At 62.4% G+C, this 184,622-nt stretch carries 146 protein-coding genes, 1 tRNA gene and 6 pseudogenes (1 of these 153 only partly in view); 56 read left to right on the forward strand and 97 right to left on the reverse strand.

The window, feature by feature from the left end:
* Positions 1–37, reverse strand: partial view of a M14 family metallopeptidase gene (locus ACP7DE_RS03365; RefSeq protein WP_426070728.1) — the 5' portion only. It extends 1,085 nt beyond the left edge of the window; only the first 37 of its 1,122 coding nucleotides appear in the window; it begins with the start codon at positions 35–37; its stop codon lies beyond the left edge, outside the window.
* 300 nt (positions 38–337) lie between these two features.
* Here ACP7DE_RS03365 and ACP7DE_RS03370 point away from each other — a divergent pair, with 300 nt between their 5' ends.
* Positions 338–1,000, forward strand: coding sequence for a TetR/AcrR family transcriptional regulator (locus tag ACP7DE_RS03370; protein ID WP_426070729.1), 663 nt, complete (start codon positions 338–340; stop codon positions 998–1,000).
* Positions 1,001–1,083: 83 nt separating this feature from the next.
* Here ACP7DE_RS03370 and ACP7DE_RS03375 read toward each other — a convergent pair whose 3' ends face one another.
* Positions 1,084–2,577 (reverse strand): acetyl-CoA hydrolase/transferase family protein, encoded by a 1,494-nt coding sequence (locus ACP7DE_RS03375; RefSeq protein WP_426070730.1) that lies wholly within the window; start codon positions 2,575–2,577, stop codon positions 1,084–1,086.
* 159 nt (positions 2,578–2,736) lie between these two features.
* On the opposite strand from ACP7DE_RS03375, the gene ACP7DE_RS03380 reads away from it, so the two are divergent.
* Positions 2,737–3,630 carry a LysR substrate-binding domain-containing protein gene (locus ACP7DE_RS03380; RefSeq protein WP_426070731.1) on the forward strand — a complete coding sequence of 298 codons (894 nt, stop codon included), beginning with the start codon at positions 2,737–2,739 and terminating at the stop codon, positions 3,628–3,630.
* A 51-nt stretch (positions 3,631–3,681) separates the two neighbouring features.
* Here ACP7DE_RS03380 and fucP read toward each other — a convergent pair whose 3' ends face one another.
* Positions 3,682–4,986: an L-fucose:H+ symporter permease gene (gene fucP, locus ACP7DE_RS03385; protein WP_426070732.1), complete on the reverse strand. Its 1,305-nt coding sequence runs from the start codon at positions 4,984–4,986 to the stop codon at positions 3,682–3,684.
* Positions 4,987–5,289: 303 nt separating this feature from the next.
* Here fucP and ACP7DE_RS03390 point away from each other — a divergent pair, with 303 nt between their 5' ends.
* Positions 5,290–5,523 (forward strand): DUF3563 family protein, encoded by a 234-nt coding sequence (locus ACP7DE_RS03390; protein ID WP_426070733.1) that lies wholly within the window; start codon positions 5,290–5,292, stop codon positions 5,521–5,523.
* Between the two features lie 513 nt (positions 5,524–6,036).
* Here ACP7DE_RS03390 and ACP7DE_RS03395 read toward each other — a convergent pair.
* From ACP7DE_RS03395 to ACP7DE_RS03410, 4 genes are all read right to left on the reverse strand, one after another.
* Positions 6,037–7,740 carry a lactate permease LctP family transporter gene (locus tag ACP7DE_RS03395; protein ID WP_426070734.1) on the reverse strand — a complete coding sequence of 568 codons (1,704 nt, stop codon included), beginning with the start codon at positions 7,738–7,740 and terminating at the stop codon, positions 6,037–6,039.
* A 101-nt stretch (positions 7,741–7,841) separates the two neighbouring features.
* Positions 7,842–9,287 carry a LutB/LldF family L-lactate oxidation iron-sulfur protein gene (locus ACP7DE_RS03400; protein WP_426070735.1) on the reverse strand — a complete coding sequence of 482 codons (1,446 nt, stop codon included), beginning with the start codon at positions 9,285–9,287 and terminating at the stop codon, positions 7,842–7,844.
* Positions 9,284–10,000 carry a LutC/YkgG family protein gene (locus ACP7DE_RS03405; RefSeq protein ID WP_426070736.1) on the reverse strand — a complete coding sequence of 239 codons (717 nt, stop codon included), beginning with the start codon at positions 9,998–10,000 and terminating at the stop codon, positions 9,284–9,286. The genes ACP7DE_RS03400 and ACP7DE_RS03405 overlap by 4 nt, the downstream gene beginning before the upstream one ends.
* Positions 9,997–10,818: a (Fe-S)-binding protein gene (locus ACP7DE_RS03410; protein WP_426070737.1), complete on the reverse strand. Its 822-nt coding sequence runs from the start codon at positions 10,816–10,818 to the stop codon at positions 9,997–9,999. Before ACP7DE_RS03410 ends, ACP7DE_RS03405 begins: the two co-directional genes overlap by 4 nt.
* 151 nt (positions 10,819–10,969) lie before the next feature.
* Here ACP7DE_RS03410 and ACP7DE_RS03415 point away from each other — a divergent pair, with 151 nt between their 5' ends.
* The 7 genes from ACP7DE_RS03415 to ACP7DE_RS03445 all read left to right on the forward strand — a co-directional run bounded on the left by ACP7DE_RS03415 (position 10,970) and on the right by ACP7DE_RS03445 (position 17,980).
* The gene (locus ACP7DE_RS03415; protein WP_426070738.1) at positions 10,970–11,668 is read left to right on the forward strand and encodes a FadR/GntR family transcriptional regulator; all 699 of its coding nucleotides are present in this window, start codon (positions 10,970–10,972) and stop codon (positions 11,666–11,668) included.
* A gap of 83 nt (positions 11,669–11,751) precedes the next feature.
* Positions 11,752–12,165 carry a hypothetical protein gene (locus tag ACP7DE_RS03420; RefSeq protein ID WP_426070739.1) on the forward strand — a complete coding sequence of 138 codons (414 nt, stop codon included), beginning with the start codon at positions 11,752–11,754 and terminating at the stop codon, positions 12,163–12,165.
* A 241-nt stretch (positions 12,166–12,406) separates the two neighbouring features.
* The gene (locus ACP7DE_RS03425) at positions 12,407–13,198 is read left to right on the forward strand and encodes a TorF family putative porin (protein WP_426070740.1); all 792 of its coding nucleotides are present in this window, start codon (positions 12,407–12,409) and stop codon (positions 13,196–13,198) included.
* Between the two features lie 56 nt (positions 13,199–13,254).
* Positions 13,255–15,333, forward strand: coding sequence for a methyl-accepting chemotaxis protein (locus tag ACP7DE_RS03430; protein ID WP_426070741.1), 2,079 nt, complete (start codon positions 13,255–13,257; stop codon positions 15,331–15,333).
* A 438-nt stretch (positions 15,334–15,771) separates the two neighbouring features.
* Positions 15,772–16,032 carry a hypothetical protein gene (locus tag ACP7DE_RS03435; RefSeq protein WP_426070742.1) on the forward strand — a complete coding sequence of 87 codons (261 nt, stop codon included), beginning with the start codon at positions 15,772–15,774 and terminating at the stop codon, positions 16,030–16,032.
* Between the two features lie 138 nt (positions 16,033–16,170).
* Positions 16,171–16,791, forward strand: coding sequence for a hypothetical protein (locus tag ACP7DE_RS03440; protein WP_426070743.1), 621 nt, complete (start codon positions 16,171–16,173; stop codon positions 16,789–16,791).
* A gap of 160 nt (positions 16,792–16,951) precedes the next feature.
* Complete coding sequence (locus tag ACP7DE_RS03445; protein ID WP_426070744.1) at positions 16,952–17,980, forward strand: acyl-CoA dehydrogenase; 1,029 nt, start codon at positions 16,952–16,954, stop codon at positions 17,978–17,980.
* A 220-nt stretch (positions 17,981–18,200) separates the two neighbouring features.
* Here ACP7DE_RS03445 and ACP7DE_RS03450 read toward each other — a convergent pair whose 3' ends face one another.
* From ACP7DE_RS03450 to ACP7DE_RS03475, 6 genes are all read right to left on the reverse strand, one after another.
* A complete protein-coding gene (locus ACP7DE_RS03450; protein ID WP_426070745.1) occupies positions 18,201–20,213 on the reverse strand; it encodes a S9 family peptidase in 2,013 nt (670 codons plus the stop codon).
* A 299-nt stretch (positions 20,214–20,512) separates the two neighbouring features.
* On the reverse strand, positions 20,513–21,196 hold the full coding sequence (locus ACP7DE_RS03455) for an RNA polymerase sigma factor (RefSeq protein ID WP_426070746.1): 684 nt from the start codon (positions 21,194–21,196) through the stop codon (positions 20,513–20,515).
* 169 nt (positions 21,197–21,365) lie between these two features.
* On the reverse strand, positions 21,366–34,136 hold the full coding sequence (locus ACP7DE_RS03460; protein ID WP_426070747.1) for a filamentous haemagglutinin family protein: 12,771 nt from the start codon (positions 34,134–34,136) through the stop codon (positions 21,366–21,368).
* A gap of 244 nt (positions 34,137–34,380) precedes the next feature.
* Entirely contained in the window at positions 34,381–35,379 is a 999-nt protein-coding gene (locus ACP7DE_RS03465; RefSeq protein ID WP_426070748.1) for a FecR family protein, read from the reverse strand.
* 123 nt (positions 35,380–35,502) lie between these two features.
* Positions 35,503–36,018, reverse strand: coding sequence for an RNA polymerase sigma factor (locus ACP7DE_RS03470; protein WP_426070749.1), 516 nt, complete (start codon positions 36,016–36,018; stop codon positions 35,503–35,505).
* 2 nt (positions 36,019–36,020) lie between these two features.
* Entirely contained in the window at positions 36,021–36,752 is a 732-nt protein-coding gene (locus ACP7DE_RS03475) for a TonB C-terminal domain-containing protein (RefSeq protein WP_426070750.1), read from the reverse strand.
* 265 nt (positions 36,753–37,017) lie between these two features.
* Between ACP7DE_RS03475 and ACP7DE_RS03480 the strand changes: the two genes are divergently transcribed.
* The 5 genes from ACP7DE_RS03480 (at position 37,018) to ACP7DE_RS03500 (ending at position 42,803) form a co-directional block, all read left to right on the forward strand.
* Positions 37,018–37,950, forward strand: a complete 933-nt coding sequence (locus ACP7DE_RS03480; protein WP_426070751.1) for a LysR family transcriptional regulator — start codon at positions 37,018–37,020, stop codon at positions 37,948–37,950.
* A gap of 117 nt (positions 37,951–38,067) precedes the next feature.
* Positions 38,068–40,200: an FUSC family protein gene (locus tag ACP7DE_RS03485; RefSeq protein WP_426070752.1), complete on the forward strand. Its 2,133-nt coding sequence runs from the start codon at positions 38,068–38,070 to the stop codon at positions 40,198–40,200.
* Positions 40,190–40,384, forward strand: a complete 195-nt coding sequence (locus ACP7DE_RS03490; RefSeq protein WP_426070753.1) for a DUF1656 domain-containing protein — start codon at positions 40,190–40,192, stop codon at positions 40,382–40,384. The genes ACP7DE_RS03485 and ACP7DE_RS03490 overlap by 11 nt, the downstream gene beginning before the upstream one ends.
* Positions 40,377–41,306 carry a biotin/lipoyl-binding protein gene (locus ACP7DE_RS03495; protein WP_426070754.1) on the forward strand — a complete coding sequence of 310 codons (930 nt, stop codon included), beginning with the start codon at positions 40,377–40,379 and terminating at the stop codon, positions 41,304–41,306. Before ACP7DE_RS03490 ends, ACP7DE_RS03495 begins: the two co-directional genes overlap by 8 nt.
* 9 nt (positions 41,307–41,315) lie before the next feature.
* On the forward strand, positions 41,316–42,803 hold the full coding sequence (locus tag ACP7DE_RS03500) for an efflux transporter outer membrane subunit (RefSeq protein ID WP_426070755.1): 1,488 nt from the start codon (positions 41,316–41,318) through the stop codon (positions 42,801–42,803).
* On the opposite strand, the pseudogene ACP7DE_RS03505 reads toward ACP7DE_RS03500, so the two are convergent.
* Both ACP7DE_RS03505 and ACP7DE_RS03510 read right to left on the reverse strand, forming a co-directional pair.
* Positions 42,713–43,084: pseudogene (locus ACP7DE_RS03505) on the reverse strand (serine hydrolase); the annotation flags it as partial. The gene ACP7DE_RS03500 and the pseudogene ACP7DE_RS03505 sit on opposite strands and share 91 nt — an antisense overlap.
* A gap of 38 nt (positions 43,085–43,122) precedes the next feature.
* Positions 43,123–44,484, reverse strand: coding sequence for a serine hydrolase domain-containing protein (locus ACP7DE_RS03510; protein WP_426070756.1), 1,362 nt, complete (start codon positions 44,482–44,484; stop codon positions 43,123–43,125).
* Between the two features lie 320 nt (positions 44,485–44,804).
* Between ACP7DE_RS03510 and ACP7DE_RS03515 the strand changes: the two genes are divergently transcribed.
* Complete coding sequence (locus ACP7DE_RS03515) at positions 44,805–45,071, forward strand: hypothetical protein (protein WP_426070757.1); 267 nt, start codon at positions 44,805–44,807, stop codon at positions 45,069–45,071.
* A 362-nt stretch (positions 45,072–45,433) separates the two neighbouring features.
* Here ACP7DE_RS03515 and ACP7DE_RS03520 read toward each other — a convergent pair.
* From ACP7DE_RS03520 to ACP7DE_RS03540, 5 genes are all read right to left on the reverse strand, one after another.
* A tRNA-Pro gene (locus ACP7DE_RS03520) sits at positions 45,434–45,510 on the reverse strand.
* A 102-nt stretch (positions 45,511–45,612) separates the two neighbouring features.
* Entirely contained in the window at positions 45,613–46,227 is a 615-nt protein-coding gene (locus ACP7DE_RS03525) for a TetR/AcrR family transcriptional regulator (protein WP_426070758.1), read from the reverse strand.
* A 63-nt stretch (positions 46,228–46,290) separates the two neighbouring features.
* Positions 46,291–47,739, reverse strand: a complete 1,449-nt coding sequence (gene adeC / locus ACP7DE_RS03530; RefSeq protein WP_426070759.1) for an AdeC/AdeK/OprM family multidrug efflux complex outer membrane factor — start codon at positions 47,737–47,739, stop codon at positions 46,291–46,293.
* 1 nt (position 47,740) lies between these two features.
* On the reverse strand, positions 47,741–50,905 hold the full coding sequence (locus tag ACP7DE_RS03535) for an efflux RND transporter permease subunit (RefSeq protein WP_426070760.1): 3,165 nt from the start codon (positions 50,903–50,905) through the stop codon (positions 47,741–47,743).
* Positions 50,906–50,920: 15 nt separating this feature from the next.
* Positions 50,921–52,114: an efflux RND transporter periplasmic adaptor subunit gene (locus ACP7DE_RS03540; RefSeq protein WP_426070761.1), complete on the reverse strand. Its 1,194-nt coding sequence runs from the start codon at positions 52,112–52,114 to the stop codon at positions 50,921–50,923.
* Positions 52,115–52,568: 454 nt separating this feature from the next.
* On the opposite strand from ACP7DE_RS03540, the gene ACP7DE_RS03545 reads away from it, so the two are divergent.
* Complete coding sequence (locus ACP7DE_RS03545; protein ID WP_426070762.1) at positions 52,569–54,035, forward strand: ATPase domain-containing protein; 1,467 nt, start codon at positions 52,569–52,571, stop codon at positions 54,033–54,035.
* Positions 54,036–54,043: 8 nt separating this feature from the next.
* On the forward strand, positions 54,044–55,585 hold the full coding sequence (locus tag ACP7DE_RS03550) for a hybrid sensor histidine kinase/response regulator (protein WP_426070763.1): 1,542 nt from the start codon (positions 54,044–54,046) through the stop codon (positions 55,583–55,585).
* A 3-nt stretch (positions 55,586–55,588) separates the two neighbouring features.
* Here ACP7DE_RS03550 and ACP7DE_RS03555 read toward each other — a convergent pair.
* From ACP7DE_RS03555 to ACP7DE_RS03605, 11 genes and pseudogenes are all read right to left on the reverse strand, one after another.
* Positions 55,589–56,086 (reverse strand): annotated as a pseudogene (locus ACP7DE_RS03555) (1-acyl-sn-glycerol-3-phosphate acyltransferase); the annotation flags it as partial.
* A 153-nt stretch (positions 56,087–56,239) separates the two neighbouring features.
* A complete protein-coding gene (locus tag ACP7DE_RS03560; protein ID WP_426070764.1) occupies positions 56,240–57,490 on the reverse strand; it encodes a putative Na+/H+ antiporter in 1,251 nt (416 codons plus the stop codon).
* A 35-nt stretch (positions 57,491–57,525) separates the two neighbouring features.
* Positions 57,526–59,046 (reverse strand): SulP family inorganic anion transporter, encoded by a 1,521-nt coding sequence (locus ACP7DE_RS03565; protein ID WP_426070874.1) that lies wholly within the window; start codon positions 59,044–59,046, stop codon positions 57,526–57,528.
* Between the two features lie 880 nt (positions 59,047–59,926).
* Positions 59,927–60,208 (reverse strand): hypothetical protein, encoded by a 282-nt coding sequence (locus tag ACP7DE_RS03570; RefSeq protein WP_426070765.1) that lies wholly within the window; start codon positions 60,206–60,208, stop codon positions 59,927–59,929.
* 24 nt (positions 60,209–60,232) lie between these two features.
* Entirely contained in the window at positions 60,233–62,488 is a 2,256-nt protein-coding gene (locus tag ACP7DE_RS03575; RefSeq protein WP_426070766.1) for an ATP-dependent DNA helicase, read from the reverse strand.
* Complete coding sequence (locus tag ACP7DE_RS03580) at positions 62,485–62,922, reverse strand: VPA1267 family protein (RefSeq protein WP_426070767.1); 438 nt, start codon at positions 62,920–62,922, stop codon at positions 62,485–62,487. The genes ACP7DE_RS03575 and ACP7DE_RS03580 overlap by 4 nt, the downstream gene beginning before the upstream one ends.
* Positions 62,915–63,379 carry a hypothetical protein gene (locus ACP7DE_RS03585; protein ID WP_426070768.1) on the reverse strand — a complete coding sequence of 155 codons (465 nt, stop codon included), beginning with the start codon at positions 63,377–63,379 and terminating at the stop codon, positions 62,915–62,917. The genes ACP7DE_RS03580 and ACP7DE_RS03585 overlap by 8 nt, the downstream gene beginning before the upstream one ends.
* A complete protein-coding gene (locus tag ACP7DE_RS03590) occupies positions 63,376–65,487 on the reverse strand; it encodes a hypothetical protein (protein ID WP_426070769.1) in 2,112 nt (703 codons plus the stop codon). The genes ACP7DE_RS03585 and ACP7DE_RS03590 overlap by 4 nt, the downstream gene beginning before the upstream one ends.
* Positions 65,480–67,033: a site-specific integrase gene (locus tag ACP7DE_RS03595; protein WP_426070770.1), complete on the reverse strand. Its 1,554-nt coding sequence runs from the start codon at positions 67,031–67,033 to the stop codon at positions 65,480–65,482. Before ACP7DE_RS03595 ends, ACP7DE_RS03590 begins: the two co-directional genes overlap by 8 nt.
* Positions 67,030–68,304, reverse strand: a complete 1,275-nt coding sequence (locus ACP7DE_RS03600; RefSeq protein WP_426070771.1) for a tyrosine-type recombinase/integrase — start codon at positions 68,302–68,304, stop codon at positions 67,030–67,032. Before ACP7DE_RS03600 ends, ACP7DE_RS03595 begins: the two co-directional genes overlap by 4 nt.
* 136 nt (positions 68,305–68,440) lie before the next feature.
* Positions 68,441–69,835, reverse strand: a pseudogene (locus ACP7DE_RS03605) (MFS transporter); the annotation flags it as partial.
* Positions 69,836–70,080: 245 nt separating this feature from the next.
* On the opposite strand from ACP7DE_RS03605, the gene ACP7DE_RS03610 reads away from it, so the two are divergent.
* Both ACP7DE_RS03610 and ACP7DE_RS03615 read left to right on the forward strand, forming a co-directional pair.
* Complete coding sequence (locus ACP7DE_RS03610; protein ID WP_426070772.1) at positions 70,081–73,284, forward strand: DUF2339 domain-containing protein; 3,204 nt, start codon at positions 70,081–70,083, stop codon at positions 73,282–73,284.
* Entirely contained in the window at positions 73,281–74,741 is a 1,461-nt protein-coding gene (locus tag ACP7DE_RS03615) for a DUF3999 family protein (protein WP_426070773.1), read from the forward strand. The genes ACP7DE_RS03610 and ACP7DE_RS03615 overlap by 4 nt, the downstream gene beginning before the upstream one ends.
* A gap of 22 nt (positions 74,742–74,763) precedes the next feature.
* On the opposite strand, the gene ACP7DE_RS03620 is transcribed toward ACP7DE_RS03615, so the two are convergent.
* Positions 74,764–75,507: a helix-turn-helix domain-containing protein gene (locus tag ACP7DE_RS03620; protein ID WP_426070774.1), complete on the reverse strand. Its 744-nt coding sequence runs from the start codon at positions 75,505–75,507 to the stop codon at positions 74,764–74,766.
* A 160-nt stretch (positions 75,508–75,667) separates the two neighbouring features.
* Between ACP7DE_RS03620 and ACP7DE_RS03625 the strand changes: the two genes are divergently transcribed.
* From ACP7DE_RS03625 to ACP7DE_RS03635, 3 genes are read left to right on the forward strand one after another with little or no spacing between them, the layout of a single operon-like run.
* Positions 75,668–76,090, forward strand: a complete 423-nt coding sequence (locus ACP7DE_RS03625) for a hypothetical protein (protein ID WP_426070775.1) — start codon at positions 75,668–75,670, stop codon at positions 76,088–76,090.
* A 24-nt stretch (positions 76,091–76,114) separates the two neighbouring features.
* Positions 76,115–76,525, forward strand: a complete 411-nt coding sequence (locus tag ACP7DE_RS03630) for a hypothetical protein (RefSeq protein WP_426070776.1) — start codon at positions 76,115–76,117, stop codon at positions 76,523–76,525.
* Between the two features lie 4 nt (positions 76,526–76,529).
* Positions 76,530–77,315, forward strand: a complete 786-nt coding sequence (locus tag ACP7DE_RS03635; RefSeq protein ID WP_426070777.1) for a DUF2145 domain-containing protein — start codon at positions 76,530–76,532, stop codon at positions 77,313–77,315.
* Positions 77,316–77,391: 76 nt separating this feature from the next.
* Here ACP7DE_RS03635 and ACP7DE_RS03640 read toward each other — a convergent pair whose 3' ends face one another.
* The 5 genes from ACP7DE_RS03640 to ACP7DE_RS03660 form a co-directional block, all read right to left on the reverse strand.
* Positions 77,392–78,465 (reverse strand): ABC transporter ATP-binding protein, encoded by a 1,074-nt coding sequence (locus ACP7DE_RS03640; protein ID WP_426070778.1) that lies wholly within the window; start codon positions 78,463–78,465, stop codon positions 77,392–77,394.
* 33 nt (positions 78,466–78,498) lie between these two features.
* The gene (locus ACP7DE_RS03645; RefSeq protein ID WP_426070779.1) at positions 78,499–80,289 is read right to left on the reverse strand and encodes an ABC transporter permease; all 1,791 of its coding nucleotides are present in this window, start codon (positions 80,287–80,289) and stop codon (positions 78,499–78,501) included.
* Between the two features lie 78 nt (positions 80,290–80,367).
* Positions 80,368–81,465, reverse strand: coding sequence for an ABC transporter substrate-binding protein (locus ACP7DE_RS03650; protein WP_426070780.1), 1,098 nt, complete (start codon positions 81,463–81,465; stop codon positions 80,368–80,370).
* Positions 81,466–81,509: 44 nt separating this feature from the next.
* Entirely contained in the window at positions 81,510–82,496 is a 987-nt protein-coding gene (locus ACP7DE_RS03655; protein ID WP_426070781.1) for a Bug family tripartite tricarboxylate transporter substrate binding protein, read from the reverse strand.
* Between the two features lie 3 nt (positions 82,497–82,499).
* Positions 82,500–83,561: a porin gene (locus tag ACP7DE_RS03660; RefSeq protein WP_426070782.1), complete on the reverse strand. Its 1,062-nt coding sequence runs from the start codon at positions 83,559–83,561 to the stop codon at positions 82,500–82,502.
* Between the two features lie 202 nt (positions 83,562–83,763).
* On the opposite strand from ACP7DE_RS03660, the gene ACP7DE_RS03665 reads away from it, so the two are divergent.
* The 4 genes from ACP7DE_RS03665 (at position 83,764) to ACP7DE_RS03680 (ending at position 87,211) form a co-directional block, all read left to right on the forward strand.
* On the forward strand, positions 83,764–84,486 hold the full coding sequence (locus ACP7DE_RS03665; protein WP_426070783.1) for a response regulator: 723 nt from the start codon (positions 83,764–83,766) through the stop codon (positions 84,484–84,486).
* Positions 84,483–85,976, forward strand: coding sequence for a sensor histidine kinase (locus tag ACP7DE_RS03670; RefSeq protein WP_426070784.1), 1,494 nt, complete (start codon positions 84,483–84,485; stop codon positions 85,974–85,976). Before ACP7DE_RS03665 ends, ACP7DE_RS03670 begins: the two co-directional genes overlap by 4 nt.
* A 168-nt stretch (positions 85,977–86,144) precedes the next feature.
* The gene (locus tag ACP7DE_RS03675) at positions 86,145–86,705 is read left to right on the forward strand and encodes an outer membrane beta-barrel protein (protein ID WP_426070785.1); all 561 of its coding nucleotides are present in this window, start codon (positions 86,145–86,147) and stop codon (positions 86,703–86,705) included.
* A 140-nt stretch (positions 86,706–86,845) separates the two neighbouring features.
* Entirely contained in the window at positions 86,846–87,211 is a 366-nt protein-coding gene (locus ACP7DE_RS03680; RefSeq protein WP_426070786.1) for a ribonuclease E inhibitor RraB, read from the forward strand.
* 62 nt (positions 87,212–87,273) lie between these two features.
* On the opposite strand, the gene ACP7DE_RS03685 is transcribed toward ACP7DE_RS03680, so the two are convergent.
* Both ACP7DE_RS03685 and ACP7DE_RS03690 read right to left on the reverse strand, forming a co-directional pair.
* Positions 87,274–88,596: a homoserine dehydrogenase gene (locus ACP7DE_RS03685; RefSeq protein ID WP_426070787.1), complete on the reverse strand. Its 1,323-nt coding sequence runs from the start codon at positions 88,594–88,596 to the stop codon at positions 87,274–87,276.
* An 86-nt stretch (positions 88,597–88,682) separates the two neighbouring features.
* Complete coding sequence (locus ACP7DE_RS03690) at positions 88,683–89,912, reverse strand: pyridoxal phosphate-dependent aminotransferase (protein WP_426070788.1); 1,230 nt, start codon at positions 89,910–89,912, stop codon at positions 88,683–88,685.
* Between the two features lie 426 nt (positions 89,913–90,338).
* Here ACP7DE_RS03690 and ACP7DE_RS03695 point away from each other — a divergent pair, with 426 nt between their 5' ends.
* From ACP7DE_RS03695 to ACP7DE_RS03750, 12 genes are all read left to right on the forward strand, one after another.
* Complete coding sequence (locus tag ACP7DE_RS03695) at positions 90,339–90,731, forward strand: Mth938-like domain-containing protein (RefSeq protein WP_426070789.1); 393 nt, start codon at positions 90,339–90,341, stop codon at positions 90,729–90,731.
* Positions 90,728–92,401: a glycosyltransferase family 39 protein gene (locus ACP7DE_RS03700; protein ID WP_426070790.1), complete on the forward strand. Its 1,674-nt coding sequence runs from the start codon at positions 90,728–90,730 to the stop codon at positions 92,399–92,401. Before ACP7DE_RS03695 ends, ACP7DE_RS03700 begins: the two co-directional genes overlap by 4 nt.
* A gap of 204 nt (positions 92,402–92,605) precedes the next feature.
* Entirely contained in the window at positions 92,606–93,742 is a 1,137-nt protein-coding gene (locus ACP7DE_RS03705) for a DegT/DnrJ/EryC1/StrS family aminotransferase (protein ID WP_426070791.1), read from the forward strand.
* Positions 93,743–93,753: 11 nt separating this feature from the next.
* Entirely contained in the window at positions 93,754–94,749 is a 996-nt protein-coding gene (locus ACP7DE_RS03710) for a glycosyltransferase (protein WP_426070792.1), read from the forward strand.
* Positions 94,749–95,666 (forward strand): formyltransferase, encoded by a 918-nt coding sequence (locus tag ACP7DE_RS03715; protein WP_426070793.1) that lies wholly within the window; start codon positions 94,749–94,751, stop codon positions 95,664–95,666. Before ACP7DE_RS03710 ends, ACP7DE_RS03715 begins: the two co-directional genes overlap by 1 nt.
* 21 nt (positions 95,667–95,687) lie before the next feature.
* Positions 95,688–96,740: a bifunctional UDP-4-keto-pentose/UDP-xylose synthase gene (locus ACP7DE_RS03720; protein ID WP_282406514.1), complete on the forward strand. Its 1,053-nt coding sequence runs from the start codon at positions 95,688–95,690 to the stop codon at positions 96,738–96,740.
* Complete coding sequence (locus ACP7DE_RS03725; protein WP_426070794.1) at positions 96,740–97,699, forward strand: polysaccharide deacetylase family protein; 960 nt, start codon at positions 96,740–96,742, stop codon at positions 97,697–97,699. The genes ACP7DE_RS03720 and ACP7DE_RS03725 overlap by 1 nt, the downstream gene beginning before the upstream one ends.
* Positions 97,700–97,774: 75 nt before the next feature.
* Positions 97,775–98,245 carry a peroxiredoxin gene (locus ACP7DE_RS03730; protein WP_426070795.1) on the forward strand — a complete coding sequence of 157 codons (471 nt, stop codon included), beginning with the start codon at positions 97,775–97,777 and terminating at the stop codon, positions 98,243–98,245.
* A gap of 311 nt (positions 98,246–98,556) precedes the next feature.
* The gene (locus ACP7DE_RS03735) at positions 98,557–100,374 is read left to right on the forward strand and encodes a PhoH family protein (protein ID WP_426070796.1); all 1,818 of its coding nucleotides are present in this window, start codon (positions 98,557–98,559) and stop codon (positions 100,372–100,374) included.
* A gap of 137 nt (positions 100,375–100,511) precedes the next feature.
* Positions 100,512–101,186 (forward strand): site-2 protease family protein, encoded by a 675-nt coding sequence (locus tag ACP7DE_RS03740; protein ID WP_426070797.1) that lies wholly within the window; start codon positions 100,512–100,514, stop codon positions 101,184–101,186.
* Between the two features lie 813 nt (positions 101,187–101,999).
* Positions 102,000–102,941: a bestrophin family protein gene (locus ACP7DE_RS03745; RefSeq protein ID WP_426070798.1), complete on the forward strand. Its 942-nt coding sequence runs from the start codon at positions 102,000–102,002 to the stop codon at positions 102,939–102,941.
* An 82-nt stretch (positions 102,942–103,023) separates the two neighbouring features.
* The gene (locus ACP7DE_RS03750) at positions 103,024–103,224 is read left to right on the forward strand and encodes a heavy-metal-associated domain-containing protein (RefSeq protein WP_426070799.1); all 201 of its coding nucleotides are present in this window, start codon (positions 103,024–103,026) and stop codon (positions 103,222–103,224) included.
* 53 nt (positions 103,225–103,277) lie between these two features.
* On the opposite strand, the pseudogene ACP7DE_RS03755 reads toward ACP7DE_RS03750, so the two are convergent.
* The 8 genes and pseudogenes from ACP7DE_RS03755 to ACP7DE_RS03790 all read right to left on the reverse strand — a co-directional run bounded on the left by ACP7DE_RS03755 (position 103,278) and on the right by ACP7DE_RS03790 (position 119,783).
* Positions 103,278–103,792: pseudogene (locus ACP7DE_RS03755) on the reverse strand (glutathione S-transferase family protein).
* 28 nt (positions 103,793–103,820) lie between these two features.
* Positions 103,821–104,240, reverse strand: coding sequence for a Cu(I)-responsive transcriptional regulator (gene cueR / locus ACP7DE_RS03760; protein WP_426070800.1), 420 nt, complete (start codon positions 104,238–104,240; stop codon positions 103,821–103,823).
* Positions 104,215–106,689 (reverse strand): heavy metal translocating P-type ATPase, encoded by a 2,475-nt coding sequence (locus tag ACP7DE_RS03765; RefSeq protein ID WP_426070801.1) that lies wholly within the window; start codon positions 106,687–106,689, stop codon positions 104,215–104,217. The genes cueR and ACP7DE_RS03765 overlap by 26 nt, the downstream gene beginning before the upstream one ends.
* A gap of 105 nt (positions 106,690–106,794) precedes the next feature.
* Positions 106,795–107,547, reverse strand: a complete 753-nt coding sequence (locus tag ACP7DE_RS03770) for a FecR family protein (RefSeq protein ID WP_426070802.1) — start codon at positions 107,545–107,547, stop codon at positions 106,795–106,797.
* Entirely contained in the window at positions 107,516–114,070 is a 6,555-nt protein-coding gene (locus ACP7DE_RS03775; protein WP_426070803.1) for a YDG domain-containing protein, read from the reverse strand. The genes ACP7DE_RS03770 and ACP7DE_RS03775 overlap by 32 nt, the downstream gene beginning before the upstream one ends.
* 16 nt (positions 114,071–114,086) lie before the next feature.
* Positions 114,087–115,697, reverse strand: coding sequence for a ShlB/FhaC/HecB family hemolysin secretion/activation protein (locus ACP7DE_RS03780; RefSeq protein WP_426070804.1), 1,611 nt, complete (start codon positions 115,695–115,697; stop codon positions 114,087–114,089).
* Between the two features lie 211 nt (positions 115,698–115,908).
* Positions 115,909–118,164 carry a CHASE2 domain-containing protein gene (locus ACP7DE_RS03785; protein WP_426070805.1) on the reverse strand — a complete coding sequence of 752 codons (2,256 nt, stop codon included), beginning with the start codon at positions 118,162–118,164 and terminating at the stop codon, positions 115,909–115,911.
* Positions 118,161–119,783 carry a GAF and HD-GYP domain-containing protein gene (locus ACP7DE_RS03790; protein WP_426070806.1) on the reverse strand — a complete coding sequence of 541 codons (1,623 nt, stop codon included), beginning with the start codon at positions 119,781–119,783 and terminating at the stop codon, positions 118,161–118,163. Before ACP7DE_RS03790 ends, ACP7DE_RS03785 begins: the two co-directional genes overlap by 4 nt.
* Before the next feature lie 199 nt (positions 119,784–119,982).
* Here ACP7DE_RS03790 and ACP7DE_RS03795 point away from each other — a divergent pair, with 199 nt between their 5' ends.
* A complete protein-coding gene (locus ACP7DE_RS03795; RefSeq protein ID WP_426070807.1) occupies positions 119,983–120,879 on the forward strand; it encodes an MBL fold metallo-hydrolase in 897 nt (298 codons plus the stop codon).
* A 59-nt stretch (positions 120,880–120,938) separates the two neighbouring features.
* Here the strand turns inward: ACP7DE_RS03795 and ACP7DE_RS03800 are convergent, their stop codons facing one another.
* The 7 genes from ACP7DE_RS03800 to rpsF form a co-directional block, all read right to left on the reverse strand.
* Positions 120,939–121,952: an anion permease gene (locus ACP7DE_RS03800; protein WP_426070875.1), complete on the reverse strand. Its 1,014-nt coding sequence runs from the start codon at positions 121,950–121,952 to the stop codon at positions 120,939–120,941.
* A gap of 39 nt (positions 121,953–121,991) precedes the next feature.
* A complete protein-coding gene (locus tag ACP7DE_RS03805; protein WP_353660537.1) occupies positions 121,992–122,618 on the reverse strand; it encodes a DUF47 domain-containing protein in 627 nt (208 codons plus the stop codon).
* Positions 122,619–122,711: 93 nt separating this feature from the next.
* A complete protein-coding gene (locus tag ACP7DE_RS03810) occupies positions 122,712–124,097 on the reverse strand; it encodes a replicative DNA helicase (RefSeq protein ID WP_071076107.1) in 1,386 nt (461 codons plus the stop codon).
* Between the two features lie 146 nt (positions 124,098–124,243).
* The gene (gene rplI / locus ACP7DE_RS03815; RefSeq protein WP_034783456.1) at positions 124,244–124,699 is read right to left on the reverse strand and encodes a 50S ribosomal protein L9; all 456 of its coding nucleotides are present in this window, start codon (positions 124,697–124,699) and stop codon (positions 124,244–124,246) included.
* Positions 124,700–124,726: 27 nt separating this feature from the next.
* A complete protein-coding gene (rpsR, locus tag ACP7DE_RS03820; RefSeq protein ID WP_010400024.1) occupies positions 124,727–125,017 on the reverse strand; it encodes a 30S ribosomal protein S18 in 291 nt (96 codons plus the stop codon).
* 15 nt (positions 125,018–125,032) lie between these two features.
* On the reverse strand, positions 125,033–125,341 hold the full coding sequence (gene priB / locus ACP7DE_RS03825; RefSeq protein ID WP_102121956.1) for a primosomal replication protein N: 309 nt from the start codon (positions 125,339–125,341) through the stop codon (positions 125,033–125,035).
* Between the two features lie 20 nt (positions 125,342–125,361).
* Positions 125,362–125,751 (reverse strand): 30S ribosomal protein S6, encoded by a 390-nt coding sequence (gene rpsF, locus ACP7DE_RS03830; protein WP_116745195.1) that lies wholly within the window; start codon positions 125,749–125,751, stop codon positions 125,362–125,364.
* A gap of 275 nt (positions 125,752–126,026) precedes the next feature.
* Between rpsF and lexA the strand changes: the two genes are divergently transcribed.
* Complete coding sequence (gene lexA / locus ACP7DE_RS03835; protein ID WP_426070876.1) at positions 126,027–126,674, forward strand: transcriptional repressor LexA; 648 nt, start codon at positions 126,027–126,029, stop codon at positions 126,672–126,674.
* A 65-nt stretch (positions 126,675–126,739) separates the two neighbouring features.
* On the opposite strand, the gene ACP7DE_RS03840 is transcribed toward lexA, so the two are convergent.
* The 16 genes from ACP7DE_RS03840 to leuC all read right to left on the reverse strand — a co-directional run bounded on the left by ACP7DE_RS03840 (position 126,740) and on the right by leuC (position 144,589).
* On the reverse strand, positions 126,740–127,981 hold the full coding sequence (locus tag ACP7DE_RS03840; protein WP_426070808.1) for a cystathionine gamma-synthase family protein: 1,242 nt from the start codon (positions 127,979–127,981) through the stop codon (positions 126,740–126,742).
* A gap of 43 nt (positions 127,982–128,024) precedes the next feature.
* Positions 128,025–129,548: an amidophosphoribosyltransferase gene (gene purF, locus ACP7DE_RS03845; protein ID WP_426070809.1), complete on the reverse strand. Its 1,524-nt coding sequence runs from the start codon at positions 129,546–129,548 to the stop codon at positions 128,025–128,027.
* Between the two features lie 38 nt (positions 129,549–129,586).
* On the reverse strand, positions 129,587–130,075 hold the full coding sequence (locus ACP7DE_RS03850) for a CvpA family protein (protein ID WP_219133819.1): 489 nt from the start codon (positions 130,073–130,075) through the stop codon (positions 129,587–129,589).
* A gap of 20 nt (positions 130,076–130,095) precedes the next feature.
* Positions 130,096–131,094: an SPOR domain-containing protein gene (locus ACP7DE_RS03855; RefSeq protein ID WP_426070810.1), complete on the reverse strand. Its 999-nt coding sequence runs from the start codon at positions 131,092–131,094 to the stop codon at positions 130,096–130,098.
* A 24-nt stretch (positions 131,095–131,118) separates the two neighbouring features.
* Complete coding sequence (folC, locus tag ACP7DE_RS03860; RefSeq protein ID WP_426070811.1) at positions 131,119–132,417, reverse strand: bifunctional tetrahydrofolate synthase/dihydrofolate synthase; 1,299 nt, start codon at positions 132,415–132,417, stop codon at positions 131,119–131,121.
* A gap of 101 nt (positions 132,418–132,518) precedes the next feature.
* Positions 132,519–133,391: an acetyl-CoA carboxylase, carboxyltransferase subunit beta gene (gene accD / locus ACP7DE_RS03865; RefSeq protein WP_426070812.1), complete on the reverse strand. Its 873-nt coding sequence runs from the start codon at positions 133,389–133,391 to the stop codon at positions 132,519–132,521.
* Between the two features lie 196 nt (positions 133,392–133,587).
* Positions 133,588–134,385 (reverse strand): tryptophan synthase subunit alpha, encoded by a 798-nt coding sequence (gene trpA / locus ACP7DE_RS03870; RefSeq protein ID WP_426070813.1) that lies wholly within the window; start codon positions 134,383–134,385, stop codon positions 133,588–133,590.
* Positions 134,386–134,470: 85 nt separating this feature from the next.
* A complete protein-coding gene (gene trpB, locus ACP7DE_RS03875; RefSeq protein WP_426070814.1) occupies positions 134,471–135,733 on the reverse strand; it encodes a tryptophan synthase subunit beta in 1,263 nt (420 codons plus the stop codon).
* Positions 135,726–136,409 (reverse strand): phosphoribosylanthranilate isomerase, encoded by a 684-nt coding sequence (locus ACP7DE_RS03880; protein WP_426070815.1) that lies wholly within the window; start codon positions 136,407–136,409, stop codon positions 135,726–135,728. Before ACP7DE_RS03880 ends, trpB begins: the two co-directional genes overlap by 8 nt.
* Positions 136,410–136,456: 47 nt before the next feature.
* Positions 136,457–137,287: a tRNA pseudouridine(38-40) synthase TruA gene (gene truA, locus ACP7DE_RS03885; RefSeq protein WP_426070816.1), complete on the reverse strand. Its 831-nt coding sequence runs from the start codon at positions 137,285–137,287 to the stop codon at positions 136,457–136,459.
* Positions 137,288–137,333: 46 nt separating this feature from the next.
* Positions 137,334–139,796, reverse strand: coding sequence for a FimV/HubP family polar landmark protein (locus ACP7DE_RS03890; RefSeq protein WP_426070817.1), 2,463 nt, complete (start codon positions 139,794–139,796; stop codon positions 137,334–137,336).
* A gap of 244 nt (positions 139,797–140,040) precedes the next feature.
* On the reverse strand, positions 140,041–141,168 hold the full coding sequence (asd, locus tag ACP7DE_RS03895) for an aspartate-semialdehyde dehydrogenase (RefSeq protein WP_426070818.1): 1,128 nt from the start codon (positions 141,166–141,168) through the stop codon (positions 140,041–140,043).
* Between the two features lie 45 nt (positions 141,169–141,213).
* The gene (leuB, locus tag ACP7DE_RS03900) at positions 141,214–142,284 is read right to left on the reverse strand and encodes a 3-isopropylmalate dehydrogenase (protein ID WP_426070819.1); all 1,071 of its coding nucleotides are present in this window, start codon (positions 142,282–142,284) and stop codon (positions 141,214–141,216) included.
* Positions 142,285–142,295: 11 nt separating this feature from the next.
* Positions 142,296–142,943, reverse strand: coding sequence for a 3-isopropylmalate dehydratase small subunit (leuD, locus tag ACP7DE_RS03905; protein ID WP_426070820.1), 648 nt, complete (start codon positions 142,941–142,943; stop codon positions 142,296–142,298).
* A 51-nt stretch (positions 142,944–142,994) separates the two neighbouring features.
* Positions 142,995–143,117, reverse strand: coding sequence for a lipoprotein (locus ACP7DE_RS03910; RefSeq protein ID WP_010400408.1), 123 nt, complete (start codon positions 143,115–143,117; stop codon positions 142,995–142,997).
* A 68-nt stretch (positions 143,118–143,185) separates the two neighbouring features.
* Positions 143,186–144,589, reverse strand: coding sequence for a 3-isopropylmalate dehydratase large subunit (gene leuC, locus ACP7DE_RS03915; RefSeq protein WP_426070821.1), 1,404 nt, complete (start codon positions 144,587–144,589; stop codon positions 143,186–143,188).
* Positions 144,590–144,927: 338 nt separating this feature from the next.
* On the opposite strand from leuC, the gene ACP7DE_RS03920 reads away from it, so the two are divergent.
* Positions 144,928–146,049, forward strand: coding sequence for a S41 family peptidase (locus ACP7DE_RS03920; protein WP_426070822.1), 1,122 nt, complete (start codon positions 144,928–144,930; stop codon positions 146,047–146,049).
* Positions 146,050–146,137: 88 nt separating this feature from the next.
* Here ACP7DE_RS03920 and ACP7DE_RS03925 read toward each other — a convergent pair whose 3' ends face one another.
* Positions 146,138–148,018, reverse strand: a complete 1,881-nt coding sequence (locus ACP7DE_RS03925; RefSeq protein WP_426070823.1) for a chemotaxis protein CheA — start codon at positions 148,016–148,018, stop codon at positions 146,138–146,140.
* Positions 148,018–148,875: a protein phosphatase CheZ gene (locus ACP7DE_RS03930; RefSeq protein WP_426070824.1), complete on the reverse strand. Its 858-nt coding sequence runs from the start codon at positions 148,873–148,875 to the stop codon at positions 148,018–148,020. Before ACP7DE_RS03930 ends, ACP7DE_RS03925 begins: the two co-directional genes overlap by 1 nt.
* A 467-nt stretch (positions 148,876–149,342) precedes the next feature.
* Between ACP7DE_RS03930 and ACP7DE_RS03935 the strand changes: the two genes are divergently transcribed.
* The 6 genes from ACP7DE_RS03935 (at position 149,343) to ACP7DE_RS03960 (ending at position 153,902) form a co-directional block, all read left to right on the forward strand.
* Entirely contained in the window at positions 149,343–149,810 is a 468-nt protein-coding gene (locus ACP7DE_RS03935) for a universal stress protein (RefSeq protein WP_426070825.1), read from the forward strand.
* A 159-nt stretch (positions 149,811–149,969) separates the two neighbouring features.
* Positions 149,970–150,614 (forward strand): response regulator, encoded by a 645-nt coding sequence (locus tag ACP7DE_RS03940; protein ID WP_034750556.1) that lies wholly within the window; start codon positions 149,970–149,972, stop codon positions 150,612–150,614.
* Between the two features lie 326 nt (positions 150,615–150,940).
* Positions 150,941–151,747, forward strand: coding sequence for a Crp/Fnr family transcriptional regulator (locus ACP7DE_RS03945; protein WP_092797003.1), 807 nt, complete (start codon positions 150,941–150,943; stop codon positions 151,745–151,747).
* A 278-nt stretch (positions 151,748–152,025) separates the two neighbouring features.
* Positions 152,026–152,223, forward strand: coding sequence for a hemin uptake protein HemP (hemP, locus tag ACP7DE_RS03950; protein ID WP_102298110.1), 198 nt, complete (start codon positions 152,026–152,028; stop codon positions 152,221–152,223).
* An 85-nt stretch (positions 152,224–152,308) separates the two neighbouring features.
* Positions 152,309–152,635, forward strand: a complete 327-nt coding sequence (locus ACP7DE_RS03955; protein ID WP_426070826.1) for a hypothetical protein — start codon at positions 152,309–152,311, stop codon at positions 152,633–152,635.
* Between the two features lie 40 nt (positions 152,636–152,675).
* Complete coding sequence (locus ACP7DE_RS03960) at positions 152,676–153,902, forward strand: DUF2325 domain-containing protein (protein ID WP_426070827.1); 1,227 nt, start codon at positions 152,676–152,678, stop codon at positions 153,900–153,902.
* A gap of 20 nt (positions 153,903–153,922) precedes the next feature.
* Here the strand turns inward: ACP7DE_RS03960 and ACP7DE_RS03965 are convergent, their stop codons facing one another.
* The 6 genes from ACP7DE_RS03965 to ACP7DE_RS03990 form a co-directional block, all read right to left on the reverse strand.
* Positions 153,923–154,474 carry a glutathione peroxidase gene (locus ACP7DE_RS03965; RefSeq protein WP_426070828.1) on the reverse strand — a complete coding sequence of 184 codons (552 nt, stop codon included), beginning with the start codon at positions 154,472–154,474 and terminating at the stop codon, positions 153,923–153,925.
* Between the two features lie 70 nt (positions 154,475–154,544).
* Entirely contained in the window at positions 154,545–155,918 is a 1,374-nt protein-coding gene (locus ACP7DE_RS03970) for a sulfite reductase subunit alpha (protein ID WP_426070829.1), read from the reverse strand.
* A gap of 12 nt (positions 155,919–155,930) precedes the next feature.
* A complete protein-coding gene (locus tag ACP7DE_RS03975; RefSeq protein ID WP_426070830.1) occupies positions 155,931–156,971 on the reverse strand; it encodes an FAD:protein FMN transferase in 1,041 nt (346 codons plus the stop codon).
* A gap of 26 nt (positions 156,972–156,997) precedes the next feature.
* A complete protein-coding gene (locus ACP7DE_RS03980) occupies positions 156,998–157,822 on the reverse strand; it encodes a DUF4198 domain-containing protein (protein WP_426070831.1) in 825 nt (274 codons plus the stop codon).
* 12 nt (positions 157,823–157,834) lie between these two features.
* Positions 157,835–158,350, reverse strand: coding sequence for a DUF2271 domain-containing protein (locus ACP7DE_RS03985; RefSeq protein WP_099403641.1), 516 nt, complete (start codon positions 158,348–158,350; stop codon positions 157,835–157,837).
* 32 nt (positions 158,351–158,382) lie between these two features.
* Positions 158,383–159,036 carry a PepSY-associated TM helix domain-containing protein gene (locus tag ACP7DE_RS03990; protein WP_426070832.1) on the reverse strand — a complete coding sequence of 218 codons (654 nt, stop codon included), beginning with the start codon at positions 159,034–159,036 and terminating at the stop codon, positions 158,383–158,385.
* Between the two features lie 263 nt (positions 159,037–159,299).
* Here ACP7DE_RS03990 and ACP7DE_RS03995 point away from each other — a divergent pair, with 263 nt between their 5' ends.
* The 3 genes and pseudogenes from ACP7DE_RS03995 to ACP7DE_RS04005 all read left to right on the forward strand — a co-directional run bounded on the left by ACP7DE_RS03995 (position 159,300) and on the right by ACP7DE_RS04005 (position 160,290).
* Positions 159,300–159,797: a pyridoxamine 5'-phosphate oxidase family protein gene (locus ACP7DE_RS03995; protein WP_426070833.1), complete on the forward strand. Its 498-nt coding sequence runs from the start codon at positions 159,300–159,302 to the stop codon at positions 159,795–159,797.
* A 176-nt stretch (positions 159,798–159,973) separates the two neighbouring features.
* Positions 159,974–160,045 (forward strand): annotated as a pseudogene (locus ACP7DE_RS04000) (DUF2239 family protein); the annotation flags it as partial.
* A gap of 86 nt (positions 160,046–160,131) precedes the next feature.
* Positions 160,132–160,290 (forward strand): DUF2239 family protein, encoded by a 159-nt coding sequence (locus tag ACP7DE_RS04005; protein WP_426070834.1) that lies wholly within the window; start codon positions 160,132–160,134, stop codon positions 160,288–160,290.
* A gap of 19 nt (positions 160,291–160,309) precedes the next feature.
* On the opposite strand, the gene ACP7DE_RS04010 is transcribed toward ACP7DE_RS04005, so the two are convergent.
* The 6 genes from ACP7DE_RS04010 to ACP7DE_RS04035 form a co-directional block, all read right to left on the reverse strand.
* Positions 160,310–160,576, reverse strand: coding sequence for a hypothetical protein (locus ACP7DE_RS04010; RefSeq protein WP_426070835.1), 267 nt, complete (start codon positions 160,574–160,576; stop codon positions 160,310–160,312).
* A 191-nt stretch (positions 160,577–160,767) separates the two neighbouring features.
* On the reverse strand, positions 160,768–161,148 hold the full coding sequence (locus ACP7DE_RS04015; RefSeq protein WP_426070836.1) for a KGG domain-containing protein: 381 nt from the start codon (positions 161,146–161,148) through the stop codon (positions 160,768–160,770).
* Between the two features lie 200 nt (positions 161,149–161,348).
* Complete coding sequence (gene pdeM / locus ACP7DE_RS04020; RefSeq protein ID WP_426070837.1) at positions 161,349–162,023, reverse strand: ligase-associated DNA damage response endonuclease PdeM; 675 nt, start codon at positions 162,021–162,023, stop codon at positions 161,349–161,351.
* The gene (locus ACP7DE_RS04025) at positions 162,020–164,497 is read right to left on the reverse strand and encodes a ligase-associated DNA damage response DEXH box helicase (protein WP_426070838.1); all 2,478 of its coding nucleotides are present in this window, start codon (positions 164,495–164,497) and stop codon (positions 162,020–162,022) included. The genes pdeM and ACP7DE_RS04025 overlap by 4 nt, the downstream gene beginning before the upstream one ends.
* A gap of 21 nt (positions 164,498–164,518) precedes the next feature.
* On the reverse strand, positions 164,519–166,162 hold the full coding sequence (locus ACP7DE_RS04030; protein WP_426070839.1) for an ATP-dependent DNA ligase: 1,644 nt from the start codon (positions 166,160–166,162) through the stop codon (positions 164,519–164,521).
* The gene (locus ACP7DE_RS04035) at positions 166,155–167,195 is read right to left on the reverse strand and encodes a ligase-associated DNA damage response exonuclease (protein WP_426070840.1); all 1,041 of its coding nucleotides are present in this window, start codon (positions 167,193–167,195) and stop codon (positions 166,155–166,157) included. The genes ACP7DE_RS04030 and ACP7DE_RS04035 overlap by 8 nt, the downstream gene beginning before the upstream one ends.
* A gap of 116 nt (positions 167,196–167,311) precedes the next feature.
* Here ACP7DE_RS04035 and ACP7DE_RS04040 point away from each other — a divergent pair, with 116 nt between their 5' ends.
* Positions 167,312–167,512, forward strand: coding sequence for a hypothetical protein (locus ACP7DE_RS04040; protein ID WP_426070841.1), 201 nt, complete (start codon positions 167,312–167,314; stop codon positions 167,510–167,512).
* Here the strand turns inward: ACP7DE_RS04040 and ACP7DE_RS04045 are convergent.
* The 7 genes from ACP7DE_RS04045 to ACP7DE_RS04075 all read right to left on the reverse strand — a co-directional run bounded on the left by ACP7DE_RS04045 (position 167,464) and on the right by ACP7DE_RS04075 (position 175,532).
* Entirely contained in the window at positions 167,464–167,748 is a 285-nt protein-coding gene (locus tag ACP7DE_RS04045) for a hypothetical protein (RefSeq protein ID WP_426070877.1), read from the reverse strand. The genes ACP7DE_RS04040 and ACP7DE_RS04045 overlap by 49 nt on opposite strands.
* A gap of 133 nt (positions 167,749–167,881) precedes the next feature.
* Positions 167,882–168,280: an MAPEG family protein gene (locus ACP7DE_RS04050; RefSeq protein ID WP_426070842.1), complete on the reverse strand. Its 399-nt coding sequence runs from the start codon at positions 168,278–168,280 to the stop codon at positions 167,882–167,884.
* Between the two features lie 48 nt (positions 168,281–168,328).
* Positions 168,329–171,727 (reverse strand): PAS domain S-box protein, encoded by a 3,399-nt coding sequence (locus ACP7DE_RS04055; protein WP_426070843.1) that lies wholly within the window; start codon positions 171,725–171,727, stop codon positions 168,329–168,331.
* The gene (locus ACP7DE_RS04060; RefSeq protein WP_426070844.1) at positions 171,724–172,848 is read right to left on the reverse strand and encodes a hybrid sensor histidine kinase/response regulator; all 1,125 of its coding nucleotides are present in this window, start codon (positions 172,846–172,848) and stop codon (positions 171,724–171,726) included. The genes ACP7DE_RS04055 and ACP7DE_RS04060 overlap by 4 nt, the downstream gene beginning before the upstream one ends.
* 106 nt (positions 172,849–172,954) lie before the next feature.
* Positions 172,955–173,563 carry a chemotaxis protein CheB gene (locus ACP7DE_RS04065; RefSeq protein WP_426070845.1) on the reverse strand — a complete coding sequence of 203 codons (609 nt, stop codon included), beginning with the start codon at positions 173,561–173,563 and terminating at the stop codon, positions 172,955–172,957.
* 1 nt (position 173,564) lies between these two features.
* Positions 173,565–174,410: a CheR family methyltransferase gene (locus ACP7DE_RS04070; protein WP_426070846.1), complete on the reverse strand. Its 846-nt coding sequence runs from the start codon at positions 174,408–174,410 to the stop codon at positions 173,565–173,567.
* Between the two features lie 129 nt (positions 174,411–174,539).
* Positions 174,540–175,532, reverse strand: a complete 993-nt coding sequence (locus ACP7DE_RS04075) for an aldo/keto reductase (protein WP_426070847.1) — start codon at positions 175,530–175,532, stop codon at positions 174,540–174,542.
* An 84-nt stretch (positions 175,533–175,616) separates the two neighbouring features.
* On the opposite strand from ACP7DE_RS04075, the gene ACP7DE_RS04080 reads away from it, so the two are divergent.
* A complete protein-coding gene (locus tag ACP7DE_RS04080; protein WP_426070848.1) occupies positions 175,617–176,507 on the forward strand; it encodes a LysR family transcriptional regulator in 891 nt (296 codons plus the stop codon).
* Positions 176,508–176,574: 67 nt separating this feature from the next.
* Positions 176,575–177,084, forward strand: a complete 510-nt coding sequence (locus ACP7DE_RS04085; protein ID WP_426070878.1) for a GAF domain-containing protein — start codon at positions 176,575–176,577, stop codon at positions 177,082–177,084.
* A 4-nt stretch (positions 177,085–177,088) separates the two neighbouring features.
* Here ACP7DE_RS04085 and ACP7DE_RS04090 read toward each other — a convergent pair whose 3' ends face one another.
* Both ACP7DE_RS04090 and ACP7DE_RS04095 read right to left on the reverse strand, forming a co-directional pair.
* On the reverse strand, positions 177,089–177,685 hold the full coding sequence (locus tag ACP7DE_RS04090) for an O-methyltransferase (protein WP_426070849.1): 597 nt from the start codon (positions 177,683–177,685) through the stop codon (positions 177,089–177,091).
* 198 nt (positions 177,686–177,883) lie between these two features.
* Positions 177,884–178,777 (reverse strand): DMT family transporter, encoded by an 894-nt coding sequence (locus tag ACP7DE_RS04095; protein WP_426070850.1) that lies wholly within the window; start codon positions 178,775–178,777, stop codon positions 177,884–177,886.
* Positions 178,778–178,885: 108 nt separating this feature from the next.
* Between ACP7DE_RS04095 and ACP7DE_RS04100 the strand changes: the two genes are divergently transcribed.
* Both ACP7DE_RS04100 and ACP7DE_RS04105 read left to right on the forward strand, forming a co-directional pair.
* Positions 178,886–179,665, forward strand: coding sequence for an AraC family transcriptional regulator (locus ACP7DE_RS04100; protein ID WP_426070851.1), 780 nt, complete (start codon positions 178,886–178,888; stop codon positions 179,663–179,665).
* An 80-nt stretch (positions 179,666–179,745) separates the two neighbouring features.
* Positions 179,746–182,223 carry a hypothetical protein gene (locus tag ACP7DE_RS04105; protein WP_426070852.1) on the forward strand — a complete coding sequence of 826 codons (2,478 nt, stop codon included), beginning with the start codon at positions 179,746–179,748 and terminating at the stop codon, positions 182,221–182,223.
* Between the two features lie 47 nt (positions 182,224–182,270).
* Here the strand turns inward: ACP7DE_RS04105 and ACP7DE_RS04110 are convergent.
* The 4 genes and pseudogenes from ACP7DE_RS04110 to ACP7DE_RS04125 all read right to left on the reverse strand — a co-directional run.
* A pseudogene (locus ACP7DE_RS04110) lies at positions 182,271–182,420 on the reverse strand (FABP family protein); the annotation flags it as partial.
* Positions 182,421–182,479: 59 nt separating this feature from the next.
* Positions 182,480–183,004, reverse strand: coding sequence for a hypothetical protein (locus ACP7DE_RS04115; RefSeq protein ID WP_426070853.1), 525 nt, complete (start codon positions 183,002–183,004; stop codon positions 182,480–182,482).
* A 2-nt stretch (positions 183,005–183,006) separates the two neighbouring features.
* On the reverse strand, positions 183,007–183,810 hold the full coding sequence (gene map, locus ACP7DE_RS04120) for a type I methionyl aminopeptidase (RefSeq protein ID WP_426070854.1): 804 nt from the start codon (positions 183,808–183,810) through the stop codon (positions 183,007–183,009).
* Positions 183,811–183,824: 14 nt separating this feature from the next.
* Positions 183,825–184,424 carry a TetR/AcrR family transcriptional regulator gene (locus ACP7DE_RS04125; RefSeq protein WP_426070855.1) on the reverse strand — a complete coding sequence of 200 codons (600 nt, stop codon included), beginning with the start codon at positions 184,422–184,424 and terminating at the stop codon, positions 183,825–183,827.
* Between the last annotated feature and the right edge of the window lie 198 nt (positions 184,425–184,622).

Below are 184,622 nucleotides of genomic sequence, written 5' to 3' on the forward strand. Positions count from 1 at the left end.
CACCCGAGTCGAAGTTTTGGCTGATTTTAATGGTCATATAATGATACCGTCCAATGTAAGTGTTCCGGCGCTGCCTCGTGGGCTACCGCCGTCGCGCTAAAAACGCAGTGTATGCTATTCCGCTATTTTCCGCCCTTTGGCCCCGTTCGCAAAGCCTGGGCGGGCGATTTATGCACCAATGCGTGGCATCGATGGAAAAGCGCCGGGCAAAAGGGCGAAAAATCGGTGCACTGTCGCATCGACCGGACAAAAAACTGAATTGTAACAATGCCAGACACATTGGCAGCCCGTCGCCACCCTATAATTCTTGCTTTCATAGTGTCGCCAGGAAAGAGTCGTGGACAAGAAGTTGACCAATATTCAGGAAAGAAAGTTACGCGAGGCCCAGGCGCGGCGCGAGCACATCATCGACGTCGTCAAGGATCTCATCAAGAAGGGCGGCGCGCGCGCCGTCTCCATCCGCAAGGTGGCCGAAGCCGCCGGTTTTTCCACCACGGTCGTGTACGCCCTGTTCCGCGACAAGGCCACCTTGATCGCCCAGGCCATGGACAAGGACTTGCTGGAACTGGTGCGTGCCATGCGTGCCGCCTGCGCCAACAGCAACGATCCGTGGGATCGCATCAGCCTGGTCGGCCGCGCCTACATCGAGTACGGTTTCCAGCATCCCGACGAATATTCGCTGATCTTCATGGAATTGCGCCCGCATGCGGAAATCGACGCCGTCGAAGTGGAACACGGCAATATCGAGCAAGATCCTTACGCCTATGCGCTGCACCTGTTCGGCGAGCTGGCGCAGGCGGGCAAGGTGCGCCAGGACGAGCCGGCGCTGCATACGATGACGCAAATCTTCTGGCAATCGCTGCACGGCCTCGTTTCCCTGCGCATCGTCATGGATGCGGGCGACCCATGGACGCCGCACCCGGAAATGAAGGCGCATATCGACGACTTGCTGGCCGTCGTCACGCAAGGCATCCGCCTGCGCTTTGCGCCAGCGGACTGACCCTTGATCTGGCGCAAGGTGCGCCAAGCCGGACAGGCGCGGTGATGCGCCGCCCTGCCCCACTGGCATGCTAAGCAGGTCGATTACGCTGCCAGCATGCTCTGCGTTTCCTGGTAGCGCGTATGCCACGACAGCGCCTGCTCCAGGATGTGCGGCGTGTGGCCGCCGCGCTGGCATGCAGCATCGTAATACGCGCGCAATTGAGCACGGTAATCGGGGTGCGTGCAACGCTCGATGATCAACGGCGCGCGTTCACGCGGCGCCAATCCGCGCAAATCCGCATAGCCCCACTCCGTCACCAGCACGTCGACGTCATGCTCCGTATGGTCCACATGCGAGACCATCGGCACGACGCTGGAAATGCGTCCGCCCTTGGCCGCCGATTTCGACACGAACATCGATACTTGCCCGTTGCGCGCAAAGTCGCCCGAGCCGCCGATGCCGTTCATCATGTGCGTGCCGCACACGTGCGTGGAATTGACGTTGCCGTAGATATCGAATTCCAGCGCCGTGTTCAGGGCGATGATGCCCAGGCGGCGCACGATTTCAGGATGGTTGCTGATCTCTTGCGGGCGCAGCACGATCTTCGAGCGGTAATGGTCGATATTGTCCATCAGCTTTTGATGCACGGCCGCCGACAGGGTGATCGACGAGGCCGAAGCGAACGCCAGCTGGCCCGAGTCGAGCAGTTCGATGGCGCTATCCTGCAGCACTTCCGAATACATCGTCAGGTTCTGGAAGGGCGAGCCGATCAGGCCATGCAGCACGGCATTGGCAATGGTGCCGATGCCCGCCTGCAGGGGTAGCAATTCCGGACCCATGCGCCCGGCCGCCACTTCGCCTTGCAGGAAGGCGATCACGTGGCCGGCAATCGCCTGCGTTTCCGCGTCGGGCGGCAAGGCGTTCGACGGGCTGTCGGGGCTGTCCGTGATGACGATGGCGGCGATGCGGGCGGGATCGATGGCAATGGCCGTGCTGCCCAGGCGCTGGTCGACGCGCGTGAGGGGAATCGGCTCGCGTCCCGGCAGGGCTTGCGGAATATAAATGTCGTGCAAGCCTTCCAGCGCCAGCGGCGTGGACAGGTTGATTTCGATGATGACCTGCGTGGCCTGCTGAGCGAAAGCGGCGGAATTGCCCACCGACATGGTCGGGATGATGGTGCCGGCGGCCGTGATGGCCGTCGCTTCGATGACGGCGATATCGACGGCGGCCAGGTTGCCCGAGCGCAGCTGCTCGGCCGTTTCCGACAGATGCTGGTCGATGAACATGACTTCACCGTTGTTGATCTTGCCCCGCAAGACCGGGTCGACCTGGAACGGCATGCGGCGCGCCAGCACGCCCGCCTCGGCCATCAGACCGTCGCTGCCATTGCCCAGCGACGCGCCCGTGATCAGGGTCAGGCTCAAGGGATCTTGCAGGGCGCGCTCAGCCAGCGCGCGCGGCAGGGCCTTGGCGTCGCCGGCACGGGTAAAGCCGCTCATGCCGACACGCATGCCGTTGTGGAACAATTTGGCTGCCTCATCGGCGCTCATGATTTTGCTGAGCAAGCCTGGGTGGCGGATACGGTCCTCGTACATCGTGATGCTCCTGATATTCTTAATATTCTCAAACTGGATGGCTGTCATACACCAACCCCATAAGTGGATTCAGTATAAAATCCCGGCTACATGCATGGCATGAATTAATTTCGCCAAACCCAGTCGATATTTTCATGCTTCGCCGAGGCGAGCCCCATCTTGGATATCCGTTCCCTGCGCTATTTTGTCGAAACCGTGCGTCTGTCGAGCTTTACGCAGGCGGCAGAATCGCTGCACCTGACCCAGTCCACCATCAGCAAGATGGTGCGCCAGCTGGAAGAGGAAGTAGGCGCCCAGCTGCTGGTACGCGACGGGCGCAAGCTGACCCTGACGGACACGGGCAGCATCGTCTACCAGCACGGCCAGGAAATGCTGGCCAATATGCGCCAGCTGACCCTCGAAGTGCGCGACACCCAGGCCTTGCAGCGCGGCAGCCTGACGGTCGGCATCCCACCCATGATCAATGTGCTGTTCACGCCTGTATTGAAGGCCTTTCGCGCGCGCCACCCGCACATCAGCCTGACCCTGCAGGAAGACACGGGCCAGCAGATCGAGCGCAAGGTGGCGGCCGGCGAGCTGGAAATCGGCATGACGGTGTTGCCGGCAGACCCGGAACTGGACCTCGTGGCCGTGGAAGTGGCCAACTACCCGATCTGGGCCCTGGCCGAACCGGGCACGTTCCAAAAAAAACGCACGACACTGCCCTTCAAGGCGCTGGCCGAGCTGCCATTGGTGCTGTTAAAAGATGATTTCGCCCTCACGCGCAGCCTGCGCCAGCATTTCGCGCAAGCGGGCTTCACGCCGACCATCGCCGCGCAGAGCGGTCAATGGGACTGGCTGGTGGCGATGGCCTCGGCAGGCCTGGGTGTGGCGCTGCTGCCGGAACCGTTCATCCACCGCCTGGCCGGCGAACCGTTGGAAGCGGTGCGCCTAGTCGAGCCGGAGGTGGCATGGCAGGTGGCGCATATCTGGAGCGGGCGCTATCTGTCGCATGCGGCGCGCGCCTGGCTCGAGGTGTGCCAAGACGTGCTGGGCACGCAATTCGCGCACTGACAAAAAAAAGGTGGCCGAGGCCACCTTTTCGATTGATCATGACAGCGCAGCTTATTTGGCGGCGTCGTCGTTGTACATGCTGGCGTATTTCCAGCCGAAGTACAAAATAAAGGTGTAGCACACGGCCGGCACGAGGAAGGACAGTTGCAGGTTGATGTGGTCGGCCAGGAAGCCCTGGATGAACGGCACGATGGCGCCGCCGACGATGGCCATGCACAGGATGCCCGATCCTTGTCCCGTTTGCGCACCCAGCTTGTTCAAGGCCATGCTGAAGATGGTCGGGAACATGATGGAATTGAACAGGCCGACGGCGATCAATGCCCACATGGCCGTGTGACCACTGGAGAACACGGCGACCAGGATCAGCGCGATGACGACGGCGGCGTTGAAGGCCAGGGTCTTGCCCGGGCTGACATAGCGCATCACGGCAAAGCCGACGAAGCGGCCCAGCATGGCGCCACCCCAGTAGTAGCTGACGAAATAGGCGGCGTCAGCGTGGCTGAGGCCAGCGATATGGCTCTCGCCCAGGAAGTTGATCAGGAAGCTGCCGATGCTGACTTCACCGCCCACATACAGGAAGATGGCCAGCGCGCCCAGCACCAGGTGGCGGTGCGACCAGATCGAGACCTTGTGGCCATCCTGCGCCAGGCTAGCGGCATCGTCGGCATGCGAAATCTTCGGCAGTTTTGCCAGTGCGAACAGCACCGCCAGTAGCACCAGGGTAGCGGCCAGCACCAGATATGGACCTTGTACGGAGGCCGCTTCCTTGGCGCGGTAGGCCAGTTGCTCGGCCGCCGGCAGCAAGTCGAACTGCTGCACCGTCAGCACGGTGCCCGACAGGATCAGCATGCCGCCCAGCGCCGGCGCCACCGTGGTGCCCAGCGCGTTGAACGCCTGCGTCAGGGTCAAACGGCTCGACGCCGTCTGCGGGTCGCCCAGTTCCGTCACGTAGGGATTGGCCGCCACTTGCAGCACGGTGATGCCGGCCGCCAGGATGAAGAAGGACAGGAGGAACAGCGCATAGCTGCCGGTGGACGCCGGGTAAAACATGGCACAGCCGGCGGCCGCGATCAGCAAGCCCGCGACGACGCCGCGCTGGTAGCCGATCTTCTTGATCAGCATGCCGGCCGGCAGCGAGACGATGGCATAGGCGCCAAAGAAGCAGAACTGCACCAGCATCGCCTGTACATAGGTCAGCGTGTAGATCGAGCGCAGATGGGGAATCAGCACATCGTTGAGCGAGGTCAGCAGTCCCCACATGAAAAACAGCACCGTGACAATGATCAGGGCGCCTGTATTGTTTTGCGTGCCGGCCTGCGCGCGCGATGCACCCAGCCCCTGCTTTACGTGTTCCATACTTTCTCCATTGTTCTATCCAAGATTGTCATGCCCTGCCCTGACCCACCGCTTGCATGGACACCGCCAGGCAGCGGCAGCGCTCGTGTTTGAAAGCAACATCTTTGCAAGGTCGAGCGCGTAGTAAAACTACCTTGCTGCGAGCGCATTATGCCCGAAAGGCCCCGGATTGCGCAGGTTTCCCATCAATTATTCGATAATTGAATAGCTGACATTCGAAAACAAAAGTAGCCTTATAACTTGAAATCGCTATACTTATATTGCAGTGCAGCACAACGCGGCACGCCACACTAGGAGTCTGCCATGTCTACCGCATTTAGCTATCACACCACGCAAAACAGCAATATCGTCGCCACCCTGGTTCACGCCGCCAAACGTCTTGGCGCCTGGCTGAACCACAACAGCGACCGCCGCGAACGCGCTTACGAAGAAGCCTACCTGGCCGAATCGACCGACCGTTACGATCTGGAATACCGCATGCGCGAATTGGCCCGTGCCAATCCGCAGCCCAGCTGGATGAGCGGCCTGAGCCGTTAAGAGTGACGCAGTACCCAGCAGCTCATCGCAGCCACTCATCGGCTGTTGCAACATCGGTTGCGCCGTCCCGCTCGCCTTGCGCTTGAGCACAGGATGGGCTACACAGGCGGGATGCGAACGCCCATTACCATCCTCGCCATCGCCGGCAGCCTGCGCGCCGCCTCACTGAACACCGCCCTGCTGCAAGCTATCATCTTGCCCCAGTGCAATATGAGATCCGCATCTATCGGGGACTCGGCGAATGACCCCTGCTCAATCCCGACGGCCTGCCGACTGTGGCGGCCTTGCGTGTAACGGTGCGCACCATGTCGGCGCGCCTGATCGAGGGGGCCTGCATCAGCCTGCCTCGCCTGCCTCTGCTGAGGTCGGGTCTGGATGCCGACGGCATCGCCGCGGACCCGGCATTGCGCCGGGCCTGTCTCGCTATGCTGCGGTGCATCAGGTCATTTTCATGACCCTCTGCACGTTTCACTGTCAATTCATCTAGTTTTACTACGTACTTTTACGGACCGCTTAATGCGGGATCATGCCGGTGAACACATACGCCTGCAGCATGGTAATGATGCCGATGATGACAGCAAACAACAGGCTGTGCTTCAAGGTAAAGCGGAACAGGTCCGATTCCTTGCCCACCAGGCCCGTTGCGGCGCAGGCGACGGCGATCGATTGGGGCGAAATCATCTTCGCCGTCACGCCGCCCGTCGTATTGGCCGCCACCAGCAAGGTATCGGACACGCCGATCTGGTGCGCCGTGGTGTTTTGCAGGGAGCAGAACAAGGCGTTCGAGGACGTGTCGGAACCGGTCAGGAAGACGCCCAGCCAGCCCAGGAATGGCGAGAAGAACGGGAAGGCGACTCCACTGCCGGCCAGCAGCAGGGCCAGGGTGGACGACATGCCCGAGTAATTGGCAACGAAGGCAAACGCCAGCACCAGGCCGATCGACAGCACGGGACGACGCAATTCCACCACGGTTTCCACGAACGCCTTGAGGCCATCGCGCGGCTTCATGCGTAGCATCCACATCGCCAGCACGGCCGTCAGCAAAATCGCCGTGCCCACGGCCGACAGCAGGTCGAGCTTGAAGACGGCGTCATACGCCTTCGGCACGGTCACGATGGGCATGCTCTTGATCACCAACTGGTCCAGGTAGGGCACGTGGATCTTGATGACCAGGCTCGATAGCGCCCCGCCGGCGGCAAACAGGGCCTTGAAGCCGGGCAGGCTCCACACGGTGACGATGGCCGTCAGCAGGCCGAACGGCGCCCAGGCGCGCATGGTCTGCGCCGTCGTGTAGGGCGAGGCGGCGCGGTTGCCGCTGCCGCGCACGTCCGCCTTGCCCGCGCCGCCGCCAAAACCGGACAGCGCGGCCGTGCCGCCGCCGACGGCATGGGCCACTTTCGCATTCTTCGGCTGCCACACCTTCAGGAACAAGGTCAGCGACACCAGGCTGACGAGGGCCGAGGTGATGTCCGGCAGCTCCGGGCCGATGTAATTGGACGTGTAGTACTGGGTCACGGCGAAACTGCCGCCCGTCACCAGCGCGGCCGGCCATACTTCGCGCACGCCGCGGAAGCCATCCATCATGAACACCAGCCAGAACGGCACCAGCAGCGACAGCAGCGGCAACTGGCGGCCCGCCATGGCACCGATCAGGAACGGGTCGATGCCCGTCACCTGGCCCGCCACGATGATGGGGATGCCCATGGCGCCAAAGGCCACGGGCGCCGTGTTGGCGATCAGGCACAAGCCAGCCGCGTACAACGGGTTGAAGCCCAGACCCACCAGCAAGGCCGAAGTGATCGCCACGGGCGCGCCAAAGCCGGCCGCGCCTTCCAGGAAGGCGCCGAAGGCAAAGCCGATCAGCAGCACCTGCAGGCGCTGGTCGTCCGTGACCGACAGTACGGAAGCGCGGATGATGTCGATCTGCCCCGTCTTGACGACGATTTTATACAGGAAGACGGCCGTGACGATGATCCAGGCAATGGGCCACAAGCCGTACGCGAAGCCGTAGCCGGCCGCCGCCAGCGCCTGCGGCACGGGCATGCCGTAAGCGAAAATCGCCACGGCCAGCGCCAGCGCCAGGGTGACGGCGGCCGCCACGTGGCCCTTGATGCGCAGCGCCGCCAGGGCGATGAAGAAGAAGATGGGAACGGCTGCCGCCAGCGACGACAGCCACAAGCTGCCGAACGGTGTATAAAGTTGGGTCCAGGTTTGCATGTCGGGTCTCCTCCGGTGGATGCGGGTTGAGTGAAAAAACGGCTTTTTGATGTCATTGTGTGTAGCGTGTTTTTGCGGTGCAGCGGTGCTGCCGGGCCTGGCTATTCCTCCTGCCCGCGTGCATTGAGCAAGTCGGCCAGGCTGCGCGGCGCCGGCGTCAACGGCTTGCGGTGCTGCGTCCAGCCCAGTTGCGCGCGCGGCGTCAGCATCCGCAGCCGCGTGGCGGCCCAGCGGAACAAACGGTAGCTGGCCGGACGCGCAAAGGCGCCGCTCCAGAAGCGCCAGATCAGGCTTTCACCGCGGCTGAACTTGGCGCCCTGGCCGCGCAGCGGATGCGCAACCTGCTCTGCCGGATTACGGTTGGCTTCCGTGCGCAGGCGCACCAGCAGTTGCGGAATCGGGATGCGCACGGGGCATACTTCGCCGCAGGCGCCGCACAGGCTGGACGCGGTGGCCAGGTCGGCCGTCGCATCGAGCCCCAGCAGATGCGGCGAAATGATCTTGCCGATCGGCCCCGGATACGTGGTGCCGTAGGCGTGGCCGCCGATGCGCGTATAGACTGGGCAGTGGTTCATGCAGGCGCCGCAGCGTATGCATTGCAGGGTGGCGCGCAGCTGCTCGTCCGCGTAGGCCTGGCTGCGGCCGTTATCGAGCAAGACCAAGTGCACTTCGCGCGGCCCATCCTTTTCGCCCGCGCGGCGCGGCCCCGAAATCAGGTTGAAATAGGTGGTGATGGCCTGTCCCGTCGCCGAACGCGTCAAGAGGCTGGCCAGCGGCACGATGTGTTCCAGCTTGGCCACCACTTTTTCCATGCCCATGATGGCGATGTGGACCTCGGGCACGGACGTCGTCAAACGGCCATTGCCCTCGTTTTCCACCAGCCACAGGGTGCCCGTGTCGGCGGCCGCGAAGTTCACGCCCGACAGGCCGATGTCGGCCTCGACGAAGGCTTGGCGCAAGGCGCGCCGGCCCGTCTGGATCAGACTGTCGACGTCTTCCGTGTAGGGCGTATCGGGAATGTGCTCGGCGAACAGGCCGGCGATGTCCGCCTTGGTCTTGTGGATCGCCGGCATGACGATGTGCGACGGCTTTTCGCCGGCCAGCTGCACGATGTATTCGCCCATGTCCGACTCCAGGCACGTCATGCCGCGCGCTTCCAGGTAGTGATTGAGCTCGATTTCCTCGCTGGCCATCGACTTGCCCTTGATGAAGCGCGTCGCGTGGTTCCTTTCGGCGATGGCGTGGATGATGGCGTTGGCTTGCTCGCCATCCTCGGCCCAGTGCACCTGCACGCCCGCCGCTGTCAGCTTGTCTTCCAGCTGCACCAGCAAATCGGGCAAACGCGCCAGCGCGTGCTGGCGCACGGCTTCGCCGATGTCGCGCAGGCGTTCCAGCTCGTCGCCGTCGGGGAACTGGGCGCTGCGCTTGTCCTGCAAGAAATCCATGGCGCCGCGAAAACTCTGGCGCAGTTTCGGGTCGTCCAGCGCGGCGCGGGCGCGCGCATGGAAGTCCGCCGGCGTGACGAATTGCATGGGCTTGGCGTTCATGGCTGGCCTCCTTCATGGGCTGACAAGTCATCGACGATCAGCACCCACAGCCAGCGCGGACCGTGCGCGCCATACGCCAGGGTTTGCTGGATGTCGGAGGTTTTCGAGGGACCCGACACCAGCGCCAGATTGGACGGCATGCCGTCCGCCCAGCGCTCGGCGCGCGCCGCCGCGTGCAAGTCCGCGTGCAGGGTGCTCGCATACACCAGGCAAATGTGCAAGGGCGGCGCCAGCGACACCGTGCGCGGCGTGGCCGCGTCGGGCGCGATGACCAGGGTGCCCGTGGCGGCGATGCCCGAACGGGCGACGGTAAAGCCGGCATCGACGGTATCGAACAATTCGCCCTTCCACTGCGCCAGCGGACGTTCAAAAGACAGCGCTTCCACCTTGGGCGGCAAGGCAGCGCGCAAGGCCTGGCCTTCGGCGTTGCCGGTATCGAGCAGCAAACGGCGCGCGCCGTGCGCACCCAGGCGCTGCGCCAGCAAGGCGGGCCAGGCATCGCCGCTGACGCAATCGACATCGGCATGCGCGACGCGCAAGGCTGCCTGCATGGCGGCTATCGCACCCAGTGACGACAGCGGCGCTTGCGCGCGGCGCGCCAGGTAGTGATTGTCGATAGCGACGTCGACGACCTCCACCGCCTCAGGCGCGGACGGCGCCGCGGCGCGCAGACGCCCCAGCATGCGTTCGCGGGCAGTCAATGCCGTACTCATGGCGCACCTCCCGTGCGGCGCCACAAGAAGCTGGCCAGGTGCTCGACGGGCAGCGGCGCGCCCTGGTGCTGCGCGGCGTGGCCGATATTGAGCAGGCAGCCGCAGTCGGCCGAGACGAGCCGGTCGCAGCCCGTGGCGCAGGCGGAGGCGATCTTGTCGCTGACCATGGCGCCGGAAATATCCGGATGTTTCAATGAAAACGTACCGCCGAAGCCGCAGCATTCGGATTCGCGCTGATGCTCGATGCGCGTCACGCCGGGCAAGGCGTCGAGCAGCGCCACGCCATGGACTCGCGTGCCCATCTCGCGGCGCGCGCCGCACGAGGTATGCAGCACCACATGTTCATCGGCCTGCCCGGGGTCGGCCAGGGCCAGGCCGGCCAGGTCGAGTTTCAGCACGCAGACGAGAAATTCGCTCAGTTCATACACGCGTTCTGCCAGCTCCAATGCCTTGGGACCGGCCACGGGGTCATCCTGGAACAGCTGCGGCCAGTGGTGGCGCATCATGCCGGCGCAGGAGCCAGACGGCACGATCACGGGCCAAGGCTGCGCAAACAGATCGAGCTGGGCGCGCGCCACGGCACGCGCCTGTTCCGGGTTGCCGCTGCTGTAGGCGGGCTGGCCGCAGCAGCTCTGGCCACGCGGATAATGCACCAGCAAGCCTTCCCGTTCCAGCAGGCGCACCGCGTCGAGTCCCGCCTGCGGCACGAACAGGTCCACCAGGCAAGTGGCGAACAGATACACCTGGAGCGGTGCGGGCGGGTAGCGGCGTGGTGCACGGTTCGGTACGTGAGGCGGCTGGCGCGGGTCTGGCTGCATGCGTGTGTCTCCCGGCGCTCTGTGTGTGGCTGCGGCGCCGCTGTGTGTTGTTAAGAATGACTGGTTCACGCATAATTCCAGCTTCCGCGAGCCACTTCAAATTGCTCGGACCACTTTAAAACAACACCGAAAGACAGCGATGGCGACAGGCATGCAAACGCGGGGCAGGGTCGAAACGGTGATGCGCAGACTGGAAACCGCCCTGCTGGACGGCAGCTTGCCGGCGGGCGCGCAGCTGCCGGCCGAGCGCCTGCTGGCGCTGCAATATGGGGTCTCGCGCAATACCGTGCGCGAAGCGGTGCAGCGGCTGGCGGCACGGGGCCTGGTGCGCAGCCGGCGCGGCGCCGGCGTCTTTGTGACGGATCAATTGCGCACCGGCATGGCTTCGCCATGGAGCCAACTGGTGGCCGACCATCCCGCCCTGCGCGACGACATTCTGGAATTTCGCCGCGTGCTGGAAGGGGCGACGGCCTACTTTGCGGCGCAGCGGGCCAACAGCGGCGAGCGCGCACAAATCATGGCGCTGCTGGCCGAGCTGGAACAGGCGCGCGCCAGCGACGACAAGCACGGCGAGGCGCAGGCCGATGCCAGGCTGCATGAAGTCATCGCGCAAGCGTCGCACAACACCATGTTTTTGCACTTGCACACCAGCATTATCGGTATGCTGCGCGAACACATCACCCTCAATGGCACGGGCTTGCGCCAGCAAGACGAGGCGACCTCGCTGCACCTGCTGTCGCAGCACCGCACCCTGTGCGAGGCCATCTGCGCCAGCCAGCCCGAGGAAGCGCGCACGGCCATGCAAGGCCACATCGATTTCGTGCGCGCGCGCGTCACCAGCGACGAATAAGGGCCATTGGTAGGACCAGTGCATGAGCACCATGGCGGCAAAAAACTGCTACCATCGCGCGCCGCCACTTACTTCATCCTCACATGAACGTCCTGAGCCACACTCATCCGCTGGTGCTTCAGCTGGAAAACGACTTGCTGCCCCTGTTCCGCGCCGCCCTGCCGCCACTTGCGGCCGCTGCGCCGCAGGTGCTCGCCTCTGTGTTCGCCTTTTCCAGCGGCACGGCCAGCGCTTTCCAGGACTATCATTTCGGCATTTCCTGCCTGCTCGAAGCGGTGTCCGAAGATGCCCCGGAAGAAGTCGCCCTGCTGGTCAGCGTCACGGGGCTCGACGCCGGCGCCCAGCTGAGCGCACAGGTCGTCTGGGGCCAGCCATCGGGCCTGGTGGAAATGCAAGCCGAGCTACAGGCTGGCGACCTGCCTGCCCTGCATGCGGCCCTGCCCCGCTTGCTGGCCAGCTTGCAACAGGCAGCCAGCCGTGGCGCGCCGAGAACGTGACAGACGCATGAAAAAGTGCCAGGAAACAACAACTTACGATTTCCGCAACGCAACTTTGTTGACTTCCACTAGCCCTAACCCCTATCCTTTCAGTTACGTTTGGTGAGAATGTGTGCATGTTCCTGTGAGCATGCAGACGGTGTCGCCTTGCTTGCGCAAAGTCCATTCCGCATTTATTTATTGCAACCATCAAGGCAACGTGCCTGGACGGCCGCTGCCAGCAAATACGGAGCTGACTGCCATGCCATCGCACTACCATTTTCCTGCAACATCCTTGCTGGGCTGCGTCTTCTTGCTGGCAGCCCTGCCCGTGCAGGCGCAGACCACGGACAACACTGCCGCCACCTTCAGCGCCAATGCCAGCATCACCTCGCAATACATTTCGCGCGGCTTTCGCCAGACCTGGGGCAAACCCGCGCTGCAAGCCGGTGCCGACTACGCGCACCCCAGCGGATGGTCGCTGGGGACCTGGCTTTCCACCGTCAGCGACCGCTATATCGAAGACGCCAGCATCGAATGGGACCTGTATGGCGGCTACAGCGGCACGGTGGGCGAGCTGGGCTATAGCGTGCTGGCGTATTACTACAAGTATCCGGGTGCGATCTACCGCGCCACGAGCGTCAAGTACGACTATGGCGAACTGTCGCTGGGCCTGAGCTACAAGATGCTGTACGCCAAGTACAACCATACCGTGACGCGGGACTTTTTCGGCATCACGAATGCGCGCGGCACGGGCTACCTGGACGTTGGCGCGAATGTCGACCTGGGCAATGCCTGGACCTTGAATCTGCACGCAGGCAATGGCCGGGTGGCGGGCGCCGGCAATGCCATCTGGAACTGGCGCGACGCCAAGGTCGGGGTCACCAGGGCCTTCGACGGCGGCTGGAGCGCCAGCGCTGCCGTGACGCGCGCCTGGGGTGCGACCGACGCCTACGACCATTACACGCTGGGCATCCCGAATGCTGCCGGCCAGTTCGACACCTCGAACCCCGCCGCGACCACGCTGGTCGTGGCCGTCAGCAAGACGTTCTAGGTGCGCCACGCGCGCCGCCCATGACACCGATATACTCCCCATCAAGGAACAGCACCATGCAACTTTCTCTCAACAGCAAAATCTGCGTCGCCGCCACCGCGCTCGCCGTCCTCAGCCTGGGCGTCACGGCGGCGGTGATCGGCTACAAGAGCAGCGCCAGCGCCGAGGCGGCCGCTTTGGCACTGGCACACACCTCGGCACGCGAAGTGGCTGGCGCCTTGCAGGCACGCATCGCCAGCAACCTGGCCAGTGTCAGCAGCCTGGCCGGCGCCATGCGCGGCACCAAAAGCGCCAGCCTGCCCCTGCAGCGCGAGCAGATCAATGAACTGACCAAGGCCACCCTGAGCAGTTCGGAAGACTTGCTGGGCGCGGCCGTGACGTGGGAGCCGAACGCGCTCGACGGCAAGGATGCGGAATTTGCCAACCAGAAGCCGCACTACGATGCCAGCGGCCGCTTCATGCCCTACTGGACGCGGGGCGCCGGCGGCAAGTTGCAAGTCGAACCCATCGTCTTCGACCCGAAACCGGGCGCCAACGACTGGTATGACGTGCCCAAGCGCACGGGAAAAACCTTCTTTACGGAACCGTACATCTACCCCGTTGACGGCAAGGATGTACTGATGGCCTCGCTTGTCGCCCCCATCATGATCGAGGGCAGCTTCAAGGGCGTGGCCAGCGCCGACTTCATGCTCACGCGCCTGGCGAAAATCCTGGCCGACCTGAAAGTGATCGAGGGTGGCAAGCTGGCCCTGATCTCGAACGGCGGCCTGTACGCCAGCCATCCCGTGCCTGAACGGCTGGGCAAGAAGGCCGACGACGTACCTGCGGCCGGCCTGGAAAAGGTACGCCAGGGCCAGCCGTATGAGTACGAGGATGGCCAGGGCTACATCCATTTGCTGCAGCCGCTGCAGATCCACCCTGATATCGCGCCCTGGAGCGTGGAATTGAACTTCCCGAAAAGCGTGGCCATCGCCTCGGCGCGCGAGCTGATGATCTACACCCTGATCGTCGCCCTGCTGTGCGCGGCGGCCACGGCCGGCATCCTGATCCTCGTCGTCAACCAGCTGACGCGCCCCCTGCGCACCCTGGGCCGCACCATGACGGACCTGTCCAGCGGCGACGCCGACCTGCGCGTCAAGCTGGAAGTCAAGGGCACCGACGAGCTGGCCATCATCGGCAAGGGTTTTAACCAGTTCGTGGAAAAGATCCACGCCGTGCTGCTGCAAGTGCAGGCCAGCGCCGACAATGTGGCCCGCGCCAGCGCGGAAATTGCACAAGGCAATAACGACCTGTCGGCCCGCACGGAGCAGCAAGCCAGCTCGCTGGAAGAGACGGCCGCTTCAGTGGAAGAGCTGACGGGCACGGTCAAGGAAAACGCCGACCATGCGCGCCAGGCCAATCAATTGGCGGCCTCCGCGTCCAGCGTGGCGCAAAAGAGCGGCGAAGTGGTCGGCAAGGTCATCGCCACGATGACGTCGATCAACGACTCGTCGAACAAGATCGTCGACATCATCAGCGTGATTGACGGCATCGCCTTCCAGACGAATATCCTGGCCCTGAACGCGGCCGTGGAAGCGGCGCGCGCGGGCGAACAGGGACGCGGATTTGCCGTCGTCGCAACGGAAGTACGCAACCTGGCGCAGCGCTCGGCCGCGGCGGCCAAGGAAATCAAGCTGCTGATCGACGATTCCGTGGGCAAGGTGGCCGCCGGCAGCAAGCTCGTCGATGAAGCGGGCGCCACCATGGAGCAGGTAGTCGACAGCGTGCGCAAGGTCACCGCCATCATGGCCGACATCAGCGTCGCCACCACCGAGCAAAGCGACGGCATCGCCCAGGTCAATCAGGCGCTGGCGCAAATGGATGGCGTGACGCAACAAAACGCGGCCCTGGTCGAGGAAGCGGCGGCCGCCGCCGAAAGCCTGCAAGACCAGGCCAGCCATCTGGCCCAGGTGGTCAGCGTCTTCAAGCTGGGCGAGCAGGTGCGCCAGACGACACCCGCAGCAAGCGTGGCAACGCCGCGCGCCGCGCCGCCAAAAACACCCGTGCCAGCCAAGCGTCTGAGCGTCGCCAAGCCGCAAGCAGCACAGCACGCGCCCGCCAAGGCAGTGACCGGCGATGACTGGGAAGAATTTTAAGCGGAGTAAGGCGACGCTAACCCGCAAAGATTCCCTCTTTGCGGGCGGCGCAGCAACATGGTGAGTTTTCGCAGGTTTCCACAGAAAAATATTTCGTATAATCTGGCGCGCCTCTGGCACGCCACTTTGCCGATTATTGGAAACACCTGAAAAAACCCTCACAGTACTTACATCTTCCACACTGCTGGCCGCTTGCGGCGGTGGCTCTCCCCCTCCTGCCGAACAAGCCGCAGCGCCCCTGTCCGTGTATGCGGGCAGCTGGCAGACTCCGTGCCAGGACAAGGCGCTCGAGACGATGGCCATCACCCGCAAAGCCGATGACAGCCTGGAGATCACCGACAAGATTGAGCACTTCGAGACCGCAAACTGCTCCGGCGCGCCATTTGCCACCCAAGCCCCACTGTCACATCCACCGTTAGCGATGGCAACACGTGCGAGGTGCAGGTCCAACTCAGCCCTGCTGGCGCCACGAACGCCACCCACATTGACAAAATTACCATCAGCAGTCCCGCCTATACGAGCGTCTTCACCGGCAAGGACCTGAGCTATTGCGTCGAACTGGGGCAGCGGGCCTGGTGCATCACTCACCCGGACAAGCCGGGTTTCTGCGCCGCTGACCGGGGACCGGTCCCCGCCATGACGCAAACGGGTGGCATGTATCTGCAAGGCGACAAGCTGTATCTGCTCGTGTCCACCTGACTGCATATAGTCCTCTTGGGAAAGATATTGATCCAAATCAAGTCGCCGATAGATTCGGTGAGAATTGCCCCCTGTTAATACTCCTATAATCAGGCCGCGTTGACGGCACGCATCGCTGCCGGATGAAAAGGATTCTGAATGAAAAAATTATTGGCAGTATTGGCCGGCTCGGCCGCGACACTCTTGAGCGGCTGCGGTGGCGGTGGCAGTGGCACGACACAACAGCTTGCCGGCGATACCGGCAACGCCTCGCCGCTGGCCGCGTATGTCGGCACATGGCAGTCGGCCTGCGACGATCACGACCGTCAATCGCTGGTCATCGCGCTCAAGAGCGACGGCAGCGGTTCGCTGGAACTGACGCCGACCGGCGAGACCTACTTCAAGGCCGATTGCTCCGGCCCCGTGGTCGCCACAGACAGCATGAGCGCAAAGATCACCGGCAAGCCGGACGGCACTGCCGACATGCTGATCAAGCTGGCGGAAAACGCCGTGGCAACGAGCTTGCGCGTCGACAAGATCACCTCGTCGGTCCCGGCTTATGCCTTCCAGAGGACCGGCGCTAACGTGAAATATGTGCTGCGAGCAAACCAGCAGCAGTGGTGCGTCGAGGTGGATAAAGGTGAATCGTGCCTGTGGGACGAAGGCATGCAAGCTGCACAAAGCATCCCAGGCGGCCTGTCCTTGCGCGGCAACGAACTGTACACGGTGATGCTGGACAAGGGCGTCTATGTGCTGGACATGCACTACGTGAAAAAGTAAGCGCATGATCTGCTGCGGGGCTGCCCGGCCCTGCAGTTGTCGCAGCCGCATCTTCTCGCCCGTCGCTGCTTAGACGCGAGGCCGTTAGCGGGTGTATGTGCAGAATCGAACATACATTGCGAAAATACAAAGCTATTCTGTTAAAAAACAGGAGCTTGCCATGTCGCAGCATACCTTACCCCTGCCCTCCCACGCTGCACTGGATGCCCTGCTGCAGCCGCAGGACCGCGCTTTCCACCCCATCGAAGGCTTACGGCGTCTGCGCGACGCGGGGCTGGACCAATTACCCCTGCCCGGCCACGGCGCCACCCTGCTGCGCTGGCAAATGCTGGCTGCCATTGCCGCCATCGATCTCTCCCTGCTCAAGCTGTATGAGGGCCATACCGATGCGCTGGCCATCCTGGCGGAAATCGACGGTCCCGGCGTGCCGGCCAGCAGCAGCTGGGGTGTCTGGTGCGCGGACATGCCGGACGCGCGCGTGCAGTTGCAGCAGGCGGCCGATGGCCGCTATGTGCTCGATGGCCGCAAGGCTTGGTGCTGCGGGGCGAATGGACTCAGCCATGCCTTGATCAGTTGCTGGAATGAGCACGGCCAGGCTTGCCTGGCCTGCGTGGCCCTGTCGCAGCCGGGAGTGCACGTTACGGATGAAGGCTGGCATGCCGTCGGCATGCTCGCCTGCGCCAGCGTCGATGTGACCTTTTCCGGCGCGCGGGCCTTTCCCGTGGGCGCGCCGGGCGCGTATCTGCAGCGCCCCGGCTTCTGGCATGGCGGCGCCGGCATCGCGGCCGCCTGGTATGGCGCGGCCTGCGCCGTCGCCAGCCACCTGCATGCGCGCGCGCAGCACGCCGCCCCCGATCCCGTCCGCCTGGCGCAACTGGGGCAAATCGACTGTGCGCTGCGCGCCGCCAGCGCGCTGCTGCGCGAAGGCGCCGCCGAGATCGACAGACATCCGCAAAGCGATGCGACAGCCCTGGCGCTACGCCTGCGCCTGACGGTAGAAGACGCCGCCACGCAAGTCCTGCACCTGGCCACGCGTGCGCTGGGCGCCGGTCCCCTGTGCCGCGATGCCCGCTTCGCGCGCCTGGTGGCCAACCTGCCCGTATTCCTGCGCCAAAGCCATGCCGAACGCGATCAAGCCATGCTGGGCGGCATCGTCGCCGGCGCCGAAGAACATCCCTGGGCGCTTTGACGGCGCGCCAGGAACAGCTGAAAAGGAAGCTGCGTAGGCCTGCCTCCAGCGTGCAGTGCTTAGCGCCTATCCCAGTAGATGAATACATCCTCCGCTGTCGTCCCTCAGAAGCGGGGACTGCGTTGCTCGTCGTCGCGTGGCTCGCCACGCGTCCTCCTCACGCCTTGTCCGCGCTCCTGATGAACTTGCAGCAGAAGACGCTCACTAATGGGATAGGCTCTTAGCGCATCGCCTCCAGCAAACCCGGCGCATACTCGGCACCGTGCTTGACCTGCGCGGTGGACGCCTTCAGCGTGGCGCCGATCGGTTCCGCGCGGCCAGTCAGGCACAGGCCCAGGAAGTTTTCCGTCACCGCATTGAAGGCGATGTTGTTCACGGGCCGGGCAAAGCCATGCCCTTCGTCGGGGAACAGCACATACGTGACGGGGATATTCTTCGCCGCCATGGCCGCCACGATCTGGTCCGATTCAGCCACGTTCACGCGCGGGTCGTTCGCCCCCTGGCCGATCAGCAGCGGGCGCTGGATATTCTGCGCAAAGTTCAGCGGCGAACGCTCTTTCAGCAGCGCCCTGCCTTCTTCCGTGGTCGGGTCGCCCATGCGTTTGTAGAACTGCTGCTTGCCCGCTTCCCAATACGGCGGAATGGTTTGCAGCAGGGTGAACAGGTTCGACGGGCCGACGATGTCAACGCCGCAGGCAAAGGTCGTCGGCGTGAACGCCATACCGGCCAGGGTGGCATAGCCGCCGTACGAGCCGCCCATGATGGCCACCTTGTCGGCGCTGGTCACGCCGCTCTTTACGGCCCATTGCACGGCATCGAGCAAGTCGTCATGCATCTTGCGGCCCCACTGCAGGTCGCCGGCCGAGATGAATTGCTTGCCGAAGCCCGTCGAACCACGGTAATTCACCGACAGCACCGCATAGCCCCGGTTGGCCAGCCACTGGTGGTAACCGTTGTAGCCATACGTATCGCGCGCCCACGGGCCGCCGTGCACCAGCAGCACCATCGGCACCGCCTGCGATGGCACGCCGCCGGCATTCGCCTTCGACGCCTGCGGCAAGGTGAGGTAAGACACCAGAGTCAGGCCATCGCGCGCCTTGATTTGCTGCGGATACATGGGCACCAGCGGCGCGCCTTCCAGTTCCGGGCGCGTCACGTACAGCCGCGTGAGCTTTTTGGTCTTGCGCTCGTACAGCCAGCTCGATAACGGCGCCGTGACGGCGTCGACGCTCACCAGCCACTTGTCGTCGGCATCCGTGCGCGAAGTCACCGTGAACTGACCCTGGGTGTTTTTCTTCAGGAAGGCCAGGTCGGCCTTCAGGTCGTCCGCCAGCGGCAGGTATTCCTGCCGCAAATAATTGACCGTATAAGCTTGCACCCGCCCCGTGCGCGTGTCGTACAGCGCATCGGCGATATCGGCACGCGGGTCTTGCGCCACCAGCGTGCTCTTGCCGCTGGCCACGTCCTGCGCCAGCAGCGCCGAGGTATTGCGGCCGCGCGAATCGGTCCAGTACAAGGTCTTGCCATCGACCGTGAAGGCCAGCGGCGCCGTGGTCTGCGAGTCTTCCAGGTCGACTTCGACCAGCGGCGTGCTCTCGACCTTGCCCTCCTTCAGGCGGAAATACTGCATGCCGCCATCGGTGCGCGCCTTGCTGGCGATGCGCAAGTTGAGCAGTTCATCGGCCAGGTAGCCACCATAGCCATCGTTCTGCTGTACCAGGGTCAGCTTGCCGCTAGCCAGGTCCAGGCTGTACACATCATGCCAGCGCGCATCGCGGTTATTGACACCGATGAGGATGCGGTCCTTGACCTTGCTGCTGATCTGGACGATCCGCACGCGGGTCTTCTCGAACGGTGTGTAACTGACCTGCTTGCCGCTTGCCACATTCACGCCGTACAGCAGAAAATTCTCATCGCCACCCTTGTCCTGGATGAACAGCAGGGTTTTCGAATCGGGCGACCAGAAGCTGCTGCGGATGGGCCGCACCTTCTCTTCGGTGAGAGGGCGCGCCTGCGCCAGGTCGCTGGCCGGCGCCACCCACACATTGAGCACGCCATCGCGCGGTGCGATCCACGACAGCCACCGTCCATCGGGACTGAGCTTGCCACCGGACTTGCTGGGATTGCCAAACAGTTTGGCCCGCTCGATCAGCGGCGTTTCCTTGACAGGGGCTTGCGCGTGCGCCGGCAGTACGCTGGCGAACAACAGGACAGGCAGGACATAGCGAATCATGGACACCTCATGGTTAATGAATGAAGGGAAACTTCACACGTGCATGTGCCAGTAAATCATAGGCCAAAGCGGTATCGCCAGGTTGATTACAGCGACAGGGGACGGAAATCGGGGGATAGAATGGCGAAAACGGGGGCTGACAGGTCCGTCAAGTCACTGACGCGAGCGCGACTAGCAAATGCCACCGGCCTCGCTCGTGCCTGTACGCAGGTCAAGCCCAAGCAGGCACGTGTCGCCGTTTCCCCTGCTGTAGGCGCACAGAAGATGCCCTCGGCGCCATGAATGCCGTGCCCTGCTTGTCAGTGCCGGATGCAGCTTCGTTCGCGCGCCATCGCAGTGGGCTCTGCGGCGAGCACCTTGGCCTGCCAGCGGCGCGAGAAACCGCGCCGGGACTGGCTGATCCCCCCGATCGCATTCTGCCCGGTTTCCTGGACACAGTGATCCAGAGCCTGGCGCAGCATCGTATCGATGCTGGTCAGGGAAACCTGATACTCGTCCGCGACTTCCTGGCGCGTCTTTTCTTCGATCCTCAGGGCAACCAGAACAGAACGGTGCCGATACGGCATGCGCTGCATCGCGCGCTCGACTGCGGCCAGATCGGAGCGGGCCGAAGCAATGAGGTCCGGACCGGGGGCCGGGTCAGTCAGATCCTCGATTGCAGCCTCATCGTCGTGCTGCGAGGAGCGCGTGCCGCGCAGCTGATCCATCGCGACGTTGCAAGCTACCCGGTAGACATAGGCGTTCGGGTTTTGCACGAACACAGGGACGCTCGTGCCCGCCAATCGTAGCCAGGCGTCGTGCAGACAGTCACTGGCCAGGTCGGGACAACCGAGATTGCGCAACAATCGGCGATGCAGGCGGGCGTAGTTCACCGCCAGAAAATCGCCCAGCACGATGCCGTGACCGGTCTCGCTGAATGAGTCTCCGATGATCTCATCGGCAACATTGGACGCCTTCAAGCCATCCAGGGTACTCGGGTTCATGACGGGTATACCTCGGTGTTCTTCCGCAAGCCGCGCAGCCCTGAGAGCAGCGCAACGTCAGCAGCAAAGGGGGAAACAGCGACCTATGCAAAACGAGTGCATGGAGCGCCCCATCCTGCTCCCTGCACGGGCAGGTAACAGGTGGGTCATGCCGCTGCATGCCACTGGCCTAGCGGCCCTGCTGCAACTGACGTCGTTGCTCGGGACTCAAGCGTGCCAGCTGCTTGGCGTCAAAGTCGCGGCCGACGCCAACGAACTGCACCGGATTGGCAGCGTCGTAGGGAACGCCGTGAGATGACTGCAGCCCGGCCCGAGCTGGCGGCGGTGCTTCAATCTCTTTCTCCATCGGCTCATTGCCAAACCCGATCAAGCGCACCGTGAAAATCGACGGCAGGTTTTGACGCGCAGCACTGCGCTCGCGTTGCAGAACGTCCTGCGCGGCGGCCGTCGCCTGCGACGCTGCGGCACTGGCATTGCTCAATGCGCCGACATTCACCGCCGCAATGCTCGGCATGCCCATCGACGCACCCTTGACGGCGATATTGGCCGCGTTCACCACTTGCAAGGCCGCCAGATTGACATTGCCCGACACGCGGATACCCGCTTCGCCCGCGTCGATCGTGCCAAGTGGCGCGATCAGGTCGATGTCGCCGGCCGGCACTTCCGGAATCGGTGCCAGCGTGGCGATGCCGGCACCCGTGCTTGGCACGTCGGACGATAGCGTGACGTTGCCCCACTGGTCGTAGACACGCTTGGGCGGCGTGTAGACCACGGTGGTCTTGGCGCCGCGGCCCGCATTGATGTCGCCCTCGGCCGACCAGCCCATGATGCCGCCGCCGAAGGTCGTCATGATGCGGCTCTGGCCCAGCAGGATGCTGCCGCGCGAGTAGCTCGCGATGTCGCCCGCCCCCTGGGTGATCACGCCCGAGTCGGACGGCGGTGCCTCGCCCTCGATGCCGTAGACCTGGCGGCCGCCCGGCGTCATGATCTGGATGTCGCCACCAAACAGCGTGCGTACGAAGCCGCTACGCGGCATGGCGCCGAGCTTGCCGCGGAACATCGTGATGTCGCCGCTGTAGTTGATCGGCGTTCCATCCGCAGCCCCCTTGGGGAACAGCGCCGCGATGGCATTGCGTCCCCGCAGGTAGCTGCCGAAGCGCGCGCCGTCCGCATCGTTGTACTCGCGCCCGCCGGCCTTGAGTTCGGCGAAGTACACCTGGCGCGCAAAGATGCGTTGCTGCGTCGCCGGCAGCGCGTCGAAGAAGGCCTGCGCCTCGCCGGCCGTACCTTTGAACCCCAGGCCGTGGGCAGGGTCGGCCAGCCAGTTGGCCAGCTCTGCCTCGTAGCTCTTGACGACCTTGCCCGGCTGGTCGGCCAGCGGTCGGCCGGCCTGGGCGCGGTTGCCTTCGCCGAGGTAACGCGCCAGGAAGCCCTTGTAGTCGGGGCCGTGCGCGCCCACGCCGGCCAGCATCGAGATGCTTGCACCGGGCCGGCTATCGCCCGGCACCACCGGGCCAAGGCTGCTCACGCCCGCACGGTCTTCCATCTGAATGTGGCGCCCTGCGGTGATCTCCAGCGTGCCGGGGCCGGCCACGTTAAAACTGCTGTAGACGATGTCGCGACCGGCCGACACTACCGACACGTCGGTCGGGGCGCTGTGCGCGAACAGGTTGCCCGAGCTTTCATAGAGCGCGCCCAAGCTCGTATCAATGCGCAGGGCCTGGCCGATGGGCGTGCCGCTACCGACGATGTCGCGCCCGGCCATCATCCACACCGGCTGCCCGGCCTCGTAATAAGTCTGGCCAGCGCGTGTCGGGTCGTTGGACGCAAAGACGTTGATGCGGCCCGTGGCCACGCCCACCAAGTCGCCGTGCAGGGCATAGAAGCGCACCGGTTCGCTGCCATGTTCGCCGCCTGCCGAAACAGTGTTGGCGCCCAGCGCGAACAATGGCCTGCCATTTTCGATGAGGTTGCCGGCCTGGGCGAGATTGCTCACAACTGTGCCGTTCGCCAGCGTGCCCCGGAAAGCCGGATGGAAGGGCGTGGCCATGGCACTCTTGGCCGCGCCCGAGGGGCTCACGGTGTAGCCGCCGCCATGGATCGAATCGCTGGCAAGAAACTCCAGCAAGCTGTTGGCCGATGGCGCGAGCACCAGCGCGCCGGTCGCCTCTGTCGTTCTGTCCGTGGCCATGCTGCCGTAGTAGAGGCTGCCGCTGGCAGCGACCGCGCTCAGGATCGACGGGTAGACGTTCGCCATGTCGGTCGGGAGCGCGCCAAGGTTGGCCATCTGCGGCGTCAGGTCGCCGCCGGCCGAGAACAGGCGGATGGCGGTGTTCGGCGTCCACAGCGTGAACCAGCTGTCGCCGCTGCCCTTGGCCGCGTCCACCATGAAGGGGGTACGGTTCTGAATCACGGCACGCCCCGCATCGTTGGCGTCCGTCACGACCAGGTCGCCACGCGTGTTCAGCTGGTAGCTCGCATCGCCCGGCACCAGCAGCATGCCGCCCTGCGCCACCGCGCGCCCGGCCGAGAACGGATCTATCGCCCGGGGGTCGCGTTCGGACAGCTGGCCGGTGTACTGCGCATAGCGCAGCGACTGGGTGCCCATCGCGCCGGCTTGCATCTGCACATCGCCGCGCAGGTTGACGACGGCGCCGTTGAGCACGGCGTTGGTCTGGATGTCGTTCAAGGGATCGAGCGCCAGGGGATTGAGTGCGCCGCCGACGCGCAGGCTCAGATCGCCCCCGCCCGTGAGCGCCAGGCTGCCATCGGCCAGCACGCGGCCGGTGCCGCCCACGGCCAGCACCAGGCCGTCGCTGCGCAGGTTGACCGTGCCGGTGCGAACGGCCTCCCCCCGCTTGGACACAAGGCCCGCGTCGCCGCCCACGTCCACGCGCAGGTCGCCTCCGCCCAGCGTGCCGTAACCGGTGAAACCCAGCAGCGTGTCGGTCGTGCCGCGCGTGGCGTAGCTGCCAAAGTTGATCCACCAGGCCGCAGCCTGATCTTTGCCTCCCCCGAGCGTGCTACCGCTGCCCTGGCGCCACAGCCAGTTGGCGGTGTCGTTGGTCGTCACGCCCTTATCGGCCGGGTTGGGGCGGCCGACGCCGGTCGAGGTGATGGCCTGCGCCGTCTCGCCGGTCAGGTTGCCGCCTGCCTGCAGCGTAAGGTTGCCGCCGCCGGCCGGGTACCAGGCGCGCGCCAGGCTCTCTGCCCCGCCATCGACGAACTTCTCGTAACCCTTGTTCTTGTCGCTCAGCACCGTGCCACTGCTGCTCACCACGCGCGGCAGGTTATACGGGTCGCCGGCCTGCGTGGCCTGCGACGAAGCGCCGGCCGTATAGATGCCGTAGAGCGAGTTCATGCCCAGGTTGCCGGCCGCGCGCAGGTCCAGGTCGGCGGCGCCGGTGCGCAGCACGCTGAAGCGGGTGCTGCCGGGCAGATACTCATAATACACATTCACAGGCAGCGCCACACAATAGCTGACGCGTGCCGCACACAGCGCTGCGGCAGTCTTGTACGCGCCGTTGGTGGATTTGGCGACAACCGCATCGAGTATCGGCGTATCCGCAAAAGCGGGATTCTTTACCGCATTGGCCCCACTCTGCGACCATTTGAAAGCGTAGACCGGCGTGCAATAGGCCCCGTTCGCCGCGCACAGCGCCGTAGCGGTCTGGTACTTGCCGCCCATGAGTTGGCGGGCGACTTCATCGGTGATTTCTACGCCTGCCTTTAAGCCCAGATCGGTAGCCGCGAGCGATGTCCATGCGAACGCGCCTTTGAACGGCAGCGCCTTGGCAAACAGACCGTAGTGGGTGTCGGCCATGCGCAGCACACCCGCTGCGGGGTTCTGCTGCAACGTGCGCGGGTCGGCCGCACCGAGGTCGGCGCCGCCCGCCAGTTGCAGCGACCACGACTGCGAGCCTTCCGGCAGCATCGCGGCCACGCCCCACAGCCGGCCCGCGCCGCCAGGACGGAGCTCGACCGACTTGGCGTCGCCCGGCAGCTTGATGTTGGTCGAAGAAGGCAGCAGCGCGCCCACGGGCAAGGCCGTGTCGCCCTGCATCAGGTACTTCGCGCGTACGGCCGGTAGCGCGACGCCCTTGGGCCAGACCAGCGCGTCCAGCGTGGTGGCGCCCGGCAGGCGCGTGCCCGCGTCCAGGCGCGTGCCTTGTGGCAGCGTCATGGTTTCGCCGGCGATGCTGCCGGCCGCGTGAATAATCTGGCCCGAGGCATCGCGCACGTTGGCAGCGAGCACAGTCCCGGCGGGAAGCAGCATCTCCGCCGTCAATGCGCTGGACACGGGGATCAGCGTGCCGGCGGCAAAGTCAACCGACTGTATCGGCAGGTCAAAATTGAGCGCGTTGCCGCCTTCGAACGCCGTGCCATCGGCCAGCACGATGCCGGCACGCGGGATCACCGTGTCGGCGCCGAAGAGATTTTTTCCCGAAAGCAACAGCCAGCCTTTGTCGTCCTGCGTGGCGGGCGGCGGCGCGAAGCCGTCGTTGATGCTGCCATAGATATCGAGGTTGCCGGCCGCGCGGATGCGCAAGGTGCCGACTTCGCCCGAGCCATAGACGCCGGTCTTTTGCGTGTGCGGGTTGACGCTGGCGTAGCGGTAGCCCGACAGGTCCAGATCACCGGACACGACGATGTCCCCGCCAGGATTGGTTGTGGCATTGCTCACGATCTCGATGCCGGGACGCAGATGGAAGGCGTCGGCATAGGCCGGGTTGCGCAGGCCGGCAAGCTTGCCGGTCATGAGGCTGGCGCGCGCCAGTGCGGCATCGATGAAATCGTTGTTGTGGTCGTGCTTGTCCTTCAGCCAGGTCTGGGTGATCTCCTGGTAGGGTCGTCCGCTGGCGGCCGGCGAGCTGACCAGCGGGGCGTCGTCGTAGCGTTGCATGGCGTTGACCGCGATGGAGCGAGCGCCGCGGATGTCGAGCGCACCGCGCGCGTCGATGGCGATGTCGCCGTAGACCGCCGCGTCAAATGCCCCGTTGATGCCCGGCAAGCCGTTGGCGCCGATGCGCGGCGCCGAGAGTTCGAGCGTGCCGCGTGCGCGGCCGTCGTTCTGCCCCGGCTGGGTGCCCAGGGTCGCGGCTGTGCCGTGGCGCAGGTCGATGCGTGCGCCGTCGGCCAGCGTCAGCACGCCACCCTGGGTGCTCAGGTCGACGCTGGCGCGGTTGGGCGAATCGATGATCTTGCCGTAGCTGTCCACGCGCAGCAGCGTGCCGTGCGCATCAAGCATGGCCGAGCTCGCCACCGTCAGGGCGTTCTTCGCCGCGAGGTAGATGCGGCCCACGCGCTCGCCACTGGCATCGACGGTGCCGTTGACTGTCAGGCTGCCGTTGTCGACCGACACGTTGACCTCGCCGGCCTTCAGGCCGTCGCCGATGGCGAGGTCGCCCTGTTTGAGCTGGAAGGTGCGCGTGCCGAACACGCCGCCTTCGTTGAGCCGCTGGTTGAGCGATGCGAACTGGCTGTCGAGCGTACCGGATTCGCCCAGGCGCTGCGCGCGGATTTCCACACCGCCCGCCAGATAGGGCACCAGGGTGCCACCCGCGTCGTAGCGCCCCGTGCTGCCACCGCGGATCGTGCCATGCAGGTCGACCACGCCGGCCTGGTCGCCCAGCGCCAGCGCCTTGAGCGTGCCGGCGCGGTTGTTCCGCGCCGAGAGGTCGATCACCGAGCCCACGGCCTGGCGCACATTGCCGGCCAGGCTTTCGAGCGTGACGTCGCCGCCCCAGCTGTACTTGGATACATCATTGAAATCGATCTTGCGGCCGGCCAGGTCGAGCCGCGCGCGCCCGGTCAGCGTGAGGTCCTTGTCGGCGCTGATCACGAGCTTGCCGCTGGGCAGCGCCAGCGTGGCGTCGACGATCACGTCACGGCCCGCAAGGCGCAGTTCCGCGCCGAGTGCGGCGTCAGCGACCGGCATCATTGCCGGGGCTGTGCTGGTCACGCGCAGATCGCCGCCCGCGGTGATGCGGTTGACCGAGCCCGCCGCGCCTGTCACCAACGGCGCGTCGATGCTGAGGTTGCCGCCGCTGTAGGCATAACCGTTGCCGGCTTCATACGCGCCTTGCAACTGGTAGACCGAGAGGCTGCCCTTGTTGTTAGCCGTGATTCGGTCGCTGGCCGTGAGCCGCACATCGGCAAAGCCCAGCGCCAGACGCGCGTCATCGCTGGCGCCCTCGGCTTGCGTGCCTGGTCCATAACCAAATTCGACGGTTCCTGCCTCGATGGCCAGCGTGCCGCTGCCGGTGCCGGCGCCGCCCGTGACTACGGCGCCGGGCGCCACGGTCGATCCGGTCCAGATCAGGTGGCCGGTGCGGATGGTCGCCACATCGCCGGCCGCGCCCGCGCCATAGATGGCGGGCGTGCCCAGCACCAGGCGCGCGAGCGTGGATTTTCCGGTGGCCGGGTCGATGGTGTCGAGCGAGGCGCTGCCGAAGAAGCGCAGGCCGCCGCTGGCGTTAAGTTGCAACGTCTCGAGCGCAGGGGCGCCGTACCGCGTGTCGCCGCGCAGCAGGCGGTCGAGCACGCTCTGGTTCAACACCAAGCCGGAAGGCAGCGTGTTGCGCGCGGCCGCGTCGGCCAGCGCCGCGCTGTCGCCGACGTTGATGCCCTGCACCGCCAGCGTGAGGTTGCGCGTGCCGTAGCGCACCGAGTCGTCGAGCACGAAACGGTCGGGCGTGGACAGCGCGATGGTGCCTTCGGAATACAGCTCGGCCTGGCCCGCGCAGGGCGCGACGGTGCATGTGCCGATCTGCAGGCTGCGGTTACCTAGCAAGTCCACGCTCGGCAGACCCGGCAGCATGCTGAGCACGCCGTTGGACACGGCCACCAAATTGCCGGCCGTACCCGCGTAGAAAAATCCATCGGCCGAGTCATAGGCTGCGCGGCCCTTGCCCAGCGTGCGGATCGCCGCGCCCTGCTCGATCACGAGGTGGCTCGCGTTATCGGTGTTGGTGGCATCGGCCAGCAGGAACACCTCGGGTGCCGACAGTACCGCACCCTGGCGCAGCGTGAGGCTGTTCGCGCCCGTGCCGAACATCACGATACGTCCGCCCGGGCCGTAGGTCACGTACTGCAGACCGCCGAGCATGAGCCGCGAGGCACCCATCGCATTGAGCGCATCAGCGTTCAGCGTCACGCCCTCGAAACCGGCGGTGGCCTTCGCGCCACCGCGCACGACCTCGATCTGACTTTCAGGCCCCCCAGATCCGGCAAAAAAAGCCACCGTGCCGCCGTAGCCGCCCTTGGCCGCGTCGAAGCGTCCGATGCCGTCGAAACGGAAGGCATCGACACCGGCGCCGGTGTTCGGCGTGAGGGCCAGCAGCAGCGTGCGCGCGTCCGCCGGTGCCATCGCGCGCGGTACGCCGAGGCGCGCGGCGTCGCTCACGATGAACTGGTTGAACGAAGTCTCGTTGTACTGCGAGTAGGTGCGCAGCACCTCGGCCGGTGTGAGGATCGCCTGGCGGAACAGCATATCGCCGATGGCGGTATGGGCGATGCCGAGCCGCGCGGCGGCCGACCACGAGCCGTTGCGCATCGCGCTGCCGGGCTGCGCCGCGCCCTGGCCGGCGCTGCCGTTGAGCTCGACGCGGAAGGCGCCGGGCATCAGGGCATAAGTGGAAGGCATCAGCGTGTAGGTGCCCGCAGGCAGGCCCGGCACGCCGGCACCCAGCGTGATCTGCTGGCCGATCAGCGGGTCGACCGCGCCACGTTCGCCGCCCACCGGGGCGACCGGGGCTTGCACGCCGGGCACGACGGCATATACCGGGTTGCCCGCGAGACCGGGCAGGCTGAAGCTGCCATCGGCCGCAGTGCGCACCAGCGGGTGGTAGCGCGCATCGGTCGAGCCGCCGCGGCCACCGATGAAGCCAAAGCCCTTGAGTTCGCCGCCGCCCGAGAGGTCCAGCACCGCGCCGGGCTGCACATTGGCGCTCGCACCGCCCAGCGTGAGGCCGACCGTCAGTGTCTGGCCGTATGAGCCGGCGCCGCCCACGCCGATCAACTGGACCTGCGTGCCGTCGTAGAGGTAGTTCAAGCCGTCAACCGTGCCGCCATACGGCATCAGCAAGCCGTTGCCACTGACCGAGGTCAGGCTCCCAGGCAGGAAGTCGACCCGCGTGGTGTTTGCGTCGCCGATGCGCAGGCTGCCCAGCGGCACGCGCAGCACGCCGCCCTGCTCGATGGTCGCGGCGCCGAGCGTCAGGCCGCCGAAGGCCGCATAGGGTACCGCCGGCGCGGCTTGACCGTTGCCTTCGATGCGCAGCACGCGATCCGGTGCATAAGTGCCGTCGTGCAGCACACCCGCCTGGATCGAGGCCGAGACGCCAATGGCCGGGTAGATTTGCCCAGCCCGCAGCGTGAGGTCGCCTGGGGTGGCCAGGCTGGTCGTCGGCATGCCGTTGGTCAAGGCCGGCACGTCGGACAGAAAGCGCAAGTCGCCGTCGCTTTGCAGCGTGGTCTGGCCGAAACCGCGCCGCTCCACCCTGATGCTGCCCGGGTTTTCCGGCGTGTCGCTGTCGGACGCTATCGGTATATCGCCGTTGACACCAGACATTCGAACCGACGAGCGCACGTCGATGAGGCCGGCATGCACCGCCAGATGCGCCTCGGAGGGTAGCCAGTCGCCGGTGCCGATGACGCCGAAGCGACCTCGGGTCACGTCCAACGCCAAGCTCTGCGTGATGCCGGCCAGCCGCACGTAGGGCGCTTCCAGCGTGATGTGCGCATCGTTGCGCGCGTTGTTGGCCAGCATCAGCGCGCCGTAGGCCGACAGGCTCTGGCCGAGCCGCAGGCTGGCGTTGTCTTCCAGGCTGATGCCGCCCGCGCTGAGCAGCGCGAGATTATCGAAGCCGCCCCGTGTGACGGTGTCGACGCCCAGCCGACCGTGACCATAGACCAGCATCGCATCGGCCGCGCCGGGGGCCAGTCCAGCCGGCAGGTCCGACGGCCCCTGCAGCCTGCCGACCACCAGGTCGCGGTAGTTGCGCACCGCGTTCTCAGCCAGCGTGTACTGCGCCGGGCCGGAACTCGTGCGCACTTCGGGCGATTCCAGCGCGACTTGCAGCGTGCCGCCTGCCGCGCCCGCGCCGCCCGAGCGGGCCCGCAGTTCGCCGTCGAGGTAGAGGCCGTTGTTCGAGGCCAGCGTGATGCGCCCGCCGCGGCTCGCGACCGCGACCGGGCCGGCATCGCCCATGTCGAGCACGGCGGCGGTGCCCGAGGCATCGAGCATGGCGCCCTCGCGCACAATGATGAAGCCGTTAGCGGCCGTGGCCGAACCGTCGCTTTCCCTGATCTCGCCGCCGATCACGATGCTGCCGCCGTCGCGCACGCTGCCGTAGCGCCGGCCCTGCGCATCGAGCCCGGTCGCGGGCGTGGCGGACACGTCGATCACCGCCTGCTCGCCGAGCCAGATCGAGCGGCTGTGCGCCACGTCCACGGCGTGCTCCTGCTCCATGCGCGTGAGGTCGAGGTTCTTCAGCGAAATGCTGCCGCCGTGCGCCTGCAGCCGGCCTTGCAGCGTGAGCTGCCCGACGCTGCGCACGTCGATGGCCTGGCCCGGATCGACCGTGATCTGCGCACCCTGACCGATGACCGCAGCCACGGTCGGCAGGTCGGCCGCCAGGGTCTGCACCGTGCCCGCCTGCAGGCTCAGACTCGCACCGGCGCGCTGCGTGAGCACGCCCTTGACGGCATCCTCGGTGTAGAGCGGCGGCGTCCAGGTTTGTAGCGCCTTGCCCGCCTCAGCGCCGGTCGCGACATTCTTGGCCTCGGGGGTCACGCGCAACACCGGCATCGTCACCGCGACCTGCGCGCCGTCGGCCACCGTGAGGCCGCGGTCACCGATGAGTTCGTAGCGGCTGAAACCCTTGTCGAAGAAGTTGCCAGCCAGCACCAACGTGCCGGCATCAGCCGCAGCCACCGATTCGTCCGTGACGAGCATGCGCCCGGCCTGCAGGCTCAACGTGCCGCCGCCCGAGGTGCCCCAGCCGCGCAGCGCGCCATCGATCGCCAGCACACCATCACCGCCGGTCTGCGCATTCGCTTGCAGCCGCATGTCGCCGCCCTTGCCGCCTTGCTGCGAGGTGCCGTTGGCCAGCAAGGCCGCGCCCGAGGACACGTCGATGATGCTGCCTTCGTCCAGTTGCACGTCACCACTGCTGCGTATCGACACGCTGCCGCCGTTGCGCCAGGCCATGTTGCCGGTGCCGGCCGGATCGAGATGCAGCTTGCTCCACAGGCCACGCGTGTCCAGCGTCACGCCCTGAGCCACGGCCACGCCCGCGCGCACGCCTTCGGGCGTGGTGATCTGCGTGGTGTCATCGATGTAGTTGGTGCTGGCCTGCGCGAGCGTGTCGCCCAGGCGGATGCTGCCGCCGTGCGCCGTCAGGTTCGCGTTCACAGCGACCTTCGGGCCGTAGAGCGCGATGTCGCCGCCATTGCCCAGCGTCAGCGCCGAGTCCACCGTGATCGCGTTCGTGGCCGCGATGCGCACCGCGCCCAGCGAGAAGCCGTTGAGCAGCGTGGTGTCCAGGGTCAAGTTATCCTGGCGCGCGGCGGGCAGCGCCGCCGTAAGGTCGAGGCCGGCGGCGATGCGTTCGGCCGTGTCTGTCAACACCACGTCCTTCACGCCTGCAGTGTCGAGCCGGCGGTGCATCAGGCCGCTGTTCTTGTCGTAGAGGGTGCCGTAGCTGCCGATCACCAACTGCCCGCCGCGCGCCACCGCCATCTGCGACTGGTCATACCCGTCGAGTCCGGCCTGCGCCGCCTGCGTCTGACGGCTTCCCTGGACGGTGTCGCCCGCGATGTCGCCCTCGATCACCGCGCTCTTCGTCCCGATCACCAGCAGGCCGGCATCGCGGCCCACCGTGTAGCCGCTTTCCAGCCGGCGCTGCTGTCCGATCAGCGGGTTGTAGTAATAGCCGGTCGCCTTCTCGCCCCAGCGTTCGTGCTTGTCCTCGTAGCCTTTGTAGACGCCCGTGTAGCGCTGGTCGCCCGGCGCCTTGTTCACGTCGTACAGCCGCCCATCCGCCCCCTTTAGCCAAGTCTGACTGATGAAACCGCTCTGCACATTGAGCGTGCCGCCTGAGAGGTTGATGCTGGAGCCTGCTTGCGTGACCACATCGTTGCCGCCAAAGCTCAGCGTGCCGCCCTGCGCCATCCATTCGCCCACGGTGTGGCCCTGGGTGCCCAGGTAGCCGCCGACCTCCAGCAGGCCGCCCGCGGTGTACCAGCGGTCGGTGGCGTAGCCGTTCGTGCCCTTGGGTACGAACACCAGGCTGCGGCGGTCGATCCACACGTCGTTGCTGTTGAGGGTCTTGCCATCCCGGTTGAGCGGCGCATCGCGCTGTTCGTTGCCCTGGACGTTAACCTTGACGTTGTTCGATTCCATGGCCAGGTTCACGCCCACGGCACCGGAAACGTCGATCCGGGCGCGCTCACGCACCAGGCTGCGCTGGGCTGCATGGATGACGATCTGACCGCCGGTGGCCAAGGTCAGGGAGTCGCTCTGGAAGTCAACCGTGCCGCTGCTGTTGATCTCGATACGGGATTGGTCGCGGCGATCGGTGATGGCCACGATGTTCTCGGGCGTCGTGATTGCCGGTCCCCGCAAGCCGTCGCGCTGGCTGTCCAGGGCCGTCTTGCCGTCGTCTTCAATCACCACGGCGGTAATGGCACCCTGGCCGAAGGCAACCTTGCCATCCGCGTCGATGGCGTTGAGGTGCACGGTGCCACGGGTGTTGACGCTGGTGGTGGCGAGTACCACACCGTTTTGCTGGACGTCACGCCCCAGCATGGTCACGTCGCCGTGGCGAGCCTGGATCAGGCCGGTGTTGCCGACCTTGCCCGACAGGCTGTCGGTGTTGAACTGTGGGGTGATCTCGTTGCCGCGCGTGGTCGACGCCTGGTTGCCGTCGGTACCGACGCCCTTCTTGATGACGAAGCTGTCGCCGGCCGCGAGCGCGGTCTGGCCTTTCTGCGTAGCGATGTCCCCCGCGTTGTGCACTTCCTTGCCAAGCAGCAGGACATAGCCGCCGCCTTCGGTGGAGGTCTTCGGAGCCAGCGTGGCGATCCGGGCACCGGCCTGGACCTCCACCTTGCCTTGGGCATTGGTAAAGCCGGGCTGGCTGGCGTTGGCAGTGTAGATGCCGTGGGTCTTGAACTGGCCATTGTCGATCTCGGCGGCGGCCACCACGAGGTTGCGCGTGTTGACCTGGCTGCCGCCATTGAAGACGATGCCGTTGCGGTTAACGATGAGCACCGTGCCATCGGCCTTGATCTGGCCCTGGATCTGAGAGGGCCGTGCGTTCGGGTCGTTGACGCGGTTAAGGACGGCCCATTCCTTCTGCTGCCTGAACTCAACCATGGTGTTGCGCCCGACATTGAAGGTCTCCCAGTTCAGGATGGCCTTGTCGCCGGTCTGCTGGATGGCGACGTTGGTGCGGCCGTCGACCTGGGAAAGCTCCGGGGCATTGGCGTTGTGCCAGCCCGCAGTCAGCGAGTTGGTATCGATTTTCAGGCCACCCTCGGCCATGCCATCGGGGATGGATGCACCCTTGGCGGCCGCCAGACGGGCGGCGGCCTGGGCCGACTGCTGCGCCGCGATGCCGCGCGCGGCCAGGTTCAGATTGCTGATGGAGCGCTGCAGTTGCTCGTTGGCTTTCTGCTGCTGTCCGAGCGGGCTCGTCAGGTTTGCTGCAGGCAGACCGTTGGGCAGCCGGCCCGTTTGCGACGCCATGTCCCTGACCCCGCCCTTGTCGGTAAACCATGCCGGACTGAACGTGCGCTGCGCATGGGCCGGCAGCGTTACCGCGCCGGCGACCAGTGTCAGCGCGATGGCCCGCGCCAACGGTACCAGCCTGAATACCCGATCTTGTTTGCGTATCGTTTGATTTTCCTTGCCACTGCGCCCGCGTGTGTTCATGTAAGTTTCCGCCTGGTCATTGAGTCGATGCCGTTCGGCTGCCCGTCTCGCGCCGGCCAACCACATTCATGGTGGCTTTTCGCATCGCAACCGAGTAGCGTCTGCGACAGAAAAAGCCCCTATGTATGGGTGACGAACTGCACCACGCAAATACCGCAAACTTTTTTGAAAATTTTTCCGCAGCCCCGACATACCCTGCGCAAGGTCGCACGAACCCGCAATGCAAACCGATGAAGAAAGCCGTTCAGCTCAAGAACAACAATCCCGCTGGCAGCGACCGGGCGTGCAACTGAAAGGATTCCTGCAACTGCCACAGTGCCAGATCCAGCGAGGCCGTGGAAAAGCGCCCGCTGACCGGCTTGTTGCGCACGGCATCGTTCATCAGCACCACGCGACCGGAGCGGTAACGATTGATTTCGTCGAGCACATCGGCCAGAGGTACCTGGTTAAACACCAGCATCCCTTGACGCCAGGCCGAGACTGCTTTCGGGTCGATGCTGGCGATGTCGCCCACCGAACTGGCGCCGTACATCATTTGCTGGCGGGCATACAGTTGACGCGCGCCTGCCGGATGTTGCACGCGGACGGTGCCTTCGATACAGGTGACACAGACCTTGCCATTCAGATGACGCACTTCGACCCGTCCGGATTCGAGCAGGCTGCGGCCAACGCCGGCCACGACAGCAAAGGCCTGCCCTCCATCCCTTACATCGATGGAGGCCTCGCCGATCAGCAGATCCAGGCCAACCAGCTTGCCGCCGTCGGTCTGGCGACGAATGCTGGTGCGCGTATTCAGCATGACATCGACACCCCCGGACAGCGCCAGCGTGCGCCGTTCCCCGGTGGCGGTGCGGTCATCCGCATTCCACTCATCCGGCCCCGGCCACAAGCCCAGCGGCGGATGCACCACGGCCACGCCTGCGACCGCCGCCGCACTGATGGCAGCACCGAGGAAGGCCCGCCGTCCACCCGGCACCAGGCGAGGACGGCATGCGCCCAGCGTCGCGGCTTCCGGCTTGACGCGCAACAACTCGCGGGCCGGGGCCTCAATCGCATCCCAGCGGCGCTTCACGTCGTTGTATGCGGCTTGATGCGAGGGACTCGATTTGACCCAGCGCCTGAACTGCTGTGCATCCACTTCGCGCGCGTCTCCCGAAGTGAGCAGGCGCAACCAGTTCCACGCCTGGGCGTCCAGGTCCGAGGGCGAAGTGGCGTGACTGTTCTTGGGCGGCGGCGTCTTCATCGTGTCATATCCAGCGGCCAGGCGCGGCCGTAAAACAGGAAACCGGCAGGTTGCTGCGTGTTGCGTGCATATATTTTTTGTTCTCTCATACTGGATGACGAATGGCGTCCCGGAAAACCCGCATTATTTATTCTCCGCCGCCAGATAAGTGTCAAGGCGTTCATGCACGCGCTTCAATTCGTACTCGACCGTCCGCAGCGACACGCCCAGCCGTTGTGCGGCCTCTTTTTGCGTCACGCCTTCCGCATGCACGAGCAGTGCGACGGCCCGACGGCGCTCGGGCATGCGGTCGAGGAGCAGGAACAAAGCATCGAGGTCCGAGCGTATCTCGGCGGTCCGGGCCGGACCAGGTGACGGGTCCACCAGTTCCTCCAGCAATGCATCGATATTATCGCCTGACAGCAGGCGGCTGTGTCGGCGCTGGACATCCACCGCAATATTGATCGCCATCCGGGACAGGTAGGCGCCCGGGTTCTGGATCGGCCCGTGGTCCTCGCTACCCTTCAGCCGCAGCCAGGTGTCGTGCAGCGCATCGCCGGCATCCTCCGCATTGCCCAGCTTTCGTGTCAGGCGCTGCTTGATGGATGCGTAATGCTTGCCCAGGTAGTTCAGCAGGAAGAGCTGCGTGCCTTCGGACATGGCTAGCCCGCCCCCTGTTGCCGGTCGCACTGCGGCCCTGCATCCGGGGCATTCGGTGCAACCATCATGGACAAGGGCTGCCGCGCGATCGCCGCTGGCGGCAGGCGGCCGATGTGCACACCGCGCAATGCGTGCAGCAACGAGGCATCGCGGCGGGCATCGCCGCTGCTGCCGAGAAGACGGACACCGCCGATGCGACCATCCGTCTCCAGGTAAAACTGCAGCAAAGCAGTGTAGTTACCCGGCCGGGTTCGTGCATCCGAGCACAGCGCCTGCCAAATACGCATCTGGAGCAGTCCGGCGTAGCCATCCTCACGGAACAACTCGGCCATGCCATTGTGAGCCACTGCGGATGCCGGCACTGCGGATGCCGCACCGGCCTCTTTCAGAATGAATGTCTGCCCCAGACCAGAACTGCGCTTGTCCGCAATCAGCCCCGTACCTTGCAGCAGCATGCGCAATGCTTCTTCGGCCGAGTGAAGGCCGTGTACCGCCGTGGAGGTGCGGGCATGAACGAGATCGCTGGGAAACAGCGCCGGTTGTCCGGTGGTGTCCGCATACTGGTTCAGCGCCGCATTGAGCGGCTGCGCCGGGATGTTGAAAGCAACGGCAGGCGTACCTGCATCAGCAACGGGATTGACACGTGCAAGGCCCGCGAGCGGCAGATCAGGAGAGGCACCAAGCGCGTCTCCCGCTGATCCGATCACCCCACCCAGCACCCAGAAGAGCGCCATTCCGCTACAGCTCAACACGCCAGCGTACACACGCCCGCAACGGTGCTGCAAGGGCCATGGCAGGAGGGCGGATCGCGTCGGCAAGGTAGGCACACCATTCTGAAAATGTGCATAGTGGCATTCAAATGTGACGGTGTCGTTACATCGATACCCATCCATCCTCGGGCTTGCAGAGAGCAGGAGCACGCGATCACCTTCGTCATTGCTGCGCGCGACATGGATATGCGGTTAAAATTTTACTTTATGCCATTGATGGAGGCACGCTATGGGGCAGCCCGATCTGAACCTGCTGCTCGCGCTGGACGCTCTGCTGGAGGAAGGTAGCGTGGTCGGCGCCGCGCGGCGCATGAACCTGAGCTCGCCTGCGATGAGTCGCACCTTGGGCCGAATCCGCGAAACCTTGGGAGATCCCGTGTTCGTGCAGGCGGGCCGCAAGCTCGTGCCGACGCCCAGGGCATTGGCCATGCGCGATCAGGTGCGCGCGGCGGTCGAGCAGGCGACGCAGGTGCTGGCACACGGTGCCGAGGTTGACCTGAAACTATTGGAGCGCCGTTTCAACGTGCGAGCCACCGACGAATTCGTGAGTATCCACCTGGGCCGCCTGCTCGATGCAATGGCCACGGACATGCCGCGCGCCATGTTGCGCCTTTCCCCGGAAGAAGACGATGCGGACGGCGAGGCGCTGCGCAGCGGCCGCATCGACCTGTTCATCAGCGCCTCGCGCAAGCTCGGGCCGGAAATCCGCGTGCAGTCGCTGTTTACCACCACCTTTGTTGGCGTCGCTCGCGAGCATCACCCCATTTTCGAGGACGACATCACGCTCGAACGGCTCAGCCGCTGGGAGCACATCAATGTCTCCCGGCGCGGCAAATCCACCGGCCCCATCGACGACGTGCTGGAAGCCCGGGGTCTGCGCCGACATGTGGCTCTGGTTGTCTCCAACCCCTATGCGGCCTTGTTTGCCTTGCAGGATTCCGACCTGCTGCTGTCGCTACCCAAGCATCTCGCGCGCAGTGCGCTCGCTGCAGGGCTGCGCATCCGGTTGTTCGCGCTGCCGGTCCCCGTGGAGACGGTGTTGCTTACCCAGGCGTGGCATCCACGCCTCCAAAGTGACCCTGCGCACCAGTGGTTGCGGCACACCATTAGAAACCTGTGCAACGAAGATGAGGCATCCGCTGCCAAGCGCAGCAAGGCATAGTGCCGGCCCCAGTGAATGAGTGCGTTAAACGCACTCATTGATTTCAAAAAAGTCACTTTCCGCAATTGAATACCAGACTTATATTGATATACATTATCAATGCAAGAAAGGTTCACCGTGCGTTACGAGACAGTGCAGTCGGCATCTCCACAGACGCCCGCGCCAGCGCATAACCGCCTCCGTGCTGCGCTGCTGCGCTGCTTGGCGCGGCTGGATCTGACAACGGCACGCGCCACCTACGCGCTGCGTTCCATCCTGGCAGCCTGGCTGGCTCTGGTGGTGGCTTATCTGCTCGATTTGCATGCGCCATATGCGGCCGCATCCACCGTCCTGCTGGTCATCCATCCGGTCCAGGGCGCGGTGATCGGCAAAGGCGCCTGGCGTGTGCTTGGCACGCTGGCCGGCATGCTGGCCACCTTCGTGCTGATGAGCGCCTTTGGGCAAATGCCGTGGCTTTTCTTGCTGGGCTTTGGCCTTTGGCTGGGAATGTGTGTAGTGGGAATGGCGCTGTTGCGTCACTTCCGCGCATACGCCGCCACGCTTGCGGGGTACACCGTTGGATTGGCCGCCTATGGCGCGCTACAGCATCCGGAACTGACCTTCGAAAACGTGATGGGACGCGGTTCATCCGTGCTGGTTGGCGTGGTTTGCCTGGGGGTAGTGTCGGCGCTGTTCAGCACCCGTAGCGTGCGCAGCCGCCTCGAAGCCCAATTGAGCCGGCTGGCTGCGGCCACCGCTGAGACCCTGGCAACGCAGCACGAGGCCGTCGGCAATGATGCGCATGCTACTCCCACACGGATGGATACGGCCAGACGCAATCTCATTGTCGAGGTATATGGCTTGGACGATCTGCTGGCGCTAGGCAAGGCAGAGTCGGAGGATCTGGCGCAACGCGCCATGGCCGTGCGGCATGCGATGGCCTCCCTGTTTGCCGCATTGGTCGGCGGCACGCCGCCTCTGCCATCAGACAGTGCCAGCATGCGTGCGCTGCGCACCTTGCAGCCGGCGCTGGAGCAGGCCTGGCGTGACGCCGGGCTGGCTGTTGCACGCGGTCCGCAGGGAATCGCACAGGCGATGCAGCGGCTGGGTGAAGCCCGCATACGCCTGATTGCAACGCTGGCCGGGACATCGTTGGCGCAGCCTGCCGAACAGGCCGCACTGCTGATCAGCGGCGACAGGCTGCTTGAACAAATCGACGACTATCTGGCGGCATTGGACGGCATCGGCGCGATGTATCGCCCCCGCCCGCAAGCAAAACAGCCCTCCGTGCCGTTCTACCGCGATACGACCGCAGCGATACAGAACGGATTGCGTGCGATGCTGACCGTGGTGCTGGGCGGCGCCTTCTGGATCGCCACCGGCTGGCCACACGGCAACATGATGCTGGCAGGGTTGGCCGCCGCCTGCGCGCTGCTGGCGACGGCGCCCAATCCCGCCGCCGGCGCCATCGAATTCATCAAAGGCACGGTGGCGGCCGTGTTGATGGCATTCCTCTGCGCTTTCTGTGTACTGCCACATATCGAGGGCCTGCCGCTGCTGCTATTGGTGTTGGGCCTGTTCTGGCTACCGGGCATCTATGCAAGCAGTTTTCCCAAGTACGGCTTGGCAGGTGTGGCCTATCTGATCGGCTTTAATACGCTGGCGGCTACAGCCAATCCCATGCGCTATGATTTCACGGTGTTCTTGAACGCGTCGGTGGCGTGGATACTGGCCACGCTCTTCACATTGCTCGGTTATCGGCTATTGTTGCCGCGCAATCTGACGCGGGACGCTGACCGGCTACGCCTTCGCATCCGCAACGATGCGCTGGCCGTACTGCGGGGCAGGCGGGCGGATCGCCGTATCTGGCAATTGCGTCAGCAGCACCGCATGGCGCAACTCGGCGCCTTGCTCAAGATGCAGCCCGCCGCAATGGATCGTGCCCTCGGCGATGCACTTGCCAGCCTGCACCTGGGGCGCGAGCTGCTGCGTATGCGGGAGTGGCTGCAGCGCGCGCCACGCATGTCACCGCTGCACCTGCCCGTGACAAGCGTCTTGCAAAGGATGGCTCGCCGCGCGGACGACCCACGCATGGCTGCTCGCCACGCATCCCGAGCAGCCAGCTCCCTGACGCGGGTGCTTGCCAAGGACGAGGCATTGCTGGCCGACCGCCAACGCCTGAGCGCTGCACTGCTCGATGTCGCTGCATTGCTCGAAGGCCATGCGGTGTATTTCTCTCACCCGTCTCGGAGGCGTTCCCATGCTCAGTGAGGTGGCCGTGGCCGGCATTTACCTGCCGCCGTTTTTTGTCTATGCCTGCGTCGCGTTGCCGCTGTTCCTGGGCCTGCGTTTCCTGCTGGCACGTAGCGGAGTGCTGCGCTGGGTCTGGCATCCGGCGCTGTTCGAGTTCGCTCTTTCCCTTTGCCTGGTTTCCATACTGATTCTCTATGTCTAAAATTACGTCCTTATTCAAGCCTGCCGCGAAAGCGACCCTGACTCTGGCGGCGGTCGTCGCTGCGGCGATGCTGGTGAGCGCCCTTTGGCGTGCCTACGTGCTCGCCCCCTGGACCCGCGACGGCCGCGTGAGCGCGCAGGTCGTGCGCATCGCGCCGGAGATATCGGGGACCGTGGCCGAGGTCGCCGTCACCGATGACCAATATGTAAAACGGGGCGAAGTGCTGTATCGCATCGACCCTGCGCGCTTCCAACTCGCCATCGCACGGGCCGAGGCGCAACTGGCGGTGGCGAGCGCAACACTGCGACAGAAGATCGAGGATGCCAAGCGACGCCGGGGCATGGAGGATCTTGTGCCCGGCGAAGACATCCAGCGGGCAAACCAAGCCGTTGCCATTGCACAAGCAGAACAGCGCCATTCCCAAGTCGCCCTGGACATGGCGCGACTGGACCTTGAACGTGCGGTCCTGCGTGCCCCGACGGATGGCTACGTGACGCACCTTCGCTTGAACCGGGGCGCCTACGCCGTGGTGGGTCAACCCAACATGGCGCTGCTCGATGCGCACAGCTTCTGGATCACGGGCTATTTCGAGGAGACCAAGCTGCATGGCATCCGTCCTGGCGCCCCGGCGCAAATCAGGCTCATGGGCTTCGACGATCTGATCCAGGGCCGCGTGGCCAGCATCGGACGCGGCATCACCGATCCCAACCAGCAGGCCGACGCCCAGGGCCTGCCGAGCGTCGAGCCGAGCTTCAGTTGGATTCGTCTGGCACAGCGTATTCCCGTGCGAGTCGAATTCGACCAGGTGCCCGCGAGCATCGCCTTGGCTGCCGGCATGACAGGCAGCATCGAGATCGGCCAGCCAGGGCGCGACGCACCGCCCAAAGGGCGGTTGACGACGCTACTGCACCGTTGGATGTGAGGACTTTCCATGCGCACTTTCCCGACGCCTCACCGAACGGTCCTTCGCGGCTCAGTACTGTCCATTCTTCTGCTCGCTTGCCTATCCGCTTGCACGACAGTCGGCCCGAACTATCATCCACCACAAGCTGATCTTCCAACGGCTTGGCACGAACCGCACCCGGGGTTCTCAGCGGCAGAACGGGAGAGCCTTCAAACCTGGTGGCGCACCTTCAATGATCCGATGCTGGACCAATTGCTTGCTCTGGCGTTGGCCAACAACCAGGATCTCGGTATTGCTCTTGCGCGATTGCAGCAGGCGCGCGCCGAGCGCATGCAGATTGCTGCCGGCTTGGGGCCGAGCGTTTCGGTTGGCGGCGTGGGTGAAAGCTCGCGCTCCAGCAGGCGGCTGGACGGATCGCCCGGCGGCCATTCGCGCACCTGGCGCGCAGGATTTGACGCGAGTTGGGAATTGGATCTATTTGGCGGCACGCGGCGCGCCGTCGAAGCGGCCGATGCCGGCGTCGAGGCCTTGGCCGACGACCGTCGGGCTTTACAGGTGAGTTTGCTGGCTGAACTGGCGGCCAGCTACGCCGAACTGCGTACAGCGCAAGCACGCCTGGCCATCACGCGCGACAACATCAGCAATCTGCTTGAAGGCGAGAGCCTGGCCGGGCGAGCATTGCAACGCGGTCTGGGCACCACCGCAGAAGTGATGCAGGCAAGGGCCGAGCGCGAAGCTGCCGAAGCGCAGCCGCCGCTGCTGGAAGCCGACATTGCGCGCTTGAGCCATGCCATCGGCGTGTTGGCCGGTGGCTTCCCTGGCGATTGGCGTGCCGCGTTGGCAGAGCCTACGCCAGCCCTGCCCGTCGCACCCGCGCTGCCGCTGGCATTGCCCTCGGAAGTGATACGCCAGCGTCCCGACCTGCAGGCGGATGAACGCCGTTTGGCGGCCGCCACGGCGCAGATCGGGGTGGCCGACGCCGCACGGTTCCCGAGGTTCAGCATTCCCTTGAGCATAGGCGCCACCGCCAGTCTGATCCATGACCTTTTCTCAGGTGCGAGCTTGGCGTGGTCGGCGGGAATGCAAGCCAGCCAGACGCTCTATGACGGTGGTCGCGCACGGGCCGGCATCACGGCCGCGCAGGCCGGTGCCGACGCAGCAAAACTGGTGTATGAGCGCGACGTGCGATTGGCCTTGCGTGACGTCGAGGATGCCTTGACCGAATTGAACAGCGAACGTCAGCGGCAAGTATCACTGGCTGCAGCGGTCAATGACAGCCAGATGGCGAGCGATCGCGCGACCCGGCTCTACCGCGCTGGCCTGAGTGCCTATCTGCCGGTACTCATCGCCCAGCGCACGCTCAATCAGGCCCGTGATGCGTTGGCGCTAAGTCAATGGGGCGAAGTGCGCGGCGCCATTTCGCTTTACAAGGCATTGGGCGCGGGCTGGCAGGAAGATTCCCTTGCACAGGACGCGAAAAGTCCGGACCTACCTGAAAAGGCGGTTGGCTTGTGAATGCCATTTTTTTCTAAAAGTGACCCGTCCCGTAACAATTTCACACTTTTTTGATGCAGAGAAAGACTGCCAGATGAAGCAATGGTTACTGTTTCCGCATCCGCATCGTGTTGACCTTGCCGGGGCTGCTGATCACCCGGGCCATGCACCTGGCTGGTCAGCACGTCACGCAGTCGGACCTCGCCGATCGCGCCGCGTGCCGCCTCCGGCCAATAGCGTGAGACGAGATCGTCGATGCTGTATATCAGCCCCCGGTCGATGGCGAAGCCGGCCAGCAGCGCGGTGACGCCTTTGCCGGGTTGGCGCTAGCGTTGCCGATTCAGCTGTCCGGGCTGCGGTGGGCCTTGCGCCCCCCGATCAACAGCAGGTCTCGGGCGCCATCCTGCTTCAGTTCGATGATGTCGCCGGTCTCGGGCGACACCAGGCTGGTTTGGCCGGTCGGCACCAGCCGGGTGGCGCCGATGTCCGGCATCACCATCGTCCAGTCCTTGCCGTCGAAGCGCAGTTCGTAGCGGTTGGCGAAACGGCCCTCAAAGTTGTCGAGCTGGTAGATGCCGACGTGGCGTGTGGCCGTTGCCAGGTCCAGCGGCGCCGTCTGGGCCAGGCGAGGTTTGAAGTCCGGCCAGTCGTAGGCGGACGCCACCGCCTTGACGATCTCGCCGCCAAGATAGCTGCCGTTGTCGCCGTCGGTCATTACGACTACGCCGTTGCCGCTGTCGAGATACATCGCGTAGGTGCTCTTGAAGCCGGTGTTGCCGCCGGAATGCATGAAGCGTTTATGCTCGCCATCGCCGACCACGAAGAAGCCCTGCGCATAATTGTTCAGCGCCGGCGTCAGCAGATCGCGCGCCTTGGTGGCGCTCAAAAAGGTCGTGCCGATTTTCCACGACCGCTGGACACCGATGGCGAAGCGCGCCAGGTCGCTGGCCGTGGTCCACAGGCCGGCGGCCGCCAGTTCGGGATAGACGAAGGCCCCGCCTTCGACTTCGCTGCCGTCGGCGTAGTGGCCGCGCGCGCGGTTGTGTTCTGCCGCCGGCAATGGCTGCGCGAATGTGCTGCGCCGCATCCGCAGCGGCTGCAGTACTTGCTGGCGCATCAACTCTGCAAAAGGCGTGCGCAGACATTGCTGCATGGCGACTTGGGCGATGGTGTAGCCGCCGCCGGAATACGCATGGGCCGCGCCCGGGATGGTCTGGATGACGACCGCTGGCGTGAGCGACGGCGACTCGCCCTCGATTACCTGAAGGTCCGTAGGGATCGCTTGCGACGGTGGATAGCCGGGGAAGCCGGACACGGTCGCCCCGGCGGTGTGGTTGAGCAAATTGCGCAAGGTCACCGGATGCTCGGGGCTTTGCAGTCCGGCGGGCAGGGTCCACGGCCGCAGGCAGGCATCCACCGGACTATCGAGCTGGAGCTTGTTGCTGCCCGCCAGCCGCTGCGCCAGCGCGCCGGTCACGCCTTTGCTGATGGACGCTGCCTGATACAGCGTGTCGGTGTCGGCCGCAGGTGCGGACGGTTGCCGGTAGACGCCGGCCCAAGCGATCTTGCCGTCGCGGATGACCGCCACGCTGACGCTGGAGACCCTATAGCGGCGCAGGCGCTGCTCGATATCGAAGGTCTGCGCCGGCTCGCCTGCGATGTCCACCCGCTGCCGCAGCCCGCCGGCGATACGCGCGGCCATATCGGACTCGCCCGCGTGGGCGGGGCCGCTACATGCCGCCACCCCCAATAAGGCTCCCAGGCGTAGCGCGCGGCCTGAAGCATGGACTGGCAATAGCCATAGACGAATGCGCATAAGTTTCCCTTTCATTCATTGAATGGGCTAATCTTATCGAGCGTTGTCCGAGGCTCCCTGGATTTGCGACGAACGGAGGAAAGCTTGGTCTAGGCCGTTTGTTTTCACCAAAATCTCTACGCGGCGCTAGCATTGCCAACAAAAACAGCGGAGTCAGTGCCGACAAACGCGGTGAGAAGCAACCGGGGTCACAGCAGCAGACTGCCATGTTGCTCGCCCTGGATCGAATGGTAGGGGGGGCGCCGCAACCAATATCGCCGATCACCCGGTCAACCGGATCGACGATGGCCGATGACAGCAGCATTCGCTTGTTCAACGTAATCGATGATTTCAGCCGGGAAGGTCCTGGTGTTAAAGTCGATTTCTCATTGCCGTCCGAGAACGTCATCCGTCCATCGACAGGATCATCGAATGAAGCGGTAAGTTCCGGAATATTCGCCGCGATAATCGCCCTGAGTACATCCGAGCCATGACGCTCGCTTATGCCACCGAGCACGGAATACGCATCGTTTTCATCTAGCTAGGGCAACCGCAGCAGAACGCCTATATTAAATGCGACTGTAACGTTCCATGCAATCCAGAATTTTGTAACCCGCTGGATGTGGACTTACAATCACGCCCGACCCACTAGAGCATTTGGCGACATCACCCCAAAACAGACGCGCGCCCTGGCTAGCACGCCACCGGGAAAAAATCGTCAGCAGGAAAACCCTGTTTCAATCCATACCAAATGATTGCAAACAAGCCCATGTTTTCGTAGGGGCAAATGCAGGGGCAAAAACTCCCACCCAAGAAAAAGGCCACTCCGAAGAGTGGCCTAAGTCCTTGATTCTTTTGGTCGGGACGGGAAGATTCGAACTTCCGACCCCATGCACCCCATGCATGTACGCTACCAGGCTGCGCTACGCCCCGACGAGGTGAGAATTATAGCAGAGGCTTTTAAGTTTTTGCCATGCTTTTGCGCATGATTCATATCGAACTGCGCAAAGTTTTTTTCAGCCTGGGGCAAAACGCTTATTCACTGAGCAGCAGCGCCGTCAGGGCGATGCGGAAACCGGCGATCAAGGGTTCGACCTTGACGTCGGGATTGTGCACTACCCGCACGGGCAATCCCTGGTACATGGCGATCATGGCGTTCAGCCGGCCGTTCAGCATCTCTTCATCCGCCGGCAAGCCGCGCTTGATGCGCGCCTCCTTGATAATGGACAAGAACAACTGGCGCGAACGCCGGTCCGCGCAGTGCAGCATCTCGGCGATGGCGGGATTGCGCGATGCCTCGGCAAAGATTTCCAGCGGCATCACCCAGGTTTTCGGGTCCAGGCTTTCCAGCACATGTTCGCCTGCATTGTCGATCACGGCCTGCAGCGGGTCTTCGCGCTGCGCCAGGTCCTGCATCAGGTTCGACACACGCTCCGTATTCTGCATGACGAAGGCGGCGATGATCGCATCCTTGCTGTCAAAATAATTATAGATGTGACCCGCGCTCATGCCGGCAGCCTTGGATATCTCGGCCATGCTGGCGCCGTGGAAGCCGCGGCGGCTGAAACAACTCTCCGCCGCATCGAGCACCTGCTTGCGCCGCGTGTTGGCGCGCTCGGGATCCGGATGCTTCTTTTCAACTTGGTTCATGACTTTTCCTGTAGCGCGCCAGCCTTGCCCTTGCGGGCAAGGCCGGCATCGGCGTCCCCGTGATTATTGGACGCCGCCAGCCGCCGCGACGGCTGTCTGCTCAGGCTGCCAACCGCCGCCCAGCACCTTGTACAAAGTCACCAGGTTGGTCGATTTGGCCAGGCGCACCGTGATCAGGCTTTGCTGCGCCGTGTACAGCGCGCGCTGGGCCACCAGGGCGTTCAGGTAAGACTCGGCGCCCTGCTTGTAGCGCGCGTCGTGGATGGTGTAGCTCTTCGTCGACGCCTCGACCAGCGAGACCTGCGATTGCAGGCGCTCGTCGATGGTACCGCGCTGGGCCAGCGCATCGGACACTTCACGGAAGGCGACCTGGATCGCCTTTTCGTATTGCGCCACGGAGATTTCACGCTGCACCTTGGCGATATCGAGGTTGGCGCGGTTCACGCCGCCATCGAAGATCGGCAAGCTGATCTGTGGAATGAAACTCCACGTGCCGCTGCCCGCCTTGAACAGGCCCGACAGGTTGTCGCTGAGCGAACCTGCTGTCGCCGTCAGCGAAATGCGCGGGAAGAAGGCGGCGCGCGCCGCGCCGATGTTGGCATTCGCTGCGCGCAGGGTGCGCTCCGCCGCCAGCACATCGGGACGGCGTTGCAGCACGTCCGACGGCAAGCCGGAAGGAATGTCCGCCAGGGCCGTCACGGCGCCGAACTCGGCTGGCGGCAGCAAGTCGGCTGGCACGGGGCCGCCCACCAACAGGACCAGCGCGTTTTGATCCAGCGCAACCTGGCTCGTGTAGACAGCCACGTCGGAACGGGCGGACTCGACGCTGGTCTGGGCATCGTACTTGTCCAGGCCGGACGTAGCACCGGCATTGAAGCGGCGCACGGCCAGGTCATACGACGATTGCTGGCTCTTCAGGGTGTCTTGCGCCACGCGCAGGCGCTGCTGGTCGGCCACCAGGTTCAGATAGGTGCTGGCCACTTCGGCCACCAGGCTGATCTGCTGCGCACGGCGTGCTTCTTCCGTGCCCAGGTATTGTTCCAGCGCGCTGTCGGACAGGCTGCGCACGCGGCCGAAGAAGTCCAGCTCGTACGCCGAGACGCCCAGGTTCGCCGTGTACTGGCGATTGATGGACGCTTCGCCGTTGGCGCTGGCGTTCTTCGGCACGCGGCTGGCCGTCTGGCCACCGGAAGCCGACAGGGTCGGGATCAGCGCGGCGCGTTCGATGCCGTACGTGGCGCGCGCTTTCTCGATGTTGAGGATCGAGACGCGCAGGTCGCGGTTGTTGGCCAGCGCCAGTTCCAGTACCTGGCGCAGGCGCGCATCGGCAAAGAACTCGCGCCAGGCGACGTCCGCCACCGGCTTGGCGTCGGCGGCGGTTGTATCGGCCTTGTAGGAAGGGCCCGTCGGCCACGCCGTGGGCGCCGGCGCTGCCGGACGCTCATACGTGGGAGCCAGGCTGCAACCGGCCAGCAAGGCCAGTGCCGCCATGGAGAGTAGCGATTTTTTCATATTAATGTGCATCCTTGGAAAGCGTGACGGCTGGCGAACCAGGCGTCGCCGGCGTGGCTGGCGCATCCGGCTTCGAGAAGAAGCCGCGCACCAGCACGAAGAACACCGGCACGAAGAAGATACCGAGGAAGGTGGCCGTCAACATACCGCCCAGCACGCCGATACCGATGGCGTTCTGGCTGCCGGAACCGGCGCCGCTGGAGATGGCCAGTGGCAACACGCCCAGGCCGAAGGCAATCGAGGTCATCAAAATCGGACGCAGACGCAGACGCACCGCGTGCAAGGTCGCGTCCAGCAGCGACATGCCCGATTCCTGCATTTCCTTGGCAAATTCCACGATCAGAATCGCATTCTTCGCCGACAGGCCCACCACCGTGAGCAAGCCCACCTGGAAGTACACGTCGTTCGACAGGCCGAACATCCACGTACCCAGTACCGCGCCGATCACGCCCAGCGGTACCACCAGCAGCACGGAGAACGGGATCGACCAGCTTTCATACAGTGCAGCCAGGCACAGGAAGACGATCAGCAAGGACAGTGCATACAGTTGCGGCGTCTGCGAACCGGATTCGCGCTCTTCCAGCGACACGCCGGTCCAGCTGAAGCCTATGCCAGGCGGCAACTGCGCCACCATGGCTTCCATCGCATTCATGGCCGCGCCCGTGCTCTGGCCCGGTGCCGGTGTACCCAGGATCTCTACCGACGGCAAGCCGTTGTAGCGTTCCAGGCGGGGCGACGCGTAAATCCACTTGCCGGTGGCAAAGGCCGAGAACGGCACCATCTGGCCAGCAGTATTGCGCACGAACCACTTGTTCAAGTCTTCCGGCAGCATGCGCGATTCGGCATTGCCTTGCATGAACACTTTCTTCACGCGACCACGGTCGAGGAAGTCGTTGACATACGAACTACCCCAGCCCACGCTCAGCACGCGGTTGATTTCCGAGATCTGCAAGCCCAGCGCTGTGGCTTTCTGCTGGTCGATGTCGATCTTGTATTGCGGCGTATCTTCCTGGCCGTTCGGGCGCACGCCCACCATGGTCGGGTTTTGCGAGGCCATGCCCAGCAACTGGTTACGTGCCGCCATCAGGGCGTCATGGCCGACACCGCCGATATCCTGCAGCTGCATGTCGAAACCGGTGGCGTTACCCAGTTCCAGCACGGCCGGCGGCGCGAACGTAAACACCATCGCATCCTTGATCTGCAACAACTTGCCCATGGCGCGACCGGCCACGGCCGGTGCTTTCTGCGCCACGTCCTTGCGCAGCGCCCAGTCCTTCAAGCGCACGAAGGCGATACCCGTGTTCTGGCCGTTACCACCGAAGCTGAAACCGGCGACAGCAAACACGGAGGCGACGTTGTCTTTCTCGCTGTTCATGAAGTGGTCTTCGACCTGCTCGATCACTTTCAGGGTGCGCTCTTGCGTGGCGCCCGTCGGCAATTGAATCTGAGTAAACAGAATGCCCTGGTCTTCTTCCGGCAGGAAGGAGGTCGGCAAGCGCATGAAGAGGAATACCAGGCCAGCCAGCAAGATGACGTACAACAACATCGAACGGCCACGGTGGCGGATCATGCTGCCAACCCAGCCCTGGTATTTGTTGCTGCTGCTATCGAAGCTGCGGTTGAACCAGCCAAAGAAGCCCTTGTTGCTGGCGTGATGGCCCTTTTCGACGGGTTTGAGCAAGGTGGCGCACAAAGCTGGCGTAAATACCAGCGCGACGATGACGGACAGCACCATCGACGAGACGATAGTGATCGAGAACTGGCGGTAAATCACGCCCGTCGAACCGCCAAAGAAGGCCATCGGCACGAACACGGCCGACAGCACCATGGCGATACCGACCAGCGCGCCCGTGATCTGCGTCATGGACTTGCGCGTCGCTTCCAGCGGCGACAAGCCTTCTTCACTCATCACGCGCTCGACGTTTTCCACCACCACGATCGCATCATCGACCAGCAAACCGATGGCCAGTACCATGGCGAACATGGTCAAGGTGTTGATCGAATAGCCAAACGCGTTCAGGATGCCGAAGGTACCGAGCAGCACGACCGGCACGGCCATGGTCGGGATCAGGGTGGCTCGGAAGTTCTGCAGGAACAGATACATCACCAAAAATACCAGGATGACCGCTTCCACCAGGGTCTTGACCACTTCTTCAATCGACAGTTTCACGAACGGGGTGGTATCGAACGCGACCTGGTAGCTCATGCCTTCAGGGAATTGCTTGCTCAGGTTGCCCAACATGGCTTTCGCCGCATTGGCCGTATCGAGCGCGTTGGCACCCGTCGCCAGCTTGATCGCCACGCCGGTAGCCGCATGGCCGTTGTAGCGGGCCACGGTATTGTAGTTCTCGCGGCCCAGTTCCATGCTGGCCACGTCCTTCAGGTACACCATGGCACCGTTGGTCGATGTTTTCAGCAAGATGGCGCCGAACTGCTCCGCCGTTTGCAAGCGGCTCTGCGCCGACACGGTGGCGTTCAACTGCTGGCCCTTGACGGACGGCGTGCCACCCAGTTCACCGGCCGACACTTCCGCATTCTGCGCCTGCACGGCCGTGATCACGTCCGCCGGGGTCAGGTTAAAACTTTGCAGCTTGGCTGGATCGAGCCAGATACGCATGGCGTACTGCGAACCGAACAGGGTCACATCGCCCACGCCGGCAACACGGCTGAGCGGATCGACGACGTTGGCGGCGACATAGTCGCTCAAGTCGGTCTGGTCCATCTTGCCGTTTTCGGAAATGAAGCCGAACACCATCAGGAAGTTCTTCGTGGCTTTCGACACGACCAAGCCTTGCTGCGTGACAGCCGTCGGGAGCAGTGGCGTCGCCAGTTGCAGCTTGTTCTGCACTTGCACCTGGGCAATATCTGGGTTAGTGCCGCTGGCAAACGTCAGCGTGATGCTGACGCCGCCAGTCGCATCGCTCGACGACGCCATGTAGCGCAAGCCGTCGATACCCTTCATCTTTTGTTCGATGACCTGGGTCACCGCATCTTCCACGGTCTTGGCGGAAGCGCCAGGGTAGGAGCCGCTGATCGAAATCGACGGCGGAGCGATGCTCGGGTACTGCGCGATCGGCAGGCTGAGGATCGAAATCACGCCGGCAAGCATGATGACGATCGCGATCACCCAGGCAAAAATCGGGCGATCAATGAAAAAACGGGCCATTAATATTCTCCTGAATTAGTGGGCGCTGGCAACCGATGCTGCGGCAGATGCGGCAGCGGCCTTGGCCGGTACGGCAACGGCCGGGGCGCCTGGCTTGACTTTTTGCAAGCCTTCCACGATCACGCGGTCGCCTGCGGCCAGGCCGGACGTCACCAGCCAGTCGTTGCCGACCGTGCCGCTGGTGGTCAACACGCGTTGCTCGACCTTGTTTTCCTTGTTCAGGATCAAGGCGGTTGCCTGGCCCTTCTGGTTGCGCGTCACGCCCACTTGCGGCACGGTAATGGCTTTTTCATCCACGCCCGTTTCCAGCTGCGCACGCACGTACATGCCTGGCAGCAATTCGCCTTTCGGATTCGGGAACAGCGCGCGCAAGATCACGTTGCCGGTGGTCGGATCGACCGTCACGCCGGCGAACTGCAGCTTGCCCGATTCACTGTATTTGCTGCCGTCTGGCAAGAGCAGGTCAACCTTGGCCTGGCCTTCGCCCACTTTCTTCAGCGAGCCGTCGGCCATCTGGCGTTTCAGGCGCAGCAGGTCGGTGCTCGACTGGGTCACGTCGACATAGATCGGATCGAGTTGCTGCACGGTGGTCAGCGCTTCGGCCTGGCCCGCCGTGACCAGCGCGCCGGCCGTCACGGTCGAGCGGCTGGTGCGACCGCTGATCGGTGCCGTCACGGTGCTGTATTTCAGGTTGATGTTGGCCGATTCCAGTGCCGCGGTAGCGGACTCGACGTCTGCCTTGGCTTGCTCGAACGCAGCGACGGCATCATCGTATTCCTGGCGGCTCACGCCTTCGATGGCAACCAGTTCCTTGTAGCGGGAGGCTTTCGGGCCGGCCGTCAGCAGGTTGGCCTTGGCTTTCGACAAGGCCGCCTTGGCTGAGTTATAGGCAGCCTGGTAAGTGGCCGAATCGATCTGGTACAGGGCCGTGCCCGCTTTCACATCGCTGCCCTCGACGAACAGGCGCTTCTGGATCAAGCCACCGACTTGCGGGCGCACATCGGCGACCTGGTAGGCATTCGTGCGGCCGGGCAATTCGGCGCTCATCGGCAACGCAGCCGGATTAACAGTAAACACGACCACCTGTGGCGCTTGCTGCGCGTGAGGTGCTTCCTGTTTTTTACCGCAGCCGGCCATGATTACAGTGGCGCACAGAACGGCAATAGCGCCGCTCGTACGCGGCGACGTCAAGGAAAAGGTTGGTTGCATCTTGGACTTTCTGAAAAAGAAGCTGGCTAGTGTCGTTAGTTTGACTAAATTTATTAACGCAGATCAAAGAATGAACGATCATTCTAAAATCGTCAAGCATCGTTACAATTGAAACATAGTAACTATCAAGCGAATTAAGTTATAAATGAGGCAATTAAATGAGGGCAGCAACTGCAATGGCACGCCAGCAAAGTTGGTCAGGAATCTGGCGGACGGCGGCAAAACGGCAATGCGGAAAAGTTGGATTGAGTAAATACTGTAGCAGGGTAATGCATTTTTTGCTGAAGCCGTGATCGCGTGCGCAACACTGCCCGGCACGGCCAAGCCCAGCGCCATAAATAATTACCAATGGTATCGAAAAGACATGCCGCGACAGACGCGCTAATATACTGACCACAGCGTGACCACAGCGTGGCACAGCGGGGGCGCGATGATGACAGCACAGGCGCAAGGAATGGCGCAACACGAGGATGCGAGCGGCCTGGACGCGCCGCCACTGCTGTCGACGGGTGTCCCCGGCCTCGATACCGTACTCACGGGCGGCTTGCTGCCCGAGCGCCTGTACCTGGTCGAAGGCGTGCCCGGCACAGGCAAGACCACCCTGGCGCTGCAATTTCTGGCTGAAGGCGCGCGCAGCGGCGCGCCCGTGCTGTATATCGCCCTGGCCGAATCCGAGATCGAGCTGCGCGCCGCAGCGCTGTCGCATGGCTGGAACCTGACCGGCATCGCCATCGAAGAAGTGGCGCCCAGCGATGACATACTCGACCCGGAGCGCCAGTACACCATCTTCCATCCGTCCGAAATCGAGCTGGCCTCGACCAACCAGCGCATCCTGGCCGCCATCGACAAGCACCGTCCGGCCCGCCTGGTGCTCGATTCGCTGTCCGAACTGCAGTTACTGGCGGAAAACCCCCTGCGCTACCGGCGCCAGGTAGTGGCGTTGAAGCAATACTTGGCCAGCCGGCACTGCACCACCCTCTTGATCGATGACCGTTCCGCGCTCGACGACAGCTTGCAAGTGCGTAGCGTAGCCCATTGCGTGATCTCACTGGAGCTGCAAAACCAGGCGTATGGCAATGACCGGCGCCGCGTGCGGGTGGTGAAATACCGGGGCGTGCCGTTTCGCAGCGGCACACACGACTACAAGATCGCCCGTGACGGCCTGGTCGTCTATCCGCGCCTGGTGGCAGCCGACACGCGGCGCGATGGCAACCATCGGTGCCTGTCGAGCGGCGTGCCCGAACTCGACACCATGACAGGCGGCGGCCTGGAAGAAGGCACGAGCACCCTCATTTCCGGCCCCGCCGGCAGCGGCAAGTCCACCCTGGCGGCGCAATTCGTGCACGCGGCAACAAAGCGCGGCGAACCGTGCGCCATGTTCCTGTTCGAGGAAGCGCGCAGCAAGCTGCTGAACCGGGCCGACAACGTGGGCATGCGCCTGCAGGCGGCGCTCGACACAGGCCTGCTGAGCGCACAGCAGATCGATCCGGCCGAGCTGACACCGGGCGAATTCGCCCAGGGCGTCGTCGACGCGGTAGAACGGGGCGCCCGCGTGATCGTCATCGATAGCCTGAACGGCTACATGCATGCGGTGCCCGATGAACGCTTCCAGAGCACCCATTTGCATGAATTGCTCAATTACCTGGGCCAGTGCGGCGTGGTCACCCTGCTCGTCGGCGTGCCGCAAAACATGCTGGGCACCTGCATGACCACCTCGGCCGATGCCAGCTACCTGGCCGACAGCGTCATCATGCTGCGCTATTACGAAACAGAGGGCGAGGTGCGGCAAGCCATTTCCATCTTCAAGAAACGCGGCAGTGCGCACGAACGCAGCATCCGCCGCTTCGACATCAGCCCGCAGGGCATCCGCATCGGCCCGGCCCTGGCCGGTTTTCACGGCATCCTGTCGGGCTTGCCCTAGAAATTGCCATGGAGCAGCGCATCCTGATCTACGCGCCTGCCGGCCAGGATGCCGCCCTGGCCGGCACGGTATTCGCAAGCAGCGCCATCGCCAGCCACGCCTGCCGCTCTCCCGGCGAACTGGCCGAGCAACTGGCACTGGGCGTCGGCGGCGTGCTGACGGTGGACGAGGCGCTGTATGCAGGCGTGTACTCCGTGCTCGACGCTTACGCCCGGCAGCAGTCTGACTGGTCCGACTTGCCCATCATCCTGCTGACGCATGCGGGGCGCGATTCTCTGCCCTTGCGGCAAGCCATTGCCACCCTAGGCAATCTGACCCTGCTGGAACGCCCCGTGCACATATTGACCCTGATTACGTCGGCGCATGCCATGCTGCGCGCGCGCCAGCGCCAGTACCAGGTGCGCGAGACGCAGCGGCGCAAGGACGAATTCATTGCCAGCCTCGGGCATGAACTGCGCAATCCGCTGGCCCCCATCAAGTCGTCCGTGGCCCTGCTCAAATGCCTGTTCCCGGCATCCGAGCAGGTCGGCAAAGTGAGCGACGTGATCGAGCGCCAAGTGACGCACCTGACGCGGTTGGTGGATGACTTGCTTGACGTGGCGCGCATCAGCAGCGGCAAGGTGTTGCTACAGCGCAAGGAGTTTACGTTACAACAAGTGCTCGACCATGTATCCGAGTTGTGCCAACCTGCGGCCAGCAACCGGCACATCCGCATCGCACTCGATATACCGCCGCATGCCGTGACGCTACACGCCGACTATGCCAGGATGGTGCAGATCTTTGCCAATATCGTCTCGAATGCCGTGAAGTTCACGCCGGACGGCGGCCACATCCACATTACGGCACGCCAGGCGCAGAGCCTGCTGCAAGTGACGGTCGAAGACAATGGCATCGGCATCGAGCCGGACGCCATCCCGCGCATCTTTTCCATGTTCGAACAGGGACGCACGGTGGCGGGCCAAATGACCAGCGGGCTGGGCATCGGCCTCAGCCTGGCGCGCCAATTTGCCGAAATGCACGGTGGCGGCATCGACGCCTACAGCGACGGCCCCGGCCGAGGCAGCCGCTTCATCGTCACACTGCCGGCAAGCGCCAGCAACATACTGGCCGCCACGCCGGCCGCCGCCGACAGCGAGTCACCCGCCGGCGCGCACCAGCCGGTGCAAGTGCTGGTGGTGGACGACAACCGCGACGCGGCCGATTCCTTGCAAAGCCTGTTCCAGCTCGAGGGCTATGCCACCAGCGTCGCGTATGGCGGCAAACAGGCGCTGGCGGCCGTTGATTTGGCGTGGCCACAACTGGTCGTGATGGACCTGGGTATGCCGGACATGGATGGCTATGAAGCGGCACGCCAGATACGCCAGCGTGCGCAGGGACGCGAGGTGCTGATGATCGCCCTGACGGGCTGGGGCCAGGGCGAGGCGCGCTCACGCACGGAGCAAGCCGGTTTCGAGCATCACCTGACGAAACCGGTGGATTTCGCCGCCATCGCCGTCCTGCTCCGCGCGCACCTGGCACAACGGGCGGGAGCCGTTACGCGAGAGGAATGACGCTTATTTCCACTTGCCGCGCAATTCCTGCACCTTTTGCTGCAGCAATTCCGGCGTAGCGGCCTCGGGCGCCACGGGCATGCCCACGGCCAGCGACAAACGCGAGCGCAAGCCGGCCTTGAAGGCGCGCTCGAACAGATGGCCATTGCGGTGGCTCAACAGATGGCCCCACAAGCCGCGCAGCGCCAGCGGAATCACGGGCACCTTGCTGCGTTCGATTATCTTGGCGATGCCGCCCTTGAACTCGCTGATCTGGCCCGTGCGCGTCAGCTTGCCTTCAGGGAAAATGCACACCAGTTCGCCCTGGTGCAGCGCTTGCGCGATATCGATGAAGGCCTTTTCCATCAGGAAAGGATCTTCCTTGGCCGGCGCGATGGGAATCGCCTTGGCCGTGCGGAAAATCCAGCCCATCACCGGCATCTTGAAGATGCGGTGATCCATGACGAAACGGATGGGGCGCGGGCTGGCCGCCATGATGACGATGGCGTCCACATAGCTCACTTATGGGGACTAAAAACCGTAAACAAGCTACGATGTGAGTGAGTGAGACGGGCACGCAGTGGGGTTTTTCGTGATTAGTGTAAACAACTTCCGGAATTCTTTGGAGTTGTTTACACTTTTCCATGCGGCGTGGCCGGCTCTACAAACCTCCTGTCAAAGGAGGAACAAGAATGCGCAGGCCACCGCTGTCGGAATCAGTGCGCCCAGAAGAAGTGCTCCAATCCCAATGGACCCGTCGTTGAAGCCCTCGCGTAGCAACGCCACGCCGGCAGGGTTTGGCGCATTTGCGATAACAGTCAGCCCGCCGCCTGCCACAGCACCGGCGACAAGCATATATTTCGCGTGGTCCGTCATCCCCACAATCAGTGAGCCCAAGTAGGTCAATGCCGCGTTGTCCGTGATTGCAGTCAGCCCTACAGCACCGAAAAACAAGGCAGTTGGTTCAAGACTGGATACGACCGGTTGAAGCCACCACTGCTGCATGCCACCCAGAACAACCAGGCCCGCTAGAAAGAACCCTACCAACAGTCCTTCCTTGAGAATCAGCGGACTCTGGTACTGGGTGTAGGCGTGCGTGAACCCCAGGAAGAAGAGAAACATCGCCATGAAAACGACAGGGTGATGGGCAAATACAACGATAGCGGCCAGGAACAACACATGCACGAGGCTTACCCAGACCGGTATTGATATTTCCTCGAATGCGGAGTCGGTCTTAACGCCGGCCAAGTGGGGCCGCAGCATAAAGACTAGGCCGGTTGCATTAACCACCACCGCCAAGGCCGCCTTCCAGCCGAAAGTGGATGCCATAAAGACGCTGTCCCACCCCCACGTGGCTGCCACCATCAATACGGGCGGTGCGGCGAATGACGTCAAGGTTCCGCCAATCGAGACATTCACAAACAGGACACCCAATGCTCCGTACTTAAGCCACTCCGGAATTCCCTGGCGGAAGACGGTTGGTGCCAGCATGAGCGCAGCCAAGGTCATGGCCGCTGGCTCGGTAATTAAAGAACCGATAAGCGGCACCAGGGCGAAGCAAAGCCACGCCTGGGCTATCTCGGCCCGGACGGGAACAATCTTGGATAGCGCCGTTACTAAGGCCTTTACCACGCCAAGCACCGGGCGCGAGGCCGCGACGACCATTACGACGAATACGAATAGCGGCTCTGTGTACTGCCGCGACTCCACGTACCCGAGAGCCTCTTTTCCTCCTACCATTGCTGCCATCGCACAAACGAATATCGCAGCCCAAAGTCCAAAGACGATTTCAATCTCACCGAGCAGGTGAAACAGACCGGAGTGCTTGGTGCTACGGTCTGCGAGCCGCTCGAACGACTTGGCAGCAAAGGTGTGAACCAGTGCCAAAGCGAACAAGACCGCCGCTACTACGTGTACATCTTGCATCTTGCGTGCTCCTTAGACGTTCGGCTTACTTGAGTTCATCCCAACTTGTTGTCAGCGACGTGATAGCGCGGGTCTTCCATGACGTTCACCTCAATCATTCCTTTGGCCTTTTCTACGACATCAAGGCAGTCCGCGCTCAAGTGGCGTAAATGCAGTCGCTTGCCCGCATTCCTGTATCGCTCAGCCAAGGCGTCGATAGCCTGGATTGCGGAGTGGTCGACAACCTTAGCCCGGCGGAATTCGACAACCACGTCTTCCGGGTCATCTGACGGCGAAAACAGGGTTTGAAAGCTTGCGACAGATGCGAAGAATAAGGAACCCTCCAACTCGTAGACCTTCCAGCCTTTGTCATCAATGTAGGCAGTCACTTTAATTTGCTTCGCGTGCTCCCAGGCGAACACGAGCGCTGAGACAATGACACCAGCAACAACGGCGATGGCCAAATCGAAGATGACGGTAACGAGGGCAACTAAAAGGCCCACCACGACGTCGGGACGAGGCACCTTGCCAAACAGTCGGAAGCTACCCCACTCAAACGTTTTTTCGGCGACCACAAACATGACACCGATAAGCGCCGCAAGGGGAATCCGTTCAATCCATGAAGACCCGAACATGATGAATGACAACAGGAAAAGTGCCGCGGCGATGCCCGATAGGCGTTTTGTCGCGCCGCTGTTCACGTTAATCATGCTCTGGCCAATCATTGCACAACCGCCCATGCCGCCGAAAAATCCGGTGACTACATTTGCCACACCTTGAGCCATACTTTCCCGGTTCGGCTGGCCTCGGGTGTCCGTCATCTCGTCAATAAGATTGAGCGTGAGCAGCGACTCAATCAGTCCGATTGCCGCAAGAATGAGCGCGTACGGAAAGATGATACGAAGGGTCTCGAGATTAAATGGAACTTGCGGCAAGTGGAATGCTGGCAACCCGCCCTTTATTGAGCCGAGGTCGCCAACAGTCTTGGTGCCGATACCGATTAGCGCAACTGCAACCGACACCACTAAGATTGCCACCAGCGTCGCGGGTACCGCTTTGGTCAACTTCGGCAGAAGATAGATGATTGCCATCGTCACCGCAATCAAGCCAATCATCGTGTAGAGCGGCGCCCCCGTCATCCAGTGCTGAACACCGTCCGCTCCGGCAACTTTGAAGTGACCGAACTGGGCCAGGAAGATGACGATGGCTAAGCCGTTCACGAACCCGAGCATCACTGGGTGTGGCACCATTCGAATGAACTTACCGAGCTTTGCTGCCGCAAACAGCAACTGAAGCAAGCCCATCAAGACCACCGTGGCGAAGAGGTATTCTGGGCCGTGTTGTACCACGAGCGCCACCATCACCACTGCCAGCGCGCCGGTAGCACCGGAAATCATGCCAGGACGCCCACCAATGGCAGAGGTGATAAGCGCTACGATAAATGCGGCGTAAAGGCCTGTGAGCGGGGATACATGAGCGACAAGGGCGAATGCAATCGCTTCGGGAACCATCGCGAGCGCAACGGTGAGCCCACTCAACACGTTGGTCTTAATTTCTTGCGGGTTAATAAACGACAATTTTTCTCTCCTGAAAATAGCAATGCGCGGCCCGGTCGAGCCGATGGCTAGACGATGTAAAGCGACAACATTGTTTGATATAGCAAAACGCACCCTGCCCCAAAGCGAAGGTGGTATAGGTAAGCGAAAAGCAGGAGAGGAAGAACTACATCGGTCTGGAGATGGGGTTTCTGAAAGAACGTAATTATCGCTCAAACAGGCAATAATTCCTAGCGCTGCGGACCTGGCCCGGTACAACTTGCCGGCGCGGCGCCGGCTCCGGTGCTCATCGTTATTAGAAACGGACGCCTTCGAATGCTCTGTTGTCAATGCTTCGGGTATGATGCAAACATCGGGTCTCGTGAGGCAAGTTGGACTATGACCAGTGAAATCGTCAAGAGGACGCAGGATGAAGCTGAAGTAGCGGTGGAGGCAGCCCCGCCTGCAGACTTTCCGCGACCGGTGCACCTCGGCGCCGTTCCAGGCGCCCAGCCTAAGCTTTTAATGACTCAGTACCAGGGACGGTTCTACGTTCCTGGATGTACTCCGCCTGAGCTACTGGAGCGCTGGAATATATGCGAAGACCTCGCACAACAGCTGGTGGCCAAATCGCTCGAATCCAAGACAGGGAAGCGCGCCCACATGACGGATACGGAAATTCTCGCCCAATATCTGCCGCGGCTGATAGCGACAAACTGGACCTCGGAAGCTGAGGCGCGGTGGGTAATCCGGCGTACTGGTGAACTGCTAAAGTGGCCGATACCTGCGTCGGCAACGGAGCAGACATAGTTCTGTCTTTATGGCGCGAGTGACGCCATCAAAACGCTCGCCCTTCGGCCGCATCCAAACGGTCATGGTCGCGAACGCGGTGGTCTACATGGGCCCTGCGGCCCATACCCCGCTACTTTCCGGCGTTGTCCTTCGCACCCTCATCCGATTCGACCCTCGGCTCAATCTTATCAATCTCAACGACTATTAAGTTCAGGAACGCGCTTACCTCTGCCAGTTCTGCGGGAGGGGATTTCTTGAAGGCTTTCATAGATGATTCCATCTGCCTGGAGGTGAGACGGGGCGGGTTCTTAGCTGTTGGTGACGCGAACAACTTCGCAAGCTTTTCGAAATGCCGTGCAGCCGCAAGGTATGCGCTTCCTGTGTTGACATTTTTCCGAGATGCTGCGGACATGATTTTCCCAAGGCTGAACGCGGTTTATGCAAGCATATCAGGCAACGCCACTTCAGGGGGGCTCCCAGTCTGTGCCAAATACTCTTGTAGCAGTGAGCCGAGGCCGACCATACGGGAATGGGCTCGAGGCAGTCCCTGCACCGCTTGGCGAGCGGCTCCAGGGTCGCCCACGATGATGACCTGAGTCTGTGCACGAGTCATAGCGGTATAGATGAGTGTTCTGTCCAGCATCCTGCTCCCAGTGATGGCGACAATCACGCGCGGCCACTGGGAGCCTTGAGCTTTGTGCACTGTCACTGCGTAACCGAGCTCAAGGTCATCAAGCATTGATTCGAGGATTGGCCGGCGTTCACCGTCATCCCAGAGCACCCAACCAATCGCATGGCCAATTTCAGCGCCATCCGCGTTTGTTAGTATCCGTGGCGTATCCTCAATTTCAACCAACCGGCCCAACGACCCGTTCTGTAGACCCCAGTCCCACATATTGCGGGTGCAAAGCAACTGGTCCCCGAGGTAGAAGCCGGTTCCCGCAAACGCTTCGAGCTCCTCAAGATAGACCAGAAGTGCCCGACCGCTCTTGGCAAATCTACGCTGACAGAGAGCGTTTATCGCTTTGGTGCCATCAGCGCTGTTTCGCCGTGGTGACAGTATCTGCGTGTTCGGCGCATCCTTCTCATACAGCGCAACAATGAGCTCCGTCATGGAGGCCTGTGGGCAGGGAATGAACGAAATCGGCGCACTGGCATCATCTGCCAGTTCTGGCCAGCGGCCGTCTCGCACCGCTTGGGCAGCCAAAGCGATGGAGCCGCCAAACCGTTTCCCGACTTTAAGCTCAACTTGCGGAATACCGGCTACACCAGCGATGGCGTGCAGCACTAGCCCCGGCCCAACGGGCATGAGCTGGCTGGGGTCACCGGCCAACACCAATCTGACATGCGTTGGCAGCATTTCGCAAAGGCGACTCATCGTCATGATGTCAACCATCGACGCTTCGTCAACGACGAGTACACATCGACCAGCCAGGTTCTCCTCGGTGACGTTTCTGATGAAGCTTGCTATCGTCGACGCCGGACGGCCGGTCGCTTCGAGCATCCTCTTCGCAGCGCGGCCCGCTAGAGCTACTTGGAAGACCCGAGTGCCCGCTTCGTCGAAGATTTTGTAGAGCGCTTTCAACACTGTGGTCTTGCCCACGCCGGCGCCGCCCACAATGAGTGCCAGCGCGTTGGCCGAAGCCATATGTATCGCGAGGCGCTGCTCATCGTTTAGCGCGATGCCTTCAGAGGCTTCATACTCGGCGACGATGGAATCCACGTGCTGACGATGCAAAAGGGGGACGTTGTTGGAGGGGAGAAGTCGTTCGGCCAGCGTGCGCGACACGTTCGCCTCCATTATCCAGGCCCCGATTGGGTGCACGATTCCATCCGTACCAAGAACGAAACTACCGTTCGATAAGCCGTGTGCGAGCGCCTCGCCCGCCTTTTCGCGACAGGGACCGTCCAGGACGCTCGCCAGGCGCGAAATGAGCGCGTGGATGGGGGTGCATGTATGACCGTCGCCAAAAACGCGGTAAAGGGCCTCCTCTGCAGCTCCCTGCAGCCGCCGCGGGTCATCCGCGTCTATCTTGAAATGATTGAGGGCTAGAGCGTCGACTTGCCTCCAGTTCGCACAGAACGATAGGAGACGGTATGGGTCCGCTTCGAGCTTGGTAGGCGTATCAGCGCCGAAGAATGCAAGCACTTTACGTCCAAGCGCTACGCTGAAACCTTGGGACTGGAGCCATTGCAGCGTTCTCGCGTCACCGTGGCCTGCCCAAGCGGTAATAGCAGTACGGGCGCTCTCAGGTGTGAGAATGGTCATGAGCGCCGCAACGTCACCCTGCTCCAGTATATCGTAGAGCTGGTCGCCGAACTTCTCCCACAGCTTGCGTGCCTTCACTGTACCGATGCCTTCGAAGGCGGCACCCTCGGCCATGAATGCTACAACGTGCTCCCCCGAAGGCCGCATCATAGTAGCTGTCTCAGCCTGTATTTGCTGCTCCGTTATCCGGTAGCCGTTTTGGTCTAGCACGCGCGAATCGACTTTTCCCGCGAGCCGCCACCACTGACCAGACTCAACGGTTGCCCCGCCGAGGACTGCTGCGCTTGCACGTACAACGAGGTAGCTTTGCCCATCAACAGCATTGCCAGTCGTGTCGATGGCCCTGCCTGTGAAAATAGCACCACCAAACCCACGAGGGTTCTGGCTGCGAACAGTTAAGACCCGGACAGTTTGCTGGTTCAACGCGGCAGCCTCCCTGTCATTCGCAATGCGTCCTGCAACATCGTGTAGCGGTTCAATTGCTGTTTCAACTCGGCGTTCTCAACGCGCAGGCTAGCATTCTCCTGCTCCAACCGACGAAGTCGGTCAGCATCAAGTGTGGCCTTAAGTCGGCCCTTCTCCCGTAACTCAGGTGTCTCAAGGGCATCTTCCTCCCGTCGCACGGCCGCTGGCAGAACCCCTCGTTCGCGCAAGGTATCTTCAAGCTCTTGAAGCGCCGACTTGATATTCGGATTCTGACTTAAGGCCGAAAGGCCGAAGCCACATTCCTTAATTATTTCCTTCCGGGACAGGACACCGCGATGCACCATTTCACGAAAATCACTATCGGACTTGGCCGCCATCCAGGCCTGAAATGCCTTCACGTTATCGGCTGCTAGCTGCTGACCGTTAGCCATTCTTTCCCTTTGATTTTTGTTTGGCACTTCTGAGAGATTTCAGTTCGTCAGTCCGGTCTCTATCCACGTCGGGTAACGGTCTCGAAAGGTCAGCCTCGCTTAGCCCCTTAGCGTAGGCGTTGTAAGCCCACACGACGAACTTGTCCCTCATCGCGTCGAGCTTCACCTGTAGTTCCGCATTTTCGCCAAGCAACTGAGCAAACTTCGTGTCGCCGACCTCATTGGTTTTCGATGCTCCTTCTCGACGTAAGGCTGCGCCGGCTTCCTTCCTTCGTGCAAAGGCTTGGCGAATTGGCTCGTGGGCGTGAAGGGCTTGCCGCGTGTAATGCTGACGCAAGCGGCGTGCGATTGAAGTGCAAAGAGCCGGCCAAGTCAACTTTCCAGTCCATCCATCCAGCAATTCGACAACGGTACTCACGTCTTGGTCCGTAAGATTTTTCGCACGCTGGTGCTTCATGCGGCATCCTCCTCTTCGTCTGGCGAAATAGATGGCTTTGGAAGGGCGTTAGGCGTACGACTCACTACTTTCAACACTTTATCGGTCTCCTTCAGCGCGAATATTCGCCTCTGCGTAGCCTGCTCGATTCGCGACGCGCCGGGCATGCCTCGCGAGCGAATGACAGCGCCATCGGGTACTTTGGGATTATCGAGAATAGCGATAAGTTCTTCCAGACGTTCCATCGTCTTTGCCTGGTGCTCAACCCAGCGGTCAGCGCCGTAATTTTCTTCGGCCTGAACAAGCTGTGCTTCTTTTAGCAGTTCACGTGTCTCGTCTAAGTGGCGCCGGAGCGCCGCCTCCTTCACCGCGTCACCTTTTACGCAAACATGTTCGTCACAATTGAGACAGTCGCGGAAGAGCGTGCACGGAAGCATAGTGAAGTCGTGGACGCAGTGCCCAAACTCGGTCGTGTGGCCGGCGACACCGCTCGGCTGTCTAAAGTGGCTGCGAGTCACCAAGAAATGGGGAGTCTGCAATATTGCCGGGACTTGTGCCGAGGTTGCACCACCGACAATCTCTTCTGCCCGCAGGGCTAAGTCTCGTCCAGAAATATGGTCGTATTGCCGGTTCTGCGCAACCAGGCGCCTACCAGACCACAGCGCAATGTCGAGTTGGCTCATGTGATTGATTTGAGCTGCCATATTTAGATAGTGCCGGGGTTGGTGCGTTTTCAGCTGAATCGAGGAGCCATCGTCTTCCCTGAAGCCGTGTCGCTCGAAGATGGAACTGCTCGGTGTCGCGCCAAATCTCGAAATCACTGCGGCCCGGCTCACTGAGGCAATCATACAAACGTATTTGCAGTAGTCCGACTGCACCCCACCGCGCTCCGTTACAAATAAAGCATCGCTAAATTTGATACCACGTTTCTTGTCGATAAAAGGGAATGTGGCCGGAAGCATCGCAAGGACCTTCCGCTCTACCGTGGCATAGGGATAAGCAACGATTTTTCCAACTTCTGCGCCCGACGAAGGTATTGGGGTTTCTTCGCTTCCGCCATTAAACCACTGGTTTGCGCCATTCCGTCGAGTGGCATCATTCACATCTACGTCCTCACCATAGAGGACTTGCGCAAGCTCCGAACGAGAAAGTAATGGCCGCAAACGTAGATGCTCCAAAGATTTTGGGAGGTACATGCGACCGGGATTCTGTTCATACCACAATGCGAGTTCGCGCCCTCGATGCGTTAGGGAGCGGATTCGGAGCAACGCCTCTCTGGCCACTTCATGCATAGGCTCCGGAATCCACTTAACTTGGGATGCACCACCCTTGGCAGGGCGCCAACGCAGCCCGAACTTCATAGAGCCGTCCGAGGCCTGCTCTTCATGCTCGGGGTTAGTCTCCAGCGCCATGACCTCGCTAATACGTGCGGGACCGCAGCAAAGCAACGCTCCAATGCTTGAGAACATAATGTCCTCCGGCTCACTTGCATCGCAAAAGATTTGCGCGAGCGAAGCCAAGGCCGTTGGGGAGGGAAGTTTTTTGTCGCGGTGCTTATAGAAATCGTCCCCAACTCGTGTGCCGTTATTATCGTTCTTAAACGGTGCTTTCCAGGCGAAGGGGGTGAATGCGAGGAGATTTTTCTGTACGAAGTCAGCGATTTGCTTCAGCGCATGGCCGTAGCTTGCCAACGAACTCAACGCGTATGTTTGCTTCAGACGCACGGAAGTACCGTCAAGCACAATGGGCGTCAGAGCGGTTATATCCGCAGTCCCGACACATTCGATTAGGGCATCGTGGAGAACCCGTAGCACAAGTAGCCTGTGCGTTTCGGGAGTCTCAACGGGCGCCATTCCTTGTTGGTACCGGATATACGCTTTGGAAAATCCCAGAAAGGGTTCCGTTAGCGGAACCATTTGGTGGTCCTTCATCCCTTTTTTAGTGCTTGCAGTCGTCCCGAAGCGAATCTTGTGGTTGCGGTTGGTTCCCTGGTACGACCAAATGTTTTCCTCGAAATTCAGGTCTACCTGGATTGTCTTGAGCTGCGTACTAGCGACCCTGATAAATTCTTCAAGGTTACGCTTCGCGTCGAGCTCAGGCTTTGGAGTAAAAAGTACGATATCAGCCATGCAAAATTCCTCGCCGCTTACTCTCTTCGCCGCAGACCCGAGCCACATAGAGCACGGATAGGATGGTCTGGTCGTTTATCGAGGCAATGCGAGCTCCGCCCTCCAGAAATCGCTCCCGTTCAGCCATGAGACGTTCGGCCAGTTGCCGGTGAGGGCCGTCTAGCCAGGGCTCGAAACTCGAGCAGCTGTAGCAGGCCAACGGCTTCAAGAGACCGCAGCCGCTTTCCGTTCCGCATGAGCCCACTGGCTTCCGGCGGTCGGTGCGCATGTCAATAATTCTGCTTGACAGGTCCTCACGCCGAGTAGCCTCTGTCCCATCTTTAATGATTCTTTTGAATAAAAATGCATGAGCCAATGGCGCGACTGTCGATGCGACTTTTTCATCGAGCCGAATCGCAATTTCGGGGGTGGATGCGATGTAAACCGCAGCGCTGTTCACGTTAGTGTGGTCAAGCCCCGCGGCTATCTGCTCCAGGGTGCAGTTCTCTTGAGCCATTCGTGTACCGAACGTGTAACGGAATCGGTGCGCATGGACCCTCAAAGCTTCCCCGGTCCTCTCTGATACCACCTTAACCTTCTTCCAGGTGACTTTTAACCAATAGTGGAACTGGGGAGGGCTAGCATGAAAACGAAACGTGCCCGTCTTGTTATCGGCCATGCCCGCGGTTGCGGGAAACAATGGCGCCTGCGACGGGTCAGCCAAGCGGCCCACGTGAGAATTTTGAACGCCGTGCGCATATGCTAACAACGGAATTCCAAGTTCGCGAATGACCTCGCGTACGGTGAAGGCGTCTCGAGCCAACGAATCGGGCTGCTTTGCCCTCGGAACGTCTAGCTGATAAGCCACCTCCCCGTCCTCATCCTTTTTCGCTCGGACGTCGCAGACTTTCATCGCAGCAAGCTGCTTCGGGCGGACACCAAGCGCATTGATAAGCCAGGTTGCCATGTACATCGACTCCGACACTTCACCGGCAGCAAACAAATTGTCCATCGCATAAATGACATTTTGCTGTTCAATATCGGTAAACGGGCCGTGTATCGGACAGCGGATACGGACGCGCTCACCGGTTTCGTTACTTTTCAGCGTAACGGAATCTAGGAATATCCCTGCTTCTTCCGTGAAACCAGGAAGTCCCATTTCCCGCCACCAGTGAAAAACACCACCTAACTGTCCGAGCAACACTTCACCCGAGACCCGCAGCCCTTCGCGCTTTGTCCCCTTAAAATTGATAAGGTCGATTTCCGTGATAGGGCTCACAGATGCGCAGTTCCATTGATGGAGACAGGTCAGGAACTGGTTGACCTTGCCGAAAGTGGTGTGTAGCGTCGAGGGCGCCCGTTCCTCGGCAAATCGAATCAACACAAGCTTCACCGAAAGCAAAAACGATTGAGATAGCGGAGGCAATAGGTCAAACCTGATGCGTACATCATTGTTCTCATCGGTGTATGACCATTCATCATGCCTGGGGTCGAAACTCGCACCACTTCTGGTGATTACCTTCGAAGGCAAGCTCCATGTGTTTTGCTCGCTGTGAATGGTTTTCATGTAGCCTTCCGTATCAAGTCGCCCTGCATCTTCAGCGAAACCTTCTTTGACTTTTCGCGCGTGTGCCGGCGCAGGTAGACCTGGCTGGTCAGTGAATCTGGCACCCACCCCATCGCATAGTTACGCAACTGTTTCTCTTCTTCGTTCGATATGTTCTCCCGGTCGCAATGCTCTGAGAAGTCATCATTCCACGTATGTCGAAGAACGTGCGGGCTTAGCTCCGAAGGCAAGTCAGGGCATTCGTTTCTCAGTGCGGCAAACACCTTGGCCAACCCGCTGAGCGATAGGGGGGCGCCGGAGCCGTTTGAAACGAAGATGAAGCCATGCTTACGTGCTCCTTTGATACTGCGACGGTTCGCTTGCACGTAGGATTTCAGAAGCGCCGTCAACTCATTACCGAGCATGACCTCCCGGTCGTTGGTCTTGGTATTTGGCTCATAGGTTCTAGGGTCGTTCTTGTCGTCAGCCTTACGCACGATTCGAATGACTCCGGTAGCAAAGTTGACATCCACTGTTCGCAACCCAAGCAACTCCCCTCGTCTGCAACCAAGCTTGAGGAGAAGTTCGATGAGCAATCGGTTACGAGCACGACCATGACGACTCGACCAAGGATTATCAAGAGATTCCGGCCGAATCACTTCTAAAAGGCGAACTTTGTCTTTCGTGGACAAGCCCTCACGTTGCTCCAGGGTGGCCCGACTTCGACGGCGAGGAATACGGGAGCCAAGTTGTGCACTTACCCGTTTCTGGGCTGCCTCCAGTTGGCGCCCTAGCTCTGGGCTCCCCGCTCGTCGCATCCGACCTATCCATAGCTCGGCAATCCAGTTGAGATAACTGCGGATGTAGACCAGTCGCACGGAAAGAGAACGGCGGTGCAAGGCTTTACCCAGAGGCTTTGCCCCTTCACCAGGGATTGGGAGGTAGAAGACGTTTGTCGCATTGAGGTCGACGGGCGATGCAGCGGTGGCAGCAAGTTCTCGAAGCGGCGACGATGCTTGGCGCATCGCTTCTTCGACTTCCCATTGTTCAAGTATCCGCCCCTCATTTAGGCGGCTAAAGAGGTCGATTTTGCTGCGGTCTAGTATTAGCTGCAACGCCATGACCGAACGCAGCGCCTGTTCAATGGTGGCGCTTGCTTGTCCAGAATTTCGCAGATGGGACAGCGCAAAGCAAGTCGGGTAGAACAGCGGCACCTCACTTTCGCGTGTACACAGCACCGGGAGGCGCTCACCGCTTTCGCGAACCAACATTTTTATGAAATAGCGGCTCAACTGTTTACCTTTTCGGAACGTCTCCGGTAACAGTTATTCTAGCTCAACCATGAAAAAAGTGTAAAGAAGATAATTTCCTTTACAAAATCAATTAGTTACGAACTTTTCGTTTACGACAAAAGATTCGTCTCCATAAGCTGACGTGGTTGCACACCAGCACCGCCGCGCCTTCCGTGGGGATGCGTTCGCCATCGACCACCTTCACGCGGTGCACGGTCTGGATGAGTATCCACGCCAGGAAGCGCATGAGAAATTCCGGCACCAGCGAGAAGATGTAGGCCGCCACCAGCGCATTCAAAATGGCCGTGACGAGGAACAGCTGGGGTATGGTAAAGCCTTTGCCCAGCAGCACGATGGCCACGCCAGCGGCCGCCACCATGAACAGCGCATTCAGAATATTCATGCCGGCAATGGTGCGCGAGATGTGTTTCGGATCGCAGCGGGTCTGGATCAGGGCGAACAGCGGCACGATGAAAAAGCCGCCAAACACGCCGATCATGACAATGTCGAGCAAGATGCGCGGCACGCCCGCCTGGCTGACAAACGCCAGCGCGTCGACCACTTGCGTATTCGCATAGGCATTGCTGGCGAAATACAGGTCAATGCCGAACAGCGACAGGCCGATGGAGCCGAACGGCACCAGGCCGATCTCGATTTTGTGGCCGGACAGGCGCTCGCACAGCAGCGAACCGGTACCGATGCCGACGGAAAACACGGTCAGCAGCAGCACGAACACGCTGTGGTCGCCATGCAGGAAATCCTTCGAATACACGGGGAACTGGGCCAGGATCAAGGCGCCGTAAAACCAGAACCAGGAATTGCCCAGCATGGCCAGGAAAACGGGACGGTTCTTGCGCGAGAAATTCAGGTTGCGGAACGATTCGGCGACAAAATTCAGGCTCACCTTCAAGTCCGGCTCGGGCGCGGGCGTGCGCGGCACGCGGTAGCTGGCGAGCAGGCCGAAAATGGCCACGGCAATCGTCGCGCCGGCCACCAGTTCCACGCCCAGCGGCTTATGCACGATCAAGACGGCGCCGAGGATTTCGCCCAATAAAATGCCGACAAAGGTGCCCATCTCGATCAGGCCATTGCCGCCGACCAATTCCTCGGGTTTCAACTGCTGCGGCAGATACGCATACTTGACGGGGCCAAACAGGGTTGAATGCACACCCATGCCCACCACGGCGGCCACCAGCAGCCACAGGGTATGCGTCATCCAGCCAGCGGCGGCAACGGCCATGATGGCCAGTTCCATCCATTTGACGAAGCGCGCCAGGCCCGCCTTCTCGAACTTGTCGGCCAGCTGGCCCGCCGTGGCTGAAAACACCACGTAGGGCAGGATGAACAGGCCGGGAATCAGGTTGGTGATGGTGGATGGGTCGAGCGTGGTCCAGCTCAGCGCATCGTAGGCGAGGATCACCATCAGGGCCGTCTTGAACAGATTGTCGTTGAAGGCGCCAAAAAACTGGGTCCAGAAGAAGGGCCCGAAACGGCGCTGCGACAATAAGGAAAACTGGCTGCTTTGACTCATGGCATGGGGAACTGGCAATTAAGGAATTGCTAAAATACAGCACTATCCTGCGCACGACAATCTGAATGTCGTCATCTTGCTTAGCGTCAATACGGAAAACAGCGTGCCACGTCAGGTTCGCCTCGCCGCCGCACGCGCTTTCTGGCACTTGCCCTGACACAACAGAAATCGCTTGTTTCTTAATAATAAGGTAATGTGCGCATATCGCTGGCGCCCCTGCCAGCCCCTCCCGGAAAGCTGCCCCCATGTCTGGAATGACATCATTGACCATCCTGGCCTTGCTGGTCACCGCCTTCGTGCTGGTGTTGCAGCACCGCAGGAAAGTAGCGGATCTGGAGTTGCTGACGGCGCACTTGCGCAAGGAAGTCGACGGCATCCAGCAGCGCCTGCGAGCGCTGGAAGGCCAGGACGAAGCGCCAGCTAACGCGCCCACCCTAAAGAGTGCTGCGCCTGTGCCTGTGCCTGTGCCTGTGCCTATTTCCGCGCCGGCACCGGTGCCACCAGCCGCCACCGTGCCGCAAGCGACCGTGAGCGGGCCGGTCGAGCTGGCAAAGGTCCCGCCAGCCGCGCCAGCCACCACATCCGCACCCGCGCCATCGGCACCACCTCCTCCAGCCAGGCCAGCCCCTGCCGCCGCCAACACCCCATCCTGGATCGCACGCCCGGATGGCCTCGTTGCCAAGGCGAAGAACTGGCTATTTACCGGCAACCTGGTCGCCAAGCTGGGCTTGCTGATCCTCTTCCTCGGCGTCAGCTTCCTGCTCAAATATGTGTCGGCGCAGGTCACGGTGCCCATCGAGCTGCGCCTGGCCGGCATCGTGCTCGCCGATATTGCCCTGCTGACCTGGGCCTGGCGCATCCGCACTAGCCGCCCCGGCATCAGTTTGCCGCTGCAGGGCACGGCGCTGGCGATCCTGATGCTGGTGACGTTTGGTGCCTTCCGCCTGTATGAACTGATCCCGGCGGGCCTGGCGTTTGCCGTGCTGTTCGTGCTGACGGCGTTTACGTGCCTGCTGGCCGTGCTGCAAAACGCCGTCTGGCTGGCCGTCTTCGGCATCGTCGGCGGCTTTGCCGTGCCCTTGCTTGTGTCGACGGGCAGCGGCAGCCATATCGGCCTGTTCAGCTATTACGCATTGCTCAACGCGGGCGTCTTTGCCATCGCCTTGAAACGCGCCTGGCGCGTCCTGAATGTGCTGAGCTTTGGCTTTACCTTTGTCGTCGCCACCACCTGGGGCGTGCTGCGCTACACGCCCGAGCACTACCTGTCGACGCAGCTGTTTTTGATCCTGTTCGTGCTGTTCTATATCGGCATTGCGATCGCCTACTGCGCGCGCCAGGCGCCGCGCCTGAAACACTATGTGGATGGCACGCTCGTCTTCGGCACGCCGCTGGCGGCCATGGGCTTGCAATACGGTCTGGTCCAGCACTTTCACTTTGGCCTGGCGTTTTCTGCGCTGATTGCCGGCTTGGGCTACACGGGTCTGGCCGTGGCGCTGTGGCGCCGCGCAGGTTTCACACTGCTGGCGGAAGCCTTCCTGGCGCTGGGCATCGTCTTCGGCACGCTGGCCATCCCGTTCGCCCTCGACGGCCGCTGGACGTCCGCCGCCTGGGCGCTGGAAGGCGCGGGCATCGTCTGGGTCGGCTTGCGCCAGCGCCAGACACTGGCCTGGGCCTTCGGCTTGCTGGTACAGGCGGCCGCCTGGATTTCCTTCCTCGTTGCCATGCAGGAACTCGATACGGCAGCGGCCCTGCACGCCAACATCTGGCTCGGCTGCGCGCTGCTGGCCGCCGCCGCGCTGGTGATGGCCTTCAATTTCCGCCGCCACGGCAGCCACTTGTACCCGGAATTCATGAGCAGCCTGTCCGTGCTCTTCCTGACGGCCGCCACGGCCTGGCTGCTGGGCGGCCTCTGGAGCGAAATCCTGCTACGCACGGATGCCACCACGCAACTTAACCTGCTGAGCGTCAGCGCCCTGGGCGTGGCCGCCCTGCTGGCGGCGCTGGCGCGGCGCGAACAATGGCATGCGCCGCGCGCCCTGCTGCTGGCCGTGCAGGTACTGGCCGGCATGGTAATGCTCAGCCGCGCCAGCTGGGCCTGGGACCAGCACCCGGCCAGCCTGTTCGACGGCTCCTTCCTCAGCGCCCTGCTGCTGGGCGCCGCCGCCTTTGCCAGCACCCGCTTCCTTGCGCTGCGCGCGCGCGGCGGCGACGAGCTGCTGGCCCTGGTAGCGCGCCCGCTGCTGGTCTGGAGCGGCCTGCTGTGGTTTGCCGCCATCCTCGTACCCTTCACCAGCTGGCTGCTGCGCCTGATCGACGGCAACCTGTCTATGCAGCCACACGCGGGCGAGCACTGGCTGGCCCTGTACCTGATTGCCGTGTGCGTCACGACACCCGTGTTCGCCATCCTGGCGCGGCGACTCGATTGGCCACAGCTGCGCTGGTTCACCGTGGCCGCCTGGCTCGGCTTGGGCTTGTGGTGCGCCAATCTGCTGCTGGCGCTGTACCTGCGCAACTACCTGCCGACCGGCTTGAGCTGGCTGGCGCTGGCCAGTGCCCTGGCGGCCGGCGAATACTTGCTGCGAGTCTGGCCGCAAGCCGGCTGGCAACTCGACGTGCGAGCGCTGCGTTTCTTGCATACGCTGCGCACGGCAGCACCATGGCTGATGCTGTGGCCCGTGGGCGCCATGCATGTCAGCGGCTGGCTGGCTGGCCATGACGGCAGCGTCAGCCCCGCCTGGGCCCGCTACTTGCCGGCCTGGAGCATGATGCTGGCGCTGGCCTGGCTGATCCGCCGCTGCAGAACAGGGGCTTGGCCGGTGACGCCGATTCCCGCGTGGTACCAGCGCACCCTGATACCGCTGGGCGCGCTATGGTCGCTGCTGCTGATCGCCGCGTGGAATATTGTCGACGATGGCGCCATGGCGCCCCTGCCCTATGTACCACTGCTCAATCCGCTGGACTTGAGCACGGGCTTTGCCATCTTGCTGGCCATTGCCAGCTACCGCTTGCTGCCGGCGAAACAAGTGCCGCTGCCCGCCCTGTGGCAGGCGCGTATGCCCGCCGTGGCCGCCTGCTGCGCGTATGTCTGGTTCAACCTGATGCTGCTGCGCACGGTGTCGAATTACCTGGGCGTGCCCTACCGCTTCGACGACATGCTGGCCTCGCAATTCGTGCAAGCCATGCTGTCGCTGGTGTGGAGCGTCACGGCCCTGCTGCTGATGCGCCACGCGGCGCGCCATCAACGGCGCCAGCAGTGGAGTCTGGGCGCCGTGCTGCTGGTACTGGTCGTGCTGAAACTGTTCCTGATCGACTTGTCGAACGTGGGCGGCATCGAACGCATCATCTCCTTTGTCGGTGTCGGCTTGCTGATGGTCTTGATCGGCTACTTGGCGCCCTTCCCCAAGGCTGCTGCGCCCGCGCCAGCCGAACCGCAACAAGGAGCCGCATGAAAGCCTCATTCCTCCTCTGCACGTGCCTGATCGCAGGCGGCGCGCTGGCCGCTACCCCGGCGCCACCGGAGCGGCCGCAGGACTATGGCTGGAGCATCGCGTTGACGCCGCAGCCTGGTGCCGGCCTGAGCCGTATAAGCGTCCCCACCGACGTGTATCTGCATGCGCGCTCGGCCAGCTTGGCCGACGTGCGCCTGTTCGACAGTACCGGCAAGCCGCTGGCCTTCGCCCTGACGGCCCCGCCCGCGCAATCGCGCACGCAACGCGACACACTTGCCATGCGCATCTTTCCCGTCACCGGCAAAAACATCGGCTACTACGAACTGGACAATGTGGATATCCGTACCGGCAATGACGGCCGCCTGCTGTCCGTCACGGCGCGTGGCGGCAGTACGCCCGGTGCGGCGCCGGGCTTGCAAGGTCTGATCCTCGATGCGGGCCAGCCCGCCAAGGATAGCCGCATCGGCGCCCTGCATTTCACCTTGCCGCCAGGAACCGATAACTACAATGCGCAAGTACTGCTGGAGGTAAGCGACGACCTGAAACAATGGGATGCCATCGCCACCACCACGCTGAATTGGCTGCGCAACAGCGACACGCAAACCCTGGCCAACAACCGCATCGAATTCGCGCCGCGTGCCTTCCGTTATGCGCGGCTGAGCTGGCAGTACGGCGATCCCATCACTTTCGCCGGCATCGCCGCGCAGCAGGTCAGTGTCACAGCCGTTGCAGCGCCGCGCGCCACCATCGCATTGAAAGGGACGGCAGGCAAGAGCGTCGACGAGCGCCTGTATGCGACGCCGATCGCCATTCCCGCCGACAGCATCAGCTTGCAGTTGGCTGAGGGCAACACGTCCATGCCTGTCACCCTGGGCGTGTATCACGTGGCAAGCGAGGCGCCGCGCCAGCGCCAGCGTCTGCGCCCGCAAGCGCGCAGCACGCAGGCCGCCGACTTCGAACCACTGCTCAACACGACGTTCTATCGTATCAACATGGATGGCAAGGAACGGGTCTCCGGCGACCTGGCCATGCCCGTCGTGCAAACGGCGCAATGGGTGTTGCGGCCGCAATATCACAGCGGCACGAACCCGAACCTCAACTCCGTCTTGCGCCTGGGCTGGACACCGGCCAGCCTGGTATTCCTGGCCAGCGGCAAGGGACCGTATCAACTGGTCTTCGGCAGGAGTGGCGCAACGCCGGCAACGCTGCCACTGTCGCAGGTCGCGCCCGGCTTCACGCAGGAGGAATTGCTGGCGCTGCCTGTCGCCACCGCGGCCAGGGTGGTGGCTCTGACCAGCGACGCCCCCATCGAGAAGACGCCGGATGGCGCAGGCTTGCGCCTGGCCGCGCTGTGGGCCGCACTGCTGCTGGGCGTGGGCGTGCTGGGCTTTTTTGCCTGGCGCTTGCTGTCGCAGATGAAAGAGGAACAAGGAAGTACCGACAAGCAGGAGCATTAGCCTGGCCGCGACATCACTACTGCTACTGCCGCAGCAGCGCCTTGAACGTCTGCGGCATCCACGGCCGGGCCGCCAGCATGAAACTGATGGCCAGGCGCTCGACACCAGGCAGGCGCGCGTCTTCCTGGTGCTGTTGCGAAAACTCCACCGCCACTTGCTTCAAGCGCTCCAGCAAGGCCGCCGTGGATTTCTTCGACAACATCACGTTCACCAGGCGCAGCAATTCTGTCTCGCCATCGAATTGCGAATTCAAATAGTCACCATAGGCTTCCTTTTTGAAGTAGGTATGAATCGGGCCATTCGGTATCCACGCAAACGTGCGCGCCACCAGCAGTTTGACCCGGTTATTCGGCAGCAGTTCCAGGAAGCCGATCTTGTCGAGGCGCAGCAGGTATTTGACGGCTTGCGCCTCACTGATGTCGTAGATGGCGACGATCTGCTCCAGCGGCAGCAGGTTCAGGGCGGAGACGGCCACCACGAACAGCCGGGTGTCGTCGATGATTTCCTTTTCCTGCGCATACGTCAGCCCCGTGATCAGGGTGGGCGCGGCCTGCGCCGTCTGCACGGCCAGTGCCAGCTGCTGGAAATCGCTGCCGATGGCCACCAGGATCTGGTCCAGGCGCTGCAGGGTAAATTGCTTTTGCGAAAACATCCGCTTGACGCTGGCTTCGGACACGCCGATGCGCTGGGCCAGTTCGGCATATGTGACGGCGCGCGCTTTCAACAGACGTTTCAAGGCCTCGATCAGGGCGTGGGTTTGCGGCATGCACTTCCTTTACAAAAATAGCATCGGTTCTGGCGGCAAAAAAGTAGCGCAATACGCTACCTGCGGTATGGCTGCCCGCTACGAGTAGCGTTTTCATTGACCAATTGCCCACAGTCTACAATGATGGCGTTGCCACTTGGCACACTTGAAGGAGAAACACATGAAACGCCTGCTGCCCCTCTGCCTGTCCCTGTCGCTGTTGACGCTCTCCGTGGCCGCTCCCGGCCTGGTCCACGCCGCCGCTTCCGAGAACCTGTCGAAAGGCTCGCAAAACCTCAGCCAGGGTTCCGCCGTCGTCGTCGCAGGTTCCATGTCGATGCTGGTCGCCTCCGGCCAGGTGGTCGTCGCCAGCGTGGAAACGGTGGGCGAAGGCATCGTCATCGTGCTCAAGGGCGCATCCGAAGCGGGCGGCGCGTCCATCCAGATGAGCACGCAAGCGGCCAAGGGCCTGTCGCTGGCCGCCGGCACCGTGGTCAACGTAGTGGCCGTCTCGACGGGCCACATGCTGGTCCTGTCGGGCAAGGCCATCGCCTTCATCCCGAACGAACTCGGCAAGGCGCTGCTGCACCACTCCAAAGTGTAAATCCCCATGAAAAGCCACCATTCCATGAAGCATTTGCTCGCCACCGCCCTGCTGTGCGCCGCCACCCTGCATGTCCAGGCCGCCAACTCCGATACCACCAACGCCTCCGACAATGCCAGCATGGCCTCGGCCATCGTGCTGGTCGGCTCCATGTCGGTGCTGGCCGCCGCCGGTGAAATCGTCATTGACAAGGTGGAAGACGTGGCCGACGGCAGCATCCTCGTGCTGAAGAGCTCGACCAAGGGCGCGTCCTCCGCCGCCACGGCCTCCGTCAAGCTGAGCCAGAAAGCCATGCAAGGGCTGTCGCTGGCAGCCGGCACCGTCGTCAAGGTGGTGACCGTCTCGACCGGCCACATGCTGGTCCTGTCGGGCAAGGCCATCGCCTATGTGCCGAACGCGGCCGGCAATGCCATCCTCCACCATTCGAAAGCGTGAACCCATGAAACGCCTGACTGCCGTAATCATCAGCCTGGCCCTGGCCGGCGCCGCCCATGCGGGGCGCTCGTGCGAGGAAAAGCAAACGGATGCCACGACGCTCGTCAAATCGATGGACCTGGCGCAAAAGACCTTGCAAGCGCTCGATGCCTCGGGCGCACAAGTAGCGCTGGTGGCGCGCGCCGGTCAGGACCTGTCGAAATACAATTTGCGCTATTCGCACATGGCGCTGGCCTGGCGCGACCACCCGAAAGGGCGCTGGCTGGTGGTGCATGAACTCAATGAATGCGGCACGGCGCAATCGTCGCTGTACAACGAGGGATTAGGCAATTTCTTCATGGATGATGTGTTCATGTATGAAACCTTGATCCTCATCCCGGGCCAGGACACGCAGCAGCAACTGGTGCGCCTGCTGACGTCGAGCACGCCCAAGCGCCTGCATGAGGCGCACTACAATATGCTGGCCTACCCGTTTTCCACCAAGTACCAGAACTCGAACCAGTGGGTACTGGAAACCCTGGCCGCTGCCAGCAACGAGCCGGGCAAGATCGAAACGCGCGCCGAAGCGCAAACCTGGTTGCGCAGCGCCAGCTACGCGCCGCAAACGCTCAGCATACCCGCCGCCACGCGCCTGGGCGCACGCATGTTCCGTGCCAATATCGCTTTCGACGATCATCCGTTCGAGCGCCGCATGACGCGCCAGATCGACGTCGTCACCGTCGACTCCATCGTGCGCTTCATGCGCCAGCGCGAACCGAAGGTGCAGGAAGTCGTCGTGCGGGGAAATTAAGCACGCGGCAGCAGGCGAAACAGCCCGGCGGCCAGCGCGGCACAGACTGCGCGCCAGCGTGGCCACCTCGGCCCCGTTAAAACACCCAGAGCTTATCGGCCGGCATGTGCAACCAGTACTTGCCCGCTTCGAGCTTGTGGCGCGAATAGGCGCGCAAGCTGATGTTCTCGGCGCCACCACGCTCGAACAGGCATTCCCAGCGGTCGCCCAGGTACATGCAGGTCAGGAGCGGCAGTTCGATGGCGTTCTCCACCTGCGTGGCGCTGATCTTCACTTCCTCCACGCGGATCATGGTGGTCACGTCCGTGCCCACATTGGCGCCGCGCGCCACGCCCTGCATGGAGGCGCCATCGAGCAGCAGCCGCACCTGGTTGCCATCGCGCTGCACCACCTTGCCGGGCAGGCGGTTATTACTCCCCATGAATTCGGCCGTAAACAGGGTATCGGGCGTTTCATACATGCTTTGCGGCGTGCCCTGCTGCTCGATCTTGCCGTTATTGAGCAGCAAGATGCGGTCGGAAATGGCCATCGCCTCGCCCTGGTCATGCGTTACCATCAGGGCCGACAGGCCCAGGCGCACGATCAGTTCGCGCAGGAAGGCGCGCGCTTCCTCGCGCAGCTTGGCGTCCAGGTTCGACAGCGGTTCGTCGAGCAGGATCACGGGCGGGTTGTACACCAGCGCGCGGGCGATCGCCACGCGCTGCTGCTGGCCGCCGGACAGCTGATGCGGATAGCGTTCGCCCAGCTGCCCCAGGCCCAGCTGCGTCAGCACTTCCTTGATGCGCGCGGCGATTTCTGTGCTGCCCATCTTGCGCAATTTGAGACCGTAGGCGACGTTGTCGAACACGGTCTTGTGCGGCCACAGCGCGTACGACTGGAACACCAGGCCCAGGTTGCGATGCTCGGCCGGCATCTCGAAGTGTTTCGCGCCATCGTAGACATTGCGCTCGCCGATCTGGATGGTGCCCGCCTTCGGGCTTTCCAGCCCGGCGACGGCGCGCAGCAAGGTGGTCTTGCCGCTGCCCGAAGGCCCCAGCAAGGCGACCACTTCGCCTTTTTTCAGGTGCATCGAGACACCCTTCAGTATCTGGTTGGCGGCAGCGCCGGTGCCGTAGTCCAGGTACAGCTCATTGACGGTCAATTCATTCATGATGTGGTCTCAGTCTATTTTTAGTTATGCAGCTCAGTTATGTAACTTGACGCCGAAGCGCAGCGCGATGCCCAGGCCGATGGCCACCAGGGTGATATTGATGAAGGACAGCGCCGCCACCAGGTCGGTCGAGCCGCCTGCCCACAGCGACACCAGCATGGCGCCGATCACTTCCGTGCCCGGCGAGAGCAGGTACACGCCCGTCGAATATTCGCGCTCGAAGATCAGGAACACCATCAGCCAGGCGCCCAGCAAACCGTATTTGATCAGTGGCAGCGTGACGTCGCGCGTCACCTGGCCGCGGCTGGCGCCGACGGCGCGCGCCGCCTCTTCCAGTTCGGGGCCCACTTGCAACAGCGCGGTGGAAATCAGGCGCATGCCATAGGCCATCCACACCACCGAATACGCCAACCACAGGGCGAAAATGGTCGAACGCACTTCGCGCAGCACTGGGATCACATGGCCGCTCAGCCATAGGGCCACGCCGTTGTCCATGCCTTTCAACATGCCATCGAGCCAGGCCGGCACGAACAGGAACACCCACAGGAACGACAGGCCGGCCAGCAGACCCGGCACGGCACGTGGCACCAGTACGCTGTAGTCGAGCAGGCGCGTGATACCGTCCTGCTTGCGGTGCATGGCCAGCGCGATGAAGCTGTAGCAGCCCACGGCCAGCGCGCCGCCGACTACGCCGATCAGGATGGTGTTGACGATGCCGCGCACCAGCGAGGGCTGGTCGAAAATGTCGCGGAAATGCTGCAGGGTCAGCACGTCGGCCAGGTGCACGCCTTCGCCCCAGTACTGCACGAAGGAGCGCAGCACGATACCCGTCAACGGCAGGATGATGGTGAAAATCAGCCAGCCCGCCAGCAAGGCAAACGCCAGCCACTTCCAGCGACCCAGCGGCATGGCCTTGCTGCGCGCGCCCTTGCCCTTGATCGACACATACTTGTTGGCCGACTTGAGCAGCCAGCGCTGTATCATCACCAGCGGCATGGTCACCATCACCAGGCAGACGGCAACGGCGGCCATCAGGTGATACGACGGCGTGCCCAGCTTGTTCGTCAGCTTGTACAGATAGGTCGGCAGCACCAAATGGCCTTCCGGATCACCGAGCACCAGCACCAGGCCGAATACTTCGAAGCCGAGGAAGAACACCAGCACGCCCGCATACGCCAGCGCCGGCATGATCATCGGCAGCGACACATTGAGCATCACCTGGATCGGCGAGGCGCCCGCCACGCGGGCCGCTTCCTCCACGTCCGAACCCAGGCTTTTCAGTGCCGAGGAGGCATACAGATAGACGTGCGGCACGTGCGTCAGGCCGGCGATGATGACGATGCTGGTGAAGGAGTAAATATTCCAGGGCACGAAGCCGAACAGCTCCTTGGCCCAGATCGAGTAAAAGCCCACCGGCCCCATTGAGACGACGTAGCCAAAGCCCATCACCATCGGCGAGACAAAGATGGGCACCAGCAGCATCGGTGCCACCCAGCCGCGGCCCGGCAGGTCCGTGCGTACCATCAGAAAGGCCAGCATGCCGCCCAGCGGCACGGCGATGACGGTCAGGCCAAAGGCCAGCATCAGGCCATTTTTGAAAGCCATGGAGAAATCGGGATCATCGAAGATGAAACGGTAGGAATCAAAGCCGAATTCGCGCACCGGCATGAAAAACGGCGCGTTCAAAAAGCTCTGATAAAAAATCAGGAACAGCGGCAGGAAAATGGCGATCAGCGTGATCGTCACGACCACGCCGCGCGACCAGTTCAGGCGCGACAAGGGAGAGCGCGACCGTGCAGGCAGCGGCAAGATGGCAGTTTGCATGATGAATCCAATGAATGAAGGGTGCGGCATGCGCCCGCAAGCCAGGCTCGCGGGCGGCCAAGACGGCGTTGGCTATTCCTACTTCTTGCCGGCTGTCTCTTTCCATTGTTTCAGGAACGCCATGCGCTTGGCCGGTCCCAAAAACTGCAGGATGATCGGGTGCACGGGAATCGGCTTGACGTTGGACGCGCCGATGACCTTGATCAGGTCGGCCGACGTGGTTTCGCCCGTGACGTCGGCGCGGATGGCGAACAGCTTGGCGCCGTTGGCAATGATGGTCTGGCCGCGGTGCGACAAAATATAATCGAGCCACAACTTGCTGGCGTTGACGTTCTTCGCATTCTTATTGATGAACTGCACGCGCGACAGGATCAGCGTGTAATCCTTGGGCAGCACCACGCCGATCGATGGATCGGTCTTGGCGCGCACCAGCGCGTAGGAGCCAAGTACGTTGTAACCGATCAGATTTTCCCCCGAAGAGATGCGCTCCATCATGGTGCCCGTCGACGACTGCACGCGCACCTTGGCAGTGCCGAACGCGTTTTCCAGCGCCAGGAACTGCGGATATTCCTTCGCATCCTGCGCCATGAACATGAAGCCGACACCCGACTTTTCGATGTCGTAGGTGGTGACCTTGTCCTTGAATTTCGGCGTGGCGATCAGCTTGACGAAATCGTCGTGATTCTTCGGCACTTCCTTAGGATCGAGCAGGCGCTTGTTGTAGACGATAGCGGCCGGCTCGAACGTGGTGCCGTAAGCCTGGTCGTCCCACATGGCCCAGCCGGGGATCTTCGCCGCTTCAACGGACTTATACTTGAGCGCATAGCCATCGGAGGCCAGGCGCATCTGCAAGTCCATCGCCGACGACCACATGACATCGGCCGTGTTGCCGCCTGCGGCCACTTCGGAAATGAAGCGGTTATACACTTCCGTCGAATTCATGTCGTTGTATTCGACCGAGATACCCGGATACAGGGCGCTGAAATCCTTGATCAGCGGTGCGGCGGCCTTGCTGTCGGTGGCGCTGTAGATCACCACCTTGCCTTCCTTCTTGGCCGCGTCGATGATCTTCTGGTAGTCGGCCGGATAGCCAGGCGGCACTTGCGCAAAAGCGGCGCCGGCCAGGCTGGCAAACGCGGTGGCAAGGGCGGCTTGAAGCAGGGTCTTGGTTTGCATGGGGTTGTCTCCGTCTATGAATAGGTTTTTTAATAGGATGTCGTTCAACGCATCAGGCCAAGCTCATTCGCCTGCCTGGCATACTCGTCGACCGCCTTCTTGACATACGCGGTCAGCTTCGGCCCCGTCAGGGCGAATGGGTACAGGCCGGCCTGGGCGCGCCACTCGGCGAACTGCGGTGTGGCCATGGCGCGCTCGAACGTGGCCACCCAGCGCTGGTAGTCCGCCTCCGGCACCTGCGGTCCCATCCACACGCCGCGGATGATCGGCCAGACCACATCGAAGCCCTGCTCGCGCGCCGTCGGCACGCCGGCCAGTACACCGGGCAGGCGTTTTTCCGACAGCACCGCCAGGACGCGCGCATGGTTGGCACTGGCGTTCAGGGTGGCCTCCGACGTATCGCCCGAGACCACCTGCACGTAATCGGCCTGCATCGCCGTAAACACTTCGCCGCCGCCTTCGAGCGCGACAAAACGCAGCACTTTGGGATCGATGCCGGCGTGACGTGCCAGCAGCGCCATTTTCAGCCAATCCTGGCTGCCGATGGTGCCGGAGACGCCGATCAGCACCTTGTCCGGATGCTGGCGCAGCGCGGCGATCAGGTCGGCCAGGGTCTTGTAGGGCGAATCGCTGCGCACGGCGATCATGCCGTAGTCGGCGCCCAGCGCCGCCACCCAGCGCACGTCGCCCGCCTTCGCATTGCCGAACTTGCCCTGCGCCAGATTGAGCAGCGAACCGCCCGAAAAGGCCACCAGGGTGTTCGCTTCCGCGCGGCGGCGTTGCGATGCCATCGAATGCCAGGCCACGGCGCCGATGCCGCCGGGCAGATAGCTGATGCGCATCGCCGATCCTGCAGCCGGGGATGCCACGCCCTCCTGGGCCAGGCCTTTTTTCGCCAGCTTGCAGGTCAGGTCCATGGCGCCGCCCGGCTTGGACGGCACCACGCACTCGGCCGGCGTGGACGCCTGCGCCGCCGCAAGGGCGGGCAGCAGGCACAGCAGCGACAGGAACAGGGAGCGCAGCATCGTCATGGCTTAGAAGCGGTGCTGGATGCCGGCGATCAAGCCGCGCTGCGTGTCGCCGAAACCGGCATCGTCACGCGACAGGCTGACCAGCTGGTTGTGCTTGGCCTTGGCGTAGGCGCCAGCCACATACAGGTCGGTGCGCTTGGACAGCGCATAGCGCACGCGCGCCACGTACATGATCGGATCGGCATTGAGGTTAGCGGCCACGTTTTTCACGTCCTGGTAGTAGATCACGCCTGTCAGGGTGATCACCGGGGTGGTCTTGTAGCTGACGCCGCCCCAGTACAGGGTGCCGCGCACGTCGGCCTTGCCGGAGGCAGCCGGATCGAGCTTGTAGTCGCGCGCCGCCGCCTGCACTTTCCACGGGCCGTCGTCATACATGGCGCCCAGGTGATACACGGTGGTCTTGTCGCGCGCGCCGCCGGCGATGGCATTGCCGTTCACCTGTTCATACGTGGCCAGCAGGCTGACAGGACCAGTCTTGTAGGTGACGGCCGTGGACAGCTTGGCGCTGTCCGAATTGCCCGTCGTCTGCTCGCCGAAACCATACGATGCGCCGTAGCTGAAGTCGCCCGTCTTGCCCGAGTACTTGACCATGTTGTCGAAGGCCGTCGTCATGCCGTATTTGCTCGGTCCCGTCGCGCTGGCCGAAGTGGCCCACGAGTAGAACGGCGCATAAGCCATCGGATCGAACGGCAGCACGAAGTCATACACGGTGGTGAAGGAGCGTCCCAGCACGACGCGACCAAACGCGCCTTCCAGGCCCACATTGGCCTGGCGCTTGAACAGCGCGCCATCGGCCGCGCCCGTGTCGACCAGGATACCGCCTTCCAGATTGAACACGGCTTTCAGGCCGCCGCCCAGGTCTTCGCTGCCCAGGATGCCCCAGCGCGAGGTATTCATGCCGCCCGAGCTCACTTGCGTCATCGAGCTTTTGTTCGGACCGGCGTTGCTGGTGTTGCTGATGCCGGCGTCCAGGCGCCCGTACAGGGTGACGTTCGACTGGGCGTGGGCACTGCCGGCTGCGGCGAGTACCGCCATGGCGGCCAGCGAGAATGCAGTTTTCTTCATGTAAAGTGTCTCCCTTAGATATAGTTATTAGTGATATGCCCGATCCATTTCATGAATCAGGATCACACTATATGAGTGCCATCCTTTCAATTCGCTTTCAGCCTGACAGGTGTCGCCAGCCAGCCACAAGGGACATCAACATATTCATCGCCTCCCCTGCCGCCAGGCTTACACTGCATCATTTCAACGAATGGCGGAGACCATGCGCATATTATTAGTGGAAGACCATCTGGAACTGTCGCACTGGCTGGCAAAGGCCCTGCGCGACGCGCACCTGACGGTGGAGACCGCCCACAACGGCGCAGATGCCGACGCCCTGCTGCATACGCAGGAATACTCACTGGTGCTGCTCGACCTGACCCTGCCGAAGATGGACGGCCTGGACGTGCTGCGCCGCCTTCGCGCGCGCGGCGGCACGCGTGGCAAGACTCCCGTCATGATACTCACGGCGCGCGGCGGCCTCGATGAAAAAGTGCAGGGCCTGAACCTGGGTGCGGACGACTACATGGCCAAGCCGTTCGAACTGGCCGAACTGGAAGCGCGCGTGAAAGCACTGCTGCGCCGCAGCCAGGGCAACGAAGCGCTGGTGCACAGCTGCGGCGCGCTCAGTTTCGATACCGTCACGCGCATGTTCAGCTATGCCGGCGCGGCACTGGCGCTGACGCCACGCGAACACGCGGTGCTCGAAGCGCTGATCACGCGCTCCGGGCGCGCCGTGTCGAAGGAAAAGCTGTTCGACGAAGTCTTCGCGCTTGCCGACGACGTCAACCTGGACGCCATTGAACTGTATATTCACCGCGTGCGCAAGAAGTTAGAAAGCGGCGTGGAAAGCGGCGCGCCCGACGGTGCCGTCATCACCACCCTGCGCGGCATCGGCTACCTGCTGCAGCCGCGCAGCGCGATGGCGCCGGCTGCAGCAAAATGACAGTGCGTGCCCCACGCCTGCCCGTGTTCGAGCGCCTGCGCCGGCGCTGGGCGCAGGGCCGGCCGCTGGGCAGCTTGCGCAGCCAGCTGCTGCGCTGGCTGCTCATCCCCCTGGTAATGCTGGTACTGCTCGACGCCGTCTTCGTCTACCGCAACGCCCTCGACGCGGCCGACATGGCCTACGACCGTTCCTTGCTGGCGTCGACGCGGGCGCTGGCCGAGCGCGTCTCCATCGTCGGCGGCAAGGTGGTGGCCGAAGTGCCTTACGTGGCGCTCGACAGCTTCGAAACCGATACCCTGGGCCGCATCTATTACAAGGTCACCGGCATCAACGGCGAGCTGGTCTCGGGTTATGGCGACTTGCCGCCCGTGCCGAAAAACGTGCCCCGCTCGGAAAATTATCCGGCCCTGGTGCGCTTCTATCACGCCGAATACCACGGCAAGCCAATCCGCATCGCCGCCCTGCTGCAACCCGTGTATGACGACTCGATGCGCGGCATCGCCCTGATTCAGGTGGCCGAAACGCTGGACGCGCGGCGCGGCCTGTCGAACCAGATTCTGTTCGATACCCTGAGCTGGCAGGCGGCGATGATACTGGTGATGGGCGCCCTCGTGTGGTTTGCCGTGCGCCTGGTGCTGCGGCCGCTGATGCGCTTGAAAACGGAAGTCGAGACGCGCACCCTGTCCGACCTGTCCGACGTCGATCCCGCGCTGGTGCACAAGGAAATGCGCCCGCTGGTCAGCGCCATGAACGGCGCCATGTCTCGCCTGCAGCAACTGATCGCCAGCCAGCGCCGTTTCATCGCCGACGCCTCGCACCAGCTGCGTACGCCGTTGACGGTGCTGAAAACCCAGGCCGAACTGGCCATGCGCGAATGCGACCGCCAGGCGGGAGCGCCACCGGATATCGCTGCCCTGCGCGACATCGTGCGCTCGATCGCCGCCACCACCGATTCGACCGTGCTGCTGGCCAACCGCCTGCTGACCCTGGCGCGCATCGAGCATGGCGGCGACAGCCTGACCATGGATACCGTCTCGCTGCGCGACGTGGCGCAACAGGTAGGGCTGGAAATGGCCATGGCTGCCGTCGGCAAGCATATCGATTTATCGCTAGAAGCGCCCGACGACGCGCCCGTGCATGGCCAGGCATTGCTGCTGCACGAACTGCTGGCCAACCTGGTCGACAATGCCCTGCGCTACACGCCGCAGGGCGGCAGCGTGATCCTGCGCGTGCGCGTGCCGCACGCCGGGCTAGGCGCGGTGCTGGAGGTGGAGGACAGCGGCGCCGGCATCCCGCTCGCGGAACGCGAACGCGTGTTAACGCCATTCTACCGGGTCGGCGCGGCGCTCGAGAGCAACCCTGGCGGCGCGGGACTAGGCCTGGCCATCGTGCGCGACATCGCCGCCCTGCATGGCGCGCGCCTGGAACTGGCGACGGCGGCAAATGGACATGGACTGAAAGTCGGCGTGTATTTCAGCGATGCAGCATGACGGCTGATGCCGATATGCATTCCATACTGCACGTTGCTAAAAAACAACGAATGATTTATTTTCAATATTTTTAAAATAATTGCCTTACATAAACATATTCATCCCTATACAATTCGGTTCCCATTAAGCGGCGAGACAGTCTCTCCGCATTAATTATCTAGGATTAATATGAAAAAGCAATTGTTTGCAGTAGTCGTAGGCGCCGCACTGGCATTCCCTTTGTTTGCACAAGCCGAGAACATTTATGTCGGCGCGAATGCTGGCCGTTCGGAATTAAAATTGTCTGGTGATGTCGCCTCGGGCAAAGAAAATAAAACCGGTTACAAAGTTTACGCCGGCTACGACTTCACGCCTAACTTCGGCGCAGAAGCCGGCTATGTCAATTTCGGCAAACTAAAAGAGAGCGAAGGCAAGGAATCGCTGAGCATGGAAACCAGCGCATTCTACGTAGCAGCGACGGGCACGTTGCCATTGAACGCTGATTTCTCGCTGTTTGCAAAAGCTGGCGTTACACAAAACCGCACCAAAGCTAATTTGAACCTGATCGGTTTCAATGCCAGCGAATCGAAAAACAAAACCGCTGCCCTGTTTGGCATCGGCGCTGCTTATAACTTCAATAAAAACCTGTCCGCTGTTGCTGAATATGAAAACTTTGGCAAAACGCTGAGCCAGGACGGCATGAAACTGAAAGCCGACCTGCTGTCGATCGGCCTGCGTTACAAGTTCTAATTCACGTTCACGCGTATCAGCATCAAGCCGTTCAACGGCAAATGAAAAACCGGCTACCAAGCCGGTTTTTTTATGCGCGCGTAGCGCGTCACCGTCACCGATGTTAAGATCGCGCCCTGGAATTGACTGAAAGCCCCGCCATGATGACCAAAGAAGACGTAACCGAACTGTTCGCCAATATCGCAGAAAACGCGCCGTGGGATCTGACCCAGCCGCTGCTGTGGGGCTATTACTTCACCAACCCCACTTCCGAACCGCTGGAGCAGGCTGCCACCTTGCTGGCGCTGCAGGGCTACCGTCCTGTGGAACTGTACCAGCCGGAACTCGACGATCCGGCCGCCGCCCCCGTCTGGGTGCTGCATGTGGAAAAAGCGGAAGTGCACAGCGTCGACAGCCTGCATGCGCGCAATGGCGAGCTGATGGTGTTTGCGCAGGAAAACCAGCTGGCCAGCTATGACGGCATGGATGTAGGCCCGGTCGGCGCGCCCGACGTGCCGCAGCTGTAAGACAGTCTGCCCATGAAAAAACGGCGCCCGCGGGCGCCGTTTTGCATGCGGCCTTGTGAAAGTCAGCTCAGGTTTTCCAGGCGGATCTTGGTGACCGTGCCCACCACGCTATTGAGCGCTTCCATCTTTTCGATGGCGGCCGTGACGTTCTTTTCTTGCGTCTGGTGCGTCAGCATGATGATGTCCGTATGCGTCTCGCCCTCGGCCGGTTCTTTCTGCAGCATGGCGTCGATCGAGATGCCGCGTTCGGCCAGGATGCGCGTCAGGTCGGCCAGCACGCCCGGCTGGTCGGCCACGTGCATGCGCAGGTAGTAGCTGGTGGTGATTTCCGACATCGGCAAGATGGCGATGTCGGTCATCGCATTCGGCTGGAACGCCAGGTGCGGCACGCGATGTTCCGGGTCGGCCGTGGCCAGACGCGTGATGTCGACCAGGTCGGCGATCACCGACGAAGCGGTCGGCTCGGCGCCCGCGCCGCGGCCCGAGTACAGGCTGGCGCCGACGGCGTCGCCGTGCACCAGCACCGCATTCATGGCGCCTTCCACATTGGCGATCAGGCGCTTGGCCGGGATCAGGGTCGGATGCACGCGCAGCTCGATGCCTTCCACGCCATTCACGGTGGCGCGCTTGGTGATGCCCAGCAGCTTGATGCGGTAGCCCAGTTGCTCGGCGTAGCGGATGTCGACGGCATTGAGGTTGCTGATGCCTTCCACGTAGGCCTTGTCGAACTGCACCGGGATGCCAAAGGCGATGGCCGACATGATGGTGGCCTTGTGCGCGGCATCGACGCCTTCGATGTCGAAGGTGGGGTCGGCTTCCGCGTAGCCCAGTTCCTGCGCCTGTTTCAGCACGGTGGCGAAATCGAGGCCCTTGTCGCGCATTTCGGACAGGATGAAATTGGTGGTGCCGTTGATGATGCCGGCGATCCATTCGATGCGGTTTGCCGTCAAGCCTTCGCGCAGCGCCTTGATGATGGGAATGCCGCCGGCGACGGCCGCTTCGAAGGCCACCATCACGCCCTTGTCCTGGGCGGCGGCAAAGATTTCGTTACCATGCACGGCCAGCAGGGCCTTGTTGGCGGTGACCACGTGCTTGCCGTTGGCGATGGCCTGCATCACCAGGGTTTTCGACAGGTCGTAGCCGCCGATCAGTTCGACGACGATATCGATCTCGGGATCGTTGACGATCAGGTGCGGGTCATTGACGACCTTGCAGGCACCGGCGACCAGCGCTTCGGCGCGCGCCACGTCGCGCACGGCAACGGCGACGACTTCAATGCCGCGTCCCGCGCGGCGCTTGATTTCTTCCTGGTTGCGTTTCAGGACGCTGAACGTGCCGTAACCGACATTGCCCAGGCCCAGCAGGCCGATCTTGATGGATTTCATAGTTGTGCTTGACTACTCATAAGTGGCGCCCAATGGGGCGGCGCCAGGTTGATCGGTGTGGTTGATCGAGATTGCTGCTGGCTGCTTCAGCCCCGGCCGTGACGCTTGCGGTAACCTTCGAGGAAGCGCGCAATGCGTCCCATGGCCTCGGTCAGGTCATCGGAGTTGGGCAGGAAGACGACGCGGAAATGGTCGGGCGCGATCCAGTTGAAGCCCGTGCCCTGCACGATCAGCACCTTGGCTTCGGCCAGTAATTCATAGGCAAACTGCTGGTCGTCGGCGATCGGGTAGATCTCCGGATCCAGGCGCGGGAACATGTACAGCGCGGCCTTCGGCTTGACACAGGTGACGCCCGGAATATCGGTCAGTAGCTTGTGCGCCAGGTCGCGCTGTTTCAACAGGCGCCCGCCAGGCCCCACCAGGTCTTGTATGCTCTGGTAGCCGCCAAGCGCCGTCTGGATGGCAAACTGCCCCGGCGCGTTGGCGCATAGCCGCATCGAGGCCAGCATATTGAGACCCTCGATGTAATCTTTTGCGTGGCGCTTTTCGCCCGAGACCACCATCCAGCCGGATCGGTAGCCGCAGGAGCGGTAATTCTTCGACAGGCCGTTCATGGTGATGAACAGCACGTCGTCGGCCAGCGAGGCGATCGACACGTGCTCGGCTTCGTCGTACAGCACCTTGTCGTAGATCTCGTCGGCAAAAATGATCAGCTGATGCTGGCGCGCCAGTTCGACGATCTGCTGCAGCACGGAAACCGGATACAGCGCGCCGGTGGGATTATTCGGGTTGATGACGACGATGGCGCGGGTATTGGGCGTGATCTTGCGGCGCATGTCCTCGATATCGGGATACCACTCGTTCTGCTCATCGCACACATAATGCACGGGATTGCCGCCCGACAGGCTGACGGCGGCCGTCCACAAGGGATAGTCGGGCGCCGGCACCAGCACTTCGTCGCCACTGTTGAGCAGCGCATTCATCGACATGACGATCAGCTCCGAGGCGCCGTTGCCCAGGTAAATGTCATCGATGGTGACGCCGGCGATATTCTTGCCTTGCGTGTAGTGCATGACGGCCTTGCGCGGCGCGAACATGCCTTTCGAATCCGTGTAGCCGGCCGCATTCTGCAGATTGAGCATCATGTCGCGCACGATTTCATCGGGCGGATCGAAGCCGAATACGGCCAGATTGCCGATGTTGAGCTTGGTGATCTTGTGGCCTTCTTCTTCCATTTGCCTGGATTTTTCCAGGACCGGGCCGCGGATGTCGTAGCAGACGTCCGCCAATTTATTCGATTTCTGAATCGGTCGCAAAATAAATCCCTGTCGTGATGCGGCGCGGTCGGCCTACGCTTGCAGCATGAAAGCCGCGCCAGAACTGTGAACCCGTGAAACTCCAATGCGAAAGACTGCAAGGCGAAAACAAGCATTCTCGCCGAAAACAGGCCATTTTATCAAATTAAACATGGCCAACCCCAGCATTTGACGCCGATTCTGCCACGCTGGCGCATCCGGACGACAATCCGGCGAGCGCCATCTTCATCTTCCCTTAATCTTGCACCATTACCATGGCGCAAGCATGCACCGCCACTGTGGCGCCGAACATTGCAATTTGGAAATGATATTGCTTTTCAATCGCTCTTTTCTGTCATTTATGGCATGCTTAAGCCCTTGGCCGCGGCACGCAGTTTTGGCCGCGCGCGTACCGATCAACCGACACGACCAGCCCCCGATATCGCCATGAAACTCCATGCCAGCAGCACCCAACAATACCAGACTGTCACCGGCTATGACGAAAACGGCGTCGAGATCAATGCCCAGCCGTACAACTACAGCCTGATCGTCATGCCGGAAATGCCGCCACGCGCGTGGGAAGTGGATAGTTTCGAACAGTTGAGCGAGGCGCATTTCGCGCAAATCCTGGCTGATGCGCCCGACGTGGTCATCCTCGGCACGGGCGAGCGCCAGCGCTTCGTGCACCCGAAGCTGACGGCCGCACTGACCATGCGCCGCATCGGCGTCGAATGCATGGATAGCCAGGCTGCCTGCCGCACCTACAACATCCTGATGGGCGAAGGCCGCAAAGTCACCCTGGCCCTGATCCTGGCTCCGGGCGCAGGCAGCGCCGCATGAAAATCAATGTCAACGAACTGCACTCCTCCCGGCTGCTGATGTGGTCCCTGCTGGGCATCTTCATCGTCGTCACCCTGTATGCGCTGGGCGTACGCACGCTGGTCCCGCCCGACGAGGGCCGCTATGCCGAGATGGCGCGCGAAATGTTCGTCACCGGCGACTGGATCACCACGCGCCTGAACGGCATCAAGTACTTTGAAAAGCCGCCGCTGCAAACGTGGATGAATGCGCTGACCTTCGCCGCCTTCGGCCTGGGCGAATGGCAGGCACGCCTGTGGACTGGCCTGTGCGGCATCATCGGCGTGTGCATGACGGCGTACGCAGGCAAGAAAGTGTTCGGTCCGCGCGTGGGCTTGTATGCGGGCCTGGTGCTGGCGTCGAGCCTGTTCTGGCTCGCTTCCGGCCAGATCAATTCGCTGGACATGGGTCTGTCTGGCATGATGACCCTGACCCTGGGCAGCCTGTTGATTGCCCAGCGCGACGACGCCACGGCGCGTGAGCGGCGCAACTGGATGCTGGTATGCTGGGCAGGCATGGCGCTGGCCGTGCTGGCCAAGGGCTTGATCGGCATCGTCTTGCCGGGCGCCGTGCTGGTACTGTATTCGCTGTGCGCGCGCGACTGGCGCATCTGGACGCGTTTGCACCTGGTCAAGGGCTTGCTGGTGTTCTTTGCCATCGCCACGCCCTGGTTCGTGCTGGTCGCCTTGCGCAATCCGGAGCAACCGCATTTCTTCTTCATCCACGAACATTTCCAGCGTTTCCTGATGAAGGGCCACAAGCGCGAAGGCGCCTGGTACTACTTCCTGGTGCTGCTGATTCCCGGCATGCTGCCATGGATAGGCGTGCTGCCGCAAAGCCTGGCCGCCGCCTTCCAGCGCCAGGAGGGCGCCTTCCAGCCTCGTTTGATGCTGCTGGTCTGGGCCGTCTTCATTTTCTTCTTCTTCAGCTATTCGACCTCGAAGCTGCCTGGCTATATCGTGCCCATCTTCCCGGCGCTGGCATTGCTGGTGGGGCTATACCTGGAATCGGCATCGCGCCGCCAGCGCATGCTGGCCGCCGGCCTGCTGTGCGTGCTGGGCGCGGCCATCGTGATCGGCGGACCGATCGCCTTCGGCAAGGCCAGCGCACGCGACGCGGAAGCCCTGACCGCGCTCAAGGGCTACCAGCCATGGCTGATGGCGGCCGGCTTTTTCGTCCTGGCCGGCGGCGCCCTGGCCTTGCTGCACGCGCGCCAGTTGCGCCGCGACATGACCGTGCTGACGATCGCCGGCGCCGGCTTCCTGGCCACGCATTGCATCCTGGCCGGTTCCGAACTGTATGGCCAGAACCGTGCAGGCACCGACATGCTGCCGCAGATCCAGGCCGAACTGACGGCCGATACCAAGCTCTATTCGGTCGGCATTTATGAACAGTCGCTGACATATTATCTGCAGCGGCCCGTGATCCTCGTCGATTACTGGGATGAATTCACGTTTGGCCTGAAACAGCAGCCTGAACTGTCCATTCCGAGCATTGAGCCTTTCATCAGGCAGTGGACGAACGATGCCAACGCCGGCGTGCGCGACATGGCTATTATCAGCCTGCATCGTTACAAGGACTTGCAACAACGTGGCGTGCCCATGCGTGTCATTGCCGAAGATGCGCGCCGCATGGTCATTGCCAACAAGTAACTATTTAACGGGGCGCGGGACAGCACGGATCGCGCCCCGGCCAACTAGCCCCGCCCCCGCAGCAGCAGGATTTTTCACCGTTGAACCGGCTGCGCCGCCATACTGCCGATATAAAATGGCCATGCCTGCCGGCGGCCTTTGACCGCATTGGCAGCCTCGGCGACGCCGATACCCTGACACAATACAGACCCAAGAACCGCACCCATGACCTCTACCCTGCCCTTTTTGCCCTTTTCCAAACCCACCATCGATGAAGCGACCATCGCCGCCGTCGGCGAGGTGCTGCGCTCGGGCTGGATCACCAGCGGCCCGAAAGTGCAAGCCTTCGAAGCGCAGCTGTCCGAGTATTTCGGTGGACGCCCCGTGCGCACCTTCAATTCGGGTACTTGCACCATGGAAATCGCGCTGCGCATCGCAGGCATTGGCCCTGGTGACGAAGTCATCACCACGCCCGTGTCATGGGTAGCGACGGCCAACGTCATCATCGAAGTGGGCGCCACGCCCGTGTTTGCCGACATCGACCCCGTCACGCGCAATATCGACCTCGACAAGCTCGAAGCGGCCATCACCGCGCGTACGAAAGCCATCATCCCCGTCTACCTGTCCGGTTTGCCCGTCGACATGGACCGCCTGTACGCGATTGCTGAAAAGTACAATTTAAGAGTCGTGGAAGATGCGGCGCAAGCGTTCGGCTCCACCTGGAAGGGCAAGCGCATCGGCGCATTTGGCGACTTCGTCTCGTTCAGCTTCCAGGCCAACAAGAACATCACCACGGGTGAAGGCGGTTGCCTCGTCCTCAATAACCTGGAAGAAGCGAAACTGGCCGAGAAATACCGGCTGCAAGGCGTCACGCGCAGCGGTGTCGACGGCATCGACGTCGATGTGCTGGGTGGAAAATACAATATGAGCGACATCATGGCTGCCATCGGCCTGGGCCAGTTCGCCAATATCGACGCCATCACGGCCCACCGTCGCGCACTGGCACGCCACTATTTCGCGCAATTCGGCAGCGACTTCGAAGCGCAGAGCGGCACCCAGCTGCCCGTGCCGGATTTTGAGAACAGCAACTGGCATTTGTTCCAGATCATTCTGCCCGACAACGGCCCAGGCACGCGCGCCGCGTTCATGCAGGCCATGGCGCAGCAAAACGTGGGGACGGGCTATCATTACGCACCGATCCACCTGTTTACCATGTACCGCGAACGCGGCTTTACCGAAGGCATGTTCCCCGTTTCGGAAAAGATCGGCCGCCTGACCGTGACCTTGCCGATGTTCTATGCCATGACGACACAGGACGTGGAACGGGCCGTCGCCACCGTCAAATCCATCCTCATCAAGTGAGCAACGCGCCGATGAAACCTGAACTGTCCATTATCATTCCAATCTACAACGAGCAGGATGGCCTGGCCAGCCTGTTCGCCCGCCTGTATCCGGCCCTCGATGCCTTGCAAACGAGCTACGAAATCATTTTCGTCAACGATGGCAGCCGCGACAATTCGGTGGCCATCCTGGCGGAACAGTTCCGCCAACGCCCCGACGTCACCCGTGTGATCCTGTTCAATGGCAATTATGGCCAGCACATGGCCATCCTGGCCGGTTTTGAAGCCTCGCGCGGGCAAATCATGATCACGCTCGACGCCGACCTGCAGAACCCGCCTGAAGAAATCGGCAACCTGGTGGCGAAGATGCGTGAAGGCTACGATTACGTGGGCTCGATCCGGCGCAAGCGGCAAGATTCCGCCTGGCGCACGCTGGCGTCGAAAATGATGAACCGCCTGCGTGAAAAGATCACGAATATCAAGATCAGCGACCAGGGCAACATGCTGCGCGCGTATGGCCGCAATGTGATCGATCTGGTCAACCAGTGCGCCGAAGTCAACACCTTCGTGCCCGCCCTGGCCTACACCTTTGCCCGCAAGCCCACGGAAATTACCGTCGAGCATGAAGAACGGGCTGCCGGCGAATCGAAATACTCGCTGTATAGCCTGATCCGTCTCAATTTCGACCTGGTCACGGGCTTTTCGCTGATTCCCCTGCAAATCTTTTCGATGCTGGGCATGGCGATGTCACTGGGCTCGGCATTGCTGGTGATTTTCCTGCTGGTGCGCCGCTTCCTGCTGGGCGCCGAGGCCGAAGGCGTGTTTACCCTGTTCGCCATCGCCTTCTTCTTCATGGGCGTGATCCTGTTCGGCATCGGCCTGGTGGGCGAATACGTGGGACGCATCTTCCAGCAAGTGCGTGCCCGTCCACGCTATGTGGTGCAGACCATCTTGCAGGACGGCATGAGCCAGGCGGAAGCCGAGGCGCCATCGTATGTGCGCCTGGAAAAGCGCCAGGTGGGCCGCTGATGGGCGCCCCACGCGCCGTCGTCTTCGGCTACCACAATGTGGGCGTGCGCTGCATCAAGGTGCTGCTGGCCGGTGGCGTCGATATCGCCCTGGTCGTCACGCATGAAGACAGCCCCACGGAAAACCTGTGGTTCGAATCGGTCGCCAGCCTGTGCCAGGCGGAAGGCATCCCCTACATTACACCTCTGGACGCGCGCGCGCCGGAACTGTTGGCACAGGTGCAGGCGGCAACACCGGACATGCTGTTCAGCTTTTACTATCGCCATATGTTGCCCGCTAGCATCTTGGAAGTCGCGCCCGCCTACAATATGCACGGCTCGCTGCTGCCGCAGTTCCGCGGCCGCGCGCCCGTCAACTGGGCCGTGCTGCATGGCGCCACGGAGACGGGCGCCACCCTGCATGAAATGACGGTCAAGCCCGACGCCGGCGCCATCGTGGCGCAAACGGCCGTACCCATCCTGCCCGACGACACGGCGTTTGAAGTGTTCGGCAAGGTCACCGTGGCGGCGGAACAAACGCTGTGGGGCGTGCTGCCAGCCTTGCTGGATGGCACGGCGCCACGCCATTTGAACGATGTGCGCCAGGGCGGCTATTTTGGCGGGCGCAAGCCGGAAGACGGCCGCATCGACTGGAAGTTACCCGCGCAACAGGTATATAACCTGCACCGCGCCGTCGCACCGCCCTATCCCGGCGCCTTCACTGAAGTCAACAATGTCATTTACACCATCGAACAAGCCCGTTTGAGCAAGCTTTCGGCAGGAAGTTTGCCAGCGGGCTTGGCGGTAGTGGATAATTGCATCTTTGGCGTCTGCGGAGACGGCCGCATGCTGGCCATTTCCGCGCTGAGGGCTGCCGGGGAGCCGATTTCGGCTCAGCAATTGCAAGCAAGTCTGACCACCCGCGTCAGCACACACTGATATCACTCAAGAGAATCTCATATGAAAAAAGTCCTCATCTTAGGCGTCAACGGCTTCATCGGCCACCACCTGTCCAAGCGCATCCTGGAAACCACCGACTGGCACGTGTACGGCATGGACATGAACACGGACCGCATCACGGAATTGCTGGAAGATGACAACTACAAGTCGCGCATGCATTTCTTTGAAGGCGACATCACGATCAACAAGGAATGGGTCGAGTACCACGTCAAGAAATGCGACGTGATCCTGCCGCTGGTGGCTATCGCCACGCCATCGACCTACGTCAAGCAGCCGCTGCGCGTGTTCGAACTGGACTTCGAAGCGAACCTGCCCATCGTCCGCTCGGCCGCCAAGTACGGCAAGCACCTGGTCTTCCCGTCGACCTCGGAAGTGTATGGCATGTGCCATGACGAGGAATTCGATCCGGAAAATTCGGAATTGATCTGCGGCCCGATCAACAAGCCGCGCTGGATCTATTCGAACGCCAAGCAGCTGATGGACCGCGTGATCTGGGGCTACGGCATGGAAGGCTTGAACTTTACCCTGTTCCGGCCCTTCAACTGGATCGGCGCCGGCCTGGACTCGATCCACACGCCGAAAGAAGGTTCTTCGCGGGTGGTGACGCAATTCTTCGGCCATATCGTGCGCGGCGAGAACATCTCGCTGGTCGATGGCGGCGCGCAAAAACGCGCGTTCACCTACATCGACGACGGCATCGATGCGCTGATGCGCATCATCGCCAACAAGAATGGCATCGCCAGCGGCAAGATCTACAACATTGGCAATCCGGTCAACAATTACTCGATCCGCGACCTGGCCGGCATGATGCTGACCCTGGCCGCCGAGTACCCGGAATACGCCGAAGGCGCAAAACACGTGAAAATCGTGGAAACGACTTCGGGTGCCTACTATGGCGCCGGCTATCAGGACGTGCAAAACCGCGTGCCAAAAATCACGAATACCTGCGAAGAACTGGGCTGGGCACCGAGCACCACCATGGCCGATTCCCTGCGCAATATTTTCGACGCCTACCGCAGCCAGGTAGCCCAAGCCAAAGCCTTGATGGATTAATGTTGAGCAAGCCGTTCCTGACCCTGAAAATCGACGTCGATACCTATCGCGGCACCCGTGAAGGCATGGGCAATCTGGTGCGCATGCTGGCCGCACACCAGGCCAAGGCCACCTTTCTGTTCTCGCTCGGCCCCGACCACACGGGCTGGGCCCTGCGGCGCGCCTTGCGGCCCGGCTTTTTCAGCAAGGTGTCGCGCACCTCGGTGGTCGAGCACTACGGCTTGAAAACCTTGATGTACGGCACCTTGCTGCCGGGACCCGATATCGGCAAGCAATGCGCGGCGCAATTGCGCGCCGTGCGCGATGCCGGTTTCGAGTGCGGCATCCACACCTGGGATCACACCCTGTGGCAAGACAACGTGGCCAAGCGCAACGCCGCCTGGACCATCAACCTGATGCGCAAGGCCGCCAAGCGCTACGAACAGGTGTTTGGCGTAGCGCCGCACACGCATGGCGCGGCCGGCTGGCAAATGAATGTCAGCGCCTTTGTCGAACACGACACGGCCGGCTACCGCTTTGCGTCCGATGGCCGTGCCATGCTCGACGCGCGTGGTGCCATGCTGCATCCAAGCAATGGCCCGCACCGCGTGCGCAATGGCAACACCATCCTGCAATGCGTGCAATTGCCCACCACCCTGCCCACCCTGGATGAGTTGCTGGGCTGTGAAATCGATGGCACACTGATCACGACCGGCAATGTTGCCGCACATATATTGTCGCTGACGGCGGACAATCCGCGCGATCACGTGTATACCTTGCATGCGGAACTTGAAGGACAGAAACTCGCCCCCATTTTCGAACAACTGCTGGCTGGCTGGAAAGCCCAGGGCTACCAGTTTGCAGCGATGGGCGATTATTATGAAAAGATAAAAGAGTCAGACTTGCCCGTTTGCCCCGTCACCTGGGATGAGTTGCCTGGGCGTTCGGGACGCCTGATTGTGCAGGGCAAAGCGGCCTGAATGCTGTATCGTTGCACCTGGATGCGTTGCCAGATTAAAAAACAGCGCTGATGATCACCGTTCAGGAGAGAACCTGTGGCTGATAGCCAATCCCTCATTAGCATACCCGACTTTAGCGCCGCCATGACCAGCGGCAAGACCTTTCAGTTGCTGGGCCGTCCGGCCAAGGCCACGGTGCTGTTTTTCTATCCGAAGGACAACACCCCCGGCTGCACCACGGAAAACATCGCCTTCCGTGACGCCTATTCGCAATTTGTCGCCGCCGGCGTGGAAATCTACGGCATCAGCCGCGATTCCCTGCGTTCGCACGAAAGCTTCAAAGCCAAGCTGGAACTGCCATTCGAGCTCATTTCCGACCCGGACGAAGCCGTTTGCCTGCTGTTTAACGTCATGAAGATGAAACAGATGTATGGCAAGACGGTGCGTGGCGTCGAACGCAGCACGTTTGTGATTGACGCCCAGGGCCGATTGGTGAAAGAATGGAGAGGCGTGAAGGTCGCAACTCACGTGGAAGAAGTGCTGGAATTCGTGGCGCGTCTGAATTGATCATCTGTTTTGATCGAGTGTGCGTTGTCGGCGTCCAGCCAGCTTAGTTCGAAATTATCTCAACCTTAGCTCAACCGCAGTTCAGTTCACGGTACCTATCGCCATTTTGAGTCAACGAAGCGCCTCCACCCACTCCGCCAGGCGGGCCTGCAGCCCGCCGATGGCGTCCATGACCGGCCATGCTGCCGGCCTTCCGGCAGTTCCTCGTCCTGTAGCATTGTTGTTCCCCCGCATCCACCCCATGAGAAGTGCCGCCAGAAGCTGGCTGCCCATGGGCGATTCATTCCAGAAATTTTTTGATTGAGATCCTGATGCCACTGCCAAAATTACCGAGCAAGCCAGCCACCATCCTGGCCACCCAAGATTACCCAAGCGCAGGCGCAGCGCGCCCGGCCACCAAAACCCCGGCAGCCAAGAAAGTGGCTGCACCCATTATTGAAGCGGCGATCGCCGAAGTTGCCAAGCCGGTCCGCAATGCGGCCACGAAGATCAAGCAAGTAGCGGCCCTGATGGTTGCCAAGCCGGCGCCGACGTCAGCCGTTGCCGCGCCTGCGGCCGCCCCCGCTGTCGCTGCTGCAGCCCCTGCCAGAGCCGCGCCGGCGGCAAAAGGCAAGGTCACGCCGATCAAATCCGTCAAGCAGGTAGAGCAACCGCATCCGGCCAAGCACAAGGCGGTCGAAGTGCAGCTCAAGTCGTCCGCCAGCCGCGCCGCCGACCAGCGCGGCATCAGCAAGTTGTTCGTGCTCGACACCAACGTGCTGATGCACGATCCATCGTCGCTGTTCCGCTTCGAGGAACACGATGTGTACCTGCCGATGATGACCCTGGAAGAGCTGGATAACCATAAAAAGGGCATGACGGAAGTGGCGCGCAATGCACGCCAGGTCTCGCGTACCCTCGATGCCCTGATCAGCAATACGGATGACGACGCCATCGAGCAAGGCATCTTGCTGTCCAAGCTGGGCAACAAGGATGCCAAGGGCCGCTTGTTCTTCCAGACGCGCTTGCAAAGCGCCGACTTGCCCGCAGGCTTGCCAGTAGGCAAAGCCGACAACCAGATCCTGGCCGTCGTGCGCTCGCTGGAATCGGAACAGGAAGGCCGCCCCGTCGTGCTGGTGTCGAAGGACATCAACATGCGCATCAAGGCGCGCGCCCTGGGCTTGCCGGCCGAAGATTACTTCAACGACCATGTGCTGGAAGACACGGACTTGCTGTACTCGGGCATCGTGCAATTGCCGGACGACTTCTGGAACAAGCATGGCAAGGATATGGAATCGTGGCAGGAAAGCAAGAACGGCTACAGTTCCACCTTCTACCGCGTGACAGGCCCCTTCATTCCATCGCTGCTGGTCAACCAGTTCATCTACCTGGAACCGAAAAACGGCGAAACGCCGTTCTACGGCCAGGTCAAGCAGATCAACGGCAAGACGGCCGTGCTGCAAACCCTGCGCGACTTCAGCCACACGAAAAACAATGTGTGGGGCGTGACGGCGCGCAACCGCGAGCAGAATTTCGCGCTGAACTTGCTGATGAATCCGGAATGCGACTTCGTCACCCTGCTGGGCCAGGCCGGTACCGGCAAGACCCTGCTCGCCCTGGCCGCCGGCCTGGCACAAGTGCTGGAAACCAAGCTCTACAATGAAATCATCGTTACCCGCGTGACGGTGCCCGTCGGCGAAGACATCGGTTTCCTGCCAGGCACGGAAGAGGAAAAAATGTCGCCATGGATGGGTGCCTTCGACGACAACCTGGAAGTGCTGAACAAATCCGACTCCGATGGCGGCGAATGGGGCCGTGCGGCAACGCAAGACCTGATCCGCTCGCGCATCAAGATCAAGTCGCTCAACTTCATGCGCGGTCGTACGTTTGTGAACAAGTTCCTCATCATCGATGAAGCACAAAACTTGACGCCGAAGCAAGTCAAGACCTTGGTCACGCGCGCCGGTCCCGGCACGAAGATCCTGTGCCTGGGCAACATCGCCCAGATCGACACGCCGTACCTGACAGAAGGCTCCAGCGGCCTGACCTACGTGGTCGACCGCTTCAAGGGCTGGACCCACAGCGGCCACGTCACGCTGGCCCGCGGCGAGCGTTCGCGCCTGGCCGACCACGCCAGCGAAGTACTGTAATTTGATCGGACGGCACAAGCCGCTCCCACAACAGAAAGCCCCGTCTGCAGCGATGCAGGCGGGGCTTTTTTCATGTGCACGACTTTTCCCTGCGACATGTTCTAATACCGCTCCTTTCCTCCTGGACACTTCGCACTATGCATCCCGCCTTTCAGTTGCTGCTCTGTTTTATCCTTTTCATGCTCATTCACATTTCCGTCATGGCCGCGTGCGCTCGCGCATGTGGCATCACCGTGCGCAGCATCAGCTACGGCGTGGGCCCCACCTTGCTGACCTGGGGGAAAGTCCACGTCAAGCTGCTGCCGCTGGCCGGCAATGTAGCGCTAAAAGATACGCGCGAGGAAATGCTGTATGACGACGATCCCTGCCTCGACAGCTATAACTTCCAGCCGTTGTGGAAACAGGTGCTGCTGCCCCTGAGCGGCGTGACAGTGCTTCTGGGCATGGCGCTGGGCATCCTGGGAACGTCAGGCTGGGACAGCTTTACAGCTGCGTTCGGGCAAATCGTTCATGGCGCACTGGCGCCGTTGAGTACTGCGCAGGAACTGCTGAGCGAAGCGGAAGCGTTTGCCCGTACACATGGCTTTGCGCTGGTGTTCGCCTTGTTCTCACTGAAACTATGCGCCTTCAACCTGCTGCCGTTTGCCGGCTTGAACGGGGGACAGGCGCTGCTGGCCATCGCGCGCGGCGGCAAGCCTTTTGTGGCGTGGGAAGCGACAGTAACGAAGTGGCTATTGCTGCCGGGGCTGGCGGTCTTGCTGGCGTGGGTGGCGGCGCTCGGCTGGTATGCCTGGAAAGCGCTGGCAGCGTAAGGCACCGCCTGCAGCTTGGCCCGTTCCACCTGGTTGACAGTTCGGGGAGAAACATGGCGAGCGGACAAGTGAAGAACAAAGCAGTTACCCTGCAACATCTGGCACAGTATGCTTATTGTTATGTTAAAAAGCGGGGGACGACGATCTTTTTCAGGTCAACGACTTTAGGCGCCAGCCCCTGCTGTGGCGGTGCGGCTCGCCATCTGCGCCTGCCAGCGCTACCTGTCTCCGGATAAAAGCTAGCCTGCGCCTACCGCGTGTTGACGGGGTGCGACAGCTATTCCGCGTACGGCTACCGCGTGATTGAACGTCACGGCTTGCGCGCAAGCCTGCCCTTGTTGCAACGGCGCTGGCGCGCCTGCGGCGAACGGCATCGCCAGCATCAGGAATTGCACCAGCTTGGCCGGCGTAGCGGCAGCACCTGGCGCAGGCGGGATTTTGCGATTGCGACATTCCTCGCCGGATTGCCACCATTGTTCCTGCGACCCATGCGACTTGCGCGATTGCGACTGGTCCGGAGGCAAAAAGAGACAATAACAGCCGTGAAAAAGCATAGTGTTATATAGATTAAATTACAAATGAAATATTCATTCATGAAATGAATAACGCCTATCGCCACTGTGAATTGGCTGGAAACGGGTGTGCGGCCTATACTCCAGCCGTCTCCCCTACATTGCTTCCCATGCACACCCAGCTCAGCCCGCAAACATCGCGGGCTTTTTGTTCCCGGCATTTGCCAGTTTGTCTTTCCACCCTTACCGATCACCGGGCGCGCCTTTCCCCGCCAGCCCAGCCCCCGACAGGGAGCGCAACATGATCGTGCGCGAACGTCCATCGGCGCTACGACTGTTTCTGGTGGTGCGTGGCTCCGTCCTGCCGCGCATCCGCACCACCCTCATCGTCAACACCCTGATCGCCACCCTCGTCACCTGGTGCCACGGCACCCTGTTCGACCACAAGATCATCCTCACCACTATCCCGTTTACCCTGATTGGCTTGCCGCTGGCCATCTTCCTTGGCTTTCGCAACACGGCCGCCTATGACCGTTACTGGGAAGCGCGCAAGCTGTGGGGCGAACTGGTGTTGCGCAGCCGTAATTTCTCGCGCCAGTGCCAGACCATGATATGCAGCGATACGCCGGCCCACGCCCGGCTGGGCCTGGACGATGTGCGCGTGCGCATGATCTACCGCGCCATCGCCTTTTGCCACGCGCTGCGCCACCAACTGCGCGACACGCGCGGACCGGACGACTTGCAGCCGCTGCTGCGCCCGGCCGAATGGGAAGCGGCATGCAAGGCGACGAACCCGTCCGACTACCTGATGCTGCAGATGGGCCACGACCTGGCCGACTGCGTCCAGCAGGGCCGCATCGACAGCATCCTCACCGCACAGATCGATAACACGGTCTCGGCCATGGTAGCGGCGGGCGCCTCGTGCGAACGCATCCGCAGCACGCCGATTCCCTTCTCGTATTCGCTGCTGCTGCACCGCACGGCTTATCTGTACTGTTTCCTGCTGCCCTTCGGCCTGGTCGACTCGCTGGGCTTCATGACGCCCTTTGTCGTCGCCATCGTCGCCTATACCTTCTTTGGCCTCGATGCCCTGGGCGACGAGATCGAGGAACCGTTCGGCGAAGATGCCAACGACCTGCCCTTGTCGGCCATGTGCCGCGCCATCGAAATCAGCTTGCGCGAATCTGTGCAGGATGAGAACGTGCCACCACCCATGCAAGCCGTCGACTTCCTGCTGAATTGATCGGCACGCCAGCTTTTTCCTTGACCTTACCATCAGGGGAAGGCTTAAAGTGGGTGCACTAATCATTCAAGGAGTGCTTGCCATGTATCAGTTACAAGTTGAAAACATGAGTTGCGGCCATTGCGTCGGCTCGGTCACGAAAGCGGTGCAAGGCATCGATCCGCAAGCCCAGGTGCAGATCGACTTGGCCAGCAAGCGCGTCACGGTGGAATCGCCCGCCGAACTGGGCGCCATCAGCGCGGCCATCGTGGAGGCCGGTTACCCCGTTACCAGCGCGCAGTAACAGCAGTAACAGCAGCGGCAGCAGGACAGCCGGCCTTCGCGCCGGCTGTTTTTTTATCCGTCCAGCTCGGGGTAAAGGCGGAAAATGCCTTCTTGATTGAATGGGATTCTGCTTTTCGATTGCAGGTAGCGGGCGATATGCGGCCGCGCCGCCCACCAGCAGATACTGGCCGCAGCTATTGCATAACACTTGCATGAAATAATCGAGGAATTTGGGCAAACGTGTTGCGCGGAAATCCGCGCTGCGCAGCATGGCCGCCTGCTGTTGCTCTTCGTAATATTGATTCATCGATAGCGGATGATGCGTGTCGTGCACTTCCGTCAACCAGTCGGCCAGCGCCTGTTGCAGCTGGTTCAGCCACAGGCGGCCGCTTCGCGCGCGCGGCGCCAGGCCAGGTACAGCAGGATATTCGTGATCTGGCCAATCAACACCTCGCCATCGAGGCAGGCAGGCCTTGTCCCTTGCGTTGAGGCAAGTGGGCGATATCGCGGTAGTCGGCGCCCACCTCTTCCAGGGCCAGGCGGATGAATTCGCCACGCCCCTGTATCGTGGGCCCGTGACAGTGCATACGCCATGCACACCTCCGTTGATTTACATCAATGGCAGCAAGCCTTCACTTCCGTGTCGCCGGCCAGCCCCAGGCTTTGCAAGATGGGGCAATCGGGCTTGTCGTCGCCGTGGCACGATTGCGCCAGAAGGGCCAGGGTATCGCGCATTTCCGTCAGTTCGGCGATGCGTGTATTCAAATCGGCGACGTGCGCCAGGGCGATGCCTTTCACATCCGCGCTGGCGCGCTGGTCGTTTTGCCACAGCGACAGCAGTTCGCGGATCTGTTCCAGCGAAAACCCCAGCCCCCGCCCGCGCTTGATAAAGCGCAAGGCGTGCAAGTCGTTCGGCGTGTAGATGCGGTAACCTGCATCGCTGCGCGCGCTGGGTTTTAGTAAGGCAATGCTTTCGTAATAGCGTATCATTTTTGCCGATACGCCCGTTTCACTGGCTGCCTGGCCGATATTCATCGTATGACTCCTTGGTATGCGCGCCACCGGAATGACTGCGGGCTTTCCAGCGGCGCAGCAACAGGGCATTGCTGATCACGCTGACGGAACTGAAGGCCATCGCCGCGCCTGCCACCATGGGGTTGAGCAAGCCGAAGGCGGCCAGTGGAATGCCGATCAAGTTATAAATGAATGCCCAGAACAGATTCTGCCGTATCTTGCTGTAAGTGCGGCGCGAGATATCGATGGCGTCCGCCACCAGGGCCGGATCGCCGCGCATCAAGGTAATGCCGGCCGCGTGCATCGCCACGTCCGTGCCCGTCGACATGGCGATACCCACGTCGGCAGCGGCCAGCGCGGGCGCATCATTGATGCCGTCGCCGACCATGGCCACTTTCGCGCCCGCGCCTTTCAGTGCGGTGATTTTAGCGGTTTTATCGGCCGGAAGCATTTTCGCCGCCACTGTGTCGATGCCCAAGAGCTTGCCGACGGCATCGGCGCTGCCCTGGTTGTCGCCTGTCAGCATCACGGTGCGGATGCCCAGGCTGTGCAAATGGGCAATGGCCGCCTGCGCATTCGGCTTGACCTGGTCGCTGAAGGCGAACAAGCCCAGCAGTTCCGATCCCGAAGCCAGCCACGAGATGGTATTACCCGTGGCTTCCAGCGCGAGGGCCTGGCTGGCCAGCGGAGCCATGTCCACCTGCAACTCCTGCATCAGCCGGGTGCTGCCCAGTTTCAATTCCAGGCCATCGACGTGGGCCGCCAAGCCGCGGCCCGGCAAGGCCGACAGGGCCGTGGCGGGCAAGGGGTCGATGTGGCGCGCACTGGCCGCATCCAGTACGGCCGTGGCCAGGCTGTGCTCGCTGCCGCGCTGGATGCTGGCAGCCAACTGCAGCAGCCGCGCGTCCTCGATGCCGTGCGCATGCAGCGCCGCCAGCGCAGGTTTTCCCACCGTCAGGGTACCCGTCTTGTCGAACACGACGGTATTGACGGCGTGCGCCACTTCCAGCGCTTCCGCATCCTTGATCAGGATGCCGTAACGGGCGGCCACGCCCGTGCCGGCCATGATGGCCGTCGGCGTGGCCAGGCCCAGCGCGCATGGGCAGGCGATGACCAGCACGGCCACGGCATTGATGATGGCGTTCTCCAGCTCGCCGGTAGCGAACCACCAGCCCAGCATGGTCAGCAGCGCCAGCAGCAGCACCACGGGCACGAAGATGGCGCTGACCTTGTCGACCAAGTGCTGGATCGGCGCCTTGGCTGCCTGCGCATCTTCCACCAGGCGAATGATGCGCGACAAGGTCGTCTCGCCACCCACGGCTTGCGTGCGTACCAGCAATAAACCATCGGCATTGATGGCGCCGCCCGTCACCTTGTCGCCCACATGCTTATCCACGGGCAAGCTTTCGCCCGTGATCAGGGATTCGTTGATCTGGCTGGCGCCTTCCACCACCACGCCATCGACGGCCACCCGTTCGCCAGGGCGGATGACCACCAGGTCACCTACTTTCACCTGTTCCACGGGCAAGTCGAGCTCGATGCCGTCGCGGCGCACGCGGGCCGATTCCGGACGCAACACTTGCAACGCGCGGATAGCCGAGGCCGTCTGGCGCTTGGCGCGGCTTTCCAGCCATTTGCCCAGCAGCACCAAGGTAATGACGACGGCCGAGGCCTCGAAATATAGGTGCGGCAGCATCGCGCCCGGGGTCGATAACTGATCGAGCCATTGGTAGACAGACAAGCCATATGCGGCGCTCGTGCCCAGCGCGACCAGCAAGTCCATATTGCCGCTGCCGGCGCGGGCCGCTTTCCAGCCCGCCTTGTAGAAACGCGCGCCAAAGTAAAACTGCACGGGCGTGGCCAGGGCAAACTGCAGCCAGCCGGGCAGCATCAGGTGGATGCCGGCCCACTCGAGCAGCATGGGCAGCATCAGGGGGAAGGCCAGCACGGCCGCGAACGCCACTTTCATGCCGTCGCGGTTGGGCGCCGCGGCAGGCGCACTGGCCTGGCTGGCGGCGGGCACTGTGGCTGCATAGCCGGCCTTGTCGATGGCGGCGATCAGGGTGCCCGCCTGCAGGCCGCCCGTCACCTTGATGCGCGCGCTTTCCGTGGCCAGGTTGACGCTGGCGGCCAGCACGCCCGGAACTTTCAGCAAGGCTTTTTCCACCCTGCCCACGCACGAGGCGCAGGTCATGCCGGCAATGTTCAGGTCGATCTCGCGCTGCGCTACCGCGTAGCCAGCCTTTTCCACGGCCGCCTGCAGGGTAGCCAGGGGAATCGGCGCGCTGGACGTGACCTTGGCCACTTCGGTGGCCAGGTTGACGCTGGCCTGGGTCACGCCGGGCACGGCGGCCAGGGCCTTTTCCACGCGCCCCACGCACGAGGCGCAACTCATGCCTTCGATGGCCAACGCCTGCGCATGCGCGGCGGCGGGAGGGGAAGCGGCGGGAGCGAGTGCACGCTGGTTCATGGCAGATCCTGTACGAAAGATTAACGAATAGGGTCAGGATCTGCTATCCCATGATGGGAAGGTCAAGCCCTATTTGTCAGGTGTGCCGGACTTGCTGGAAACAGCTTAGCGCACCACGCAGTCGATGGCCGCAGGCTTGCTGCCGCCTGCAGCGCTGCCTGAGCTCGATGGCGACGCTGAAAAGACTGGCGGCGGCGTGAACTTGATGCCGGGATTGGCGGGCAGCAACACGGGCGGCTGCTTGAAGTTGGGCGTAAAGCCGAACTGACCGGCGGCAAAATTTTGCGTACCCACTGGATTCGTCACATGAATCAGGCCATCGAGCACCTGCACGTACAGGCCCGGCACGATCGCAGATGCGGCGCGAGCCGTTGGCGTGCCCGGCAGCGATCCGAGCGCCACATACTCGGCAATAAACGTCGTGCCGCGTATGCCGATAGTGGCGGCCGGCGTCTTCATCTCGAAGCGCTCCTTGTTGCGCTTGCCCAGCAGCCCCGTAACGGAACGCAAGCCCCCCTTGAGCAAACTGAAGATGGCGTGGTCGCCATCGGGCTGCTCGGCGGTGTAGCTGAATTGCTCGATCACGACACTGGTATTCGGTTTCAAGGTGATTTCGCTATTGTCGATCAGCCTGATCAAGGCATAAGTCTCTTTTTCCGTCAGCAAGGTGTCGCCCTGCTCGACTTCGGACTTGATGGCCAGGATTTTCACCTTGCCATCGGCCTTCTTGGCCATCAACGGACCACTCAACTGCATCACCGTGCCCGCCACCTGTCCGGCCCAGGCATGCGCGCCCAGGCACATCAGGGCCAGCCACAACAAGGCACTAGTTGCAGAACGTTTTTTTAATAGAGTCATTGTCTTTGTATCCTGTTGATTTACCAGTGCCGCCGGCAACATCCTTGTCATCCTTCACCTTGTCATCAGACTTGGCGGACGGCATGGACGCGAGCGGGGCGCTGGCGCGGTCGGCCTGCTTGATGACGCGCAGGACGTCATTGATGATCGCGCTCGTAGGGAAGTCGATCACGGGCTTGTCGATGGTCGTGGCGGGCAGGAAGATGACGTCCGGCATGGCCACCGCACCGTTCGGCGCCAGCAAGCTGACGCTGGCGCGTTGACGGTTGATGCGCACGCCCGCTCCACCCGTGATGCTGCCCGTTTTCGCCAGCACGCTCATGCTGGCCGCCGCTGGCAAAGCGACGCTGGCCGTGTCCGCAAAGCGCACATAGCCATCCGCGCTGGCGGCAAAATTGCCGCCGCCGAGGATTTTGGCATTGCCTTCGACACGAATATCGCCGCCAGCCACCAGGCTGATGTCGCGCGCCGCTGCCAGCTGCGCGCCATCGCCCAGCAGCACGTCCGTGCTGGCACTGAGCGCAATGTCCTTGCCCTCGATCTTGCCGTTGACGGTGACGGGGCTGTGCGCCGTCACGCTCACGTTGCCACCATTCGCATGGATATTGCCAGCCGTGACGCCGCCCGTATTGTCGATGGCGATATTGCCCGCGCCAGTGGTCAGCGTTCCCAGGGTCAAGGTGCCCGGCGCCGAAGTATTGTTCAGCGCAATGCCGCCGCCAGCACTATTGCTGGCAGTAAAACTGCCCACCTGATTGCCCGCATGACCCAGCACGATGCCATTTTGCGCCTGCGCCGTCAGGCTGCTGGCGAGCAGCGCGCCATCCTGACCGATGGCGCCGTTCAGGGCGCTCAGTTTCACCTCGTTCGCTGCCAGGCTGGCGAAGCGCAAGTCACCGTTCGCTTGCGTGATGGCCAGCTGGCCCGCCAGCCGGATGGCGCCGGCCGCCTGGCTGAAGCTGTTGGCGACAAGCAAGTTGCCGTTGCCGCTCAACACACCGCCACCTTGCGCATAGCGCCCCGCCGACAGGTTGCCGTTCAGCAGCAAGCTGCCACCGCTGATTTCCAGGCCGGCCAGGCCGCTCAGCACGGAGCCGTCCAGCACGCTTTCACCGAGGGTCAGGCTACCGCCAGTCAACAGCAAGCCCGTTGCGGAATTCAAGTTTTTCAGGATGGTGCTGCCGGCCGCCGTACTGTAGGTGACAATGCCCTTGCTGTTGCCAAAGTCGACAGCCAGTACGTTCGCGCCTTCCGGCACCACGCCGCCATCCCAGTTGGCTGCATCGCTCCACAAGCCGTTGCCACTGCCGATCCAGGTGGACAATTGTTTTTGCGCAATCGTCGCCTGCGCCGTGCCGCCCGTCGTCTCCAATGTGTAGTTGCCCGCATCGGCGCCCGCCAGGCGGAAACCGCTGGCTGTCACCAGCTTGCCCGCGCCCGCATTCTTGTCGGCAAAGCTGCCGCTGCCGCCCACCACGCTGACCACATCCTGGCCCAGCACGCCGGTCGCCGACGCGCTGACGGCTGCGCTGGCAGTGCCGTCATACACCTTGTTGGCCGCGTTCAAGCCGCTCAGGGTCAGACTGGCCGGCGTGATGCTGGCCAACAGTCCGGTCGGCAGAACGATAAAGTAATTGCCCGCATCCTGACCGGCCAGCGCCGCGCCGCTCAAGGTCACGGCCTTGCCGGCGCCCACATTCTTGTCCGCGAAGCTGGCCACGGCCGTAGCGCTCACGCTGTCACCGGCGATGCGGTCGTCCGCCAGGGTCACGTCGGCGCCGGCCGTGCCATCGTAAGTTTTATTGGCGGCCACGGCAGACAGATTCAAAGCGCGCGCGGCGATGTCGGCCGTGGTACTGCCGCTATGCGTGCTGAGCACATAATTGCCCGCGTCGGCGCCGCTTGCACCGACGCCCGTCACGCTGACCTCCTTGCCCATACCCACGTTCTTGTCGGCAAACGCGGCATTGCCGGCCAGCGTCAAGGCGTCACCCGCGATGCGGTCATCGCCGATGTTGACACTGGCGCCGGCATTGCCGTCATAGGTCTTGCTGACGCCGCTGAAATTCAGGTTCAGAGTACGCGCCGAGATATCGACCGAGGTGCTACCCGAGTTAGGGCTGAGCACATAGTTGCCCGCATCCTGGCCGGCCAAGCTGCCCTTCGTCACATCGTAGGCGACGCTCTTGCCATTGCCAACGTGCTTGTCGCTCATACTGCCCAGCAAGCCTTGCATGCTGACCTGGTCAACGCCCAGCAAGCCTTCGAAATAACCGTTCAAGCTGACGTCCTTGCCGCCGTCATACACGCGGTTCTGCCCTGACGTGACGCCATAGTTCAAGGCACGCGCGCTGATGTCGGCCGTGCCTTCCACCGTCGTGGCCGCCAAGCTGTAGTTGCCCAGCGCATTGCCATCGAGCGCGATGCCGCTCGCGTGCACGGCCTTGCCGTTGCCCGCGTTCTTGTCGAGGAAGACGGCGCTGCCGCTGGCCGTGATGCTGTCGCCACCCACCACATTGCCAAGCACAAAGCTGGCGTTGCCAAAGCCCAGCTGCGCATCGTAGACCTTGCTGCCGCCCACGCTGACCGACAGCGCGCGCGGCGTGATGTCGGCCGCGCCTTCCACCGTCGTGGCCGCCAAACTGTAGTTGCCCAGCGAATTGCCATCGAGCGCGATGCCGCTCGCGTGCACGGCCTTGCCGTTGCCCGCGTTCTTGTCGAGGAAGACGGCGCTGCCGCTGGCCGTGATGCTGTCGCCACCCACCACATTGCCCACCACAAAGCTGGCGTTGCCAAAGCCCAGCTGCGCATCGTAGACCTTGCTGCCGCCCACGCTGACCGACAGCGCGCGCGGCGTGATGTCGGCCGCGCCTTCCACCGTCGTGGCCGCCAAACTGTAGTTGCCCAGCGCATTGCCATCGAGCGCGATGCCGCTCGCGTGCACGGCCTTGCCGTTGCCCGCGTTCTTGTCGAGGAAAACGGCGCTGCCGCGGGCCGTGACGCTGTCGCCCGCCACCACATTGCCCAGCACAAAGCTGGCATTGCCAAAGCCCAGCTGCGCATCGTAGACCTTGCTGCCGCCCACGCTGACCGACAGCGCGCGCGGCGTGATGGCTAGGGTGGTCGTGCCGCCCAGGCTGATGTCGTACTTGGTCGACCACAGGCCCGTCACATTGTAGTTGCCCACATTGCGCGCCGACTGGAAGCCCAGGCTGCCGTTGGCCGCCGTGTCGCCATCGAGCAAGCCCAGATAGGCGAGCGTACCGTTGAAGCTGGCGAACTGTCCATCGTAGACCTGGCTGGCAGGCTGGCCCGCCGCCGTCACTTGCAGCGGCTTCAGGAAAGCCTTCAGCATCGGCGTCGTGTAGCCGTCATAGATGCGCCAGACGGGCGAGGCGCCGAAGGCAAAACCGTCGAAGCTCGATAGGCGCGACATCTGCGCCGCCGTGCGGCCGATGCTGGCACCGCCATCATTCGCCAGGCCGGAGCTGTCGATATTCCAGTAGGTGCTCGCCAAGGCGCCGCCATTGCTGCCGACAACGCCGCCCACCGCAGTGAAGCCCCCGCCAGCGATGGCGCCGCTGGCATAGGCATTGCTGATGCTGCCCGTGTTTTCGCCAGCCAGGCCGCCGATATGCTCGCGCGCGAGTCCGGCATCCGCATTGGCGGCCGCCCCGACCGCACCGGTGGCGTAGACATCGGCCAGCGTGCCCTGGTTGCTGCCCACCAGGCCGCCCAGATTGCGTGCGCCGCTGACGCCGCCGCTGGCGTACGACACGGTAATGCGGCCCTGGTTGATGCCCGCCAGGCCACCGACGCCATCCTGGCCGGCCACGCTCATGCTGCTTTGCACCTGCTCTATCGTGCCGCCCGCAGCGACTACGCCGGCCACGGCGCCCACATTGTTGTTGCCGCTGGCATTACCGCCCAGCAGGTTCAACTGGCGCACCGTACCTGTCGTGCCGTTACCCAGCTTGCCAAACAGGCCGGTGTTCAGGTTGCCGTTCGGCGCGCTCTCGCCGTGGATCTGCAAGCCGCTGACGGCATAGCCGGCGCCGTCCAGCACCCCCGAAAAACCGCCCGAGTCGCTATGCGCGATGGGACGAAAACCGGCGCCGTCATTCCAGGCGCCCGTGCCGCTGGCGTCGATATTGCCGGCCAGGCGATAACTGTTACTCAGGTCCAGGCTGGCGATGCCTTGCAAGCCATACACGTCGGCGATGACATACGGTGCGCCCGCGCTGCCGTCGCCGTTTGTAACGCGCAAGAAACTGGCACCGGGAGCGATAATGAAATTGCTGGCTGAAAAGGCCGGCAGGCCGGTGGCATGTTGCGTCCAAGTGCCGCTGGCCAACCTGAAGGTCGCCCCCACATTGACAGCGCCCGCCGCACTCACTGTCGATCCCGCAGTCAGGCTCAGGTTACCGGCCACCGCTAGCGCATGATCGATCGCGATGGCGCCGCCCGTCACCAACTGCAAGGTAGCCGGCCCCGTGGCGCCGATCGCCACCGTCACCGCCTGGTCGACGCCGATGGCGCCTGTCATGGCGGCATGGCCGAGCGTGAGGTTCGCTGCGGAAATGGCATTCAGGTCGGCGCTGGACAGGCTGAGTTTGCCAACCGCCTTACTGCCGAGATTGATTTCACGGTTGGCTGACTCCGCGCGCAAGGTCACCGCAGCGCCGCCCGCCGCGCCGCCGTAAGCCACGCCGCCCTGTAAATTCATGTTATCGGCCTGCAACAGCAATGTCTGCCCCACCGCCGTGCCGACGATCTGTCCACCGCTGCCATTGAGGCCGATGCGTCCGTCGAATTTGTTGGCGCGCAGTTCCGCATTGCCGCCGCCGACATTCAAGCTGCCCGCCACGCCGAAGACGATATCGGCGCCCGTCAGCGCAACGCTGCCGCCCTGGCTGGAGAGGGCCGCATCGACATGCAAGACGGCCGAGCTGCCTTGTGCCGTGGCGCCGCCATTGTCGTTGGCCGACAGGATCAGCGCGCCGCCATTGGTGGTAATGGCCTGGTTGACGTTGATGCTGTTGCCAGCCTGCGCCTTCAGTCCCACGCCTGCCTGGGTGATGCCGACGACTTCGTTGAAGTTGATGTCGTGCTGCGCCTGCAGCAGCACATTGCTGGTGGCCGCCGAAATCAGGCCGGCGCCGATAGTGGTGGTGCCCGTCGTCGGCGCATCCGTAAAATCGTTGACGCCGCTCAGTGCGCCGCCATTGCCGGCGACCACGTCGATGTCATACGGATCGAGCAGCCAGTCGCCCGTCTTGCCGCGCGCCGCGCGGGCGCGCGTATCGACCCTGGCGCCATCGACGGCCAGGTAGTGCCCCGACGTTTCCACGAAACCGCCGTCGCCGCCGGCTGCACCGCCACGCGCGGAAATGCTGCCGTGCACGCGGGCCGATGCGTCGCCCCAGACAATGACCTTGCCGCCCTGGCCCCTGTCGATGGCATCGGCCGCGATGCTGGCGTCCTTGTTGACGACCACCTGGCGCGCATTCTGCACGGCCGCGTTCTTGCCCTGGTAATCGCCGCCCAGCAGCACAGTGCCGCCGCCCTGGCGGCCGCTGGCGTCGACGTGCGCATTGCCGAACAGGCCCACCTGCTCGCCCAGCACCGATATCTCGCCGCCCTTGCCCGCGCCCGTGGCACTGGTCACGCTGCCCGCTTCGAGCAGCGTCTTGCCGCTGGCCTTGAGGACGATCCTGCCGTTCTCGCCGACGATGGCGCTATTCGCGTTGAGCACGCCGCGCTGGCTGACCAGCGCGCCGGCCATGCCGATGCTGCCACCCTGGGCGATGATCTGGCCCAGGTTAAGCGCCTGGTCGTTTGGCGCCGAGACCAGCACGCGCAGTTGCGGATTGCCGGGGTCGGCCAGCTGCACGCTGCGCCCGGCCGCCAAGATCACTTCGCCATTCGGCGCCGTGATGATGCCCGTGTTTTCCACGTTCGGCGCGATCAGCAGCACCTGCCCGCCCTTGCCCGCATTGATCAGGCCCGCATTGCTGACGCCGCCGGCCACGCTGCCCGCCGTGAACTGGCGCTTGCCGGCCAGGAAATCGTCATTCGACAGGCCCAGGCTGGAGGCCACCAGCCCGTTCACGTCCACTTTCGCCCCCTGGCCGAAGACGATGCCATTCGGATTGATCAAGAAGACCTTGCCGTTCGATTCGAGCGCGCCCAGGATCTTGCTGGGATCTTGTCCCGTGATGCGATTGAGCACGGCACTATTACCGTTTTGCTGGATGAAGCGCGTGATTTCGCCCGCATGGATGGAAAAGCTCTGCCAGTTGATGATGGTGTTGGGCGTATTCGTGATCGAGAACACATTGCCCTGCTGGTTGAACGTCGCCTGTCCATTGACCACCTGCGGCAAGGCGGGATTGGCTTGCGCCACGCCGAAACAGCCGGCCAGCAGCAGCGCCAGCGCCGTGCGGCGCAAGGGCGGCGCAAACGGTGACGAAAATGATGGCGTCAGGATGAAAACGGAGGCGTGCTGGATGTGATTGTGCATGGTGTTCATCCTGATGCTAGTAGGCCAAGGCCAGACGGAAATGCAGGCGGTTGGCGCCCCGCTGTCCCGTGTCGCCGCCATTGACGACATGGGCGTAATCGAGTTGCAGATTGGCGTAGCGGCTCAGCAGCAAACGCAGGCCGAGGCCAGCGCTGGCTATGCCTTGCGACGCGCTTTCGCCGGGTAGAGCATGGTTGCGGCGCAGCCAGGCTGTGTCATAGAACGCCAGCGCGCGGCATTGGTAACCGAGCGCCTGGCCGCACCAGTTCGGCGTGTACAGTTCCAGGTTCAGGTTGACGCCCGAATCATTGGCTACCTCGCGCTCGGCAAAGCCGCGCACGGACGCGGCGCCACCGGCGCCGAACTGCTCGCCCGGCACCAGCGCGTCCGGCGTGAGCTGCGCATTGAGCAGCGCGCGCCATTGCCAGTCGCCGGCCAGCACACGCCCCGAGCTGGCGCTCAGGCGCACGGTATTGTAGGCGGCCTTGGCATGCGCGCGCACGCGGTCGAAATCGGCTTGCGCACCGTGCTTGCCGCCAGGGATATTGTGCGCGAAGGTGACCGCCACGCTGGTCACGCCCGTGGGCAAGCTCCAGTTGCCGATGTAGCTGACGCTGAGCGGATGCACGCTGACGTCGGCGCCCAGTTCCATGCCAAACAGCTGCACGCTGTTGCGGTAAGCCTTGTAGTCGATGCCATACACGAGCTTGGGTTCGAAATCGTCGCTACGGGCAAAGTTCTGGTTGTAGCGGATGCCGGCCATGCTGCCCTGGCCGCTGACGGCCAGATCGAAAATACCGGCCGAGACGCTGCCCGAATCGACGTTCGAATAGCTGGCGAAAAAATCCATCGAGTCGCCCAGCGCATACAGCGGCAAGTGGTAGCCGGCGCCATATACGCCCACCTTGTCCGGCTTTTCCAGGCTGCTCGTGTATTGCAGGCTGGCGACATGATCGCGCCCGAACAGGTTGGCATGCTGCAGCACCACGCCCACATGCGTCTTGCCCGTCTGCGCATTGCCCGTGTTGTCCACGTTGAGCATGGCTTTCCAGGGACTTTCATCGGCCACCGTGACGATGGCGTCGATGGCGCCCGCCGGCTCGTCGGCTTGCAGGCGCACTTCGATCTTGCGCGCCGGGTTTTCATTGGCCAGCTTCAGCCTTTGCGACAGGGCCGGCAAGTTCGGCGTGTCGCCTTCGCGCAGAGTCGGCAAGGCGCGCCGCACGTTGGCCTCGTCGACGTAGGCATTGCCACTGATGGCGAGCGTGCCCAGCGGCGTTTGCAGCACGCTCAGGCGCACCACGCCACGCTCCAGTTCCTGCTCGGGCAATTGCACCTGCACGGCGCTGTAACCGCGCGCGCGGTAGGCCCCCTCCAGCGCTTCGACGGCGCGGGCAATATCGGAAAAATCGCGCTGTGCTCCCACATAGGGCGCCAGCAGGGCTTGCACCTGCGCTTGCGTGAGCAGGGTGTTGCCCTGGACGTCGAAACGGCGGATCTCGAAGCGCGGCACGCCGTCCTCCTGCATGGCAGGAGCAGCATCATCCATGGAAACGGCAGCGCCGGCAGCGCCGACGGCAAACAGCAGCGCGGAACCCGCAAGCAGGTGCACCAAACGATATGTCATGTGTAGGATTTCTTGTGTAACCGGACAAGCGCGCGGCCCGCAGGCGCCAGCGTATCCGGCAATGGATTGAAGACAAATTTTAGACGGCTTTTAGTTTCCAGTCAGAAATATCTAACATTTCGCCCTGATTTTTATCGCACTGCAGCAATCAGTGTGCCCGCAATGCTGAAAAATGCCGCCATTGCGTGCATTTCCCGCGACGACGGCAGACTTATTTGCTATTCAATACGGTCACGCCATCCCAGTCGGCAGGCGGCGGCAGGTGGCGATGGCGCTCCAGGCGTGCGGCGTACAGGCGGTACACGCCGTCGTCGGGAAAGTCCGCCTGCAAGCGTGCCAGCTGCGCGCCAGCGGCCGCCCAGTCGCGCGCGCGCAGCAGGGCCAGCACCGCATGCCAGCGTTCCAGCTGCGCCACCTCGGCGGCGGTAGCGCCGGCCAGCAGGCAGCGCGGCTCGAAGATGGCCACCGCTTCCTGCCTGCCCAGCACCCTGATCAGGTCGAGTTCGCGGTACAGGAAATCCGGGCTTGCGGCGCGCGTGGCCTCACCCACCACGATGCCCACGCCATACAGCTTGCTGGCGCCTTCCAGGCGCGCGGCCAAGTTGACGCTGTCGCCCATCACGGTATAGGCGCGGCGGATGCGCGAGCCCATGTCGCCCACATGCATGGCTCCCGTATTGATGCCGATGCCGATGCGCAGCGCCGGCCAGCCGCGCGCGGCAAACTCGCCATTCAGTTGCGCCGCGCTGCGCTGCATCAGCAAGGCGCTGGCCACGGCCCGGCTGGCGTGATCGCTAAAGGCGACGGGCGCGCCCCAGAACGCCATCACGGCGTCGCCGATGTATTTGTCCAGGGTGCCGCCATGACTGTCGCGGATATCTACCGACATGGCCGTCAGATATTCGTTGATGTATTCGCGCAGCATGGCCGGCGCCAGCTGCTCGGAAATGGCCGTGAAACCGCGCACGTCGGCAAACAACACCGTCAATTCGCGGTTCTCGCCCTCCATGGTGTAGCGGCGCGGATTGTCGGCCATCTCGGCCACCAGCTCGGGCGCCACATATTCGCCGAAGCGCGCCACCAGCGCGCGTCCCTTGCGCACCTCGAAAAAATAGCCCCACGCCAGGTTGACGATGAACAGCGCAACGATCAGCAGCAGCAGCATGGCAGCGCCCAGCACCAGGTCATGCACCGCATACAAGAACAAATTGATGGCGATGCTGGCCGCCAGCGCGCCTAGGGTAGCCAGCATCACGCCGGCCGGCGACAGCACGGCCAGGGCGCCCGCCAGCAGCAAACCAAACAACACAATCTGCACCAGTTCGAACGCCAGCGCGTAGTCGGGCCGCGCCTTGAAGCGCCCGTCGAGCATGGACTTGATCAGGTTGGCATGCACCTCCACTCCCGGATACTCGGCATTCACGGGCGTGGCGCGGATATCGTTCAAGCCCGGCGCCGTCGTACCCACCAGCACGATGGCCCCCTTCAGCAGCGCGGGGGCAACGCTGCCGGCCAGCACATCGGACGCCGACACATAGCGGAAGGCGCCGCCAGCGGGACCACCCGCGCCGCGGTACTGCACCGTGGTGCTCAAGGCTTCGCCCACCGGTATCGCCAGCACGCCGCGCGGCGTGAACAGCATGATGTGTTCGAGGCCACCGCTGGCCAGTTCGCGCGCCGACAGGGTATCGGCCATGCCCGTGAAACGGGGGGCGATGGCGCGCGCCTGCAGGTAGACGGCCACGGTGGCCAGCGACAGCGACGGATAATAGCCGTCGCCGATACGCTGCAACAGGGTCGAGGAACGCACCACGCCATCGGCATCGGTCAGCGCCGTGAAGATGCCGGCGCCTTGCGCGGCCGCCTGCAGGGGCGCGATATTGGCTTCGTAGCCGCGCGCCACGTAGGCCGTGACAGTGCGTCCATTCAAATCGGCGACGGTAAAGGCGGGCTTGGGAAGCACGCCCTTTTTTTGCTGCTCCGAGACGCTGTAGCCGAGCACCACGGGCTGGCCGCGCATGGCCTCGGCAAACAGGCCATCGTAGTCCATGGCCGGGCGCAGTTTTTCCAGCTGCGCCGGCAAGCCCACCACGCCCGCCAGTTCGCCGCGCGCCAGTCCTTGCAGCACGGCGTAGCCGGAACTGGTGTCGGCTTCGGGAAACGAGATATCGAAGCCCAGCGCGGCCACGCCGTAATGGCCGGTAAGCTGGCGCACCAGGCGCGCCTGGATGTCGCGGCTCCAGGGAAAACGGCCCACGCGGGCCAGGCTTTGCTCGTCGATGTCGACGATGACGATGCGGCGGTCCAGCTGCGGCGTCTCGGCGCGCATGCGCCAGTCGCCCAGCATGGCGTCAAGGCGCGCGATGTTGTCGTTGCCGGCCAGGCACAGGATGGCGGCCGCCAGCGTCAGCAGTATGCCCAGCAACCAGCGCGCCCCATGCTTGCGCAAGGCCAGTGACAGCTTCAAGGGATATAGCCGGGAATGGCCGCCTCGTCGACGGCATCGATCTGGCTCGGGTGCAAATGCTTTTCAGCGAAAGTCAGATACACCTTGCTGCGGATGAAAACGTCGAACAGCTCCGGGTCGATATGCCCGTTCAGGCTGAAGTTGCCCAGGATGCGCAGGGATTCGGACAGCGACTTGCCCTTTTTGTAGGGCCGGTCGCGCGCCGTCAGGGCTTCGAAAATGTCGGCAATCGCCATCAGCCGCGCCGGCACGGACATCTGCTCCTTGGTGAGTCCGCGCGGATAGCCCTTGCCATCCATGCGCTCGTGGTGGCCACCCGCATATTCGGGCACTTTCTGCAGGTGCTTGGGCCACGGCAGCGCTTCGAGCATGCGGATCGAGACGCTGATATGGTTGTTGACGATGGCCCGCTCGGCCGCCGTCAGTGTGCCGGAGCGGATGGTCAGGTTTTCCGTCTCGTCGGCGTCCAGAAAATCGCGCAGTTCGCCGTCCGCCGCGCGCCAGCGGCGCCTGGCGATCCGCCGCACTCTTTCCTGGTCAGCCTGCGCCATGCTCTCGCCGCCGATGTTCACCGTGCGGATGAAGTCGCGCTCTTCGCGCAGGGCCGCCAGCTCCTGCACCAGCGCGCGGGCAATCGCATCCTTGCGTTCCGGCTGCGCCGCCTGCTGGCGCAAGGCGGCAATCTCCGCGTCGCGCAGCAGCACTTCGTAGCGCGTGTCGATCAAGGCGATGCGATCGAAAATGGTTTCCAGCTTGGTGGCCTTGTCGACCACGTGCACGGGCGTGGTGATCTTGCCGCAATCGTGCAGCAGGCCGGCCAGCCACAGCTGCTTGCGCTCGTTGTCGCTGAGCCGGAAATCGGCCAGCGGGCCGCTTTCGGTCGCATGTGCGGCGTCGGCCAGCAGCATCGTCAGCTCGGGCACGAACTGGCAATGCCGGCCTGTGTAGGGCGACTTTTCATCGATGCCGATATTGATCAGGGTAACCAGCGATTCGAGCAGCTCTTCCAGCTGCGAAATAAGCAATTGATTCGTCAGCGCCACGCCCGCCTGCGCGGCCAGCGCCTCGATGAAGCGCTGGTCGGTGGAGGAAAAGCCGCGCACCTGGCCAGTCTCGCCATCCTTGGCATTGACCAGCTGCAGCACGCCGATCAACTCGCCCTCGTGGTCGCTCATGGGCACCGTCAGGATCGATTGCGTGTGGTAGCCATGGTGGCGGTCAAACTCGCGCATGCCGGAAAAATTGAAGCCCTCGTCGCGGTAGACGTCAGCGATATTCACGCTACGGCGCATGTTCGCCGCATACGCGGCCACCGATGCCAGATTCGGCTGGCCCGCGCCATCGAACAGGGGCACGCCCGGCAAGCCCATGTCGGCCCCCTGCGCGATGCCCAGGCTGTCGTTGACACTGATATCGAACGCCAGCTGGCGGCCCTCGGACATGGGCCGGTACAGGGTGGCGCCATCGGCGCCGCTCATGCTTTTTGCCAGCAGCACGATGCGCTGCAACAGCGCGTCAATATCGTGCCCCTCGCCGCCCAGGCCATGGCCAAGCGCGACACTGAGTTCGGTCAATTGCTCCAGTCTGTGGGCGATTTTCTCAGGGTGCAACTGAGGCATGTTGGTAGCAATCAGGTAATGGGCAAGCAAAAAAAGGGGAAGTCGGCAAGCGCCAGTGTAACGGCCACCCTGCGCACTGTACATTACTTAGCTACAACAAAATGAAATAACTTGCCGTATTGCAACACGCATAAATGTTGCCGCCAATCTCATTAATTAGAATAGAATTAACAATAATTACACCGTAACAAGGTACTGAATGAAATTCACGTTCAGGGGCGTGCGTGGCTCCATCCCCTCTCCCGGCCCGCGCACGGCGCGCTATGGCGGCAATACCACGTGCATCGAAGTACGTACCGACAACGATAGCCTGATCATTCTCGATGCGGGCAGCGGCATCTTCTCGCTGGCGCAGCATCTGCCGCCAGGCGAGCCCGTCGACGCGCACGTCTTCATCACGCACAGTCACTGGGACCACATCCATGGCCTGCCCATGTTTTCGCCCCTGTTCGTGGCCGGCAACCGCATGCGCCTGCACGGCGCCCACGATGCAGCCGCCGGACGCGGCATCGAGCACGTGATGGCGGTGCAGCTGCAAAACAGCTATTTTCCTGTCAGCGAAGCGGCCATGGCGGCCTGCATCGAGTACCGCACGCTGCTGCCCGGCGAAGCCGTCGAGGTGGGTGGAGCGCGCGTGCGCGGCGCGGAAATGAATCACCCTGTCGTCAACCTGGGCTACCGCATCGACTGCGGCGGCGCCTCGCTGTTTTTCAGCGGCGACCATGAACCGTTCTACAACCTGCATCCGCCTTGCCATGTGGACCATGCGGCCTGCACTGCGCGCAATGCGCAGCGCCAGGCCGGCATCGACGCCATGGTCGCCGGCGTCGATGCACTGATCATGGATTGCTCGTACACGCGCGAGGAATACCCGGGCAAGCAGGGCTGGGGCCACGGCACCTTCGACGCCGCCTTCGACCTGGCCCTGCGCTGCGGCGCGCGGCGCCTGTACTGCACCCACCACGAGCCGACCCGCAGCGACGAGCAACTCGAAGCCGTGTTTGCCGACGTGATGGGCCGTTACGCGGGCAGTCTGGCTGGCTTGCAGGTGTTCCTCGCCTACGAGGGACTGACGGTAGAACTGGCCGGCACATAAAAAAAAAGGAACCTTGCGGTTCCTTTTTTATACATGCGCCCAGTTGGCCCAAGGCCACCTTACATGATGTGGTGGCCAATCCACCAGGCAACCGCCGCCACGAAAGCGGAGGCAGGAATCGTGAAGATCCAGGCCCAGACGATGTTGCCGGCCACGCCCCAGCGCACGGCCGACATTTTTTGTGCCGAGCCGACGCCGACGATGGCGCCCGTAATGGTGTGCGTGGTCGAGACGGGAATGCCCAGCGCCGTCGAGACGAACAGAGTGATCGCGCCACCCGTTTCAGCGCAGAAGCCGCCTACGGGTTTCAACTTGGTGATCTTCTGGCCCATGGTCTTGACGATGCGCCAGCCGCCGAACAGCGTACCGAAGCTGATGGCCGTGTAGCACGAGATAATGACCCACAGCGGCGGCATGGCATCGGCTGCGTTCGAGTAGCCGGCGGCGATCAGCAGCATCCAGATGATGCCGATGGTCTTTTGCGCATCGTTGCCACCGTGGCCCAGACTATAGGCCGCGGCCGATACCAGTTGCAAACGGCGGAACCACTTGTCGACCTTGCGCGGCGTTGAACGCACAAAAATCCACGACACCAGCAACATCATGATCGAGCCAAACACAAAGCCCAGTACCGGTGCGATCACGATGAAGGCCACCGTTTTCCACAGCCCGGCCGCGACCAGCGCGCCGGTGCCCGACTTGGCGACGGCGGCGCCCACCAGGCCGCCGATCAGGGCGTGCGAGGACGACGAAGGAATGCCGTAGTACCAGGTAAACAAATTCCAGAAGATGGCGCCCATCAGCGCGCCGAAGATCACGTACTGGTCAATCACTGCCGGGTCTATCGTGCCCTTGCCCACCGTGGCGGCCACGGTCAGTTGGTGGAACACGAAAATGGCAACGAAGTTGAACGTGGCGGCCATGGCAACCGCAGCCTGCGGTTTCAATACGCCCGTCGAGACCACCGTGGCGATCGCGTTGGCGGCATCGTGGAAGCCGTTCATGAAGTCAAACAGCAGCGCAAGGACGATCAACAGGCCTAGCACGTAGATGCTGATTTGTATGGTCATTATAGTTTCTTTTCTGATTCTGGTTCAGGACAGGCCCAACGCTTACGCGTTTTCGACGATGATGCCTTCGATAATATTGGACACATCTTCGCAACGGTCGGTCACGGTTTCCAGAATTTCGTAGATCGCTTTCATCTTGATCAGGTTGCGCACGTCCGGTTCGTCGCGGAACAGTTTGGACATGGCGGCGCGCATCACGTGGTCGGCGTCCGATTCCAGGCGGTCGATCTCTTCGCAGATGGCGACGATCTTGCGTGAGTTGTCCATGTTGTGCAGCATGGCGACGGCGTCGCGCACTTTTTCGGTACAGGCCAGCACCAGTTCGGCCAGGCGCTTGGCTTCCGGCGTGACGGCTTTCAGGTCGTACAGCGAGACGGTTTGCGCCGCATCTTCCAGCAGGTCGAGGATGTCATCCTGGCGCGTGATCAGCTGATGGATGTCGTCGCGGTCGATCGGCGTGATGAAGGTCTTGTGCAGCATTTCCACGGTGGCGTAGGTGACTTTGTCCGCCTGTTTCTCGATGCTTTCGATCGCATGCACGCGGTTTTCCAGGTCGTCGAAATTGGTCATCAGGCCGAGCATTTCTTTAGCGCCTTTGACGCACAGTTCCGCGTGCTGGTTAAACAATTCAAAAAACTTGCCCTCAGTGGGCATCAAGCGTCCAAACATGTCATTCTCCGTTAAGCATTGAGTCGTGTTATTTACTACAGAAAGCCGCCCCGTATGAGGGGGCGGCCAATGGAAGTTCAGTGCTGCTGAGTCTTAATCGCCTTGGTAAAGCGCCAGGCCACCACTGTAATTGCCAAATTTGGTGTACTGCCCCATGAAGGTGAGGCGAATGCTGCCGATCGGACCGTTACGCTGTTTGCCGATGATGATTTCGGCCGTCCCCTTGTCTGGCGAGTCGGGGTTATACACCTCGTCACGGTAAATGAACAGGATCACGTCGGCATCCTGCTCAATAGCGCCCGATTCGCGCAAGTCCGACATCACGGGACGCTTGTTCGGGCGTTGCTCCAGCGAGCGGTTCAGCTGTGACAGCGCGATCACGGGACAACCGAGTTCTTTCGCCAGCCCTTTCAAGCCCCGCGAAATCTCGGAAATCTCCGTGGCGCGGTTATCGCCTGGGGAATTGGCCGACATCAGCTGCAAGTAATCGACGATGATCAGGCCCAGCTTGCCACACTGACGCGACAAACGGCGCGAGCGGGCGCGCAATTCGATCGAGTTGAGCGCCGGCGTTTCATCGATGTACAACTGCGCGTCGTTCATCTTCTGGATCGCATTCGTCAGGCGTGGCCAGTCCTCATCGTTCAGGCGGCCCGTGCGCAGGCGGTGCTGGTCGAGCTGCCCGACGGAGCCGAGCATACGCATGGCCAGCTGGGCGCCGCCCATCTCCATCGAGAACACGGCCACGGGCAAGCCGCTGTCGATGGCCACGTTTTCGCCGATGTTAACGGAAAACGCCGTCTTGCCCATCGAAGGACGGCCCGCCACGATCACCAGGTCGCCCGGCTGCAGACCGGAGGTCATGCGGTCCAGGTCAATGAAACCGGTGGGCACGCCCGTGATTTCACTCTGGTTGTCGCGGCTGTACAGCTCGTCAATACGCTCGACTACCTGCGTCAGCAGGGGCTGGATGGCGGTCCAGCCTTGGGCACCGCGCGCGCCTTCTTCGGCGATGGCGAAAATCTTCGACTCGGCCTCGTCAAGCATCTGCTTGACTTCCTTGCCTTGCGGGCTGAAGGCCGTGCCGGAGATATCGTCGGCGACGGTGATGAGTTTGCGCAGCACGCCGCGGTCGCGCACGATCTCGGCGTAGCGCCGGATGTTCGCGGCCGATGGCGTGTTTTGCGCCATGGCGTTCAGGTAAGCGAGTCCGCCCACATCATCGGCCTTGCCGAGCTGGGTCAGGGTTTCAAAAACAGTAATGACATCGGCTGGCCTGGAGCCGTTAATCATCTTGACGATTTGCTCGAAGATGATCCGATGGTCATAGCGATAGAAATCCTCCGCATGCATGAAGTCGGCGATGCGGTCATACGCGGCATTGTCGCGCAGCAGACCACCGATAACGGATTGTTCTGCTTCGATCGAGTGCGGCGGAATACGGAGGGAATCCAGTTGCGGATCAGAGGGGGCGTTCATGGCGCGAATTATACCCGCTTCGGCGTGCTGGCAAAAATAAAGGGCTGAAATTGAGTGAAAAAAAAGGCCAAAAAAAAGCCGGGCGAACCCGGCTTTTCATTGTGCTTGACAGTACGGTAGCGCTTGCAGGCCAGGCCCGCAGACGATTACGCGTTCGCGTCTGGAACGACAGCGATCACAACTTCCACGACCACGTCGGTGTGCAGAGCAACCGAAACGTTGTGCTCGCCAACGATCTTCAGCGGGCCGGTAGGCATGCGGATTTGTGCTTTTTCAACAGCAAAACCTTGCTTGGTCAGCGCTTCAGCGATGTCGAAGTTGGTGACGGAACCGAACAGACGGCCATCAACACCAGCTTTTTGAGCAACTTGAACGGTCAGGCCGCTCAGTTTTTCGCCCTGGGCTTGCGATGCGGCCAGTTTGGCGGCAGCAGCTTTTTCCAGTTCGGCGCGCTTGACTTCGAATTCAGCCACAGCGGTTGCCGTAGCACGACGTGCCAGGCGTTGCGGGATCAGGAAGTTACGTGCGTAACCGTCTTTGACTTTGACGACTTCGCCGAGGTTGCCGACGTTAACAACTTTTTCTAACAGAATGATTTGCATAGTTCTTCTCCAGGAATATCTGACCGATTAAGCGTGGTGCAGATCGGTGTATGGCAGCAGCGCGAGGAAGCGAGCGCGCTTGATTGCGGTGTCAACTTGGCGCTGGTAGTGCGCTTTGGTACCGGTCAGGCGTGCTGGCATGATCTTGCCGTTTTCTTGGACGAAGTCTTTCAGCGTGTCGACGTCTTTGTAGTCGACTTGCTCAACGTGAGCTGCGGTGAAGCGGCAGAACTTCTTGCGTTTGAACAACGGATTTTGCTGTTTGCGTTTTTCTTTAAGCTTGAGCTTATTTTTGTCGAACTTTTTACCGAATGCCATATCAGGCTCCTGTATCTAAAATGCGCTAGTCAAAGTGACTGCACTAAAATCAATGATGTGAAACACCAAACTCTTGCTGTTGCGGCTCTTCCTGGCCAGGAAACCCGTGAACTGATAGACCCCGCCCAAGCTTGCCTGGCTGAACCGGCCTGAAATTTCGCCAGCGGCTAGCGCGGCAACATCAAACTCGGTCAATCGGGCAATCCCTGCTTCCATCTGCTGCGAACTGTGCTGCAATACTGCATTCACAATCGGCAGCCCTGCCGGGGTATAGCGCAATATTTCGCGCTCGGCAATGATGGCGGTGACTTGTAGCTGGTTCAGCGCACGATCCTGGTCAAGAATTAAGCTGCTGCGGCTACTGGAGCGGCTGCTGGTGCTTCGGTGCGGTGGCTTTTGGCCGCGTCTTCGCGTTGTACCGATTTCATCATCGGCGAAGGAGCTGTTTCAGCTTTCTTCATTTTAACGGTCAGGTGACGCAACACGGCATCATTGAATTTGAATGCTGTTTCCAACTCGACCAGGGTCTCGTTGTCGCATTCGATGTTCAGGCAGATGTAGTGTGCTTTAGGCAGCTTTTGGATCGAGTAAGCCATTTGACGGCGGCCCCAATCTTCCACGCGGTGAACCGAACCGCCGCGGGTGGTTACGCTGGCTTTGTAGCGTTCGATCATCGCGGGCACTTGCTCGCTTTGGTCCGGATGGACGATAAAGACTATTTCATAATGACGCATGCAAACTCCTTCAGGTCGGATTAATAATCGCCCACCCCGGCGTCAAGACGGGTGTGGGAAGGTCAGCCGAAGATTATAACCGCCTTTTGCAAACGTTTCAATCATTCTTCAACAAGCGGCCCATGCCCGGGGCCGGCCAGACGCTTTTTCCTGTGCATTCCAGTATTTCACACGAAATTCGCGCAAATAACAGAAATCCCCTTGCATCTCGGGCGATACTGTACAAAAATACAGTCTGTTCATATAGACAGCATTTTAGTATGCACCCACCGCTCATGATCAAGCTGACAGCACGACAAGAACAAATCCTGAACCTGATCAAGGACGCGATTGAAAATACGGGTTTCCCTCCTACCCGTGCTGAAATCGCCAATGAATTGGGTTTCAAATCGGCCAATGCGGCCGAAGAGCATTTGCAAGCCCTGGCCCGCAAGGGCGCCATCGAGATTTCGCCTGGTACCTCGCGCGGCATCCGCCTGATCGGTACGGCGGCGAGTGCGTCCGCCGACATGCTGCCCTCGAAGGTGCCGGCAGCACTGCTGTTGTCGCTGCCGCTGATCGGCCGCGTGGCTGCCGGCTCGCCCATCCTGGCACAGGAAAACCTGGAAGCGAGCTACAACGTGGACCCGGCCCTGTTTTCGGCCAAGCCCGACTTCCTGCTGAAGGTGCGCGGCTGGTCCATGCGCGACGCCGGCATCATGGATGGCGATTTATTGGCCGTCAAGAAAGTCGACAGCGCCAAGAATGGCCAGATCGTCGTCGCCCGCATCGGCGACGAAGTCACCGTCAAGCGCTACAAGAAAACGGGTTCCGTCATCGAACTGCTGCCGGAAAACCCCGACTTCAAGGTCATTACCGTGTCGCCGGAAGATGAATTCGCACTGGAAGGTTTAGCGGTAGGACTGATGCGCAGCTGGCATTAAACGCACAAGCTAAAAAGGGCCGCAACAGCATGACTGTGGCGGCCCTTTTTTATTACCCAGGTGTTTTATGCGTCCAGGGCACTACGGAAATCCTCGAGCAAATCCGCCTCATCCTCGATACCCACCGACACGCGGATCAGCGACTCGGCAATGCCCATGCTGGCGCGCCGCTCTGCGCCCATCTCGTAAAAGATCGTGTGGGCGACGGGAATGACCAGGGTGCGCGTGTCGCCGAGGTTGCTCGCTGGAATGGCCAGGTTCAGGCGGTTCAGGAAATCGAAGCAGTCAATGCCGTCTGTCAGCTCAAAGCTGAACAGGGAACCATAGCTGCGAAACAAGTCCGTCGCCAGCGCGTGCTGCGGGTGCGACGCCAAGCCCGGGTAATGCACGGCAGCCACGCGCGGGTCGGCGGCCAGCATGGTGGCCAGCGCCAGGGCGTTCGAGCAGGTGCGGTCCATGCGCAAGGCCATGGTCTCCGCGCCGACGGCGATATGGTGCGCCGCTTCCGGTCCCAGCGAAGCGCCGAAGTCGCGCAAGGCCTTGGCACGGATTTGCGCGATGCCCCACTGCGCGGGCGCCGCCTTCTTGTAGTTTTCAAAGATATTCGGGTACCGCGTCCAGTCGAACACGCCCGTGTCCGTCAAGCTGCCTCCCAACGCATTGCCGTGGCCGCCGATGGATTTCGTCAACGCATTGACCACCAGCCCCGCGCCCACCGCTTTCGGGCGGAACAGGTACGGCGTCGTCATCGTATTGTCGACGATATACAAGATGCCACGTTCCTTGCACAGCGCGCCAATCTTCGCCAGGTCGGCGATCTGCGTGCGCGGATTGGCGATGGTTTCCACGAACACGATGCGCGTGGCCGGCGTGATGGCGGCGGCCACGTTGGCCACATCGGTGGCATCGACAAACGACACGCCGATGCCCTGCCCCGTCACCGTTTGCCACAGGCTGTTGGTATTGCCAAACAAAAAGGCCGACGACACCACATGGTCGCCCGCGCGCAGCAAGGATTGCACCACGGCGCCGATGGCGCCCATGCCGGTGGCGAAGCACAAGGTCGCCACGCCGTCTTCCATCTTGTTGACCTTGTCTTCCAGCGCCGAAACCGTCGGGTTGCCCTGGCGGCCATAGCGAAAACCCGGCTCCTTGCCCTGGAATACGGAAGCGAGCTGGCGCGCATCGCCATAGCCAAAAGCGACGGAATTGTGCACGGGCTTGTGCAGGGAGCCATGCTCGATGCCCTTGCGGCGGTCGTTATGCAGGATGGTGGTGGTAAAGCCGTAGTTTTTTTTATCGTTCATGATCGCAAAGAAAAAAAAGCCCGGCATCGGCCGGGCAGCTTACTTATGCTTCCGTTGTCGCCAGGTTCAGGTTCAGCTGGGAACGCGGCGTATCTTCGGGCGCTGCCGCCTTCGGATGGTGGCGCGCATATTCCAGGCGGTCCAGGTATTCCTGCGACACGTCGCCCGTCACGTACACGCCATCGAAGCACGAGGCCTCGAAGTTCGTCAGTGCCGGATTGACGTCGGCAATCGCCTGCTTGAGCGCGCCGATATCCTGGTACACCAGGTAATCGGCCGTGATTTCGCGGCACACTTCTTCCGTCGTGCGGCCGTAAGCGATCAGTTCGTCGCGCGTCGGCATGTCGATGCCATACACGTTCGGGTAGATAACCGGTGGCGCGGCCGAGGCGAAGATGACTTTCTTCGCACCCGCTTCGCGCGCCATCTGCACGATTTCACGGCTGGTGGTGCCGCGCACGATGGAATCGTCGACCAGCAGTACCACTTTATCCTTGAATTCGGATGGAATCGCGTTGAGCTTCTGGCGCACGGATTTCTTGCGCGCCGCCTGGCCAGGCATGATGAAGGTACGGCCGATGTAGCGGTTCTTGATGAAACCTTCGCGGTATTCCAGGTTCAGCGCCAGGGCCAGCTGGATGGCGGCCGGACGCGAGGAATCGGGAATCGGCATGACCACGTCGATATGCACGCCAGGCAATTCGGCACGGATCTTTTCAGCCAGGTATTCACCCATTTTCAGGCGCGTGGCGTACACCGAGGCGCCGTCGATGACGGAGTCGGGACGGGCCAGGTAGACGAATTCGAACACGCAGGGATTCAGGCTGGCATTGTCGGCGCACTGGGCGCTGTGCAATTTCTTGTCGGCATCGATGAAGACGGCTTCGCCGGGACCGATATCGCGCACGAAGCGGAAACCCATGCCTTCCAGGGCCACGGATTCGGAGGCGATCAGGTACTCAGGACCCTGCTCCGTTTCATTGATGCCCAGGCACAGCGGACGGATGCCGTGCGGGTCGCGGAAGGCCAGCAAGCCCACGCCGGCGATTTGCGCGACGGCAGCGTAGCCGCCCTTGACGCGGCGGTTCAGCACAGTGATAGCCTTGAAGATGGCTTCCGGGTCCAGGTTCAGGCCCGTCGTCGCTTCCTGGATTTCATGCGCCAGCACGTTGAGCAGCACTTCCGAATCGGAATCGGTATTGATGTGGCGGCGGTCGTTCTTGAACATTTCCTGTTTCAACTGTTCCCAGTTGGTCAGGTTGCCATTGTGCGCCAGGGTGATACCAAACGGTGCATTCACATAAAACGGCTGTGCTTCCTCTTCGCTCGACGAACCGGCCGTCGGGTAGCGGCAATGGCCGATGCCCGTCGTGCCTTGCAGCGAACGCATGTTGCGCGTACGGAAGACGTCACGCACCAGGCCATTGGCTTTGTGCATGGAAAACATACTGCTGTGATTGGTCGCAATCCCTGCCGCGTCCTGACCGCGATGTTGCAGGAGCAACAATGCATCATAGAGCAATTGATTGACAGGTTGATGGGAAACGACGCCGACGATGCCACACATGGTGTGCTCCTAAACTGTGCTACTGATTTTAAAAAAATTCAAAATTTCACATGCTGCGCGTAAGCGGCAGGCAGATAAGGCTTGATGGCACGCGCACCCTGCTCCGCGAACGGGCTGAGCAGCGCATTTTTCCAGAATGGCTGCTGCGGTATGGAAGTCATGCCACACAAGATGACGGCGGTCAGCACGATCACAAGGCCCCGCGCCACGCCGAACAGGCTGCCCAGGGTGCGATCGGCCAGGCTCAGGCCCGTCACCTTGACCAGTGCGTCGACCGTCATGGACAGCAATCCCATCAAAATGCGCACGCCGATGAACAGCACCACGAAGGCCAGCAACAGGCGAACGGCTTCGCCTGGCACGGCTTCCGGCAGGAATTTCGCCAGGGTGGCGCCATACGCGTTGGCAATGACGAAGGCCACGATCCAACTGACCAATGACAGTATTTCCTTGACCAGGCCACGCATCATGCTGATCAGCACGGACGTCACCAGCACAAACAGCACTAGGTAATCGAAGATCGTCACGCGCGTTCAGCCTTGCAACATCACGCCGGCACCAGGCTGCCGCCCAGACCCAGCTTTTGCAGCTTGGCGCGGGTCTTTTCGGCATCTTCGCGGTTGCCGAACGGCCCCACGCGCACGCGGATACGCTCACCCGCCGGGCTGGAGACTTTCTGCGTATAGGATTTGATGCCCGCTTCGCGCAGCTTGTCCTGCAATTCATCGACCTTGTCCTGCGTCGCCAGGGCTGCCACCTGCACCACGAACTTGCCGTTGCCCGCGTCGTGTGCCTTGTCTTGTGCTTTCTCTTGCGGCTTGTCGAGTGGCTTGCCTTCCAGAATCGCCATGGCGCGCGCCGCATCGTCGGCAGATTGCGCCGGTTTGGCAGGCTTGGGCTCAGGCTTGACTTCCGGCTTTACCTCATGCTTCGGTTCAGGCTTGGGCTCGTGTTTCGGCTCGGGTTTGGACTCAGGCTTGGTGTCATGCTTCGGCTCGGGTTTTGGCTCCACCTTGACAGGCTTGGACTCCGGCTTGGGCTCGGGTTTCGCTTCCACATAGGCCGGCTTGGCAGGCGCAGGCTGGACGGCCGCCAACACGGGGGCCGGCACCGGTGCCGGTGCGGGCCTGGCCGCTGGCGGCAGGGGCGCGTCGATGATTTCCTCGGACTGGTCCAGGCCATTTGCTGCGGCCTGGGCAGGGGGAGCCGGCACGGGCGCCGGTGTAGGCGTCGCCTTTTCCTTCGATGGAATGTCGATGGCGATATCGTTGAAAGGCGCCTTCGGCTCGGAATCGAGCAGCATCGGCAAGCCCACCGCCACGCCCAGGGCCAGGGCGATGGCCCCGACCAGACGGCGACGGGCGCGCTTTTTTTCAGGCAAGACCGGATCCGGCGCTTCCTTGCCGCCACGGCGCGATCCGCCGCCACCGGAGGTGTTGGCGGCGCGCTTGCGGGTCGGCGACTGTGCTTCGCCAGGGACATAAAAGCCGCTGTCTTCGCCAGAGGATTCTTGCTTGTTTTTAAACAGTTTCGAGAACAAGCCCATGCGTGATTTTCAGTCGAGTGCGTTTCAGTGAAGTGAGGATTTTCGGGCCTTCATCACGCCGGCAACGGTGAGGAAAGAACCAAAGACCACAATTCTATCATTCTCACCGGCCCGGCTCATTGCATTTGCAAAAGCTTCTGCCGGATCAGCGAAAATAGACACAGTATGTTCGCTGCTGTCGGGCTTATCTTCGAGCATGATCTGCACCTTGGCAGCCAGCTCGGAAGCCGTCGCCGCGCGCGGCGAAGGCAAGCCCGTCAGGCACCAGTGGTCGACGTGTTCGCTCATCGCGGCGAGCACGCCATCGATATCCTTGTCCTGCATGGAGCCGAACACCGCATAGGTGTACGGGTGATAGCCCATATTGCCCAGGTTCTGGTTCAGCGCCGCGGCCGCGTGCGGATTGTGCGCCACGTCGAGGATCACGCTGGGGCGGCCAGGCAAGACCTGGAAGCGGCCCGGCAGTTCCACCGTCACCAGGCCCGTGCGCACGTCCTGCGCGCCCACGGGCAGTGTCAGCTTCAGCACTTCCAGCGCCGCCAGCACGGCGGTCGCATTGAGGATCTGGTTGGCACCGCGCAAGCTTGGATACGCGAGCGAATTGCGGCGCTGCTCGCGCCCGCCATAGTTCCACTGCTGCTTGTCGCCCGAATAGTTGAAATCGCGGCCCATCAACCACAGGTCGGCGCCGATGGTCTCGGCATGGTCGATCAAGGACTGCGGCGGCACGGGGTCGCTGCAGATGGCCGCCTTGCCTGGACGGAAGATGCCCGCCTTTTCAAAACCGATCGCTTCGCGCGTGTCGCCCAGGTAATCCGTATGGTCGATATCGATGCTGGTGACAATGGCCACGTCCGCATCGATCACGTTGACGGCATCGAGGCGTCCGCCCAGGCCCACTTCCAGGATGGCCACGTCCAGCTTGGCTTGCGACAACAGGTGCAAAATCGCCAGCGTGGTGAATTCGAAATACGTCAGCGGCGTGTCGCCGCGCACGGCCTCGACCGCGTTGAAGCTGGCGACGAGCTGTTCGTCGCTGGCCATCTCTCCCAGCACGCGCGCACGCTCATTGAAATCGAGGAAATGCGGCTTGATGTACAGTCCCACTTTGTAGCCGGCGCGCAACAGTACCGATTCCAGCATGGCGCAGGTGGACCCCTTGCCATTCGTGCCCGCCACCATGATCACGGGGCAAGTGAAAGCCAGTTGCATGCGCGCCTTGACGGCTTGCACGCGGTCCAGGCCCATGTTGATCTGGGTTTCCGAATGGCGGGTTTCCAGCATGGCGAGCCATTCCGGCAAGGTGGTGGGGAGGATTTGCATGGGAGACTTCTTGATGAGGAGACAGTGCGCGAGGCGCGCAAACGATGTGGCGTGGCAACCGGGCGGGTCCGCAGGACACCGCCCGGCCTGTTACTCTGGCGTTAAGCCAGGACTTCGACAGCCTGGTTTTGCAACAAGGCCAGCAAGCGGGCGATTTCTTCGCGCATCTTGCGACGGTCGACAATCATGTCGACGGCGCCCTTGGTGACGAGGAACTCGGCGCGCTGGAAACCTTCCGGCAGCTTTTCGCGCACGGTGTTTTCAATCACGCGCGGGCCGGCAAAGCCGATCAGCGCTTTCGGCTCGGCGATCACCACGTCGCCCATGAAGGCGAACGAGGCGGACACGCCGCCCATGGTCGGGTCGGTCAGCACGCTGATGAATGGCAATTTCTTTTCCGACAGCTTGGTCAGCATGGCCGTGGTTTTCGCCATCTGCATCAAAGAGAGCAAGCCTTCCTGCATGCGCGCGCCACCGGTAGCGGTGATGCAAATGAACGGCACTTTCTGTTCCAGCGCGGTCTGCGCGCCGCGCACGAAGCGCTCGCCCACGACGGAGCCCATGGAGCCGCCCATGAATTCGAATTCGAAGCACGCCACCACCACTGGCAGGCTCATGATGGCGCCGCCCAAGACAACCATCGCATCCGTCTCGCCCGTCGCTTCCATGGCGGACTTCAGGCGGTCCGGGTATTTCTTGCTGTCCTTGAACTTCAAGGTATCGACGGGCAGGATTTCCTGGCCGATTTCATAGCGGCCGCCCGCGTCGAGCAAGCTGTCGAGACGTTCACGCGCGCGGATGCGCATGTGATGGTCGCATTTCGGACACACGTGCAAATTCGATTCCAGGTCCGTACGATACAGCACGGCTTCGCACGATGGGCACTTGACCCACAGGCCTTCCGGCATGGTCTTGCGCGCGGCAGCATCAGAACGCTGTATGCGCGGTGGCAGCAGTTTTTCCAACCAACTCATATTTTCTCCTTGGGCCCTTGTAGGGGTAGCGTCGGTGGACGCCCCCGGCAGACGGTCAACGGCGACGCCTTGCAAGGCGCCACCAAAAATTTTATCTATTGCACAATGACAGGCATTCAGTGGCCGAAGTGTAGCCGTTTATCGCCGGGCTGTCGAACTTTGCCGCCAACGCAACTTGCTTAAGAGGCAAGTTTACTCAGGCGTCCAGTGCGGCGCGGATGCCTGCCGTAAAGTTGCGCACGGCGTCCACGGCGCCTCCTGGCGGCGCATTTTCTATCTCCTGGATGATGCGGCTGCCGATCACAACGGCATCGGCCACCTTGGCCACGGCCTTGGCCGTGGCGCCATCGCGGATGCCGAAGCCAACGCCGATCGGTAATTTTACATGCTGGCGGATGGCCGCGAGGCGCTCTGCCACCTGTTCCGTATCAATGTTGCCTGCACCCGTGACACCCTTGAGCGACACATAATAGCTGAAGCCACCGCCAACCTTGGCCACTTGCGCGATGCGCTCTTCGGTCGAGGTAGGCGCCAGCAGGAAGATCAGGTCGAGGCCGGCCGCACGCATGGCGGCCGCGAACTCCTCGCACTCTTCCGGCGGATAGTCGACGATGATGGCGCCATCGGCGCCGGCCGCTTGCGCTGCATCAATAAACGCGGCGCTGCCGATGCGCTCGATGGGGTTGGCATAGCCCATCAGTACCACGGGCGTCGTCTGGTTCGTTTCGCGGAACTGGCGCACATAAGCGAACACATCGTGGATGCCGACATTGAATTTCAAGGCGCGTTCGCAGGCGCGCTGGATGACGGGACCTTCGGCCATGGGATCGGAAAACGGCACGCCCAGCTCCAGCACGTCGGCGCCGCCCTCAACGAGCGCGTGCATCAAGGGCACGGTGGCGTCAGGGCCGGGATCGCCGGCGGTAATGAAGGTGACCAAGCCGGTCTTGTTGTGGGATTTTAAGTTGGCGAAGGTGGCGGCGATACGGGACATGGGGAGCTTTCTTTATCTGTGAGGAATGTCGGATGACGCGCTGGCGCGCCAATCCGACCTGTTTGACATGGGGTTTATCAGTTGCTTAACTGAAATTCAATCCCATGCGTTCCGCCACGGTATGCATGTCCTTGTCGCCACGGCCCGACAGGTTGGCCAGCACGATCTGGTCTTTCGGCAAGGTGGCCGCCAGCTTGGCCGCGTAAGCCAGCGCGTGCGACGATTCCAGGGCCGGGATGATGCCTTCGATATGGCAGCAGTCATGGAAAGCCTGCAATGCCTCGTCATCCGTGATCGACACATATTGCGCGCGGCCCGAATCTTTCAACCAGGCATGTTCCGGGCCCACGCCCGGGTAGTCCAGGCCGGCCGAGACGGAATGCGTCTCGATGATCTGGCCATTCTCATCCTGCAGCAGATAGGTACGGTTGCCGTGCAGCACGCCAGGGAAACCCGCCGTCAAGGACGCCGAGTGCTTGCCCGTATCCAATCCCTCACCGGCCGCTTCCACGCCGATCAGTTTCACCTCTTTCTGGTCGATGTACGGGTAAAAAATGCCCATGGCGTTCGAGCCGCCGCCGATACAGGCGACCACGTAGTCGGGTTGACGGCCCGTCATTTCCGGCATTTGCACCAGGCATTCCTCGCCGATCACGGACTGGAAGTCGCGTACCATCATCGGATACGGATGGGGGCCGGCCACGGTGCCGATGATGTAAAAGGTGTTTTCGATGTTGGTGACCCAGTCGCGCATGGCTTCGTTCAGCGCATCCTTGAGGGTCTTGGAACCAGATTCGACGGGCACGACGGTCGCGCCCAGCAATTTCATGCGGTACACATTCTGCGCCTGGCGCTTGACATCTTCGCTGCCCATGTAGACCACGCATTCGAGGCCGAAGCGGGCACAGATGGTGGCCGTAGCCACCCCATGCTGGCCGGCGCCCGTCTCGGCGATGATGCGCGGTTTGCCCATGCGCTTGGCCATCAGGGCCTGGCCGATCACGTTGTTGATCTTGTGCGCGCCCGTGTGGTTCAAGTCTTCGCGCTTGAAATAGATTTGCGCGCCGCCGGCCATTTCGGACCAGCGCTTGGCGTGGTAAATGGGCGATGGACGGCCAACGAAATGTTTCAGCTCGTAGCGGAATTCTTCCAGGAATTCCGGGTCGGCGCTGTAGCGCGCATAGGCGTCTTTCAGCTCGGCCAGCGCGTGCGTGAGCGTTTCGGCAACAAATGCGCCGCCATACGGGCCGAAGTGGCCGCGCGGGTCGGGAAACGGGTAATCGGTGGCGTGGAACAATGCGGCGGCTGCGCCGGGCGCGGCGCTGTGGTCATGCGTGTGGTCATTCATGGTGGTTTCCTCTGGCAATGATGGCATCGGCATCCTGCACCGCGGCGATGAACGCGCGGACTCGGGATGCGTCCTTGATACCCTTGGACGCTTCGACACCACTGCTGATGTCGACGGCGTAAGGGCGCACGCGCAGCACTGCGTCAGTCGCGTTTTGTACGCTCAAGCCACCACTTAAAACGACCCGAGGCGCGAGTTCTTTTGGAATGAGGGACCAATCAAATACCTTTCCTGCACCGCCGTAGGCATCCACATAGGTATCGAGCAAGAGGCTGGAGAACAAGGGACTGGCGGCGCGATAGCGCTGTTCGTATTCTAGCAAATCTTCGCAGCGGGTGTCAGGTTTCACCCTGAACACTTGCGTAAACGGCGTATGCACGGCGCCAGCCAGCGCGGCACTGTGTTCCGGCGTCTCGTCGCCATGAAATTGCAGCAGCGACAAGGGCGCCACGGCCTTGGTGGCCCGCACCTCTTCCAGCGTGGCGTTGACGAACAGGCCCACCGTCGTCACGTACGGCGGCATGGCGGCGATCAGGTCGGCCGCCTGCCGGGGCGTCACGTAACGGGGACTTTTCGGATAAAACACGAAGCCGATGGCGTCGGCGCCTGCCGCCACGACCGCCTGGATGTCTTCGACGCGGGTCAGGCCGCAGATCTTGATACGTGTGCGAGGCATGCTATTCCTTGATGTTATTGCTTGATGTTATTGCTTGATGCAAAACGTCAGAACCAGGGCAAAGCGCTGCTGCTGTCTTGCGGTAACGCCCATTTCGGATCGTAATCGATCTGCGCCAGGTACAGGCCGTCCGGCATGAAAGTGGGCGCCGCCGCGTGCCGGTCTTTGCTTTCAAGCAAGTGCCCGAGCCAGTCCGGCTTTTCGCGTCCCGTGCCAATATACACGAGCGAACCGACCAGGTTGCGCACCATGTGGTGCAGGAAGGCATTCGCCGTAATGGTGAAGATGACGCAATCGCCGCGCCGCTCGATGCGGATATCATGCATCAGCTTGACGGGCGACTTGGCCTGGCATTGCGCGGCGCGGAAGGCCGTGAAATCGTGCCAGCCCAAGAGCGGTTGCACGGCCTGGCGCATCAGTTCCACGTCCAGCGGACGGAAAAAGAAGCCGGCGCGCCCCTCCACCAGCGGCGAGCGGGTGGCGTTGTTATACAATACATAATGATAAGTGCGCGCGCGGGCGCTAAAGCGGGCGTGGAAGAAATCGTTGACGGTGGGGTCGCCGGCCAGCTCTTTGGCCCAGCGCACGGCGATGGATTTCGGCAGGAAGGCGTTGACGCCGCGCACCCAGGAGTGCACGTCGCGGTTCAGTTCCGTATCGAAGTGCACGACTTGCTCGAGCGCATGCACGCCCGTATCCGTGCGGCCGGCGCAGGTCGTGGCCAGGCGCACGCGGGCAAACTGCTCCAGCGCGTTTTCCAGCTGGTCCTGCACCGTCTGCCCATCTTCCTGTTTCTGGTATCCATGCCAGGCCGTGCCGTCATACTGCAGACCGAGGACGATACGCTTGAATGGCGTTGCTGTCGTAATATTTTGCATCGGAGCATTATACCGGCGCAGCAGCCTGCCGCGCCGGCGGGCATTGCTAGCTAAGGAGTGCCTTCATTGTATTCGCCTTGGCGACCTGCTCTTCGCTGCCGCCCTTGATGACCTCATCGATCAACTCACGCGCGCCTTCCTTGTCGCCGATTTCCTGGTAAGCGATCGCCAAGTCCAGCTTGGTATCCATTTCCATGTGGATGGCCGACAGCGGGTCGTCCACGCCCACGCTGGCCGTCTTGCCATCGTTGAGGTCCAGGTCGATGCCGGACAGGTCGAATTCTTGCGCGGGCGGTATGACTTCCGGCAAGGTGGCTGGCGTTTGCGCGTCGTCAAACAGGCTGTCGATGGATGGCTTGGCCGCCGCGACCGGCGCGGCAGCCGGCGCCACGGGCGCGTCAAGGTCGAAATGGGCCAGGTCCACATCCTTCAACGGATCAGGCAAAGGCGTCAAACCGGCGCCCACGCCATTCACGGGGCCCGCTGGCGGTTCCAGGTCCAGGCCGAAATCCATGCTGGCGTCATAGTGCGCATCCTGCGCGGCAGACACCGGCTTGCTGTCCGGCCCCGGCATGATGATCGGGTCGCTGGTGGAGACAGGCTCGAAATCGAGGCTGTCGAGGTCAAAATCGAGAGGATCGCGCGCATCGCGGGCGCTCACGGCGGACACCGGCTCTGCCGGCGCCAGGTCGGCCGCCGGGGAAGACAGGTCGTCGGGCAAGTCCATGCTCTGGCCATGCAAATCGTCGCCGGCCCCCTTGCTGAGACTGACGACGGCATCGTCTTCCGTATCGCCATACAAGGGGTTGGTGGGATCGAGCGCCAGGCCCAGCGCGGCCGCCTGCGGCCACTCTTCGCCCTGGCCCCGCGTCAGGCTGTACAGCTCGCTAGCCTGGTCTTCAAACGCGCGCACATCGTTGCGGGCGGAATAGATTTCCAACAATTTCAAGCGGACTGCATGGCGCTCGGGGTGGATGCGCAAGGCTTCCTTGAGGATATCTTCGGCCTGGCCATCGCGGCCGTAGGCGATATACACGTCCGCTTCGGCAACAGGGTCCGTTTCATTCGCATCGAGCATGCTGGCGCCCGCTGCGGCGGCCACGCCGGCAGCGGCGGCGCCCGTACCGAACAGGTGGTTGCTCGCTTCGGACTGCTGGTCTTCCGGCGCCAGTCCGGACGATGGCACCACTGGCGCTTCCGGCTCGAACACGGGGGCGATATCTGCGGCGGGCGGCGGCGTCTCCTTGCGGCGGCGCGCAATCACCAATGCGGCCACGGCCGCCAGCAACGCGGCGATGCCTATGCCGATGGCGCCCAGGTGGTCGTTGATCTTGTCGGTGATGGTCGGTTCCAGCGGCGACGGTTTTTTCACCAGCGGCACCGGCTTGGCCTTGGGAACAGGCGGCTGCGCCTCGGCCGGCGCACTGGCGATGGCCGATGCACTGGCAGCGGCCTCGGCCGGCTTGGCGGGTGCCGGAGCGCTCTTGTCAGCCATGGCCTTGCTCTTGACCGCCATCAACTTTTCCAGGTCGCTGACATTCTTTTCCAGCTCCTTGACGCGCGCGGCCGCTTCATCGACCTGCTTGGCCTTGGCGATCTTGTCCTCCTCGCTGGCGACGGCGCTCTTGCCGGCCGACTTGGCCGCCGGCTCCGCCTTCGACAGTTTCAGCTTGTCTTGCGATTCGCTCACGGCCGTCGGCTTTTCCTGCACGCGGGTAGGCCCGATCTTGCCAGCCGTGCTTTGCGTCGATTGCGCCGCCTTGGCCGGCTTGCTTTGCGATACCTGCCCCGCCAGCTTGTTGCGATAGGCGTCGAAATCGATGGCGTGCGCCGTCACGACGCCCTTCGCTGCGGCCGCGTCGGTGGCGCGCACGGCGTCCGCGCCCGGCACGGCCAGGATGCGCCCGGCCTGCATGCGGTTCATGTTCTCGCCCTTGAAGGCATCGGGATTGGCACGGTACAGGGCGACAAGCATCATGTCGAGCGAGACGCCCGATGGTTTCAGTTCGCTGGCGATGCGGCTCAGGGTATCGCCCGCCTTGACCTTGTATTCGCCGGCCGGCTTTTTCGGCGCTTGCGGCGCAACACCAGCGGCGGCAGGCTTGGCCTTGCCTGGCTCCACGGGCGCCGTCACTTGCGCGCCGCGCGTCTGGCGCGCTTCGGGCGTGTCGAGCACGAATGCATATTCGCGCACCTGGCGCCCGCTCTTGCTGCTCAGTTCCAGCAGCAAATCCACCAGGGGTTCAGCCACCGGTTGCGCCGAGCTGATGCGGATGAAGGACGTGCCGTTGCGGCTTTCCACGGCAAATGTCAACGCGTTCAGGGCGGGATTGAATTCCACGTTGGCCTGGCGGTAGGCATCCGGCGGCGCCAGTTTGGCCAGCAGGCTAGCTGCCTCGCCTGGCTTGACGGCCGATAATTCGACCTCGGCGCGCAGCGGCTGGCCGGCGGCGGACAACACCGTGATCTTGCCCAGCTCGGCTGCGGATGCCGCCGGTGACAATAACACCGCACAGGCGACAGCGCTGCTGAGTGTTTTAATGGCAAGGGAGGCGACCCGGGGACGAGTGTGTACAGGCATAGTTGGCGGCATCTTAGTTGACATGGGAAAACTGTTACTTTTCCAGAGGTATCAACATATCATCATGCCCAGAGCTATGCAAGCTCCGCATGGTTGAGCCTTGATGGCTTCAGGGCGAAAAAAAAGCCGGGGAAACAGCCCCGGCTTGATCTTGATCAGCAATTTATTGCCATTACGCGTCGAGCAAAATGCGCAGCATGCGGCGCAGCGGCTCGGCAGCACCCCACAACAATTGATCGCCCACGGTGAAGGCGGACAGGTACTCGCCGCCCATGCTCATCTTGCGCACGCGACCGACGGGTATCGTCAGGCTGCCCGTGACGGCGGCCGGCGACAGGTCGCGCACGGACGCTTCGCGCGTGTTCGGCACGAATTTCACCCATTGATTATTGCTGGCGATGATGTCGTTGATTTCATCGAGCGGCACGTCTTTTTTGAGCTTGATGGTCAGCGCTTGCGAATGGCAGCGCATGGCGCCGATGCGCACGCACAGGCCGTCGACGGGAATTTCCTTGGTGCCAAAGTCGATGCCGCGGCCCAGGATCTTGTTCGTTTCCGCGCCGGCCTTCCATTCTTCCTTCGACTGGCCGTTGCCCAGGTCCTTGTCGATCCACGGGATCAGGTTCCCGGCCAGCGGCGCGCCGAATTGCTTGATCTCGTCCGGCGAGTAACCGTGCTGGGTAGCCAGCACCTGGCGGTCGATTTCCAGGATGGCGGAAGCCGGGTTTTCCAGCAGCGCCTTGACGGAGCCGTTGATGGTGCCAAACTGCGTCAGCAGCTCGCGCATGTGCTGCGCGCCGCCGCCCGATGCCGCCTGGTAGGTCATCGACGTCATCCAGTCGATCAAATCGTGCTGGAACAGGCCGCCCAGGCCCATCATCATGCAGGAGACGGTGCAATTGCCGCCGATGTAGTTCTTCACGCCCTTGCCCAGCGCATCCTTGATGACGTGCAAGTTGACGGGGTCGAGCACGATGACGGCGTCTTTTTCCATGCGCAAGGTCGAGGCCGCATCGATCCAGTAGCCATTCCAGCCCGCTGCGCGCAGCTGCGGGAAAACAAAGCTCGTGTAGTCCCCGCCCTGGCAGGAAATGACGATGTCGCATTTGGACAGTTCGGCGATGTTGTTGGCATCCTTGAGGATGGTTTCATTCTTCGCCATGGCCGGCGCCGCGCCGCCCGTGTTCGAGGTGGTGAAAAACACCGGTTCGATGTGGGCGAAATCGCCCTCTTCCTGCATGCGCTGCATCAGGACCGAACCGACCATACCGCGCCAACCTACCAAGCCAACTAATTTCATTACCATTCCTCAAGATGAGACGGCGACTGCCGTCATTAAACTATTTTATCCCAGTGCTTTTACAACTGCATCGCCCATCGCCTCGGTACCGACCAAGGTGGTGCCCGCTTCGTGGATGTCGGCCGTGCGCAGCCCCTGCGCCAGCACTTGCTTGACGGCAGCCTCGATACGATTTGCCTGCTCTTCGCGGTTCAGCGAATAGCGCAACATCATGGCGGCCGACAAAATCGTCGCCAGCGGATTGGCGATGCCCTTGCCCGCGATATCGGGAGCCGAACCATGCGACGGTTCGTACAAACCCTTGTTGTTGGCATCGAGCGAAGCCGACGGCAGCATACCGATCGAGCCCGTCAGCATCGCGGCCGCGTCCGACAAGATATCGCCGAACATGTTGCCGGTCACCATGACGTCGAATTTCTTCGGCGCCCGCACCAATTGCATGGCCGCGTTATCAACATACATATGATCGAGCGCAACATCCGGGTATTCCTTGTGCACGTCGATGACAATATCTTTCCAGAACTGGAAGGTTTCCAGCACGTTCGCCTTGTCCACGCTGGTGAGCCTCTTGTCGCGCTTTTGCGCGGCCTGGAAGGCCACGTGGGCGATGCGGCGGATTTCGCCCTCCGCATAGCGCATGGTGTCGAAGCCTTCGCGCTGACCCTTGAACGGACCGTCCGGGCACTCGCGCACGCCGCGGGGCTGGCCAAAATAAATATCGCCCGTCAATTCACGGATGATCAGAATGTCCAGACCCGCCACCACTTCCGGCTTCAGGGTCGAGGCGCCCGCCAGTTCCGGATACAAAATAGCCGGACGCAGGTTAGCGAACAGGCCCAGGTTCTTGCGCAAGCCCAGGATCGCTTGCTCGGGACGGAACTGGCGCTCCAGATTGTCGTACTGGTAGTCGCCGACGGCGCCGAACAGCACGGCATCGGCCGCCTTGGCCAGGGCCAGCGTGCCTTCCGGCAAAGGGTGGCCATGGGCCGCATAGCCGGCGCCGCCCACGGGCGCGCTTTCCAGCTCGAACGATTCGCCCAGCACATTCAAGACCTTGACGGCTTGCGCGACAATTTCAGGGCCGATGCCGTCGCCGGGTAAAATTGCAATTTTCATATTTTTATCGATTAAATGACGTTGGCGAGCCACGGTTGAGTAGCGAGATGGCGTTCTTCGAAGGCGCGGATATCGTCCGCATGGCGCAGGGTCAGGCCGATATCGTCGAGGCCATTCATCAGGCAATATTTGCGGAAGGCATCGATCTCGAATGGATACGAGACGGAACCATTGCTGGTGCGCACGCACTGCTGTTCCAGGTCCACCACCAGCTGGTAGCCGGGGAAAGCCTTGACTTCATTGAACAGGTGCTCGACCTGGCTTTCCGACAGCACGATGGGCAGCAAGCCATTCTTGTAGCAGTTATTGAAGAAGATATCGGCAAACGACGGCGCGATGATGGCGCGGAAGCCATATTGATCGAGGGCCCACGGCGCGTGTTCGCGCGAGGAGCCGCAGCCGAAGTTCTTGCGCGTCAGCAAAATCGAGGCGCCCTGGTAGCGCCCCTCGTTAAGCACGAAATCCGGGTTCAGCGGACGGCGGCTATTGTCCTGGCCCGGTTCGCCATGGTCGAGGTAGCGCCATTCGTCGAACAGGTTGGGGCCGAAACCGCTGCGGTGGATCGATTTCAGGAATTGCTTCGGGATAATCGCGTCGGTGTCGACGTTGGCGCGGTCCAGCGGGGCCACCAGGCCTTCGTAAAGCGTAAATTTATCCATGCTGTTTCTACTCGGTAGGACGGGCGGCGCAGGGCGCCGGCACGTCACGGTTTATTTTCCGCCGGCGCCAGTGACGACCTGGCCGACTTTCTGCACATCGCGGCCAATGCCGGAGACGGTGTTGCAGCCAGACAGGATGACGGTGGCGATGAGGAGGGCGAAGAGTTTTTTCATGATGATTTCTTGATAGTAAGTAAGGGACTGGGAGCGCTAGTGTACGCCAGCGGCGCCAGTCCCTGCCCTCATCGCAAGCCCCGCACGTCGACAAAGTGGCCGGCGATACCCGCCGCCGCCGCCATCGCGGGCGACACCAGGTGGGTACGGCCGCCCTGCCCTTGCCGGCCTTCGAAGTTGCGGTTCGAGGTCGAGGCGCAGCGTTCGCCCGGTTCCAGACGGTCGGCATTCATGGCCAGGCACATGGAGCAGCCCGGCTCGCGCCACTCGAAACCGGCATCCTTGAAGATGCGATCCAGGCCTTCGCGCTCGGCCTGGTCCTTGACGAGACCGGAACCGGGCACCACCAGCGCCAGGCTGACGTTCGAGGCGCGGTACTTGCCGCGCACCACGGCAGCGGCCGCGCGCAAGTCTTCGATGCGCGAATTGGTGCAGGAACCGATGAAGACCTTGTCGATACGGATGTCTTCGATGGCGGTATTCGGTTTCAAGGCCATGTAGACCAGCGCCTTTTCCATCGCATCGCGCTTGACGCTGTCTTTTTCCTGGTCGGGGTCCGGCACGCGGCCATCGATGCCGATTACCATTTCGGGCGACGTGCCCCAGGTCACTTGCGGCACGATGTCGGCGGCATTGAGTGTGACGACCAGGTCGAAGCGGGCGCCCGGATCCGAATGCAGGGTGCGCCAATAGGCCACGGCGCGCTCCCAATGCGGACCGGCCGGGGAAAACGGGCGGCCCTTGACGTAATTGATGGTGGTGTCATCGACGCCGATGATGCCGGCGCGCGCACCCGCCTCGATGGCCATGTTGCACACCGTCATGCGACCTTCCATCGACAGGGCACGGATGGCCGAGCCGCCGAATTCGATACAGTAGCCCGTGCCGCCGGCCGTGCCGATCTTGCCGATGATGGCCAGCACGATATCCTTGGCCGTCACGCCGGCCGGCAAGGCGCCGTCGACTTGCACCAGCATGGATTTGGATTTCTTTTGCAGCAAGGTTTGCGTGGCCAGCACGTGTTCCACTTCCGACGTGCCGATGCCGTGCGCCAGCGCGCCGAAGGCGCCGTGCGTGGACGTGTGCGAGTCGCCGCACACCACCGTCATGCCGGGCAAGGTCGCGCCCTGTTCGGGGCCGATCACATGCACGATACCCTGGCGCTTGTCGTTCATGTTGAAGTAGGTCAAGCCGTAGTGCTTGGCGTTCTTGTCCAGCGTTTCTACCTGCAGGCGCGAAACCGGGTCGGCGATGCCGTCGACGCGGCTGGTAGTGGGCACGTTATGGTCGGCCACGGCCAGGTTGGCGGAAATACGCCACGGCTGGCGCCCCGCCACGCTGAGCCCATCGAAGGCTTGCGGGCTGGTGACTTCGTGCAGCAGGTGCCGGTCGATGTACAAAATTGTCGTGCCATCATCTTCGGCCCGAACAACGTGGGATTCCCAGAGTTTGTCGTAAAGCGTCTTCATCATGATTTATGCAGCGTTGCCACAGCCTGTTTAAGTGATCAAGTGATACCAAGTCATACGGTGATCCACAGGGATTATGCCATATATTGCGCAATACAGAACCGAAACAGGTAAAAGCGTGGGATTGGCGATACAAAGTTTGGCCACATTGTTATATATGAGCTGGAAATTGCCGATATCGGCACATTGGCGGCATGCCGGCCCCATCCGCAGGCAAGCTGCCGAACGAGTCACGGCGGAATCAGAAATTGATACTTTTTCCTTAACCTTTCGTGTATTGTATTTCGACAATAACGACAGGCGCGCGCCCCCGCACGCGCTTACAAGCGATGAGGACCTGAATGAAACTGCACTTATGGGCGCTGGCCGCCCTGACCCTGACCAACACGCACGCGGTCGCCGCCGCGCCAGGAGAAAGCTGCGTACAGGACTTGCGCGCCATTGGGCCCTTCCTGCTGGAAAACGATACGGGCGCACGCGCCCACCTGGCGCAAAAGGGCCAGGCCTATTTCGACCTGGCGCTGGCAAGCGCAAGCGAGGCCGCGGAAAACACTAATGATGAATCTGCTTGTAATGTAGTACTGGCCAATTATCTGAGTAAATGGCGCACAGGCCATCTGCAGATCGTGCCCAGCACGACATTGAAGCACAGCAAACCAGCGCCGCCCTCCACGCCAACGGCAACGGCAACGGCAAATACTGATCAAAGAGAGCCATCGCTGCAACTCCTGTCACCTCGGACCGCGTTACTGACACTACCCAGTTTTTTTCCTCGGTACAGCAACGCAATCGCTGATTTACTGACAAGCAAGCGCCACGATCTTGCCACCCGCCCCAACTGGATCATTGATGTCAGGCTCAATAATGGTGGTAGTGATAGCACTTATGCGCCGCTACTGCCATGGATCAGCTCAGGCGAGATCGTCAGCGTGGGTGGCGAATGGCTGTCCACGCCTGCCAATATCGCCGGACAGGAAGATATCTGCGCGCTGTTCGCCCCCGGTGATACCTCGTGCACGACATACAGTGAGCATGCCGTCGCCCGTATGCGCAGCGTCGCATCAGGCCAGTTCGTGACGCAACAAGCCGATGGACCTGTCAGCTATGGAAGTTTTCCCAGAAAGAAAATGCAGCCGGCCCGCGTGGCGGTACTGGTCGACCGCGATTGCGCGAGCTCCTGCGAAGAATTCCTGCTGGCAGCGCGGCAAAGTTTTCACGTCAAACTGATCGGGCGCAACAGCAATGGCACCCTCGATTACTCGAATTTGCGCCTGCATGCCTTGCCCTCAGGGATACGCCAGTTAATGTACGCCACCTCGCGCTCGGCCCGTTTGCCGCAGCTGCAGGTCGACCTGGGCGGCATCATGCCCGACATCTACCTGCCGCCGCCGAAGGACGAGGCGGAGCGCGCCCAGGAAATCGTGCGCGTGCAGCGCTGGCTGGAAGGCGGTAGTTTACGTTAATGGCAGCAGTGAATCTACCGTGTGATTCAGCAATAAAAAAACCCGCTGCATATCGACGCAGCGGGCTTTGATAGGAGCAAGCGCAGACTCAGGCAGCTAAACGCACACTACCTCTACACCCGTCCATCAGGAACGACAGACCGACTACCAGCACCAGCTCGCCTTCAGCCGAGCGGGCAGTACCGGTAATGCCTTCCACGGTGATGGCCGTCATCGGCTTGATCACCAGGTCGGCCGTGCCATCGACGGCTGCCACGGCAAGAATGTACGGCTGTGGCGCAGCAACAACAATGCCCACGCGCTCGCTGCACGATTCATAGCCCAGGGCGCCGGCCAGCGAACGCACGGGCAATGGACGGCCCTGGTCTTTCAGCACGGGCGCGCCGCCCACTTCCATGAAGGTTTCCGGCAATTCGACGACGCGCTGCACCACCGCCATCGGCAGCGCCAGCGCGGCGCCCGACGTCGACACGAGCATGGTCGGCACGATGGAAAGCTCGATCGGCAGGCGGATGGCAAACTTGGTGCCCTTGCCCAGCGACGACTCGATGTGGATGGCACCGCGGTTTTTCTCCACGGCCGTCTTGACCACGTCCATGCCCACGCCGCGTCCGGAGACGCTGGAAGCCACTTCCTTGGTCGAGAAGCCCGGCAGGAACACCAGCTGGAAGCATTCGTCGTTGCTCAGTTGCGCGTTTTCGCTGATCAGGCCTTTTTGCTGGGCCTTGCTGCGCAGGAAGGCCGGGTCCATGCCCTTGCCATCATCTTGCAGCACGATCATGACACTGTTGGCTTCCTGCCAGGCTTTGAGCGAAATATACGATTTGGCGGGCTTGCCGGCAGCCAGGCGCGCTTCCGGCGATTCGACGCCATGGTCGAGCGAATTGCGCAGCATGTGCACGAGTGGATCGTACAGGCTGTCGACAACCACGCGGTCGACTTCTGTCTCCGCGCCTTCGATGGTCAGCTCGACATCCTTGCCCAGGTCTTTCGCCAGTTCGCGCACCAGGCGCGGGAATTTCTGGAACAGTCGGCCGACAGGCTGCATGCGCGTGGCCAGGGTGGCCCGCTGCAGCTCGGTCGAGTAGCGCGAAGCGCGTTCCAGGGTTTCCGCCAGGGTCGCCATCAGGGTGGCGGCCTGACCTTCAAATTTGAATTGCAGCAAGCGTTCGAGCAGCACGGCAGCCTGGTTGGCAGCCTGCACCGACTCGCCGGCCACTTCCAGCAGTGCGTCGAGCTTGACGGCGTCGACGCGGATACTGTCTTCCTTGACGGGAGCGGCATGACGCACTTCCGGACGATCTTCACGCCGTTCCGCACCATCCCAGGCCTTGGCGGCCGGCTTGGCAACGGCAGCAGGGGCGGCGGCCACGACAGCAGGCGCAGCGGCGACGGCGGAGGCCGGTGCGGCAGCGACCTGGCTACCGGCCGGCACGACCGCGTTATACATGCCTTCCCAGTCCAGGCCATCGGCACTGGCGGTGGAAACAGCGGCGGCTGGCGCCACCACGACCACTTCGGCAACGGGCGCGGTGGCTTGCGTCACCACGGCAGCGGCAGGTGCAGGTGCAGGTGCGTCTATACCCTTGCCTTCGATGGCGTTCGTCAGGATGTGTTCCAACTCTTCCGGCATGGCCGGCAAACTTTCCGGCGCGGCACCGTTGGCCAGTTCCGTCAGCTGGTCGGCCACGAAACCGGACGCTTGCAGCGCCGCCTCGATGGCGATCGGCGTCACCGGCGCGGCGCCCGTGCGCAAAGCGTCGAACAGGTTTTCCGTCAGATGGCAGGCCGCCACCAGCGCGGGCAAGCCCATGAAGCCGGCGCCACCCTTGATGGTGTGGAAGGAACGAAACACGGCATTCAGTGTTTCCTTGTTGTCGGGATCACGCTCGAGGCGCAATAAGTGCTCTTCAACATTAACCGCAAGATCCATCGCCTCAACGACGAAATCCTTGAGCATATCGTCCATTAGAATCCCAAATCCGCAAGAAGGTCGTCTACATTATCCTGGTCCAGCGCCACCGACGGCACGGACGGGCCCTGCATCAGCGGCACCGGCTTTTGCGCCAATTTTTCGCGCACTTCGGCCGGCGCGTTGTCGCGCAGCAGCTGGGCAAGCTCGTGCTCCACCGTCTTGGTGATGTTGACCACTTTTTTGATCAGCTGGCCCGTGATGTCCTGGAAGTCCTGCGCCATCATGATTTCCAGCAAGCGCGCTTTTTCCGCTTCCGTTGCCTCGGCAACGGCTTGCGCGAACTGGCGCGTATCGCCGGCCAGGGCCTTGAATTCTGCCAGGCTCAGCTTGCCATCGAACAGCGCCGTCCAGCGGCTGTCCATGTCCTTGGCTTTCTTCGACAGCACATCTTGCGCCGGCATGCCTTCGTCGAGCGTATTCAGGACCTTGTTGGCGGCCTGTTCCGTCAGGGTGGCGACATATTCCAGGCGGTCCTGGGCATCGACGATCTGCGACGACGCTTCCGTCAACGCCTTGTCGTAGCCCAGTTCGCGCAGCGAATCGTGCAGCAGGCGCACGATGCCGCCCAGGCGTTCGAACATCGGCTTGTCGGACTGGTCGACAGGATCGGCCGCTTCGCCAGGCACGCCTGCGGCAGCCGCAGGTGGCGCTTCCGGCACGGCGGCGACTGGCGCTTCCGCTACGGCTGCCGGCACGGCGGCGCTGGCCGACACCGAATCGAACAGCGCGTCAAAATCATCGTCCGCGATCACGGCTGCGGGCGCTGCGGCAGGCGCGGGCTTGGGAGCGGCCGCACTTTGCGCAGATACTTCATCGAATAATGCATCAAAATCATCAGCGGCGTTGGTCATATCCCTGCTTCTCCATAATTTGTCAAAATTCCGCCTGAACTGTGCGTTTTACAGACTGATACCCACAATTTCTCGATTAAGATGATTTGAGGCAATACCGCTGCGATGGTGCGAGTGTAGCAGGGCGCCGCCCTGTTGGTAAATCTCAAAACGCGCTTCCTGGTGTAAAGCTGGCTCATAAGAGCTTTTCCGCCAGGAAATAAGTGTTCCTACCGTTGTATTTTGAAATACTACCATTGGCGTGCCTGCAAGACCACGCGCCGCACAAGAAATCCTGCTCGCGGGCGCCTGCGCAACAGTACGCCAAGGATATCGTTGCGGCTAAAACACGATCTTTCTGCTAATGTTGTCTATACTGAAGGTGCAATAGTATTGATAATTATCAAGTCTTTACATGAATACCATGCTGCCGCCGCGCCTACAATAAGGGGCGTTGCACGCGCTGAGTCACTGCCAAAGGACCTGCCATGTATAAGAAAATTCTGATCGCCACGGACGGCTCCACCGTCTCCAACCTGACGGCCTGTGCCGGCGTTGCCTTTGCCGAACAGATGCAAGCCGACATTCTTGCCGTGTACGTGGCGCCCGAATACCAGTACCCGGTGTATATCGAAATCATTCCCCCAAGCTATCCCAGCGAGGAGGAATACCGCATCGCCATGCGCAAGGCGGGCGCCGACCACTGGCAGCCCATCCTCGACGCTGCCGCCAAACACGGCCTGGAAGCGACGGGCCTGACCGCCTTTTCCGACAGCCCCGCCCTGAAAATTGTGGAAGTGGCGCAATTGCAGCAATGCGACCTGATTTTCATGGGCTCGCATGGCCGCAGCGGTTGGGGCCAATTGCTGCTTGGCAGCGTGACCAATAAAGTGTTATCGCACTCGAAATTACCGGTGCTCGTGCATAGGCTGATCAAGGAACCCCCATCAAAATAAGGGGTCACATGGCCTAGCAGGCCGCCGCAGCCCATATATCGGGTAAAAGGCAAAACTGCGACCATTTCAGTTAAAATAGCAACGTTTCTCGTTTCTTAACACCCGGCCGGCCGCAACGAAACGGCCAGGGAAAAATACACGCCTCCAGATTGCGCGCCTATGATACGTATTGTGATTGCCGACGACCACACCATCATGCGAGAAGGATTGAAGCGCATCCTTGACGGCGCGCCGGACATCGACATCGTAGGCGAAGCCATCGATGGCTTTGAGGTACTCAACCACGTACGCCAGGGCGGCTTCGACCTGTTGCTGCTCGACCTGTCGATGCCGGGCCGCAGCGGCGTCGATCTGATCCGGCAAATCCGCAGCGAGGCGCCCAAGCTGGCCATCCTGATCCTCACCATGCACGAGGAAGAGCAATATGCGGTGCGCGCCATCCGCGCCGGAGCGCAAGGCTATCTGACCAAGGAAAGCGCGGGCACCCAGCTGGTGGGCGCCATCCACAAGGTGGCGTCGGGGCGCCCCTACATCAGCGCAGAGGTGGCAGAGCAGCTTGTGCTCAACATCATGATGCCAAATGAAAGCTTGCTGCACAAACAGCTGTCGGACCGCGAGTTCGAAGTCTTTTCCCTGCTGGTGGCGGGCAAGTCGATCACGGAAATCGCCAACAATCTGCACCTGAGCGTGAAGACGGTGAGTACGCACAAGACCCGCATCATGCAAAAGATGGGCATGAGTTCGTTGTCGGAAATGGTCCAGTATGCCGTGGCGCACCGTCTGCTGTCCCCCTTCAAGACCTGACTGGCGCGCCAGCGCGTAGGAACAATCCTACATCAATTGCCACAGCTCCTACTGTCATATTCAGCCACTGCTGATATGAATTGCATACGGTTGTTGGCATACTGAAACCAGTAATCAAGTTGCTGGGAAGTTATTTCATCACACAGCAAGTCTTCAGCGAATTGAGCATTACCAGCCTGGACGCGCGCCGCCGACCCTTGCCCGCCCGCCGTCCTGCGCACCTTGTCATTCAACTCTGAACTACCTGTCACCAGGAGATGAACATGCTGTCCACGCAAACGCCTGAAACCCGCGCTGCCTCTCCATCGCTGGCCCCCTCCTCTCCGATGGAAGCGGGGCGTCAGCGCCAGGGTCGGCTCTGGTCGAACCTGAAGGAGGTGTGCGACCTGCTGCATATCTCCAGCGCCTGCACCATTGCCGCCGACGAACTGCTGTTCCAGCACGTGCAATTCAAGACGGGCCAGCGCGTGCACACCATCGGCCAGCCGTTCGACACCTTGTACATCGTCAATTCGGGCTTCCTGAAAACCGTGCTCATCGACGAATTCGGCAATGAGCAGGTACTCAGCTTTCCCATGAAGGGCGACATGCTGGGCGTCGATGGCATCCACTCGCGCCATTACTCCTCGGAAGCGGTGGCCCTGTCCGACTGCGACCTGATCCTGCTGCCGTTCAAGAAGCTGACGGCACTGGGCCGCGTGCACCTGGAGCTGGAAAATGTCATGTACGGCGTGATGAGCCGCGAACTGGTGCGCGAACAGGCGATGATCGGCATGCTGGGGGCCCTCAGCGCCGAAGCCCGCGTGGCGCGTTTCCTCGTCTCGCTGGCCGACCGCTTCGCGCAGATGGGCTACTCGAGCAAGCTGTTCAACCTGCGCATGACGCGCCATGAAATTGGCAGCTACCTGGGCCTGACGCTGGAAACGGTCAGCCGTACCCTGTCCGCCTTCAATGAAATCGGCCTGATCACGGTCGACCAGCGCACCATCGGCATCAAGGATCCGGACGCCCTGAAAACCCTGCGCCGTCTGCCGCCCTCGCGTTCGCGCGCCAAGCAGCTGGCCGCCGCCAAGCTCAAGGCCGACACCGCCGCCGCAGCCACCGCCTCGGCGCAATTGCTGGCCACCATTTAACGCCCCAAATAACGCCCCAAAAAGATTTCCTTCAAGCTTGGCACAGGCTTGACCCGGCCAAGGCGCGCACCGCCTTGCCGGGTCTTTTTTGCTGCCGCTCCCCTTCCGCGCCGCGCTTGCGGCCGCCTTTGCGCAGCACCCGGCGCACCGCCCTCGCCCAAGGTGCCGTGCCGCCGTAAAAAAGCGCAAATTCCGCACAAATAGGCCTTGCTTTTTGGGCCACATTCAACAATAATGCAAATACGAATCATTCTCAACTGAGATAAAGAAAGCCCAACATGCAAAGCTCAAAACCAGCCTTGATCCAGGATGCCGCTAGCGCCCACGTCCGTCCTCCCGTCAGCATGGCGCAACCGGCGCGCCGCATCACCAGCGAAGCGCTACTGCAGCAGGGCCGCGAAGTGGAAATTGAGCACAGCGGCAAAATCTATCGCCTGCGCGTCACCCAATTGAACAAGCTGATCCTGACTGCCTGAAGCAGCACGGCAGCCAGTCACCACACTCGCCAGCCAGTCGCGCTCCGTGCGCGCAGCCAGCTAAACCACCGCACAGGAGTGTTTGATGGCGAACGACCGACCTTCCCCGATGTTTCCGTCCCCGCAGGGCCAACAGCCTGAATTGCTGCTGTCGGCCGTGCTGCACCTGATGTCGCACTACCATGCGGGCAGTCCCTGCGAGAAACTGGCGGGTGTCATCGAACGCCACCTGCAAGTGTTGTCCAATTCGCCCGGCCTGGGGCCCGTGCTGCAAGCGACCTGCCAGCAGTTGTCGCAGCAATGGGCCGCCCTGGTGGCGCTGCACTGCCCTGCGCCGCCCAAGACCACCTTGTTTGAGCGCTTGGCACGCCTGCTGAGCGCCAAACGCCCTGTTTCACCCCTGCCGCAATAATTTCTCTTCAACACCTCCCATCGCCTAACAGGATATCGCCATGTGTGACAAAGACAAGTCCCTGCCCGTCATCAGCAATTGTTCCAGCGGCGAGGGCGAAACAGCCGCGCTCGCTTCGCGCCGCCGCCGACTGTGGGAACTGTCGCATACTTGCCATTGCCCGCTGGTCGGCGTGGGCTTGCCGCTGGGCTACCTGCGCAAGCTGGTGGGCAAGATGACGGGCGGGCGCGTGCTGGCCGACGACTACGAAGTGCACGTGGGCGCCGTGACGGAATGCGGTGCGCGCAACCGCCTGTCCGAAGCCCTGCAAAAGGAACTCGAACGCCGCTACGCCCCCGTGATCCTGCGCTTTCGCGGCGCCAAGACCACCGAACAAGTGGCCGAGCTGTGGCGCACGGCCGTCGCCAACGGCGACGTGTCGGGCGCCTTCTGGGCCGGCCTGACGCATCCGCGCTGCGATGCCGAACTGGAAGAGCAGATGTGCCGCGACTTGCACATGATCCAGCACCAGGCCGGCGCCTGCGTGCGCGCCGACATGGGCAAATTTACGGCCTTGCAGGAAGACAATGCGCGCCTGACGCACGAACTGGCCAAGCTGCAACAGCGCAGCCAGGCCATGCTGATGGAAAAAACGGGCGAGCTGGAACGCCAGGAAGCGGTGCTGCTGCGCACGCGAGCCGAAGCTATCGGCAAGGATAGCGTGATCGATGGCTTGCGCTTTGATCTGGCGCAGCTGCAGGCCGCCATCCCGGCGCTGGAATCGCGCACGCGCCTGGTCGAGCGCCTGGCGCAAATGGATGAGCGCGAAAAGGAATTGCGCCAGCAAATCACGGAATTGAAGCAGGCCCAGCCACGTCCGACCGCCGCCGTGCCGCCACCGGCGCCGAAGCTGGAAGTGTCGACGGGCGGCAAGCTGAAAATGCCGATCCGCCTGGTCGATCAAAGCGTCTTGTGCGTGGGCGGGCGCAGCGGCAATGTCGCCACCTACCGCGCCTTGATCGAGCGGGTCGGCGCGCAGTTCGCCCACCACGACGGCGGCCTGGAAGATAATGCCAACCTGCTCGATTCGAGCCTGGCAGCGGCCGACCTGGTGATTTGCCAGACGGGCTGCATCAGCCACAGCGCCTACTGGCGCGTAAAAGATTATTGCAAGCGCACGGGCAAGCGTTGCGTCTTCATCGACAACCCCAGCATCTCCAGCCTGGCGCGTGGCTTGCAGCAAGTCAGTGGGGAAATGGAACCTGCCGTGCTGAGCACGGCAGAGTAATACGGCACAGGGCGGTGGGCTTATGCCACCAGCTCGCGGTCGATGGCCTCGCGCAAAATCGCATCGTCGACCGTGGTGTCGGGCGCGAAACGCCCCACCACCTTGCCATCCTTGCTGATCAAAAACTTCTCGAAATTCCACAGCACATCGCTGGGCTGCTCCTGCGTGATGCCGTAGCCGGCCAGCTTGGCGCGGAAATCGCTGCCCGGCTTTTCCTGCGCTTGCGGCTGTTCCTGCACCAGGCGTTGGTACAGCGGATGCTGGCCCGGACCCTTGACGACGATTTTTTCAAACAGGGGAAATTGCACGCCAAAGGTGCCGCGGCAAAAGTCCGCGATCTCGGCATTGCTGCCCGGCTCCTGCGCGCCGAATTCATTCGCGGGGAAACCGGCCACCACCAGGCCCTCGGCCTGCTTGTCGGCGTAGAGTTTTTCCAATCCTTCATACTGCGGCGTCAAGCCGCAGGCGGAGGCGACATTGACCACCAGCACCACCTTGCCGCGATACGCGTCCAGGCTGGTAAGCTCGCCATTGATGCGGCGCAAGGGAATGTCGTAAATGCTGTCGCTCATGATGGGTCTCCTTGGATAAAACAATCATCATAGCTGTGTGCGCGCGAACGCGCTGGCGCCGTCAAGAAACTCAGTACACGTCGCGCCGGTAGCGCCCTTCTGCCGCCAGCGCATCGAGCGCGGGCCGGCCCAGCATCTCTTGCAGGGCCTGGTCGACGCCGCCCGCCATGCCGGCCAGGCTACCGCAGATATAGATGGCGGCGCCCTGCTCCAGCCACAGTTTGACTTCGTCTGCATTGCCGCGCAGGCGGTCCTGCACGTAGATCCGCTCCGCCTGGTCGCGCGAAAACGCCAAGTCCAGGCGCGGCAGGTCACCGCTGGCGTGCCAGTGTTCAATTTCTTCGCGATAATGAAAATCGTGGGCCGCGTTACGCTCGCCAAAGATCAGCCAGTTGCGCCGCAGACCGGCCAGCACACGGCTTTTCAGGTGGCCGCGCAAACCAGCGATGCCGCTGCCGTTGCCAATCAGAATTAATGGCCGTTGGGCATTGTCTTCCAGGCGGAAGCGTTTGTGCTGGCGCAAGCGCAGTTGCACTACGTCGCCCACAGACGCCTGCGCCGTCAGCCAACCCGAGGCCAGTCCCAGGCTACCATCGGGATGCGCATGCTGGCGCACCAGCAAGTGCACGCCGCCATCGCGCGGGATCGAGGCGATCGAATATTCGCGCGGCTGGGCGCAATCCGCCGGCACGGCCACTTGCACCAGGTCGCCCGACTGCCAGTCAGGCAGGCTGCCGACCACGGGCGCCAGCTCCACATGAAAGATGGCGCCACCGGCGCTGTCCGGATTGAGCAAGCGCCTGTGCGTCAGGCGCCAGTCGCCGAAGGCGGGGGCGCTCCAGTCCGGTGCGTCGCTGGTGCCGGCCAGGTGGCTCAGGCGCTGGAACCATTGCTCGATGGCGGCGCTGGCGCTGCGGTCGACCTCGATACGTTCAAACAGGCGCGAGGCGCCCTGCGCCGCCAGCCAGGCATCGAGCGCGCGGCCGAAGCCGCAGAAGTGAGTGTAGCTGCGGTCGCCCAGGGCCAGCACGGCGTAATGCAATTGCGGCAGCACCAGCTCACCCGTCACGCGCGTCATGAATCGGCCCATGAAGGCGGCCGCATTGTCGGGCGCATCGCCTTCGCCATACGTGCTGACCAAAAACAGGGCCCGTTCGGCTTGTTGCAGATCAATGGCCGTGACTTCGGCCAGCGCGCACAGGCGCACAGGGATGCCGGCCAGTTGCAGGCTCTGTGCCGTTTGCGTGGCCAGTTCCTCGGCATTGCCCGTCTGGCTCGCATACGCCACCAGCCAGGCGGGACTATCGGCCAGCGCCGCCTTGGCGGCGTCGGACGCGCGGCGCTTGGCGCGCGCGCGCAGCCAAGGTGCCAGGCACACGCCCGCGTAACTGAGGGACAGGGCGGCCAGCAAGGCCAGCCGTGTCGTATCGTGCGTAAAAATCATGGAATTAATAGTTCATTCGTCGAGCATGGCCAGCATGTGGCTGCTCAGCGTTTCATGGTAGCCATGGCCGTCGCGCTGCAGGAAGCGTGCGGCCAGACCCTGCTCTTCGGCCAAGGCCATGCCGGCATCCACGCCCAGCACGGTCAGGGCCGTCGACCAGGCGTCGGCCGCCATGCATTCGGCGTGCACGACGGTAACGGAAGCGAGTTGATTGGCGATCGGCATGCCGCTGCGCGGATCAATGGTGTGTGAAAAACGAACGGTGCCATCCTGAAAGAAACGTCGGTAATCGCCCGAAGTCGCCACGGACAAGCCGTGCAGCGCCAGCAGCATTTCCGGCGGATGCTGTGCATTATCGGCACTATCGGCGGCGCCATCAACCTGTTCCAGCATGACCCACCACGGCTGGCCGTCGGGCTTGCTGCCAGCGCCGCGCAGTTCGCCGCCCACTTCGACCAGGTAATGATGGATGCCCTGGCTGTCCAGGTAGCGGGCCAGGCGGTCCACGCCATAGCCCTTGGCCACGGCCGACAAATCGAGTTGCAAGCCGCCCGGCTGGCGCGCGCGGCGAGCCGGCAAGTCCAGCTCCAAGCGGCGGCGCTGGCGCTGCGACAGCAGCAGCGCCACCGTGTCACCTTTCGGCGGCAGGAAGCCGGGCTCATCGTAGCGATGGCGGGGACCGAAGCCCCATAGGTTGACGAGCGCACCCGCGCACGGGTCATACGCGCCACCGGACGCCTGCGATACGTGCATGGCAAAGCCCAGCACCTCGCAAAAGGCGGCGGGCAGGCTGTGCCAGCTACCGGGCTCGGCCAGATTGAAGCGGCCCAGGTCGGACTCGTCGCTCCAGTGACTCATTTGCGCCACGACAAGGTCCAGCTGCTGCTGCAAGCCTTGCTGCAGGTCGGCGCTGCCCGCGCGTCCCGGCATGGCGGACTCCAGCAGGCGCACCGACCAGCTGGTGCCCATAGCCAAGCCGCGCAAGTCCCGGATCGCGGCGCCGGGCGGCGCGACCTCATCGGAAATATGCTGCGGCAGCAAGACCCGGCGCATCGGCGAGCTCGTGAAGAGGCCGCCGCTTACTGCGGCAGCACTTCCACGGTGGCCGCGTATGTCATGCGGCGCTCCGGCATGGCTGGCGGCTGACCGGCCACGGCCGGTGCGGCCGCCGGCCAGGTGCTGCTCAGGTAATACATGCCGGCCGCCGGCACCGTAAACGTGATCTCGCCCTTGGCATCGGTGCTCTGGCGGATTTCGCCCAGCACGCCACGGTAGCGCACGCCGCCTGGCACCAGGCTGAAAGCCTGGTTGGCTGCCGGCTTGCCATCGACCAGGAAGCGCCACGTGGCTTTCTCGCCCGCGCGCAAGTCGTTCGGATGCGTCACTGGCACGAATTCCAGGCCCACGCCGGTCGGCTTGAACACTTCCGTGCTGGTCTCGCCATTGCTGAAGAAGGTTTCCAGGCGGCTGGCCGTGCGCGTGACTTTCACATCTTGCACATCGGCCGGCATATCTTTCTTGAAGGTTTCCTCGTTGCCGCGGAAACGTTTCTGCTCGCCATTTTGCTTGTAGCTGGCCATGACGTTTTGCGACACGATGGCCGCTTTATACGTGCCCGGCTTTTCCATTTTCACATCGAAGACGCTGCGCAGGCGGCCCGTGACGGTATTCGCCGGCGCCACTTTCGCGCCATCCGGGCCGATGACTTGCAGCGCGTCCAGGCGCAGCGGCTGGTGGTCGATTTCGAACAGGCCGTCGGAGACGGCGGCGTCCACCGTCACCCAGGCGTCCTTGCTTTCCACCATCGTGCTCGATGGCACCATCCAGCCGCGGTGGGCGTGGGCGTTCATGGCCAGGCCGGCCAGGGCCAGGGCGATCAGCGGTTTATTGAGTTGCTTCAACATGGTAGAGGCGCCTTAAGGTTTGAGTTGGACGACGACATTGCCGAGTTCTTCCTTGCCTTTGGCAGGAACGGACTGGGCCGATTTCAACGGCCACTGGAACGGTACGCGCACCAGTTCGCGTCCGCCCGCTTCGCGCGCCGCTTCCACCACCACCTGGTATTCGCCGGCCGGCAGCTTGTCGAGCAAGGCCTTGGCGCCGGGGAAAGTCAGGGTATGTTCGCCCGGCGCACGCGTGGCGCCGCTAACGCCGTCAACCGGCATGGCCAGGTCGCGGCCACTCTTGCGCCACCATTGACGCATGTCCTTCAGCCACTTCTCGCCTGCCTTGTCCTTCTTTTTCACGTCATACAGCACCGTCAGGTTGCCGACGACCTTTTGATCCGCCGTTTCCAGCCACGCCGCCACGTAGGGACGATGATATTCCGCCACATTCAATTGCGGGATTTCAAGCTTGAGGGCCAGGTCGGCCGCCATCGCCGAAGTGCCGATCAGGGGAAGGCCAAGCGCCAGGGAGTAGCGTAATTTCATGGTGTGCCTGTAAAAAAGAATAGTAAAAACGATCAATGGATAAACAGCAATGCGATCGCGCAGGGTATCAAGATACCGAGGCCAACCATCGGCCAGGTAAATGGCCGGTTGGCCGCGTGGAACTTCAAAATCAATAAACCCGTCAGGCAAAACACGATGCAGGCGCCGGCAAAAATATCGATGAACCAGTTCCAGGCCACACCCGTGTTGCGGCCCTTGTGCACATCGTTGAGCCAGGACACCCAGCCCCGGTCCGTCAATTCATATTCGGCGGCGCCGTCTTCCAGGCCGATGCGCACCCAGGCGTCGCCACCCGCCTTGGGCAGCGGCAAATACACTTCATCGACGCTCCATTCGGCGGGACGCCCGCCCGCATTGAGCGACCATTGCTGCTTGAGCCAGGTCTCGGCGGCGGCCGGCATGGGCGCGTTTGCGCCATCATGCTGGGCCGCATACGCGGCCAGTTCGGTGACCAAAGGAGCCGGCAGCAGCGCCTTCTGGCGCGTGATCGATGGCTTGGCTTCGATCTGGCTGGCGTGATTCAGCGTAATGCCGGTGATGGCGAACAAAAACATGCCCAGCAAACAAAGTGCCGAGCTGATCCAGTGCCATTGATGCAAATTCTTCAGCCAGACGGCGCGACCGGCATTGTTCTTGGCCTTGTCTGCGGCGCCCGCATTACCCATTGAGGGCTCCCGGCAAGGAGTGAGCCAGGTGGCGCGACAAGTCAGTGTGCTTCATTCCCATCCTTCAATCAAAGTTCATGCTTATCGCTTCAAACAAATGATAATGATTATCATTTATTAAGTCAATACATGGGCGTCCCGCCAGGCCGGCGTTTTGTAACAGCTTTGAAACAAAGTTACGCCACTGCGTAAGCTGCCGTACAGAGCCGCGTGCAGCACCCGCCTATGCTGTTGTTCAGGACAACCATCAAGGGAGCACCCCAATGCAATCGTATTCCAGCGAACAACTGGCCAGTATCGCGGCCAAGATCAAGGACGTCAAATTTGGCATGCTGACCACCAGCGACGACATGCGCACGCTCACCAGCCGGCCCCTGACGCAGCAGCAAGTCGACAACGCGGGGCAAATCTGGTTTTTTGTCTCGGACGAGGCCGCCTACACGCGCGATTTGCTGAACAATCCGCAAGTCAATGTCAGCTTTGTCGACACGGGCGATAGCCTGTATGTGTCCGTCTGCGGCCATGCGCAGTTGCTGAAGGACCGGGCCAAGGCGGAAGAGCTGTGGAATCCGCTGATGAAAGCATGGTTCCCGGGCGGGCTCGACGATCCGAAGCTGTCGCTGATCAAGGTAACGATCCAGTCGGCCGAGTATTGGGACAGCAGTGCCAGCAAGATGATGCAATTCTATGAAATGGCCAAGGCCGCCATCACGGGCGAGCCGCCGAAAAACCTGGGTGAACACGGCCGCGTCGACCTGTAGCAGTGCTGCCATTATTTACCCGGGTGTTATTGATTTTCAATTTGACCCGGGTAAAATTACGTGCATAGGCACTCATTGAAGGCAAGACACGCACGCACCCGTATCACCGCCTCTGCAGGCCCACACAAAGTTGCCGCTGGCACATTGCAGGCGGTGGCCAAACACTGAAGGAATGGGTGACGCGCGATCCCGGGGCACAAATCCTGATTTTCGACGACAGGAACGGTAGCCAAGTGGACCTGAACTTGCACGGCAGCCTGGCCGACATGTTGCAGCGCTTGCCACGCGCAGGCGTGCCCAGCAGCGCTAGGCGAGCGAAGCGGCCTATAAAGTCATGTACGCGTTGGCGGGCGATGCGCCCGGCTTCAAGGAAGCCAGCCGCGCTCTATTCGCCGGCAAGCAGCCTGCGTTCCTGGCGAGCGTGCAGGAATGGCCAGCTGACGTGCGCGAACACGTCTTGCAACTGGCTCAGCGGGGGATGGTCAGAGCCTGAAGAAAGCTAGGCGACCCGGTCAGACCCCCGTGCTGCCCGTGGTGTCGGGGGCATTGTCGGCGCTCTGCCGGCTCTGCCCGGCGGAACCGGACTGATGATGTGGCAAACGGTCAGCGCGCCGCACTTCGCCAATGGAAAACAGATCGTCGCCTATATCGAGTCCTTGCTCGCTATCGACCAGCACAAAGCTCTCGGCCGACTCGGCGGTGCTTTGCTTGCTGCCTGCCGTGGACGGCGTGCCGCCCTGGCTCTTGCCGGACTGCGGCGTAGTGGAGTTGCCCATCATCTTCTCCCTGGTCGTGCGTGCGATTTAATTGCAAATTGACTGAGAATTGGCCGTGACCGGCGCAGCTATTTCATCATAGTCCATGCCTGCTGCATTGCATCAAAATTTTGTGACGGGCCAACCAATGCCCCGCCTGACCAGCGGCAATGTGCGATTCCCCCCGGCCAGGCGTGCCTTGCTAGCGTTTCCACTTACTTGTTGCGCGAACCGGACGAGCCCGTCCCTGAACCCGCACCGCCACTTTGCTTGTTGCCACTGTCGCGGTTGCCATCCTGCTTCATGCCGGAATTGTCACGCGCACCGCTGGAACTGGCGGCACTTTGACGGCTGGCATCGTTTTTGTGGCTTTGGCTGCCTGCGCGGCGCGCTTCTTCCGACGTGAATTCATGCGCCGTGCCCTTTTCATGCGCGGCGCGTCCGCCTTCGCTGGCGATTTCGCGCTGCTGGGCGGGGTCCATGGAAGCAAAACCACGCTTGCTGGTATCGCTTTGCTTGTTGCCGCCGCTGCTGCTACCGCTACTGCTGCTACCGGTTTTACTACCTTGCTGTTTATTGTCGCTCGATGTGGCCATGATGATCTCCTTGATCGATGAATCAGAAAACAGTGCAAACCATGCAATTCTTCCCCCTCGCACGGCAAGGGAAGCCTTATCTTAGTGCGCACAGGGGGCACAAGTAATAGGAGGATGGCAAGAGCGCATGTAGGATGAGTCCCGCCCGTGGTGGCACAGTTACTTCCAGTTTTTCACCAAAAGTACCAAACACTCAGCAGTTATTGGGTATTGGGTATCGGGAAAATCGCCGCGTCCGCCGTCACATACACGCGCTCGCCAACGGCTGGCCGCACCGCATGGCCACCCGTAAAGGCGCCAAACGATGGCAAAATGGCACGCTGCCGACCCAGCAGGAAACATGGCAGGCGCAAGCCGTTCCTGTCCACCCGCAAATGAAACACGGGATGCACGTGGCCGGCCAGCACATAGCCGGGCGCGACGGTGTCCGGGTGATGGCAGAAGGAAAGATTGCCCACGCTGTGCGGTTCGTCCACCATGCTGATGCGTAATGCGGCGGCCGGATCGCCCGCATGCGCATCATGATTGCCGCGCACCACCGTCAGGCGCACGTGCGCATGGCGCGTGCGCCAGGCCAGCATGGCCGCCACGGTGGCGTTCGCGTGTGCGGCGCGCGCGTGCAGGAAGTCGCCGAGAAAGACGATTTCCTCGCAAACATGGCTGGCCAGCAAGGCATCCAGCGCCAGCAAGTTTTGCGTGGTGGTGCCACGCGGCACGGGCACGCCCAGCGCACGGAAGGCGGCCGCCTTGCCGAAATGGATGTCGGCAATAATCAGCATCTTGCGCGCCGGCCAATACACGGCCTGGTGCGCCAGCAGCCATACCAGCTCGCCAGCCAGTTCCACCACGCAATGCGCTGGGCGCTGGCCGTTCATGCGGCCGCCTTTTCCAGCGCACTCACCAGGCGCGCCACCCGGTCCGACAGTTTTTCCGTCGTCAGCTGTTCGCGGAAACGCTCGACCATCAGGCCGAAGGCAAACGGCGAGGCCCGCTCCAACGGTTGCAGCGAAATCTGCCGTCCATGCAGCTCGTGCAAGGTGGCGCGCAAGCGCGTCAGTTCCAGTTCCTGCTCCAGCACTTCGCGCTGCGCCTGCGTGAGCAGCAAATTGGCCGCGTCGTGCTTGCGAAACACTTCAAAGAAGAGCGAGGACGACGCTTGCAACTGGCGCGCGCTTTTCGGCTGTCCCGGATAACCCTGGAACACGAGGCCGGCGATGCGGGCAATTTCGCGGAAGCGCCGCTGCGACAATTCCGTCGCGTTCAGGCTGGCCAGCACGTCCTCGAGCAAGTTGTCCGTGCTGAACAGAGGAATATCAGCGCCGCTGGCAGCCGTCAACAGCGGTGCAAAATCGATATCGTCCGCGCCCAGCAATTCAAAGCCGTAATCGTTGACGGCGATCGACAAGGTCGCCGGCTGCACGCGCGCGATGCGGTAGGCCAGCAAGGATGCCAGTCCCAGATGCACCGAGCGGCCGGCGAACGGATACACGAACAGGTGATGACCTTCGCGGCTGGACAAGGTTTCGAGCAAGAGGCTGGCGCGCGTGGGCAGGCTGGACCATTTTTTCTGGATGGCCAGCAGCGGCGCCAGCGCGTGCATCTCCGGCCCGCTGGCCTTGCCCTCTTGCGCCAGCTGCAACTGGTCCAGCACGGCATGCGCCAGTTCCGACGACAGCGGCATCTTGCCGCCCTGCCAGCGCGGCACGGCGCCGCGGCTGCCTGTTGCACGCCGCACATACGCTGTCATTTCGTGCACGCGCACGAATTCCAGGATGCGCCCGCCAAACAAAAAATGGTCGCCCTGCTTCAAGCGCGCGATGAACGATTCCTCGATGCTGCCGATGCGTCCGCCGCCCAGGAACTTGACCTGAATCGCCGCCTCCGAGACGATGGTGCCGATGCTCATGCGGTGGCGCCGCGCCAGGGCCAGATCCGGCACGCGGTACACGCCCTGTTCGTCCGGCAGCACACGCCGGTATTCCGGGTACACGGTCAGGCTTTGCCCGCCGCGGGCGACGAAGTCGAGCGCCCATTGCCACTCGTCTGGCGTCAGGTGGCGGTAGGACCAGGCGGCGCGCACTTCGTCATACAGGGCCGGCGACTCGAAGCCGCCGCCCAGGGCGATCGTCACCAGGTGCTGCACCAGCACGTCGAGCGGCTTGTCCGGTATGGGGCGCGCTTCCAGATGGCCCTGTGCCAAGGCAGCGCGGGCAGCCGCCGCTTCCAGCAGTTCCAGGCTGTTGGTCGGCACCAGGGTGACGCGCGAAATGCGTCCCGGCGCGTGGCCGCTGCGCCCGGCCCGCTGCACCAGCCGGGCGATGCCCTTCGCGCTGCCCACCTGCAGCACCCGTTCGACGGGCAGGAAATCGACGCCCAGGTCCAGGCTGGAGGTGCACACGACGGCTTTCAGCTGGCCCGTTTTCAGGTGCTGCTCGACCCATTCGCGCACTTCGCGGTCCAGCGAACCATGGTGCAGGGCGATCAATCCCGCCCAGTCCGGCCGCGCATCGAGCAAGTGCTGGTACCACAGCTCTGCCTGCGAACGCGTGTTGGTAAATATCAGGGTGGTGGCGCTGCCCTCGATCTCGGCGATCAAAGGCTGCAGCATCTGGATGCCCAAATGCCCGCCCCAGGGAAAGCGCGTGGGGTTCACAGGAATCAGGCTGTCGACGAGGATGCGCTTCTTGACTTTACCTTCCACCAGCACGCCGGCGTTTTCCTCGCCCAGCAAGACGTCCTGCGCCTGCTGCAAGTTGCCCAGGGTAGCCGACAAGCCCCACGTCATCAATGCGCCATTCCAGCGGCGCAAGCGGGCCAGCGCCAGCTGCACCTGCACGCCGCGCTTGCTGCCCATCAATTCATGCCACTCGTCGACGATCACCGTTTCCAACAGGCTGAAGCGTGCCTGGGCATCGGCCTGACTCAGCATCAGGGACAGGCTTTCCGGCGTCGTGACGAGCACCTCGGGCCAGGCTTTCGCCTGCCGCGCCCGCTGCGCGGCGCTGGTATCGCCCGTGCGCGCCTCGATGCGCCAGCCGGGAGCGAGATCAGTGCCCGACGCGTGCAGCGCGCGCACGGTGTCGGCCGCCAGCGCCCGCATGGGCGTGATCCACAGCACGCGCAAACCCTGCTTTCGTCCCTGTTTTCCGCCCTTGCTTTTCAGGCGCTCGGCGCGCAGCAAGGCGCCGAACCAGACCGCATACGTCTTGCCGGACCCCGTGCTGGCATGCAACAGGCCGGAGCTACCCTGTGCGGCGGCCCGCCAGACGGCGCGTTGGAAGGGAAAGATCGTCCAGCCGCGCCCTGCAAACCAGGCATCGATGCGCTGCGCCAGCGTGCTTTTGCTCATCGCTTGCTCATGAATCGTCCTTCATGCGGCGCTCGCCAGCAGGGCCTTCAGGGTGGCCAGGGTGTCCGCGTCGGCGATGGCCTTGTCTTCACGCCGGCGCAGGATGCGGGGAAAGCGCACGGCGATGCCCGCCTTGTGGCGGCTGGAGGCAGCGATGCCTTCGAAGCCGATCTCGAACACCATCGTCGGCTTGACGCTGCGCACGGGGCCGAATTTCTCGATGGTGTTCTTGCGGATGGCCGCGTCGACTTGGCCAATTTCCGCATCCGTCAAGCCCGAATATGCCTTGGCGAAGGGCACCAGCTTGCGCTCTTCACCATGCTCGCCATCCCACACGGCAAACGTGTAATCCGTGTACAGCGAAGCGCGCCGGCCGTGGCCCGCCTGGGCGTAGATCAGCACGGCGTCGATGGCATACGGGTCGATCTTCCATTTCCACCAGGTGCCCACGTCTTTCGTCCGGCCCACGCCATACGCGGCCGAGACGGCCTTGAGCATCAGGCCTTCCACGCCGCGCGCCCGCGACTCAGCACGGATGGCCGCCAGCGCATCCCAGCTATCGGCGGCGATGCGCGGCGACAGCCGCAGCGCGGGAGAAGACACGCCGTCCACCAGGGTTTCCAGCAGCGCGCGCCGTTCCATCTGGGGCAGCTGGCGGACATCCACCCCATCCATTTCCAACATATCGTAGGCCACGAGCACGGCCGGCAGCTCGGCCAGCAGCTTAGGCAGCAGCTTGGCAGGCAGCGCCTTGCGCCCCATGCGTTGTTGCAAATCAGCAAATGGTGCCGGCAGCTCGCCCGGCTTCCAGACGAGGATTTCGCCATCGAGCACCGTACCCTCGGGCAAAGCCAGCTGCGCCAGTTCAGGAAAAGTCTCCGTGATCAATTCCTCGCCACGCGACCACAACCAGTTGACGCCATCGCGGCGCAACAGCTGGGCGCGCATGCCGTCGTATTTCCATTCAACCAGCCAGTCGGCAAGGTCGCCCAGCGTCTCCGGCGGCGCCTGCAAGGGGTGCGCCAGGAAGAAGGGGTAAGGCTGGCCGCCGCGCAGCGCATGTTCGTCCTCCGACTGCGCGCCGGTCAGCTTGAGGAAGCCCGCGCCCGTGGGGCTGACCTTGCCATCGGTCCAGCCCATCAGGCGCTGCGCGATCAGCTTGCTGTCCACGGCGGCGATGCCGGCAAGCGCGCGCGTCACCAGCAGTTTGGACACGCCCACGCGAAAACCGCCGCCGATCAGCTTGATCAATAGAAACCGTTCGCGCGTTTCCAGCTCGTCCCAGTACGCCAGCAGTGCGGCGCGGATGGTCTCGGGCGCCGCGCCGCGCAAGGGCGCGATGCGCTGCTCGACCCACTCGGCCAGGCCGATATCGCTGCGCCTGGCGGGCGCGGGCAGGATCAGGGCGATGGTTTCAGCCAGATCGCCCACGGCGTGGTAAGCCTCGTCGAACAGCCAGGCATCGAGGCCGGCACGTTCGGTCGCGTATTCGCGCAGCAATTTGGTGGGCACGGCCTGGCGCGGCTTGCCGCCGGCCAGGAAATAGACGGCCCAGGCCGCGTTTTCGGGTGATGCGCCCCGAAAATAGGCTTGCAGCGCCGCCAGCTTGCGGCTGGTGGACGTGGTTTCATCGAGTTCCGCGTACAGCCGGGCAAATTCACGCATGGGTGACGTCCTCCGCTGCCGTGGAAGCACCAGGCGCACTGTCATCAGCTTCGTCATCGCCATACTCGGTCTCAAAGCCGCCCGCCTGCCAGCCATTCTGCTGCAGCCAGCGCACCATCACGGGTATCGAGCCGTGCGTGACGATGATGCGTTCGGCCTGCGTGGCACTGATGGCTTGCATCAGGCCGGGCCAGTCGGCATGGTCGGACAGCACGAAACCCCGGTCCACGCCACGCCGCCGGCGCGCGCCACGCAACAGCATCCAGCCGCTGGCGAACGCATCGCTGTAGTCGCCGAAGCGCTTCATCCACGGCGAACCGGCGGCCGAAGGCGGCGCGATCACCATCGCCGTCTTCAGGGCCGCCTTGTGCGTCACATCGCCCACCATCACGGTGGCCGGCAAGGCCACGCCGAACTCGCGGTAGACCTGCGTCAAGGCCTGCGCCGCGCCATGACAGATAATGGGACCGATAGTGGCGTCCAGACCCGCCAGGATGCGTTGCGCCTTGCCAAAGGCGTAGCAGAACAGCACGCTGGTGCGCCCTTCGGCCGCATTCCTGCGCCACCATTGGTTGATATCGTCATGGATTTCCTGCGGCGCCTGCCAGCGGTAGATGGGCAGGCCGAATGTCGATTCCGTGATGAAGGTATCGCAGCGCACGGGCTCGAACGGCGTGCAGGTAAGGTCGGGCTGCAACTTGTAGTCGCCGGACGCCACCCACACTGCGCCGCCGTGCTGCATGCGCACCTGGGCCGAACCGAGCACGTGGCCGGCCGGATGCAGCGACACCTGCACGCCGTGGTGTTCGACAGTCTCGCCATACGCGAGACCCTGAATGGAAACGGCACCCAGGCGCGCCTGCAGCACTTTGACGCCGTCGCTGGCGCACAGGTAATGCCGGTGGCCCACGCGTGCATGGTCGGCATGCGCATGCGTGATGATGGCGCGCTCGACAGGGCGCCACGGGTCGATGTAAAACTGCCCCGGCACGCAATACAAGCCTTCCTTGCGCACCACTACCATGTCGGCCATGCCCAGCTCCCTACGTTAAAAAAAACTGCGTCGGAATGACTTGATTCTAGCGCTCTTGCGCGCGATCACTGTTCGACAGCGCACAATGGATACGCGCAGGTGCGATAAACTCAGCCATGAAAGTGCGCGTGGTGTTTTCCGGAAACGCCATCATGACCTGGTCGCCCACCACCGACAGCGCGCTGCCGATCTGGCAACGGGGCACGCGCACGCGGCTGCGCACGGCGATCAGCGGCAACGATGGTTCGGCGGGGGCTTGCGCCAGAGTCTACGCTTGCGGCACCTCGTCCAGGGCAATCGGCACCGCCAGCTTGTGATGAGCTGCAGCTTGCGCGCTTCCAGCCGGGTGTCGATATCGGCCATCACTTCCACTGTGGCCGTTCCCACAGGCTGCTGTTGAGCTGCACGGCCGTGATGCCCAGCTGCTGCAGCTTTTCCAGCGGTCTTTTATCAGCCAGATCAACGGCCACACGACGACAGTCGCACCGGGCAACAGCGCGGCGGGCAGCTGGTAGCACAGCGATTTTCCGCTGCCGGTGGACAGGATGGCCAGGGTGTCGCGTCCGGCCTATACGCTGTCGATGACTTCCTGCTGGTCCGCGCGCAACCAGCCGCCAGCTTGCCGTCACCTTACGGCCGGGACCGGCGCACCGCCACAGGAAGGCTGTTACAGCCCGCGCAGGACTTCAGGAAGCCAACAGGATCGCCCAGAAGAGCATCAGCAAGCCGGCAATCGACACGCACCACACCAGCGTGCGCACGACCGGCACGCCAAACGCGTACAGCGGCAGGTACAGCACGCGGGCGGCCAGATACAGGGCCGCGCCGTACAGGGTCAGCGCGCTTTCCTGCGCCGTCACGTGGGCGATCAGTACGGCGGCAGCGAACAGGGGCAGGGTTTCAAACAGGTTCGCCTGGGCCCGCTGCAAGCGGCCTGTGATCTTGCCCACGGGCGGCCCGTCGCCGTCGCGCGCGCTCACGTTATACGCCGTGCCTGTTTCGCGCGTGCGTAACAGTGCGGGCAACAGGATTTGCACCAGCGCCAGCACCAGAGTACAGCCTAGCATGGTCAGTTCAGGAGTCATGTGTGCCTCTTCAGGGTCAGATAGGCAAGCCGTGCCGGCGCGTGCCCATCAGGGTTGATCGAGTGCTGCTTGCAACTCTGTCAAATCATAGGGCTTGCGCAAGACACTGGCGGAAAAGCCCAGTTCATCCATCGATTCCTTGCCATAGCCGGTGGAAAAGATGATGCGCATGTCCGGCTTCTCGCGCAGCACCATGCGCGCCAGCGCGATGCCGGACATGCCTGGCAGGCTGACATCGGTAAACAGAATATCGAAGTCTTGCTCATTGAGCAATTGCCACGCCGCCTCGCCATCGGACACGCCGCTGACCGTGTGGCCCAGCATGCCCACCAGCTCGCACACCATCAGCTGGGAATCGAGATTGTCTTCCACCACGAGAATTTTCATCGATGTCGGCAGGTCACCCTGCGGCACCAAAGCATGGCCCGTCAAGTCAAGCCCTGGCGTACCGCCTTCCAGCACGCCGGTCGCCGTGCTGCCGCTCGCCTGAATGCCGGCCACCGACGCGCCAGATCGGTCAAACTGGCGCGCCCGCATTTGCTGCTGGCGGTTGGCCAGCACATGGCGCAGCTTGCGCGCCAGCTCTTCGCGTCGGTACGGCTTGCTGAGCAATTCCACACCCGCGTCGAGCCTGCCCTCATGCACGATGATGTCTTGCGCATAGCCCGAGGTAAACAAAACGGCGATATCGGGCTGCAACGCGCGCGCCTGGCGCGCCATCTCCGTGCTGCTGACAGGGCCGGGCATGATCACGTCCGTAAACAGCAAGTCGATCTGCGCGCCGCTCAGCAGCACGGACAGCGCGCTTTCGCCATCTTCCGCTTTAAGCACCGTATAGCCGAGCGCACCGAGCATGTCGACCACGGTGGTGCGCACGCCCACGTCGTCTTCCACCACCAGCACCGTTTCCGTGCCGCCCGTGACGACGCCGCTCAATTCCAGTTCCTCGTCCGCTTCGGCCATCAGGGAACGGGGCAAATAGATTTTGACTCCCGTGCCCACGCCAGGTTCACTGTAAATGCGAATATGACCGCGGCTTTGCGTCACGAAGCCATACGCCATCGACAAGCCCAGGCCCGTGCCCGCGCCTTCCGGCTTGGTGGTGAAGAACGGCTCGAACGCACGCTGCAGCACGGGGCCGCTCATGCCGCGGCCCGTGTCCGTCACCGACAGCATCACGTACTGGCCGGCCGGCACATCGACCAGCTTGTTCACATACTGCTCGTCGAGCACCACATTGCCCAGCTCGATGGTCAGCTTGCCCACGCCATCCATGGCGTCGCGCGCATTGATGGCCAGGTTGAGGATGACGTTCTCGATCTGGCTGCGGTCGATCAGGGTATTCCACAGCCCGCCACCACCCACCAGCACGATATCGATCGCTTCGCCCAAGGCGCGCCGCAGCAACGCATCCATGTTGCGCACCACGCGCGCCAGGTCGGCCACTACCGGTTGCAATGGTTGACGCCGCGCAAACGCCAGCAGGTGCGACGACAGCTTGGCGCCTCGCTCGACGGCGGTAATCGCCGTGTCCAGGCGCTGGCGCATCACGCCATCCGTGCCCGTCAGGTGCTGCAGCAAATGCAAATTGCCGGAGATGATTTGCAGCACATTGTTGAAGTCGTGTGCGATACCGCCTGTCAGCTGGCCCACGGCTTCCATTTTTTGCGCCTGGCGCAAGGCATCCTCGGCCTTGGTGCGCTCATTCACCTCTTGTTCGACACGGTGTTCCAGCGTTTCGTTCAATTCATGCAGCGCCTTTTCCACGCGGCGCCGGTCCGTGATGTCGGTCTTGACGGCGATCAGGGAGTGCGTCTGGCCCTGCGCGTCCAGCAGACGGCTGACATTGCTCGACACCCACACATGCGAGCCGTCCGGTTTCAGGTAGCGCTTTTCCAGCGAGAACGATTCACCCGTTTCCACCAGACGCTGGAATAGCACGCCGTTGCCAGGCACATCCGCCGGATGCATGATGTCGTTCATGTTTAGGCTCAGCAGCTCTTCAGCCGAGCGGCCCAGCATGCGGCACAGAGCGCCGTTGACGCGTTGGAAACGGCCATCGAGGCCCAGCTCGGACAAGCCCACCGAGGCCTGGCCGAAAATGGCCGCCATGCGCTCCTGGCTGGCGGTGAGTTCATCCTCGATATGGCGCCGCTCCGTGACGTCAAACGACACGCCCACGTAGCGGCGCTGGCCCGGCACGCGGCCGGCCACCACCTCGCCCTGGCGCGCGATCCAGCGCAACGCTCCGTCGGCAGGGCGGCGGATGCGGTACTCCACATACTCGAGGGGATTTTGCGCCAGGTCAAGCTTGCTGGGCCCCACCTTATTCAAGTCCCGTTCGTCTACCAGACTCACCAGCAAATGTTGCGTGACCTCTTCCTCGTCGGCAATGCCCCACAAGCGGCGGAACATGGGCGAGACCAGCATCGCGCCCGTCTCGGGGAACCATTCGAAGGTACCGATGCCGCCCGCCTGCTGGGCCAGGCGCAGCCGCTCCTCGCCTTCCATGCGCTCGGTGACATCGATGCCCTCGACCAGGATACCCGTGACCACGCCCTCGTCATCCTTGATGGGCTGATACACGAAGTCGATCTGGCGCTGGCACGTCTGCCCGTCCGCCATCTGCAAATCCACCTTCACCTGGCGCCCTTCGAAGGGTTCGCCCGTGCGATAGACCTGGTCGAGCAGTTCGATGAAGCCCTGCGCCTTGACTTCAGGCAAGGCCAATTCGACAGTCTTGCCCAGTAAATCGCGGTGGCCCACCAGGCGCAGATAATGTTCATTCGCCAGCTCGAACACATGCTGCGGCCCGCGCAGCATGGCCATGAAGCTGGGCGCCTGTTGAAACAGGGCGCGCAGCAGCGCGCGCTCTTCGCCCAGGCGACGGTTGGCCGCGCGCACGGCCTCGCTCTCTGTCTGCAAGGTGGCGTTGAGTTCGCCCAGCTCGGCCGTGGCCAGCTTCAGCTGGCGCCCCTCTTCCATGCGCGCCGTCAATTCCAGCGCCGTGCACAGCACGCCATCTACCTGGCCATCGGCACCATGCACAGGCGTGTAATACAGGTCGAAACAGACATCCGTGCACTCTCCATCGCGCAACAGCGGCAAACAGCATTCGCGGTGCACCTGCGTTTCGCCGCGCAGTCCCGCTTCGAGAATGCGCGCGTTCCAGTCCCAGATTTCGGGCCAGACGGCAGGTACCGTGGCGCCCAGCGCCGCCGGATGGCGCGCCCCGGCGATCTGGATGTAGTCATCGTTGTAAATCATGACGTGCTGCGAGCCCCACATCAGCACCATCGCCATCGGTGAATTGAGCACGATGTCGACGCTGGTGCGCAAATGGGCAGGCCAGCCATCGAGCGCGCCAAGGCTGGTGGCGGACCAGTCGTGCCGGCGCACCAGCTCGCCCATGTTGCCGCCGCCGCGCGGCCAGGCTGGCGCGCTCATGTGGCCAGTCCCGCTTGCACGCGCACCTGACACTGGCGCGGGATGCGCACGGTCACTACCGTGCCCTGCGTGGCCGTGGAACTGAGCTCGACCGTGCCGCCGTGGGCCTTGACGAACATGTTCACCGTGTACAGGCCTAGACCCAGGCCCTGCCCCGTCCTGCGCTTCTCGCCCGCCTGCCGGAAAGGCTCGAACAGGGTCGGCAGCAAGGCGGCGGGGATGACACCACGATTGGCGATGCGCAATTCAATGCTGTCGGCGTCGCGTCCGTCGAGGGCCAAATGCACCGGCGTGCCCGCCTCGCCATGCGTGATGGCATTGCATAACAGATTCGAGATGACTTGCAACAGCAAGCCCGCATCGCATTGCCCGTGCAGCTCGCCGACACTGCTGACCTCGACATGCGTGGCCTGGCCCGCCGTCTCGCATTCCTCGACGATGGCGCGCGCCAGCGCCAGGTAGTCGTGCGTGCTGCTGCGCAACTCCATCGTGCCGGAACGGATGCGCGCCAGGTCCAGCAGCTGGTCGACCATGCGCGCCATGCGCTTGGCGCTGCTTTCGATGCGCTGCGCCGTGACGATCACCTTCGGGTGGTCGCTCATCATCGGCAACAGCATGGCGCCGTTCATCACCACCGACAAGGGGGTGCGCAAATCGTGGCCCAGCACGGCTGTGAACAGTTCATTGAGGTGCAGTGCATGCTTGAGTTCATCGAGCTGGGCCGACAATTCACGCTTTTGCTGGTATAGCTGCACCAGCACCGCCACCTTGCTTTGCAAGGCTTTCACGTCGATGGGTTTGTACAGGAAATCGACGGCGCCCGCCTCGTAGCCACGGAAGCTGTAGCTCGCTTCGCGCGACGCGGCTGTGAGGAAAATCAAGGGAATGCCGCGTGTGCGTTCGCTGCCGCGTATCAGCTCGGCCAGTTCGAAACCATCCATCTGCGGCATTTGCACGTCGATCAGGGCCAGCGCGACCTCATGCGTCAACAGCAATTCCAGCGCCTCAGCGCCCGAGCTTGCCTTCAGGATGACAATACCAGGCCGTGCCAGCACGGCTTCGGCGGCGACCAGGTTTTGCGCGATGTCGTCAACGACGAGGATATAAATAGGTGCAGTCACGGAGTCATCTTCAGGCATCGCAACGGCAAGATGCCATCATGTTTCGAGATCGATATAAACATTGTTTCAATTCTCACATATATTACACGCACTGCTCCACTCCCACTCACTTGTGTTCGCCATCGCCAAGCAAGGCCAGGCTGGCAGCCATCTGCGGCAAATCAAGCACGCGGTCGGCGCCGGCCAACTTGAGCGCGGCGGCCGGCATAATGCCACAACTGGCCCGTTGCGGGTCTTGTACCCAGGCGCTGCCGCCCAGCTGCCGCACGCGCGCCAGGCCTGCCGCACCGTCGGCCGAAGCACCCGTCAAGATGATAGCCAGCACGGCGCGCCGGTAAGCGTACGCGGCTGTTTCCAGCAGGACATCGATGGACGGGCGTGAAAAATACACGGGCGCTTCTTGCGACAGGGAAAAACAGCCATCGGGTTCGACTTGCAGGTGGTAATCGGGCGGCGCGAAATACACGGTGCCGCCTTGCAGCGGTTCCTTGTCCTGCGCTTCGCGCAAGGGCAGCGCGCAGCGCGCAGCATACAGCTGCGGCAACTGGCTAGAGCGGCCCGGCGCCAGGTGCAGCACCACCACCACGGTTGCGCGGCAGGCAGCGGGCAAGGCGCGCAGCACGATGCCCAGCGCCTCCACGCCGCCGGCCGAGGCGCCGATGGCGATCAGACGCAGTCCGGCCGGCGGTGGCGCCACGTCGCAGGTCGGCAGCATGTCAGGCACGCTGGAAGATGCGTACAGCCGGGCTCAGCTCGTTGAAGCTGGCCGCATGGCGGCTGAAATGCAGGCTTTCCTTCATGCCCAGGCCCAGGAAGCCCCGGTTTACCAGCGCTTCGTGGAACAGGCCCAGGCTGCGGTCTTGCAAGTCTTTATTGAAGTAAATCATGACGTTGCGGCAGAAAACCATGTGCACCTCCGAAAACACGCTGTCCGTCGCCAGGCTGTGGTCGGCGAAGACGAACTGGCGCCGCAGGCGCCGCTCAAAGATGGCGCCCTTGTAGGCGGCCGTGTAATAGTCTGACAAGGAGCGCTTGCCGCCCGCCAACTGGTAATTCTCGCTGAACTGGGCGATGCGCTCAATCGGATAGATGCCCGCTTCGGCGGCGGCCAGCGCCTCGACATTGATGTCGGTCGCATAAATCATGCTGCGCTCGAGCAAGCCTTCCTCTTCCAGCAAGATGCCCAGCGACCACACCTCTTCGCCGCTGCTGCAGCCAGCCACCCAGATCTTGATGGAGGGATAGGTATGCAGGATGGGCACGACTTTTTCGCGCAAGGCGCGGAAATACGCAGGATCGCGGAACATTTCGCTCACTTGCACCGTGAAAAACTGCAGCATCTGCGCGAACATGGCCGGCTCGTGCAAGATGCGATCCTGCAACTGCGACAGGCTGGCGCAGCCGAAGCGCTCCATGGCCTGGCGCATGCGCCGACGCAACGACGCCACCGAATAATCGCGGAAATCGTGCTGATATCTCAACAAGATTCCTTCAAGCAATAACTTCAATTCGATATCGAAAATATCATCATCTAGCAATTTGACATCCACCCTTCTATCCATGCTGCATCCCCCGGCCCCGCAGCGCCGCGCGGGTGCTTGGAGCCAGCCGGAATGCTAGCAGATCGTCGGGAATTATCCCGCAGCTAAAGCGTCAGTTAGGTACGCTGGCGTACGCTCGGCTCATCTTTTTCAGGCATCCACGCCCTTCATGCCTTCCGCCGTATAGCGCCCGCCCGCCGCCATGCCCAAGGGAAAGGCGGCGCTCATCGCCGCCAATTCCGCCGTGTCCAGCTGCACGGCCAACGCGCCGAGGTTGTCGTGCAGGTAGGCGATGCGCTTGGTGCCGGGGATAGGAATGATGTCCGGCCCTTGCGCCAGCAGCCAGGCCAGCGCCAGCTGGGCCGGCGTGCAGTCTTTCGCGCGCGCCAGTTCCCGCACCAACGCCACGATGGCCTGGTTGCGCACCAGGTTATCGGCCGCGAAACGGGGATTGAACTGGCGAAAATCCCCGGCGTCGAGGCTGTCCGCGCCGGCAATGGCGCCCGTCAGGAAACCGCGGCCCAGCGGGCTGTAGGCAAAAAAACTGGCACCCACTTCGCGGCAGGCGGCCAGCACGCCCTGCTCCGGCTCGCGCGTCCACAGCGAGTACTCGCTCTGCACGGCGGCCACGGGGCAGAGCGCCGCCGCGCGCCGCAAGGTGGCGGCGCTCACTTCGCACAGGCCCACGGCGCGAATCTTGCCCTCTTGCAGCAGTTGCGCCAGCGCCCCCATCGAGTCTTCCAGCGGCGTCTCGAGGTTCAATCGGTGCAGGTAAAACAGGTCGATGGCATCCACGCCCAAGCGCGCCAGCGACGCTATACACGCCTGGCGGATGTAGGCGGGGGAGTTGTCGACGCGGCGCGCATAACTGCCTGCCTCGCGCGCCAGGCCGCACTTGGTGGCGACCAGGGCCTGGCCGCGATGGGCTGCCAGGAAGCGCCCCAGCAATTGCTCGTTGTGGCCAAAACCGTAGGCGTCGGCCGTGTCGAACAGGGTCACACCCGCCGCCAGGGCCGCTTCCAGCGTGACCAAGGATTGCGCCTCGTCCGTGGCGCCATAGAATTCCGACATGCCCATGCAGCCCAGGCCCAATGCCGAACTGTTCAAGCCGCTATGGCCGATGCGTCGTTGTTGCAGTTGCATGTTGATCTCCCTCATTGTCAATACGGCCAGTCTGCGCCGCGCCAGCGAGCAAGGGAATGCGCAATTTCGTGATACCTTTCTGGTATGAGATCCCTCGATACCCATGCCTTGAGCCTGTTTTGCGCCGTCGCCCGCTGCCTGAACTTCCGCCAGGCAGCGGAACAGCTGCACATGAGCCAGCCGCCCCTGTCGCGCGCCATCAAAGGGCTGGAAGAACGGCTGCGCGCACGATTGTTCGAGCGCGACACACAGGGCGTGGCCTTGACGCAGGCGGGCCGCACCCTGCTGCCGCAAGCGCTGCATATCCTCGCTTTGCTTGAGTTGGCGCAAACGTCACTGCGGCAAGACAGCGCGCCCGCGCGCCTGCGCCTGGGCCTGACCAGTTCGGTGGAAGCAGGCCTGTTCCGGCCCCTGCTGGCGGCACTGGAGGGGCAACTGGGTAAGGTCCGGCTGGAACTGACGGCGGCGCCGTCACCGCGCCTGGTCGCTGGCGTGCGCAAGGGCCAGCTCGATGCGGCCCTGCTCGCCCTGCCCAGCGCCACCTTCGAGTTGGCCGTGCAGCCGCTGGCGCGCCAGCCCATGATGCTGGCCCTGCCGGCCAGGCACCGCCTGGCAAAAAAGCGCAAGCTGGGTCTGGCCGACATCGCGGCAGAATCGATTTACTGGTTCGAACGGGCGCGCCAGCCCGCCTTTTTCGACCATTGTCAGCAGGTGTTTCGCCGCCATGGCTTCGCGCCCATTTTTTTGCGTGAGGCGCCCGACCACCATGTGCTGCTCAGCGATGTGGCGGCCGGCAAGGGCATGGCCCTGCTGGCCGACTCGTTCCGCGCGCTGCGCCTCGCTGGCGTAGTCTACCGGCAACTATTGGAGGGAGAGGAATTGGCGGCCGGCATCGGCCTGGCCTGGCGGCAAGAGCACGGCCATGCGGCCCTGCCCCTGCTGCGCCAACTGGCGGTGGAGCATCTGAACAAGTGATGGCCGCACGCGGATGCGCCAGACGCGCTACCATGGCGCCTTACCTATTTTGCACTCCTCCACGACCATGACGTTTACCATCAGCGACGCCGCCTACGGCACCGATACCCCGGAAGCCAAGCAAGCCATGTATGCGGACCTGCGTTCGCAACTGCAAGGCTTGCTGTCGGGCGAGAGCGACTTCATCGCCAATACAGCCAACTTCAGCGCGCTGGTCTTCCACACCATGCCGGGCTTGAACTGGGCCGGCTTTTATTTCCTCAAGGGCGAGGAGCTGGTGCTGGGGCCGTTCCAGGGCAAGCCGGCCTGCATCCGCATCAAGAAAGGCCGCGGCGTGTGCGGCACCACCGTGGTCGAAGGCAAATCCATCGTCGTGCAGGACGTGCACGCGTTTCCCGGCCACATCGCCTGCGATGTCAATTCACGCTCGGAACTGGTGGTGCCCGTCTTTGCAAACGGCCAGATCATCGGCGTGTTCGACCTCGACAGTCCCCTGGTGGGCCGTTTCGACGATGTCGACGCGCAAGGCGTCGAATCGCTGGTGCGCGTGCTGGAAGCGGCCATCGTCGCAGAGTAAGTAATCAGTCGCCGGACTTGACGGCGATGAATTCGCCCTTGCCGACGGTGGCCAGGCACGTCGTGTAGTTGCTGTCGGCGCGGATGGCGTCAAGGAACTCCGCCATGTCCGCGTAATGCGAACTGGCGTTGTCCACCACCAGCACGCCGCCGGCCGCCAGCACGCGGTCCAGCTGCGGCCACCATTGTGCATACTGCTGGCGGGCGGAATCGAGAAAGATGACATCGTAAGCGCCATCCGCCGCATCGCGCAGCACGTCGCCCGCGTCCGCCAGCAGTTGCTTGACCACGCCCTGCAATTGCGCGCGCACAAAGTTGGCATGCGCCATGTCGAACTTGTCCTGCGCTTTTTCCACCGTCACCACGATGCCGCCCAGCGCCTGCGCCGCGCGCGCCAGCCACAGGGTGGAATAGCCGTTCGAGGTGCCAATTTCCAGCACGCGGCGCGCACCGCGCGCACGCACCAGCACGGCCAGCAATTCGCCCGTGTCGCGCGTAATGTTGAGCATGCGGCTGGCGCGCTCCGCGTGCGCCGCATCGTTGCTGCTACCGAATGCTTCGAGTTCACATAATAAGGTATCGAGGGTATCGATGCTTGGCATGGCGGCTCCTTGTTCAAAGCATCAGCATAGCAAAAAAACCAAGTAATCCTCGGGAAATTACTGTGAAATTATGACGAACAGAACCGGATGCTATGCAAGGCGCCTGTTGCGACGCAGTGCAAGCACTGCTAGCAGCGGGCAACGCTGCAGAGCGCCGGTTAAGGAAGTCAGAAATCACAATAATTTAGTGGGGGTTACTTAAGCGCTGGCACGGCGGTGCAGAGGACGTTTCAGGGTTTGCACCATCACCACGCCCAGCAAGGTCACGCCGCCGCCGATCACATCATAACTATGCAAGGTTTCCCCCAGGAACAGCATGGCGATGATGACGGTAAACACGGGCAGCAAATTCATCAAGGTCGTCGCGCGGCTGGGGCCCAGCTTGGCCAGGCCGTGCATCCACAAAAACGGCGCGATGATGGAAGCGGGGATGCCCGCAAACAGCACCAGCGGCAAGCCGGCACTGGTGACGGGCGGCGCGGACTGGCTCAGGTAATACACGAACAGCACGGGCACGGCGCACCAGACCTGGATCAGCAGGGAATGCCAATTATTCAGGGGAATCTTCCAGCGCTTGAGTAGCACGCCATAGCCCGCATACGACAGGCAGGCCAGCAGCATCAGAGCGTCGCCCACGGCCGCTCCATGGGCGATCAGGGCGACCGGGTCGCCATGGCTGAGCAGATAGCCGAGTCCCAGCAGCGACACCAGGCCGCCAAACACGCCGCCCACGGTGGGCGCCTCTTTCAACAGCAGTACGGACAGGCCCACGGCCAGCAGCGGCATCACGGATGCCAGGATGCCCATATTGGTGGCCGTCGTCGTTTGCGCGGCGATGTAGGCCAGGCACTGGTACATGACCATGCCCAACATGCCCAACACAAACAGTTTCCCAAGATACGGTTGCACCACGGCCCGCTGCTTCCACACGGCGCGGCCAAACACAAGCGCCAGCAGCACGCCGGCCAGCAGCCAGCGGTAAAACGAGATGGCGGCCGGGTCGATCACGCCCACGGCCATCTTGCTGACGATGGTATTGATGGCCCAGATCAGCACGGCGATCACGGGAAACAGGTAATGCTTGGCTTGCATGCGGCGTACTCCATTATTCAATGAGCGCCATTTTCGCATGGTCCGATTCCATGGATATAATGCATACCGGACAAACGATGCGAAGAACAGGACAAAACAGGAGACACGATGGCCAGCAACCAGCATTTTCCCGCCGTTTCCGACACCCTGCCCTACCCCGTGTACTTTCGCCTCGACGATTATCACGCGCACCAGCAATTCGATTACCAGAGCCATCCGTGGGGACAGCTCACGTATTGCTCCACGGGCGTGATGGAAATCATGGTGGCGGGCCAGCGCTATCTGTCGCCGCCCCAGTACGCCGTGTGGATACCGCCCGAGACCTTGCACGACGGCTATATCCGCCAGGATGTGACCTTTCACTCGGCCTACATCGATGCCAGCCTGTGCGCGCAACTTCCGGCGCAGCCGTGTGCGCTGGTCCTGAGTCCCCTGCTCAAAGCTATCCTCGGCGACTTTGCCGGCCGGGGCGTCACCACGCCCGCCACCCAGGCGGACCAGCGCCTGGCGCAGGTGCTGGTCGACCAGTTGCAGCTGGCGCCCTGCAGCCGCAACTACCTGCCGGGCAGCGACGAACCCGTCATCGCGGCGCTGCTGGCGGCCCTGCAGGCGGATCCCGGCAGTAACCGCTCACTGGCCGACTGGGCCGCGCAATTCCATGTGACTGAACGCACCCTGGCGCGCCGCTGCCAGCGCGAACTGGGTATGCCGTTCGGCGAATGGCGCCAGCGCCAGCGCTTCCTGGCCGCGCTGCCCTTGCTGGAACAGGGCGACACCGTGCAGGCCATCGCGCTGGAACTGGGTTATAGCACGGCCTCGGCCTTCATCGCCATGTTTCGCCGCCAGAGCGGCGGCACGCCGGACCAGTTCCGCCGCGGCCTGCGCTGAGAAAGCAAACCGGCGTTGTCCGCTTTGTCATATGGGGATGCTAAAATTCAAACATCTTTCCAGAGAGCAAAAGGACGCGCATGAACCCGAGCACCGAGACGGCCACCGACACTGCTGGCAGCACCGACCTGCCCGAGGTGCCAGCGTCGACCGCGACGGCGGCACCTGCGACCATCCGCCTGGAAAAGGAAGAAATACCCACCGTGCTGGGCAAGCTACGCACCCTGGTGCAGGACAAGACGCGTTTCGAGCCGCACGACATCACGCCGCTGGGCGAGGTAGACGTCTTGCAAGATTTTTCCTTGCAGGCCAACTACGCGCTCGAGGCGCGCTGCGAGCAGCGCGTCATCAATGGCTACTTCGCGCCAGCGGACAATGACTGCCGCTGTCAGGGTGGCCTGCATGAGGTGGGAGCACTCGCTCACGCGCAGGAGAAGGAACGCCTGCGCTGCGCTGCAGCCAAGCTCGACAATGCCTTGCGCCAGGCGGGCCAGGCCTACAACGGCGTCGAAGCGGGCGTTTACCTGCCGCACGCCGTCAAGTACTGGCATTTGGACACCTGCAGCAACTGCACCGGCCGCGGCCGCATCAGCTGCCACACCTGCCACGGTTCGACCACGGAAACCTGCTGGAACTGCCACGGCGGGCGCACCGTCAGCTGCGACGCGTATGGCTGCTACGGCAGCGGCAAGATATCGTGCTCGTATTGCAGCGGCAGCGGCACGGTGTCCGAGCAAGTCACCGATTACGTGACGGTGCAAGTGCCCACTACCACCTACAGCAACGGCAGCTCGCACACCAGCTACCACAGCGAAACGCGCACGCAATACCGCACCGAGCATCGCAATTGCTACCATTGCAGCTTCGGCAAGGTCACGTGCAACAGCTGCCACGGTTCCGGCAATGTCAATTGCGGCACTTGCCGCGCCAGCGGCAGCGTCACCTGCCGTACCTGCAGCGGCGTGGGCGACTTGCGCTGCAACCCGTGCGACGGCTCGGGCAAGGTGGGCAAGGCGGCCTGGGTCGACGTGCATGTGGCGCCCGGCTACAGCGTCAGCCTGCCCAAGCAGGCGCCCGACGATGCGCGTCGCATCCGCGACAAGGAGAGCGTGCACTCACTGGCCGCCATCGCCAGCAGCGTGGGCCTGGCGAAAGTGAGCATTTATAATGAAGACCAGCCGCAGGAAGTCGACGCCCTGTATGCGGCCAAGCTGCGCATCGTGCGCCTGGACGCCGCGTGCAACGCAGAAAAACACCACCTGGTGGCATATGGCACCGACTTGCGCTGGCTGACGCTCGATGACATCGTGGAAAAGCTGCTGCGCGGCGACCTCAAGGCGCTCAGCGACGCGCTGGCCGGCAGCGCCGACGATGGCCTGTTTTCGGCTCACGTGCAGCGTTTATTGACGCCACTGCGCGACGTGGCTGCCTCGGAACTGAATGCGGATGTAATCGAGTCTGTCCTCAGCGGCGAAGCGGACCACGCGCACGTTGATATCGTCTCCGCCGAGTATGCGCAAAATGTGCGCACCTGCGTGCTCGGTGCCTTGCGCCAGGTCTACACGCGGCTGGCCAAGCAATTCTGGTGGAAAAGCGCGCTGGCCGCGCTGGTCGCCGCCATCGCCACCTGGTTCTTCGCCGGCCGCGGTGGCGCCGCCGTCGCCGGCCTGCTCGTGACGGGCGCCGGCTACTGGCTCTTCAACCGCAAGGTGAAAACAGTGCTCAGTGAGGCGCTGGGCGGCGAGCAGCAGGCCGAACGCGCCATGCGCATCGCCGGCAAGGGCCGCCGCAACCAGTTGGCGCAAGTGCTGATCCTCGCGCCCGCCAGCTTGGCCGTGCTGGCCGCCAGCTATGGCTTGCCCGTGCGCGTGCGCGTGCGCGCGCCCTCCCCACCAGCGCAGGCGGCCATGGCCTCGGCGCCCGTCGCACCCCATGCGCCAGCCGCCGTGCCGCAGGACGCAAGTAACGCCAAGGCCGTCAAGCTGTATGAAAATGGCGACAAGGTGCAGGCGCTGGCCATGCTGGAAAGCCTGGTCGGCAAGGGCGACGCCGGCGCGTATGGTTTGTATGGCTGGATGCTGCTGATGGGCGAAGGCAAACCCGGCCCCGTCACCGCGCCGACGGCGCAGCAGCGGCAAGCGCGCCAGGTGGCCGCCAAGCCCCTGATCGGCAAGGGTCTGGTGAAGAACGACAGTTATGCGCTGACGGCGAAAGGCGTGATGCTGGCCGAAGGCTGGCAGGAAGCACGCAACATGGCGCGCGGACTCGACCTGCTGAAGCAGGCCGCGAACAAGGGCAATGCGCAAGCCATGCATTTGCTGGGCCTGTACCACGTGCGCGGCTACCAGATTCCCGTCAACCACAAGGAAGCGCGCAAATGGTTCACCCTGGCCGCCGACAAGGGCAGCGCGGGCGACATCTACAACCTGGGGTTGATGGATTGGGAAGGCGCGGGCTTGAAGCGTCCGGACCGCGCCAGCGCCCTGCAGCGCTGGAAGATCGCCGCCGCCATGGGCGAGGAACGCGCGATCAAGGCGGTAGCCCAGGGTCAACCTTAAGGAGCAGCTGAAAAAAAGCCCATGGCGTTGTTGCATTGCCTGGCCGTACGCTTGCGCGGGCCGTCGGCTTTCGGCTTGACGTCCAGGCCGCGCGTGCCCGTCCAGATGCCGGCCATGCCCGTCAAGGGACCCAGGTTGTTCAGGGTGTGCACGTCGGCGGACGACTCGGTGTAGATATCTTCGGGAAAATCGCTCATGCGGAAGTCTTCAAAATGGGGCAACAGTGCTTGCCGCCATGGTAAGACGCAGGCCGCTGTCAGGGAAAGAGCGCGCTATGGCACTCGATGAACAGCAAGGCTGCTGTCGCCAGCGCGGGGCGCTGCGCCTCGAACACCGCCGCGTCGCGCGCCTGCAGCAAGTTGGCGGCGACGTCAGGCAGCTGCAGCTCGCCGGCAATCAGCGCCGCCACCGCCTCGATATTCACATACAAGGCGCTGTCAAAGCCTTCCCAGTCCACGTAGGCCAGCCATTCGGCCAGGGTCACCACGCAAGCGACTTGCGGCGCCAGGGCCGCGATGAGATCAAAGCGCAGCACGCTGTCGCTGCGGATGCCTTCCTGCTGCAGCACGACCAGCGCCACGTGCTGCAGCGCGTCTTCCGGGGCGCGCCGGTATTTGTTCAGCAAGCGCTGCGTCAGCGTGTAGCGCTCGGCGTCGATGCCGCGCAGGGCGGCTGCCACGTCGTCATCATGCAGCGCCAGGTGGCGCACCGCGCAGGCCGCGTCCACGCCGGCTTTCGCGGCGACGATATCGGTGAGCTGCTGCCGGCGCGCGTCATTCATGCTTACACCAGCGGGTCGGTCAAACCGGTCAGGGTGAAGATTTCAAAGCCTGTTTCCGTCACGGCCAGCGAGTGCTCGAACTGCGCCGACAGCGAACGGTCTTTCGTCACCGTCGTCCATTTGTCTGGCAAGACCTTGACCTGGTAGCTGCCCACGTTGAGCATCGGTTCGATGGTAAAGATCATGCCCGGTTCGAGCACGATGCCCGTGCCGGCGCGGCCATAGTGCAGCACTTGCGGCGTGTCGTGGAAGACCTGGCCCACGCCATGGCCGCAGAAGTCGCGCACGGAAGAAAAACCCTGCGCCTTGGCCACCGCCTCGATGGCGGCGCCCACGTCGCCCAAGGTCGCGCCCGGGCGCACGGTGTGGATGCCGGCCATCATGGCGTCATACGCCGTGTTGACCAGGCGGTTGGCCAGGATGGAGACTGCGCCCACCTTGAAAGTGCGGCTGGTGTCGCCAAACCAGCCCTGGAATTTTGGCGTCACGTCGATGTTCAGGATGTCGCCCACTTTCAGGATCTTGGTCTCGGACGGGATGCCGTGCGTGACCACGTGATTGACGGAGATGCAGCTGGCGTGCTTGTAGCCGTGGTAGTCGATGGTGCCGGGGATGGCGCCGGCGGCGCGCATGAATTCTTCGCACAGGGCGTCGAGCTTGGCCGTCGAGACGCCCGGTTTCACGAAGGGCGTAATGTAGTCGAGCGTGTCGGCGGCGATGCGGCCGGCCGCGCGCATGCCGATGAAACCTTCTTCATCGTGCAGGGGGATTTTCTTGCCGTGTTCAAGCTGGGTGGAATAGCGCATGGATTTCTTCTTTGTTAATGTGATGTGGTGTGTAAAGCCCAGCCGCGCACGGCGTCGTGCGAGGCGCGCAGCATGGCGTCGACACTGGCCGGTATCGGCCGCTCCTGGGTCAGGTAGGGCTTGACGACGGCCACGGGCGCGTCGATCAGCACGAATTTGAGCAGCATGTGGTCCAGGTCCAGCTCCGTGGTGGCGGGCATGGCTTCGGCGCAGCGGACAAAGCAGGCGTCGAGCGCCGCCTGTTCCTCTTCCACGGCGGCCAGCAATTCCTCGCTGAGGCCACTGCTGAAATCGGGGCTGTCCGCGCATTGCAGCAGGAAGCGCGCGTATACGGGCTTGCGCCGGCACCAGTCCAGCAAGCCGTGCACGCCGGCCCAGGTGTCGCCACCGAGCCAGCGGCTGGCCACTTCCTCGCGGAAATCGCTTTTCACGCGCAGCCAGGCGCGCGCCAGGATGGCGTTGCGCGAATCGAAGCGGTGATACACGGAGCCGATGGGCGCACCGGCCTTGACGGCGATGGCGGCCATCGAGACGGCAGCCACGCCGCACTGGGCGGCGACGGCGATCGCGCTGTCGATGAAGTTGTTTTCGTTGAATTTTGCGAGTCTGACCATTCAAATAGAATACAGATTCTATTTGAATCCGTCAAGCGTCCCGAGATGCACCCAGGGCGATTGCATGAAGGATTAGTGCTCGGTTTGGCCGTAGGGCAAAAATATTGCTTGTAAACCTGCCAAGAAAGGCGTTTACTTTCAATATTTGGACGCGCAAATGGCAAACGAACCGATCTCGTTGGTGGCAGCATTCGATGA

The organism is Janthinobacterium sp. DSP2-3-3, from assembly GCF_049897325.1.
In the GTDB taxonomy this organism is placed as follows: Bacteria; Pseudomonadota; Gammaproteobacteria; order Burkholderiales; family Burkholderiaceae_D; genus Janthinobacterium.

What these genes read in the sequence shown, in the direction of transcription:
- hemP (WP_102298110.1), top strand. Translation starts at nt 152,026, where the DNA reads ATGCAAAGCTCAAAACCAGCCTTGATCCAGGATGCCGCTAGCGCCCAC.
- ACP7DE_RS03920 (WP_426070822.1), top strand. Translation starts at nt 144,928, where the DNA reads ATGAAACTGCACTTATGGGCGCTGGCCGCCCTGACCCTGACCAACACG.
- ACP7DE_RS03695 (WP_426070789.1), top strand. Translation starts at nt 90,339, where the DNA reads ATGAAACTCCATGCCAGCAGCACCCAACAATACCAGACTGTCACCGGC.
- ACP7DE_RS03660 (WP_426070782.1), bottom strand. Translation starts at nt 83,561, where the DNA reads ATGAAGAAAACTGCATTCTCGCTGGCCGCCATGGCGGTACTCGCCGCA.
- ACP7DE_RS03985 (WP_099403641.1), bottom strand. Translation starts at nt 158,350, where the DNA reads ATGAAATTACGCTACTCCCTGGCGCTTGGCCTTCCCCTGATCGGCACT.
- ACP7DE_RS03515 (WP_426070757.1), top strand. Translation starts at nt 44,805, where the DNA reads ATGTTGCTCGCCCTGGATCGAATGGTAGGGGGGGCGCCGCAACCAATA.
- rplI (WP_034783456.1), bottom strand. Translation starts at nt 124,699, where the DNA reads ATGCAAATCATTCTGTTAGAAAAAGTTGTTAACGTCGGCAACCTCGGC.
- ACP7DE_RS04025 (WP_426070838.1), bottom strand. Translation starts at nt 164,497, where the DNA reads ATGAGCAAAAGCACGCTGGCGCAGCGCATCGATGCCTGGTTTGCAGGG.
- ACP7DE_RS03710 (WP_426070792.1), top strand. Translation starts at nt 93,754, where the DNA reads ATGAAACCTGAACTGTCCATTATCATTCCAATCTACAACGAGCAGGAT.
- ACP7DE_RS03475 (WP_426070750.1), bottom strand. Translation starts at nt 36,752, where the DNA reads ATGGCGCTCTTCTGGGTGCTGGGTGGGGTGATCGGATCAGCGGGAGAC.
- rpsR (WP_010400024.1), bottom strand. Translation starts at nt 125,017, where the DNA reads ATGGCATTCGGTAAAAAGTTCGACAAAAATAAGCTCAAGCTTAAAGAA.
- ACP7DE_RS04100 (WP_426070851.1), top strand. Translation starts at nt 178,886, where the DNA reads ATGGCCAGCAACCAGCATTTTCCCGCCGTTTCCGACACCCTGCCCTAC.
- ACP7DE_RS04075 (WP_426070847.1), bottom strand. Translation starts at nt 175,532, where the DNA reads ATGCAACTGCAACAACGACGCATCGGCCATAGCGGCTTGAACAGTTCG.
- ACP7DE_RS03495 (WP_426070754.1), top strand. Translation starts at nt 40,377, where the DNA reads ATGTCTAAAATTACGTCCTTATTCAAGCCTGCCGCGAAAGCGACCCTG.
- ACP7DE_RS03490 (WP_426070753.1), top strand. Translation starts at nt 40,190, where the DNA reads ATGCTCAGTGAGGTGGCCGTGGCCGGCATTTACCTGCCGCCGTTTTTT.
- ACP7DE_RS03440 (WP_426070743.1), top strand. Translation starts at nt 16,171, where the DNA reads ATGAAAAAATTATTGGCAGTATTGGCCGGCTCGGCCGCGACACTCTTG.
- ACP7DE_RS03470 (WP_426070749.1), bottom strand. Translation starts at nt 36,018, where the DNA reads ATGTCCGAAGGCACGCAGCTCTTCCTGCTGAACTACCTGGGCAAGCAT.
- ACP7DE_RS04095 (WP_426070850.1), bottom strand. Translation starts at nt 178,777, where the DNA reads ATGCAAGCCAAGCATTACCTGTTTCCCGTGATCGCCGTGCTGATCTGG.
- ACP7DE_RS03680 (WP_426070786.1), top strand. Translation starts at nt 86,846, where the DNA reads ATGATGACCAAAGAAGACGTAACCGAACTGTTCGCCAATATCGCAGAA.
- ACP7DE_RS03945 (WP_092797003.1), top strand. Translation starts at nt 150,941, where the DNA reads ATGGAAGCGGGGCGTCAGCGCCAGGGTCGGCTCTGGTCGAACCTGAAG.
- ACP7DE_RS03670 (WP_426070784.1), top strand. Translation starts at nt 84,483, where the DNA reads ATGACAGTGCGTGCCCCACGCCTGCCCGTGTTCGAGCGCCTGCGCCGG.
- ACP7DE_RS03925 (WP_426070823.1), bottom strand. Translation starts at nt 148,018, where the DNA reads ATGGACGATATGCTCAAGGATTTCGTCGTTGAGGCGATGGATCTTGCG.
- ACP7DE_RS03995 (WP_426070833.1), top strand. Translation starts at nt 159,300, where the DNA reads ATGCAATCGTATTCCAGCGAACAACTGGCCAGTATCGCGGCCAAGATC.
- ACP7DE_RS03980 (WP_426070831.1), bottom strand. Translation starts at nt 157,822, where the DNA reads ATGTTGAAGCAACTCAATAAACCGCTGATCGCCCTGGCCCTGGCCGGC.
- ACP7DE_RS03810 (WP_071076107.1), bottom strand. Translation starts at nt 124,097, where the DNA reads ATGAACGCCCCCTCTGATCCGCAACTGGATTCCCTCCGTATTCCGCCG.
- ACP7DE_RS04105 (WP_426070852.1), top strand. Translation starts at nt 179,746, where the DNA reads ATGAACCCGAGCACCGAGACGGCCACCGACACTGCTGGCAGCACCGAC.
- ACP7DE_RS03445 (WP_426070744.1), top strand. Translation starts at nt 16,952, where the DNA reads ATGTCGCAGCATACCTTACCCCTGCCCTCCCACGCTGCACTGGATGCC.
- ACP7DE_RS03740 (WP_426070797.1), top strand. Translation starts at nt 100,512, where the DNA reads ATGCATCCCGCCTTTCAGTTGCTGCTCTGTTTTATCCTTTTCATGCTC.
- ACP7DE_RS03550 (WP_426070763.1), top strand. Translation starts at nt 54,044, where the DNA reads ATGGAGCAGCGCATCCTGATCTACGCGCCTGCCGGCCAGGATGCCGCC.
- ACP7DE_RS04050 (WP_426070842.1), bottom strand. Translation starts at nt 168,280, where the DNA reads ATGACTCCTGAACTGACCATGCTAGGCTGTACTCTGGTGCTGGCGCTG.
- ACP7DE_RS03975 (WP_426070830.1), bottom strand. Translation starts at nt 156,971, where the DNA reads ATGCGCCGGGTCTTGCTGCCGCAGCATATTTCCGATGAGGTCGCGCCG.
- ACP7DE_RS04080 (WP_426070848.1), top strand. Translation starts at nt 175,617, where the DNA reads ATGAGATCCCTCGATACCCATGCCTTGAGCCTGTTTTGCGCCGTCGCC.
- ACP7DE_RS03700 (WP_426070790.1), top strand. Translation starts at nt 90,728, where the DNA reads ATGAAAATCAATGTCAACGAACTGCACTCCTCCCGGCTGCTGATGTGG.
- trpB (WP_426070814.1), bottom strand. Translation starts at nt 135,733, where the DNA reads ATGAATGACCACACGCATGACCACAGCGCCGCGCCCGGCGCAGCCGCC.
- ACP7DE_RS03770 (WP_426070802.1), bottom strand. Translation starts at nt 107,547, where the DNA reads ATGACTCTATTAAAAAAACGTTCTGCAACTAGTGCCTTGTTGTGGCTG.
- ACP7DE_RS03765 (WP_426070801.1), bottom strand. Translation starts at nt 106,689, where the DNA reads ATGAACCAGCGTGCACTCGCTCCCGCCGCTTCCCCTCCCGCCGCCGCG.
- ACP7DE_RS03745 (WP_426070798.1), top strand. Translation starts at nt 102,000, where the DNA reads ATGATCGTGCGCGAACGTCCATCGGCGCTACGACTGTTTCTGGTGGTG.
- ACP7DE_RS04065 (WP_426070845.1), bottom strand. Translation starts at nt 173,563, where the DNA reads ATGCTGCCGACCTGCGACGTGGCGCCACCGCCGGCCGGACTGCGTCTG.
- ACP7DE_RS03955 (WP_426070826.1), top strand. Translation starts at nt 152,309, where the DNA reads ATGGCGAACGACCGACCTTCCCCGATGTTTCCGTCCCCGCAGGGCCAA.
- ACP7DE_RS03595 (WP_426070770.1), bottom strand. Translation starts at nt 67,033, where the DNA reads ATGAAAACCATTCACAGCGAGCAAAACACATGGAGCTTGCCTTCGAAG.
- ACP7DE_RS03940 (WP_034750556.1), top strand. Translation starts at nt 149,970, where the DNA reads ATGATACGTATTGTGATTGCCGACGACCACACCATCATGCGAGAAGGA.
- ACP7DE_RS03665 (WP_426070783.1), top strand. Translation starts at nt 83,764, where the DNA reads ATGCGCATATTATTAGTGGAAGACCATCTGGAACTGTCGCACTGGCTG.
- ACP7DE_RS03460 (WP_426070747.1), bottom strand. Translation starts at nt 34,136, where the DNA reads ATGAACACACGCGGGCGCAGTGGCAAGGAAAATCAAACGATACGCAAA.
- ACP7DE_RS03480 (WP_426070751.1), top strand. Translation starts at nt 37,018, where the DNA reads ATGGGGCAGCCCGATCTGAACCTGCTGCTCGCGCTGGACGCTCTGCTG.
- ACP7DE_RS03645 (WP_426070779.1), bottom strand. Translation starts at nt 80,289, where the DNA reads ATGCAAACTGCCATCTTGCCGCTGCCTGCACGGTCGCGCTCTCCCTTG.
- ACP7DE_RS04125 (WP_426070855.1), bottom strand. Translation starts at nt 184,424, where the DNA reads ATGGTCAGACTCGCAAAATTCAACGAAAACAACTTCATCGACAGCGCG.
- ACP7DE_RS03930 (WP_426070824.1), bottom strand. Translation starts at nt 148,875, where the DNA reads ATGACCAACGCCGCTGATGATTTTGATGCATTATTCGATGAAGTATCT.
- leuB (WP_426070819.1), bottom strand. Translation starts at nt 142,284, where the DNA reads ATGAAAATTGCAATTTTACCCGGCGACGGCATCGGCCCTGAAATTGTC.
- ACP7DE_RS03960 (WP_426070827.1), top strand. Translation starts at nt 152,676, where the DNA reads ATGTGTGACAAAGACAAGTCCCTGCCCGTCATCAGCAATTGTTCCAGC.
- leuC (WP_426070821.1), bottom strand. Translation starts at nt 144,589, where the DNA reads ATGATGAAGACGCTTTACGACAAACTCTGGGAATCCCACGTTGTTCGG.
- asd (WP_426070818.1), bottom strand. Translation starts at nt 141,168, where the DNA reads ATGAAATTAGTTGGCTTGGTAGGTTGGCGCGGTATGGTCGGTTCGGTC.
- ACP7DE_RS03375 (WP_426070730.1), bottom strand. Translation starts at nt 2,577, where the DNA reads ATGTACGAGGACCGTATCCGCCACCCAGGCTTGCTCAGCAAAATCATG.
- ACP7DE_RS03390 (WP_426070733.1), top strand. Translation starts at nt 5,290, where the DNA reads ATGTCTACCGCATTTAGCTATCACACCACGCAAAACAGCAATATCGTC.
- ACP7DE_RS04055 (WP_426070843.1), bottom strand. Translation starts at nt 171,727, where the DNA reads ATGAGCGCGCCAGCCTGGCCGCGCGGCGGCGGCAACATGGGCGAGCTG.
- ACP7DE_RS04030 (WP_426070839.1), bottom strand. Translation starts at nt 166,162, where the DNA reads ATGCGTGAATTTGCCCGGCTGTACGCGGAACTCGATGAAACCACGTCC.
- ACP7DE_RS03465 (WP_426070748.1), bottom strand. Translation starts at nt 35,379, where the DNA reads ATGAAGACGCCGCCGCCCAAGAACAGTCACGCCACTTCGCCCTCGGAC.
- ACP7DE_RS03510 (WP_426070756.1), bottom strand. Translation starts at nt 44,484, where the DNA reads ATGGCCGCGCGTATCGCCGGCGGGCTGCGGCAGCGGGTGGACATCGCA.
- ACP7DE_RS03880 (WP_426070815.1), bottom strand. Translation starts at nt 136,409, where the DNA reads ATGCCTCGCACACGTATCAAGATCTGCGGCCTGACCCGCGTCGAAGAC.
- ACP7DE_RS03965 (WP_426070828.1), bottom strand. Translation starts at nt 154,474, where the DNA reads ATGAGCGACAGCATTTACGACATTCCCTTGCGCCGCATCAATGGCGAG.
- ACP7DE_RS03570 (WP_426070765.1), bottom strand. Translation starts at nt 60,208, where the DNA reads ATGTCCGCAGCATCTCGGAAAAATGTCAACACAGGAAGCGCATACCTT.
- ACP7DE_RS03560 (WP_426070764.1), bottom strand. Translation starts at nt 57,490, where the DNA reads ATGCAAGATGTACACGTAGTAGCGGCGGTCTTGTTCGCTTTGGCACTG.
- map (WP_426070854.1), bottom strand. Translation starts at nt 183,810, where the DNA reads ATGCGCTATTCCACCCAGCTTGAACACGGCAAGAAAATCCCCCTGCAC.
- ACP7DE_RS03430 (WP_426070741.1), top strand. Translation starts at nt 13,255, where the DNA reads ATGCAACTTTCTCTCAACAGCAAAATCTGCGTCGCCGCCACCGCGCTC.
- ACP7DE_RS03805 (WP_353660537.1), bottom strand. Translation starts at nt 122,618, where the DNA reads ATGTTTGGACGCTTGATGCCCACTGAGGGCAAGTTTTTTGAATTGTTT.
- ACP7DE_RS04040 (WP_426070841.1), top strand. Translation starts at nt 167,312, where the DNA reads ATGAAAGTGCGCGTGGTGTTTTCCGGAAACGCCATCATGACCTGGTCG.
- ACP7DE_RS03780 (WP_426070804.1), bottom strand. Translation starts at nt 115,697, where the DNA reads ATGACATATCGTTTGGTGCACCTGCTTGCGGGTTCCGCGCTGCTGTTT.
- folC (WP_426070811.1), bottom strand. Translation starts at nt 132,417, where the DNA reads ATGCAAATCCTCCCCACCACCTTGCCGGAATGGCTCGCCATGCTGGAA.
- ACP7DE_RS03720 (WP_282406514.1), top strand. Translation starts at nt 95,688, where the DNA reads ATGAAAAAAGTCCTCATCTTAGGCGTCAACGGCTTCATCGGCCACCAC.
- purF (WP_426070809.1), bottom strand. Translation starts at nt 129,548, where the DNA reads ATGTGTGGCATCGTCGGCGTCGTTTCCCATCAACCTGTCAATCAATTG.
- ACP7DE_RS03400 (WP_426070735.1), bottom strand. Translation starts at nt 9,287, where the DNA reads ATGAACGCCAAGCCCATGCAATTCGTCACGCCGGCGGACTTCCATGCG.
- ACP7DE_RS04085 (WP_426070878.1), top strand. Translation starts at nt 176,575, where the DNA reads ATGACGTTTACCATCAGCGACGCCGCCTACGGCACCGATACCCCGGAA.
- ACP7DE_RS03610 (WP_426070772.1), top strand. Translation starts at nt 70,081, where the DNA reads ATGTCTGGAATGACATCATTGACCATCCTGGCCTTGCTGGTCACCGCC.
- ACP7DE_RS03535 (WP_426070760.1), bottom strand. Translation starts at nt 50,905, where the DNA reads ATGGCCCGTTTTTTCATTGATCGCCCGATTTTTGCCTGGGTGATCGCG.
- ACP7DE_RS03405 (WP_426070736.1), bottom strand. Translation starts at nt 10,000, where the DNA reads ATGAGTACGGCATTGACTGCCCGCGAACGCATGCTGGGGCGTCTGCGC.
- ACP7DE_RS04005 (WP_426070834.1), top strand. Translation starts at nt 160,132, where the DNA reads ATGTACGCGTTGGCGGGCGATGCGCCCGGCTTCAAGGAAGCCAGCCGC.
- trpA (WP_426070813.1), bottom strand. Translation starts at nt 134,385, where the DNA reads ATGTCCCGTATCGCCGCCACCTTCGCCAACTTAAAATCCCACAACAAG.
- ACP7DE_RS03585 (WP_426070768.1), bottom strand. Translation starts at nt 63,379, where the DNA reads ATGAAGCACCAGCGTGCGAAAAATCTTACGGACCAAGACGTGAGTACC.
- rpsF (WP_116745195.1), bottom strand. Translation starts at nt 125,751, where the DNA reads ATGCGTCATTATGAAATAGTCTTTATCGTCCATCCGGACCAAAGCGAG.
- ACP7DE_RS04070 (WP_426070846.1), bottom strand. Translation starts at nt 174,410, where the DNA reads ATGGATAGAAGGGTGGATGTCAAATTGCTAGATGATGATATTTTCGAT.
- ACP7DE_RS03655 (WP_426070781.1), bottom strand. Translation starts at nt 82,496, where the DNA reads ATGACGATGCTGCGCTCCCTGTTCCTGTCGCTGCTGTGCCTGCTGCCC.
- ACP7DE_RS03775 (WP_426070803.1), bottom strand. Translation starts at nt 114,070, where the DNA reads ATGCACAATCACATCCAGCACGCCTCCGTTTTCATCCTGACGCCATCA.
- ACP7DE_RS03620 (WP_426070774.1), bottom strand. Translation starts at nt 75,507, where the DNA reads ATGCCGCAAACCCACGCCCTGATCGAGGCCTTGAAACGTCTGTTGAAA.
- ACP7DE_RS04035 (WP_426070840.1), bottom strand. Translation starts at nt 167,195, where the DNA reads ATGGCCGACATGGTAGTGGTGCGCAAGGAAGGCTTGTATTGCGTGCCG.
- truA (WP_426070816.1), bottom strand. Translation starts at nt 137,287, where the DNA reads ATGCAAAATATTACGACAGCAACGCCATTCAAGCGTATCGTCCTCGGT.
- ACP7DE_RS03790 (WP_426070806.1), bottom strand. Translation starts at nt 119,783, where the DNA reads ATGCCTCAGTTGCACCCTGAGAAAATCGCCCACAGACTGGAGCAATTG.
- ACP7DE_RS03590 (WP_426070769.1), bottom strand. Translation starts at nt 65,487, where the DNA reads ATGGCTGATATCGTACTTTTTACTCCAAAGCCTGAGCTCGACGCGAAG.
- ACP7DE_RS03615 (WP_426070773.1), top strand. Translation starts at nt 73,281, where the DNA reads ATGAAAGCCTCATTCCTCCTCTGCACGTGCCTGATCGCAGGCGGCGCG.
- ACP7DE_RS03425 (WP_426070740.1), top strand. Translation starts at nt 12,407, where the DNA reads ATGCCATCGCACTACCATTTTCCTGCAACATCCTTGCTGGGCTGCGTC.
- ACP7DE_RS03545 (WP_426070762.1), top strand. Translation starts at nt 52,569, where the DNA reads ATGGCGCAACACGAGGATGCGAGCGGCCTGGACGCGCCGCCACTGCTG.
- ACP7DE_RS03395 (WP_426070734.1), bottom strand. Translation starts at nt 7,740, where the DNA reads ATGCAAACCTGGACCCAACTTTATACACCGTTCGGCAGCTTGTGGCTG.
- ACP7DE_RS03630 (WP_426070776.1), top strand. Translation starts at nt 76,115, where the DNA reads ATGAAGCATTTGCTCGCCACCGCCCTGCTGTGCGCCGCCACCCTGCAT.
- ACP7DE_RS03415 (WP_426070738.1), top strand. Translation starts at nt 10,970, where the DNA reads ATGCAAACGCGGGGCAGGGTCGAAACGGTGATGCGCAGACTGGAAACC.
- ACP7DE_RS03650 (WP_426070780.1), bottom strand. Translation starts at nt 81,465, where the DNA reads ATGCAAACCAAGACCCTGCTTCAAGCCGCCCTTGCCACCGCGTTTGCC.
- ACP7DE_RS03675 (WP_426070785.1), top strand. Translation starts at nt 86,145, where the DNA reads ATGAAAAAGCAATTGTTTGCAGTAGTCGTAGGCGCCGCACTGGCATTC.
- ACP7DE_RS03580 (WP_426070767.1), bottom strand. Translation starts at nt 62,922, where the DNA reads ATGGCTAACGGTCAGCAGCTAGCAGCCGATAACGTGAAGGCATTTCAG.
- ACP7DE_RS03970 (WP_426070829.1), bottom strand. Translation starts at nt 155,918, where the DNA reads ATGATTTTTACGCACGATACGACACGGCTGGCCTTGCTGGCCGCCCTG.
- ACP7DE_RS03635 (WP_426070777.1), top strand. Translation starts at nt 76,530, where the DNA reads ATGAAACGCCTGACTGCCGTAATCATCAGCCTGGCCCTGGCCGGCGCC.
- pdeM (WP_426070837.1), bottom strand. Translation starts at nt 162,023, where the DNA reads ATGAACGGCCAGCGCCCAGCGCATTGCGTGGTGGAACTGGCTGGCGAG.
- ACP7DE_RS03455 (WP_426070746.1), bottom strand. Translation starts at nt 21,196, where the DNA reads ATGAACCCGAGTACCCTGGATGGCTTGAAGGCGTCCAATGTTGCCGAT.
- ACP7DE_RS03910 (WP_010400408.1), bottom strand. Translation starts at nt 143,117, where the DNA reads ATGAAAAAACTCTTCGCCCTCCTCATCGCCACCGTCATCCTGTCTGGC.
- ACP7DE_RS03450 (WP_426070745.1), bottom strand. Translation starts at nt 20,213, where the DNA reads ATGATTCGCTATGTCCTGCCTGTCCTGTTGTTCGCCAGCGTACTGCCG.
- ACP7DE_RS03725 (WP_426070794.1), top strand. Translation starts at nt 96,740, where the DNA reads ATGTTGAGCAAGCCGTTCCTGACCCTGAAAATCGACGTCGATACCTAT.
- adeC (WP_426070759.1), bottom strand. Translation starts at nt 47,739, where the DNA reads ATGAAAAAATCGCTACTCTCCATGGCGGCACTGGCCTTGCTGGCCGGT.
- ACP7DE_RS03935 (WP_426070825.1), top strand. Translation starts at nt 149,343, where the DNA reads ATGTATAAGAAAATTCTGATCGCCACGGACGGCTCCACCGTCTCCAAC.
- ACP7DE_RS03540 (WP_426070761.1), bottom strand. Translation starts at nt 52,114, where the DNA reads ATGCAACCAACCTTTTCCTTGACGTCGCCGCGTACGAGCGGCGCTATT.
- lexA (WP_426070876.1), top strand. Translation starts at nt 126,027, where the DNA reads ATGATCAAGCTGACAGCACGACAAGAACAAATCCTGAACCTGATCAAG.
- ACP7DE_RS03705 (WP_426070791.1), top strand. Translation starts at nt 92,606, where the DNA reads ATGACCTCTACCCTGCCCTTTTTGCCCTTTTCCAAACCCACCATCGAT.
- accD (WP_426070812.1), bottom strand. Translation starts at nt 133,391, where the DNA reads ATGAGTTGGTTGGAAAAACTGCTGCCACCGCGCATACAGCGTTCTGAT.
- ACP7DE_RS04115 (WP_426070853.1), bottom strand. Translation starts at nt 183,004, where the DNA reads ATGAATGACGCGCGCCGGCAGCAGCTCACCGATATCGTCGCCGCGAAA.
- ACP7DE_RS04010 (WP_426070835.1), bottom strand. Translation starts at nt 160,576, where the DNA reads ATGATGGGCAACTCCACTACGCCGCAGTCCGGCAAGAGCCAGGGCGGC.
- ACP7DE_RS03735 (WP_426070796.1), top strand. Translation starts at nt 98,557, where the DNA reads ATGCCACTGCCAAAATTACCGAGCAAGCCAGCCACCATCCTGGCCACC.
- ACP7DE_RS03625 (WP_426070775.1), top strand. Translation starts at nt 75,668, where the DNA reads ATGAAACGCCTGCTGCCCCTCTGCCTGTCCCTGTCGCTGTTGACGCTC.
- ACP7DE_RS03410 (WP_426070737.1), bottom strand. Translation starts at nt 10,818, where the DNA reads ATGCAGCCAGACCCGCGCCAGCCGCCTCACGTACCGAACCGTGCACCA.
- ACP7DE_RS03715 (WP_426070793.1), top strand. Translation starts at nt 94,749, where the DNA reads ATGGGCGCCCCACGCGCCGTCGTCTTCGGCTACCACAATGTGGGCGTG.
- ACP7DE_RS03685 (WP_426070787.1), bottom strand. Translation starts at nt 88,596, where the DNA reads ATGAAATCCATCAAGATCGGCCTGCTGGGCCTGGGCAATGTCGGTTAC.
- ACP7DE_RS03990 (WP_426070832.1), bottom strand. Translation starts at nt 159,036, where the DNA reads ATGGGTAATGCGGGCGCCGCAGACAAGGCCAAGAACAATGCCGGTCGC.
- ACP7DE_RS03795 (WP_426070807.1), top strand. Translation starts at nt 119,983, where the DNA reads ATGAAATTCACGTTCAGGGGCGTGCGTGGCTCCATCCCCTCTCCCGGC.
- ACP7DE_RS03750 (WP_426070799.1), top strand. Translation starts at nt 103,024, where the DNA reads ATGTATCAGTTACAAGTTGAAAACATGAGTTGCGGCCATTGCGTCGGC.
- ACP7DE_RS03855 (WP_426070810.1), bottom strand. Translation starts at nt 131,094, where the DNA reads ATGGGCTTGTTCTCGAAACTGTTTAAAAACAAGCAAGAATCCTCTGGC.
- ACP7DE_RS04090 (WP_426070849.1), bottom strand. Translation starts at nt 177,685, where the DNA reads ATGCCAAGCATCGATACCCTCGATACCTTATTATGTGAACTCGAAGCA.
- ACP7DE_RS03840 (WP_426070808.1), bottom strand. Translation starts at nt 127,981, where the DNA reads ATGAACGATAAAAAAAACTACGGCTTTACCACCACCATCCTGCATAAC.
- ACP7DE_RS03525 (WP_426070758.1), bottom strand. Translation starts at nt 46,227, where the DNA reads ATGAACCAAGTTGAAAAGAAGCATCCGGATCCCGAGCGCGCCAACACG.
- ACP7DE_RS03500 (WP_426070755.1), top strand. Translation starts at nt 41,316, where the DNA reads ATGCGCACTTTCCCGACGCCTCACCGAACGGTCCTTCGCGGCTCAGTA.
- fucP (WP_426070732.1), bottom strand. Translation starts at nt 4,986, where the DNA reads ATGGAACACGTAAAGCAGGGGCTGGGTGCATCGCGCGCGCAGGCCGGC.
- ACP7DE_RS04015 (WP_426070836.1), bottom strand. Translation starts at nt 161,148, where the DNA reads ATGGCCACATCGAGCGACAATAAACAGCAAGGTAGTAAAACCGGTAGC.
- cueR (WP_426070800.1), bottom strand. Translation starts at nt 104,240, where the DNA reads ATGAATATCGGCCAGGCAGCCAGTGAAACGGGCGTATCGGCAAAAATG.
- ACP7DE_RS03640 (WP_426070778.1), bottom strand. Translation starts at nt 78,465, where the DNA reads ATGAATGAATTGACCGTCAATGAGCTGTACCTGGACTACGGCACCGGC.
- leuD (WP_426070820.1), bottom strand. Translation starts at nt 142,943, where the DNA reads ATGGATAAATTTACGCTTTACGAAGGCCTGGTGGCCCCGCTGGACCGC.
- ACP7DE_RS03420 (WP_426070739.1), top strand. Translation starts at nt 11,752, where the DNA reads ATGAACGTCCTGAGCCACACTCATCCGCTGGTGCTTCAGCTGGAAAAC.